Annotated in this window: 224 protein-coding genes, 1 tRNA gene, 4 pseudogenes, 2 riboswitches and 3 other annotated features; of the genes and pseudogenes, 150 read left to right on the top strand and 79 right to left on the bottom strand. The window is 35.7% G+C overall.

Annotated elements, in window-relative coordinates; genetic code table 11:
• The 3 genes and pseudogenes from AC0IXC_RS16985 to AC0IXC_RS16975 all read left to right on the top strand — a co-directional run.
• A partial coding sequence (locus tag AC0IXC_RS16985; RefSeq protein ID WP_471653068.1) for a BC1881 family protein occupies positions 1-111 on the top strand: 111 nt, incomplete at its 5' end.
• Positions 112-408: 297 nt separating this feature from the next.
• Positions 409-642: a hypothetical protein gene (locus AC0IXC_RS16980; protein ID WP_044437760.1), complete on the top strand. Its 234-nt coding sequence runs from the start codon at positions 409-411 to the stop codon at positions 640-642.
• A gap of 68 nt (positions 643-710) precedes the next feature.
• Positions 711-932 (top strand): annotated as a pseudogene (locus AC0IXC_RS16975) (DUF2642 domain-containing protein).
• A gap of 67 nt (positions 933-999) precedes the next feature.
• Here the strand turns inward: AC0IXC_RS16975 and AC0IXC_RS16970 are convergent.
• Positions 1,000-1,275, bottom strand: coding sequence for a hypothetical protein (locus tag AC0IXC_RS16970; RefSeq protein WP_002166150.1), 276 nt, complete (start codon positions 1,273-1,275; stop codon positions 1,000-1,002).
• 277 nt (positions 1,276-1,552) lie between these two features.
• Here AC0IXC_RS16970 and AC0IXC_RS16965 point away from each other — a divergent pair, with 277 nt between their 5' ends.
• Entirely contained in the window at positions 1,553-1,816 is a 264-nt protein-coding gene (locus tag AC0IXC_RS16965; protein WP_044437763.1) for a hypothetical protein, read from the top strand.
• Between the two features lie 135 nt (positions 1,817-1,951).
• Here AC0IXC_RS16965 and prsA read toward each other — a convergent pair whose 3' ends face one another.
• Positions 1,952-2,809 (bottom strand): peptidylprolyl isomerase PrsA, encoded by an 858-nt coding sequence (gene prsA / locus AC0IXC_RS16960; protein ID WP_215590912.1) that lies wholly within the window; start codon positions 2,807-2,809, stop codon positions 1,952-1,954.
• A 130-nt stretch (positions 2,810-2,939) separates the two neighbouring features.
• Positions 2,940-3,071 (bottom strand): DUF3941 domain-containing protein, encoded by a 132-nt coding sequence (locus AC0IXC_RS16955; protein WP_001120851.1) that lies wholly within the window; start codon positions 3,069-3,071, stop codon positions 2,940-2,942.
• A gap of 100 nt (positions 3,072-3,171) precedes the next feature.
• Between AC0IXC_RS16955 and AC0IXC_RS16950 the strand changes: the two genes are divergently transcribed.
• The gene (locus AC0IXC_RS16950; protein ID WP_002125914.1) at positions 3,172-4,029 is read left to right on the top strand and encodes a YitT family protein; all 858 of its coding nucleotides are present in this window, start codon (positions 3,172-3,174) and stop codon (positions 4,027-4,029) included.
• A 26-nt stretch (positions 4,030-4,055) separates the two neighbouring features.
• Here the strand turns inward: AC0IXC_RS16950 and AC0IXC_RS16945 are convergent, their stop codons facing one another.
• The 3 genes from AC0IXC_RS16945 to AC0IXC_RS16935 all read right to left on the bottom strand — a co-directional run bounded on the left by AC0IXC_RS16945 (position 4,056) and on the right by AC0IXC_RS16935 (position 5,309).
• Positions 4,056-4,253 carry a DUF3813 domain-containing protein gene (locus AC0IXC_RS16945; RefSeq protein WP_002011309.1) on the bottom strand — a complete coding sequence of 66 codons (198 nt, stop codon included), beginning with the start codon at positions 4,251-4,253 and terminating at the stop codon, positions 4,056-4,058.
• Positions 4,254-4,394 carry a hypothetical protein gene (locus AC0IXC_RS16940; RefSeq protein ID WP_000516816.1) on the bottom strand — a complete coding sequence of 47 codons (141 nt, stop codon included), beginning with the start codon at positions 4,392-4,394 and terminating at the stop codon, positions 4,254-4,256.
• 105 nt (positions 4,395-4,499) lie between these two features.
• Entirely contained in the window at positions 4,500-5,309 is an 810-nt protein-coding gene (locus AC0IXC_RS16935; RefSeq protein WP_002030271.1) for a Cof-type HAD-IIB family hydrolase, read from the bottom strand.
• Positions 5,310-5,800: 491 nt separating this feature from the next.
• Between AC0IXC_RS16935 and AC0IXC_RS16930 the strand changes: the two genes are divergently transcribed.
• Positions 5,801-5,980, top strand: coding sequence for a YjzC family protein (locus AC0IXC_RS16930; protein ID WP_002086997.1), 180 nt, complete (start codon positions 5,801-5,803; stop codon positions 5,978-5,980).
• 173 nt (positions 5,981-6,153) lie between these two features.
• Positions 6,154-8,754 carry an ATP-dependent chaperone ClpB gene (clpB, locus tag AC0IXC_RS16925; protein WP_326997635.1) on the top strand — a complete coding sequence of 867 codons (2,601 nt, stop codon included), beginning with the start codon at positions 6,154-6,156 and terminating at the stop codon, positions 8,752-8,754.
• Between the two features lie 33 nt (positions 8,755-8,787).
• On the opposite strand, the gene AC0IXC_RS16920 is transcribed toward clpB, so the two are convergent.
• On the bottom strand, positions 8,788-8,970 hold the full coding sequence (locus tag AC0IXC_RS16920; RefSeq protein WP_001211111.1) for a YjzD family protein: 183 nt from the start codon (positions 8,968-8,970) through the stop codon (positions 8,788-8,790).
• 155 nt (positions 8,971-9,125) lie between these two features.
• Here AC0IXC_RS16920 and AC0IXC_RS16915 point away from each other — a divergent pair, with 155 nt between their 5' ends.
• The 7 genes from AC0IXC_RS16915 (at position 9,126) to AC0IXC_RS16885 (ending at position 15,436) form a co-directional block, all read left to right on the top strand.
• Positions 9,126-9,860, top strand: coding sequence for a lipase family protein (locus AC0IXC_RS16915; protein WP_215590915.1), 735 nt, complete (start codon positions 9,126-9,128; stop codon positions 9,858-9,860).
• Positions 9,861-9,889: 29 nt separating this feature from the next.
• Positions 9,890-10,762 carry an NAD-dependent epimerase/dehydratase family protein gene (locus AC0IXC_RS16910; protein ID WP_471653061.1) on the top strand — a complete coding sequence of 291 codons (873 nt, stop codon included), beginning with the start codon at positions 9,890-9,892 and terminating at the stop codon, positions 10,760-10,762.
• A 64-nt stretch (positions 10,763-10,826) separates the two neighbouring features.
• A complete protein-coding gene (locus AC0IXC_RS16905; RefSeq protein ID WP_002011319.1) occupies positions 10,827-11,003 on the top strand; it encodes a ComZ family protein in 177 nt (58 codons plus the stop codon).
• A gap of 435 nt (positions 11,004-11,438) precedes the next feature.
• Positions 11,439-12,371 (top strand): beta-ketoacyl-ACP synthase III, encoded by a 933-nt coding sequence (fabH, locus tag AC0IXC_RS16900; protein WP_001100550.1) that lies wholly within the window; start codon positions 11,439-11,441, stop codon positions 12,369-12,371.
• Between the two features lie 31 nt (positions 12,372-12,402).
• On the top strand, positions 12,403-13,641 hold the full coding sequence (gene fabF, locus AC0IXC_RS16895; protein WP_061688962.1) for a beta-ketoacyl-ACP synthase II: 1,239 nt from the start codon (positions 12,403-12,405) through the stop codon (positions 13,639-13,641).
• Between the two features lie 115 nt (positions 13,642-13,756).
• Positions 13,757-14,548: a DUF2268 domain-containing putative Zn-dependent protease gene (locus AC0IXC_RS16890; RefSeq protein ID WP_215590917.1), complete on the top strand. Its 792-nt coding sequence runs from the start codon at positions 13,757-13,759 to the stop codon at positions 14,546-14,548.
• Positions 14,549-14,689: 141 nt separating this feature from the next.
• Positions 14,690-15,436, top strand: a complete 747-nt coding sequence (locus tag AC0IXC_RS16885) for a YjbA family protein (protein WP_215590918.1) — start codon at positions 14,690-14,692, stop codon at positions 15,434-15,436.
• 265 nt (positions 15,437-15,701) lie between these two features.
• On the opposite strand, the gene trpS is transcribed toward AC0IXC_RS16885, so the two are convergent.
• Together trpS and AC0IXC_RS16875 are read right to left on the bottom strand one after the other, a co-directional pair.
• Positions 15,702-16,691, bottom strand: coding sequence for a tryptophan--tRNA ligase (trpS, locus tag AC0IXC_RS16880; RefSeq protein WP_000110999.1), 990 nt, complete (start codon positions 16,689-16,691; stop codon positions 15,702-15,704).
• 74 nt (positions 16,692-16,765) lie between these two features.
• Positions 16,766-16,983: a binding site (T-box leader), on the bottom strand.
• Positions 16,984-17,088: 105 nt separating this feature from the next.
• Entirely contained in the window at positions 17,089-17,469 is a 381-nt protein-coding gene (locus AC0IXC_RS16875) for a DUF3899 domain-containing protein (RefSeq protein ID WP_033708890.1), read from the bottom strand.
• 319 nt (positions 17,470-17,788) lie between these two features.
• On the opposite strand from AC0IXC_RS16875, the gene AC0IXC_RS16870 reads away from it, so the two are divergent.
• From AC0IXC_RS16870 to AC0IXC_RS16850, 5 genes are all read left to right on the top strand, one after another.
• Positions 17,789-19,444 (top strand): peptide ABC transporter substrate-binding protein, encoded by a 1,656-nt coding sequence (locus AC0IXC_RS16870; protein ID WP_002064243.1) that lies wholly within the window; start codon positions 17,789-17,791, stop codon positions 19,442-19,444.
• Positions 19,445-19,571: 127 nt separating this feature from the next.
• Positions 19,572-20,501, top strand: coding sequence for an oligopeptide ABC transporter permease (gene opp3b / locus AC0IXC_RS16865; protein ID WP_000534165.1), 930 nt, complete (start codon positions 19,572-19,574; stop codon positions 20,499-20,501).
• A complete protein-coding gene (gene opp3C, locus AC0IXC_RS16860; RefSeq protein ID WP_215590919.1) occupies positions 20,498-21,514 on the top strand; it encodes an oligopeptide ABC transporter permease in 1,017 nt (338 codons plus the stop codon). Before opp3b ends, opp3C begins: the two co-directional genes overlap by 4 nt.
• Before the next feature lie 18 nt (positions 21,515-21,532).
• Positions 21,533-22,576, top strand: a complete 1,044-nt coding sequence (locus AC0IXC_RS16855) for an ABC transporter ATP-binding protein (RefSeq protein WP_002011337.1) — start codon at positions 21,533-21,535, stop codon at positions 22,574-22,576.
• Positions 22,569-23,504, top strand: coding sequence for an ABC transporter ATP-binding protein (locus AC0IXC_RS16850; RefSeq protein WP_002086978.1), 936 nt, complete (start codon positions 22,569-22,571; stop codon positions 23,502-23,504). The genes AC0IXC_RS16855 and AC0IXC_RS16850 overlap by 8 nt, the downstream gene beginning before the upstream one ends.
• Positions 23,505-23,694: 190 nt before the next feature.
• Here the strand turns inward: AC0IXC_RS16850 and AC0IXC_RS16845 are convergent, their stop codons facing one another.
• Positions 23,695-25,140, bottom strand: coding sequence for an MATE family efflux transporter (locus tag AC0IXC_RS16845; RefSeq protein ID WP_002166144.1), 1,446 nt, complete (start codon positions 25,138-25,140; stop codon positions 23,695-23,697).
• A 354-nt stretch (positions 25,141-25,494) separates the two neighbouring features.
• Between AC0IXC_RS16845 and AC0IXC_RS16840 the strand changes: the two genes are divergently transcribed.
• A complete protein-coding gene (locus AC0IXC_RS16840) occupies positions 25,495-27,141 on the top strand; it encodes a peptide ABC transporter substrate-binding protein (RefSeq protein WP_002140829.1) in 1,647 nt (548 codons plus the stop codon).
• Positions 27,142-27,171: 30 nt separating this feature from the next.
• Here the strand turns inward: AC0IXC_RS16840 and AC0IXC_RS16835 are convergent, their stop codons facing one another.
• A complete protein-coding gene (locus AC0IXC_RS16835) occupies positions 27,172-27,375 on the bottom strand; it encodes a hypothetical protein (protein ID WP_000559981.1) in 204 nt (67 codons plus the stop codon).
• 580 nt (positions 27,376-27,955) lie between these two features.
• Here AC0IXC_RS16835 and spx point away from each other — a divergent pair.
• A complete protein-coding gene (gene spx / locus AC0IXC_RS16830) occupies positions 27,956-28,351 on the top strand; it encodes a transcriptional regulator Spx (protein WP_002011348.1) in 396 nt (131 codons plus the stop codon).
• Between the two features lie 50 nt (positions 28,352-28,401).
• Here spx and AC0IXC_RS16825 read toward each other — a convergent pair whose 3' ends face one another.
• Positions 28,402-29,076, bottom strand: coding sequence for a TerC family protein (locus AC0IXC_RS16825; RefSeq protein ID WP_002168900.1), 675 nt, complete (start codon positions 29,074-29,076; stop codon positions 28,402-28,404).
• 436 nt (positions 29,077-29,512) lie between these two features.
• Between AC0IXC_RS16825 and mecA the strand changes: the two genes are divergently transcribed.
• The 4 genes from mecA to pepF all read left to right on the top strand — a co-directional run bounded on the left by mecA (position 29,513) and on the right by pepF (position 35,017).
• Positions 29,513-30,196 carry an adaptor protein MecA gene (gene mecA / locus AC0IXC_RS16820; RefSeq protein WP_002030378.1) on the top strand — a complete coding sequence of 228 codons (684 nt, stop codon included), beginning with the start codon at positions 29,513-29,515 and terminating at the stop codon, positions 30,194-30,196.
• Between the two features lie 72 nt (positions 30,197-30,268).
• Entirely contained in the window at positions 30,269-31,813 is a 1,545-nt protein-coding gene (locus tag AC0IXC_RS16815; protein WP_002064255.1) for a cardiolipin synthase, read from the top strand.
• A 91-nt stretch (positions 31,814-31,904) separates the two neighbouring features.
• Entirely contained in the window at positions 31,905-33,140 is a 1,236-nt protein-coding gene (locus tag AC0IXC_RS16810; protein WP_471653060.1) for a competence protein CoiA, read from the top strand.
• A 50-nt stretch (positions 33,141-33,190) separates the two neighbouring features.
• Positions 33,191-35,017, top strand: a complete 1,827-nt coding sequence (pepF, locus tag AC0IXC_RS16805; protein WP_061674937.1) for an oligoendopeptidase F — start codon at positions 33,191-33,193, stop codon at positions 35,015-35,017.
• 132 nt (positions 35,018-35,149) lie between these two features.
• Here the strand turns inward: pepF and AC0IXC_RS16800 are convergent, their stop codons facing one another.
• The 4 genes from AC0IXC_RS16800 to AC0IXC_RS16785 form a co-directional block, all read right to left on the bottom strand.
• On the bottom strand, positions 35,150-35,323 hold the full coding sequence (locus AC0IXC_RS16800; RefSeq protein ID WP_002086970.1) for a hypothetical protein: 174 nt from the start codon (positions 35,321-35,323) through the stop codon (positions 35,150-35,152).
• A gap of 230 nt (positions 35,324-35,553) precedes the next feature.
• On the bottom strand, positions 35,554-36,447 hold the full coding sequence (locus AC0IXC_RS16795; protein WP_002011359.1) for a ClpXP adapter SpxH family protein: 894 nt from the start codon (positions 36,445-36,447) through the stop codon (positions 35,554-35,556).
• Positions 36,447-36,845, bottom strand: a complete 399-nt coding sequence (locus tag AC0IXC_RS16790) for a globin domain-containing protein (protein WP_000043388.1) — start codon at positions 36,843-36,845, stop codon at positions 36,447-36,449. Before AC0IXC_RS16790 ends, AC0IXC_RS16795 begins: the two co-directional genes overlap by 1 nt.
• A 185-nt stretch (positions 36,846-37,030) precedes the next feature.
• The gene (locus tag AC0IXC_RS16785) at positions 37,031-37,609 is read right to left on the bottom strand and encodes a CYTH domain-containing protein (RefSeq protein WP_002030388.1); all 579 of its coding nucleotides are present in this window, start codon (positions 37,607-37,609) and stop codon (positions 37,031-37,033) included.
• Between the two features lie 144 nt (positions 37,610-37,753).
• Here AC0IXC_RS16785 and AC0IXC_RS16780 point away from each other — a divergent pair, with 144 nt between their 5' ends.
• The 4 genes from AC0IXC_RS16780 to AC0IXC_RS16765 are packed head-to-tail and all read left to right on the top strand — an operon-like array spanning position 37,754 to position 40,519.
• Complete coding sequence (locus tag AC0IXC_RS16780; RefSeq protein ID WP_002030390.1) at positions 37,754-38,125, top strand: UPF0738 family protein; 372 nt, start codon at positions 37,754-37,756, stop codon at positions 38,123-38,125.
• Between the two features lie 30 nt (positions 38,126-38,155).
• On the top strand, positions 38,156-38,794 hold the full coding sequence (yjbM, locus tag AC0IXC_RS16775; RefSeq protein ID WP_002125951.1) for a GTP diphosphokinase: 639 nt from the start codon (positions 38,156-38,158) through the stop codon (positions 38,792-38,794).
• 18 nt (positions 38,795-38,812) lie between these two features.
• A complete protein-coding gene (locus AC0IXC_RS16770; RefSeq protein ID WP_002011365.1) occupies positions 38,813-39,610 on the top strand; it encodes an NAD kinase in 798 nt (265 codons plus the stop codon).
• A 15-nt stretch (positions 39,611-39,625) separates the two neighbouring features.
• Positions 39,626-40,519: an RluA family pseudouridine synthase gene (locus tag AC0IXC_RS16765; RefSeq protein WP_002134973.1), complete on the top strand. Its 894-nt coding sequence runs from the start codon at positions 39,626-39,628 to the stop codon at positions 40,517-40,519.
• A gap of 45 nt (positions 40,520-40,564) precedes the next feature.
• On the opposite strand, the gene AC0IXC_RS16760 is transcribed toward AC0IXC_RS16765, so the two are convergent.
• From AC0IXC_RS16760 to AC0IXC_RS16730, 7 genes are all read right to left on the bottom strand, one after another.
• Complete coding sequence (locus AC0IXC_RS16760) at positions 40,565-41,959, bottom strand: peptidase G2 autoproteolytic cleavage domain-containing protein (protein WP_471653059.1); 1,395 nt, start codon at positions 41,957-41,959, stop codon at positions 40,565-40,567.
• 223 nt (positions 41,960-42,182) lie between these two features.
• Entirely contained in the window at positions 42,183-42,923 is a 741-nt protein-coding gene (prpE, locus tag AC0IXC_RS16755; protein ID WP_002086958.1) for a bis(5'-nucleosyl)-tetraphosphatase PrpE, read from the bottom strand.
• Positions 42,924-43,002: 79 nt separating this feature from the next.
• Positions 43,003-44,163 (bottom strand): FtsW/RodA/SpoVE family cell cycle protein, encoded by a 1,161-nt coding sequence (locus AC0IXC_RS16750; RefSeq protein ID WP_002030401.1) that lies wholly within the window; start codon positions 44,161-44,163, stop codon positions 43,003-43,005.
• Positions 44,164-44,293: 130 nt separating this feature from the next.
• Positions 44,294-45,220, bottom strand: a complete 927-nt coding sequence (locus tag AC0IXC_RS16745) for a glycosyltransferase family 2 protein (protein ID WP_326997642.1) — start codon at positions 45,218-45,220, stop codon at positions 44,294-44,296.
• 6 nt (positions 45,221-45,226) lie between these two features.
• Positions 45,227-45,985 (bottom strand): class I SAM-dependent methyltransferase, encoded by a 759-nt coding sequence (locus tag AC0IXC_RS16740; RefSeq protein ID WP_471653058.1) that lies wholly within the window; start codon positions 45,983-45,985, stop codon positions 45,227-45,229.
• Between the two features lie 224 nt (positions 45,986-46,209).
• Positions 46,210-47,055, bottom strand: coding sequence for a TylF/MycF family methyltransferase (locus tag AC0IXC_RS16735; protein WP_002186420.1), 846 nt, complete (start codon positions 47,053-47,055; stop codon positions 46,210-46,212).
• A gap of 123 nt (positions 47,056-47,178) precedes the next feature.
• Entirely contained in the window at positions 47,179-47,958 is a 780-nt protein-coding gene (locus AC0IXC_RS16730; protein ID WP_471653057.1) for a BclA C-terminal domain-containing protein, read from the bottom strand.
• A gap of 165 nt (positions 47,959-48,123) precedes the next feature.
• On the opposite strand from AC0IXC_RS16730, the gene AC0IXC_RS16725 reads away from it, so the two are divergent.
• The 10 genes from AC0IXC_RS16725 to AC0IXC_RS16680 all read left to right on the top strand — a co-directional run bounded on the left by AC0IXC_RS16725 (position 48,124) and on the right by AC0IXC_RS16680 (position 56,145).
• Entirely contained in the window at positions 48,124-49,221 is a 1,098-nt protein-coding gene (locus tag AC0IXC_RS16725) for a tetratricopeptide repeat-containing glycosyltransferase family 2 protein (protein ID WP_002030419.1), read from the top strand.
• A gap of 155 nt (positions 49,222-49,376) precedes the next feature.
• Positions 49,377-50,066, top strand: coding sequence for a class I SAM-dependent methyltransferase (locus AC0IXC_RS16720; protein ID WP_002125965.1), 690 nt, complete (start codon positions 49,377-49,379; stop codon positions 50,064-50,066).
• Positions 50,063-50,749, top strand: coding sequence for a glycosyltransferase family protein (locus tag AC0IXC_RS16715; protein WP_002140852.1), 687 nt, complete (start codon positions 50,063-50,065; stop codon positions 50,747-50,749). Before AC0IXC_RS16720 ends, AC0IXC_RS16715 begins: the two co-directional genes overlap by 4 nt.
• A gap of 11 nt (positions 50,750-50,760) precedes the next feature.
• Positions 50,761-51,441: a glycosyltransferase family protein gene (locus AC0IXC_RS16710; RefSeq protein ID WP_002030417.1), complete on the top strand. Its 681-nt coding sequence runs from the start codon at positions 50,761-50,763 to the stop codon at positions 51,439-51,441.
• Positions 51,442-51,455: 14 nt separating this feature from the next.
• Positions 51,456-52,193 (top strand): sugar phosphate nucleotidyltransferase, encoded by a 738-nt coding sequence (locus AC0IXC_RS16705; protein ID WP_002086946.1) that lies wholly within the window; start codon positions 51,456-51,458, stop codon positions 52,191-52,193.
• An 8-nt stretch (positions 52,194-52,201) separates the two neighbouring features.
• Entirely contained in the window at positions 52,202-52,747 is a 546-nt protein-coding gene (gene rfbC, locus AC0IXC_RS16700; protein ID WP_002011381.1) for a dTDP-4-dehydrorhamnose 3,5-epimerase, read from the top strand.
• Between the two features lie 15 nt (positions 52,748-52,762).
• Complete coding sequence (gene rfbB, locus AC0IXC_RS16695; protein ID WP_002030413.1) at positions 52,763-53,734, top strand: dTDP-glucose 4,6-dehydratase; 972 nt, start codon at positions 52,763-52,765, stop codon at positions 53,732-53,734.
• 11 nt (positions 53,735-53,745) lie between these two features.
• Entirely contained in the window at positions 53,746-54,600 is an 855-nt protein-coding gene (rfbD, locus tag AC0IXC_RS16690) for a dTDP-4-dehydrorhamnose reductase (RefSeq protein WP_012260557.1), read from the top strand.
• Between the two features lie 108 nt (positions 54,601-54,708).
• Entirely contained in the window at positions 54,709-55,479 is a 771-nt protein-coding gene (gene fabI, locus AC0IXC_RS16685) for an enoyl-ACP reductase FabI (protein WP_002011384.1), read from the top strand.
• Positions 55,480-55,626: 147 nt separating this feature from the next.
• Positions 55,627-56,145, top strand: a complete 519-nt coding sequence (locus tag AC0IXC_RS16680) for a CotO family spore coat protein (protein ID WP_002030408.1) — start codon at positions 55,627-55,629, stop codon at positions 56,143-56,145.
• Between the two features lie 48 nt (positions 56,146-56,193).
• Here the strand turns inward: AC0IXC_RS16680 and exsY are convergent, their stop codons facing one another.
• A complete protein-coding gene (gene exsY, locus AC0IXC_RS16675; protein ID WP_002125979.1) occupies positions 56,194-56,658 on the bottom strand; it encodes an exosporium assembly protein ExsY in 465 nt (154 codons plus the stop codon).
• Between the two features lie 124 nt (positions 56,659-56,782).
• Between exsY and AC0IXC_RS16670 the strand changes: the two genes are divergently transcribed.
• On the top strand, positions 56,783-57,142 hold the full coding sequence (locus AC0IXC_RS16670; RefSeq protein ID WP_000899658.1) for a DUF1360 domain-containing protein: 360 nt from the start codon (positions 56,783-56,785) through the stop codon (positions 57,140-57,142).
• 164 nt (positions 57,143-57,306) lie between these two features.
• Positions 57,307-57,492: a hypothetical protein gene (locus AC0IXC_RS16665; RefSeq protein ID WP_033708144.1), complete on the top strand. Its 186-nt coding sequence runs from the start codon at positions 57,307-57,309 to the stop codon at positions 57,490-57,492.
• A gap of 76 nt (positions 57,493-57,568) precedes the next feature.
• Here AC0IXC_RS16665 and exsF read toward each other — a convergent pair whose 3' ends face one another.
• From exsF to AC0IXC_RS16635, 6 genes are all read right to left on the bottom strand, one after another.
• Positions 57,569-58,072 carry an exosporium protein ExsF gene (gene exsF, locus AC0IXC_RS16660; RefSeq protein WP_002011391.1) on the bottom strand — a complete coding sequence of 168 codons (504 nt, stop codon included), beginning with the start codon at positions 58,070-58,072 and terminating at the stop codon, positions 57,569-57,571.
• Positions 58,073-58,239: 167 nt separating this feature from the next.
• On the bottom strand, positions 58,240-58,710 hold the full coding sequence (cotY, locus tag AC0IXC_RS16655; protein WP_002011392.1) for a spore coat protein CotY: 471 nt from the start codon (positions 58,708-58,710) through the stop codon (positions 58,240-58,242).
• Between the two features lie 143 nt (positions 58,711-58,853).
• A complete protein-coding gene (locus tag AC0IXC_RS16650; RefSeq protein WP_002140859.1) occupies positions 58,854-60,920 on the bottom strand; it encodes an ATP-dependent helicase in 2,067 nt (688 codons plus the stop codon).
• Between the two features lie 99 nt (positions 60,921-61,019).
• Complete coding sequence (locus tag AC0IXC_RS16645) at positions 61,020-61,442, bottom strand: GNAT family N-acetyltransferase (protein ID WP_002064289.1); 423 nt, start codon at positions 61,440-61,442, stop codon at positions 61,020-61,022.
• A 1-nt stretch (position 61,443) separates the two neighbouring features.
• Complete coding sequence (locus AC0IXC_RS16640; protein ID WP_002011397.1) at positions 61,444-61,962, bottom strand: YjcG family protein; 519 nt, start codon at positions 61,960-61,962, stop codon at positions 61,444-61,446.
• Between the two features lie 90 nt (positions 61,963-62,052).
• Positions 62,053-62,784 carry an alpha/beta hydrolase gene (locus tag AC0IXC_RS16635; RefSeq protein WP_002030493.1) on the bottom strand — a complete coding sequence of 244 codons (732 nt, stop codon included), beginning with the start codon at positions 62,782-62,784 and terminating at the stop codon, positions 62,053-62,055.
• 203 nt (positions 62,785-62,987) lie between these two features.
• On the opposite strand from AC0IXC_RS16635, the gene AC0IXC_RS16630 reads away from it, so the two are divergent.
• Positions 62,988-63,899, top strand: a complete 912-nt coding sequence (locus AC0IXC_RS16630) for a DMT family transporter (protein WP_088294060.1) — start codon at positions 62,988-62,990, stop codon at positions 63,897-63,899.
• Between the two features lie 181 nt (positions 63,900-64,080).
• Positions 64,081-64,656: a Crp/Fnr family transcriptional regulator gene (locus tag AC0IXC_RS16625; protein WP_471653056.1), complete on the top strand. Its 576-nt coding sequence runs from the start codon at positions 64,081-64,083 to the stop codon at positions 64,654-64,656.
• Here AC0IXC_RS16625 and AC0IXC_RS16620 read toward each other — a convergent pair.
• Complete coding sequence (locus tag AC0IXC_RS16620; protein WP_061689052.1) at positions 64,646-65,317, bottom strand: DUF4386 domain-containing protein; 672 nt, start codon at positions 65,315-65,317, stop codon at positions 64,646-64,648. The genes AC0IXC_RS16625 and AC0IXC_RS16620 overlap by 11 nt on opposite strands.
• An 87-nt stretch (positions 65,318-65,404) precedes the next feature.
• Here AC0IXC_RS16620 and AC0IXC_RS16615 point away from each other — a divergent pair, with 87 nt between their 5' ends.
• Complete coding sequence (locus AC0IXC_RS16615; RefSeq protein ID WP_002030490.1) at positions 65,405-65,800, top strand: PH domain-containing protein; 396 nt, start codon at positions 65,405-65,407, stop codon at positions 65,798-65,800.
• A 30-nt stretch (positions 65,801-65,830) separates the two neighbouring features.
• On the opposite strand, the gene AC0IXC_RS16610 is transcribed toward AC0IXC_RS16615, so the two are convergent.
• Both AC0IXC_RS16610 and putP read right to left on the bottom strand, forming a co-directional pair.
• Positions 65,831-66,229, bottom strand: coding sequence for an Ig-like domain-containing protein (locus AC0IXC_RS16610; protein WP_016101541.1), 399 nt, complete (start codon positions 66,227-66,229; stop codon positions 65,831-65,833).
• A gap of 163 nt (positions 66,230-66,392) precedes the next feature.
• The gene (putP, locus tag AC0IXC_RS16605) at positions 66,393-67,871 is read right to left on the bottom strand and encodes a sodium/proline symporter PutP (protein ID WP_088294061.1); all 1,479 of its coding nucleotides are present in this window, start codon (positions 67,869-67,871) and stop codon (positions 66,393-66,395) included.
• Positions 67,872-68,178: 307 nt separating this feature from the next.
• Positions 68,179-68,417: a binding site (T-box leader), on the top strand.
• A 42-nt stretch (positions 68,418-68,459) separates the two neighbouring features.
• Positions 68,460-68,704, top strand: a binding site (T-box leader).
• A gap of 51 nt (positions 68,705-68,755) precedes the next feature.
• Between putP and trpE the strand changes: the two genes are divergently transcribed.
• The 10 genes from trpE (at position 68,756) to AC0IXC_RS16555 (ending at position 77,951) form a co-directional block, all read left to right on the top strand.
• Positions 68,756-70,174: an anthranilate synthase component I gene (gene trpE / locus AC0IXC_RS16600; RefSeq protein WP_002086925.1), complete on the top strand. Its 1,419-nt coding sequence runs from the start codon at positions 68,756-68,758 to the stop codon at positions 70,172-70,174.
• Positions 70,171-70,758 (top strand): anthranilate synthase component II, encoded by a 588-nt coding sequence (locus AC0IXC_RS16595; RefSeq protein WP_471653055.1) that lies wholly within the window; start codon positions 70,171-70,173, stop codon positions 70,756-70,758. The genes trpE and AC0IXC_RS16595 overlap by 4 nt, the downstream gene beginning before the upstream one ends.
• A complete protein-coding gene (gene trpD / locus AC0IXC_RS16590; RefSeq protein WP_044437821.1) occupies positions 70,755-71,780 on the top strand; it encodes an anthranilate phosphoribosyltransferase in 1,026 nt (341 codons plus the stop codon). Before AC0IXC_RS16595 ends, trpD begins: the two co-directional genes overlap by 4 nt.
• 1 nt (position 71,781) lies before the next feature.
• Positions 71,782-72,543, top strand: a complete 762-nt coding sequence (gene trpC / locus AC0IXC_RS16585) for an indole-3-glycerol phosphate synthase TrpC (protein WP_078175505.1) — start codon at positions 71,782-71,784, stop codon at positions 72,541-72,543.
• Positions 72,540-73,154, top strand: coding sequence for a phosphoribosylanthranilate isomerase (locus AC0IXC_RS16580; RefSeq protein WP_016119827.1), 615 nt, complete (start codon positions 72,540-72,542; stop codon positions 73,152-73,154). The genes trpC and AC0IXC_RS16580 overlap by 4 nt, the downstream gene beginning before the upstream one ends.
• On the top strand, positions 73,151-74,344 hold the full coding sequence (gene trpB, locus AC0IXC_RS16575; RefSeq protein ID WP_061689057.1) for a tryptophan synthase subunit beta: 1,194 nt from the start codon (positions 73,151-73,153) through the stop codon (positions 74,342-74,344). Before AC0IXC_RS16580 ends, trpB begins: the two co-directional genes overlap by 4 nt.
• 3 nt (positions 74,345-74,347) lie before the next feature.
• Positions 74,348-75,124, top strand: coding sequence for a tryptophan synthase subunit alpha (trpA, locus tag AC0IXC_RS16570; RefSeq protein WP_002011422.1), 777 nt, complete (start codon positions 74,348-74,350; stop codon positions 75,122-75,124).
• 74 nt (positions 75,125-75,198) lie between these two features.
• A complete protein-coding gene (locus AC0IXC_RS16565; protein WP_002086916.1) occupies positions 75,199-75,549 on the top strand; it encodes a DUF4029 domain-containing protein in 351 nt (116 codons plus the stop codon).
• A 127-nt stretch (positions 75,550-75,676) separates the two neighbouring features.
• A complete protein-coding gene (locus AC0IXC_RS16560) occupies positions 75,677-77,176 on the top strand; it encodes an L-lactate permease (RefSeq protein WP_002030479.1) in 1,500 nt (499 codons plus the stop codon).
• A gap of 91 nt (positions 77,177-77,267) precedes the next feature.
• Positions 77,268-77,951 carry a DUF2278 family protein gene (locus tag AC0IXC_RS16555; protein WP_471653054.1) on the top strand — a complete coding sequence of 228 codons (684 nt, stop codon included), beginning with the start codon at positions 77,268-77,270 and terminating at the stop codon, positions 77,949-77,951.
• Between the two features lie 14 nt (positions 77,952-77,965).
• Here the strand turns inward: AC0IXC_RS16555 and AC0IXC_RS16550 are convergent, their stop codons facing one another.
• On the bottom strand, positions 77,966-78,799 hold the full coding sequence (locus AC0IXC_RS16550) for a hypothetical protein (RefSeq protein ID WP_471653053.1): 834 nt from the start codon (positions 78,797-78,799) through the stop codon (positions 77,966-77,968).
• 200 nt (positions 78,800-78,999) lie between these two features.
• On the opposite strand from AC0IXC_RS16550, the gene AC0IXC_RS16545 reads away from it, so the two are divergent.
• Complete coding sequence (locus AC0IXC_RS16545; protein WP_215590935.1) at positions 79,000-79,782, top strand: zinc ribbon domain-containing protein; 783 nt, start codon at positions 79,000-79,002, stop codon at positions 79,780-79,782.
• Between the two features lie 19 nt (positions 79,783-79,801).
• The gene (locus AC0IXC_RS16540; protein WP_471653052.1) at positions 79,802-81,037 is read left to right on the top strand and encodes a TcaA 3rd/4th domain-containing protein; all 1,236 of its coding nucleotides are present in this window, start codon (positions 79,802-79,804) and stop codon (positions 81,035-81,037) included.
• A gap of 43 nt (positions 81,038-81,080) precedes the next feature.
• Here AC0IXC_RS16540 and AC0IXC_RS16535 read toward each other — a convergent pair whose 3' ends face one another.
• The gene (locus AC0IXC_RS16535) at positions 81,081-81,503 is read right to left on the bottom strand and encodes a hypothetical protein (RefSeq protein WP_061689062.1); all 423 of its coding nucleotides are present in this window, start codon (positions 81,501-81,503) and stop codon (positions 81,081-81,083) included.
• Positions 81,504-81,702: 199 nt separating this feature from the next.
• On the opposite strand from AC0IXC_RS16535, the gene AC0IXC_RS16530 reads away from it, so the two are divergent.
• Entirely contained in the window at positions 81,703-83,037 is a 1,335-nt protein-coding gene (locus AC0IXC_RS16530; protein ID WP_471653051.1) for an FAD-dependent oxidoreductase, read from the top strand.
• Between the two features lie 159 nt (positions 83,038-83,196).
• Positions 83,197-83,607 carry a DUF3908 family protein gene (locus AC0IXC_RS16525; protein ID WP_002030461.1) on the top strand — a complete coding sequence of 137 codons (411 nt, stop codon included), beginning with the start codon at positions 83,197-83,199 and terminating at the stop codon, positions 83,605-83,607.
• 32 nt (positions 83,608-83,639) lie between these two features.
• On the opposite strand, the pseudogene AC0IXC_RS16520 reads toward AC0IXC_RS16525, so the two are convergent.
• The 6 genes and pseudogenes from AC0IXC_RS16520 to odhA form a co-directional block, all read right to left on the bottom strand.
• Positions 83,640-83,843, bottom strand: a pseudogene (locus AC0IXC_RS16520) (SAM-dependent methyltransferase); the annotation flags it as partial.
• A 74-nt stretch (positions 83,844-83,917) separates the two neighbouring features.
• A complete protein-coding gene (locus AC0IXC_RS16515; protein ID WP_353824670.1) occupies positions 83,918-85,480 on the bottom strand; it encodes a SagB family peptide dehydrogenase in 1,563 nt (520 codons plus the stop codon).
• Between the two features lie 22 nt (positions 85,481-85,502).
• Positions 85,503-87,452: a TOMM precursor leader peptide-binding protein gene (locus tag AC0IXC_RS16510; RefSeq protein ID WP_044437842.1), complete on the bottom strand. Its 1,950-nt coding sequence runs from the start codon at positions 87,450-87,452 to the stop codon at positions 85,503-85,505.
• The gene (locus AC0IXC_RS16505) at positions 87,449-89,368 is read right to left on the bottom strand and encodes a putative thiazole-containing bacteriocin maturation protein (RefSeq protein WP_113769153.1); all 1,920 of its coding nucleotides are present in this window, start codon (positions 89,366-89,368) and stop codon (positions 87,449-87,451) included. The genes AC0IXC_RS16510 and AC0IXC_RS16505 overlap by 4 nt, the downstream gene beginning before the upstream one ends.
• Before the next feature lie 125 nt (positions 89,369-89,493).
• Positions 89,494-90,750, bottom strand: a complete 1,257-nt coding sequence (gene odhB / locus AC0IXC_RS16500; RefSeq protein ID WP_002168867.1) for a 2-oxoglutarate dehydrogenase complex dihydrolipoyllysine-residue succinyltransferase — start codon at positions 90,748-90,750, stop codon at positions 89,494-89,496.
• 129 nt (positions 90,751-90,879) lie between these two features.
• Positions 90,880-93,747 (bottom strand): 2-oxoglutarate dehydrogenase E1 component, encoded by a 2,868-nt coding sequence (odhA, locus tag AC0IXC_RS16495; protein WP_113769154.1) that lies wholly within the window; start codon positions 93,745-93,747, stop codon positions 90,880-90,882.
• 826 nt (positions 93,748-94,573) lie between these two features.
• On the opposite strand from odhA, the gene AC0IXC_RS16490 reads away from it, so the two are divergent.
• The 7 genes from AC0IXC_RS16490 (at position 94,574) to AC0IXC_RS16460 (ending at position 98,481) form a co-directional block, all read left to right on the top strand.
• A complete protein-coding gene (locus tag AC0IXC_RS16490) occupies positions 94,574-94,789 on the top strand; it encodes a helix-turn-helix transcriptional regulator (protein ID WP_002188807.1) in 216 nt (71 codons plus the stop codon).
• A complete protein-coding gene (locus tag AC0IXC_RS16485) occupies positions 94,786-95,163 on the top strand; it encodes a hypothetical protein (protein WP_001109902.1) in 378 nt (125 codons plus the stop codon). Before AC0IXC_RS16490 ends, AC0IXC_RS16485 begins: the two co-directional genes overlap by 4 nt.
• 28 nt (positions 95,164-95,191) lie before the next feature.
• The gene (locus AC0IXC_RS16480) at positions 95,192-95,374 is read left to right on the top strand and encodes a DUF3976 domain-containing protein (protein ID WP_002086895.1); all 183 of its coding nucleotides are present in this window, start codon (positions 95,192-95,194) and stop codon (positions 95,372-95,374) included.
• Between the two features lie 178 nt (positions 95,375-95,552).
• Positions 95,553-95,861 carry a hypothetical protein gene (locus AC0IXC_RS16475; RefSeq protein ID WP_252188920.1) on the top strand — a complete coding sequence of 103 codons (309 nt, stop codon included), beginning with the start codon at positions 95,553-95,555 and terminating at the stop codon, positions 95,859-95,861.
• A 49-nt stretch (positions 95,862-95,910) separates the two neighbouring features.
• A complete protein-coding gene (locus AC0IXC_RS16470; RefSeq protein WP_471653070.1) occupies positions 95,911-96,108 on the top strand; it encodes a hypothetical protein in 198 nt (65 codons plus the stop codon).
• A gap of 239 nt (positions 96,109-96,347) precedes the next feature.
• Complete coding sequence (locus AC0IXC_RS16465; protein WP_098635429.1) at positions 96,348-97,247, top strand: ABC transporter ATP-binding protein; 900 nt, start codon at positions 96,348-96,350, stop codon at positions 97,245-97,247.
• Entirely contained in the window at positions 97,240-98,481 is a 1,242-nt protein-coding gene (locus AC0IXC_RS16460; protein ID WP_471653050.1) for an ABC transporter permease, read from the top strand. The genes AC0IXC_RS16465 and AC0IXC_RS16460 overlap by 8 nt, the downstream gene beginning before the upstream one ends.
• A gap of 321 nt (positions 98,482-98,802) precedes the next feature.
• Here AC0IXC_RS16460 and AC0IXC_RS16455 read toward each other — a convergent pair whose 3' ends face one another.
• From AC0IXC_RS16455 to AC0IXC_RS16440, 4 genes are all read right to left on the bottom strand, one after another.
• Positions 98,803-99,276 (bottom strand): hypothetical protein, encoded by a 474-nt coding sequence (locus AC0IXC_RS16455; protein ID WP_078184125.1) that lies wholly within the window; start codon positions 99,274-99,276, stop codon positions 98,803-98,805.
• 445 nt (positions 99,277-99,721) lie between these two features.
• Positions 99,722-100,351: a phage integrase SAM-like domain-containing protein gene (locus AC0IXC_RS16450; RefSeq protein WP_252188908.1), complete on the bottom strand. Its 630-nt coding sequence runs from the start codon at positions 100,349-100,351 to the stop codon at positions 99,722-99,724.
• A gap of 69 nt (positions 100,352-100,420) precedes the next feature.
• Positions 100,421-100,493, bottom strand: a tRNA-Val gene (locus AC0IXC_RS16445).
• A 190-nt stretch (positions 100,494-100,683) separates the two neighbouring features.
• Positions 100,684-100,908 carry a hypothetical protein gene (locus AC0IXC_RS16440; RefSeq protein WP_215590954.1) on the bottom strand — a complete coding sequence of 75 codons (225 nt, stop codon included), beginning with the start codon at positions 100,906-100,908 and terminating at the stop codon, positions 100,684-100,686.
• A 282-nt stretch (positions 100,909-101,190) separates the two neighbouring features.
• Between AC0IXC_RS16440 and AC0IXC_RS16435 the strand changes: the two genes are divergently transcribed.
• The 6 genes from AC0IXC_RS16435 (at position 101,191) to calY (ending at position 106,308) form a co-directional block, all read left to right on the top strand.
• On the top strand, positions 101,191-101,418 hold the full coding sequence (locus AC0IXC_RS16435) for a hypothetical protein (RefSeq protein WP_002086892.1): 228 nt from the start codon (positions 101,191-101,193) through the stop codon (positions 101,416-101,418).
• Between the two features lie 154 nt (positions 101,419-101,572).
• Complete coding sequence (locus tag AC0IXC_RS16430) at positions 101,573-102,859, top strand: D-alanyl-D-alanine carboxypeptidase family protein (protein WP_215590955.1); 1,287 nt, start codon at positions 101,573-101,575, stop codon at positions 102,857-102,859.
• Between the two features lie 197 nt (positions 102,860-103,056).
• Positions 103,057-103,626 carry a signal peptidase I SipW gene (gene sipW, locus AC0IXC_RS16425; protein ID WP_002064334.1) on the top strand — a complete coding sequence of 190 codons (570 nt, stop codon included), beginning with the start codon at positions 103,057-103,059 and terminating at the stop codon, positions 103,624-103,626.
• A gap of 64 nt (positions 103,627-103,690) precedes the next feature.
• Positions 103,691-104,278 carry a CalY family protein gene (locus tag AC0IXC_RS16420; protein ID WP_063217402.1) on the top strand — a complete coding sequence of 196 codons (588 nt, stop codon included), beginning with the start codon at positions 103,691-103,693 and terminating at the stop codon, positions 104,276-104,278.
• Positions 104,279-104,442: 164 nt separating this feature from the next.
• A complete protein-coding gene (locus AC0IXC_RS16415) occupies positions 104,443-105,276 on the top strand; it encodes a DUF4047 domain-containing protein (protein ID WP_326998452.1) in 834 nt (277 codons plus the stop codon).
• A 438-nt stretch (positions 105,277-105,714) separates the two neighbouring features.
• Positions 105,715-106,308, top strand: coding sequence for a biofilm matrix protein CalY (calY, locus tag AC0IXC_RS16410; RefSeq protein ID WP_002030430.1), 594 nt, complete (start codon positions 105,715-105,717; stop codon positions 106,306-106,308).
• Between the two features lie 82 nt (positions 106,309-106,390).
• Here calY and AC0IXC_RS16405 read toward each other — a convergent pair whose 3' ends face one another.
• Both AC0IXC_RS16405 and AC0IXC_RS16400 read right to left on the bottom strand, forming a co-directional pair.
• The gene (locus tag AC0IXC_RS16405; RefSeq protein ID WP_002030429.1) at positions 106,391-106,714 is read right to left on the bottom strand and encodes a helix-turn-helix domain-containing protein; all 324 of its coding nucleotides are present in this window, start codon (positions 106,712-106,714) and stop codon (positions 106,391-106,393) included.
• A 79-nt stretch (positions 106,715-106,793) separates the two neighbouring features.
• Entirely contained in the window at positions 106,794-106,928 is a 135-nt protein-coding gene (locus tag AC0IXC_RS16400) for an anti-repressor SinI family protein (RefSeq protein WP_002011474.1), read from the bottom strand.
• Between the two features lie 342 nt (positions 106,929-107,270).
• On the opposite strand from AC0IXC_RS16400, the gene inhA1 reads away from it, so the two are divergent.
• From inhA1 to AC0IXC_RS16345, 11 genes are all read left to right on the top strand, one after another.
• Complete coding sequence (gene inhA1 / locus AC0IXC_RS16395; protein ID WP_088292732.1) at positions 107,271-109,658, top strand: M6 family metalloprotease immune inhibitor InhA1; 2,388 nt, start codon at positions 107,271-107,273, stop codon at positions 109,656-109,658.
• 170 nt (positions 109,659-109,828) lie between these two features.
• A complete protein-coding gene (locus AC0IXC_RS16390; protein ID WP_098635423.1) occupies positions 109,829-111,196 on the top strand; it encodes an aldehyde dehydrogenase in 1,368 nt (455 codons plus the stop codon).
• A 237-nt stretch (positions 111,197-111,433) separates the two neighbouring features.
• The gene (gene potA, locus AC0IXC_RS16385; protein WP_002030425.1) at positions 111,434-112,417 is read left to right on the top strand and encodes a spermidine/putrescine ABC transporter ATP-binding protein PotA; all 984 of its coding nucleotides are present in this window, start codon (positions 111,434-111,436) and stop codon (positions 112,415-112,417) included.
• Positions 112,414-113,262, top strand: a complete 849-nt coding sequence (potB, locus tag AC0IXC_RS16380) for a spermidine/putrescine ABC transporter permease PotB (protein ID WP_002126118.1) — start codon at positions 112,414-112,416, stop codon at positions 113,260-113,262. Before potA ends, potB begins: the two co-directional genes overlap by 4 nt.
• Positions 113,263-113,268: 6 nt before the next feature.
• Positions 113,269-114,069: a spermidine/putrescine ABC transporter permease PotC gene (gene potC / locus AC0IXC_RS16375; protein WP_002011483.1), complete on the top strand. Its 801-nt coding sequence runs from the start codon at positions 113,269-113,271 to the stop codon at positions 114,067-114,069.
• A gap of 38 nt (positions 114,070-114,107) precedes the next feature.
• Positions 114,108-115,157 (top strand): spermidine/putrescine ABC transporter substrate-binding protein PotD, encoded by a 1,050-nt coding sequence (gene potD / locus AC0IXC_RS16370; protein WP_002011485.1) that lies wholly within the window; start codon positions 114,108-114,110, stop codon positions 115,155-115,157.
• Positions 115,158-115,216: 59 nt separating this feature from the next.
• The gene (locus AC0IXC_RS16365; protein ID WP_002126121.1) at positions 115,217-115,864 is read left to right on the top strand and encodes a phosphatase PAP2 family protein; all 648 of its coding nucleotides are present in this window, start codon (positions 115,217-115,219) and stop codon (positions 115,862-115,864) included.
• A 110-nt stretch (positions 115,865-115,974) separates the two neighbouring features.
• Entirely contained in the window at positions 115,975-118,167 is a 2,193-nt protein-coding gene (locus tag AC0IXC_RS16360) for an MMPL family transporter (protein ID WP_002166118.1), read from the top strand.
• Between the two features lie 99 nt (positions 118,168-118,266).
• The gene (locus tag AC0IXC_RS16355; protein WP_012260583.1) at positions 118,267-118,683 is read left to right on the top strand and encodes a hypothetical protein; all 417 of its coding nucleotides are present in this window, start codon (positions 118,267-118,269) and stop codon (positions 118,681-118,683) included.
• A 100-nt stretch (positions 118,684-118,783) separates the two neighbouring features.
• Positions 118,784-119,707: an RluA family pseudouridine synthase gene (locus AC0IXC_RS16350; RefSeq protein WP_002140910.1), complete on the top strand. Its 924-nt coding sequence runs from the start codon at positions 118,784-118,786 to the stop codon at positions 119,705-119,707.
• Positions 119,708-119,798: 91 nt separating this feature from the next.
• Positions 119,799-120,404: a DUF1648 domain-containing protein gene (locus AC0IXC_RS16345; RefSeq protein WP_471653049.1), complete on the top strand. Its 606-nt coding sequence runs from the start codon at positions 119,799-119,801 to the stop codon at positions 120,402-120,404.
• A gap of 35 nt (positions 120,405-120,439) precedes the next feature.
• On the opposite strand, the gene AC0IXC_RS16340 is transcribed toward AC0IXC_RS16345, so the two are convergent.
• The 4 genes from AC0IXC_RS16340 to AC0IXC_RS16325 all read right to left on the bottom strand — a co-directional run bounded on the left by AC0IXC_RS16340 (position 120,440) and on the right by AC0IXC_RS16325 (position 125,706).
• A complete protein-coding gene (locus AC0IXC_RS16340) occupies positions 120,440-121,270 on the bottom strand; it encodes a CAP domain-containing protein (protein WP_002030537.1) in 831 nt (276 codons plus the stop codon).
• A 465-nt stretch (positions 121,271-121,735) separates the two neighbouring features.
• Positions 121,736-123,064 (bottom strand): (Fe-S)-binding protein, encoded by a 1,329-nt coding sequence (locus tag AC0IXC_RS16335; RefSeq protein WP_215590959.1) that lies wholly within the window; start codon positions 123,062-123,064, stop codon positions 121,736-121,738.
• Positions 123,061-124,473 carry a glycolate oxidase subunit GlcD gene (glcD, locus tag AC0IXC_RS16330; RefSeq protein WP_471653048.1) on the bottom strand — a complete coding sequence of 471 codons (1,413 nt, stop codon included), beginning with the start codon at positions 124,471-124,473 and terminating at the stop codon, positions 123,061-123,063. Before glcD ends, AC0IXC_RS16335 begins: the two co-directional genes overlap by 4 nt.
• A 117-nt stretch (positions 124,474-124,590) precedes the next feature.
• The gene (locus AC0IXC_RS16325; RefSeq protein WP_471653047.1) at positions 124,591-125,706 is read right to left on the bottom strand and encodes a CdaR family transcriptional regulator; all 1,116 of its coding nucleotides are present in this window, start codon (positions 125,704-125,706) and stop codon (positions 124,591-124,593) included.
• Between the two features lie 288 nt (positions 125,707-125,994).
• On the opposite strand from AC0IXC_RS16325, the gene AC0IXC_RS16320 reads away from it, so the two are divergent.
• From AC0IXC_RS16320 to AC0IXC_RS16280, 9 genes are all read left to right on the top strand, one after another.
• The gene (locus AC0IXC_RS16320) at positions 125,995-126,966 is read left to right on the top strand and encodes a YncE family protein (protein WP_002011594.1); all 972 of its coding nucleotides are present in this window, start codon (positions 125,995-125,997) and stop codon (positions 126,964-126,966) included.
• Entirely contained in the window at positions 126,963-127,634 is a 672-nt protein-coding gene (locus tag AC0IXC_RS16315) for a response regulator transcription factor (RefSeq protein WP_002126137.1), read from the top strand. Before AC0IXC_RS16320 ends, AC0IXC_RS16315 begins: the two co-directional genes overlap by 4 nt.
• A 3-nt stretch (positions 127,635-127,637) precedes the next feature.
• Positions 127,638-129,038: a sensor histidine kinase gene (locus AC0IXC_RS16310; RefSeq protein ID WP_002011591.1), complete on the top strand. Its 1,401-nt coding sequence runs from the start codon at positions 127,638-127,640 to the stop codon at positions 129,036-129,038.
• A 229-nt stretch (positions 129,039-129,267) separates the two neighbouring features.
• Complete coding sequence (locus tag AC0IXC_RS16305) at positions 129,268-129,957, top strand: FadR/GntR family transcriptional regulator (RefSeq protein ID WP_201053587.1); 690 nt, start codon at positions 129,268-129,270, stop codon at positions 129,955-129,957.
• A gap of 168 nt (positions 129,958-130,125) precedes the next feature.
• Positions 130,126-130,845: a (Fe-S)-binding protein gene (locus tag AC0IXC_RS16300; protein WP_002011587.1), complete on the top strand. Its 720-nt coding sequence runs from the start codon at positions 130,126-130,128 to the stop codon at positions 130,843-130,845.
• A gap of 16 nt (positions 130,846-130,861) precedes the next feature.
• Positions 130,862-132,283: a LutB/LldF family L-lactate oxidation iron-sulfur protein gene (locus AC0IXC_RS16295; RefSeq protein ID WP_002011586.1), complete on the top strand. Its 1,422-nt coding sequence runs from the start codon at positions 130,862-130,864 to the stop codon at positions 132,281-132,283.
• Positions 132,283-132,993 carry a LutC/YkgG family protein gene (locus tag AC0IXC_RS16290; RefSeq protein WP_002030525.1) on the top strand — a complete coding sequence of 237 codons (711 nt, stop codon included), beginning with the start codon at positions 132,283-132,285 and terminating at the stop codon, positions 132,991-132,993. The genes AC0IXC_RS16295 and AC0IXC_RS16290 overlap by 1 nt, the downstream gene beginning before the upstream one ends.
• Positions 132,994-133,105: 112 nt before the next feature.
• Complete coding sequence (locus AC0IXC_RS16285; RefSeq protein ID WP_033708915.1) at positions 133,106-133,828, top strand: prepilin peptidase; 723 nt, start codon at positions 133,106-133,108, stop codon at positions 133,826-133,828.
• 14 nt (positions 133,829-133,842) lie between these two features.
• Entirely contained in the window at positions 133,843-134,154 is a 312-nt protein-coding gene (locus tag AC0IXC_RS16280) for a cyclic-phosphate processing receiver domain-containing protein (protein WP_002140920.1), read from the top strand.
• A 27-nt stretch (positions 134,155-134,181) separates the two neighbouring features.
• On the opposite strand, the gene AC0IXC_RS16275 is transcribed toward AC0IXC_RS16280, so the two are convergent.
• From AC0IXC_RS16275 to phaQ, 7 genes are all read right to left on the bottom strand, one after another.
• Positions 134,182-135,033 carry a formate/nitrite transporter family protein gene (locus AC0IXC_RS16275; protein ID WP_002011581.1) on the bottom strand — a complete coding sequence of 284 codons (852 nt, stop codon included), beginning with the start codon at positions 135,031-135,033 and terminating at the stop codon, positions 134,182-134,184.
• Positions 135,034-135,242: 209 nt separating this feature from the next.
• On the bottom strand, positions 135,243-136,037 hold the full coding sequence (locus tag AC0IXC_RS16270; RefSeq protein WP_002011580.1) for a TerC family protein: 795 nt from the start codon (positions 136,035-136,037) through the stop codon (positions 135,243-135,245).
• Positions 136,038-136,116: 79 nt separating this feature from the next.
• Positions 136,117-136,289: riboswitch (yybP-ykoY riboswitch) on the bottom strand.
• A gap of 38 nt (positions 136,290-136,327) precedes the next feature.
• Positions 136,328-137,647 (bottom strand): TrkH family potassium uptake protein, encoded by a 1,320-nt coding sequence (locus tag AC0IXC_RS16265; RefSeq protein ID WP_033708914.1) that lies wholly within the window; start codon positions 137,645-137,647, stop codon positions 136,328-136,330.
• Between the two features lie 113 nt (positions 137,648-137,760).
• Positions 137,761-137,946: an alpha/beta-type small acid-soluble spore protein gene (locus AC0IXC_RS16260; protein WP_000241212.1), complete on the bottom strand. Its 186-nt coding sequence runs from the start codon at positions 137,944-137,946 to the stop codon at positions 137,761-137,763.
• Positions 137,947-138,088: 142 nt separating this feature from the next.
• Entirely contained in the window at positions 138,089-138,532 is a 444-nt protein-coding gene (locus AC0IXC_RS16255) for a MaoC family dehydratase (RefSeq protein WP_001067911.1), read from the bottom strand.
• Positions 138,533-138,633: 101 nt separating this feature from the next.
• Positions 138,634-139,158, bottom strand: a complete 525-nt coding sequence (gene phaP / locus AC0IXC_RS16250) for a polyhydroxyalkanoic acid inclusion protein PhaP (RefSeq protein WP_002011575.1) — start codon at positions 139,156-139,158, stop codon at positions 138,634-138,636.
• Between the two features lie 42 nt (positions 139,159-139,200).
• Entirely contained in the window at positions 139,201-139,653 is a 453-nt protein-coding gene (phaQ, locus tag AC0IXC_RS16245; RefSeq protein ID WP_000903018.1) for a poly-beta-hydroxybutyrate-responsive repressor, read from the bottom strand.
• Positions 139,654-139,851: 198 nt separating this feature from the next.
• Between phaQ and phaR the strand changes: the two genes are divergently transcribed.
• The 5 genes from phaR to AC0IXC_RS16220 all read left to right on the top strand — a co-directional run bounded on the left by phaR (position 139,852) and on the right by AC0IXC_RS16220 (position 145,059).
• Positions 139,852-140,334, top strand: a complete 483-nt coding sequence (phaR, locus tag AC0IXC_RS16240) for a polyhydroxyalkanoic acid synthase subunit PhaR (RefSeq protein WP_000566956.1) — start codon at positions 139,852-139,854, stop codon at positions 140,332-140,334.
• A gap of 151 nt (positions 140,335-140,485) precedes the next feature.
• Positions 140,486-141,229, top strand: coding sequence for an acetoacetyl-CoA reductase (locus AC0IXC_RS16235; RefSeq protein WP_002030515.1), 744 nt, complete (start codon positions 140,486-140,488; stop codon positions 141,227-141,229).
• 83 nt (positions 141,230-141,312) lie between these two features.
• Positions 141,313-142,398 carry a class III poly(R)-hydroxyalkanoic acid synthase subunit PhaC gene (phaC, locus tag AC0IXC_RS16230; protein WP_000206840.1) on the top strand — a complete coding sequence of 362 codons (1,086 nt, stop codon included), beginning with the start codon at positions 141,313-141,315 and terminating at the stop codon, positions 142,396-142,398.
• Positions 142,399-142,492: 94 nt separating this feature from the next.
• Positions 142,493-143,686, top strand: a complete 1,194-nt coding sequence (locus AC0IXC_RS16225) for an NAD(P)/FAD-dependent oxidoreductase (protein ID WP_471653046.1) — start codon at positions 142,493-142,495, stop codon at positions 143,684-143,686.
• A 23-nt stretch (positions 143,687-143,709) separates the two neighbouring features.
• Positions 143,710-145,059, top strand: coding sequence for a TrkH family potassium uptake protein (locus AC0IXC_RS16220; protein ID WP_002011570.1), 1,350 nt, complete (start codon positions 143,710-143,712; stop codon positions 145,057-145,059).
• Between the two features lie 38 nt (positions 145,060-145,097).
• Here AC0IXC_RS16220 and AC0IXC_RS16215 read toward each other — a convergent pair whose 3' ends face one another.
• Positions 145,098-145,481 carry a DUF3905 domain-containing protein gene (locus AC0IXC_RS16215; protein ID WP_002011568.1) on the bottom strand — a complete coding sequence of 128 codons (384 nt, stop codon included), beginning with the start codon at positions 145,479-145,481 and terminating at the stop codon, positions 145,098-145,100.
• Positions 145,482-145,578: 97 nt separating this feature from the next.
• On the opposite strand from AC0IXC_RS16215, the gene AC0IXC_RS16210 reads away from it, so the two are divergent.
• The 11 genes from AC0IXC_RS16210 to cbpA all read left to right on the top strand — a co-directional run bounded on the left by AC0IXC_RS16210 (position 145,579) and on the right by cbpA (position 158,120).
• On the top strand, positions 145,579-145,734 hold the full coding sequence (locus tag AC0IXC_RS16210) for a hypothetical protein (protein ID WP_002011566.1): 156 nt from the start codon (positions 145,579-145,581) through the stop codon (positions 145,732-145,734).
• 228 nt (positions 145,735-145,962) lie between these two features.
• Complete coding sequence (locus tag AC0IXC_RS16205; protein WP_002030507.1) at positions 145,963-147,039, top strand: putative 2-aminoethylphosphonate ABC transporter substrate-binding protein; 1,077 nt, start codon at positions 145,963-145,965, stop codon at positions 147,037-147,039.
• Between the two features lie 19 nt (positions 147,040-147,058).
• The gene (locus AC0IXC_RS16200) at positions 147,059-148,060 is read left to right on the top strand and encodes a putative 2-aminoethylphosphonate ABC transporter ATP-binding protein (protein ID WP_471653045.1); all 1,002 of its coding nucleotides are present in this window, start codon (positions 147,059-147,061) and stop codon (positions 148,058-148,060) included.
• A complete protein-coding gene (locus tag AC0IXC_RS16195; RefSeq protein ID WP_471653044.1) occupies positions 148,061-149,818 on the top strand; it encodes a putative 2-aminoethylphosphonate ABC transporter permease subunit in 1,758 nt (585 codons plus the stop codon).
• 21 nt (positions 149,819-149,839) lie between these two features.
• A complete protein-coding gene (gene phnX, locus AC0IXC_RS16190; protein WP_002140928.1) occupies positions 149,840-150,634 on the top strand; it encodes a phosphonoacetaldehyde hydrolase in 795 nt (264 codons plus the stop codon).
• A 16-nt stretch (positions 150,635-150,650) separates the two neighbouring features.
• Positions 150,651-151,748 (top strand): 2-aminoethylphosphonate--pyruvate transaminase, encoded by a 1,098-nt coding sequence (phnW, locus tag AC0IXC_RS16185; RefSeq protein ID WP_113733582.1) that lies wholly within the window; start codon positions 150,651-150,653, stop codon positions 151,746-151,748.
• Positions 151,745-152,929, top strand: coding sequence for a saccharopine dehydrogenase family protein (locus tag AC0IXC_RS16180; protein ID WP_471653043.1), 1,185 nt, complete (start codon positions 151,745-151,747; stop codon positions 152,927-152,929). The genes phnW and AC0IXC_RS16180 overlap by 4 nt, the downstream gene beginning before the upstream one ends.
• Positions 152,930-152,969: 40 nt before the next feature.
• Positions 152,970-153,752 (top strand): DeoR/GlpR family DNA-binding transcription regulator, encoded by a 783-nt coding sequence (locus AC0IXC_RS16175; RefSeq protein ID WP_002030497.1) that lies wholly within the window; start codon positions 152,970-152,972, stop codon positions 153,750-153,752.
• 438 nt (positions 153,753-154,190) lie between these two features.
• Positions 154,191-156,491 carry an NEAT domain-containing leucine-rich repeat protein gene (locus tag AC0IXC_RS16170; protein ID WP_471653042.1) on the top strand — a complete coding sequence of 767 codons (2,301 nt, stop codon included), beginning with the start codon at positions 154,191-154,193 and terminating at the stop codon, positions 156,489-156,491.
• Positions 156,492-156,741: 250 nt separating this feature from the next.
• A complete protein-coding gene (locus AC0IXC_RS16165; protein ID WP_002011549.1) occupies positions 156,742-157,371 on the top strand; it encodes a class II aldolase/adducin family protein in 630 nt (209 codons plus the stop codon).
• A gap of 125 nt (positions 157,372-157,496) precedes the next feature.
• Positions 157,497-158,120: a cyclic di-AMP binding protein CbpA gene (cbpA, locus tag AC0IXC_RS16160; protein ID WP_002140932.1), complete on the top strand. Its 624-nt coding sequence runs from the start codon at positions 157,497-157,499 to the stop codon at positions 158,118-158,120.
• Between the two features lie 67 nt (positions 158,121-158,187).
• Here the strand turns inward: cbpA and AC0IXC_RS16155 are convergent, their stop codons facing one another.
• On the bottom strand, positions 158,188-158,958 hold the full coding sequence (locus AC0IXC_RS16155; protein ID WP_002011545.1) for a divergent polysaccharide deacetylase family protein: 771 nt from the start codon (positions 158,956-158,958) through the stop codon (positions 158,188-158,190).
• A gap of 489 nt (positions 158,959-159,447) precedes the next feature.
• Here AC0IXC_RS16155 and AC0IXC_RS16150 point away from each other — a divergent pair, with 489 nt between their 5' ends.
• The gene (locus tag AC0IXC_RS16150) at positions 159,448-159,729 is read left to right on the top strand and encodes an aspartyl-phosphate phosphatase Spo0E family protein (protein ID WP_002030543.1); all 282 of its coding nucleotides are present in this window, start codon (positions 159,448-159,450) and stop codon (positions 159,727-159,729) included.
• Between the two features lie 29 nt (positions 159,730-159,758).
• On the opposite strand, the gene AC0IXC_RS16145 is transcribed toward AC0IXC_RS16150, so the two are convergent.
• A complete protein-coding gene (locus AC0IXC_RS16145; protein ID WP_002140933.1) occupies positions 159,759-161,255 on the bottom strand; it encodes a DUF3149 domain-containing protein in 1,497 nt (498 codons plus the stop codon).
• A 194-nt stretch (positions 161,256-161,449) separates the two neighbouring features.
• Between AC0IXC_RS16145 and AC0IXC_RS16140 the strand changes: the two genes are divergently transcribed.
• From AC0IXC_RS16140 to AC0IXC_RS16125, 4 genes are all read left to right on the top strand, one after another.
• Positions 161,450-161,896 (top strand): MarR family winged helix-turn-helix transcriptional regulator, encoded by a 447-nt coding sequence (locus AC0IXC_RS16140; protein WP_002011538.1) that lies wholly within the window; start codon positions 161,450-161,452, stop codon positions 161,894-161,896.
• Positions 161,897-162,056: 160 nt separating this feature from the next.
• Positions 162,057-163,751, top strand: a complete 1,695-nt coding sequence (locus AC0IXC_RS16135; protein WP_471653041.1) for a M3 family oligoendopeptidase — start codon at positions 162,057-162,059, stop codon at positions 163,749-163,751.
• A gap of 138 nt (positions 163,752-163,889) precedes the next feature.
• Entirely contained in the window at positions 163,890-164,423 is a 534-nt protein-coding gene (locus AC0IXC_RS16130) for a DinB family protein (protein WP_002030551.1), read from the top strand.
• 105 nt (positions 164,424-164,528) lie between these two features.
• A complete protein-coding gene (locus AC0IXC_RS16125) occupies positions 164,529-164,645 on the top strand; it encodes a DUF6254 family protein (protein ID WP_000038354.1) in 117 nt (38 codons plus the stop codon).
• 9 nt (positions 164,646-164,654) lie between these two features.
• Here the strand turns inward: AC0IXC_RS16125 and AC0IXC_RS16120 are convergent, their stop codons facing one another.
• On the bottom strand, positions 164,655-165,863 hold the full coding sequence (locus AC0IXC_RS16120; protein WP_002140936.1) for an ATP-binding protein: 1,209 nt from the start codon (positions 165,861-165,863) through the stop codon (positions 164,655-164,657).
• Positions 165,864-166,071: 208 nt separating this feature from the next.
• Positions 166,072-166,115, top strand: a riboswitch (PreQ1 riboswitch).
• A gap of 93 nt (positions 166,116-166,208) precedes the next feature.
• On the opposite strand from AC0IXC_RS16120, the gene queC reads away from it, so the two are divergent.
• From queC to queF, 4 genes are read left to right on the top strand one after another with little or no spacing between them, the layout of a single operon-like run.
• Positions 166,209-166,871 carry a 7-cyano-7-deazaguanine synthase QueC gene (gene queC / locus AC0IXC_RS16115; protein ID WP_215552709.1) on the top strand — a complete coding sequence of 221 codons (663 nt, stop codon included), beginning with the start codon at positions 166,209-166,211 and terminating at the stop codon, positions 166,869-166,871.
• Complete coding sequence (queD, locus tag AC0IXC_RS16110) at positions 166,871-167,362, top strand: 6-carboxytetrahydropterin synthase QueD (RefSeq protein WP_002011526.1); 492 nt, start codon at positions 166,871-166,873, stop codon at positions 167,360-167,362. Before queC ends, queD begins: the two co-directional genes overlap by 1 nt.
• A complete protein-coding gene (queE, locus tag AC0IXC_RS16105) occupies positions 167,355-168,071 on the top strand; it encodes a 7-carboxy-7-deazaguanine synthase QueE (protein ID WP_002086811.1) in 717 nt (238 codons plus the stop codon). The genes queD and queE overlap by 8 nt, the downstream gene beginning before the upstream one ends.
• An 18-nt stretch (positions 168,072-168,089) precedes the next feature.
• Positions 168,090-168,587, top strand: a complete 498-nt coding sequence (gene queF, locus AC0IXC_RS16100; protein ID WP_002140938.1) for a preQ(1) synthase — start codon at positions 168,090-168,092, stop codon at positions 168,585-168,587.
• A gap of 50 nt (positions 168,588-168,637) precedes the next feature.
• Here queF and AC0IXC_RS16095 read toward each other — a convergent pair whose 3' ends face one another.
• A complete protein-coding gene (locus AC0IXC_RS16095) occupies positions 168,638-168,823 on the bottom strand; it encodes a YkvS family protein (protein ID WP_002064385.1) in 186 nt (61 codons plus the stop codon).
• Between the two features lie 253 nt (positions 168,824-169,076).
• On the opposite strand from AC0IXC_RS16095, the gene AC0IXC_RS16090 reads away from it, so the two are divergent.
• The gene (locus AC0IXC_RS16090) at positions 169,077-169,235 is read left to right on the top strand and encodes a hypothetical protein (RefSeq protein ID WP_471653069.1); all 159 of its coding nucleotides are present in this window, start codon (positions 169,077-169,079) and stop codon (positions 169,233-169,235) included.
• 80 nt (positions 169,236-169,315) lie between these two features.
• Positions 169,316-169,918, top strand: coding sequence for a histidine phosphatase family protein (locus tag AC0IXC_RS16085; protein ID WP_326997664.1), 603 nt, complete (start codon positions 169,316-169,318; stop codon positions 169,916-169,918).
• A gap of 60 nt (positions 169,919-169,978) precedes the next feature.
• Here the strand turns inward: AC0IXC_RS16085 and AC0IXC_RS16080 are convergent, their stop codons facing one another.
• On the bottom strand, positions 169,979-170,557 hold the full coding sequence (locus AC0IXC_RS16080; RefSeq protein WP_002030560.1) for a GNAT family N-acetyltransferase: 579 nt from the start codon (positions 170,555-170,557) through the stop codon (positions 169,979-169,981).
• Positions 170,558-170,818: 261 nt separating this feature from the next.
• On the opposite strand from AC0IXC_RS16080, the gene AC0IXC_RS16075 reads away from it, so the two are divergent.
• The 19 genes and pseudogenes from AC0IXC_RS16075 to AC0IXC_RS15985 all read left to right on the top strand — a co-directional run bounded on the left by AC0IXC_RS16075 (position 170,819) and on the right by AC0IXC_RS15985 (position 190,162).
• Positions 170,819-171,013 carry a hypothetical protein gene (locus AC0IXC_RS16075; RefSeq protein WP_002030563.1) on the top strand — a complete coding sequence of 65 codons (195 nt, stop codon included), beginning with the start codon at positions 170,819-170,821 and terminating at the stop codon, positions 171,011-171,013.
• A gap of 25 nt (positions 171,014-171,038) precedes the next feature.
• Positions 171,039-171,356 carry a hypothetical protein gene (locus tag AC0IXC_RS16070; protein ID WP_002030565.1) on the top strand — a complete coding sequence of 106 codons (318 nt, stop codon included), beginning with the start codon at positions 171,039-171,041 and terminating at the stop codon, positions 171,354-171,356.
• 477 nt (positions 171,357-171,833) lie between these two features.
• Positions 171,834-172,193 carry a class Ib ribonucleoside-diphosphate reductase assembly flavoprotein NrdI gene (nrdI, locus tag AC0IXC_RS16065; RefSeq protein WP_000959445.1) on the top strand — a complete coding sequence of 120 codons (360 nt, stop codon included), beginning with the start codon at positions 171,834-171,836 and terminating at the stop codon, positions 172,191-172,193.
• Positions 172,180-172,878, top strand: a pseudogene (locus AC0IXC_RS16060) (ribonucleotide reductase N-terminal alpha domain-containing protein); the annotation flags it as partial. The gene nrdI and the pseudogene AC0IXC_RS16060, both read left to right, overlap by 14 nt.
• A 401-nt stretch (positions 172,879-173,279) precedes the next feature.
• Positions 173,280-174,665, top strand: a pseudogene (locus AC0IXC_RS16055) (ribonucleoside-diphosphate reductase subunit alpha); the annotation flags it as partial.
• 94 nt (positions 174,666-174,759) lie between these two features.
• Positions 174,760-175,728 (top strand): class 1b ribonucleoside-diphosphate reductase subunit beta, encoded by a 969-nt coding sequence (nrdF, locus tag AC0IXC_RS16050; protein WP_002011508.1) that lies wholly within the window; start codon positions 174,760-174,762, stop codon positions 175,726-175,728.
• A 422-nt stretch (positions 175,729-176,150) separates the two neighbouring features.
• A complete protein-coding gene (locus tag AC0IXC_RS16045) occupies positions 176,151-177,500 on the top strand; it encodes an APC family permease (protein ID WP_215590969.1) in 1,350 nt (449 codons plus the stop codon).
• A gap of 186 nt (positions 177,501-177,686) precedes the next feature.
• On the top strand, positions 177,687-178,967 hold the full coding sequence (locus tag AC0IXC_RS16040; protein ID WP_002030573.1) for a Glu/Leu/Phe/Val family dehydrogenase: 1,281 nt from the start codon (positions 177,687-177,689) through the stop codon (positions 178,965-178,967).
• Positions 178,968-178,985: 18 nt separating this feature from the next.
• Positions 178,986-179,276 carry an SAV0927 family protein gene (locus AC0IXC_RS16035; protein ID WP_000762559.1) on the top strand — a complete coding sequence of 97 codons (291 nt, stop codon included), beginning with the start codon at positions 178,986-178,988 and terminating at the stop codon, positions 179,274-179,276.
• A 27-nt stretch (positions 179,277-179,303) separates the two neighbouring features.
• Positions 179,304-179,552 (top strand): biotin/lipoyl attachment domain-containing protein, encoded by a 249-nt coding sequence (locus AC0IXC_RS16030; protein ID WP_002011502.1) that lies wholly within the window; start codon positions 179,304-179,306, stop codon positions 179,550-179,552.
• 144 nt (positions 179,553-179,696) lie between these two features.
• A complete protein-coding gene (locus tag AC0IXC_RS16025; protein WP_471653040.1) occupies positions 179,697-181,826 on the top strand; it encodes a sigma 54-interacting transcriptional regulator in 2,130 nt (709 codons plus the stop codon).
• A 390-nt stretch (positions 181,827-182,216) separates the two neighbouring features.
• The gene (locus AC0IXC_RS16020; protein WP_215590970.1) at positions 182,217-183,710 is read left to right on the top strand and encodes an aldehyde dehydrogenase family protein; all 1,494 of its coding nucleotides are present in this window, start codon (positions 182,217-182,219) and stop codon (positions 183,708-183,710) included.
• Complete coding sequence (locus AC0IXC_RS16015) at positions 183,711-185,084, top strand: putrescine aminotransferase (protein ID WP_002140944.1); 1,374 nt, start codon at positions 183,711-183,713, stop codon at positions 185,082-185,084. It abuts the gene before it with no gap.
• Positions 185,085-185,278: 194 nt separating this feature from the next.
• Positions 185,279-185,659: a GntR family transcriptional regulator gene (locus AC0IXC_RS16010; RefSeq protein WP_002126211.1), complete on the top strand. Its 381-nt coding sequence runs from the start codon at positions 185,279-185,281 to the stop codon at positions 185,657-185,659.
• A complete protein-coding gene (locus tag AC0IXC_RS16005; protein ID WP_215590971.1) occupies positions 185,656-186,354 on the top strand; it encodes an ABC transporter ATP-binding protein in 699 nt (232 codons plus the stop codon). The genes AC0IXC_RS16010 and AC0IXC_RS16005 overlap by 4 nt, the downstream gene beginning before the upstream one ends.
• Positions 186,351-187,142 carry a hypothetical protein gene (locus AC0IXC_RS16000; RefSeq protein WP_002126215.1) on the top strand — a complete coding sequence of 264 codons (792 nt, stop codon included), beginning with the start codon at positions 186,351-186,353 and terminating at the stop codon, positions 187,140-187,142. The genes AC0IXC_RS16005 and AC0IXC_RS16000 overlap by 4 nt, the downstream gene beginning before the upstream one ends.
• A gap of 14 nt (positions 187,143-187,156) precedes the next feature.
• Positions 187,157-188,059: an ABC transporter ATP-binding protein gene (locus tag AC0IXC_RS15995; protein ID WP_002030591.1), complete on the top strand. Its 903-nt coding sequence runs from the start codon at positions 187,157-187,159 to the stop codon at positions 188,057-188,059.
• On the top strand, positions 188,059-188,835 hold the full coding sequence (locus AC0IXC_RS15990) for an ABC transporter permease (RefSeq protein WP_471653039.1): 777 nt from the start codon (positions 188,059-188,061) through the stop codon (positions 188,833-188,835). The genes AC0IXC_RS15995 and AC0IXC_RS15990 overlap by 1 nt, the downstream gene beginning before the upstream one ends.
• Before the next feature lie 313 nt (positions 188,836-189,148).
• Positions 189,149-190,162, top strand: coding sequence for a CPBP family intramembrane glutamic endopeptidase (locus AC0IXC_RS15985; RefSeq protein ID WP_215590972.1), 1,014 nt, complete (start codon positions 189,149-189,151; stop codon positions 190,160-190,162).
• A gap of 29 nt (positions 190,163-190,191) precedes the next feature.
• On the opposite strand, the gene AC0IXC_RS15980 is transcribed toward AC0IXC_RS15985, so the two are convergent.
• Positions 190,192-190,374: a DUF3913 family protein gene (locus tag AC0IXC_RS15980; protein ID WP_000707108.1), complete on the bottom strand. Its 183-nt coding sequence runs from the start codon at positions 190,372-190,374 to the stop codon at positions 190,192-190,194.
• Positions 190,375-190,474: 100 nt separating this feature from the next.
• The gene (locus AC0IXC_RS15975; RefSeq protein ID WP_471653038.1) at positions 190,475-190,927 is read right to left on the bottom strand and encodes an Lrp/AsnC family transcriptional regulator; all 453 of its coding nucleotides are present in this window, start codon (positions 190,925-190,927) and stop codon (positions 190,475-190,477) included.
• 123 nt (positions 190,928-191,050) lie between these two features.
• Between AC0IXC_RS15975 and AC0IXC_RS15970 the strand changes: the two genes are divergently transcribed.
• From AC0IXC_RS15970 to AC0IXC_RS15960, 3 genes are all read left to right on the top strand, one after another.
• Positions 191,051-191,464 (top strand): carboxymuconolactone decarboxylase family protein, encoded by a 414-nt coding sequence (locus AC0IXC_RS15970; RefSeq protein ID WP_170935223.1) that lies wholly within the window; start codon positions 191,051-191,053, stop codon positions 191,462-191,464.
• Positions 191,465-191,477: 13 nt separating this feature from the next.
• Positions 191,478-192,032 carry a cysteine hydrolase family protein gene (locus tag AC0IXC_RS15965; RefSeq protein WP_016101497.1) on the top strand — a complete coding sequence of 185 codons (555 nt, stop codon included), beginning with the start codon at positions 191,478-191,480 and terminating at the stop codon, positions 192,030-192,032.
• Positions 192,033-192,119: 87 nt separating this feature from the next.
• Positions 192,120-192,518, top strand: coding sequence for an SseB family protein (locus tag AC0IXC_RS15960; protein WP_002011614.1), 399 nt, complete (start codon positions 192,120-192,122; stop codon positions 192,516-192,518).
• A gap of 27 nt (positions 192,519-192,545) precedes the next feature.
• Here AC0IXC_RS15960 and AC0IXC_RS15955 read toward each other — a convergent pair whose 3' ends face one another.
• A complete protein-coding gene (locus AC0IXC_RS15955) occupies positions 192,546-193,466 on the bottom strand; it encodes a S66 peptidase family protein (protein WP_002011617.1) in 921 nt (306 codons plus the stop codon).
• A gap of 73 nt (positions 193,467-193,539) precedes the next feature.
• Here AC0IXC_RS15955 and AC0IXC_RS15950 point away from each other — a divergent pair, with 73 nt between their 5' ends.
• A complete protein-coding gene (locus AC0IXC_RS15950; protein WP_193652738.1) occupies positions 193,540-194,676 on the top strand; it encodes an NAD(P)H-dependent flavin oxidoreductase in 1,137 nt (378 codons plus the stop codon).
• A gap of 17 nt (positions 194,677-194,693) precedes the next feature.
• Here AC0IXC_RS15950 and dltD read toward each other — a convergent pair whose 3' ends face one another.
• From dltD to AC0IXC_RS15925, 5 genes are all read right to left on the bottom strand, one after another.
• Positions 194,694-195,869: a D-alanyl-lipoteichoic acid biosynthesis protein DltD gene (gene dltD, locus AC0IXC_RS15945; protein WP_002126231.1), complete on the bottom strand. Its 1,176-nt coding sequence runs from the start codon at positions 195,867-195,869 to the stop codon at positions 194,694-194,696.
• Positions 195,866-196,105 carry a D-alanine--poly(phosphoribitol) ligase subunit DltC gene (dltC, locus tag AC0IXC_RS15940; protein WP_002011622.1) on the bottom strand — a complete coding sequence of 80 codons (240 nt, stop codon included), beginning with the start codon at positions 196,103-196,105 and terminating at the stop codon, positions 195,866-195,868. Before dltC ends, dltD begins: the two co-directional genes overlap by 4 nt.
• Positions 196,106-196,173: 68 nt before the next feature.
• A complete protein-coding gene (gene dltB / locus AC0IXC_RS15935; protein ID WP_215590974.1) occupies positions 196,174-197,340 on the bottom strand; it encodes a D-alanyl-lipoteichoic acid biosynthesis protein DltB in 1,167 nt (388 codons plus the stop codon).
• A complete protein-coding gene (gene dltA, locus AC0IXC_RS15930; RefSeq protein WP_002140951.1) occupies positions 197,337-198,851 on the bottom strand; it encodes a D-alanine--poly(phosphoribitol) ligase subunit DltA in 1,515 nt (504 codons plus the stop codon). Before dltA ends, dltB begins: the two co-directional genes overlap by 4 nt.
• Before the next feature lie 12 nt (positions 198,852-198,863).
• Entirely contained in the window at positions 198,864-199,010 is a 147-nt protein-coding gene (locus AC0IXC_RS15925) for a teichoic acid D-Ala incorporation-associated protein DltX (RefSeq protein ID WP_002011626.1), read from the bottom strand.
• Positions 199,011-199,369: 359 nt separating this feature from the next.
• Between AC0IXC_RS15925 and AC0IXC_RS15920 the strand changes: the two genes are divergently transcribed.
• The 5 genes from AC0IXC_RS15920 to AC0IXC_RS15900 all read left to right on the top strand — a co-directional run bounded on the left by AC0IXC_RS15920 (position 199,370) and on the right by AC0IXC_RS15900 (position 202,432).
• Complete coding sequence (locus AC0IXC_RS15920) at positions 199,370-200,548, top strand: amidohydrolase (protein WP_002030615.1); 1,179 nt, start codon at positions 199,370-199,372, stop codon at positions 200,546-200,548.
• A gap of 223 nt (positions 200,549-200,771) precedes the next feature.
• A complete protein-coding gene (locus tag AC0IXC_RS15915; protein WP_002011628.1) occupies positions 200,772-200,936 on the top strand; it encodes a hypothetical protein in 165 nt (54 codons plus the stop codon).
• Positions 200,929-201,375 carry a flavodoxin gene (locus AC0IXC_RS15910; RefSeq protein WP_326997670.1) on the top strand — a complete coding sequence of 149 codons (447 nt, stop codon included), beginning with the start codon at positions 200,929-200,931 and terminating at the stop codon, positions 201,373-201,375. Before AC0IXC_RS15915 ends, AC0IXC_RS15910 begins: the two co-directional genes overlap by 8 nt.
• A 24-nt stretch (positions 201,376-201,399) precedes the next feature.
• Entirely contained in the window at positions 201,400-202,173 is a 774-nt protein-coding gene (locus AC0IXC_RS15905; RefSeq protein ID WP_215590975.1) for a hypothetical protein, read from the top strand.
• Between the two features lie 97 nt (positions 202,174-202,270).
• Positions 202,271-202,432, top strand: coding sequence for a hypothetical protein (locus AC0IXC_RS15900; RefSeq protein ID WP_088034946.1), 162 nt, complete (start codon positions 202,271-202,273; stop codon positions 202,430-202,432).
• Here AC0IXC_RS15900 and AC0IXC_RS15895 read toward each other — a convergent pair.
• The gene (locus AC0IXC_RS15895; protein ID WP_471653037.1) at positions 202,429-203,337 is read right to left on the bottom strand and encodes an aminoglycoside phosphotransferase family protein; all 909 of its coding nucleotides are present in this window, start codon (positions 203,335-203,337) and stop codon (positions 202,429-202,431) included. The two genes, AC0IXC_RS15900 and AC0IXC_RS15895, sit on opposite strands and share 4 nt — an antisense overlap.
• A 99-nt stretch (positions 203,338-203,436) precedes the next feature.
• Between AC0IXC_RS15895 and AC0IXC_RS15890 the strand changes: the two genes are divergently transcribed.
• Positions 203,437-203,946, top strand: coding sequence for a biotin transporter BioY (locus tag AC0IXC_RS15890; protein WP_215590976.1), 510 nt, complete (start codon positions 203,437-203,439; stop codon positions 203,944-203,946).
• A gap of 25 nt (positions 203,947-203,971) precedes the next feature.
• Here the strand turns inward: AC0IXC_RS15890 and AC0IXC_RS15885 are convergent, their stop codons facing one another.
• The 3 genes from AC0IXC_RS15885 to AC0IXC_RS15875 all read right to left on the bottom strand — a co-directional run bounded on the left by AC0IXC_RS15885 (position 203,972) and on the right by AC0IXC_RS15875 (position 205,748).
• Positions 203,972-204,121 (bottom strand): hypothetical protein, encoded by a 150-nt coding sequence (locus AC0IXC_RS15885; protein ID WP_000743737.1) that lies wholly within the window; start codon positions 204,119-204,121, stop codon positions 203,972-203,974.
• 18 nt (positions 204,122-204,139) lie between these two features.
• A complete protein-coding gene (locus AC0IXC_RS15880) occupies positions 204,140-204,313 on the bottom strand; it encodes a hypothetical protein (protein WP_000343684.1) in 174 nt (57 codons plus the stop codon).
• Positions 204,314-204,389: 76 nt separating this feature from the next.
• Positions 204,390-205,748: an MATE family efflux transporter gene (locus AC0IXC_RS15875; RefSeq protein WP_002140955.1), complete on the bottom strand. Its 1,359-nt coding sequence runs from the start codon at positions 205,746-205,748 to the stop codon at positions 204,390-204,392.
• Between the two features lie 182 nt (positions 205,749-205,930).
• Here AC0IXC_RS15875 and uppP point away from each other — a divergent pair, with 182 nt between their 5' ends.
• The gene (gene uppP, locus AC0IXC_RS15870; RefSeq protein WP_088292763.1) at positions 205,931-206,722 is read left to right on the top strand and encodes a bacitracin resistance undecaprenyl-diphosphatase; all 792 of its coding nucleotides are present in this window, start codon (positions 205,931-205,933) and stop codon (positions 206,720-206,722) included.
• Between the two features lie 30 nt (positions 206,723-206,752).
• On the opposite strand, the gene AC0IXC_RS15865 is transcribed toward uppP, so the two are convergent.
• Complete coding sequence (locus AC0IXC_RS15865) at positions 206,753-207,340, bottom strand: thioredoxin family protein (RefSeq protein WP_078175613.1); 588 nt, start codon at positions 207,338-207,340, stop codon at positions 206,753-206,755.
• A gap of 33 nt (positions 207,341-207,373) precedes the next feature.
• Positions 207,374-207,805 carry a regulatory YrvL family protein gene (locus tag AC0IXC_RS15860; RefSeq protein ID WP_471653036.1) on the bottom strand — a complete coding sequence of 144 codons (432 nt, stop codon included), beginning with the start codon at positions 207,803-207,805 and terminating at the stop codon, positions 207,374-207,376.
• Between the two features lie 162 nt (positions 207,806-207,967).
• Between AC0IXC_RS15860 and AC0IXC_RS15855 the strand changes: the two genes are divergently transcribed.
• Together AC0IXC_RS15855 and AC0IXC_RS15850 are read left to right on the top strand one after the other, a co-directional pair.
• Positions 207,968-208,387, top strand: a complete 420-nt coding sequence (locus AC0IXC_RS15855) for a MarR family winged helix-turn-helix transcriptional regulator (protein WP_002064429.1) — start codon at positions 207,968-207,970, stop codon at positions 208,385-208,387.
• A gap of 153 nt (positions 208,388-208,540) precedes the next feature.
• On the top strand, positions 208,541-208,696 hold the full coding sequence (locus tag AC0IXC_RS15850) for a hypothetical protein (RefSeq protein ID WP_002011733.1): 156 nt from the start codon (positions 208,541-208,543) through the stop codon (positions 208,694-208,696).
• Positions 208,697-208,718: 22 nt separating this feature from the next.
• Here AC0IXC_RS15850 and AC0IXC_RS15845 read toward each other — a convergent pair whose 3' ends face one another.
• Positions 208,719-209,954, bottom strand: coding sequence for a dicarboxylate/amino acid:cation symporter (locus tag AC0IXC_RS15845; protein ID WP_002030637.1), 1,236 nt, complete (start codon positions 209,952-209,954; stop codon positions 208,719-208,721).
• Positions 209,955-210,854 lie beyond the last annotated feature (900 nt).

The raw sequence follows: 210,854 nt of genomic DNA, 5'->3' as shown, positions 1-210,854 counted from the left end.
TTAAAGAAGCGGGAAGGGGTCATTTCTATTACAGTTGAGCCTTATGAAAAAATCGAAGTTGGTGGAATTCGTGTAGATGGACCAGCTGTTATTCTAATTAATCAAGAATAGCTAAAAATAGTTGAATGCACGAAGAAAAGGATCAGCCTTTAAGAGAAGGGAGGATCCTTTTTGTTTGCTGCAGCTAATATGGGATACACATAATTTTCATCTGATGTGTTGGGATTAATAGGAAGGAGAGGGTCGGGATTATCATAGTGGAAAGCTTAACATTGGTAGGATTTCTTTTCATGTTATATACATTAGTTGCTAAAAAAACAAACTAATTATTTAAAACGATATATGGTTTCCTTTTTAAGGGCGAGATTTATTTGATAGTGAAATGGATAATGTAAAGGAGGAATTTAGATGGATGCAAGGAAAGAACGCATAAAATACGAAAAGATGTCAAAGAATTATGACCGTATTTATTCAGTTTCGTTTCTCCTATTAATTGTACTTGTTTGTAGTAGTGTGATTATCATAGGAGCTACAGGGGGAAAATATGGAGTGTTTTTATTGTTAGCAATTTTACTTACCGCACGTATTACGAAAGAATCTCAAAAAAAGTATGAGCAGTATTCTAATAAAGCGCGTATTTAAAATGATACATATCTTGAAAGGAACAACCTGGATGTACATTCAAAATATCCCCATATCATTTCCTATTAATTATTTTTTTGGCAGGAAATGACTTTAGTAAACACAATATGGTAAGTGTACCTAATCCCCGCGTATATCAGACATTACATTCAGCAATTGGTAAATATGTGGTTATTTAAACTGTAAGAGGTAAGTTAAAAAATGTGAAACCGAATTATTTGCTCATTGAAGGTACGGTGCCGCATATTGTAGGTATTCAACAAATTGTATGGATTATGCCAAAACAATGATCAAATTACATCTAATTTGATTTATAACAGATTGGCGTCATAGACGATCAAATAAAAATACAGGGTTTTATCTCTGTGTTTCTTCAAATTTTCGTTTTTGAATATATGCTTGAGCATGAATGATTTCTTCCTGAAGTGCTTCTAATTCTTCCGTAGATCCTGATTCAATCCTCATATAAGTAGTAACTAAACTAATCATCATATCCATCTTCTCTACTATATTTTGAATGACCTGTTCAGATTGCTCTTTTTTAGGGTGTTGTATTGCTATTAATACATTTTCCATATAATTGTTCTTTCTTTGCTGGATATCATAAATAAACTGTTTTGTGTTTGAGTTCATTTGTTGTTCCTCCTTTTGGATATATTTTCATTCTATCATATTTGAATAGAAAATATTGGATTCCCCTAAATTCACACCTGTCTCGTATATCTCCACAAATATACAAACTAATTCCTTAACGTACAGGGAATAAATTGAAATACGTCAATTTAATGTCTAAATGTACAGTTTTCTTTTTTGGGTATGGTGCCCCCTAATAGCTTCAGTTGAATTTTGTATGCTTTTGTTACAAGAGATTAAGAAAGAATAGATGAGATATTGAAACGGAGGTACGGAAGTGCAAGATAATGTACTAGAACAATTAATAAACCGTCTTTCCGTAGTATGCCCTGAAAAAGAACGTGAAATATTAGCGGTGGATTTAAATGATATATATGAGAGTAGTGAAAGATTCGAAAAATTGCTTGAAAATATTATGAAATCTCAGCAAAATAAAGACGACTTAATAGATATATTAATTGAAGTAGAGATAGAACTAGATCACATTAATTGGCATTATAAAAGTCTGAAGAAAAAGCTGAAAGTATTAATGAAAGAATAAAAGAAGTAGGCTGCTCAAGTAGCCTACTTCTTTATGTTGTTAATTTTTGTCGGTAAATCGATATATTCGAAAAACCGCCGATACAATCTCATTTACCATCATGCATACTGTTCAAAAAGTTTGCACCCTCGTTTTTTATTTCTCTTTCCCAAAAAGATGAGAAAATGTATCTTCCAAGTCACTATCGTTTATTTTAATATCCGCCTTTTTTAATTCATCTTGTAATAATTTTTGACCGAAGGAAGGGTCGGCAAGACGTTCTTCTTCTAAGTCTTTACGTATAGAGTCTTTCACTTTATCGTAAGGTTGTAAATCTTTTTTATCAGTTAGTTTAATAATGTGATAGCCGTTTGGTGATTTTACGGGATTGCTAATTTGGCCGGGCTTTAATTTGTAGGCAGCTTTTTCAAATTCAGGTGTCATTTTGCCTGCCCCGAAGTATCCGAGGTCTCCGCCATTATCTTTTGATGCTAAATCTTGAGATTCTTGTTTTGCTAATTCTTCAAATGAAGTGCCGGTATCTAATTTCTTCTTTATCTCTTTCGCTTCATTTTCGTTACTTACTAAAATGTGACTAGCTTTAATTTCTGGTTTATAGTGGTCTTTCACATCTTTTTCTGTAACGCTTTGTTTAATCGCTTCATTCAATGCAAGTTTGAATTTAATTTGATTTTTGAAATCTTCTTCATCTTTTAAACGATTATTTTCTAGTGTTGCTTTGAATTGTTCTCCATATTGATCTTTTGCTTTTTCTACCTCTTTATCTACTGCATCATCAGATACTTTATATTTTTTAGTAATAACATCTTGTGCTACCATTTCGTATAGCGTGTCTTTTCCGTATCGATCTTTCAATTGTTTTTCGAAATCGCTCTTCGTAATGGTTGAGTTTGTTGTTGTAGCGATTGTGGCCGAGTCATTTTTTTGTCCGCAAGCAGATAGCATTAATATACTTATTAGTGCAGTGATAATGAATGTACTTTTTCCTTTCATGCTAACACCTCATCCGAATATGTTATCGCTATTGTAGAATATAGAAGTGAACATGAAGTGAATTTTTAATGTTTTTTCCCTGTAAAATGTAAAAAAAGTACATCAACATTAAAGTTGATGTACGATGTAATCAAAGGTGATCGGTTTTCTTAGAATATGCACGTTTTCCTTGCTGAATATTTTTTTGCTCTTGTTCATTTTTTTGAGTGCGCTTTGCATTATTGTCGCGTGCTTTTTTGTCGTTATCGCTAGTATGTGGCATATGTATCAACTCCATTTCTAAACGTTGTATGTTTATCATTTCCTTTTTCGTAAAGACTATGTATAGCGGTGCATTCATGAATACTAAAGGTGGATTAGAAATGGATTTGAAGCTGAATTATACTGAACTTATTAAGAAGTTAGTCGTTGTAATTATTGCGGGTTTATTAAATGCGATTGGGATGAATTTATTTTTAACACCAGCGAAAGTGTATGCGAGTGGTTTTGCTGGATTGTCTCAATTATTGTCACAAATATTAGGTGACTTTTTATCTATTCATATATCTACGGGGGTATTGTTTAGTTTATTTAATATTCCTGTCGTTATTTTAGCGTGGAAAAAGGTTGGGAAGGCCTTTACATTTTTTAGTTTTCTTTGTGTTGTATTTATGACTTTGTTTTTAGAAATTATCCCAGTTAGAGCGGTTTCGCACGATATTATATTGAATGCGATTTTTGGTGGGATTATTTCAGCGATTGGGGTAGGGGTTGCTTTAAAGTGGGGGGCTTCTACAGGTGGTCTAGATATTATTGCTATGATTTTATCAAAAATAAAAGATAAGCCTGTCGGCACGTATTTTTTCTTCTTTAATGCACTTATCATTATCGCTGCTGGCTACGTATATGGATGGGAAAAGGCATTATATACTTTAGTCACTTTGTATGTATCAACGAGAATTATTGATGCGATTCATACCCGTCATGTGAAGATTACGGCATTAATTGTTACAAAGAACGGGGCAGATGTGCGAAAAGCGATTCACTCTCGCTTAGTGAGGGGGATTACAACTATACCAGCAACAGGTGCTTATACAAATGAAAATAAAGAAATGTTAATGATTGTTATTACTCGTTACGAGTTGTATGAATTAGAGAGGGTTATTAAACAAGTGGACCCAGGTGCATTTACAAATATACTGCAAACGGTCGGTGTGTTTGGATTGTTTAGAAAAGATTAAAGAGGACCAAAACTGGTCCTCCTTTTTTAATGCGAATTCGTAATGTTTTGCAATTGCTCCTGCATTTCACGTAGCTGAACTTTTTCAGCAGTTGAAGAGTTTGCATAAGCAGAGTGCAAAGAGTTTTTTGCTCTATAAACGAGTTCCTGTTGTTCAGCGCCACTTGAACAAGAAACGGCACTTGAAACAGCGTCTCTAGCTTGTTGGAATAGTAAATTCCCCATTTAAACCCCTCCAAATGAAGAGTTACTTCTCGCTTTTTCTGCCTCAGCTAATGTACCTCTGTACGGGAATCTTGCATCATGCTTCATAACAGCATCGGCTCCTTGCTGGATAAAACGTTTTGATTTGTTCTTTTTACCCATTCGAAAAACCCCCTTTATTTAGCTGAAAACAATTGACGCGCTGACTTTTGCGTCTAATAATAGTATGAGCGTTTAGCGAGAAACTATAAGCAGGGAATTTTTAGATTACAATCCAAGAACCTCTTCTAAATATAGAGCGATACCATCTTCTTCATTCGTTAATGTCGTATGATTTGCAAGTGATTTTAATTCAGGAATCGCATTACCCATTGCGATTCCATGACCAGCAAATTCGATCATTTCAAAGTCGTTATCCTCATCACCAAAAGCGATAATTCGCTCTTTAGGAATGTTATAATGGCCTGAAATTTTTTGTAATCCGACAGCTTTATTTAATCCGCTTTTTACAATTTCAATAATTGGCCAAGGTGCACCCCATTTTCTATGGTCGATGACTTCAGCATGCATATCTGTTAAATGTTGGCGAATTGCAGCAGAATGCTCGTCATGTGCATCGATTAATAAGCAAGTTGGATGGTCGTTTAAAATATTTAATAAATCTCCTGTGAAAATCTTTGGAGAACCGAATTCAAAAATATGTTTTTTATCTTCATCAATTTCACGGACATACACATCATCGATGACTTCAGCATAGACATTTTTCACGCCGAAATCAAAGCAAGCTCGGACGATTTCTTGCGCTGTTGAAAGTTCAAGAGGAGAGTGATGTGTTCCCCAACTTGAATCAAGAGGGTGATGCACGTAAGCTCCATTAAAGTTTACGATTGGTGTGTTAAGGCTAAGTTCTTTATAATAATCGTAACTAGCGCGGAATGGACGTCCTGTTGAAATAACGACAATATGTCCTTGTTCTTTTGCTTTTGCAATTGTGTTTTTCGTTCTTGGAGAAATTATTTTGTTGTCTGTTAATAAAGTTCCGTCTAAGTCTAATGCGATTAAATGTTGTTTGTTCATAATTTCACCTCTTATAATAAATTTTTTGATTCTATCTGTATTTCCGTTTTTAATATGCAGAAATAAGAGGTTAGACTGGGTGAAACTACTGTAGATGAAAGTTTCACTATATATCCATCTTACGTCGCGAAGCGCTGTGGTGTCTACTATTTCTCGTTGGAAATTAGGGAAAGTCAATATCTTTTTAGAAAGTTCAAACAATGTTTCTTTCATTATGTACAAATTGTGAAAAGGGTTACATTGCTCGTATGATGAGGCTTATAATGAACATGTAATCTTCTCGTATATGTTTGACTCTCCTTTGAAACTGGCCTAAACTTTGGTTGGTTTCTTTTTTTTCAACAAATATGCCAATAATTCCTGCTTAAGGTTGTGTAATTATATATATGTACATGGGTAAACGGTAGTACTTGTTTCCTAAACATGACAGAAAAGCTTTCTTTTAAAATGGATATACTAATGAGGCAAGACGTCATGGAAGGAGAATGGAAATGGGACAAAATCGCAGGTTTCGTTCAGGGCAAAAAGCGCCAAATGATGGCATTTACGTAGAAATTGGTGAAACGGGAAGTATGGTGAAAAATCCGCAAATGGTACAATTAACTGCCGGTGAAAAGTTTCCAGAGAACGCAAATCATAACCGTCAGTGGACATATAAAAGAAAACCGTAACAGAAGCCGCAATCGTTATTGCGGCTTTTTTGATTAGGAAAATGAATGTTACTTTTTTCTTTTTCCAATAATAAGTTTGAAAATACATAAGCAAAATTATTGTATAAAAAAGTCAGTTGGCGTATAATCAAATTAAAGGTCAAAGAAAGTCAAACATTTGGAGGACTGTAAAGATGGACTTAAATCAAATGACAACAAAAACACAAGAGGCGATTATGAGTGCTCAATCTTTAGCGGTATCTCATCATCATCAAGAAGTAGATACTGTTCATCTCTTGTTTACATTATTAGAAGAGCAAGATGGGTTAGCAGTGCGTATTTTTCAAAAAATGAATGTCGATATAGAAGCGTTAAAGCAAGGCGCCGAAAGTTTAATTAAGAAAAAACCTTCTGTAACTGGAAGCGGGGCAGAGGCAGGGAAATTATATGTAACAGGTGCTTTGCAACAACTGCTTGTAAGAGCAGGAAAAGAAGCGGAGAAATTGCAAGATGATTACATTTCAGTTGAACATGTATTGCTTGCTTTTTCAGAAGAAAAAGGCGATATAAATCAATTACTTACAAGATTTCACATTACGAAAGATAACTTATTACAGTCTTTAATGACAGTTCGGGGGAATCAAAGAGTGACTAGTCAAAATCCAGAAGCAACTTATGAAGCGTTAGAAAAATATGGTCGTGATTTAGTGGCGGAAGTGAGAGCGGGGAAAATTGATCCTGTTATCGGTCGCGATAGTGAAATTCGACGTGTAATCCGCATTCTTTCACGTAAAACGAAAAACAACCCGGTTTTAATTGGTGAACCCGGTGTTGGTAAAACAGCAATCGTTGAAGGATTAGCGCAGCGTATTGTGAAAAAAGATGTCCCAGAAGGATTAAAAGATAGAACAATTTTCGCTTTAGATATGAGTGCGCTTGTAGCTGGAGCGAAATTCCGTGGTGAGTTTGAAGAGCGTCTGCAAGCTGTATTAAATGAAATTAAAAAGAGTGAAGGTCGCATTTTATTATTCATTGATGAACTTCATACAATCGTCGGCGCTGGTAAAACAGAAGGAGCGATGGATGCGGGGAATATGTTAAAACCGATGTTAGCGCGTGGTGAACTGCATTGTATCGGGGCAACGACATTAGATGAATACCGTAAATATATTGAGAAAGATCCAGCGTTAGAAAGACGTTTCCAACAAGTGTTAGCAGAAGAGCCAACTGTTGAGGATACAATTTCCATTTTACGTGGTTTAAAAGAGCGTTTTGAAATTTATCACGGTGTAAATATTCATGACCGCGCGATTGTAGCAGCATCTGTTTTATCAGATCGATACATTTCGGATCGCTTCTTACCTGATAAAGCGATTGATCTAGTTGATGAAGCTTGTGCAACAATTCGAACAGAAATTGATTCTATGCCAACAGAACTAGATGAAGTAACGCGCCGCATTATGCAGCTGGAAATTGAAGAAGCTGCTCTTGGGAAAGAAAAGGACTTAGGTAGTCAAGAGCGCCTAAAAACATTGCAACGTGAATTATCGGATTTAAAAGAAGTTGCAAGTAGTATGAGAGCGAAATGGGAGAAAGAAAAAGAAGACATTCATAAAGTGCGTGACTTACGTGAGCATTTAGAGCGCTTGCGCCGTGAGTTAGAAGAAGCAGAAGGAAATTACGATTTAAATAAAGCAGCTGAGCTTCGCCACGGGAAAATTCCAGCTATCGAAAAAGAGTTAAAAGAAGCGGAAGAGATGGGTGCACATAATAAACAAGAGAATCGCTTATTACGCGAGGAAGTAAGTGAAGAAGAAATTGCAGACATTGTTTCAAGGTGGACTGGTATTCCTGTCGCAAAACTCGTTGAAGGTGAACGGGAGAAATTATTACGTCTTGAACAAATTTTATCAGAGCGTGTTATCGGTCAAGAGGAAGCGGTAAGCCTTGTATCAGACGCAGTACTTCGTGCTCGCGCTGGCATTAAAGATCCGAATCGTCCAATTGGTTCATTTATTTTCTTAGGCCCTACAGGTGTTGGTAAAACTGAGCTTGCAAAAACGTTAGCGCAAACACTATTTGACAGTGAAGAGCAAATGATTCGTATCGATATGTCTGAGTATATGGAGAAACACGCAGTGTCACGCTTAATTGGAGCGCCTCCTGGATATGTTGGATATGAAGAAGGTGGACAATTAACAGAAGCAGTAAGACGTAAACCATATTCTGTTATTTTGTTAGATGAAATCGAAAAAGCACATCCAGAAGTATTCAACATTTTATTACAAATGTTAGACGATGGTCGCATTACAGATTCACAAGGACGTACAGTAGACTTTAAAAATACGGTTATTATTATGACTTCAAATATTGGATCTGCTCACTTATTAGAAGGGCTAGAAGAAGATGGTTCTATTAAAGAAGAGTCAAGAGAACTTGTAATGGGACAATTAAGAGGACATTTCCGACCAGAATTCTTAAACCGTGTCGATGAAATTATTTTATTCAAACCTCTTACAAGGAATGAAATTAAAGGTATTGTTGATAAGATTGTACAAGAATTACAAGGGCGTTTAGCAGATCGCCACATATCATTAGAATTGACGGAATCTGCAAAAGAATTTGTTGTAGAAGCTGGATTCGATCCGCTGTACGGAGCTCGTCCGTTAAAACGATACGTACAGCGGCAAGTTGAGACGAAATTAGCGAGAGAATTAATTGCAGGAGCGATTACTGACAATAGTCACGTAGTGGTTGATGTAGAAAATAACGAATTAGTCGTGCGTGTGAAGTAAAAAAAGAGTTCGGATAAAATCCGGACTCTTTTTTTAGTGTTGTTCTACTGGCTCGTTTGGAATCGCAGCTGCAATCGCTAATACTAATACCGCAAGAACAACTGAGAAAATAGACGCTTGGTTAAAATCGTATGTACCGCCAGTCATAGAGCCGATTACATAGCTCATCATATGTACAAGTGCGAACGACCAAATTAATGCCCAAATGAAACGCATATTTTACACCTCTATTCGTTCAATCTGTCCTTATTGTAACACAATTGAAAAAAGAATATAGAAAAATATTTGTAGATTTTTCAACGCAAATTTGCATTCTGTTCATACATTATAAAGAGTACTTTTATACGTTTAGAAAATAAGGCGGGGGAAAAATGAGTATTACGGAACGTTTTTTTTACTTAGAAAAAGAACCATGTGTAATTTATTTACCGGAAAAGCCAAATGGATTTTCTGTTATGCTCCTAGGAGATTATAACTATTTTATTGAGAATGGTACAAGTTTATGGACACAGCATGCAGGGAGAGCTTATTTTTTACAGGGCCTTATTGAAAAAGGATATACGGTCTTTTCATCTAACTTATACGGAAGGCATTGGGGGAACGATCGAGCTGTTCGTCTTGCAAAACGTTTGTATGATGTCGTTCTAAGAAAAGAGACATTGAATGCGAAAATGCACATTATGGCAGATGGTATGGGAGCGCTTGTAGCACTGGAGATGATGAACAAATACCCTGAATGTATACGTTCTGTCGTTATGTTAAATCCGTGTTTAGATTTACCAGAATATGTGGATTTTGAGAAAGAGCATAAGTTTTTTTACAAAAGATTAGTGAAGGAATTAAGTTTGGCGTATGATTCCAAAGAAGAAGAATTAGAATCAAAAATAAATAAGAAATCATTTACGCTTCTGCCATCTTGTGTACCTGTTAAAGTTTTTGTCTCAACACAGGAAAAAAGAGGAAGAAAACAATTGTTACGTAAATACGAGAAAATGAGGCAATTCAATCAATGCGATACTTCTGTTTTATTCCATCTGCAAGATGTGAAATATAAAATGGTTAGACAAACGACTGATTTCTTTAAAAAATATGAAGAAGAATTGTGAAGCTCCCATATACATAAATGAGGAGCTATTTGTTTCAAGGGGAAAGGGTTGGTGGTATGAAACGCGTGCTGATTATAGGTGCACTTACGTTTGTAGGTTATCACCTTGTGAATAAAATGATTGCAGAAGAAGTAGAAGTATATGGTCTTGATTTTGATGAATTTGATAGTATGACAAAAATTAATGAAGAGAAATTATTGTTGATTGGGCGGAATGCGTTATTTACGTACTATTCTATAAGGGATGAAGACGGATGGCGATCGGTAGAGGAAGAGAGTTTCGATACAGTTTATTTTTGCTTGTATGAGCCGAATCAGCAAAGTGGATTTCGGAATGAAAGGGTCATATTACAATATTTAAAACGAATCGTAAAGATGTGTGAAAAAAATAAAGTAAAGTTAAATCTAATTTCTTCTATTGAAATAGGAAGCACTGAAGAATCCGAAAACAAACATCTATTTTCGAAAGTGGAAGAAGGGTTGAAAAAAGGCGAATTACAATATAGTGCATATCGAGTTCCTACATTATATGGGCCATGGCAACCGTCGTTTATGATGTATCATCAGCTTATTTTATCAGAACTTGATGAAAAAGAGTGCCGTTGTATAAATGGAGAAAAAGGAAGTGATTTACTTTACGTTGAAGATGTATGTGAATATTTATGGGAAAATGGAATGAATGTCAAACACCTCGGTATATATAATTTACTTAGTGGAAAAGAAGAGTTATGGGAAAAAGGTATGAGTCTTTTACATGCAGATGATAAAGTAAATAACAAAAATGTGGAAGTAAGAGATGAAGCTGTAGAGGTTATTTCTATTCAAAAAAATACACCAGTAGAATTCGGTTTAAATAAACAATTGGCACATATGAAAAAATATAAAGAGTTATACGAAGGGTAGCATGCGTGTTACACTATTGTATGGATAATTGATTGAAAAGCTTTAATGGAGAGGAAGAGATTACATGAACGAAAAAAGTATGCAATTTTTACAAATCGCAATGAAGCATTTACCAGAAGCAAAGGCAATTTTAGATTCTAATGGAATTGCACTTGATATGGAGAAAGCACAGCCGGTGTTAGAGCTATTGATGAAAGTAATGGGCGAAGCATATGAGCTTGGGAAAGCAGATAAAGAATAAAACCAAACCCTTCTTTTTTGATGGAAGAGAGGCTCGAGCCGTGGATAGAAGCGGTTGGGGCCTTTTTTTGTTTCGAGTGGAGTGAAACCTGAGGGATGATGAGGCTAAAGGGGAAGGTTATGAGGAGAAGGTCTTAGTTTTGAAGGGAAAGCAGATAAAGAATAAAACCAAACCCTTCTTTTTTGATGGGAGAGAGGCTCGAGCTGTGGATAGAAGCGGAAAGGGCTTTTTTTGTTTCGAGCGGAGTAAGGTCAAAAGTATTGGGAAGTTTATCTTTTGAAAGGATAGGGATTTTTCTGTTTCTTTTAATGAAAAATAAAGTTAGTAATACGCTGTCTTATTTTTTTAGCTGAAATATATTCTAGACAAAAGTACATTTATGTTTTAAAATTAGTACCAAGTCATAACAATTGATATAAAACGGAGGGCTGCGATGTGAACGTGGGCATTTTAGGGATCGGAAGATATGTGCCAGAAAAAGTAGTCACAAATCACGATTTAGAGAAAATCGTAGATACATCTGATGAATGGATTCGTACGAGAACGGGAATTGCAGAAAGACGCATTGCCGATGATACAATAGATACTTCATATATGGCGGTAGAGGCTTCTAAAAAAGCACTTGAAGATGCCGGGATTAGCGGAGAGGATATCGATCTTATTTTAGTGGCAACAGTAACGCCAGATCGCGCATTCCCAGCAGTAGCTTGTGTAATCCAAGAAGCAATTGGCGCAAAACACGCAGCCGCAATGGATTTAAGTGCAGCGTGTGCTGGCTTTATGTACGGAATGATTACAGCGCAGCAATTTATTCAAACGGGAACTTATAAAAATGTATTAGTAGTTGGTAGTGACAAACTATCTAAAATTGTAGACTGGAACGATCGAAATACAGCAGTACTATTTGGGGACGGAGCAGGTGCTATCGTAATGGGAGCTGTTTCGGAAGGGAAAGGTGTACTTTCTTTTGAATTAGGAGCGGACGGAAGTGGCGGTAAGCATCTTTATCAAGACGAGTATGTTATGATGAACGGCAGAGAAGTCTTTAAATTTGCTGTTCGCCAACTTGGTGATTCCTGTCTTCGCGTGTTAGAAAAAGCGGGACTTACGAAAGAGGATGTGGACTTCTTAGTACCACATCAAGCGAATATTCGTATTATGGAATCTGCAAGAGAAAGATTAAATTTACCGAAAGAAAAAATGAGTATGACAATTGAAAAGTTCGGTAATACATCGGCTTCTTCAATTCCAATTGCAATGGTAGAGGAATTGCAAAATGGACGTATTCAAGATGGTGATTTAATTATACTAGTCGGTTTTGGCGGCGGGTTAACATGGGGAGCAGTAGCTCTTCGTTGGGGTAAATAAGGACTGAGAGAAAAAAAGGAGTGTATTTTGTATGGAAAAAAAGAGGGTCGTAATTACAGGGCTAGGAGCTGTTACACCGATCGGAACAGATGTTGAAACAGCTTGGGAAAACATTAAAAACGGTGTATCCGGAATCGGACGACTTACAAGAATAGATTCAGAACAAATTCCTGCAAAAGTAGCAGCAGAAATTAACGACTTTGAAGTCGAAAAATATATAGATAAAAAAGAAGCGCGCCGTATGGACCGCTTTACGCAATATGCAGTAGCAGCAGCGAAAATGGCAGTTGCAGATGCGAAGCTTGAAATTACAGAAGAAAATGCACCACGCATTGGTGTATGGGTTGGTTCTGGTATTGGTGGTATGGAAACATACGAAGAACAATTTAAGATTTTTGCTGAAAAAGGTCCGCGCCGCGTGAGCCCATTCTTCGTACCAATGATGATTCCAGATATGGCAGCAGGTCAAGTGTCAATCGCTACAGGAGCGAAAGGAATTAATACTTGCTCTGTAACAGCTTGTGCATCTGGAGCAAACTCAATTGGTGATGCGTTTAAAGTAATCCAGCGCGGTGATGCTGATGCGATGATAACAGGCGGAGCAGAAGCGCCATTAACAAGTATGGCATTCGCTGGGTTTAGCTCAGCGAAAGCATTAACATTCAATGAAGATCCAGCAACGGCTTGCCGCCCATTCGATAAAAATCGTAGCGGTTTCGTAATGGGTGAAGGATCAGGAATTCTTATTCTTGAAGAATTAGAGCACGCATTAGCACGTGGTGCTCACATTTATGCGGAAATTGCTGGTTATGGTGCAACTGGTGATGCGTTCCATATTACAATGCCTGCTCCTGGCGGTGAAGGCGGAGTTCGTGCGATGCGTCAAGCTTTAGCTGATGCAGGTCTAGAGCCAAAAGATATTGATTACATTAATGCACATGGTACAAGTACAGATGCAAATGAAAAGTATGAAACGATGGCAATTAAAGAAACTTTCGGTGAGCATGCATATAAAGTAGCGATTAGCTCAACGAAATCAATGACAGGTCATTTATTAGGAGCAGCTGGTGCTGTTGAAGCGATCTTCTCTATTAAATCAATTACAGACGGAGTAATTCCTCCGACGATTAACTATGAAACACCAGATCCAGAATGTGATTTAGATTACGTACCAAATACAGCGAGGCATCAAGAAGTGCGAGCTGTATTAAGTAATTCATTAGGATTCGGTGGTCATAACGCAGTATTAGTATTTAAAGCATATAAATAATATGTACAATAAGGTGTCTTTTCGTAAAGTATTACGAAAAGACACCTTATTTATTTTTAATCACCTTTACGTTCCTTTCTTTTTTGCATATACATAAGAAAAGGAGGGATGAAGGTTGGGGGTTGTTGAAACGGCAGAATGGTTACATCTGTATTATGGACGTCCAGAGAAGCTTTGTGAGAAATTTACAAAGTATATTCCATTGCCAAAAGAGAGACTGTATCGCTTTTTAGTCTCTAAAGGTATGTATCGCCCAGTAATGCGGGGGGAGCAGGAAATTAAAGAGTTAGAGAAGAAAGAAATTTGGAAAGAACTTAGCATGGAGTATGAAAAATTGAAAGGTTGGCTAAAAGGTCCAGATGTCCCTATATTTATTTTATTATCAGATTCATACAATCGAACTGTACAAGAGGAATATAACGGGAAGGCTGGCTTATCTATGCGTCACGTTATTTTCTTATTCGTATGTGGGCGTAATTCAGTAGAGGAACTAAAAGCTTTATTAACGCATGAATACCATCATATATGTAGGTTACATCAAATTGAGACGAAAGAAACAGAGTATACATTACTTGATACGATGATTATGGAAGGGTTAGCTGAGCAAGCTGTGTATGAAAGGTATACAGAAAAAAGATGTGCACCGTGGACTACTTACATTTCAAAAGAAGATGCTATTTATTATTGGAGGAATTCAATACAAGAACGAATAGGCGTAAAGAGAGGTACGAGGGAGCATGATGTTTTATTAAATGGACTGCACTCGTATCCGAAAATGCTTGGCTATGCACTTGGATTTCATATTGTGAAAGATTGTGTAGCATTTGAAGGAGAAAATACACTTTCTTTATTATCTATAGATGCGAAAGAAATATTGAATAAAGCAAATACATTTCATGTTTCATGAAAAACAGGGGAGCTATCTCCTGTTTTTTTTATATTATAGAAGAAAAAATAATAATTAGAATATATTTCCTCAAGTGGAATAAAGTTAAGCGAAACTGAACATAATGATTGGTACAAACAGTAGTGAAGTGAGGGGTAGTGAATGTTATATCTACATGATGTATGGGTAAATTGGTTTGAAGGTGAAGAGAATGGGTATAACGTTTGTCATTTTTACGAATGGCGGAAAGATGATACGATTGAGCTATTAGATCAAGTGCCATTATTAAAAGTAGATGCCACATTATATCATTACATCGAGAACGAATTATTAGAGCTTCCACAAAAATTATTGGAAGACGTATATCATAAGGCTTATATTCGTAAAAATCACGAACGTTTGCAACAAGAATATTGTTTTGTAGTTACAGATGGAAAAGGAATTATTGCGATTGATTCAATCGGCTATAATGTGCCAATTAGAAAAAGTAGGCTTATACCGCGTCAAGAACAGATGGTATATGAGATGGTAGAGAATGTGCAAGCAGAAAAGTATGAGTTCCAAGTGGAAGATATTGAAAAAGAACATCATATTTTATCGCCGTCGCCTTTCATTATGAACGGCCTAACTCGTAAAGAAAGACAGTTAAAACAATTATTATTTATGGCATTAGATCAATTACATACAACGAAAAATCCAGCTGAAATTCGCTATTGGTTCACAGAGTGGGATCCATCAGCGTACGGAATGGTCCAACATATGGAGTTTGAAGATGTTTGGGCTAAACTTTATGATGAAGCGAAAACTGGATGGTCTGAGAAGCACGAGCAATTATGTGAGCGCCTTGTAAAAGGACAGCCGTTTTTTGAAAAGTTATGGGAAATGGAAAATGAGCAGAAGGTAAATTAAAAAAACCGCCAATTGGCGGTTTTTTTTATGGAGGTGACAAGAATGTTCGGTGGCTTCGCGCCTTCCTGCGAGGCAAAAAGCGCCTCTACGTCAGGAGCTCCATCCCCCTCACATTCTGAGCGAGCCGCTTCCGCTTTTTGTAGTAATCCAGCTCTGGCAGCAAGCTCTTTGTGTCTAAGAACCTTCCGCATAAGAAGACAAAAAGCGCCTTTTATGCGAAAGAACCTTAGCCGTCAGGGCTAAGCAGTCGCCTCCGCTTTATAAGTTACCTACGTTTTCTACTTAGTCCCATTGCGTTTTCTACTTTGCGTAGTTGTTTGAATGCAACGCGGTTTGCTTTTTCTGCACCTTTGTCTAGAATTTCGTCTAGTTCTGGTGAGTTGATTAGTTCGTTATATTTGTCTTGGATTGGACGAATTGCTTCTACGACTACTTGTGCTAGGTCGCCTTTGAAGTCCCCGTATCCTTTTCCTTCGTACATTGCTTCTATTTCTTCAACTGTTTTTCCAGAGAATGAAGAGTAGATTGTTAATAAGTTAGAGATTCCAGGTTTGTTTTCTTTATCAAATTTCACGATACCTTCAGAATCAGTTACAGCACTTTTAATTTTCTTTTCAATTGTTTTTGGTTCATCAAGCATACTGATCATTGCTTTTGGATTCGGATCAGATTTACTCATTTTTTTCGTAGGTTCTGTTAATGACATAACGCGAGCTCCTACTTTTGGAATACGAATTTCAGGAACAGTGAACACTTCACGGAAGCGTTTGTTGAAACGCTCTGCTAGGTCGCGTGTTAATTCCATATGTTGTTTTTGATCATCACCAACAGGTACGATTTCAGTGTTGTAAAGTAAAATATCAGCAGCCATTAATGGTGGATACGTTAGTAATCCAGCTGGAACTGAATCTCTACCAGAAGATTTATCTTTATATTGCGTCATACGCTCTAATTCTCCAACGTAAGCAACTGATTGCATAATCCATCCTAGTTGAGCGTGTGCTGGTACTTCTGATTGTACAAATAAAGTAGCTTTTTCAGGATCGATGCCGCATGCTACATAAAGTGCAGCAAGACTGCGAATGTTTTTACGAAGTTGTACGGGATCTTGAGGTACTGTAATCGCATGTTGGTTTACAATACAGAAATAACAGTCGTGTTCATTTTGAAGCTCTGTAAATTGCTTCATAGCTCCTAAATAGTTTCCAAGTGTAATTGTTCCACTCGGCTGAATACCAGAAAAGATAACTGACATAAGTAATTCCTCCTAAAATTGAATGTGCGATGGGGAAGAGAAGGCATACAAAAAAGCCCATTCATCCCAAATTACATAGGGACGAATGGACCGCGGTACCACCCTAATTATTTCACAGCTGTGAAATCTCTCAAGATCCATAATAACGTCTGGATATAACGCCAAAGCCTACTACTTTCGGTTCGGTTTGGTGCTCAAAAGCCCATTCCATACTGCGCAATTACTTGTTCACACCAGCCACAAGCTCTCTGAAATTGCCTCAATATGTACTCTTCTTTATCATCGCATACATATAAATTTATTTATTGTTACCTAAGCTCTTTTAATATGAAAGAACTAAAGTTTTATAAAAAAATGTTTTGCTGATTATTATATCATATGGGATAGTGTTTGCAAACTACATCAAAATAGTAAAGCTAATGAGGATCGAGAACAACCCAAGTACGATACCGGTAATACAAATCGGATACGTCCATTTGAATGAATATGTTTTATAAATACGTTCTTTCTTATCGATAGGTTCCTCTGCTTCTTCAATTAAAGAGTCAATTTTTTTATTCGTACCAAATACTCTTTGGAATGCGTAAATTGTTACGTTAAAAAATCCGTTTTGAAATATGAATAAAAAACCACCTATAAGAATAAAAACCAATGCAATATAGAATGAGATGTTGACAAAATTCAACAAAAAATGAGATGAAACGAGGAATGCGCCCACACTAGAAGCGATTATCGCAACCAAAAATAGTATACAAGTATGAAAAAAAACTTTATTCAAAATATTCCCCTCCGTCAAAATATTACTAGAATTATTATACTATAAAAGTTATAATAAGTAATATAAATAATTTTTTGAAAATTATACGCAATTAAGGTTCTAATTTCAAGATGATGGTAGCAATGTTAACGTATCCCTTTACAAAAAATTAAAAATATAAACATTTTATTAAAAATTTTAACAAAAAAACAAAAAACTATATTCACAATCGTCATATTATATGTATAATGAAAATTGTAGAAACTTGGAGATTATTCTTTCAATTCTACTTTTCTACAAGTGAGGGTACAGTAAGTGCAATTAGGGGAGGCAACACAACATGAAGAAAAAGATACCGTTATTACTTGCATCAACTTTAACTGCAAGTATGTTGCTTGGCGCGTGTAGCTACCAGAAAGAGGACGCTAAAGCAAAAGGAAAAGAAAACACTACTAGTAGTAGTAACGGAAAACAGATTCTTAATTTAACAGAGTTATCTGAAATTCCATCAATGGATGCATCGTTAGCATCAGATTCTGCATCTTCAACAGCATTAAATAATACGATGGAAGGTTTATATCGTACTGGCAAAGATCAAAAGAGAATGCCTGGGATTGCTGAAGATGTCCAAAAGCTAGATGATGGGAAGAAATACATATTTAAGTTAAGAAAAGATGCGAAATGGTCGAATGGGGAACCTGTAACAGCGAAAGACTTTGTGTATTCATGGAAAAGAGCAGTAAATCCAGATACAAAAGCGACGTATTCATACATTATGTTCGATATTAAAAATGCAGAAAAAATTCATAAAAAAGAATTACCTGCTGACCAATTAGGTGTAAAGGCGATTGATGATTATACATTAGAAGTGGAATTAGACAATCCCGTTCCTTACTTTATTGATTTAACGGTTTATCCGGTGTTCTACCCACTAAATGAGAACTTTGTGAAATCACAAGGTGATAAGTTTGGTTTAGAGGCAAATACAACATTATATAACGGGCCATTCGTTATGAGTGATTGGAAACATGAACAAAGCTTCCAATTTAAGAAGAACCCATCATATTGGGATAACAAGACGGTTAAAATCGAAGAAATAAATTTCAATATTGTGAAAAATACATCGACTGATGTAAATTTATATGAGACAAATTCGATTGATCGTGCGGCTCTAACATCAGAATTTGTTGATAAATTTAGACAAACTCCAGAGTTCCAAACACGAAAAGAAGCTGGAGTTGCCTACTTAAGATTTAATCAAAATAATAAGTATTTGAGTAATAAAAACTTAAGAAAAGCAATTTCAATGTCCTTTGACCGTGATAACATTGCAAAAGTTATTTTAAACAACGGCGCAATCGGTGCTTACGGATTTGTTGGAAAAGATTTCGCTGAAGGTCCGAATAAAAAAGACTTCCGTGCTGAAAATGGAAATCTAGTTGAAACGGATTCAAAAGAAGCGAAAAAACTTTGGGAAACAGCAAAGAAAGAGCTTGGCACTGATAAAATTGAACTAGAATTCTTAAGCTTCGATAATGAAGATGCGAAAAAAATTGGCGAATTCTTAAAAGGTGAGATGGAAAAGAACTTACCTGGTTTAACGATCAAAATTAAACAGCAGCCATTCGCACAAAAAAATAAGTTAGAAGACTCTCAAGAATATGATATGGCGTTTGGTATTTGGGGTCCAGACTTCCCAGATCCAGTCTCATATTTAGATATGTTTGTTACGAATGGTTCACAAAATAAAACAGGATATTCTAATCCGAAATATGATGAGCTAATTCTAAAAGCAAAAACAGATACAAAAGATTTACAAGCTCGCTGGAACAACCTTTTAGAAGTAGAGAAAATATTAATTAAAGAGGATGCAGTTATTGCTCCGATCTTCCAAAAAGGTTCAGCATATGTGGTAAAAGGTGCCGTAAAAGATATTATCCCAATTAACTATGGTGGTAAATTAACTTACAAATGGGCATCTGTTGAACAAAAATAATCTTTTTTTCCATCGTTTACAAGGGTATATGCCTATGATGGGCATATGCTCTTATTTTAAAAAAATAAAAGTAAGAATATTTTAAACTATCTTATTGCTTTTGAGAAAAACGGGGAGGTGCTTGACTATGGGACGTTATGTATTAAAACGTTTCGTGTACATGGCTTTGACATTATTTTTAATTACTACACTGACTTTCTTTTTGATGAAATTACTACCGGGTTCTCCGCTTAAAAACCAGGAGAAGCTATCACCGGCACAAAAAGAAATCATTCTTGAAAAATATGGTTTAAATGATCCGGTACCAGTTCAATATGCACGTTACTTAGGTAACTTAGCAAAAGGTGATTTAGGGGTATCATTCCAATATGATAACCGCCCAGTAACAGATATGATTGTGGATCGTATTGGACCATCAGCACAACTTGGTTTACAAGCGATTATATTAGGAACATTTATCGGTTTAATTTTAGGAATCGTTGCGGCGCTTCGTAACAATACGTGGGTCGATTATGGGGCGACAATTATTTCCGTACTCGGGATGTCGGTACCCTCATTCGTATTCGCCGCATTACTACAATATTTCGTAGGGGTAAAACTTGGTTGGTTCCCAGTAGCATTCTGGAAAGGACCGGAGTTTACAGTAATGCCTACAATTGCCTTATCGATGGCAGTTATCGCAACAATCGCACGTTTCGCTCGTGCAGAGTTAATTGAGGTTATGCAAGCAGACTACATTTTAACAGCGAAAGCGAAAGGAATTAGCCAAGGCGTTATCATTATCAAGCACGCACTGCGTAACGCATTAATTCCAGTTGTAACAATTTTAGGACCAATGGTTGCAGGATTAATTACAGGGACACTAGTTATTGAGCAAATTTACGCTGTACCTGGACTTGGGGAACAATTCGTTAAATCGATTACAGTGAATGACTATACAGTTATTATGGGAACTACAATTTTCTATAGTGCGATCTTCATCTTAGTTATTTTCATTGTCGATATTTTATACGGAATTATTGATCCTCGTATTCGTTTAGCGGGAGGGAAAAAATGATGAAAGATGTACAAAAATTATCTCCAGATTTATTTCAACAAGCCAATCAGAGTAATGTTGATAATGAAGTCATTGCCCGTCCAAGCTTAACGTTTTGGCAAGATGTAAGAAGACGTTTGTTCCAACATAAAGGTGCAATGTTTGGTTTCGTATTATTAATGCTTATTGTACTACTAGCAATTTTAGGACCGATGGTAAGTAAGCATTCTTATAAAGAGCAGGATTTAGGTCGTGCGAAAATGCCACCGAAAATTCCAGTGATTGAAAATGTTCATTGGCTACCATTTGACGGTACAGATCAATATGGTGTTGACCAATATGAAAAACGTGATATTAAAGAGTACTTCTGGTTTGGTACAGATGATCTTGGCCGTGATTTATGGACAAGAACATGGGAAGGTACACGAGTATCATTATATATCGCTCTTTTAGCAGCAGCGATTGACTTAGTAATTGGGGTTGCATATGGAGGTATTTCAGCCTTCTATGGCGGCAGGGTAGATAATATTATGCAACGTATTATGGAGATCATTAACGGTATTCCATACTTAATCATCGTTATTTTAATGGTAATCATTATGGGATCAGGTATTTGGTCAATTACACTTGCGATGGCAATTACAGGTTGGATAGGGATGTCGCGTATCGTTCGTGGACAGATCCTAAAATTAAAAAACCAAGAATATGTATTAGCATCTCGTACATTAGGGGCAACGAATACACAGTTAATTGTGAAGCACTTAATTCCGAACGTAATGGGACCAATTATCGTAATGACAATGTTTACAATTCCAACAGCGGTATTTGGTGAAGCATTCTTAAGCTTCATCGGACTAGGTATTCAGCCACCATTCGCATCACTTGGTTCTCTTGTAAATGATGGTTATAAATCAATTCAAACGTATCCACATATGATGTTCATCCCAGCGGTTGTCATCAGTATGTTAATCTTAGCATTCAACTTAATTGCAGACGGATTACGCGACGCGTTAGATCCAAAAATGCGTAAGTAAAAGAGGGGAGAAGTAAAAATGAAAACATTGCTAGAGGTAAAAGATTTGCAAGTCTCCTTTGATACACATGCAGGTGAAGTACAAGCTGTACGCGGTGTTACTTTTGATTTGAAAAAAGGAGAGACATTAGCGATTGTAGGAGAATCTGGTTCTGGTAAATCAGTTACTTCTAAAGCGTTAATGGGATTAATTCCGAATCCTCCAGGACGTATTAAAAACGGTGAAATCGTATTTGAAGGTCGTGACTTAACGAAACTAACAGAAAAAGAAATGCAGCAAGTACGCGGTAAAGATATTGCGATGATTTTCCAAGATCCAATGACATCATTAAATCCAACGATGACAATTGGAAATCAAATTATGGAAGGCCTTATTAAACACCAAGGGATGAGTAAAGCAGATGCACGTAAAGTTGCGTTAGAATTAATCGACCTTGTAGGTATTCCAAATCCAGAAGCACGCTTAAAACAATATCCTCACCAATTCTCAGGTGGTATGAGACAACGTGTAGTTATTGCGATGGCGTTAGCTTGTAATCCGAAATTATTAATTGCCGATGAGCCGACAACAGCGCTAGACGTTACAATTCAGGCGCAAATTTTAGAACTTATGAAGGACATTCAGCAAAAAACAGAAGCAGCAATCATTTTCATTACGCATGACTTAGGTGTAGTGGCAAACGTTGCAGACCGAGTTGCGGTTATGTACGCTGGTAAAGTTGTTGAAATTGGTACTGTTGATGAAATTTTCTACAATCCAAAACATCCATACACATGGGGCTTAATCGCATCTATGCCAAGCTTAGATGGTGCAGAGGACGAGCTATATGCGATTCCAGGAACGCCTCCAGACTTATTAAAACCGCCAAAGGGTGATGCTTTTGCACCACGTAACCCGCAGGCATTGAAAATTGATTTTGAAATGGACCCACCTTTATTTAAAGTAAGTGATACACATTATGCGGCAACTTGGTTACTTCACGAGCAAGCTCCAGAAGTAAAACCACCGGCAGTCGTTGAAAAACGCATTCTTCAAATGAAAGCAGGTGAACAACATGACTAAACAACGTGAGAAATTAATTGAAGTAAAAAATGTAAAGCAGCACTTCGACGTGAGTGGTGGTGTTGTCAAAGCGGTTAATGATATTTCATTTGATATTTACCGAGGAGAAACATTTGGTCTTGTAGGAGAATCAGGTTGTGGTAAATCGACAACTGGAAGAACGATTATTCGTTTATATGATGCAACTGCTGGTGAAGTGTTGTTCGATGGTGAAAATGTACATGGTAAAAAATCACGTGCAGAGCTGAAGAAGTTCAACCGTAAAATGCAAATGATTTTCCAAGATCCATATGCATCATTAAATCCTCGTATGACAGTAGGGGATATTATCGCAGAAGGTATTGATATTCACGGACTAGCAAAAGGCAAAAAAGAGCGTATGGACCGTGTTCATGAATTATTAAATACAGTTGGTTTAAATAAAGAGCACGCAAACCGTTTCCCGCATGAATTCTCAGGCGGACAACGTCAACGTATCGGTATCGCTCGTGCGCTAGCTGTAGAACCTGAATTTATCATTGCTGATGAACCAATCTCAGCACTTGACGTATCGATTCAGGCGCAAGTTGTAAACTTACTGAAACAGTTACAAAGAGAAAAAGGTTTAACATACTTATTCATCGCCCATGATTTATCAATGGTAAAATACATTAGTGATCGCATTGGTGTAATGTACCGTGGTCAAATCGTTGAGTTGACAACAAGTGAAGAGTTATATGCGAATCCAATGCATCCATATACAAAATCACTACTATCTGCAATTCCGCTTCCAGATCCAGATTATGAGCGCAATCGTAAACGTATCGTATACGATCCATCTCAACATCAATATGGTGAGGAAGCACCAACAATGCGTGAAATTCGCCCAGGACATTTTGTATTATGTTCTGAAGCAGAGTATAAGAAATATAAAGAAATCTATCAATAATAAAGTAGAGCCATTCTTCTATTACAGAAGGATGGCTCTATTTTTTATACTAATTAAACTTAATTTAGTATAAAGAGATTTTATCCAAGTTCTTTTTCTGTTTAAAGACAGCAAATTAAGAGTTTCCAAGAATGAAGAAAAGGCGACTGAAATCCAGCCGACTTTTTCTTCATTTAGAAACACTTTTATTTTACTGCGCCTGAACAGAAACACTCTCATCTTGCTCATTTGGTTTAACAAGTGCATAATTTTCCCACGATCTACTTCTCCAGCGGAAGAACATAATAATTGCTCGCGTCCATTCGTCGATAGCAATCGCTAGCCAAATACCAACGAGCCCCATGTCTAAATGGAAGGCGAAAAAGTAACCGAGTGGTAAGCTCATTAACACCATGGAGAATGCGCCGATTAAAACAGGATATTTTGCATCGCCAGCTGCACGAAGTGAATTAATGATGACGATGTTCATCGTCCGTCCTGTTTCAAGTAGTACACTTAGTAAAAGAACGCTTGCCCCTAGAGCGATAATATGAGGATTATCCGTAAATAGTCCCATTAATTGTGTGCGGAATGTAACAACGAGCATGACCATAAATAAAGTTACGCCAATCGCCCATTGTACACTTTTCCATACGCGTGTGTAAGCTTCATCCTTTTCATTTCCGCCAACTAGGCGTCCAACGATAATAGCTGTTCCCATACCGATAGCAATGGCGAATAAATAAGTGAACATGGAAATGTTAGTAGCGTATTGTCTTGCAGCTAACGATTCGGTACCTAAGTATGTTGCGTAATATAAGAAGACAATTTGACAAGCTTGATACATGACTTGTTCGAATGCAGATGGAATGCCGATCTTTAAAATTTTGCCAACGTATTCTTTTGATAAAGTGAAGTAATATTGTAATTTCACACGGTATTCCATAACGCGGTACAGTAACCAGAAGAAAACGATAAGTGCGATTAACCGGCTGACAGCGGAAGAAATCGCGGCTCCTTGCACACCAAGTTCAGGGAAACCGAATTTCCCGAAAATAAGTACGTAGTTTCCGGCGATATGAATAATATTCATTCCAAGCGAAACAAACATTGCTTGCTTTGTAAAGCCGTGAACGCGGATAATTGCGGCTAATGAGTTAATAATAGCTTGAAGGAAAATAGCTCCTCCGACGATGGATAGATAGCTTTGTGCATACGTTAGTACATCGCCTTGTAAATTCATTGCCATCATCATATGTTTTGAAAATAAAAGAAAACCAGCGCTTATAATGAGTCCGACCACTAAATTTAATGTGACGGCTAATGCTGATATTTTTGATGCTTCCATAAAGCGTTTAGAACCGAGGTATTGGGATACAACGATAGCTGCACCATTCCCTATGACTTCTAGTACTAAAATCGCGATATGAAGGTATTGATTCGCTGCACCAACCCCAGATACAGCATCGTCTGATAATGCACTTAACATGAAAGTATCAGCGATCCCCATCAGCATAAAAAGAAAAACTTCTAGAAAAATAGGCCATGTTAATAAGAATAAACTTAATTTCTCTGTTGGCCCGTTTTTTGAGCGAATTGCTGTCATGTCCGTCCCCTCTTTACCGATATCTATTTTTAGCAAAGTGTATCGTAACACACTTTCATATCCTTTGCACTTATTTTAGCCTACATATTTTCAATATGAATAAACCTTCATTTTATGACAAAAAAGGAGGAATAATTATGCGTAAGATATTATAGAATATAAAATTTATTTTTCTCTGATAATTTAGAAAAGTATAAAAATGGTCATTTTTAACACTTTAGTTCAATAAAAACGCAGTGTGAAACGTTTACAAAGGCACGTGGTGTTAACAGAAAATTTTAATAAAATAGAAATATAAATATACAAAGAATATATTTATGTGTATAATATGAATTATTAGAACATATATATATTTCTTTCTGTTTGAAAATAAAAGGGCTAACATTTTTTTTGGAGGGTGGAAGTATGAAAAAAAAGATACCAGTTTTTGTAGCATCAACAGTAGCAATGAGCATGATTTTAGGGGCATGTGGCTACCAAAAAGATGAACCGCAAGCGAACGCAAAAGGGGATAGCGGGAAAAGCGGTGCGAAGCAAGTTATTAACTTAATTGAAACACAAGAAATTCCAACGATGGACCCAGCGTTATCAGCTGATGCAGTTTCTTCAAAAGTAATGAACAATACGATGGAAGGCCTATACCGCCTTGGGAAAGACGATAAATTAGTTCCAGGTGTAGCGAAGGAATTCCAAAAGTCAGAAGATGGTAAAAAGTATACATTTAAATTACGTGAAGATGCAAAATGGTCAAATGGTGAACCTGTAACGGCGAAAGATTTCGTGTATGCATGGCAAAGAGCAATTAATCCAGATACAGCTGCGAAATCGGCGTACATTATGTACGATATAAAAAATGCTGAGAAAATTAATAAAAAAGAGATGAGTCCAGACCAATTAGGTGTAAAAGCGATTGATGATCATACGCTAGAAGTAGAATTAGATAATTCTATTCCATATCTTGTTGATTTAATGGTCTATCCGATCTTCTATCCTGTTAATGAAAAGTATGTGAAAGAGCAAGGGACGAAGTTTGGTTTAGAAGCAAATACAACACTTTATAACGGACCATTTACATTAAGTGATTGGCAACATGAACGTAGCTTCAAAATGACAAAGAGCTCATCATATTGGGACAATAAAGAAGTGAAGCTTGAGGAAGTGAACTTTAATATTGTAAAAGATACGTCTACGCCAATTAATTTATATGAAACAAACGCAGTCGATCGAGCGACGTTATTAGCAGAGTTCATCGATAAATATAAAGGAAAACCAGATTTCAAAACGGTAGAAGATACATCTGTATTCTTCCTTCGCTTAAATCAAAAAGACCCAGCTTTAGCAAATAAAAATATTCGTAAAGCAATTTCTCTTGGTTTTGACCGTAAACCATTCGTTGATACATTATTAAATAACGGTTCTAAGCCAGCGACGGGATTAATTCCTGACAATTTCATTAAAGGACCGGATAAAAAAGATTTCCGTGTTGAAAATGGAGATATTGTAAAACCAAATGTAAAAGAAGCGAAAAAGTATTGGGAAGCTGGTAAAAAAGAGCTTGGTAAAAACGAAATTGAATTAGAGCTATTAAATGAAGACGTTGAATTATCGAAGAAAACTGGTGAATATTTAAAAGGTGAGTTAGAAAAGAATTTACCAGGTTTAACAGTGAAAATTAAACAACAACCATTCGCGCAAAAACTAAAATTAGAAGATGCGGGCGACTTTGTAATGTCATTCTCTGGATGGAGTGCAGACTTCCCAGATCCAGTTACATATCTTGATATGTTCGTAACTGATGGGGCACAAAATAAAATGAAGTATTCTAATCCGAAGTACGATGAGATTATTATGAAAGCGAAGAAAGATGGAAGCGACGTAAATGCTCGTTGGAAAAACTTACTTGAAGCAGAAAAAATGTTACTTGATGACGCTGCGATTGTTCCAGTATATCAACGTGGTAGAGCATATTTACAAAGAGAAACAATTAAAGATATGTACAACCATAAGTATGGTGGCGAAGTAAGCTTCAAATGGGCATCAGTAGGAAAATAACAAAAAAAAGCAGGTGATTACCTGCTTTTTTTAGTACGTACGTTTTTTATAAATGCCTTTTCCGCCAACTTGGTTCCAGCCAGATTGTACATCTAAACTTTTATTAACAAACTTCATTTTTTCTTTCCCACCAAAGAGTTTTTCACCGATGCTATTTGTAATGACACCAATCAATGCTGTTATTCCGATGATGAGGGTAGCAACAATGATAAAATCAGTAAAAAAAGCGATCATATGCAAATTCCCCCTTTGTCTGTCTGTATTTTTATTGTATGAGATAAATGGTAAAAAAGAAAGAAATGTCAGAAAAATATTCGATTTACTTTAGAAAGCATATAGACATGAGCGGAGAGATTTGTTAAAATAAGAACAAATGTTCCTTTTTATTTCTAACCTTTAGAGTCTTACATTTCTCAATTGTTTTGTCGGGAAAAGGTAAGAAAACGCTCTCTTTTTAATGGGGAAGATTATGAAACTGTAATTGTATATCAAGTGAAGATTATTGTAGAAAGTAAGTATCAAAAGGGTTGAGGACCGTTGTTAAAGGACAGTTTTACTGAGTATAATCATGTTGCATAGCAGTGGAGTACACGGAGGAATTTTCTCAACTAGCAGTAAATTCACTGTATATTTCTTGCAAAAACTATTGTATAATGATTATAGAAGTTACTTATTAAAAGTAATTATTGTTGCTTACATGAATTGCGATTTTTTACTTTGCTATAAGACAAGTTATCGCGAAAAATTGCGGAAGTTAGAAATTTAAACTGTAATTAGTACAGAATTTGTACTCTTTAAGGAGAGTGAGCTTTGTATGGTAACATTATATAGTTCTCCAAGCTGTACGTCTTGTAGAAAGGCGAAATTATGGCTAGAGGAAAATCATATTCCTTATACAGAACGTAATATTTTCTCAGATCCATTAACGATTGATGAGATTAAAGAGATTTTACGTATGACAGAAAGCGGAACGGATGAGATTATTTCTACTCGTTCAAAAGTTTTCCAAGAATTGAATGTGAACTTAGAGTCTTTACCACTTCAAGATTTATATAAGATGATTCGTGACTATCCAGGTATTTTACGTCGTCCAATTATGATTGACGAAAAACGCCTTCAAGTAGGTTACAACGAAGATGAAATCCGTCGTTTCTTACCACGTACAGTAAGAACGTTCCAATTACGTGAAGCACAGCGTCTTGTAAATTAATTATAATAATATGAAAACCTTCTACCTATTATAGAGTAGAAGGTTTTTTTTTACTGTTTAACATTACGTAATCGTACTTGTTGAACGATAAAGCCTATGCATAAAATGGTGAAAATGAACAAATAAGGGATACTTGTGGAAAAACTAGGATTATGATGAAAAAACGTTGCAAGTCTGTCTTCATGTGTAATCATTTTTCCTGCTGTATAGGCGAGAACTGCTGCTCCGCAATAAATGAGAAATGGAAAGCGTTCCATGAGTATTAAAATAAGTTTGCTTCCCCAAATGATAATCGGGATAGAAATGAATAAACCGATAATTACGAGTGAAAGTCTTCCGTGAGCTGCTCCTGCAATGGCAATAACATTGTCAAACCCCATAACGAGATCCGCGAATACAATTGTACGCACAGCTTGGAATAAAGTCGTTTTTCCTTTGATAGAAGAAAGGTCGTTGTTATTATCAGTGAGTAAATTGACCGCAATTAATGTAAGTAAAATTCCGCCGGTGAGTTGTAAAAATGGGATATCAAGTAAATAGACAGCTAGTATCGTGAGGAGAATTCGTAGCACAATTGCTAACATAGTACCAATCAAAATGGCTTTATTTCGTTTTGCTTCAGGTAAATTTCGGCTAGCTAGTGCGATGACAATTGCGTTATCGCCACCTAGTACAACATCGATACCGACAATCAGTAGTACAGATGTTAAAAACTCTAAGTCCATTCGTCTGCCTCCATTTATGATGTTTTAATAAGCGAAATATATGTATGTGGTGAAGAAAGTTTGTCTAGTTTTGATCCCGCACTCCCAGGGACAAAATAATCACCTCTAATAGAAGTTTCACTTTATTACAGTGTACGAGGGAATATGGGAATGTATGTCCAAATTTTTTGCGAGCAGTGAATTGGTATAATGGTATATTTATTCCGATTGGTGCGAGCTAATAATCAGTGGAGGATGAAAAAAATACTGATTATTGTTTCACTTTATGTAAAAAGTCGAATACAGATAGGTATATAACTATTTTTGTAAAATAAATCGATTTTATTTCCCTTCTGGAGAATCTTATCATAAAATGAGAGTACAAGAATCTATTGTTTTGTCATATGAGTGGGGAATCCCTTCATAACAATTCTAAGCAGGAAGGGAGCGTTGTATTTTGGATATTGAAAGAATTAATGACCATACGATGAAATTTTTTATTACGTACATTGATATAGAGGACAGAGGGTTTAATCGTGAAGAAATTTGGTATGATCGCGAACGAAGTGAAGAGCTCTTTTGGGAGATGATGGACGAAGCTCGTGATCATGATGATTTCTTTATCGATGGGCCGTTATGGATCCAAGTGCAAGCAGTCGATAAAGGGATTGAAGTACTTGTAACGAAAGCGGAGCTTTCAAAGGATGGACAAAAGCTGGAACTACCAATAGGTGTAGACAAAATTATAGACATTCCTCTAGATGAAGGCATCGAATCATTATTCCAGCAAGAATTAGTGGAAGAGGTAGAAGAACAAATAGGAACAAACTTTAATGAAGATGGTACGTTTGGCTTTTTAATTAAGTTTAATGATTTTGAAGATGTTATTTCATTAAGTCATCGTCTTATCTTTGAAGATATAAAAGATGAATTACATTCATTTGAGGACCGATATTATGTATATGTGGAATTCGATGAAGTGCTACATGATGAAGAAGAAATTGATCGTATTTTAAGTATTGTTTTAGAATATGGAGAAGAATCTACTTTAACGATTCACCGTGTAAGTGAGTATGGGAAACAGGTTGTGAAAGAGCGTGCGCTTGAGACAATTCGCAACAATTTCCCTCCTAAAATGTAGGCCGATTTCTATAGTATGAAATCGGCTTTTTTTATGAAGAATAGGAAGGCTTTCTTAGTAAGGAGGTAAGAGATGAAAAACACGTTAAAACTACTTTTCTTTTTTCTACTATTGTTCGCATTATTTGTTTCATTACGCATGTTTATTGATGTAGCATTTTATTCGGATGTCATTGGGATAAAGGATGTTTCTATTTTAGGTATTATTAGTATTTTATTTACGGTTTCCGCATTTTTAATTGGATGTGTTATTTTCTTAGAAAACCGCCATCCGTCTAAAACACTTACGTGGTTAATCGTACTAGGTATTTTTCCGGTGTTCGGTTTCTTTGCTTATCTTTTATTTGGACAAAATTTTCGTAGAAAAAGAATGTTCCAAAAGAAGGCATTACTCGATGAACAGGCGTTTTTACAATATAAGGGACACGAAGATTACGAAGAACGGATTTTACGAAATCATAAGCATCAAGAATTGTTATTTCGTTTAGCAGATCGACTAGGTGCTTTAAATATTTCATTTCAAACTGAAACGAGGACATTAACAAATGGAGACGAAACGTTTCAGGCAATTTTAGATGGGTTAAATCGAGCGAAACACCACATTCATATGGAGTATTACATTGTGCGTGATGACAAGCTCGGTACAGAAATTAAAGATATTTTAATAAAAAAATCAAAAGAAGGCGTTGTCGTTCGTTTTTTATACGACGCGGTTGGAAGCTTTAAATTATCAAATTCGTATATTGAAGAATTGAATGATGCAGGAGTAGAAATGATTCCATTTTTCCCTGTGCGCTTTCCAATTTTAAACGATAAAATTAATTATCGAAACCACCGAAAAATCGTTATTATAGATGGAAATGAAGGGTTTGTAGGTGGATTAAATATTGGTGATGAGTATTTAGGGAAGGATAAATATTTCGGTTTTTGGCGAGACACGCATTTATATTTACGCGGTGAAGCAGTTCAAAGTTTACAGCTAATTTTCCTTCAAGACTGGTTTTATATGACTGGTGAGGCGGTATTAGCACCTGAATATTTACAAGCGGAAGCAGTTGAGGGTGATCATTGGGGCGGAGTCCAACTTGTTGGAGGTGGACCGGATAATAAATGGGAAACAATTAAACATTTATATTTTGCAATGATTGCTTCAGCTAGGAAATCGATTTGGATTGCAACACCATACTTTATCCCAGATGATGATATTTTATCTGCATTAAAAGTAGCTGCACTTGCTGGTATTGATGTTCGTTTGTTAATGCCAAGTAAGCCAGATAAGCGGACTGTCTTTTATGCATCAAGATCGTACTTTCCGGAGTTATTAGATGCAGGAGTAAAAATATATGAATATGAAAAAGGTTTTCTTCATAGTAAAGTTGTCATCGTGGATTCTGATCTCGCATCAATTGGGACAGCTAATATGGATATGAGAAGTTTTCATTTAAACTTTGAAGTAAATGCCTTTTTATATGATACAGGTAGCATTCGAAAGCTCGTTCAAGATTTTAAAGACGATTTAGAAGAATCCAGTGAAATTCATGTTGACCGATTTCATAAGAGACGTCTTCATAGGCGGATTGTTGAATCGACGTATCGGTTATTATCACCTTTATTATAGAAAGAGATGTCCTAATTTAGGACATCTCTTTTTTTGAGAGGAATTTGTAGTAAATTGTAGAATACAAGAAGTTGAAAGGGTGTGATGGTGGATGTTTATTGCAAGGAGAGAAAGCGGAGAGAAAATTCATCTATTATATAACCGGGATGAAGAACGTTTACGCGAAATGCGTAAACGAGAAAAATTCTTTTGTACAGCTTGCGGAAAAGAAGTGCAAATGAAATTAGGAACACAAAAGAGCTGGCATTTTGCTCATAAGAAAGTGGATTCATGTCTTACCTTTTATGAAGCAGAATCTATGTATCATATGCACGGTAAAGAATTGTTATATAGATGGTTGAAACGTCAAAATTTTTATGTGGATATAGAGCATTACCTTCCAAAAATCCAGCAAAGACCAGATGTTTTCGTAGAGAGAGCAGGTAGGGAAATTGCGATTGAATATCAATGCGCCAATCTCTCCATAGAACAGCTTTCTAAACGAACATACTCGTATTGGCAAGCTGGTATACAGGTCATCTGGATCATTGGTGGAAATCAATTAAAAAAGCAATCTGCATATTGGATGAAATTTTCCTCACTTCTGGCTTTCTCCTTACAATCTTATCCTCAGCCGTTTCTTATTTTCTTCTGTCCGAAACAAAAATCGTTTATGAAATGCGCATTTATCACTCCGTTTTCTACAAATGTCTCTTTCTCACATACTATTTATTTACCAACTGATACGACTACTGTTGACATGCTCTTTTCCTCTGTTCCTTTCCAAAAAGAGGTATTAGGACAAGAATGGAAGAGAAAAAAGAACCATTTTCGGCAAAACGCTCTATCTATCTGGAATTATAATCATAAGTCACTACTCCGCCTCTTATATCAATATAAATGTACCCCAGCGAGCTTTCCTTCTGAAATCGGTGTTCCGCTCCCATCCGCGTTTGCTTTTCAAACAAATCCATTTATATGGCAAGCTTCTCTTTATTTGAAGTGTATAGGTATGCTTAAGGTAGGGGAGTATATTTCTCTGCAATACGTATGTAACTATGTAGCAAAATATACGAAGAGGCGTCTACTTCCGTATTTTGCACAACATATATGGAAGGTAGCAGTTGCGGAGTATATGACATTTTTATGTTATGCAGGTGTATTAATAAAAATAGGTATTAATAAGTATCGAAAAATAAGAGATGTTGTGTTGGTAAAAACAGAGGGAGAAATTATGAAATATGATGAAATTTGCTTAGCGCACGCACTATCTCTATTTGAGACAAAGTTCAACATGAGAGAAGAAAAAGGGGATATAATAAAGAATGAACGTGAAGGAATTACATAAGAAAAACAGAATTGTACTTAAGTAGAGATATTTAAAGGAGGGCTTACAGAATGTCTGAACAAAATAAAGCAAAATCATTACCAAATCGCAATGAGATTGAAGAAGCAAGCACATGGCGATTAGAAGATATTTTCCAAACAGATGCAGAATGGGAAAAAGAATTCCAAGCTATTAAAGAGCTATTGCCAAAGTTAACTGAATTTAAAGGGAAGCTTGGCGACTCTGCAGACAATTTGCTTGAGGCATTGCAATATGAAGATGAAATTTCAATGCGATTAGGTAAGCTATATACATATGCACATATGCGTTACGATCAAGATACAACAAACTCTGTGTATCAAGCACTGAATGATCGCGCAACAAATTTATACTCACAAGTATCTAGTAGCACAGCGTATATCGTACCTGAAATTTTATCTATTTCAGAAGATACATTGCAAACATTCTTACAAGAAAATCGAGAACTAAGTGTATATGAGCATGCATTAGAAGAAATTACACGTCAACGCCCGCACGTATTATCTGAGGCAGAGGAAGCGTTATTAGCAGAAGCATCTGAAGTGATGAGTGCATCAAGTAATACATTCGGTATGTTGAATAATGCGGATTTGAAATTCCCATCTATTAAAGGTGAGGATGGAGAAGAGGTAGAAATAACACATGGCCGTTACATTCAGTTTTTAGAAAGTGATGATCGTCGTGTTCGCGAAGATGCATTCAAAGCTGTATTTGAAACGTATGGGAAATTTAAGAACACATTTGCAAGTACGTTAAGCGGGGCAGTGAAACGTAATAATTTCAATGCACGTATTCGTAAATATGACTCAGCTCGCCAAGCAGCATTAAGCAATAATAATATTCCTGAAGCAGTATACGATCAACTCGTTGAAACGGTAAATGACAACTTACATTTATTACACCGTTACATTGATATTCGTAAGCGTGCACTAGGACTTGATGAGCTTCATATGTACGATTTATATACACCACTTGTACAAGAAGTGAAAATGAATGTGAAGTATGAAGAAGCGCAAGACCTGTTATTAAAATCTTTAAACGTACTTGGTGATGAATATGTTGAAATTTTAAAAGAAGCATATGAAAATCGCTGGGTAGATGTGTACGAGAATAAAGGCAAACGAAGCGGAGCATATTCATCTGGTGCATACGGAACAAATCCGTATATTTTAATGAACTGGCATGATAATGTAAATAATTTATATACACTTGCTCATGAGTTTGGTCATTCGGTGCATAGTTATTACACAAGAAAGACACAGCCACACGTATACGGTGATTATTCAATCTTCGTTGCAGAGGTAGCATCAACGTGTAATGAAGCGCTTCTAAATGATTATTTATTAAAAACGACAGAAGATAAAAAAGAGCGTCTATATTTATTAAATCATTATTTAGAAGGATTCCGTGGTACTGTATTCCGTCAAACAATGTTTGCAGAGTTCGAGCATATCATTCATAAAAAAGTACAAGAAGGACATGCGGTTACGCCAGATATGTTAACGGAGATCTACTACGATTTAAATAAGAAATATTTCGGGGATGCTTTAGTAATCGATAAAGAAATCGGTTTAGAATGGTCTCGTATTCCGCACTTCTATTACAACTATTACGTATATCAATACGCAACAGGATTTAGTGCAGCGACTGCGTTATCTAAACAAATTTTAGAAGAAGGGCAACCAGCAGTAGAACGTTACATTAACGAATTCTTAAAAGCGGGAAGCTCCGATTATCCAATTGAAGTGTTGAAAAAAGCAGGAGTTGATATGGCATCTCCTGAACCAGTGAAAGAGGCACTTCAAGTATTTGAAGAGAAATTAAATGAATTAGAAGCGTTATTATTTGAAGAAAAGTAATGAGAAAAGACGAGGGATTTTATCCTCGTCTTTTTTGTTTGAAAATGTTTTTGTCGATATTTGTCGAAAAAATAAGGAGGATTTCCTTACTTTTTCTAAATTAGAAGGCAGTTTTACAGTTGATTTTTGTAATTAAAATCCTTTAAATCGTTTTCTATAGTTGAAATAAGAGACAGCGATGACGATAACTCCGAATAAAAGAGGGAAGGCAATAATTTTAGGAAAAGCTTGTAGTAGAGAAAGGATGTACAAGAAAAAAGAAACAATGAAAGCTAGAAAAATTAGAGCGATATGAGACTTTTTCATTAATAAAACCTCCTAAATGTTCTTTTTTATAGCTTATTCAAAAATGAAAACGTTTAGAATGTGACAAAAATGTGAAATTCGACAAAAGGGGTTGTCATCTGACGTCGAATCTTGTAATATAATAAGCGTGAACGAATTCACATACAAACATATACCCCTTTGTTTGAACGTGAAAATTTCTCCCATCCCCTTTAATATTTTTATAAGCCGTAAAGAAAAAGACCTGGTGTTTACACCAGGTCTTTTTCTTTTGCTATCCATTTCCAATAACGCTCGCACTTCACTTCAATCATTTGTACTTTTCGTTTTAGTTGTAATTTTTTTAATTCACGCTCTATTTCTTGCTGAGGGCAGTCATATATAAATGAGATTTCCTTTGAAGAAATAAATTGTGTTGCTTCTAGTAATACTTCTAAAGGAGGTAATGGTTCTGGCTCAATTTCGCATTTTACCAGTTCTTTTAATAGCTGTACGTATACATCATAGGAATAAATCCCTGTGATTTTAATACCTTCCTCATCTGAATTTGCATGAAAAAATAGGAGGGAAGGTATTTCTGTAATATGCATCTCATTTGTGAATTTTAGGTCGCATTGGAAAGCTTTTTTTGCGCTAACTGAGTGTAGGTCTTTTTTAAATTCCTCTACATCAATGCCACTATCTTTAGCACATGTAAGCAATAATTCACAGTCAGGGTTTGATACATTTTCAAGAAAAATGTATTCTTGGAGTTTTCGCAAAAACTTCGAACCTGCTTTTCGGCCTTGCAACTCCGCCGCCTTAATTGCCATCGAAACTAAATACGGTGTTGACGACGCCTCTTGCATATGTACTTTTCCATCACATGAAAAACCTTGTAAACTTGTTGTCTTTTCCCACACAAATCGAATATTAGCAGGTTTATTCCATTTGTGTGAGGAAGCGTTCGCCCCGTCCACTTTTCCTGTTACTATATGACGAATAGAGAAGTATTTCCCATACTCAAGCCATAGTTTAATAATAAATGGCTCGATATCCCAGCAATCTTTACAAAGTGGATCAATAAATAAATATGCTTCTACAGATTTATGCTCGCATGTGGAAGGAGAAGGCATATTTATATGCTTTGCTTCCTGCTTATCCATTACACTTCACCTGTTTCATTTGGAGTATTGACCATATGTTGAGCAGTTAATGCTAAACGTTCAAAAACAAACTCTCTTATATGACCGTGCACTCCTGTATCATCCATTGCTTGCTCCATACATGACAGCCAAGCTTCTGCGCGTTTTGGAGTAATCTCAAACGGAAGATGGCGTGCTCTTAGCATAGGATGCCCATGTTCTTCAGTGTATAAATTAGGACCACCTAAATATTGTGTTAAAAATTGTTTCTGCTTCCTAGCAGTTTCTGTTAAATCATCCGGGAAGATCGGAGATAAGTCAGGGTGTTCACTGACATAGGAATAAAATGTATCCACTAATGTTGCAATGCATTGTTCACCGCCGATTGCTTCAAATGGTGTCATCGGTTGCTTGCTCATCCTTTATAAACCCCTTTTTCCATGAAATGTATATCTATTGTAGCAATGGAATGTTATGAAGAGCAACTAAACAGCCTTCATAACATTCTTTGCTTATTCTATATGTTGCTAATAAATCTTTTGCTTTTCAAAAAGGTGAAATGTAGCCGTAAGTACAGCTCTTCTTCACTGATGGAAATTTTACTTTAGCGCTCTTCGTTTTGTTTGGCAAGGAAAAAGCGTTTTACTTTGTTGTTTGTATGACGAACTGGTACGTTATGTTGCTTTAATAACCTTATAAATGCTGCTTTACCGGTCTTTTCATCTTGCACTTCGTATTCAATTTCATAATCATCGTGATTGTAATAGAAACTATGATCAAAGACAAGCGTTCCGCCTTCAAATAATATTTCAGCTCTTTCTGTTGTTAAACTACCCATATAAGTTAAAGCGGAAACGGGAATTTGTAATTTGTGTAGCTGATCCATTACAGTTCCTTGAATGATTGTGTTTGTTTCCATCATAAGTTGTGCTTCTTTTTCTGTTACAGACTGATGAGTTTCTAATAAACCAATTTCAGCAGGTTGTTTTAATGTTAATGTATAAGTTCCATCTTTATGACGAATACGAAGTGCAGAGCCCGTATCTTTTAAAGAGAAGTGAGGCGTTTCAAAGTAGTGATTTACTTGTTTTGTAAATGCTTCAATAGAAAAAGATTTGCATAATGTTTGGAATTCTTCCTCTGTAACCATATTTTTAAATTCAATTTCAATTTCTTGTGTCATTGTATGCGCTCCTTTTGAAAAATAATTCTTTCCACATTATCGCTTTTTCGCAAATTTGGTTCAATGTTTTATTTGTTTGCGTCCATGTTATGATACAATAATACTGTTAAGTAAGACAGGAAGTTGAGATGGAGGAGTTCGAGTATGCAAAATAAAATTCAAGTTAAGAGCGTAGAAACGAGAGAGAATGCGCTTATTTTTTGTGCAGAAAATACTGAAATAGAGGTAAAGGAGTTAAGTGCGCGTAATCACGTACTTGTAGACTCAGACAATTTATCATTTTTATATATCTTAGAAAATGAATCATCTTTCATTTATGTAAGTATTCCGCATACATGCTGGGAAGCAGTGCATGAAGCGATGAATAAAGATACAGCGATGTTTATTCGCGTGAATGATGTTGAAATAGAATTAGAAGGATTAAAAGAAGAAGTAGAGTATTTAGTTGAAAATATTGAAGGTAATGCAAATTACGGAGAAGAACTAGTAACTGCTGTAGAAAAAGTGTTTCTATAAGCAAATGGATTGATTTTGGTGGTGGTTGAAATGAATCGTAATTGGGAAGAATTTTTAGCACCGTATCACCAAGCGGTGGCGGAGCTGAAAGTGAAACTAAAAGGAATGCGTACTCAATTTGCAATGTTAACGGAGCATTCTCCAATTGAGTTTGTAACAGGAAGGGTAAAGTCGGTTGCAAGTATTATTGATAAAGCGGAGAAGAGAAATGTACCGCTAGACCGAATTAGAGAAGATATGCAGGACATCGCGGGCCTTCGAATGATGTGTCAATTCGTAGATGAGATTAAGCCTGTTGTAGAATATCTTCGAAAACGAAATGATTTTGACATTGTAGAAGAACGTGATTATGTAACGCAAAAGAAAGATAGCGGCTATCGCTCTTACCACGTTGTCATTAGTTATCCTGTTCAAACGATACAGGGGGAGAAAAAAGTGTTAGTTGAAATTCAAATTCGCACGTTAGCAATGAATTTTTGGGCAACGATTGAGCATTCTTTAAATTACAAATATAGTGGACGTTTTCCTGAAGATATTAAAATACGCTTACAACGTGCAGCGGAAGCGGCGTTTTTATTAGATGAAGAAATGTCTTCCATTCGTCTTGAAATTCAAGAAGCGCAAAAGGTCTTTTCACGAAAGCAGGAAACGAAAGATTCTGAATCATAAACTAAAGGGTGTTGGGCGATGAAATTTACAATTATGTCAAAGGGAGATCAATCATCAGATACACTAGCAAGTACGATGAAAGAATACTTGTTAGATTTTGGGTTTACAATGGATGAAAAGGAACCTGATATTGTAATTTCTGTTGGGGGAGATGGAACGCTTTTATATGCATTCCATCGTTACTATAATCGATTAGATGAAACCGCATTTGTTGGTGTACATACAGGGCATTTAGGTTTCTATGCAGATTGGTTACCGACGGAAGTAGAGAAGTTGGTGATTGCAATCGCTAAAACACCGTTCCAAGTGGTTGAATATCCACTTTTAGAAGTGATTATTCGCTATGTGAATGGTAGTAAAGAGTCGCAGTATTTGGCGATGAATGAAGCGACTGTAAAAAGTGCAGAAGGTACATTAGTAACAGAAGTGGAAATACGCGGAGAGTATTTCGAAACGTTTCGCGGAGATGGTCTTTGTATTTCTACTCCTTCAGGAAGTACCGCGTATAATAAGGCGCTTGGCGGAGCAATTATTCACCCTTCTATTGAAGCGATTCAAATTGCAGAAATGGCATCTATCAACAATCGTGTATTTCGTACGGTAGGTTCGCCGCTCGTACTGCCGAAGCATCATACATGCGTTTTAAAGCCGGCTGCAGGAATGAACATGCAAATTACCGTGGATCATTTGACGATGGTTCATCAAGATGTGAAATCAATTCAGTATCGCGTTGCAAACGAGAAAGTACGATTTGTTCGTTTCCGTCCGTTCCCATTCTGGAAACGTGTTCGTGACTCGTTTGTTGCAGATAAATAGAGAGGGTTTATATATTTGAACAGATTTACATTGAAATGGGATATAGGGCTGGCTGAAGAGGGAACTTTAGTTAGAGAATTTTTGAAAACAAAAGGGATTTCGAAAGCTGCTTTAACGGATATAAAGTTCCGCGGGGGAGCAATTGAAGTAAACGGTCAACACACAAGTGTTCGTCACAAGTTACAAGCTGGTGAAGAGTTACAAATCTTTTTTCCAGTGGAGGAAAGAAGTGAAGGGATGGAAGTGGAAGAGATCCCTTTATGTATCGTATATGAAGATGATGCGGTTCTTGTTATAAATAAAGAAGCAAATATGTCGACGATTCCGTCTAGGGAGCACCCGTCAGGAAGTATTGCAAACGCTCTTTTATATCATTATGATAAACAAAATCTTGCAAGTACGGTGCACATTGTGACGAGGTTAGATCGTGATACTTCAGGGCTTATGCTAATTGCGAAAAATAGATTCGTTCACCACCTTTTATCGAAGCAGCATCAACAAAAAGGGGTGAAACGAACGTATGAGGCAATCGTTCATGGGACTATTTTAGAAGAAGTAGGAACGATTGACGCGCCAATCGGACGAAAAGCGGATAGTATTATCGAGCGAACTGTCTGTGAAGATGGTCAAAGAGCTGTTACTCATTTTAGAGTGATGGAGAGTTCTTCCGATAAGACGCATGTAGCGCTTGAGCTCGAGACGGGAAGAACACATCAAATTCGTGTACATATGGCATATATAGGACATCCGCTACTTGGGGATGATCTATACGGTGGCCGAAGAGATGTGATAAAACGTCAAGCGCTGCATAGTACATCTTTGACGTTTTATCATCCTATTTTAGAAAAGGGAATGACTTTTACCGTAAGTATCCCAGAGGATATGCAATACGCTTTACATAACAATTAAAAGGGAACAAAATTCTTATCATAAAAAGAATTTTGTTCCCTTTTTTTAGCGGAATAATATTAAAATTTGATTTTCACCAGTACGTTTTATAACGAAAAAGCCACTTTCAGCTTTCGTGGCAATGCCGTCATCATTCGGACGACAATATCCGTGTGTTTCGCAAGTGCCGTCATCACGTACTAACATTTGTCCAATTAATCCGACAGGAAGCCACTCAGTACGGTCTCTTCTTGATATATACTTACAAGCTGGATCCCATTCTGTATTTAAAAGAGGTCGTATTTCTTGCGTATCCGTACGCGTATATTGACGTTTTCCGAAGCTGTCTGTTTTATAGCGTTTTTGCCAACTTAAAGCACCGCTATTTCCTATGAGAGCGGGGGTAGCGCTAGATATTCCTAATATGAATGAATCATTTGAAGTAGCTTTTCGAATTTTTTCTTCGCTACTAAATGTAATGAAATAGCCGATATCAATAGGGCTATCATCTGCTGCCTCAAACATTTGTGCAAAATCAGTACCACCTGCATTGTAAGAAGCACCATCGATATACATTTCTCCGTTATGGGCAAGCCATTTGGCACCTATATTATAATCAGTGTCATTTGTCCCATTTGCGATAAACCAGGAATAAGCTTCTTCTGCTGTACCAAATTTACCCATAATATGGCTGCCTGCAAAATTAGCTGTTGATGTATGATTTCCTTCCGCATGAGATGAGAATCCGTTAGCGATAGTTGCGGTTCCTTCTGCATGTGCTGCTTCGCCCAAAGCAATTGCATGTTTTCCTTCTGCATGAGAATAAGAGCCGCCTGCTGTCGTTTCACTTCCTTCGCTATGCGAACTATGTCCAGTTGCCTTTGTTTTTGTCCCTTCTGCATGAGAAAAGGGACCCGTTGCATGTGTAAGAAGCCCTTCTGCATGTGAAGCGATTCCATCAGCTTTAGAGTGAAGTCCTTCTTTATATGCGTGACGAGCTCCTTTGTTATTTTCTTTTTTTATAGGTGTAGGTACAGGAGCCTGAATAGGGGCGGATCTTTCTATTTGTACATCGTTGCCCGAGATTAATGCTTCTTTTATTTTTTTTACTTGATTTATAATAGTAGCTGGAATTTCTGGTTGTACTTTTTCCTTTATTGCTGCAGGAATGTTTTCTTCTATATTTTCTTGTATCTTTTCCGAATTAAGCACAGGTTCATCATTATTAGAAGCGAGCTTCTTTTTTTGTTTTGCTTTTATTTTCCTGCTATCTATAATTCGCCTCATAACAGCATTTTCTAAAGAGACATATGTTTCTCTCGGTTTGCTTTTTTTTGATGACTCTTGTTCTTCTATTTCTTCTATAGCTGCAGCTCGAATACTGCACCAGTTGTTAATTCCATACATGGGATGGTATAAAGGGTGGAATTTTCTTTTTTGTTTAGAAGATTTTTTCTTCATTCCGTCACCTCCTGCGACAGTATATGCCGTGCAATTAAAAAAAGATGCACTTTATTGCATCTTTTTTTAATTGCTTTATCTAGTTTTAGTGTGGAATATGTCTAGAAAACACCATGATCCTCTGCAAATCGTGAATTGTATTAAGTAGAGGTATTTATCCCGATTGGTGCGGGCTAATAATCAGTGGCGGATGAACAAAACCCCCACTGATTAAAGTTTCACTTTATGAAATTGGGCGGAACTTTTCAGGGACAAAAGGTAGGGAAGAAGGGACAGAAACGGTCTCCAACTCAGGGTAACGTAGTCCAGTTAGTTTACCACCAAATACAGCACCAGTATCAATATTGACTGTATGATTCACAAAGCGAGGTTCATTGACAGGTGTATGTCCATAAACAATCCATGTTTCACCCTTATACTCTTTCGCCCAATCTTGGCGGACAGGTGAGCCGTCAGGGTGTTTTTCGCCTGTAATATCACCATATAATACAAAGGTTTGTACTTTTTTATCTTGTCTTCCTATGTAATCTTGCCGAATACCAGCGTGACAGACGGTTAAATTTTTTTCATCCAGTATGTGATATAGCGGTGATTGTTCGTAAAGAGTAATGAATTTTTCTTTTATTATTTGTTGCTTATTAGAAGGCAATGCTTCATATTCTGCAACAGTTGTTTCGAGCCCATGAGCGATTGTAACATTACGTCCAAGGAAGAAACGATACAGTTTATTACAGTGATTCCCTGGAGCATAATAAGCATCTTTTCTATTTATTACGAGCTCCCATACAATTTCAATCATCCGTAATGAATGAGGACCTCGGTCTGTAATATCACCAACGAATGCAAGCCTTCGTTTTGCGTTATGAATTGGGATACCACTATCCCAGCTATACCCTAGTTTCGTTGTTAAATCTTGAAACTCTTGGAAGCATCCGTGAATATCACCTATAATGTCATATTTCATATTTAAACCTCCAGCTCATTTTTTCATTAGTATATCTAAAATGGACATAGAAAAAAACCATACCGTTTTTCGATATGGTTCATTTAAACATAAAGATTTTAGTTCTTGAGCGTACGTTTAAAATAAATCCAATAGCAACCATATATGTGAGCAGTGAACTCCCGCCGTAGCTCATAAGCGGTAACGTTATTCCTGTAATAGGGAGTAAACCAATTGTCATCCCAATATTTTGGAATACTTGGAACGTAAACATTCCAATTGTACCAGCGCAAATATAACTACCGAAAGGTTCATTGCTTTCTAAAGCGATATGGATCATTCGGTAAATGAGTAAGAAAAAAAATGAAATAATAACACTTGCTCCTAAAAAACCGAATTGTTCAGCGATATTTGTAAAAATAAAATCTGTATGTGGCTCTGGAAAATATACTTGTCTATTTTCCCATCCTTTTCCTTGCATCTCTCCTGATCCAGTAGCTAAAAATGCTTGTCTTAATTGGTATCCTTGTGCGTCATATTCATAAGGTGCAAGCCAACCATAGAAGCGATTTAATTGATATTCTTTTAGAATGTGCTCTTTAAAGAACTCTGTATGCGTGAAATAAATATATGTTAAGGTAGAGCCTATGGCGAAAATACCGGAGGTTAATCCGAGGATAAAGCGCCAACGTATACCAGAAACTAAAACCATTGTTGCAAGCATCGCTGAAATGACCATTGTGTTTCCTAAATCAGGTTCTTTTGCGATTAGAAGTAGTGGAGGTAAACTAGCTGCAAATATTTTTAAAAGTAAAATGAAATCTTCACGAGTTGTCCGAAAAAGGTATTTTTCATTATGATTCGCTATAATTCGCCCAACGACGATAATCAAAAATAATTTCATAATTTCAGAAGGCTGAAAGTTTCCGATGCCTGGAAGTCTGTACCACGCGGTAGCCCCTTTAATTGTAACGGCGCCAGGAACTTGAAGTTCTAGGCCAATTAGAAGTATGAGTGCAAAGCTATATAAATACCAAGCAATTTGTTTATAGCGATCGAAATCAATAACCATAATAACACCAATGGCGATAAATCCAATGGCATACCATTGGATTTGTTTTAATACAAAATTTACGTTTTGTAAAAATGGTGGTAAAGAAGCTTGTGCACTTGCGATAGCAAAGCAGCTAACAATCCCAATGGCAAATAAAATGAATATTAATATGTAGTCTATTTGATATTGAGTGTTCGGATCTTTCACTGTATGAATTCCTTTCTACTGCTCTCTATATTAGTGGGTTTTAGTTGGTGCATCACATAGTTTAAAAAGAATGTATGAACTATACGCATTATTCACGTAAAGCTCACACATTTTATTTTCGCAGAATAGACTAATGATGTAGCTCTTTTATAATTATGTCCAAACAATGGGAAAGACGTACATGTGCATCTGGAATGAGGTTTGGTAGCTGGCTATAATATTCTAAGGAACCTTTACACCATTTATAAGCGCTAATTAGACCTAGTCTATAATCTGTATTATCTTGTAAAAATCCGTATTTTTTTGAAGTTATAACGAGGTGCGTAAAATCCTCAGATCCTTCAAGGAGTTTGCTGTGTATTTGTTGCCCAGTATGGTAGCGAAATTGGCTTAAAGGTTCGGATATGTATACTGCGTCTCCTTTAGAAAGTAAGGAAATCCATGATGCCATATCGACACTACAAGAATAGTGCCTTCCTTTTAGCGTGCCGAAAGGTTCAGTGAGTAACTGTTTTCTAAACAGAATAGTTGTAGGCTCACCGATAATGTTATGTCCACCTTTTAACATCCAGTCGCCTAAAAATATTCCGTTTAATTGAATGTCTTCGCTATATAATCTTTGTGTTGGATGAGCATCTCCAATTAAATTCCCGTGATCATCAATACGTACTCGATAAGAAGTTATAAGAGCGAGATTTTTATTTGTGTCTTGCTCAAAATAAGCCATCATTTTTTGTATTTTATGATTATAAAACACATCATCGTCCATTAAAAAATTTATATACTCCCCATTAGATTTCTCTAAGAGCATAAGATCGTTATGAAATTGTCCTAAAGTAGTGGTATTTCGAATGTATGTTATGTTTTTATAATTAGGTAAATACTGTTCATTTATTAAGATTTCTGTTTCATCATTTGTACTATCGTCTCCTATAATAATTTCAATGTTTGGATAAGTTTGTGCTAATGCACTTTCTAGAGCAATTTTGAAATAATGTGGTCGATTATAAGTGGGAATAAGGATGGAAACGAGAGGTAACTTTTTTTTATTATTCATACGAAACTACCTTTCAGAAGCTTTTTTTGTAAGAACGATATCTTGATAACTTGTATACTCATTTCTGCCGCACCATAAACCATAATGCGGTTTATTAATTACCTCTAAGCCATGTTTATTTAATAAGGTGCGGATATCTTCTTCAGGATAGGCAACTGCGAAATTAGGAATATCTTTATTCACAACATAACAATTTTCAATTTGATGATAAAAACCTAATGTACTTAGCCCAGAATTTAAGTAATAGGATGATTCAGGGTTAATGAGAAAGAAGGTAATAAAACATCTCCCATCTTTTTTTAGAACACGTACAATCTCAGATACGTAATGTTCTAATTCTTTCGGAAGGAGATGGGTAAATACAGAAGTTAAAAAAATAAAATCGAATGAATCGTCTTCATATGGAAATTTGTATTGAGAAGCATCTTCTTTTCCTTCTGGGTTGTAGAATTGATTATATATATCAACGTGTTCAAAATGGAAATTGCTACGGGCAGTTGAAATATTATTTTTGCACCATGTAATGCCATCTTTAAATAAATCAAATCCATAATAAGCTCCATCATCACCTAAGTAATTCATTAATGGAACCGCCATTCGACCGACACCACAACCTACATCTAACACTGTTTCATTGGATTTTAAACTGCCAATTTGAATAAAATGCTTTGTGAATTCTTTTCCAACCTTTTGAAAGTCGCCACCTACATATTGGACGAGTTCGGGAGGTGGGATTAATGCGATTTTTTTTTCAAGCTCGCTCATAATTTCACTCCTTCCTTGTAGTAAATAGGGAACCAACATTTTTAATATGCAGCTAACATTTTATAGTGGGAGGGGAAACGATATTAGAACTGTTGCGATATGTAAAAAGCTCCCTAGAACAACTGGAAATAGTAATGGGAGCTTTTGTTTTTATTTATCATGCTATTGGCGAAGGCTAATAATTAGTGTGAGATGGAGAAACCCTAACTGAATAAAGTTTCGCCCTATTCTTTTCGCCAATAAACCCCGAATACATCAATTTTAGTAATAGGAGCTTTTAAGTTTCTTTGATTTCTAAAGTCTGTCACGGCCTCTGCGCAAGCTGGTAGTCCATAGTCATCGATAATAATATAGCCACCCTTAGAAACTTTATCGTATAAGTTCACGAGACCATCCATTGTGGATTCGTACATATCACCGTCAAGGCGTGCAATTGCGATTTTTTCTATTGGTGCTGTTGGTAAAGTATCTTTAAACCAGCCTTTTAAAAATTTTACTTGATCATTTAATAAATCATATTTTCTAAAATTCTCTTGTACTTGTTCTAAAGAAACGCGTAAGTAATCGAAAGAGTGTAAATAATCTCCGTAATCTTTCGGATAGTGTTCTAAATTCGGTGTTGGCAAACCTTCAAATGAATCTGCAACCCACACATTACGATCAGTAATGTTATTTGCCTGTAAAAAACCATTCATAAAAATGCACGATCCCCCGCGCCACACACCTGTTTCAATAAAATCACCTTCTATATTTTCACGGACAACTGTTTCTAGTGCTTCATGTAATTGATTCATTCGTTCCCGGCCGATCATACTGTGTGCTGCTCTTGGCCAATCCATCCCATCTTGACGTTCACTTTTTAAAACATCTGGTTTCACAATTTTCAAGTTATGGTTTTCAGCATATTGCTTAATGAATAAAGGAAGTGGTACGGTAACTGGTTCATATGGAAGTTCCTTAGAAATATGTAATGAAGCAGGTAAATATGGCTCATACTCTAGCCATATTTCAAATAAAATTGTTTTCTTTAACAACTCGAGATAAAGCTGAACAGCAAATTTATTTTCCATATTTGTGCCTCCTGCAAAATGTCATACAACAATATGATTATGTAGATAGTGAAAGTTTCATGCTTGAATTCATAATTGAAAAAGCAGTAAAACTGATATCAGTTTTACTGCTAAGTAAAAAAATTAAGCGATTTTTTCAATAATAATGGATGCACTTGTACCAAGAGCTAATGATAATCCAATTCCAGTAACAATTGCTTCAACCATTGATGGAGTTATTGTAATTTGTGTAATTGCCTGGATAACGATAGGTGCTCCAAGTGAGATTAAGCTTGTGCCTGCACCTGGTACATTAACTCCATTAACTTGAATTGCAAGGCTACCTAATAAACTTACTGCTGCAGTATATGCGATAACAGTAATTTTATAGAATCCAGTTTCACTTATGATGAAAGTATCAGCGTCTAATTGAGAAATTGCTGTACCAAACTGAGATCCAACCGTGTTAAACGGTACAGGATCATTAATTCCAAGAGCTAAAGAAACTGTAGCAGAGTTAAATGCATACAATCCTGCTGGAAGTCCTAATCCAGATGGCCCGGTCGGCCCAGTCGGCCCAGTAGGTCCAGTCGGCCCAGTAGGTCCAGTTGCACCAGTGTCTCCAGTCGGCCCAGTAGGTCCAGTTGCGCCAGTGTCTCCAGTCGCGCCAGTTGTACCAGTGTCTCCAGTCGGCCCAGTAGGCCCAGTAGGCCCAGTCGGTCCAGTAGGTCCAGTAGGACCAGTTGGCCCAGTAGGTACGGTAGGACCAGTCGGCCCGGTCGGCCCAGTAGGACCAGTTGGCCCGGTTGGAAGTGTAAACGGTGGTATTGGTGGTAAAGTTGGACCTACAAGATTAGGATCAAATGCACTAGCTGATAAGAATTCATCAGGATTTAAGCCATCTGAATAATTATTATTTGACATAAATTCACCTCCATAAAGCTTTCATTATATAGTAGATGCAAAATCACAAGAAAATGACACGGACATTTGAATTATTAAAAAGAAATCTTAAATAGCTTGAACAAGTTAAAAAAATGGAAAGTTTATTGTATGTATAACATATGATTGAGTTGGAAGAGGGTGATTATGTTGAACAAGCAAGGAATTACAATTAGTCTATGTATGATTGTTCGCGATGAGGAAAATACAATAGATCGATGTTTGGACGCGGTAGAAAAAATTGTTGATGAAATTATTGTAGTTGATACAGGATCCACTGATCGAACGAAGGAAATTGTAGCAAAATACACTTCTAACATACACGATTTTCCGTGGGTTGATGATTTTGCGGCAGCTAGAAATTTTGCGTTTTCAAAAGCAACGCAAGAATATATATTATGGTTAGATGCTGATGATGTGTTATTAGAGGAAGCTCAAGAATCACTGAAAACATTAAAACGAGAGTTAGATTGTAAAGTTGACGCTGTTTCTATGCCTTATTATCTTGTAATGGATTCTAATGGGAAACCTTTATATTGCACAAGAAGATATCGACTTGTAAAGCGTGAAAAACAATTTCAATGGTTTGGAAAGGTGCATGAGTATTTAGCTGTTTCTGGTGAGATTTACAATAGTAATGTCGCCATTACGCATAAGAAAGAAAAAGAAATAACGAATCGTAATTTGAAAATTTTTCAAAATGCTGTAGCAGCTGGAGAAGAATTAAGCCCGAGAGATTTATTTTATTACGGTAATGAATCTATGGATAATCAAAAATACGACGATGCGGTTCTTCTGTATGAAACATTTCTTAATCAAGAGGAAGGATGGCATGAAGAGAAAATTTATGCATGTGGTAAGTTAGGAGATTGTTATGCGAAGTTAGGAGACTGGGAGAAGGCAGTTGAAACTTGTACGAAGTCGTTTCGTTATGGTATTCCTAGAGGAGAGAATTGTACAAGAATAGGATATATATATATGGAACAACAAAAGTATAATGAAGCGATATTTTGGTTTAAGCTAGCAACTGAAGTGCCGCTAGCAGAGGATAGTCCTTTTCACAGTCCGGCTAGTTATACGTGGATTCCATATTTACAAATGTGTATTTGTTATAGCAGATTAGGAGATCAAGATAAAGCTTATTATTATAATGAATTGGCAGCTTCTTATGTTCCGAATAATGCTGCGATTGAATATAACCGTAAATATTTTAGAGGCATCTATGATAAACAATATAAAATGTAATTTGTTCTATTTTTAGGAAATGACTTGTCGCTATTCTAATGATAGTAGAATGGCTATATATTAGATTATCGGTAATGCAACCAATAGAGATGGCATCCTTTGTAGAATATCTTTTGTTTATATTTCAAATTCAATTTGCATAAGGAGTGTGTGAAATGAATCGGGAGAAAAGTTCTTTATACGAAGAAAAATCTGAACATTATTATAATGCGATAAATCCTAATTTATTCAAGCATATAAAAAAGGAATGGCAAGAAGTTCTTGATATTGGTTGCTCGAGCGGTGCATTAGGAGCGGCTATAAAAGAAAATGGAGCACGTGTATCAGGAATTGAGGCGTTCCCAGAGGCTGCCGAAAAAGCGAAAGAAAAACTAGATCATGTTATTTTAGGTGATATAGAAACAATGGATCTTCCTTATGAGAAGGAACAATTTGATTGTGTCATATTCGGGGATGTATTAGAGCATTTATTTGATCCGTGGGCTGTCATAAAGAAAGTAAAGCCATATATAAAAGAAAATGGTGTGATTTTAGCTAGCATACCAAACGTTGCGCACATTTCAGTATTAGCTCCCTTACTCGCTGGAAATTGGACGTATACAGAATATGGATTATTAGATAAAACGCATATTCGTTTCTTTACTTTTAATGAAATGCTAAGAATGTTTTTAAAAGCAGGATATTCTATTAGTAAAGTAGATCGTGTATATGTTGATCATAAAATATATGAGCCACTTATTGAAGAGTTATATGGAATTTGTAAAAAGTATCGTCTTGGAAGTGGCTTCATGGCTGAGACAGTTGTATTTCAATATATTATTGAAGCAGAAAAATCACAATTATGAGTGCTGCAGAAAAAACAATACTATTTGTTACATGTATAAATGATCGGAAATTGTATGCACAATGTGCGCGACATATATTGAAATTGGCAGTACCTCCTGGGTATACTATACAATTTATGCCGATTCGAAATGCAAAAAGTATGACGAGCGGATACAATCAAGCCATTTCACATCCAGCGAAGTATAAAGTGTATTTACACCAAGATGTCTTTATTATAAATGGAGCCTTTCTATACGGATTAATTCAATTATTTGAGGAGCATGAACATCTTGGGATGATTGGGATGGTTGGATCCCAATATGTTCCTCCAAATGGTGTATGGAACGAAGGGCGTGGGATTGTCGGGAAAGTCATTGGTTATATGAACGATTTGTTTTATATGGCAAGTTTAGAGCAACCATTTCATGAATCGAAAACATTTATTCCTGTGGAATGTATTGACGGTTTATTGATGGCGACACAATATGATATTCCATGGCGAGAGGACTTATTTGATGGGTTTGATTTTTATGATGTATCCCAATCTTTTGAATTTAAAAAAGCTGGGTATACAGTCGGTGTCCCTGTGCAGCGTGATGCTTGGTGTATTCATTATCATTTCGATGTAAATATGACGAACTATGAAAAGTATAGAAAAGTATTTGTAGAGAACTATATGTCAGATGTGAATAAGGAAGAATAGAGGGCTACAAAATGAAAGATCATACAATATTAGTCGTTGTTTGTGTAAATAATGAAGAGCTTTTCGAGCAATGCGAAAGGCAAATAAGAAACATTGTTGTTCCCCCTGGCTATGTAGTGCAAATTTTTCCGATACGAGATGCGAAAAGTATGGCAAGTGCGTACAATCGAGCACTTTCATATCCGGCGAAATATAAAGTATATATACATCAAGATACTTACCTTATTAATCGTGATATGTTTTGTACCCTCATTTCGCTTTTTAAAGAAAATGAAAAGCTTGGTTTAATTGGAGTAGCTGGTGCTCAGTTTTTACCGAGTAACGGGATATGGTGGGAAGGAAAAAATTTAGTAGGGAAAGTGATTGAGTACAGAAGACAGAATTATCAATTATTAAATTTAGATCAGGGGTTTTATGGAAATCAATCTTTTATGTCAGTGCAAGCAATCGATGGTTTACTCATGGCAACGCAGTATGATATTCCGTGGCGAGAGGATTTGTTTCAAGGATTCCATTTCTATGATGTGTCACAGTCTTTAGAATTTCAAAAGGCTGGATATTTAATTGGTATCCCTAATCAAGCAAATCTATGGTGTATTCATTACAACGGAGATGAGTTTGATGCGGATACATATGAGAAATACCGGGGGATTTTTGTGGAACATTATAAAGAGGTGCTATCTCCATCATAAGGGAGAGATGAAGGATGAAAGGGATTATTTTAGCAGGCGGGACAGGATCGAGATTATATCCAATAACGAAAGTAACGAATAAACATTTACTTCCCGTTGGGCGGTATCCGATGATTTATCATGCGGTATATAAGCTGAAGCGATGTGAAATTACAGATATTATGATTATTACCGGTAAAGAGCATATGGGAGATGTTGTGAGCTTTCTAGGAAGTGGTCAAGAGTTTGGTGTATCCTTTACGTATCGTGTGCAAGATAAGGCGGGTGGGATTGCGCAGGCGCTAGGACTTTGTGAAGATTTCGTAGGAAATGATCGGATGGTAGTTATATTAGGAGATAATATCTTTTCAGATGATATTTGCCCGTATGTTGAAGAGTTTACAAGTCAAAAAGAAGGGGCTAAAGTGCTGCTTCAATCTGTAGAAGATCCCGAGCGATTTGGTGTAGCGCATATTCAAGGCCGAAAAATAATTGAAATTGAAGAAAAGCCGAATGAGCCGAAAAGTTCTTATGCTGTTACGGGAATTTATTTGTATGATTCGAAAGTCTTTTCTTATATAAAAGAATTAAAACCTTCCGCAAGAGGGGAACTTGAAATTACAGATATAAATAATTGGTATTTAAAACGAGGAGTACTTACTTATAATGAAATGAGTGGCTGGTGGACTGATGCGGGAACGCATGCTTCTCTTCAAAGAGCGAATACGTTAGCGCGGGATATAAACTTTGGGAAACAGTTTAATGGAGAATAGGTGAAAATATGAAAGTTGTAGAAACAAATTTTACCGATGCGAAATTGTTAGAACCGAGATTGTTTGAAGACGAGCGAGGTTTTTTTACTGAAAGTTATAATAAGAAGATGCTAGAATCGTTAGGGATTACGCATTCATTTCTGCAAGATAACGTATCTTATTCAGCGCATTCGGGGACGATTCGAGGGCTACACTTTCAAAAAAATCCGAAAGCACAAACGAAACTCATTCAAGTTATGCAAGGTGCAATATATGATGTTATCGTTGATTTGCGAAAAGATTCACCTACATTTAAAAAGTGGAGAGGTTATATTTTAAGTGCGGATAATCATAGGCAATTATTAGTGCCGAAAGGATTTGCTCATGGTTTTTGTACACTTGTACCTCATACAATTGTTATGTATAAAGTAGATGAGTATTATAGTGCTGATCACGATTCCGGTTTGCTTTGGGAAGATAAAGAATTATCAATTCCATGGCCGGTAACAAATCCTATCTTGTCCGATAAGGATCGAATATTACCATTACTTCAGGAATATGAAGATAGTTTTTAAGTAGGAGAGTTGTTTATGAATATATTAGTTACAGGTGGAGCTGGATTTATTGGAAGTAATTTCATTCACTATATGTTAAAAAACTATGAAACATATAAAATCATTAATTACGATGCATTAACATATAGCGGGAATTTAAATAATGTAAAGTCTATTCAAGAAAATCCTAACTACTCATTTGTAAAAGGGAAAATCCAAAATGGAGAGCTGCTGGAACATGTTGTTAAGGAACGTGACGTGCAAGTAATTGTAAATTTCGCAGCTGAATCACATGTGGATCGTAGTATTGAAAACCCAATTCCTTTTTATGATACGAATGTAATAGGTACAGTCACGCTGTTGGAGTTAGTGAAAAAATATTCACATATTAAACTCGTGCAAGTATCAACAGATGAAGTATACGGTTCTTTAGGGAAAACAGGAAAGTTTACCGAGGAAACCCCGCTAGCTCCTAATAGTCCATATTCTTCAAGTAAAGCGAGTAGCGACATGATAGCCTTATCTTATTATGAAACGTATCAATTACCAGTTGTTGTAACACGTTGTTCTAATAACTATGGACCGTACCAATATCCTGAGAAATTAATTCCTTTAATGGTTACGAATGCGCTTGAAGGAAAGAAACTACCATTATATGGTGATGGATTGAATGTAAGGGATTGGCTGCATGTAACGGATCATTGTAGTGCAATTGACACCGTTTTGCATAAGGGATGTGTAGGAGAGGTGTATAATATCGGCGGAAATAACGAAAAAACAAATGTAGATGTTGTGGAACAAATTATAAAACTTTTAGGAAAAACGAAAAAAGATATTGAATTTGTAACAGACCGTTTAGGTCACGACCGTCGTTATGCGATTGATGCACAAAAAATGAAGAATGAGTTTGAATGGGAACCGAAGTATACGTTCGAACAAGGATTAAAAGAAACGGTGGAATGGTATAAAAACAATGTGGACTGGTGGAAACCACTAAAAGAAAAGTAAGGGGCATGTAGATGAAAGAACGGATTATCATAACGGGAGCGAACGGTCAGCTAGGGAAGCAACTACAAGAAGAGTTGAATTCTGAGGAATATGACATATATCCATTTGATAAAAAGTTATTAGATGTAACAAATATATCCCGAATTAAGCAAGTGGTACAAGAAATAAAGCCACATACAATTGTTCATTGTGCAGCGTATACGAAGGTAGATGGTGCTGAGAAAGAACAGGATCTTGCTTACTTAATAAATGCGATTGGAGCTCGAAATGTAGCGGTTGCTTCACAATTAGTAGGGGCTAAGTTAGTGTATGTCAGTACCGATTATGTATTTCCAGGTGACAAACCGGATGGCTATCATGAATTTCATAATCCAGCACCGATAAATATATATGGAGCTTCTAAATTTGCAGGAGAGCAGTTCGTAAAAGAGTTACATAATAAATATTTTATAGTTCGTACATCGTGGTTGTATGGTAAGTATGGAAATAATTTTGTGAAAACGATGCTACGATTAGGAAAAGAGAGAGAAAACATATCTGTTGTAGCTGATCAAGTTGGTTCTCCTACGTACGTGGCGGATTTAATTACTGTGATTAATAAGCTCATTCATACATCCTTATACGGTACGTATCACGTATCAAATCGCGGTTCATGTTCTTGGTTTGAATTTGCTCAAAAAATATTTTCGCATACAAAAATAAGAGTGAATGTGTTACCTGTGTCGACTGAGGAATTTGGATCGGCGGCAGTGAGACCGAAATATTCGATCTTTCAGCATAAAATGCTACAATTAAATGGTTTTTTACAAATGCCTACTTGGGAAGAAGGATTAGAAAGGTTTTTTATAGAAACAAAAAGTCATTAACAAATTTATGTTAGTGACTTTTTTGTTTGCCTTTAAGAGGTTTTATGGTACTATAATTATAGTATCAGGTACTAATAACAAGTATAAGTATTTCTGGGAGGATATATCATGGAACTATTACAAGGGAAAACATTTGTTGTTATGGGCGTTGCGAACCAAAGAAGTATTGCATGGGGAATTGCTCGCTCTTTGCATAATGCAGGTGCAAAATTAATATTCACATATGCAGGAGAGCGTTTAGAAAGAAATGTTCGTGAACTAGCGGAAACATTAGAAGGACAAGAATCACTTGTATTACCTTGTGATGTAACGAATGATGAAGAACTTACAGCTTGCTTTGAAACTATTAAGCAAGAAGTTGGTACAATTCACGGTGTTGCACACTGTATTGCTTTTGCAAATCGTGATGATTTAAAAGGCGAATTTGTAGATACTTCTCGCGATGGATTTTTACTTGCACAAAATATTAGTGCATTCTCTTTAACAGCTGTAGCAAGAGAAGCGAAGAAAGTGATGACAGAAGGCGGAAATATTTTAACTTTAACATACCTTGGCGGCGAGCGCGTTGTGAAAAACTATAACGTTATGGGTGTTGCGAAAGCTTCGTTAGAAGCTAGCGTGAAATATTTAGCGAACGATTTAGGACAACATGGCATTCGCGTTAACGCTATTTCTGCAGGACCAATTCGTACGTTATCTGCGAAAGGTGTAGGCGACTTTAACTCAATCTTAAAAGAAATTGAGGAACGCGCACCACTTCGTCGTGCGACGACTCCAGAAGAAGTTGGAGATACAGCAGTATTCTTATTCAGTGATTTAGCACGCGGAGTAACAGGTGAAAACATTCATGTTGATTCAGGATATCATATTTTAGGATAAATATAATAGGAATTAAAGTTTAAAAAGGACAGTCTCTAAACGTTGAGACTGTCCTTTTTAATTGTTCCCAGAAAGAACGATTTTTAACGAAAGTTCTAGCCACGTTATGAATATAACTATAATAGTACACGATTTATCCAGCTACGTATGGAAGTGGGAGGGACGAGTGTGAAGAATAAAAATAAAAGTTCAACAGTTGGAAAACCGTTGTTATATATTGCACAAGTAAATTTAGAACTCGCTGCACCGAAAATAAAAAGAATTATTTTAACGAATTTCGAAGATGAGGATCAAAAAGAGCAAAGTAATAGAAATGAAAGTATTGTAAGTAGTGCTGTGGAAGAAGTGGTAGAACAAGAGAAACAAGAACCACGAGAGGAGCCTCAAGTGGAGGTGGAAGAAAAAGTAGAGGAAGAGCAAGTGAGAACGGTCCCTTACAATAAATCCTTTAAGGATATGAATAATGAAGAAAAAATTCATTTTTTATTAAATCGTCCTCATTACATTCCAAAAATAAGATGTAGAATAAGAACGACGACCGTCTCATATATAGGATCGATTATATCTTACCGTAATGGCATTGTATCCATTATGCCACCAAATAGTATGAGAGATATTCGATTATCTATAGAAGACATCAAATCGATTGATATGGCCGGCTTTTAAATATGTAAAGGTGGTAGAAAGCTTCTACCACCCCAATAGTTTTTTAGTTTACTTAACTATAGAAACGTCGCGTAAGCACTGAATAGCACAGAAGCAGCTTAAATCAACAGTAATGCAAGTAGATGTCGAGATTAATCTTGCATTTGGTATAGCTAAAAACGTACAAATTGGATCGTCGCCAGGTGGTACAGGAGACCCATCACCTAATACTACAGTTAACACACGTAGGACAGCACAGCTATCGTCATCTACGCTTTCTACACGGAAAATTGGAGATTGGCAGCTAGTAAGGCTTGAAGATGGTGCAAATGCTTCAAATGGCGTTCCAGCTTTTGTGTATAAAATAAAAGGGCGTGTATTTGCTACTGCTGCTGTATTGTGTGCTCCTAAAAATGGAATTTCACAACCAGAACCACATGTTGAACTAGAGCAATCTTGTAGTTCATTGATGAATTTTACGACGTCAACTACGCAGTGAGAAGAGCTATGGTGTTTATTTTCGTTACAACTCATTAATGTCACTCCTTATCTTCTTGTTTGTATTTACATTAATAAGATATTGGAGTGGGGGAGATTTGGTCACAATCTTAAGACCTTTTTTTTTAAATAGGCTAAAGAGGATAGGGAAGGTGGAATTATGTTATTTACAAGCTGGCTTTTATTTTTTATTTTTGCGCTAGCTGCATTTAGGTTAACTCGTCTTATTGTTTATGATAAAATTACAGCCTTTTTGCGGAGACCGTTTATTGATGAGTTAGAGATTACAGAGCCTGATGGAAGTGTATCGACTTTTACAAAGGTGAAAGGGAAAGGATTAAGAAAGTGGATTGGAGAATTATTAAGCTGCTATTGGTGTACAGGTGTGTGGGTTAGTGCTTTTTTATTAGTTTTATATAAATGGATTCCTATTGTTGCAGAGCCTGTACTAGCATTATTAGCCATTGCAGGTGCAGCAGCGATCATTGAAACAATTACAGGATATTTTATGGGAGAATAATAAAGTGAAAATTTAATCAGTGTGGGGCATCCCCCGCTAATTATCAGCCCGCACCAATCGGGATAAATCTTCATGATGTTAGAAAAAGCGGAGTTTAAGAGGATGCGGGAACGGAAATAAAGAGTTGTTCATATAGTAAATAGACAGAATTGACAGTAGAGGAGATGTTTGCTGTGAGCAATAATCCAAGGCAAAATTCATATGATCTACAGCAGTGGTATAACATACAGCAACAGCAACAAGCACACCAACAGGCATATCAAGAACAGTTACAGCAACAAGGATTTGTGAAAAAAAAGGGATGCAACTGTGGGAAAAAGAAGAATACAATAAAACAATATGAAGAATGAAACACTCATGTTACGGTGAGTGTTTTTTATTGTAAAAATAAAAAGCGGTATTTCAATTAAGAAATACCGCTTTTTACTAGCTAATTTGTGCAACTGTTAATGCTGCAGCACGGATGTCTACAGTTCCAAGCAGTTCAACTGGTACAATTTGAATTAAGTCACCAGGGTTTAAGTTAATAAGAATAACACCACTGGATACGTCTACTTCACCAGTACCAATAACGTTAGAGCGAACCGCTGTACCTGATCCAGGAATAATGTTAGCTGGTGTACCTAATGATAAGAAGAAACGACCAGCTTCTGGTGCAGTAGGAACGTTATCAAGACTGATCGTTAATGTATAACTGATTTGATAAATACCAGCTACTTGAATTCGAATACCGTCTCCGACACTTACTGTATTATTTATTACAGGAACAGTAATATTTGGGTTTGGACTTACGCTAGGTAATAGTAGTGGTGTGAATAGTGAAGCGAACTGAGGTGCAGAAGCGTTGAAAGCAAAACCGAAGGCAGGTAGTGTACTAGCTGGTTTCGCCTCACAATCAATGTTATTAAATTCGCAATCAGAAGAGAACATGTTTTTCACTCCTTTATCTGTTTCTACTTTTAGTTAATGAAAAGGACAGGTTCTATGTTCTAGACAAGTTCCCAATTTTATAAAAAATACATAATAATACCTTTTAAGCATGGATTGGGTGGCAGAATCATCTGCCACCCAATCCATGCTTAAATTAGTATTCAGTTTTATATAGAAACATCGCGTAAGCATTGAATAGCGCAGAAGCAACTTAAATCAACAGTAATACAAGAGGAGGTTGATACTAATCTTGCATTTGGTACAGCTAAAAATGTACAGATTGGATCATCACCAGGTGGTACAGAGGTACCATCACCTAAAACTACAGTTAATACACGCAATACAGCACAGTCATCATCATCTATACTCTCTACACGGAAAATTGGAGATTGGCAGCTAGTAAGGCTTGCAGATGGTGCAAATGCTTCAAAAGGTGTTCCAGCTTTTGTGTATAAAATAAAAGGACGTGTATTCGCTACTGATGCAGTGTTATGTGCTCCTAAAAATGGAACTTCGCAACCAGATCCACATGTTGTGGTTGCACATTCTTGTAGTTCATGTATAAAACGAACGACATTAGATACACAGTTGAAATCACAATCATGGTGTTGATGATCTTCATTACAATTGCAGCTCATTATGTTCACTCCTTATCGTGAGTTCTGACATACACTATTACAATATGAACGGGATATGGTTGATATTACGTTAATTCTCAGGATAGAAACAGGGAATTTATATAGAGGGGATGTACATATCGTGATATGGAAAAAGACACCCATTATTTAATGGATGTCTTTTCAGGTAAATCTTTTTGCGCAGTATATAGAAAACGAGATATATCTAGTTTCTTTCCTCTGAAAAATTGCGGGGAGGAAATGTAAAGTTCTTCTTTTGCGCGTGTAATGGCGACATAGAGTAATCGTCGTTCTTCTTCTAATGCTTCAGAAGTCTCCGTCACACGGTCATTTGCATCTTTTAAAGAAGAAGTATGCGGCAATATACCATCGCTTGCTCCGAGTAAAAAGACGCATGGAAACTCAAGGCCTTTCGCGTTATGAATTGACATAAGCGATACAGCATCTTTTTGCGGCATTGTTTTTAATGCTTCCATTTCTTTTTGACCTTGAATGGCCTCGTTAATAAATTGTAAGTAAGCTGGAATATCCGTAAAGCGAGTTGCTGATTCCATTAATTCTTCTAACATTTCTTCTTGTATGTCCTTATGCATCGTAAAGGAAGAACGGTCATTACTTTGTAAGTACTCTAAATACTTTCCTTTACCATGAATAATTTCTTTCAATGCTTTTTTCGGTTCAAGTTCTTTTATAAACTTAATAAAATCGATTCGCTCATTTACTTTTTTAACTTGAAAAGGTTTCAAGCTTGGGTTTAGTAATAGAAAATGAAGAAGAGAAGGGAAACGGCCCTCACCATATTTCCATTGTTCACGTTCAATAAATGAAATGCACTCATCACGGCCAATATACATTGTTGGTAATATATTTGAAAGTGATTCGAGGCGGAACGGTTCAAGCACGAGTCGTAAGTGATCTAATACGGGCCTAATTAAAGAATGTTCGTAGAACGATTGGCTCGCTCCATGTTTAATAAATGGAATCTTATGAATTGTAAGCTGATCAAGTAAAGAACGGCTTACAGAATGTGTACGATATAATAAACAAAAATCTTTATAATTTCGTTCACCACTATCTACTTTTTCCTGAATGAGTTGCAAAATTTGATTTGCTTCATCAAGAGTTGTCACAGGTCGTGCATAAAACGGCTGTATGCCATCGTTACGAACAGAATATAGCTCTTTATCAAAACGTTCTTGATTGAGCTTAATAACTTCATTTCCAAGTCCTACGATAAATGGATTAGATCGATAATTCGTATTAAGTGCGATAATCGTAGTATTATCAAATTCCTTTGGAAAAGATAAAATAATTTGGTGACTTGCCCCTCGCCAGCCGTAAATCGCTTGATCGTCATCACCTGCGATAAATAAATTATTTCTCGGCGTGGCTAACAATTTTACAATTTCATATTGTGCATACGACGTATCTTGAAACTCATCTACTTCAATGTAATGAAAACGCTCTTGTAATTGAGTAAGCAGGGGAGCGTTATTTTCTAACATATAATACATTTCTAATAAGATGTCGTCAAAATCGATATAATTGTGTCGTTGTTTTACCTCTTCGAAACGTTCGTATACTTCTTTGAACTCTTGTTCAACCGGTGTTTTCGCTTTTACATCTTTCGGACGATTCAAGTTGTTTTTCTCAAGTGAAATCATAGCGAGTATCGTTTCGGCATCATAATCGTCTTTTAAGCGCAATTCTTTCAAAATTTTCTTTATCATAATTTGTTTATGTTTTTCATTTGCTAAAATTTGCTGATTATATCCTTGACTACGAAGCAATTTTAAAAAGACAGAGTGGAATGTACCAGCAACGACATAGCTACTTGCGGCATGATTCATACCAGGTAAATTCGCTACACGGCTTCGAATTTCTTCAGCTGCTTTTTGTGTAAACGTCAGCAGCAAAATATTTCGCGGATGGACATGTTTTACGTTAACTAAATAACCAACGCGAGTTGTTAAAACAGATGTTTTACCACTTCCAGCACCAGCTAGTGTAAGGACAGGTCCTTCTGTCGTTTGCACTGCTTCTAACTGTTTTTCATTTAAATAAACACCTTGCTGTTCTAAAGCGCGGAAATACGCCGCATCTGCATCTTCTTCCATAATTAAATGGGTAGATGTTTTCGGAATATGATACGCCGCTTGCGGAATACCAGCGTGTGTTAACGGTTTTTGTGAAAATTTTTCTTGTGTCATATATTCACCTTCAAAACTATAGCATCAACATTTAACTTTAGCGGAAGAAAAAGAAAATAGCAATGTAAAAAACAGGAGGGGCTACCTCCTGCTACAAAATTATAATTCTTTTATCATTACGACGTGTGGGATATTTGCTTCCATAAACACATCAGAAGCCGTCACGTATCCTAGCTTTTTATAGAAAAATTCAGCATGTGTTTGAGCATGGAGTTTCAATTTCGGTAGAGACTCTTCCTTCGCATACGCTTCAAGTGCATCCATAATGATTTTACCAATGCCTTTTTTACGATGTGAAGCTAGTACGCAAATGCGCTCCATTTTTCCTATTCCATCAACGATGCGGAAGCGACCAGCACCAACTGGAACATCATTATCATATATAACAACGTGTGTTGAAATCTCTTCAAACTCATCATACTCTTCTTCTGCAGAAACACGTTGCTCATTTACAAATACTTGCTTACGTACAGAGAATGCATCTCTTAGTTGTTCGTCCGTTTGTACGATTTGTGCGTGCAAATTAGTTGTTCTCCTTTCCAAGGTGGAATGTTTCATGTACAGTCCACGTTCCATTTTCTAATTGGTATAGAAGGTGGAAACGATCGATTGGTTGCTCATAATAGAAATCTTTCATACGTAATCGACCTAATACATCAGCGTGCTCTGCGTCTGATAAGTCTTGACCGATTGTTAAATGAGGTACGAAAGAGTACTCGCGCTCTTGTGTAAAGAAACCATTATGCATTTCTTCATTTAAGAAAGTAAGTTCAGGTGTTTTTTCTACTTTAAAATAAAGAACATTATTAACAGGTGCGAATGAACCGACTTTCCCAACATGAAGGGTGAAAGGGTTCGTTTTATTTGCGATTGTATGTAACTCATTCACAATCGATTCTAATTGTTCATCTTGCGTCTCAAAGGGTGTTTTCAATGTAATATGTGGCGGAACTAATGCGTAATGCGGATCATAACGTTTACGTAATCCGTTCGCTTTATCTTGAATCATTTTTGATGGGAAAATTACAATTCCTAATTTCATGTTCCAATTCCTCCCTTTGCAAGTCTAGTTAGATTTTGAGAATAAATCTCTTTATCTATTATATCAAATTATTCTGAATACCGCTCTCTATTATTTCATTGATAGAATATGAGAAAATGCTTTTGGTAAATCTGCTTGCCAATATTTCCATGTGTGATTCCCTTCAAACTCTTCATAATGCGTGATGAAATTTCTATCTGTAAGTAATTTATTTAACTCGCGATTTGGTTCTACGAAATCAGACACTTGTCCGTCTGTACGCTTGACAGCTGTTTCTTCGGTCCCAATTACGTGATAAAGATCCAGCGCCCCCGGATTTTTGAAATCTTTTGCTAAGTTCATGACTGTTTCATCAACAAATGGTGATTGCATAACGACCTTACCAAATGTATGCGGATACATAAGTGCGGTCATGAAGGAAACTGTACCGCCGAGAGAATCTCCAATTAAAACGCGTCCTTTACCCATTTGATACGTTGGATAATTTGCATCAATATATGGAGCAAGCTCATGAGCAAGGAAACGAATGTAAGCAGCATTCTTTACATCATTTGGGAAATATTTTTCCTTACGATCGTGTACATTTTTATATGGAATACCGACAATAATTGTGCGGTCGATTTCTTCAGTTTCACGAAGACGCTCAATTACACGGTGCGCTTTACCAAGCTGAAAATAATCTCTACCATCTTGTGCAATAACAACCGTATGCTTATGGAGAGGTGTGTAATTTACTGGTAAATAAACAAGAAGTGTAAGCTCCTCTTGAAGTGATGTACTAAAAAATGAAATTTCTTCAATTCTCCCTATTGTTTGATTCATGTATATCCCCCTAAATAAAAATTTACTGTAATGATTGTAAGAGCGACGCTTGTAGTGAAAAGGAAAGAAATAATCACTAATAGGTGCCTTAATTTCTATTTTACCATAATGGTACGAAGAATCTAAAAAATTAGTATTTAAGTTGTGAAAGAAAACGGATATAATGAAGTGGGATTTTTTACAGGTGAGAGGGGAGACAGGATTTGAAACAAGAAAGATCAATCGCACTACCACTAGCAATTTCCATTATAGCAATTTCATTCGCAGCTGTTTTTGCAAAGATGTCCTCAGCACCATCTTCCGTTTTAAGTATGTATCGATTATGGATTATCGTACTTATTATGCTGCCGATCGTTTGGAAAAAACGGGAAGAGTTTAGTAGGATTCAAATAAAAGATTGGGGATTTTTAATTGGATCTGGTTTCTTTTTAGCTCTTCATTTTCTTCTATGGTTTGAATCCTTAAAGCATACGACAGTTGCTAGTTCGACGATTATTTTAGCACTTCAACCGATCGTATCTTTAGTGGGAGGTTTTTTCTTATTTAAAGAAAGAACAACCTATCCAGCAATTGCGACGATGGGAATTGCGATACTAGGCGTAATGTGTATTGGCTGGGGAGATTTAGGGCTAAGTGAGCAAGCAATTTATGGGGATATATTATCCTTTTTAAGTGTAATTGCAGTTGTCGGTTATTTATTTATCGGACAAACGACAGTAAAGAAAGTATCTCATTGGATTTATAGTTTCACTGTATTTGCCTTCGCTGGTATATTTATAGCGATTTATAACGTTATACTTCAAGTGCCATTTACAGGCTATACGAAGTGGGATTGGAGTATTTTTCTTTTACTTGCGATTGTACCGACAGTGTCACACGTCATTAATAATTGGTTATTAAATTACGTAAATGCAACAACGATTTCAATGAGTATTTTAGGAGAACCAGTTGGGGCATCTATACTAGCGTTCTTCTTACTTGGAGAGAAATTAAACGCAATGCAAATTATCGGTAGCATGCTCGTATTGTTTGGTGTATCTGTTTTCTTACTACAGCAACAAAAGCGAACAGCAAAAAATGTGGTGAACGAACCGGCTTATACACAGGAATTATAACGAGTTTATTCTAATATACGAAAAGAGAAGTTATTGGTAACTTCTCTTTTTTTTGTTCCATGCAGAAAATAAAACAGATTAATAGGGGGAATTCCCGCCATGTAGCATGAAAAAAGATAATATATAGTGGAGTTACATCATACGTTTCTCATACAAATATAGAGGGGGAAGGAGAGACCAAATGAAAGAGATTTTAATGAAATACATGACAAATCTTACAACATTAAGTCCAGAGCAGCAGCGCATGATCGTAGAAGAATTACAAATTGAAGAGTATAAAAAAGGAACAGTGCTCCTAGGGCAAGGAGATGTTCCGTCTAAATGTTATTTTGTATTAAAAGGATGCGTGAGGCAACATTGTATAGATGAATCTGGAAAAGAAGTTACATCAAATTTTTATACAGAAGAACAAGCAATCGCAAATTTCAATCATCATAAACAAGATAAATTATCCCCACATACGTTAACGTGCCTAGAAGATTGTCTAGTTGTAGTTGGCGATCTGTATAGTGAAAAGGACATGTATAAGAAATATTCACAGTTAGAAGAAATGACGCGCCAAATGATTGAATACAATTTTGGTGAAGTACAAGAAGAACTTACATTATTTATTACATCGACACCAGAAGAGCGCTACAAATCATTATTACAAAAACGACCGCATTTAATCGATCGTGTTCCTCAATATCAATTGGCAAGTTATCTAGGTATTACGCCAGAATCATTAAGCAGAATTAAGAAACGACTCAAACAGTAGAGTTTTTTCCACCTCTAAGTAATAGCCATATACTAAATCCTAGTTCACCTGTGATCATCGGTAGTTGAAAGACAACGTTAAGAATGGAAATAATCGCATCATATTGTGAAAATATCGTATTCATTACGTTAATGATGATATAGCCGATTGCAGCAATGAGCAGTAATATACTAATAGTCTTCGGTATGTTTTTAGATTGAAAGGTTACGTACCCTAAGGTGAGAAGATGTAAGCCGAAAATGATTAATCCTACAGACCAAATGTATTCAAAAGCTTCTAGAAATAACATTGTATATGCTTCTGAATTAGCAACTGTGCTTTTTGAAAGAAGTAATACAAATGTTAAATTGAATATAGCAATACCAAGTATAGCTGTATACATAAGACGAAGACAGGTAGCTAGCAATGAGAGGCTAGTATGGATAGGTTTTAGAAAGAAATAAAGAGCCCACGAGGCGATAATATCCGTAATAAAAATGATAATCCATCCGAAAATTTCTGCTTTGAAAAGTGAACTTGAAGTTTGAATATTATGGAGTGTCGTGCTCGCATTACTTGGTACAACGAGATTTCCGTGAACAAAACCGTAAGAAAAAAATGCAGTGAATGCCATGATAAGAAGAGAAGTGCCTGCAAATAAGGCAAAATTTCGCTCAGTCATAATACGTCCTCCTATTCTAATGTTGTTTTCATTGTAATAGGGAAGAGGAGGAGATTCATTGACTTAAATCAAGGGAGGGGAAGTTTAGTGGAATTTCCATCAAAAAAAGATGTATGGTTATATCCGATTTTTTTCGTTGGCATTGGAGCGTGTTTTGCTCCCATATTTGCAGGGAGAGAATATTTTCTTTTATTTTTTACAATTCCTTTAGCCATACTATTTATTTGGAGTTGGTTTTCAACAAAATATATTGTTGGGGAAGAAACAATTACTATTAGATCGGGTTTCGTTAAAAAGTGCATATTTATACGAGATATAAAACAAATTTCGAGCACGAAAAATCCGTTAGCCGCCTATGCACTATCATTCGATCGATTAGAAATTGTTTACGGATCATATGAAACAGAACTTATTTCTCCAAGAAATAAAGAAGAATTTATTTTGTTGTTAAAAAGAAAAAAACCTGGGATTGAAATAAAGTAAGAGAGTGGATTCATATCTACTCTCTTTATGTCACTTTGGATTTGTCATATAAGGTTGTACGTGAACGATACATAAGTCGCGGAATTTTCCTTCAGCAGTTGTGACAATTACGACTGCTCTTCCTGCACTTTTTCCAGTAATCGTTACTGTCTCACCTTTCGGATAGATGGTGATGACGTCGGAGTTCATATTTGTCCAAATAAGCTCTTGATTTTTTGCCTGCATTGGCAAAACGGAAGCTGATAAATCAGCACTTTGTCCGGTTTTTATTTTAAGCTTATTTTTCTGTATGTGAATACCAATTACAGATATAACAGAAGGAGCAATTGAAATTTTGGATGGATTAGGTTGTATGTTTAAAAGAGAAGTAGAAGTGTTTGTGATAGGTGAAAATTTTCTTATATGTTGTTGCTGTAAAGATGCTAACATTGTGGAGTCCCCTTTCTGTATAGGTGTCGATACTAATAATATAAAGGAAGAATGTTATAGTAAATTTAACGAAACATAAAGAAATTGTTAAATTCGAGAAGAATATTGTCGAAATACGGTTAAAAGAAAGCTCTGCTGTTATCGTAACAGCAGAGCTTTCTTTTTATAGATTATGAATATGTTGTTTTTCAAAATTCTCAAATTGCTCTTCAACTTCTTTTGAAGGTTTAGTTAGTAAACTAACAATTATGATCACTATTAAACTAATAGCGAAACCAGGAATCATTTCATATAAGAAATCTTTTAGGAACTTAAACTGTGTCCAAATAATTACTGTGGCTGCACCTGAAATCATACCAGCAAGCGCGCCCCATTTCGTCATACGTTTCCAATATAAGCTTAATAAAATAGCAGGTCCAAATGAAGAACCAAATCCAGCCCAAGCATATCCAACAAGAGCTAAAATCGTATCATTTTGTTTAAGCGCTAATGCACACCCAATTAAAGCAACACCAAGAACAGCCATACGACCGACAAATACAAGTTCTTTATCAGAAGCAGAACGCTTAAAGAATGTTCTATATAAGTCTTCTGTTACTGCACTTGAAGTAACGAGAAGCTGAGAAGAAATTGTACTCATAATAGCGGCTAAAATAGCGGCTAATAAAAATCCAGTAATAAGTGGATGGAATAAAATTTTTCCAAGTTCAAGGAAAATTGTCTCTGGGTTAGATAATGTCAAACCTTGTTGTGAATAGTAAGCAATACCGATAAGACCAGTAAACATAGCTCCGACAACAGAGAAAATCATCCAGCTCATACCAATTCTTCGCGCGCTTTTAATTTCTTTTACAGACGAAATTGCCATAAAGCGTACGATGATATGAGGTTGTCCAACATAACCAAGGCCCCATGCGAATAAAGAAATCATTCCTAAAGTAGAGGCACCTTTAAAAATATCTAGACGTGTTGGATCTACAGATCGAATTGTATCAAATGCAGGTCCAAGTCCGTTTGTATTCATAATTGTTACGATAGGAACAAGAATAAGGGCAACTACCATAATGATTCCTTGCACGAAGTCTGTCCAACTTACTGCTAAGAAACCACCAAATAGTGTGTAAGCTACAACAACGCCTGCTACAATGAGTAATCCAACGTGGTAGTTTATACCAAATGAATTTTCAAATAATACAGCGCCTGAAACTAATCCTGAAGCTACATAGAAAGTAAAGAAAATCATAATAACAAGTCCGGATACTAAGCGTAGCATGTGAGATTTGTCGTGGAAACGGTGTTCCAAAAATTCTGGAATAGTAATAGAGTTGTTTGCAATTTCAGAGTAGGTACGTAAGCGAGGAGCGACATAAAGCCAGTTTGCGTATGCGCCTAGTGTTAGGCCGATCGCAATCCAACTACTACTTAATCCAACGCTAAACATTGCACCGGGTAATCCCATTAAAAGCCAACCACTCATATCAGATGCTCCAGCACTTAATGCTGTTACTGCGGGGCCTAGTGTACGCCCGCCAAGCATATAATCTGTTAAGTTGGACGTTCGTTTGTAGGCGAAATAGCCGATTACTAACATCCCGAGCATGTAAATAGAGATAGAAGTTAAAGTTAACATCTGCGTACTCATGTAGTTCCCCTTCCTTTTGTCATGTCTTTTGATGCGTTATGCATATTTATAATCTATCATGATTATTCTGAAAAATCCATACAGAAATACGAATTTTCAGAAATGTAAGCGTTTTTTGACATCGTTTTACTTTTTAAATATATAAATTTCAGACGAAAAAACCTTAATTTTAATAGAGTATTTATTATATTTACATAAAAACACGTTGTTTTGTCAATATAATATTGAAAGAAGGGAGAAATATTTTTTTAAAAAAAGTATTGACTTGTGAAAAAAGTTAGGTCTATAATGAGTGCAACTTAAAAAAATGCAAGCGTTGATGAAGAAGAGTACACATGATGAACATGTCAGAGAGCTGATGGTTGGTGCGAATCAGTATGGGATTGATGTGGAATGGGCTTCGGAGCTTCCAAACCGAAACGAAAGAAGTAGGCTTTGGCGACATGATCTCATCGATACAAGAGACACGTATTATTTTTTGATACGGCAAAGTGCGTTACATTCGTAACGAATTAAGGTGGCACCACGGGAGTACCCGTCCTTTCTATAGGATGAGTACTCCCTTTTTGTGTACAAAAAATTAAATATGTTAAATCGTTTAAGTAAGAAGAGTACGTATATTGGAGACGTTTCAGAGAGTCGGGGACAGGTGGGAGCCCGGTGCGGTGCCATATACGGAATGGGCTTACGAGAGGTATGCTGAACAATTATTTTCAGTAGGCAACCCGGGTTCCGCCGTTACAAGGATAAGGTATATATTTTGTACCTGAATAAAGTGGGATGCTTTTGCGTCCAACCTGAGGTGGTACCACGGTGAATTTATCGTCCTCTACATATTTCGATATGTAGGGGACTTTTTTATTTTTCAGAGTGAGGTGAAAGGCATGATGACAAAAGAGGAATTTATGAAGCAAAAAGAGCAAAGAAACACATTTTTAGTAATTGCTGAAGAAGAAGGAGATAGCATTACGCCAATTTCTTTATATAGACGTATGAAGGGAAAGAAAAAGTTTTTATTAGAAAGTTCGCAGCTTCATCAAGATAAAGGGCGCTATTCTTACTTAGGGTGTAATCCTTATGGAGAAGTGAAAAGCGTTGGTATAGAAGTAGAGCGAATGATGTATGGGAAAAAAGAAAAGCTGCAGGGTAACGTACTGCAAATGCTAGAAGAGGTAATCGCACCAGCGCAAGTAGACAGTCCATTTCCGTTTTGCGGGGGAGCAGTTGGATATATTGGCTATGACGTCATTCGGCAGTATGAAAACATTGGAGCAGATTTACACGATCCATTAAATATTCCAGAAGTACACCTTTTACTATATCGTGAGTTTACCGTTTACGATCATTTACGCCAAAAGTTGTCATTTGTATATGTATGCAGGGAAGACGATTCAGCTTCTTATGAAGAAGTATACGAAAGATTGCAAGTATACAAAGAGGAAGTGCTAAAGGGAGAAGAAGCGGAAGTAAATGAAATACAATCAATATTATCATTCACTTCTTCAATAACTGAAAAAGAATTTTGTGAAATGGTAGAAACAGCGAAAGAATACATTCGGGCCGGAGATATTTTCCAAGTTGTATTATCCCAGCGTTTGCAAAGTGAATGTATTGGAGATCCATTTGCATTATACCGGAAACTTCGAATTGCAAATCCATCACCATATATGTTCTATATCGATTTTCAAGATTATGTTGTACTTGGCTCTTCGCCGGAAAGTTTGTTATCAGTAAGAGAGGATAAAGTGATGACAAACCCAATTGCTGGTACGAGGCCGAGAGGGAAAACGAAGCAGGAAGATGAGGAAATCGAAAAAGAACTGTTAGGAAATGAGAAAGAGCGAGCAGAGCATATGATGCTTGTGGACCTAGGACGAAATGATATTGGCAGAGTAAGTGAAATTGGCTCTGTGACGATAGATAAATATATGAAAGTAGAAAAATACTCTCACGTTATGCACATTGTATCTGAAGTTTACGGAACATTGCGAAAACAAACGAGTGGATTTGATGCATTAGCGTATTGTTTACCAGCTGGTACAGTATCAGGTGCTCCGAAAATAAGGGCGATGGAAATTATTAATACGTTAGAGCATGAAAAAAGAAATGTATATGCCGGAGCGGTTGGATATATTTCATTCTCAGGAAACCTTGATATGGCGCTAGCAATTCGAACGATGGTTGTAAAAGACGAGAAAGCGTACGTTCAGGCAGGAGCGGGTATCGTCTACGATTCAGACCCGGTTGCTGAATATGAAGAAACATTAAATAAAGCGAGAGCGCTTTTGGAGGTTATGAAATGATTGTACTTATCGATAATTATGATTCGTTCACATATAACTTGTATCAACTATTAGGCGAGTACGAGAAAGAAATTGTTGTCGTAAGAAATGATCAAATAACAATTGAACAATTAGAGGAGATGAAGCCGAAAGGAATTGTGCTCTCACCAGGACCTGGGAAACCAGAAGATGCTGGAATTTGTATCGATGTTATTCGTCATTTTTATAAGAACGTTCCCATCTTAGGGATTTGCCTCGGCCATCAAGCGATCATATCCGCATTTGGAGGAGAAATTGTTAGAGCAGAGCGCATTAAACACGGAAAAACATCGCGTGTGAAACATAACGGAACGTCAATCTTTTCGTACGTAACGCAGCCGCTAACTGCAATGCGTTACCATTCACTCGTCGCAGTGCAAAATAGTTTGCCGCAGTGTTTTGACATACTTGCGACAGCGATGGATGACGGAGAAATCATGGCAGTTCGTCACAACTATTATCCGCTCTTCGGATTACAGTTTCACCCAGAATCAATTGCAACAGAAGAAGGCGGAAAGTTAATACATGCCTTTTTAGCAGAAGTGAAAGAGGAGGAGAGAGTATGAACAGTTATCTTCGAAAATTAGTAGAGGGACAACATTTAACAGAAGAAGAAATGTATGAAGCGGGACTTCTTTTATTAAGTGACAACATATTGGAAAGTGAAGTTGCAGCTTTCTTAGTATTGCTGAAAGCGAAAGGCGAAACAGCAGAAGAAATATACGGTCTCGTTCGTGCTCTTCGCGAAAAGGCATTACCGTTTTCAAATCATATAAAAGGCGCGATGGACAATTGCGGAACGGGTGGTGACGGTGCGCAAACATTCAATATTAGTACAACATCGGCATTTGTACTTGCCGGAGCTGGTGTAAAGGTTGCGAAACATGGAAACCGCGCTGTTTCTAGTAAAACAGGAAGTGCTGATTTATTAGAAGAACTCGGTGTAAACATAAGCTGTACGCCGGGTGAGATTGACTATTTATTAGAGAATGTAGGTATTGCCTTCTTATTCGCACCAGCGATGCATCCAGCATTAAGACGCATTATGAAAATAAGAAAAGAATTAAACGTTCCGACGATCTTTAACTTAATTGGACCGTTGACGAATCCGGTTAATTTAGAAACACAATTTGTCGGTATTTATAAGCGAGATATGTTATTGCCGGTAGCGGAAGTATTGCAGAAACTTGGCAGAAAACAAGCGCTCGTCGTAAACGGAAGTGGCTTTTTAGATGAAGCATCATTACAGGGAGAAAATCATGTCGTCGTTTTAAAAGATAATGAAATAGTAGAAATGAGTATTGATCCAGAAAAGTATGGTTTTTCAAGAGTGAAAAATGAAGAAATTAGAGGTGGGAATTCAAAAGAAAATGCAAAGATTACGCTCGGAGTATTAAGCGGAGAAAAGAGTGTCTATCGCGATACTGTTTTATTAAATGCAGGTCTAGCCCTTTTCGCAAATGGAAGAGCAGAAACGATTGAAGAAGGAATTACACTAGCGGCACATAGCATTGACTCTGGAAAAGCATTAGCCAAACTAAACTTATTAATTGCAGCAAGCCATGAAAAATTAGAAAGGGTGAATTAAAATGGGGACGATTTTAGACAAAATTGTAGAGCAAAAGAAAGTAGAAGTTGCGGAGTTATATGAAACATATTCACCAGTGAAAGAAAAAAGGAAAACACACTCACTTGTAAAAGCTTTAGAGCGGTTTACTGTAATAGCAGAGGTAAAGCGAGCGTCTCCATCAAAAGGCGATATTAATTTACACGTTGATGTGCCAAAACAAGTGAAAACATATGAAGAATGCGGTGCTGGAGCAGTTTCGGTTTTAACAGACGGTCAATTTTTTAAAGGGTCGTTTCACGACTTACAAACGGCAAGAGCAGAAAGTAACATTCCGCTTTTATGTAAAGATTTTATAATCGATAAAATCCAAATTGATAGAGCGTATGAAGCTGGTGCAGATCTTATTTTATTAATTGTTGCAGCATTGTCAAAAGAGAAATTAAACGAGCTTTATAACTACGTGCTAGAAAAAGGATTAGAAGCGATTGTTGAAGTTCATGATGAACAGGAATTAGAAATTGCAATCCGATTAAATCCGCACGTTATCGGTATTAACAACCGTAATTTAAAAACATTTGAAGTAGATTTAAGCCAAACTGAAAAGCTCGGAAAACGACTGAATGAGGAAAACCTACTTTGGATTAGTGAAAGCGGCATTCATTCAAAAGAAGATATTATTCGCGTCAAACGAGCTGGTGCAAAAGGTGTATTAGTTGGAGAAGCACTTATGACATCATCTTCTATAAGTAACTTTTTCGAAGACTGTAAGGTGAACATATGAAAGTGAAAATTTGCGGCATCACTGATGTTGAAACAGCAAAACATGCTTGCGAATACGGAGCAGATGCAATTGGATTTGTTTTTGCAGAAAGTAAGCGGAAAATCACTCCAGGACAAGCGAAAGAAATTATTGGGGAAATTCCAGCCCACGTTTTCAAGGTAGGTGTTTTCGTAAATGAATCAGTCGAAGTGATCCAGAAAATTGCAGAGGAGTGCGGGTTAACGCATGTGCAACTACATGGGGATGAAGACAATCATCAAATTAGGAGATTGAATATTCCGTCTATAAAAGCGGTAGGAGTAGCTTTAGAGAAAGATATTGAATATGCGAAAAAATACGATACAGATTATCTGTTATTTGATAGCCCGAAAGAAAAGTTCCACGGAGGAAACGGAAAGACATTCTCATGGGAGTTACTCGCACATATGCCAAACGAGTTGCGAGAGAAAACGATATTAGCTGGCGGATTAAACATCCTTAATATAGAAGAAGCAATTCGAACCGTTCAGCCATATATGATCGATGTGAGCAGCGGAGTAGAGACAGAAGGAAAGAAAGATCTAAAGAAAATAAAACAATTTATTAAAAAAGCGAAGGAGTGTTCAAAATGAACTACGCATATCCAGATGAAAAAGGTCATTACGGTATATACGGAGGACGATACGTTCCAGAAACGTTAATGCAATCCGTATTAGAACTAGAAGAAGTATATAAAGAAGCGATGCAAGATGAAGCGTTTCAAAAGGAATTAGATCATTATTTACAAACGTATGTTGGAAGAGAAACACCGCTTTATTTTGCGGAAAATATGACGAAGTATTGCGGCGGAGCAAAGATTTATTTAAAGCGTGAAGATTTGAATCATACGGGAGCTCATAAAATTAACAATACAATTGGTCAGGCACTTCTTGCGGTAAGAATGGGTAAGAAAAAAGTTGTCGCTGAAACAGGAGCAGGACAACACGGAGTTGCAACAGCTACTGTATGTGCACTTTTCGGTTTAGAATGCGTCATCTTCATGGGAGAAGAAGATGTGAGACGACAAAAATTAAACGTGTTCCGAATGGAATTACTCGGAGCGAAAGTAGAAAGCGTTGCGGCAGGTAGCGGCACATTAAAAGATGCAGTAAACGAGGCGCTTCGTTACTGGGTTTCACATGTACACGATACGCACTACATTATGGGATCAGTTCTCGGGCCACATCCATTCCCGCAAATTGTTCGTGATTTCCAAAGTGTAATTGGGAAAGAAACGAAAAAGCAATACGAAGCGTTAGAAGGAAAATTACCAGAAGCAGTCGTTGCTTGTATTGGCGGTGGTAGTAATGCAATGGGAATGTTTTATCCGTTCGTACACGATGAAGAAGTTGCTCTTTACGGTGTTGAAGCAGCTGGAAAAGGTGTTCACACAGAAAAGCACGCAGCCACTTTAACGAAAGGAAGTGTCGGTGTTTTACACGGATCGATGATGTACCTTCTGCAAAATGAAGAAGGGCAAATTCAAGAAGCGCACTCTATTTCGGCAGGGCTGGATTACCCAGGTGTTGGGCCAGAACATAGCTTGCTAAAAGATATTGGCCGCGTTTCTTATCATTCCATTACAGATGAAGAAGCGTTAGAAGCATTTCAATTATTAACGAAAAAAGAAGGGATTATCCCGGCATTAGAAAGTTCACATGCTGTTGCATACGCTTTAAAACTAGCGCCGCAAATGAAGAAAGACGAAGGACTTGTCATTTGTTTATCCGGCCGCGGTGATAAAGATGTAGAGAGTATAAAACGTTATATGGAAGAGGTGTAAAAAATGGGAGTAGAAAAAATTATAGCAGCGTTTGAAAATGGCAAGAAAGCATTTATTCCGTATGTAATGGGCGGAGATGGTGGACTTGAAAAGTTAAAAGAAAGAATTCGTTTTCTTGATGAAGCAGGAGCAAGCATCGTTGAAATTGGTATTCCGTTCTCAGATCCAGTCGCAGACGGTCCAACTATTCAAAGGGCAGGAAAAAGAGCATTAGATAGCGGTGTAACATTGAAAGGTATTTTTCAAGCATTAATAGAGGTGAGGCAAGAAGTTCAAATTCCATTTGTACTTATGACATATTTAAATCCAGTACTCGCATTCGGAAAGGAACGTTTCATTGAGAGCTGTCTTGAAGCAGGGGTGGACGGTATTATCGTTCCAGACTTACCGTATGAAGAACAAGACATTATTGCACCGCTCCTTCGCGTGGCGAATATCGCTTTAATTCCACTCGTTACCGTAACGAGCCCTATTGAACGAATCGAAAAAATTACGAGTGAATCACAAGGATTCGTCTACGCCGTTACAGTAGCGGGCGTAACGGGAGTACGTCAAAACTTTAAAGATGAGATTCGTAGTTACTTAGAAAAAGTAAAAGCACACGTCCACTTACCAGTAGTCGCAGGATTCGGTATTTCAACACGAGAACAAATTGAAGAAATGATTACAATATGTGACGGCGTTGTCGTTGGAAGTAAAGTCATTGAGCTGTTAGAAAATGAAAAGCGAGAAGAAATTTGTGAGTTAATACATGCAGTAAAAGAAACAGAAGAGGCTTAAGTCTCTTCTGTTTCTTTTGTGTAATAAATGTTAAAATATACAGAAAATACTTATAACTTAGAGGGTGAGAAGGCATGCTAAGACGTAAACTATTATATCTTCTTTTAACTGTACCATTATACGCTTGGCTCATTAGCATGACGAAAATAGAGTTGATGGCTCTGTTTTTAGGATATGTATTCATCTTTTCCCAATTAAATCGAATACAAGAGCAATCTATTTTAGAAGTATGTATATTTTCGGTTAGTATAGAACTATTTAGTATCGTTTCGATTGTATTATTAAGTGAATTATTCCAATGGATCCATTCATTTGAATTAATAAAACTTGGGAATATTGTATTGCAAGTAATATGTGCTTATATTGTGTTTGTTGTACTAGAAAAAATGATTGGACAGCAGACGGTTTTTCAGGATAAAAGATAAAATATTAGTTATTCAAAAAAGGAGCCAAGCAGCTCCTTTTTTAAATCTGTTATAAAAATAATTGAAAATCATAACATCTGTTATATAATAGTTAAAAATTGCAATTTTTACGAAAAGAGATGATAGCATGGCCATATTGTTGGCACTTATCCCGATTATGATGATTTTTATTTGTTTGTTTTTGTTTAAACAAACGTCATTAAGAGCCTCATTAATCTCTTATGCCGTTTCTGTCGGAATCGTTTTACTCTCGCCAACGTTTCAATTAGGGATAAGTGAAACTGTACACGCAACAATTAAAGGGTGGTTAATTTGTTTTATTGTCGGATACGTTTTATTTTTCGGTATTTTTTTATTTCACCTCATGAACAAAATGGGATACATCGATCAAGTAGCACGATTTCTAGAACAAGTCACGCGCGATCGATTATTGCAAATGCTTCTTATGTGTTTTGGTATTTGTCCACTTATTGAATCAGTGAGTGGATTCGGAATTGGTTTTATGGTCGCAGCACCTATTTTTCTTTCGCTCGGTTATAAACCGTTTCAAGCTGTGCTACTATCGTTTATCGGTTTACTTGCAAGTTCATGGGGCGCAATGGCAACGGGTACGATTATCGGTTCTCAGCTTATTAACATGCCGCTCACAATTCTTGGTACAAATACAGCATTATTAAGCATCCCGATTTTCGCATATTTTATCTTCCTTTCTTTATACGTTGTCGGTGGCTGGCAGGCAGTTATAGAAAAGTGGAAGGAAGGAGTAGGATTCTTTCTATTATTTTCTCTCGGAATCTATCTTTCTAACGCATACGTAAGTGTTGAACTAGCAGGGATATTAAGTTCTATCGTTACCATTACATTTGGCTTTCTAATCATTAAATTAAAAGGGAAAAGTGAGCAAAACTTTATAACAGAACATGCTGCGGCTGTAGAGAGAGAAGTATCTATTATAAAAATTATTAGCCCTTATATATTCTTAACAGTTTGTATTTTACTTTCTCGCCTCGTTCCAGCATTACATGATTTTCTTAGGTCATATGCAGTTCTCGATTTAAAATCATACTCTTACAAACTAGAGTTACTATATTCGCCAGGGTTTTGGCTCGCCATGACTTGTTTATTTACAATTATTTTCTTCCGCATTCCATCTAATATTATGAAACAATCACTCTCGCAAACGATAAGACAATGGATTCCATTCGCAATTACAACGACGATGTTCATCGCCATTTCAGAACTAATGGGCGCATCTGGTATGCATTCATTACTCGCAAAAACAGCTGGTGAAACATTTGGGACGTTTTTCGTTTTCGTTGCTCCGTTTATTGGGGGAATCGGAGGCTTTTTAACAGGTAGTAACGCAGGATCAAATGCGATGTTTATAAAGCTACAAATGCAAACAGCGCAAAACGTAGCACTCCCGTGGCAATACGTCACAACGCTCCAAAACACCGCATCATCAGTAGCCACAATCGCTTGTCCATCACGGATTACACTAGGCGCGTATTTATGTAATATCCCTTATCGTGAAAATGAACTATTAAAGAAGACGACGTTAATGATTTTTGGTGCGGTGTTGCTTGTAGTGGTGGAGGTTATTGTTTGGTATATGTTGAGAAAATAAGAAATCCTCTTGGGAAAGGAGGATTTTCTTTTTATATGGATAATGCCTAAAGTATGAACAGCTTCTACTAAATGAATAGGAGATGAAAGAGATGCCCTTAAAAAACTACGGTGTATTAAAAGGTACAGTTGTACAATCTAAGATTGGAAAAGGGAAAACACCTCATTATCAAGTTCATTTACAAGGCGAAGCAGAAGTAGATTATCGTATTGCAATTAACGTAAAGTCGCAAAGTTATCCGTCAGAAGTTTTATATTTTGCAAGCGAACATATTGATTCAGAAGCTATTCACATTTTACCGACATTACCATTCGGTTTTACAGAAATAAAAAACAATGAACCGAAAGTAGCTTTAGACTACGTAAGAGGTAATGTATTTGATTCAAAACAAATGATTCCTTTACCTGCTGAAAAATCGGGATCTGATAATGATTTAAATGAAAAAATAGAACGTTATATAAAACGAGCAATAGAAGAAAAAGCAATTATTTACGCGTTTGGTGAAAGGTGGGGACCAGAAGAAAAGGTTCCGGATTCGTATTTCCACTTTACACCTGGAAACGGTATACACGATATTCATATGAATCAAGGGAATGTAGAGAAATGGCAAGGTGATGATGGCAAATGGCAAGACGGTGGGATATTGATTCACTTTGAGAAGAAGGAAGAGTGGATTGGTATTTTTCTTGCCTTTCAGTCACAGTCATGGTGTACCGATGAAGAAGGGCACGCTCGTGTTCCGGTTGAGCATTGTGATTATAAGAGAAATAATTGATGAGAAGAGGACGTTCACAATGAACGCCCTCTTCTCATTTTATAAAACCCAAAACTAACAAGTGTAGAAATACAAGAGAAAAGAAGCGCTACACTAGAAAATGCAATGAGATACATATTATACTTCATCATTTTACCGATTAGTTGGTTACTATCGTACTGAAACAGTCCCGCTATTATATTGAATAAAAATAATAAGATAAACATGACGATAACACCGTCTATTGATCCTTTAATGTCTGGTTTACTTAAAGCGATATGTGCGGAAATGCAAATGGCGATAAATAAAAATAACCAAAAGGAAGGATTCAATAAATTGTTCATTGTAAACAAGCTTTTTAATAAAAAGAATGTTGATAAAAACATGTTTTGGATCATGTCTAAGTTAATAGAAGTCGATGCAACAGTTGTTTCGAGAGTCGTATTAAATAAAGAATATGACGCTGGTACGAAATAGCGCATTAAAAGTATTAAGGCAGTAATACCAGAAATAATAGGACCGATGCCGATAAAGAAATTACCGATTCGTTGGTATATACTTTTTTGATTGTATTGATGTTGTACGTAACCTAAAGCTCCCTGACTTGTATCTGTTGGGAAAAACTGCGTTGCTACAATTTTATGACGAAATACTAGACACATAATTGCATGCCCAAGTTCATGGACGGGAACACCAATCCATGCAGTTAAAAGAAATCCCTTCCTACCAAAAGCTCTCGACCAATACGTTCGTGTGAGAGATTCTAAATAACCTAATATAAATCCAATTACAATGATGACACCAATTAAAGAAAATAATTGGATCACACTTGTAAGGAGTGTTTGAAAAATCGAGTTTACAAATTCCACTGTCTTCATCCAATCTGTTTAAAGTTTCACTTTATTTGCTCTGTTTCATAATACCATTATTTTTCTATAATACTAGCACACATAGTTTCGTTTAAAAGAAGGATTTCATATTCTTTTTCTTGTAGTCATGTTTTATGTACAAAGTCATATATTGAATTTGTAACACCCTATAAGGTATATGCTTAAGGAGGAATCAGAGAATGAAATGTCCGGCATGTAATACTGAAAATGCAGCGGAAGCAAGGTTTTGCGGGAATTGTGGACATTCGTTAACGGAAGAAGTGGTAGCGAGTGGTGGGCAGGCAGAAGGGCAGCTATCGCGCCCGGCACGAGTAAAGGAAACTCGTCCGAATGAAACGGTAGAGCAAGCGAAACAATTTGCAAGTGGCTATTTTCAGTTCTTTAAAAATGCTTTTAAATCACCATCGGCCATTATGGAAAGTGGAAATATTGAAGTGCGAAATGGAATTGCAAGCCTTGTACTTATTTGTTTTTTAGGAGCATGTATTTTTTATAGAATGATGAGCACAGCGGCGACTGTTACGAGGACATTAGTACCAGATGTATCTACTCCTACTTTCTTTGGAGAATCTGTAATGGTCTTTTTCTTTTTATTAATTTTAACTTTATTTGTCGGATTTATTATTTTTGTAAGTGGTAAGATGATGAAATCATCTTTTTCTTTTCTTGAAGCATTCGGTATATGGGGGACGATAGCGACGCCAGCTATTGCTATACTAGTTCTTTCTTTTCTTTTTAGTTTTTTATTAATCTTTTTTTTACCAATATTACTATGGATAGCTACAACGTATATGGTAATTAGTATAATTGTAGCTATATTAAAACTAGACAACGGCGGATTAGATCCTGTGTACACACTTATTATCGCAAATGTTTTAATCGGAATTGCAACGTTTATCGTGTTTTGGTCTTACATTAAAACGATAATCCAAACCTTTATCGGGGGATTAACAGGCTTCTAACGAAAAGGTGGTTGAACGGATGAATGTATGCACAAAGTGCGGGACTCATTTTGAAGACAGTGTGCAATTTTGTCAAAACTGCGGGACGAAGAGGCGGGATCCTGTAGTAAAGAAGCAGAAAATGAGCAAAGGGACAATAATTGGAATTACACTTTTAACATTTTTTATTATAGTATTGGGCGGATTATATGCGTATGGATCTTCATATTACTCACAATCATCGCAAGTAGAGAGAATTATTACTATTTTACAAGAGAGGGACGGGGAGAAATTAGCTGAGATCACCACGACAGATGATCCAGCCGTTATTGTAACGAGAGAGAGTTTAACGCCTCTATTTTCATATATAAAAGAAAATCCATCTTATGTGAATGAATTGAAAGAATATTTGAGGCAAGGTGAAAAACAAGGGGATGGAATAGAAAGAGCAGATTTTTCTTTAACGAAAGATGGGAAACATTTCTTTTTATTTGATCGGTATAAATTGAAAGCAAAGACGTATTATACGACTCTGCTTACAAATGAAAAAGGTACATCTTTAAAATTGAACGGAAAAGAAATTGATAAGACAAATGACAAAAAGTTTGAGAAGCAATATGGACCGTTTCTTCCTGGAACTCAAGTATTTCAATCTGAATATAAAAATGACTATGTAAAACTATCACGTGAGGAAAAGGTTGTACTTATGAAACAAAGTCAAAATAATGTAACGGTAGATTTAACGTTGCAAGGGCAATATATTACAGTTCAAACGAATGAAGCTGGTGCGACATTATACGTGAATCAAAAGCCAGTTACAGCGTTGACCGGAGAAGAAATTACGTGGGGACCGATAGCGACTGATGGAAGTGCGGCGATTTATTTAGAACGAAATGGAGAAAACGGCAGGGAAACGACAAAGGTAGAAACGGTAACGGCATTGTCGGCTTATAATCTTCCATTCCAAAAGAAAAGTATAGAAAAAACAGTTGTTTACAATGTTACTCCGCCTACGACTGGGTATGTATATAATGGTTTCATCTTCCCTGATAGTGATATTCGAAAATTAACGAGTACGGACTTAACATATTTATCGAAAGAACAATTGAAAATAGCAAGAAACGAAATATACGCAAGACATGGACATATGTTTCAAACGAAGGATATGCAAGCGTATTTTTCAAAACAGTCTTGGTATAGAGAAAATCCGTATTTTACAGGAAAGCTAACAGATATTGAAACTTATAATGTTGAATTGATCAAATCAAGAGAATAAACACGTGAAAAAGGTACAGTGCATAGCTGTACCTTTTCTATGGTTATTTAGCTGGACCAGGATCCCTTGAGAAAAAGATATGAAAGAGGAATGTGACTTTACTTGCTCCTCCTGATGTACTTGCTTGCACATCAGATAATGCACTAGATGTTAAAACACCTTCAGAACGAGGGGGTACGACTATTTTGAGAGTATCATCTTTTTCTGATGATGCAGTAACTGTTATTGTATCATCAGATAAGTTTACAATTTTAACAGTACCGATTGGTAAGATGGATTTGCCAGCGTGTGATGCTGAAGCGAAGCGAGAGCCTTTCCAAATCGTTTGTGCGAAAGTGTCATCATTAGATAACCAAGCGCGAGCACTATAAAGTGTTACGTTAATAGAAAATTCTTGATCAAGTGGCATGGCGGCTTTCGGTTCTTGCGGTTCCTCTGGAGTTTGAGCGAGAAGGCCGGCGCACATGTATGTTTCACCTACTTTCAATAGTTGCTGTTATAGCATATTAAACATCTTGTTTATAAGACACGACGGATACCTATTCATGCATAGGTTTGTGCACCAAATTTGTAGATAGAACTCTCTTTCTTTACAATGGAAGTAGGTGTTATTTCTATAAAATATGGAAATCGTAAAGAGTATGTAAAAAAGAAGGAGTGGTAAAGTGAACTATGTCATTATTGGCGGAGATGCAGCAGGTATGAGTGCAGCAATGCAAATTGTTAGAAACGATGAAACTGCAAATGTTGTAACGTTAGAAAAAGGTGAAATCTATTCATACGCTCAGTGCGGATTACCGTATGTGATTAGTGGTGTTATTGCTTCTACTGAAAAGTTAATTGCACGCGATGTAAAGACGTTTCGTGATAAATATGGAATTGATGCGAAAGTACGTCATGAAGTAACGAAAGTAGATACGGAAAAGAAAATGGTGTACGCAGAGCATACGGAGACGAAAGATGTTTTTGAATTTCCGTATGACCGTTTATTAATTGCGACTGGAGTGCGTCCTGTTATGCCAGAATGGGAAGGGCGAGATTTGCAAGGCGTTCATCTTTTAAAAACAATTCCGGATGCTGAGCGCATATTAAAAACGCTAGAAACGAATAAAGTTGAGGATGTAACTATTATTGGCGGCGGTGCAATTGGACTAGAGATGGCAGAAACATTCGTCGAACTTGGTAAGAAAGTAAGAATGATTGAGCGAAATGATCATATCGGTACGATTTATGATGCAGATATGGCTGAATATATACATAAAGAAGCAGATAAACACAATATTGAAATTTTAACGAATGAAAATGTAAAAGCATTTAAAGGAAAAGAAAGAGTGGAACAAATTGAAACAGATAAAGGTACGTATAAAACTGATCTCGTTTTAGTATCTGTCGGTGTACAGTCAAATACTGATTTTCTTGAGGGGACAAATATACGTAAAACTCATAAAGGTGCAATTGAAGTAAATGCTTATATGCAAACAAATGTGAAAGACGTATACGCTGCTGGTGATTGTGCAACGCATTACCATGTTATAAAGGAAACTCATGATCATATCCCGCTCGGAACGACTGCGAATAAACAAGGGCGACTTGCCGGACTCAATATGGTTGATAAACGAAGAGCATTTAAAGGTACGTTAGGTACGGGCATTATTAAATTTATGAATCTGACGCTCGCAAGAACAGGCTTAAATGAAAAAGAAGCGAAAGGGCTAAACATCCCGTATAAGACGGTCAAAGTAGATTCAACAAATATGGCAGGCTATTACCCGAGTGCTTCGCCACTTCACTTGAAATTACTATATCACGCCGATACGAAACAATTGTTAGGCGGTCAAGTAATTGGAGAAGAGGGCGTAGATAAACGTATTGATGTTATCGCAATGGCACTTTTCAATAAAATGAGTATTCACGATTTAGAAGATGTCGACTTAAGTTACGCACCACCATATAACAGCGTTTGGGATCCAATTCAACAAGCAGCAAGGAGAGCGGAATAGCACTTTTTTAAGTGCTATTTTTTTTGTGAAAGGGGAATAAATAAAGTTTCACTTTATTTTGAATATACCGTTCACCCTTGAAAACATAGTACGTATCGCTTATATTGTCATATAGTATTTATTTTTTAATAAAGCAATGAACGAACCAGGGGGCACAGTATGGCAATTAACATGAATACAATCGAAGAATGGATTGCTGAATCAAATGCAAGAAACGAAGAAGACTTAGGAAACGTTGTTGAAGAGATGAAAGAAGTATGTGTCGGACTTGATAACGCGACATTAATTTATACGAAAAACGTATTTTGTTTCGGTAAGAAAGTAGAAGTATTCTTCTTCTTCCAAGATCACGTCGTTATCGGAGAAGAGAAGGAAGAGTATATTGAGATTGAAAAATTAAAGTATGATGACATTACAAATAGCAACTTAAAAACAAATGACAAAAATACAACGTTAGAACTAAAGTTTTCTAACGGGAAAGCTATTAATTTAGATAGTCTAAATGATAACTACGGTACGAAAAACTGGTTATTTGCAAGACAAATTAAGAGTATTTTTAAAGTAATCTAGTAAAAAAGGCAGGCCTTGAAAGGTCTGCTTTTTTACTTATTTCCTATTAAATAAAGGCACCCTCTTTCTTCATAACATTTCACGCTTGTAAATCCCGTCTCATAAAAAAGGTTTACTAATTCTTCGGTCGTCTTAAATTTATCCATATGATATTGGATTTTGAAAGTTTCAGCGACTAGTAAAAAGGATCCATTCGGTTTTAAGACGCGAAATACTTCTTTCATATCATTTTTTATATAAGAATATGTATTTATTTCGCTTTTAATAATTTAACTCCTTTAAAAAAAGCACGCCATTAATCGGCGTGCTTCTAATTATGCAAGGACCCTTTTAGCCAATTTCGCGCCCTGTAAGCCCCAACCGGAATTTGAATGAGTGAAGTTTCATTTCCGGCATCAATCCCGTACAATTGATCGCATGAATTTGTATCAAAACTTAGTAACGGGTGCCCGCCCATCCCCATAGCGGTCGCAGCTAAAACGAGTTTATGAACGAGCATGCCAGCTTCCATTTGATGAATGCGATATCCTCTATAACCTAATTTATTTTTATAGTAATCTTTATTTCCGACTACATGTAGACAAAGTGGTACTTGAAAAAGGTTTACGTTATCCATCGTCATACTGGATTGCAGAGAATAACGAAGATCTCCGTACCGAATTGGCTGTATGGAATGTGTCCTACTGTTATAAGCGTAAGCGCCGTTTTCTATGTCTTTTACGTTATAAAAACATCCATATAGTGAGACTCGTGCGTTTTCATTTACATACTTGCCATCAAGGTCGTTGTAATAAGGGAAGGAGAGGCTCGCTTCTTGTAGTAAAGTAGCGAGCTCGGCTGCATCCCATTTCGTTAAAATGAAGTCAGAATCAGGTGAATATCGTTTTTTACAAAGTTGTAAGAAATCATATGATAAACGTTCCACTTTAGGTAGCTGCATAGCGTGTGCACTATATTGTTGTCGTTCTTCACAGGTAAATGTTTGGAAGTGTTCTGTCGATTCAATCATAGATGCCGCGGTTATTTTTTTTATCATCGGATAGTCATCTACATGTTTTGAACGAACGAAATGCTCATGTGTTAACGGCGGGATTTGCTGCAACAAGTCATGAGAAGTAATAGTTTTATTTTCGTGATGATCATCATGAAACCAATCTGTATTCGGTTCTGTACTTAAAGGAATAACAGCATACACACTTTCTTCACCTTCTGACAGTCCAAGTAAATGATTCATTGCCCGATCTAGAAACTGAAAATATACACCATTTGTATAACCAAATTGTTTTGCGCATTCAAGTAATTGACCGATGAGAACACCGCTATCTAATCCTTGAAGACGATACGAAAAGTTATTGTATTTAAAGAAGTTTTTCCAAAACATAGTGGATACAAATGCAGCACCAAAACAAGAATGTATGTTACAACGATTGCCGAGTGCTTCTGTAAGATAAGAATCGAAATTTCCTTCGCGAAGTAAGATAAGACGGTGATGCGCGGCGTCGTAATGGTAAATGCCGTCTGGATAATGATCAATTTTTAAATACATATATAATTCATTCGGATATAAAGCACCCCCAGAAGGGATGAATCTTCGAAATAGAGTCGTTGTTTTATTATTTTCTAGGTTAGTAGTAGGCTGACATAATTGTGTTAAACCAAATGAGTACCAAAGATAATGACCGATTTCCTCTAAGTTAGGTTTAGTAGAAGAATTCCGCAAAGTTAATGGGATTTCTAAAGAGAGAGGGATTACTGGTAAATTTCGATATAATTTATAAGGAAGTGGTGCGTCTTCCCAGTCAATCTCTTTATCGGACGACATAATTTCATTAATAGAAAAATGGAGATGATGTAAAAAAGTATCAGGTTGCATCAAATTTCCCCCTCACTATGAATTATGGAAACGGATGCGGATGTGGATTTAAACTTTCATTCGTTAAAGGCTCAGCCCAATATCCAAGTGTCATCGGTACGGTATACACTCTATCCAGTCCTGTAACCCGAGTGAGATGGTGACCGAACGTCATCGGTAACATGCCTGGAATAATTACTTTTACACAATGTAAGCCGTTCTTTTCTATAAGGGGGACCGTTTGATCTACAACAATTACTTCAAGTCCAGATTGATGTAACCTGTTTAAAAGTTGATGAAGATCAGATGTTAAATCCATATCAAATGATTGTAATGCATTCATTTCTTGGAACGTTTGCACTGGAGCATCATCACGTAAAAGGAAGTGAAGACGCTCTTCAGCTTCTTTCAATCCGTACAGCATACTATGATCTTCCATTTGCGAAACAAGATATGGATCTTGTAAACAGTGTTCATATTTCTCTCTTTTTTGTTCAAGCTCTTCATCTGTTATAAGTAACATGCCTGCTATTTCGTGAATTGCATTTTTTACAGCTCGAATTGGTTCCATATGTGCGCCGCCAGCACAGACGAGATTCATACCATCTTGTCTTGTATTTTTCGCAATGACCCATATGCTCGGAATACCATGTTCCATCGTCGCGTTGAAAACGTATAATTCATATCCAGTAATTGTGCGTAAGCGTTCCAACATTAGTTGCAATTCAGTATCATTGGCTGAACTAAGATCGAGACGGGGAAGAGGTAATTCGGCATACCAAGTGAGCAAAAAGGCGTCACGCTCTACAATTTCTAAAATGCCGTGAAAAATTGCTTCTTCTAAACTACCACCAATTGCACATCCATTTGATGTTTCATACACGAAAGCATCTCTATGACCAAGGCTATAATAAGCGATTGATTCTGGAACTAGAAGTGGTCGGTTTTGTAATAAAGAATATCCCCATACCCAGTTTTGCTCATAATCAGGATCAAACGGCTTAAATGGAAAACTATCACGATTGTAATGTTCATTTGTATGCACACCAAGTGTGAGGGGATTCAGTGCAATATCTTCTAGCTCACGAAAACTGCCATGTACATTTGTTTTTTTTCCACGAGGCGACATACCGCAATAGCGTTCTAAACCTTCTAAAATAGCGGTTGCTTCACTAAGTGAAAATGAATGAGTCCGGCCCGCGACACCTTCATTTCCAAACAGTAACGGCATGTTTATAATGACATCAGCAAACGGTAATAGAGAATGTTGCATTTTACCGTTTAAAATACCAGTCCGGTAATCTAAATAGTCTCTCGTTAAAAATGTGTTTAGCTCATGAATGGAACGACAGCGATACGTTTCAGTACTCGTTTTCAAACTTGGTTGTAAAGAAATTTGCGCTGCATCTGCTGTATCGTCAGGCAAATTGCTGCATACCGGACAGAGAGGGTCTGGAAGAAACGAATTCCGGGTACATTGTAACGTTTGTAAGTCCAGTAAAATGAGTTCGTTTTCTAAAGAAGAATATCCATGAGCTAATATTTTCTCTGTTTCAGCATGAATGAGCTGGCACATTTGTAACATTCCATTTTGGGTGGCGCGTACATCACGCCTCGTCACGTTCTCTGCTTTTAATGCATATTTTCGTTGTAGTTCCCACATTTCTTTTTGATCAAAGCCAGCTATAAACCGGCGTCCATCAGCGCAGTGGGAACATCCAGTTGTAAGAGGCTTCACGTAAGGACCGATAATACCTTCACCAAACGAAGTAAACGCGCGAAGCCACGGAATATTATTTGAGCGAAAGATAAGCTCAGCATCACGATGTACGGAAGAAGGAGACCCGTCATGTAAAACGAGAGCAAGATGAATGTTTTCAGGGAGAGCTTCTGTAATTGTATGCTGGCGGATGAGTGAATATTGCTTGCACAATTGCTCATGTACATAGTCTGTGAGTAGGCCATCTCCTATAAGTAGTATGTTTTGAGTCATTGGTCATCCTCCTTTGCAATTAATACCCCATATACACCGTCTAAGTTGTCTCTTAAAAATGACTCAATAGCTAAATCAAAAACGAATGGATACAAGTTGTTTTCCGTTAAATTTTGCAAAGCAACTTGTAAAGACTGTACGCCTGGAATTTCTTCTTCTTCTTGTATTGCTACTCTAACAGGATCCGTACTATATAAAACAATGGATGATTCCGGTAACATATTAGCTTTATAAGGAATCTCTTCATTTTGAATATGAAGGAGTGCTTGTTGCAGAGCATTTCTTAATGCGAGTGTTATATTAATATTTACCGCACCATACCATCTATCATTAATACCGATCCAAACGACAGGAAAACCAAGTAACTCCTCACTCATTCCTACTTTAGGTATTTCATGAATTGTAGAGAGAGCATCGTAGTAAAACCTACAATGTTTATCATGAATTTCGGTTAAATAAAGCTCTGTAATCTCTTCTAGCATATGTGATTGGCGTTCATATAACTTATTATTTAAATGTTTTTGGAGTGCTCGGTATACACCTTCTGTCATCGTTTCCCCAGCACCAATACCGATATCAGTATGTTCGGGGATAAGACGATGAATCATTTCAGCTACATATGTTTCAACTCCTGTTAAGCCAGCTTCGCGGCGTGCTTCATTATGAGTTAATCCACCGCAAGTTATAGTAGGAAGGGGAGAGGTAGGTCCGTCTGATAATGGATTTGCAACTTGAATATTGCACTGTGATAAAGGCAATTGATTTAAATCTTGTTCATCCCACATGTGGAATATGCCAGCTTCTTTAGAAGTTAACGCATCAAAAAAACGAAAAAGTTCAGTTGAAGTATATTGTCCGGAACGTTGGGCAAGGTTTTCTTGAAGATTTTGCACCGTATCAATTGTAAAGATTTCATCGGTTGCGAGAAGATGTTTTATGAAAGGGTGCCACTTTCCTTCAAGTGTTTCCAAGTTTAATAAAAAGAATTGAGGATTATGCTGCCTATGTGAATCTTCAGCGACATGTTTAAATAACTCAAAAACGATAACATTTGCTAACATTGCAGATGCAATTGGTGAGAAAGGTTCAGGTGGATTTTCACTTTGTAAAGTAGTTTCGTGTAGACGATGCCAAGCTGATTCCCAGCATTCTTCACGGTCTACGGTTACGACGGGTCCAGCTAAACCAATTCTTGATAAGCAAATAGCTGGTATGAAATTTTTCTTAAACTCTCTACAAATAGTATGGATTGCTCTTAAACTTTCAATATCTCCATTTTGGGAAACGTATAAAATCCAGTCGAAAGGCTCGAATACTTCATGTAAAGGGCGATCAATTGTAATATCTATTTCTTGAATGAGTACATTGTCATCATTTGCATATGCACGTTCGCTTAATTCATGAATTCGATCGTAGTTTGTTTCAGCACGATCTGTAACAAGATAATGAAATGTAGGTAAACCAGATTCTAATAAAGAAGAAACTAGGGAAGTAAGCATATCGCCAGAACCAATTATAAGCACATTTGCTGCGCGGTACGTTTCGAATTTTAAAGCGCCTGAATGGGAATCAGCTTCTAAAAACTCAATTTGCGAAGCATATCTGTCGAGTAATGCACTGTTTAATTCGTGGGGAGCATCTTGGCTTACATCACGAACGAAACCATTTTCATATAAAATCTCTCCAATTTCAAATACACGATTTTGATAGGGGAGAGGGAGACCATCGGTTATTTCTGTCAAAGAATGATTACCGTTAAACATAGGCATTAATTTCTCAATCCAGTCATAAATCCCATCACCATCCATACGGAATGAACTGGAGTTATTTCGAAAGTAAACACCCCCGTTTGAATCGGGGAGGAAGAAAGTATCCTTATTTGCTTTAAGTTTTGCATGAACTGGAAGGTTATTCATGTTTATCCCCCTTACGTTTTAGGCATACATTATTAGTCTATGTAGTGTGATTTGTCCCATATGAACATAATGAAAAAAGGCTGTAGAATGATTCATTCTACAGCCTTTAATAGATTAATAATCTATCAACCTTCTAATAATAATGATTTTGGATCTTCAAGCATATCTTTAACAGCAACAAGGAAGCTAACTGCTTCTTTACCATCAACAATACGGTGATCGTAAGATAGTGCAAGGTACATCATTGGACGGTTTTCCATACGCTCTGCATCAATTGCAACTGGACGTACTTGGATTTTATGCATCCCTAGAATACCTACTTGTGGACTATTTAGGATTGGTGTCGACATTAGAGAACCGAACACACCACCATTTGTAATTGTAAATGTACCACCTTGTAGCTCTTTTAATGAAAGTTTATTATCGCGTGCTTTCAGACCTAAATTACGAATCTCGCTTTCAATTTCAGCGAAGTTCAATTGGTTAGCATCGCGTACAACTGGAACAACTAATCCATCTGGAGCTGCTACTGCAATACCGATATCATAGAATTTTTTAATGATAAGCTCATCGCCTTGAATTTCAGCATTTAATAATGGGAACTGTTTTAATGCTGCAACAACTGCTTTTGTGAAGAATGACATAAAGCCAAGACGTACATCATGTTTTTTCTCGAAAGCATCTTTGCGTTCTTTACGTAATTCCATGATTGCACTCATATCAACTTCGTTAAATGTAGTTAACATTGCAGATGTTTGTTGAACTTCTACAAGACGTTTTGCAATTGTTTGACGGCGGCGGGACATTTTCACACGCTCAACTGGTTTTTCAAATTCAGTTTTTGCAACTGGAGCCGGACTTTGTTTTGGAGCAGCTGGTGCTTCTTTTGGCGCTGCAGCGTGAGCTTGTACATCATGTGGTCTCACACGTCCAAGTGGATCTGTGCTACGTACTTCGTTTAAATCGATTCCTAATTCACGAGCCATTTTGCGAGCAGCTGGTGATGCGATAGGACGATTTGTATTTGGTAAACCTTGCAACGCTTTATTTTGTTCAGCACTTGGAGCTGCTGCTTTCGGTGCTTCAGTAGTTTCTTGTTTTGGTTGCTCATTAGCCGGAGCAGGTGTGCTTACTTCAACCGCTGCGCCGTTTGCATCTAAAATTGCGATAGTAGCACCAACTTCAACTGTATCTCCAGGTTCGCCTAGTAACTTCGATACAATACCTGAATCCTCTGCAATGATTTCTACATTGACTTTGTCAGTCTCAAGCTCAACAACGCTGCCACCTTTCTCAACTTTGTCGCCTACGTTGATAAGCCATTGTGAAATAGTTCCTTCTGAAATAGATTCTGCAAGCTCAGGTACTTTAATTTCGATCATTTTAAATGTCCTCCCCTTATTTGCCTAACGGTGTGTTTTATCTTCTTTAATCTTCGGTAATCTCCATTTGTTAGCCTGGCTGTGGCAGACTATCTGCCACAGCCAAGCCTGAAAAACTCATTGTTACTTTCAGTTGCTGAAAACTTCAATTTCTTGTTTATCTTGACGGAAGTTGTACTTCACATCTAAAGCGTGTGCAACGATTAATTCTTGCTCAGCTTTGTGAGCGAATGGATCGCCACCAGATGGGCTAGAACGATCCGGACGTCCAATGTAACCTGTTTTCACTTTATCCCCAGCTAGTTCGAACAGAATTGGAGCCATGTAATGCCATGCGCCCATATTACGAGGTTCTTCTTGAACCCAAATGATTTCTTCTAAGTTTTTAAAGCGTTTAATAATAGATTGAACTTTTTCAGCAGGGAATGGATACAACTGCTCGATACGAACCATATGAACTTCATCTAGGCTGTACTCATGCTTACCACTTTCGATTTCTGCTGCTAAGTCAATTGCCATTTTACCTGTACTTAAAACAAGACGTTTTACTTTATTTGGTTTCGCACCAAGGTTTTCTTGTTCTAAAGCAGGTTGGAAACGTCCTTCGCTTAACTGACTAGCAGTTGAAAGCGTAAGTGGGTGACGTAATAAACTCTTTGGCGTCATAAGCACTAACGGTCGAACAGCTTCTGTTCCTAAGATAGATGCTTGACGACGTAAAATATGGAAGTATTGTGCCGCGCTCGTTAAGTTTGCAACTGTCCAGTTGTTCTCAGCAGCTAATTGTAAGAAACGCTCTGGACGTGCACTAGAGTGTTCTGGCCCTTGACCTTCATAACCGTGTGGTAATAGAAGAACTAAACCAGATTTTTGACCCCATTTTGCTCTTCCTGCTGAAACATATTGATCAAATAATGTTTGCGCAGTATTTGAGAAGTCACCGTATTGAGCTTCCCACATCACAAGAGTTTCTGGAGCAAATACGTTGTAACCATATTCGTAACCAACAACAGCAGCTTCTGATAACGGACTGTTATGAACAGAGAATGATGCGTTAATGTTCGGTAAACGGTGTAATGGTGAATAAGTTTCGTTTGTATCAGTATCGTGTAATACGATATGACGGTGCGCGAATGTACCACGCTGTGAATCTTGACCAGTTAAACGAATTGGCGTACCTTCTTGTAAAATTGAAGCGAATGCTAACGATTCAGCAAGTGCCCATTCAATTTTACCGTTCTCTTCAAGAGCATCTTTACGGCGCTCAAGAATTTTCTTCACTTTTGGATATACGTTAAAGCCTTCAGGCCAAGATAATAGTCCTTCATTAATTGCACGAAGTGATTCAATTGAAACACCAGTGTCAATCGGTTGAATTCCTTTTGCAACAACCTCTGGAACTTTAACGTGAATTGTTGCAGCACTCGTATCAGCTGGTGGCACTTGTGCGTATTCAGCCTTTAATTCCTCTTGTATAAACTGAGTAATTGTTTCAACCTCATCTGCATTCAGAACGCCAGCAGATTGTAATTGATCTGCATAAATTGCTCTTACAGTTGGGTGATTTTTAATTTTTTTGTACACTTGTGGTTGCGTAACTGCTGGATCATCCATTTCGTTATGACCATATCGGCGGTAACCGATTAAATCGATTAAGAAGTCCTTTTTGAACAGCGTACGATATTGGATCGCAAGGTTTGCAGCAGCAAGACAAGCTTCCGGATCATCAGCATTCACGTGAACAATCGGAATATCGAAACCTTTTGCAAGGTCGCTTGAATATTTAGTAGAACGAGAATCATAGCTATCAGTCGTAAAGCCGACTGCATTATTTGCGATAACATGAATAGTTCCGCCAGTTTGGTATGCATTCAATCTACTTAAGTTGAGTGTCTCAGACACAACACCTTGACCAGGGAATGCAGCATCACCATGAACTAAAATTACGAATGATTTTGTAGTATCTTGTTCTGGAAGACCAGATTTTTTACGATTCTCTTGAGCTGCACGTGCGAAACCTTCAACAACAGGGTTAACGAACTCAAGATGACTCGGGTTATTTGCTAATGTAACACGAGTGCTAACTTCTTCATTACCAACGACTTGTTCTCTACCTAAATGGTATTTCACGTCGCCAGTCCAGCCAGCATTTGCCACTGCACCTTCTATTTTTGCATGTTTGAATTCTGCAAACATGTGATTATATGGCTTTTCTAATACGTGAGCGAGTACGCTTAGACGACCGCGGTGAGCCATACCAATCATGACATCTTCTACGCCGCCTTTAGCACCTTCAGAAACAATTTCATCTAGTACAGGTACAAGCATATCAACGCCCTCTATTGAGAAACGTTTTTGACCAACGAATGTTTTATGCAAGAATTGCTCGAAACCTTCAACAGCAGCTAAACGTTTTAAAAGAGCAGTTCGTTTTTTATTTGATAATGGTTGACGCAATGAATTTGATTCCACCATTTGATGCAACCACGCGCGTTCTTCACTATCTTGTATATGTGAGAATTCATAAGCTAAAGATTTTGTATAAACGTCTTTTAATCTATGAATTACATCAAGTGCAGTGTGAATACCCTCTGGTGCATCTTGCCATACTGTTTTTGCTGGAATCGCTTTCAAGTCAGCATCGCTCAGTTCGTTCATTGTTTTCTCGATAAGAGATTGTCCGTTTGCAGCATCTTCCATCGGATTAATGTGAGCCAATGTATGCCCGAAAGAACGGATCTGTTCAACAAGTTGAACGACTTTAAGAATCTTTTCAATGTTCCCTGTGTTTTGAGGAGAAAAATGTGTTGCTGTGTTGTCCCCTGTTACGACATCATCTTGAAACGAAGGAGCTCCAAAAATTTCAAAAAGCTCTTGTAATTCCGGATCAACAGAACCTGCTCCAGTTACGTAAAGATCATACTGTTCAATAACATAACCAAGGTTCGGACCATGGAACTTGGCCCAAGGGTTTGTCGTTGTATTCTTCCTCGTCATTTGTTTAAACCTCCCAATGCATATAATCCTTTTTCCATACAAAAAGGTGCATTTTGCTCTTTTCAATAATTGATGAACCAATAATCAATGTAAATGTTTTTCTTTACTCTTATGTTATTACAATAATTTACATAATACCAAACACTATTACTTATCTGTTTTGTAAAAAAACATTCACAATAACTTATCACCCAAGTTAATCTTTCATGTTATAAAGTAATTTCACGGGAAAACGGGGTGGATATATTTGGTATACCTACATTAATACCTATAATTGTTGCATTTAAATATAAGTATAACTATCAGAATGTTTCGATAAAGTTTAGTTCGAATTATGTATATTGGAATAATAAGCGCTTTCATTGATATTATACAACAATATAACGGAATATAGTATAAAAAATAAAAAATTATGAATTTACCATAAACTTTATCTCGATAGTGTTAAATATCGAAAGGAAAATGAAGGATTTCTACAAAAAAAGTGGCTATACATAAAAAATGCTTCATAAACCGTTAGTTTCTATAAATATGGCGAAAAACAACGTAAAAACAATAGCGCATTTCACCCGATAAAGAGCAGAATGAAACATTTTAAAAGGATAAAACAAATATGGAGATATTAAATTTTCATAAAAACGGAGAGGAGATATAGTAACGGCTATATACATTGTTCCATGTTTCATTTCAAAATAGACGTGCTGAATTTGAAAAAGTTTCTTCTATATAAATAGAATGAAAAATAAACGAAATGAATGTAAAGGAACCTTGACGTAAAGTTTCCTTTACGTATATACTCGGTATAAGGAAGGAGGGAGAAATTTCCTTGGAAAATAAAATGGTCGAATATCGAAAAAAACTTGGACTATCTCAAGAAAAATTGGCTGAGAAACTTGGAGTTTCCAGACAAACCATTATCTCAATTGAAAAAGGGAAATACGATCCGTCACTTCCGTTAGCATTTGAAATTGCAAAAACATTTCAGACAACGATAGAACATGTATTTATTTATGAAGGAAAAGAAGAGGGGGAGAAAGGATGAATTATTCACAAAAGTACTTCGTTATTATGGGAATTATTTTTCTATTTATGAGTGGATTTATGATATTAACAGGTATAATGACGCATTCTGCACCACCGGCTATAACTTATCCATTGCTTGGGATGATGATTATGAGTTTCTGCCTAAGTTACTTGCACCCACAATTTAAAGAAAAAGACGAGCGAATGAAGCTTATTCGTTATAAAGGGATGTTCGTGACCTTTTTTGCACTAACCGCATATTATCTTCTTTTCTCTATCGGCTTAAACTTAAAAATACTTACACTATCTGCTACTGAACTATTGAACATACTTATGGCACTCACGATGAGTACAGTTTTTATATCGTTTGTTGTTTTATCGAAAAGATATTAAGATGTAAAAGAGAAAGGAAGATTAACATATGCAAATGATGTATGCTTTTGGCATGGGGCTTGTATTATTTTTAGCCGTATTCTTATTTATTCGTAAAGACGTTCAAGGCGGAACGTTAACGAAACGAGGATTTTATAAAATGATCGGCTGCTTAGTTGTTATGTTTATAGCGATTATCGTAATGATCGTTTTAATAAATCAGTCATTATAGAACTTAAAAACGGAACCTTACTTTTGTAAGGTTTTTCTTTTTAAAAATAAAACAAAAATTACCATAAAATCCATTTACTATCTATTTTGTGTATTATATAATCCAATAAAATGATAGATAAGGAGAATAGTATATGAACAAAAAAGCTATCTTCTTTTAATTAACATGTCTACTACTTATAGCTAGTATTACTTATATAATATGTAACAAACGAGAACAAGTGCCACCTATGTTAGTATGGGAGAACCAAGAATACTACGTTACGAATGAACCTGCCAAAGCAGAAGAAATCGGACAAAGACTTGGTGAAGTAACAAAGAAAATTGAAACGAGCAAACATCCTACTAAAGATAGTGAATCCAACATATTAGAAGAAAAAACAGAAGTATTTGAAATGATTTTAGAAGAAGAGGATGAAAGGCTGCCCATACTCGTAAAAGAGCCTCATAGTGAAGAATGTAGAGTAGTAAGGCCGATGTTAAAGTAAGTACTATAATAATGAAGAAACAAATTTTTAATAGAGAGTAGTGAGCGTTATGAGATGGAAAGCAAGAACTTTTGAAAAAATAGAAGCGAATGACTCATCTGTTGAGCAGCTTATAAACACGTTTAAGGAACAAAACTTAAATGGTGGCGCAATAATAAGCTGTTTTAAAGTACATAACGAAAATTTTTTCAAAGAAATACCTTATAAAAATATTGAAATATGCAAAATTGCATATTGGTTATTCTAAATCTTATGCTAACCTTATAATGAAAAATATAACATTTGTTGGTAATGAATGATTTTTGAAGGGAATAAGTTGTTGAAAAAAATACCATATAGGGAAATTGTTAGAAGTTAAGATGTTACAAACGTCATCTTATTTTCAATGTCTGATAAAAGCGATGCCATTAGAGGTCAAAATATTGTTGTTGACTACGGATATACAATTGTATAAATAAATCATCTTGGGAATTAAGGGTGTGGATAATGAGTTTACTAATTAAAGATTTAATAAAGAAATTTGACGAACATGTTGCAGTTAATAATTTGAATATCGAGATACCAAAAGGTGAAATATTTGGATTCTTGGGCGGGAATGGAGCAGGTAAAACGACTACATTTCGAATGATACTTGGACTTTTATCGAAATCAAGCGGAACCATTTCATGGAATGGTAAACCTATAAATTATGATGTTACGGATAAGATTGGGTATTTACCAGAAGAACGTGGGCTTTATGCGAAAATGACTGTCAAAGAACAAGTTAACTTTTTTGCAAAATTAAAGAACATGAAAAGTAAAGATGCAGAAAAAGAACTTCACTATTGGCTGGAGCGTTTTAATATAACTGAGTATCTGAACAAAAAGGTAGGAGAACTTTCAAAAGGGAATCAGCAAAAAATTCAGCTGATAACAGCGATTATACATAAGCCTGAACTCTTAATTTTAGATGAACCATTTAGTGGTTTAGATCCAGTAAATGTTGAAATGTTAAAAGAAGCTGTTCTTGATATGCAAAAACAAGGGGCGTCGATTCTTTTTAGTTCACATCGAATGGAACATGTGGAAGAATTATGCCAACACATTTGTATCATGCACAAAGGAGTACCTGTTGTTCAAGGAGACATTGCCAAAATTAAAAGTGACTTTGGTAAAAAGAATGTTGTAATCGTTGGCGATCATGACTTTGACCATTTGAAAGAAATAAAAGGTGTAGAAAGTATGAAGAAACGTAAGAATGCAGTTACTCTTAAAATCTCATATGAAGAAGTTTCGCATGTTTTATTTAAAGAGATAACGAAATTAGGGTATGTTAAAAAGTTCGCAGTAGAAGAGCCTACACTAAATGACATTTTTATTGAGAAAGTAGGTACACAGCATGAATAGTTTCTGGACGATTTTTTTACAAAACTATAAATCTAAGGTAAAAGCTAAATCATATATTGCTATTACAATAATAATTTCTATGTTAATTATAGGATTGATGAATTTTGACAAGATTTATAACTATTTTGCAGGTAACGAGGACGATCAAGTTGTTGTTGTTACAGAAAAAGAAGAATTATATACAACTATTAATCAAGTGTTTAAAAATGTCGATAGTAAGATACATGTTAAGCGTAGTACGGATAAACCAAAAGCAGAATCAGGTGTTAAAAATGGTGATTATACATATGCAATCGTTGTAGAGGAATTGGATAATAAACAACTAAAGGCTACGTATATAACTGAGACAGATGTAAATCAGCAAGATGTTAGCAAGGTTCAAACTATTTTATCTCAAATACAATCTTCTAATTTCGCTCAGCAATTGAATCTATCGCAAGATGAATTAAAGGTGTTAACAATGCCAGTAGAAATACAAACCAAAACTGTTTCAGATAAGGTTAAAGATGGAGAACATACAGAGGGTGTAGGAATTTTAATTAATACCTTTATCATGCTAAATTATGTAATGATATTAATGTATGCTGCACAATTAGCTACAGATGTTGCAACAGAAAAATCTTCTCGTGTAATGGAGTTAGTTGTTTCAAGTATTTCGCCTACAAAACATTTATATGCGAAGCTCTTCTCAACATTATTGGCAGGTATTACACAAATAATAATTTGGGGCTTGGTCGCAACTGTAGGGTATAAAACAGCAATTAATGAATCGAAAAATGGTATTTTAAATAGTATTGATTTAAATTCTGTTGCTCCTACTCTAGTAGTGTATGGGATTCTCTTCTTCACATTAGGATTCTTATTATATGGCTCATTATCTTGTCTACTCGGCTCTGTTATTAGTCGTATAGAGGAATCTTCTCAAGCTGTTATGCCACTGATGTTTATGTTAATTGCTGCTTTATATATCGCGCTTTATGGAATGTCAAATCCAAGCAGCACGGTTGTTACCATTACTAGCTATATACCTTTCTTTACTCCTATTGTTATGCTCGTACGAATTGGATTCCTCAATATCCCAGTATGGGAGATTGCGCTCACATTAGCGATTCTATTAGTAACAATATGTATGATGATTGGTTTAACGAGCCGTGTTTACCGCGGTGGTGTATTATTATATGGTAAAGGTGCATTCAGTAATATAAAAAAGGCAATCAAGTTAGGGAAGAAATAAGATTAGCCCATTCATTTTACAACAACAAAGAACTACATGGTTAATCTATGTAGTTCTTTGTTGTTGTAAAATGCATATAAATAAATAAATATAAAAGAATGTGTTGTCAATTTAGAAAGCGTTGATAATTTAAAAAACCTTATGTTGCAAACGATAGAAAAAGAAGAAGTAGGATCATAAACACATATGCACCATTAGGTAAATACGTGGAATTTATAAAATAGGTAGGGACTGTTTCGTTCCCTACCTATCTATTTCTGAATATTAATATTCAATTTTATATATAAAAAAATAAGCTCCGAAAAGCTTATTTTTTCATGATTATTCTCCTCTTCCTGTAACTGTCATTCCTGCTGTGTAAATTGTATCTACAGAACCGTCAGCACTTACAACTTCAACTTTATAGCGATATGTTCCATTGTCGTAAATGTTTTCTCCATATCCTGTGAAAGTTGAAATTTCATCATTTGCTCCAGCTGGAACCCATTGATTTTGCCAATGGAAATTAGTTTCAAACTCTCCCCAGCTGTCTCCACGTTTCTTTTCAAGAGTGACATTGTAATGAATGTCTTCAGCTCGGTCATTTGTAATTCTTGCAATTGTGCTGTTACCAAAAGTAACTTCTGTAGAATGTACTTGAACTGTAACACCGTTCACTGTTTCGCCAGGACCACAGATATAATGACAACCTTCACTTGCTCCGTCAGCATGTGCCTCAGGTGTGTTAATGTTCATAGCCGTGAAACCGCCCAATGCTAAAGCTCCTGTTAATAATACTTTACCAAATGTTTTCACTTAAAATTCCCCCTAAGTATATTCTCAATTCGTTCGATAGATGTCACATTAAGTAGTTTTATAACATTAATCTAATCGAACGCTGTTTTTCCTCGAGTGTATTCGCTATTAATCTTGTAGTGATCTAATCTCTACATAAAATTTCATAGTTTTGATTCCATATATGTATCATGATTTACATAGAATAAATCTATTAATACGTTTTGGTTATTTACTTATCCCACCTTCCTCGTTACCTTTTATTGGTAAAATATTATTTTTATTATATACTATTATTACCAATTTACAAGAGAGAATAATCCTGTATGCAAAAGTGCATAATAAAAAACGAACCAATACTATAGTTCGTTTTTCACCATGCTAAGCCTGATAAAGTCTCATTAACATTTTCTTTAATTTTTTGATGATACGATTTTTTAACATCTTTAATTATAGATTTGTACCTTCATTCCATATCCTTTAACCATTCTTCACGTAGAAAAACACCCATTGCTGAATGAACATTTTGCCTTTTCATTCGTTTCATCTCGTAATTACCGTATATTGGTAAAAAATCAATTTGCGTATTATCTTTACGAAATCCCTCGAATTTATTAAATGGATTTTTGGTGATGATTTCTTGTCGCAAACACCAATTGATGAATGTTTTCAAACGCTTGATTCTACTAGCGATAGTTTCATCCGCTAATCCAACAGTTTGAGCACTTTCAGGAACGTAAATATGGCCATCAAAGCGTACATATTCATTTTTTAACCAATAAACCCAGTCATAAATAAAATTTGTTGTAATATCGGTCATATAGAATATTTGAGCATTTTGTGTTTCATGAAATGCTTTTATACTATTAAACATAAGAAGGAATTGATTCAATGATTTGGGGCGTAAATTCTGTTTTACTTTGCTGTCAACAACTCTTTCAAATACACGCTCAACAGAATCTTCTTTTGAAATTTTACTAGTTTTTCGTTTGTGGGGTTGTCGTTTTTTTACGATTTCTTTTTCAGTGAAGTATGTTAAAGATATAAAAAAAACTCCTTCATTCTCATTTAGAATTAAAGGAGGAGTTTCAATCAAAACTTGAGCGGTACTCACCGTTAGTTTTGGTCAAAATATGAAATTATCAACAGTTGATACAAAAGGATATGACCCCGGAGAGGCTCGAACTCACGACCTCCACCCTGTCAAGGTGGCGCTCTCCCTGCTGAGCTACGGGATCTTAAAAAATGCTTATGTAATAGCATCTTTAATCATTATGCTAAAGCAATTATATATAATTAACTGAAATTTTACAATATTTTCGTGGTAATTTTTTAAAGGTAAAGTATTTGGAATCACGCTAGTAGCGTATTAAGGGATATATAAGAAGAGCATTTAATTGAAAGTGGATTTTGAATAAACCGGGTATATTATGATTTCCGATACCAATCCAAAGGACCTTCATCACTTAAATCAACAAGAAAAGGGAATAAGAAGTGTAAAGGTAAGCTTATAAGTTCTGGCATAGCGTTCAATGTTTTCTTTGATAGATATTGTCTTCCGAAACAATACGGACAATTTTTTTCAAATGTCACGAGTATTGACCATACATCTTTTATTTTCCACTTCGTTTTACAATACGTACAACGCGCCATGGAGTTCCTCCTCATTTTAAGGTATTTTCTAATATATTCGATTTCATTGTGCTAAAGTCAAGTGTATTTAGTGTGATATAATGTAAGTTGGCTTGTTTTTTTATATGATGTATTCCGTAATTTATGACTAAATGAATGTAGTGTGAGGGTTATATAATAAGAGATTTTCATTTTTAATATGCAAATTGGCCAATATATCCTTTTTACAATTTTCAAGAAATCATGTATAAAAGAAGTACAAGATATTTATAAATATTCAGGAGTAGAGGGAGAATAATTGTAATGGTAAGAAAAACGTTCAAGATGCGTGTGTCTAGAAATAGAACGATTTCGATTGATGGTTCGATTCTTGATGTGGATGTGACGCATGATGAGTTTTTACAAGAGTTCGTTGAGTGGGTCGATTCTAAAGGTTGGTCGTTTATGGGGATGACAGATGAGATTACACCTGAGGAAGCTAGTCAAAATTTAATAGACTCATTGATTGATGAGAAGGATAAGAAAGAGTAATTCCTTCTTATTTTTTGTTGTATATTTATGTTCCTAATCGTAAAAGTGTGATATAGTAAAAAAAGTGAATATTCTTCCAAATTAATACAAATTACATATAGGTTGGTAGAGGTATTTTATAGAATGTGAAAGTAAAGGGAAAAGGGAGAGTCATATGGTAAATTTTAAGAAAATTTCGGTTTTTGTTATGGTTATTTGTTTATTTTTTTTGACACCTATGACGTTATATGCTGAGACGAATATTGGAGTAAATCCGGAGCAAGTGGCACCTCCACCTGCGGAAGGGCCGAATGTTTTTAGTCAGTTTGCGACTACGATTGATGCGAAAACAGGAGATATGTTGTACGACAAAAATGCACATCATCGTGCGTTCCCTGCTAGTATGACGAAAGTGTTAACGGCGATTTTACTGATGGAGCATACGAAGCCAGAGGATCAATTTACGTTTTCACAATTAGCATTAGATCAAGAGAAGAGTAATTATCAAATTGAGTTTCACCCTGGTGAGACTATTAATAGAAATACTGCACTTATGATTTTAATGGTGCTGAGTGCGAATGATGTGTCGTATGCGATTGCGGAGCGTATTGGAGGAAGTGTTGAAAACTTCGCCAATATGATGAATGAAAGGGCGAAGCAATTAGGGGCTAAAGATAGTCATTTTGTAACGCCAAATGGATTGCATGATCCAAATCATTATACGACGCCATATGATATGGCCATGATTACGAGAGGTGTGCAAAAGTATCCTGAAATTTTACAAGCGATGAATACGAAAAGAACGACGGTTACGACATCTACGCAAACAGTTTCTATTTTTAATAAGTCTACTTATTTTGAAAATCCATATAGTATGGGTGGTAAGACAGGATTTACGAATGAAGCACGCAATACGCTCGTTTTATTAAATGAGAAGGATGGTAATCGTATTATAAATGTAGTAATGGCTTCTCAAAGACCTGAAATTTATGAAGATTTGAAGCAGATGGCGGAATATTCTTTTGGGCAATTTACGAAGCAAACTGTACTAGATAAACATAGTTGGCATCAAAAGACAACGTATTTAAATAAAGATGTTGATTCTGAGTTGGAAAAAAGTGCTGAGCTTATGCTAAAGAAAGATGAAGGGAAAAATATAAAAACGGCTTTTCGGGTTAATTCAGTGGATAAAGAATCTTTGTATCAAAAAGGAATTCATCGCGGTGAAGTAGTTGGTGCGGTGGATATTATAAAGAATAATCAAACGATTGCGACTATAAATGTTCTTTCAAAAGAAGATGTTACTTTTGCGATGCCTAAAAAAGATACAGTTGCACCTGAAGTAAAGGAATCGAATGTGAAAGTGATAAGTGTTGGAATAGGTGCGATTTTATTATTTGGAGCGATTTTATATGTAGTGCTGCGCCGAAATAACCAAGGGATGAAATCAGAAGAAAAATAAATTGCTAGTAGACCGTGATGAGATTTTGTCACGGTCTTTTTTGTATGCATTTCAAAAATGATTTAACTAATAATTGTAAATTTTCACCTTGCATTTCTTATTTGTTCGTTATATTATTTGTGTATGTTCTTGTTAAAGAACAATTAGAGCGTTATTAATTTCAAAATGATATAAAACAACAGAGAGGGAGAGAGACGATGAAATTAATTTGGAAGGTGATTAGCAACGTTATCTCATTTGTTTTATTTGCGGTAATGGTTTGTTTAGCTTTTGTAGTTATTTCTTCAAAAGCGAGTGGTGGTGATCCAACAGTGATGGGATATCAATTTAAGAGCGTTCTTTCAGGATCGATGGAACCAACATTTTTAACAGGATCAATCATTGCGATAGAGCCAACGAAAGATGGTTCTAAATATAAAAAAGGTGATGTTATTACGTTTAAAGAGAAAGATGACAAAATTATCACTCACCGTATTATCGGTGTGAAAGATACAAATGGAAAAGTAATGTATGAAACAAAAGGAGATAACAACAACGGACCAGATTTAGCACCAGTACTTGCAGAGAATGTAATTGGAAAGTATGCAGATATTACAGTTCCATACGTTGGTTATGGACTGAATTATGCGAGTTCAAAAGCGGGAGCAGCATTACTTCTCATTATTCCTGGAGTCTTTTTACTTGGCTATTCCGCAATTTCTATTTTTGGCGCTATTCGTAGCATTGACGGAGAAAAGAAAGATAAAAAAGTAGAACAATCCGTCTAGTTCGTTTGGTTATACTTTCCGTTTAGGAAGTTAACAAATATATATATATTAAGGGGATATGGACATGACTTTAAAGAAAAAATTAGGAATGGGTATCGCATCAGCAGTATTAGGAGCAGCATTAGTTGGTGGAGGAACATTTGCATACTTTAGCGATAAAGAAGTGTCAAATAATACATTTGCGGCTGGTACACTTGATTTAGCGGCAAACCCATCAACAGTTGTTGATGTATCGAATTTAAAGCCTGGCGATACAATTAAAAGAGATTTTAAACTAGAAAATAAAGGCTCTTTAGATATTAAAAAAGTTTTACTAAAAACAGATTACAAAGTAAGCGATGCGAAGGGCGACAATAAAGATGATTTTGGTAAACATATTAAAGTAACATTCTTAAAAAATGTAGATAAGCATGAAACAATTGTAAAAGAAACAACGCTAGATAAATTGAAGGGTGACACACTTACAGCGGTAGACAATGATTTATCTGCTTGGTTCTGGGATGAAAAAGGTATTTCTGCAGGTAAGTCAGATAAATTTACAGTGAAATTCGAGTTTGTTGATAATAAAAAAGACCAAAATGAATTCCAAGGCGATAAACTAAATTTAACTTGGACGTTTGATGCACAACAAACAGATGGTACAGAAAGATAAATATATTATAAAAGGGGCTATCAATTTGATAGCCCCTTTTACAGTTAAATAGCGTGGATTGGAATGTATTTTTCTAGGATATGGCTATCATTTTGTACAGGTCTTTATTATAATAAAAGTAACGTTCTGTATAAAGAACACATTGTTCGATGGGAGAGATTAAGATGCTGAAAACACCTCGCAAATTAAAAAGGATGCTTATATTGCCGTGTATGTGCTCTATTACGTTTTATTTAGGCTCTCAAGTGATGACGTATACAGAAGCTTCATTTATTCACGAAACGAAAGTAGAAGCCACTCTTTCTACAGCGATTATATTTCCGAAAACAGTTGATACGTTAAAAGAGCAAGCTGAGCAACATAAACAGCTTATTGGACATGAGTATGGAGAAATGAAAGCGAAATTGAAAGTTACTTCTATTGAAGAAATAGAACAAGCAATTGTTGTATGGCAGCAAGGGCGTGAGAAAATTGCTTCTGAGAAGGAGGCTTTACAAAAAGTATATACTTTAATAGAAACGCCTTATAATCAAATACAAGAAGAATTAAAAGTGAACAAAAGTGAATCAATTCATCAAGTATCCTTGTATGTGAACGAAGGTTTTCATAGTATTAAAGAGAAGCGTGATTATGTTGATAAAGAAGCTAGTTTGCAAGCCATTGATGGACAAATTCAGGCTCTACAACAACTATTAAAAGATGAAACAGTAAAGAAACAGAATGAAACAGAAGCGCAAAAGAAAGCAGAAGAACAGAAAAAGTTAGAAGAACAGAAGAAAATAGAAGAACAGAAAAAGTTAGAAGAACAGAAGAAAGCAGAAGAACAGAAAAAGTTAGAAGAACAGAAGAAGTTAGAAGAACAGAAAAAATTAGAAGAGCAGAAGAAAGCAGAAGAACAGAAAAAGCTAGAAGAGCAGAAGAAAGTAGAAGAACAGAAAAAGCTAGAAGAGCAGAAGAAAGTAGAAGAACAGAAAAAGCTAGAAGAGCAGAAAAAATAGAAATAGATAAACAGCCTGATCAAGTGGAGCATGAAAAGGCACTTCAACTGATCCAGTGAAACAGCTGGAGAATAACAAAGTGGTGCAAGGTGAATACGAATGCATTAGCTGTAAATAGCTTGTAAAAAGATAATGCTTATATGAGTGTGAGGAAACGTCAGTCCTCACCTCTTTGTCTTATTTTCTTTTCTTATAGGATTAAATATGAATAATGGTTAAGTTATCAAATTATATTTATAAAAAATCAGAAAAATCAAAAATATATTGATAAATAAAAAAAAATGAAATATATATTGTATTTATATAGTCTTGTTCGTTATAATGAACTTAAGGTTTTCAAAAAAGAACAAATATTAGCTAAGCTAATATAGTTTTAGTTACACCTCTTATTTTGAAATAAGAGATAAAAATACAAAAAACAGCTAGGGGGAATTGATTGTGAGTCTGAAAAAGAAATTAGGTATGGGAGTTGCATCAGCAGCATTGGGGTTATCTTTAATTGGTGGAGGAACATTCGCTTACTTTAGCGATAAAGAAGTATCAAACAATACATTTGCAGCTGGGACGTTAGATCTTACATTAAACCCTAAAACGCTTGTAGATATTAAAGATTTAAAACCAGGGGATTCTGTTAAGAAAGAGTTCTTATTAAAGAACGACGGTACTTTAGCAATTAAAGATGTTAAATTAGCGACAAAGTATACTGTGAAAGATGCAAAAGGTGATAATGCTGGTGAAGACTTCGGTAAGCATATTAAAGTGAAATTCCTTTGGAACTGGGATAAGCAAAGTGAGCCTGTATATGAAACAACTTTAGCTGATTTACAAAATGCTGATCCAGATCTTTTAGCTAAAGACATCTTTGCTCCTGAGTGGGGAGAAAAGGGTGGCTTAGAAGCTGGTACAGAGGACTATCTATGGGTACAATTTGTATTCGAAGAGAATGGTCAAGATCAAAACAAATTCCAAGGCGATTCATTGAACTTAGAATGGACATTCAATGCTAACCAAACAGATGGAGAAGAAAAATAATAAATAAAAAAAGCGGGGGATTCCCCGCTTTTTTTTATAAAGAAAAAAAGAAGTGCCCGTTTTAAGCACTCTTTTATATGTATTATTGTTGATTTTTCTTCCATTGTGTAAATTCGAGAAATTCACGAAACTGTTCTTTTGAGACACCAGAGCTCATCGCATCTTTAACGAGCTGTGTCCATTCGGAGTCTAGATGACCCTCCGTTGTTGTTTCATCGTGAAGTAAAGTATCAACTGGAATTTGTAGAACAGCTGCAATTTTTTCAAGAAACTGAATAGAAGGGTTTTTTTGTAAATTCCGTTCTATAGAACTAATGTAAGATTTAGCGACACCAGCTTTTTCGGCGAGTTCTGTTAATGAAATGCCTTTTTGTAAACGAAGGCGTTTTATACGTTCTCCTATCATATTTGCGCACCTTTCTATCAATATGTAGTCGTCTTATGATGTGATTATTATAACATAAACTTCGTTAAAAAGAACGAGGCTATTGAGCCTGGCTCGTATGCTTCATACGTTGAAAAAAGTGTTCAATATCTTGCAGGGCAATGCCAGCATCTAGAGCTTCAAGTATTAAATCAATCCATTCTTGATCTAGTGAGTCAGCCTTATCTTTGTACAAATGTAATTCCTCCCTAATTAGTGGTCATAATTGCTGCTACAGAATATATGATAATACAATCGGATTTTGTATTTTATATAGTGAATTATCAAATATTTTGTAGATGAAACAAAGATAAAATCCCCATTAAATTCCCTCTATGGCGATTATAAAGTTTCTGACAAATATTTTCAATATTTTCTGAAAACATTGTTGAATTGTGATATATTCGTATACTAACTATGAAATTTTTACAAATATATTAAAAAAATTACATAATATAACTAAATATTGAAAATATATTGAATTTTTAATAATATAAAGTATGTAATACATATTTTATATTAGGGGAGGCAATAAGGGATGAAAAAGAAACCATTTAAAGTGTTATCATCAATTGCTTTGACAGCTGTTCTAGGCTTGTCGTTTGGTGCTGGAAGCCAGTCTGTATATGCGGAAACGCCGGGGAACAAGACAGCTACAAGTCCAGTTGATGATCACTTAATCCCAGAAGAGAGATTAGCAAATGCGCTAAAAAATCGTGGGGTAATTGATTCGTCAGCTTCAGAGACAGAAACAAAGAAAGCTGTCGAAAAGTATGTAGAGAAGAAGAAGGGTGAAAATCCTGGGAAAGAAGCGACAAATGGGGACCAACTTACGAAAGATGCATCGGACTTTTTAAAGAAAGTGAAAGATGCAAAGGCAGATACGAAAGAAAAATCAGAGCAGCCAGCAAACGGGACTACAGCAGGAACAGGTCCAGTTAGAGGAGGCTTAAATGGGAAAGTACCAACTTCACCTGCTAAGCAAAAAGAGTATAACGGTGAAGTTCGTAAAGATAAAGTACTCGTTTTACTTGTAGAGTATGCTGATTTCAAGCATAACAATATTGATAAAGAACCTGGCTACATGTATTCTAACGATTTTAACAAAGAACACTATGAAAAAATGTTATTCGGTGATGAGCCATTCGCGTTAGATGATGGAAGCAAAATCGAAACGTTTAAACAATATTACGAAGAGCAATCAGGTGGTAGTTACACAGTGGACGGAACAGTCACAAAATGGTTAACAGTTCCAGGTAAAGCTGCTGATTACGGTGCAGATGCTGGTACAGGTCATGATAATAAAGGACCAAAAGGACCACGTGATCTAGTAAAAGATGCATTAAAAGCAGCTGTAGATAGCGGACTTGATTTATCACAGTTTGATCAGTTCGATCAATATGATGTAAATGGTGATGGGAATCAAAATCAACCGGACGGTTTAATCGATCACTTAATGATTATTCATGCGGGTGTTGGACAAGAAGCTGGCGGTGGTAAATTAGGTGATGATGCAATTTGGTCACATCGCTGGACAGTTGGACCAAAACCATTCGCAATTGAAGGTACACAAGCGAAAGTTCCATATTGGGGCGGAAATATGGCAGCATTCGACTACACAATTGAACCAGAAGATGGCGCGGTTGGTGTATTCGCACATGAATATGGCCATGATTTAGGTCTTCCAGATGAGTATGATACACAGTATAGCGGTGATGGTGAACCGGTTGAAGCTTGGTCTATTATGAGTGGAGGAAGCTGGGCTGGTAAAATCGCAGGAACAACGCCAACGAGTTTATCACCACAAAATAAAGAGTTTTTCCAAAAAACAATCGGTGGTAACTGGGCGAATATCGTAGAAGTAGATTACGAGAAATTAAATAAAGGTATCGGTCTTGCAACATACTTAGACCAAAGTGTTACGAAGTCAGATCGTCCAGGTCTGATTCGTGTTAACTTACCAGATAAAGATGTAAAAGGAATTCAGCCTGCATTTGGTAAACAGTATTACTACAGCACAAAAGGTGATGACCTTCATACAACGATGGAAACGCCACTATTCGATTTAACGAAAGCAACGACTGCAAAATTCGATTATAAGTCATTGTATGAAATCGAAGCAGAGTACGATTTCCTTGAAGTACACGCTGTAACAGAAGATGGACAAAAAACGTTGATTGAAAGAATTGGTGAGAAAGCAAATAGTGGAAATGCAGCTACGACAAATGGAAAATGGGTTGATAAATCATATGATTTAAGTCAATTCAAAGGTAAGAAAGTGAAACTAGTATTTGAATATATTACAGACGGTGGATTGGCGTTAAATGGATTTACACTTGATAATGCGTCACTAACTGTAGATGGAAATGTTGCATTCTCTGATGATGCAGAAGGTACACCACAATTCAAATTGGACGGTTTCGTTGCATCTAACGGAATGGATAAGAAAAAGCATAACTACTATGTAGAGTGGAGAAACTATGCGGGTTCAGATAACGCATTGAAATTTGCTCGCGGTCCAGTATATAACACTGGTATGGTTGTATGGTATGCGGATTCAGCTTACACAGATAACTGGGTTGGCATACATCCAGGACATGGTTTCCTTGGTGTAGTTGACTCTCATCCAGAAGCAATTGCAGGAACTTTAAATGGCAAACCAACATTTACAAGCAGTACGCGATTCCAAATTGCTGATGCGGCGTTCTCATTCGACAAAACGCCAGCTTGGAAAGTTGTATCTCCAACGCGTGGAACATTCGTATACGATGGATTACCAGGGGTACCGAAGTTCGATGACTCTAAAAAGTATATTAATGAGCAGATTCCAGATGCAGGACGTATTTTACCGAAGCTTGGTCTGAAGTTTGAAGTAGTAGGACAAGCTGATGATAATTCTGCAGGTGCTGTTCGTTTATACCGTTAATACAGTAAAACTACCGGGAGATTTTCTTTCGGTAGTTTTTTGTGAGCAATGAATTTTATATAAAGGGAAAAGTTATATATAATGTAACTTTAAGAATAGAAATTTGTTACATATGAAGTCTATATAAATAATGAAAGAATTGGATAAAAATAGTGGGAGAAGGTGAGTGCATGAGTATTTCCTCTATTGTAAATAAACAAAAGGAATATTTTTACAAAGGACATACAAGAAGTCTAGAGACGAGAAAGAATAATTTGAAGAAGCTTTATGAAGGAATTCAGCGTTTTGAGGATGAGATTTTTCAAGCGTTGAAATTAGATTTGAATAAATCAGTTCACGAATCATTTACAACAGAAATTGGATATGTACTAAAAGAGATTTCTTTTCAAATGAAGCATATTTCATCTTGGAGTAAACCAAAGCGTGTTCGCACAGCTCTTACTCATTTTGGATCGAAGGGGAAAGTGGTGCCAGAACCGTATGGTGTGACGCTTATTATCGCACCCTGGAACTATCCGTTTCAATTAGCAATTGCACCACTCGTAGGAGCATTGGCAGCTGGCAATACAGTCGTTTTAAAGCCGTCAGAGTTAACGCCAAACGTTTCAAAAGTGCTTACGAGAATGTTAGGTGAATTATTCCCAGAAGAGCTTGTATCGGTAGTAGAAGGCGGTGCTCAGGAAAGCACTGCACTTTTAAAGGAACCGTTTGACTATATTTTCTTTACAGGTAGTGTTGGTGTCGGAAAAGTTGTGATGGAAGCAGCGGCGAAAAAATTAACGCCTCTTACGTTAGAGCTTGGCGGGAAAAGCCCATGTATTGTACATAAAGATGCAAAGCTAGATGTAACCGCAAGACGTATCGTTTGGGGGAAGTTTTTGAATGCTGGGCAGACGTGTGTAGCGCCTGATTATATGTACGTTCATTCTTCAGTGAAAGAGCAGTTAATCGAGGCATTAAGACATGAAATCGCAGAGCAATATGGAAAAGATGCTTTGCAAAATGACAATTATGTGCGAATTGTGAGTGAGCGTCATTTTGAACGTCTATGTACATTTTTACAAGACGGTAAACCTGTGATTGGCGGGAATTATACGAAAGAAACATTACACATCGAGCCGACAGTGTTAACGAATGTTACATGGCAAAGTGCTGTTATGGAAGATGAAATTTTTGGGCCGATTTTACCAATTATAGAATATGAAAAAATAGAAGAGGTAATTGAAACGATTCAGCACCATCCAAAGCCGTTAGCACTATATGTATTTTCTGAAGATAGAAAAGTGCAAGAGAAAGTGACGAGTAATATTTCATATGGCGGAGGATGTATAAATGATGTCGTATATCATCTTGCAACGCCATATTTACCTTTTGGGGGCGTTGGAAGTAGTGGATTAGGCAGCTATCATGGTGAACAAAGTTTTCGGACTTTTTCCCATTATAAAAGCATTTTGTCCCAATCTACAGCATTCGACATGAAAATTCGTTACTCTTCTACAAAAAGTGCTTTAAAATTCATACGAAAGTTGTTAAAATGATGATGGTGTTTATCAGTAGGCGTAGCCGTATGATAAAAACCCCTTCGCAACTGAAGGGGTTTTTCTGTTCGACATATGTATCATGCGAAAATGAATCAAACATACTACATAAAGAATAGAAGAGAACGCTGCTAAACAACCATTTTTGTTTGGATCGAAACAAAAAAATAGTCTATAGAACATAAATATTTATTCATGAATATAAAAATTAAAATTTAAGGTAGATAGGACGGGAAAATGAAAAAGATTATTAAAGTTGAAGCAGTAGAAAAACATTTTGGAAATCAAGTGATTATCCCCCCTCTTTCTTTAGATATTAAAGAAGGAGAATTTTTAACAATTTTAGGACCGAGTGGTTGCGGGAAAACGACTTTACTTCGTATGATCGCAGGATTTGAAACCCCAACTAAAGGGAATCTTTTATTAGATGATGAAAAGATTAACGATTTGCCGCCATACAAGCGTCATATGAATTTAGTGTTCCAACATTACGCACTATTCCCACATATGAATGTTGAAAAAAATATTTGTTTCGGTATGAAAATGCAAAAAGTATCAGCAGCAGAACAGAAAGAACGTGCGGAAGAGGCAATGCGTTTAACGCAGTTACTTGAGTTCCGTAATCGTAAACCTTCGAAGCTTTCTGGTGGACAGCAGCAGCGTGTAGCAATTGCAAGAGCAATTGTAAACAACCCACGTGTATTACTATTAGATGAGCCACTTGGAGCGCTTGACTTTAAGTTAAGAAAAGATTTGCAACGTGAATTGAAAAACTTACAACGTAATTTAGGAATTACGTTCATATATGTAACGCACGATCAAGAAGAAGCGATGAGTATGAGTGACCGTATTGTCGTTATGAATAAAGGGCATATCGAACAAGTCGGCACGCCTAAGGAAATTTACAATAAGCCGAAAACATTGTTTGTTGCAACGTTCATCGGTGAAAATAATATCGTGAAAAATGGGGAAAACTACGTAGCAGTTCGCCCTGAAAATGTAAAAGTTCGCTCGGTTGAAGAGCCAATTTTAAAAGAATACCATCTTGGACATATTGAAGATATTGAATTTGTTGGAAATATGGAAAAGCTATATGTACGTGAGGAGAAAACAGCGGAATTACTAATGGCATATCAAACTGCTGAAGAAGCAACGCAGTGGAGCATTGGAGATAATGTATATGTAGGCTGGGAGCAAGAGGACGAGGTGACCTTAAATTGAAGAAAGGGAAATTACTCGCATTACCTACAGTCGTATGGCTGTTACTCTTCTTCCTAATTCCACTTCTGTTCGTATTAGCATTTGCCTTCATGCAGCGCGGAGCATACGGGACAGTGGAAATGAAATTTACATTAGATAACATAGCACGTGTGTTTGATCCATTATATATGGGGACGTTATGGGAAACAGTGAAGATAGCTGTTATTACGACAGTACTATGTTTATTAATCGGTTATCCATTCGCCTATACAATTACAATTGTTGATCGTAAATATCGTTCTATCCTTCTATTATTGGCAACGATTCCGTTCTGGATTAACTTTCTTGTTCGTTCATACGCATGGATTGTTATTTTACGTTCACAAGGACTTGTAAACACATTGCTATTGAAACTAGGTATTATTAGTGAACCTTTAAATCTGCTATATAATACGCCTTCTGTAATACTCGGAATGGTATATTCTTTATTACCATTTATGATTTTACCAGTGTATGCAGCAATTGAGCAGCTTGATAAGCGTAAGCTAGAGGCGGCTTATGATTTAGGAGCAACACCAGTAAAGGCATTTTGGAATGTAACAGTACCGATGACGATGTCAGGGATTACAACTGGTTCTATTTTAGTATTCGTTTCTTCTATCGGAATGTTTGTTGTATCAGACGTTATGGGTGGATCGAAAGTAGCATTAATCGGAAACGTAATTCAAAACCAATTCTTAGGTTCACGTGACTGGCCGTTTGGTTCCGCGTTATCTATGATTGTTGTTCTATTCTCTGTTCTGTTAATTTACTTATATTATCGTGCAACGAAAGTATATAAATATGATGGAAACGGAGGGGAATAGGCAAAAATGAAGAAGTTTTTAGTTTCTTATTCTTGGTTAATCTTATTGTTTTTGTATTTTCCAATGATGGTTTTAATGGTATATTCCTTCAACGATTCTCGCATTAATGCGGAATGGGAGGGCTTTACACTCCATTGGTATACAGATTTATTTCAAAAACAAGATGTTATTGATGCGTTTGTAAATAGTATGACGATTGCTGTTATAACGACAATTGTGACGACAGTTCTTGGTGTGATTTTTGCTATTGCATTACACCGTTACAAATATCGTTTTGAAGGGGCCATTAACGGTCTTGTATATTTACCAATTTTAATTCCTGATATTTTAATGGGATTATCTTTACTTATCCTATTTAGTCAATTAGGTATGGAACTTGGAAAAACAACAATTATTATTGCACACATTACATTTAGTATTTCATTTGTTGTTGTTATTTTAGCGGCACGTCTTTCTGGTATGGGACGTGATTTAGAAGAGGCTGCAAACGATTTAGGAGCAACGCCGTGGCAAACGTTTCGTTATGTAACGTTTCCAGCAATTGCACCAGGAGTTATTTCAGCCGCATTATTAACATTCACATTATCGATTGATGATTTTGTAATTAGTTTCTTCGTATCAGGACCAGGATCAACAACATTGCCATTATACATTTATAGTATGGTTAAGCGTGGAGTATCACCTGAAATTAATGCTCTTTCTACAATATTAATTGTTGTAATTGTAGGATTAATGGTGCTATCGGAAATTTTCCGTAATAAAGGTGCAGACGGTGAAGAGAACTCTGGAGGACACCTTCCTTTATAATACGAATGATATAGAAAGAACGAGGAGGTAATAAACCGATGAAATTAGTGAAGAGATTAGCTGGTATAGCAATTAGCTTCAGTCTTGCTGCAGGTGTACTTGCTGGTTGTGGTGAGAAAAAAGAAGAATTAAACATTTATAGCTGGGCTGACAATTTTGATGAGCAAGTTTTAAAAGATTTTGAAAAGAAATATAACGTGAAAATTAACTACGATAAATATGCAAGTAATGAAGAAATGCTTGCGAAATTACAAGCTGGTGGCGCGACATATGATTTAATTCAGCCATCTGATTACATGGTGAAAACGATGGCGAAGATGGACTTATTAGCGCCTTTAGATAAGAAGAATATCCCGAACATCGAGAACCTTGTTTCTAACTTTAAAACACCTGCGTTTGATCCAGAGAATAAGTATTCTCTAGTATATACTTGGGGTGTAACAGGAATTGCATACAATAAAAAGTATGTGAAAGAAACACCTACAAGCTGGAATGATTTATGGAACGAGAAATATAAAGGACATGTTACTTTATTAAACGATTCTCGTGAAGTATTAGGAATGGGACTTAAGAAAAACGGTTTCTCTAATAGCACGAAAGAGGATGCACAGTTAAAGACAGCATCTGCTGATTTGCAGAAGCTACTTCCAAACTTATTAGCATTCGATACAGATAATATTAAACAAAAATTCATTACAGAAGATGCTTGGATCGGGACAGTTTGGTCTGGAGACGCAGCATTCATTGCGAAAGACAATAAAGATGTAGGATACGTTGTACCAAAAGAAGGTGGCACAATTTGGGCTGATACGTTAGCAATTCCAAAAGGTGCGAAAAATAAAGAACTTGCAGAGAAGTTTATGAACTACTTATTAGATGAAAAAGTAAGTGTGAAAAACTACGAGTCAATTGGTTACAGTAATCCAAATGAAAAAGCTCATCCTCTTCATAGTAAAGAATATCGTGATAATCACATGATCTTCTTAACAAAAGAAGAATTAGATCGTACAGAGTGGCTTGTTGATGTAGACGATAAGTTAAAAGACTACGATCGCTACTGGACAGAGCTGAAAACAAAAGGTAAATAAGTAAGAAAATGCGGTTTCTAAAGTAGAAATCGCATTTTTTCATAGTAGGAGGAAATCGATTGAAGAAAAAGTTACATCAGTATGAGTTAATGTGTATCATTTTATTGTTTGTTCTATTTAGCATCATCGCTTGGAGGGTACATGTAGGTGGTGTTACAATGATGGATACATACGTACGTGATATGGTAAAAGGATTACAAACGGAAAGCTCACTTACATTCTTCTCATACTTTACAAAGCTAGGATCTGCAATTGGAGTTATAACGACACTAATTATAAGCTTGCTCGTTTTTTGGAAAAAGCGTTATTATGCTGCTATGATTGTGTATCCAATGGCTATATTAACGACACACCTTGTTAATAAGGGAATAAAAGAAATTGCAAAAAGAGACCGCCCATCATTAAATGAGGCACTTGACGCACTTGGGTATAGCTTCCCAAGCGGACATGCAATGCTATCTATTATAACATTCGGTTTTCTTGCCTATATCATTGCTGCCAATTTGAAGAGTGTAGCTGGAAAATGTGGTATTACGATTTCGATGGGCATATTAATTATATTGATTGGATTAAGTAGAGTTATTTTAAATGTTCATTACCCGACTGATATTTTGGCTGGTTACTGTGCAGGTGGCATTTTGTTAATCATCGCAATTTATTGTCATCGTTTACTTACCGAGAGATTGGGACTTAATAACGAGAGATAAAAAAACGTCTAGAAAAACTAGTATTATAGTTTTTCTAGACGTTTTTTGTTTATGGGGAGATGTGATAAAGTATAAATGACAAGTGAATTATATAAAGTAGGTGAAAATGTGTGAAGACAAATGTACATAAAATTGATAAGTGGGGGAAGTTAGGAACTTTTTTGTATCAATTTCGTTATACAGTAATTGTAGCATTACTACTACTTGCGATAGTGCTCGGTATTTTTGCTCCAAAACTTCCAGGAGTACTGGGCGGTGATGGTTTCCAAACAGAAGGGGATTATCAAAAGACGAAAGAAATTTTAGATAAAGATTTTAAGCAGTCTCAAGATACACTTTTACTCGTTTTTGAGAAGGAAAAGGATACTTCGCATGAGGAGTTCCAAAAGCGTATAGAGGGGATAATAAATCAAATTGAAGAGAAAGAAAAATACGAATCTTTCCATCATCCAATGCAAAATAAAGAGATGTTACAAGATGATATCGGTTATGCGACGATTTTATTTTCCGGGAAAACAAATAAAGAACGAATGGAAAAGACATTACAATTTGCCGGGAAAATCGAGAAGGAAAGTAATAGCGTATTAAAAGTAACACCGACAGGATATCCGAAAATTAATCAAGAGATTAATGAAAGAACGCAAAATGATTTAAAAGTAGCAGAGATGATTGGATTACCTATTGCTTTTCTCGTACTATTATTCTCATTTGGTAGTCTGATTGCGTCTATTTTACCGATTGTAAATGGCGCGCTTAGTGTCATTAGTACGATGGGGATTTTATATTTTATAGGTAGTGATAAAGAGCTATCTATTTTCGTGTTAAATGTTGCACCGATGATTGGACTCGCATTATCAATTGATTTCGCACTGTTATTTGTAAATCGTTTTCGAGAGGAAGTTGCGAAGAGAACAGTGAAAGAAGCGATAGCGATTACGTATCAAACGGCAGGGCGTGCTATCGTATTTTCAGGGTTATGTGTATTCGTCGGTTTATCAGGCTTATTTTTCTTTAAGATAGATTATATTCAGTCTGTTGCTATTAGCGGGATGATTGTCGTTATTATGAGCATTTTGTTTTCGCTCACACTTCTTCCGGCGCTATTATCTTTAATTGGTAAAAGGATATTAAAAAAGAATCAGGCGGCGCCTACGCCATCAAATGTATGGCGTAAATTTGCACAGTTTGTAATGAAACATCCAATCGTCATGATTATTGTTGTTACAACATTTATTGTTATTTGTTTATTACCGCTACGTACAGCTAACTTGCAGTTTCCTGGTGTTGAAGCGTTACCTGAAAAGAGTGATACGAGAGTTGCATTTGAGAAGTATGAAGAAGCCTTTAATAAAACTGTCCAAACACACGCTGATGTGACATTAGTAGTAGAGACGAAGAAAGATATAACAGAAAAAGAAAGTTTACAAAAGATAGAAGCTGTTGTTCAAAAGTTAAAAGACGATAAGCAAGTATATAAGGTGAAAAGTGTATATGACGGGCTAAATGGAATGAAAGCAGATCAAGTTGCTGGAATGTTACAGTCGCCAGAGGCTGCGAAAATAGCTCCTGTATTTGAAGCGTATACGAAAGGGAATAAAACAACAATGGAAGTCTTTTTGGATACGAAGCCAAGTACAGAAACCGCAAAACAATGGGTTCGTGATTTCAAAAAGAATTATAAAGAAAATGATGTTACTTATTATTTGGGTGGTATGACGACGTTCCAGCAAGAGTTAGAAGATGAAATTAAAGATAAAGTTGCAATTGGTATGTCTGTTATATTTGGATCAACCTTTGTCATTTTATTATTCGCATTCCGCTCTATACTCATTCCAATTAAAGCTATTATTATGAACGTACTTAGTTTAAGTGCAACAATTGGAATTGTAATTTGGTTATTTGAAGGTGGTCATTTCGGATTAGAAGAGAGTTCAGTTTTATTTGTATTACCAATCTTTATTTTCGGCCTCGTATTTGGGCTTAGCATGGATTATGAAGTATTTCTTATTTCACGTATTCATGAGCTTTATGAAGAAACAGGAGATAACGATCAAGCAACGTTAGAAGGGCTTGTTTCGACAAGTAGGATTATTACGTCCGCCGCTTTAATTATGATTGTTGTTACCGGTGCGTTCGCCTTTACTGATATTTTACCAGTAAAGCAGATGGGGCTTGGGGTTGCATTAGCAATATTTCTTGATGCAACAATTATCCGTCTTATGCTCGTACCAAGTTTAATGAAATTGTTTGGGGATTGGAACTGGTGGCTACCATTTCGAAAGAAAAGAGAAAAATCATCGTAAAAAAAACTCATCTATAAGATGAGTTTTTTTATGAATAGCAGGGCCCATATTTTGCGCATAGTATGTGATAAGAACATTACATACAAGTAGGTGAAGGCAATGTTTCGTTATTTTAAGTTTAAGCTAAATGATACAGTACAGTTTGCTGAAAACGATGGGCATATGTATCGCATTGTCGGTTATCGGTTGGAAAAAGGGTTTTATCCAAAAGATGAATGGACTCATATTATTTATGAACTGCTTAGAGACTTTGACGGGTATACGATGGATGCGGAAGAAGAGGAAATTGTAAAAGTTATTCAAGTAGAGGATGAGTATTACAAAATACAAGAAGTATCGGGGTATCGTTATCCAGTAAAAATGAAGCAAAAGCAACAAGTTATGAAAGGAGAGAAAATAGACGACTTATTAGATACGTACAACGACTATAAACGATTGGCGGATTTCTTTAAAGATTTATTGTATGAACAAAAAGCTGAAGAAGTGTTGCAGGAAATGAAAAGGCTTAGAGCGTGAGGGGACAGTCGATTATAAGGCTGTCCTCTATTTTTGACGGTGCATCAAATTATGTTTTCCGTTACAATGAGAGAATCAATAGAAATAAGGTGATTATAGTATGGAAACAAAGAAAAAGGGCGAATGGTGCGAAATTACGGTTCCAGCGACGTGGAATGGTATAAGTATTGAGTCGTTGTTAAAAGTAGAATGGGAAGTACCAAAAAAGTTATTACATCAGCTTCGTATGGAAAAAGGTGTTACGGTTAACGGAGAACAAAGGAGATGGAATGAACTTTTAAAAGAAGGAGATAAGTTACAAGTTCATATGTTTATGGAGGAGGAGTACGGCGTAGAGCCGGAATATGGTGAATTAAATGTAGTGTTTGAAGACGATCACGTACTCATTGTAAATAAGCAGGGGCAAATGGATACACATCCTTCTGAAAAAAATGGGACGGGAACACTTGCCAATCTTGTTGCTTTTCATTTTCAAATGCAAGGTTTAGAGACGAAGGTTCGGCATATCCATAGATTAGATAAAGATACGACAGGTGGTGTTGTATTCGCAAAACATAGAATTGCGGGTGCAATTATGGATCGTTTATTAATGGAACGGAAAATTAAAAGAACGTATGCGGCACTTGTTGAAGGAAAAGTAAAAAAGAAGCAAGGGACAATTGACGCGGCCATCGGAAGAGATCGACATCATGCTACAAGGCGCCGTGTTTCTCCAAAGGGAGACCAAGCTATAACGTATTATAAAGTAGAGAAATATTTTAAAAAACAAAATGCGACGCTCGTAACGTTACAGTTAGAAACCGGTAGAACACATCAAATTCGCGTTCATATGAGCTATAATGGAAATCCATTAGTTGGGGATGTATTATATGGTGGGCAAACAACATATATGTCCGGGCAAGCGTTACATGCGATGAAGATTAATTTTTTGCATCCGATTACGAAAGAAGAGATCGTTGTTGACGTACCTTTCCCTACAAATTTAAACGATACAATGAAAAAATTTGAAAGAGAAAATAGGTAAAGTGTAAGTTTAAAGTTGAAAAAGGTAGATTTTTGCAGGGATTTCTCTGAAAGAGGCGAAGCCGTTAAGAGAAAAGAGAGGTGAGAATTACTTGATCAAATATAAATATATGCTAGGGATATTTTTCGCTTGTCTCTTACTTACTCTATGTATTTATCCATATTTACCAACTCGTATGGCAGTGCATTGGAACGAGAATGGTGGAGCGAACGAGTTTATGAGTAAACAAGTTGTCGTATTATTTATCCCTGTCCTTATTATTATTTTACATGGATTAGTATATGTTATTTTACATAATATATATAAGTTTAATGAAGGGGAGTATTTCATTATAAATGGATTTATAATGAGTATTACTTTATTTATGATGTTTGTCCATATACTAATTCTCTTTATTAATTTGGGAAGTATTATATCCTTTCAGACAGGACTAACGATTGGAATTAGTATGTTTCTTTTTATGTTTAGTAAAGTGTTTAAAAAGGTGAAGGATAGAGAGAAAGAACCGATCAAATTACAAAAAATCCGTTTAGTTAGTAGGCGAATCTTTCAAGTGATGGCATGTAGCATATTATTTTCGTTGCTTTTGAGCCTGAAGTGGGGATTTTACTTGTTAATTAGTGTAATAAGCTGCGGGTCTATTTTGTTTATGTTCTACATTTTATACGCATACATATTAGAAAGCTATGAAACATAAAAAAAGAGTCTTCTCCTAGAAGACTCTCTTTTTATTTACTTCGTAATAAATTGTTGTGTCCAGTAGTTGCCGCTTTCTACATAGCCAACACCGATATGAGTGAAGCCACTATTTAAGATGTTTGCACGGTGTCCAGCACTGTTCATCCAAGCTTGTACAACTTCTTCTGGAGTACGTTGTCCTTGGGCGATGTTTTCACCTGCAGATTTATAAGAAATACCAAATTTCTTCATCATGTCAAACGGAGACCCGTATGTAGGGCTGTTATGATCAAAGTAGTTGTTTTTTTGCATATCTTCAGACTTAATGCGTGCTACTTTGCTTAATTCAGTATCGATTTGTAATGCTGATAAGCCTTGTTTTGTACGCTCTGCGTTTGTTAATTCAACAACGCGTTGTTCGAATTCGCTTAAAGATTTTGCTTCTTCAGCAGGCTTTTGCTCAGCAGGTTTTTGTGTTTCGTTTTGAGTATTGTTGTTTTCAGCTGGTTTTTGAGCTTCTGGTTTAGCAACTTCTTCAGCAGGCTTTTGTTCAGCTGGTTTTTGAGTTTCCTCAGCAGGCTTTTGAGCTTCTGGCTTAGCTGTTGGTTGTTCAGTAACAACATTTTCAGTAGGCTGTTGACCAGGAATGAAGCAATCTTGTTGGAATTGTCCTTGGTTCCATTGTGCTAATGATTCAACTCCCATAGATTGTAAGAATGCTTGTAATTCTTGTTGGCTCATTTGCTTCATCATCATTTTTGAATGCTGAATATTTTGAACCTTTATGTTGGATGGTTGTACTGTTGCAGCTTGTGCATCTAAAGAAGATACTCCTAAAGTAAGAGCTGTTGCAGCAGCTACAGATAATAAAACACGCTTTTTCATGATGTGTGTCCCCCTATATAAAGTTTTAATTTGTTTTCACACGATTTGTTTTTGACAGCCTGTCTGACTGACCAATTCATCGTAGCATACAATTTGCGAGAAAAAAGATGGAAAAAAATTCATAGACTTAAAATTTTCCTAATTTATCCTAAGAGGAGGAAAGGGATGAAATAAGAGAAACATAGAGTATAAAAGGAATTTTCAGCATTTTTATACTTGGTTTTAAGAGGGGGTTTTTGGATAAATGTACCTATATTAAAAATGAAGAATCCTATTGTATCAATGATTTTAGCATTTTTTCGAGGAATATACTGGATGTATTTTTACAAAACTGTAATGTTTCTGTTGTTCTTTTTTATAATAAAGTAACATATTTTTAATGTTGTAGCGGACAAAAAAGCGGCTATCTCTTTACATAGACGAAGGAGATAGCCGTTTTCCTATTATTACGTATGTTACGAGTTATTACGAGTTGGTTTCAATTGCTTCTAATAATAGATCAACAATGTGAATTCCTCTCATTTTATGAGAAAGACCTTCACGTTCAATACCTAGTTTCATTTGTAATAGACATCCAGGGTTTGCAGTAACAATTGTCGCTGCATCTGTTTCATGTACACGATCCATTTTGTAATCTAGAAATTCCATTGATAACTCCGAATGGACAATATTATAAATACCAGCAGAACCACAGCAACGGTCCGCATCTTTCATTTCGCGGTATGTTGCGCCTTGAATGGCCTCTAGTAACATACGAGGTTCCGAAGATGTTCGCATAACATTACGTAAATGACAAGAGTCTTGATACGTAATGATTTGCGGCGTGAGTCGTAAGTCATTACGTTTATGGAAATCTAGTTCTACTAGTATAGCAGTAATATCTTTAATTTTAGAAACAAATTGCTTTGCGCGTTCAGCCCATTTTGGATCATCTTTTAACAGATAATCATAGTCTACGAGGTAAGCTCCGCAACCACCTGCATTCGTAATAATATAGTCGATGTTTAAATCTTCGAATGCTTCTATATTTCGTTTTGCTAATTCTTTTGCTCCACTCTTTTCACCAGCATGCCCATGTAATGCCCCGCAGCAACTTTGTGTTTTCGGAATAACGATATCACAACCAGCAAGTTGAAGAAGTTTCATCGTTGCGTTATTTGTTTCTAAAAACATCGTATCCATTAAACAGCCTGTGAAGAATGCAACTTGTTTCTTTTTCGCCACCTCAGCAGGTAAAAATTCAGGACGATCTTTCATTGCTTTCATTTTAGGGACTTTTGGCAAAACGAGGTCCATCGTTGCAAGTGTTTCAGGGAATAACTTCATAATACCTGTTTTATGTGTTAGCGTTTGTAAACCAGAACGCTGGTAAAATCCGATTAGTCCTGTTAATGTTCGCATTCGGTTTTGATGCGGGAATAGTCCTTCAAAAACAACTTTACGAACAGCTCTCACGGGCATGGAGAACTTTTTATTTTGATTAATAATATCACGAGCTTCTTCTAATAAATGTCCATAATTCACACCAGATGGACAAACAGGTTCACAAGCGCGGCAGCCAAGGCAAACATTTAATGTATTTTCAACATCTTCATCTGGCTCAATTAAACCATCAACGACGGCTTTCATTAAGGCGATACGTCCGCGTGGTGAATGTGATTCTTTATACCCAGATTGAATGTAAGTAGGGCAAGTTGGTAAACAAAAGCCGCATCGCATACAATTTAATAGTTCATCTTCACTTAATCGTTCTTTAAATTCCTTTTGAATGTTTTCTTTATTTAATGTGGTCATCGTTCAACCACCACTCTTTTACGAGAGTCTTTCGCGAACATTTTACCTGGATTCATAATGTTATTTGGATCGAAGGCTTGTTTAATTCCTTGCATAGCAGCAATACCTTCTTTACCTAATTTCATTTCTAAATACGGAGCTTTCATCGCGCCAACACCATGTTCGCCGGTAATCGTACCACCAAGCTCAATCGCTTTCGCAAATATTTCAGCAAAAGCCTGTTCAGCACGGTGCATTTCGTCTTCATTACGGGCATCTGTCATACAAGTCGGATGCAAATTACCATCACCAGCATGACCAAAAGTACAAATAGGAATATTATATTTCTTTGCAATTGCATTAATTGCTTCAACCATTGGAGCGATTTGTGAACGTGGTACAGTTGCATCTTCTAATATTGTTGTCGGTTTTAGTCTTGCAAGTGCTGATAGTGCACTACGGCGTGCTGTACGAAGCGCATCTGCTTCCGCTTCATCTTTTGCAACGCGAACATCGACCGCATTCATAGCACGGCAAACGTTAGCCATTTTTTCGATATCTCGATTGACAACCTCGGGCGGGCCATCTTGTTCAATTAATAAAATTGCTTTAACGTCAGTTGGTAAACCGATTTGTGCAAACTCTTCTACAACTTCAATTGTTGGTTGGTCTAAAAACTCAAGTGTCGCCGGAATAATTTTATTTGCAATAATAGCAGAAACAGCTCGAGCAGCTTCGTTAATATCTTCATATAGCGCAAGCATCGTTTTCTTCGTTTCAGGCATAGGGACAAGTTTTAATATAGCTTCCGTAACAACACCAAGTGTTCCTTCAGAACCAATAAATAAACGAGTTAAATCATAACCAGCGACATCTTTTGCTAATTTACCACCAGTACGAATGATATCGCCGTTCGGTAAGACAAGTTCAAGCCCCATTACATAATCACGTGTTACGCCATATTTTAAACCACGTAATCCGCCGGAGTTTTCATTAATGTTACCGCCGATTGTAGAAATTTTCATAGAGCTTGGATCTGGTGGGTAAAATAAAGCTTTTTCTTCTACTGCTTTAATAATATCAAGTGTAATAACACCAGCTTGTACAGTAATTGTTAAATTCTCTTCGTCAATTTCTAAAATATTGTTCATATGGCGGAAAATAAGGACGATACCACCTTCAAGTGGACACGTTCCAGCGCAAAGATTTGTTCCAGACCCGCGAACGTATACTGGGATTTTATGAGTGTTACACACTTTTAACACGTCTGCTATTTCATTTGTATTACGAGGAGCAATGACTGCATCAGGCATCGCTTGGAAGTTTGGAGTGGCATCATAACTATAAGTTAAACGCCCCATATTGGATGTATCTACATTATCTTCGCCAACAATAGATACGAATGAATCAATAATTTGCTTTTCTAACATTGGAAATCCCCCTCAAACTGTTAACGTATTTCGTCATAATAAAAAACGTTGTAACAGTGCTTTCATTATAATGATAAAAAAGTTGGAGGATTCTTTCTATGTACAATCATCTAAAGATTAATCAATTTTATCGTTATTTTTTGTATGATTATCTAATAAGAGGATTGCGAAGTATAAAACATTTAAATCTTTGAATTGTTTCGGGTCAAGTCCTGTATGTTCTTCAATCTTTTTTAGCCTGTAATGCAATGTGTTAATGTGTATATGTAATTGCTCAGCTGTCTGCTTATAAGATTGGTTATAATCGATAAATAAACGTAAAGTGTGCATAAGCTCAGGAGATGATACTAAGTTTTCAATGGTACGCTCTAGAAACTGTTCTCGAGTTTCAGTAGAAATATCTTGTAAGCACATTTCTAAACGTAAATCTTCATTAAATACAATTTTTTTCGTTTCAAGTGATACTGAAAGGGCGCGTAATGCTTGTTCGTACGATAAGTTCATATTGCTTGGCGTAACTGTTTGTCCAATCCCGATATATAAAGTAATAGAAAATAAAGTTTCACAGTCTTGTTTTAACCGTTTTAAAAATTGAAAGGTTTGCTCTTTGGATTGGATTGTTGTAAACAAAATAAACCGATCATTTCCCCAGCGAACAAATAAATTTTCTTTTGCTAAAATGTTGCGCATATGTTGCCAAATTTTACGCTGGAGCATCGTATTATCTTGGGCGATTGATAATAAAATAAGTTGTTTCTTCTTATATAAATCAATGCCAAGCGTTTTTGCACGATCGAGAAAACTTGGAGACCAGTCTGTATTTTGAAGCCAATCAAAGACAAATGCTTCATAAGAACGGTGCTCAAGTTCTAGTTGTTCTAAAAAGTAGTTTTCATGAATTAATAATTCGGTCATCTTACGTAATATTTCTCCGTATTGTGAAATATTTTCAGGTTCTCCTGTAATTCCAATCACGCCGATTACTTCGTCATGGAATAGTAAAGGAAGGTTCATCCCAGCTTTTACACCTTGCAGTCGTCGTTCATCGTCTTTTGTAATAATGACAGTTTTCTTTTGTTTCGCACAGCGGAGTGCACCTTCATGAAATTGACCGATTCTTTCCGCATCTGTACTGGCGATAATAACGCCTTGTATATTAATAATAATAATGTTTTCAGTAATTAATCTGCGTACTTCACGTACAATTTTATTCGCTAAATCAGGAAAAAGCATAATTTACACACCTCAAATTCTATTTGTTGTACATTATATATGTAAGTTTATCCCGCATTAATGGGCAGTAAGACCCCCACCTCAAAATTCAGCGAAAGCAAAGAAGTTAGATGGGGGATCAACTGCCCATAAAAGCCCGATTGGTTCAACTAATAATCAGTGGTGGATGAAGAAAACCCCCACTGATTAAAGTTTCACTTTATTAATAAAGGAAGATTTCACATTTTCCACACATTTATTTGTTATTTTACAATTATAACGAAATCATCCGAAGATGGAGGGAATCTTTTGAGAAAGTATGTTTTTCTTCTCTGTTTTTTATTTCTATTAGTAGGGTGTCAAGGAAGTTCGTATACACCGATTGCTAAAGATAAAAGTGTTATTATAACAACGAATATAAAGGAAGGTAGTATTAGTTTTATTGATAAAAAAACAAAGAAGCTATTAACAACATGGGAATTAAATGAGCCGATTGCGGGGGTTACGCTACTTCCAAATGGCGAGGAAATACTTGTTTATGGTAAGCAATTAGAATATATGTATGTATATTCACTAGCAGAAGGAAGACAAGTGGACAAATATAAGATTGGAAAAGGAATTGCTAATGTTATCGCATCAGATGATGGAACACAATTATTTGCTGCCGATCAAAATGAACAAAAGGTAAGGTTCTTTACGATAAAAGGAAAAGAGACAGGGAGTGTTTCAACAGGAAAAGGGCCGATAACGATGGTAGAGCATCATAACCAGTTATCTGTACTCAACTTTTATGATACGAAACTAACGACCATTGATACAAAGAAAAAAGAAGTGATACAGTCCTTTATGATTCCACCAGCATCAACAGGAGCAACGGTTAGCGCTGATGGGAAAGAAATATGGATTGGTGGTCATGGTGATGGAAGTCAAGTGAATGAGAAAGTATTAGTGTATTCTTTACAGAGCGGAGAGATGATGCGTTCTTTACATGCTCCGTTTATGCCTGTGAATATAACAAAGGATGATAAGTATGTATATGCGCTAAGTCACGGTTCAAATACGCTTAGAAAGTTTGATGCAAGTACGTATCAAGAGGTAGGATTTGCAGAAGTAGGATCTAATCCATTTGCATTTTTGAAAAGCGGTGCAGAAGGATATGTAGCTAGTTATGATAGCGATGAAGTATGCGTAATGGATATGAAGAATATGAAAATAAAACAAACAATTAAAGTCGGAAAAGGACCGTTTCAACTCATAGAGAGAGAAGGGGAAGGACAATGAGTAAATATAACGTGCTAGTCGTAGATGACGAAAGTGATATGAGGCAACTTGTCGGAATGTACTTAGATAACTTCGGATACGAGTGGGGAGAAGCTGAAAATGGAAAAGAGGCACTTCGAAAATTAGAGACGGATCATTATGATTTCGTTGTACTAGATATTATGATGCCTGAGATGGATGGGCTTTCAGTTTGTAAAGAGATTCGAAAAACGTCGGATGTACCTATTATATTTTTAACAGCAAAAGGTGAAGAGTGGAATAGGGTGAACGGCTTACGTATGGGAGCAGATGATTATATTGTAAAACCATTTAGTCCTGGGGAACTAATTGCTCGTATGGAAGCTGTTTTAAGACGATATACAAAGCAAGAACAGCAAGAAGAGATTCAATTTGGACCGATTCTTATTAATGAAAAAAGTAGGAGGGTCGAGACGAATGGTGAGACGATTCCTCTTACGGTAAAAGAGTTCGATTTACTATATTTTCTTTGCCAACATAATGGACAAGTATTTAGCCGGGAACAATTGCTTGAAAAGGTGTGGGGATATGATTATGCAGGAAGTACAAGAACGGTAGATACGCATGTGAAAACGATGCGTCTAAAGCTAGGAGAAAGTGGAAACTACATTCAAACCGTTTGGGGTGTAGGTTATAAATTTGAGGTGTAACGTATGTTTACGATGGTACAAAAGCTTTGGCTTACAGTAGTATGTGCAGTATGTGTAACAGTTTCCTTTCTTTATTTTGTATCTTTATACTCATATGAAAAGTTATACGTTGATAATTTAAAAGATTCATTAGTAATGGAAGGGAAACGTCTTGCCACGCAATATGATAAACGTGAAGGAGTATCCACTTTTGAAGAGAAAGTAAGGGCATATGATCAAATATCTAGTTCAGATGTCCTTTTCGTATACAATCCGCGTGATTTAAGCGCATGTTTGCCTTTTGATGTTCACCATCATTCTCTTATAAGTGAAGGGGATAGACAGGCGCTATTAGATGGGAAAACAGTGACAAAGATAGGGTATGAAGAACATTTTGATCGTAATATTATGGGTGTTGTCATCCCTGTTTTAGATAATAAAAAATTAGTTGGTATTGTATACTCTTATATTCCTTTAAAAAGTATAAAAGACTTAATATTTGATATGGGTCTTATTTTAGCGCCGTTAGCACTTGCAATGATTTTAATTACAATATGGATTGGTAGAAAAATTATTATCGCCATTACGAGACCGCTTTCGCAAATGGAACGAGTTGCAAATCATTTGGCTACTGGAGATTTCTCAGAGCGGATTACAATTTCTTCAGAAGATGAAATTGGGCGATTGGGAAAAGCCTTTAATAAAATGGCAAATTCCTTAGAAACAGAAGATGTAAAGCGTAAGGAATTTTTAGCTAATGTTTCGCATGAACTTAGAACACCGCTTAGTTATATTAAAGGATATAGTGAAGCTATTTTAGACGGTGTAGCGAAGGGGCCGCAACAGGAAAAAGTAACGCAACTTATTCATAAAGAAGCAGGTCGCATGCAGCGCCTCGTTCATGATTTATTAGATCTAGCGCAGCTAGAAGGTGAACACTTTCCCTTAAAGAAACAACCTATCGTTTTTTCACAGCTTATTGAAGATGTACTAAATACGTACGAGTTACAGTTTGTAGAAAAAAACCTTCGTATTTCAACGAATTTAAATCCTGAAATTATCGTAATGATTGATGAGGATCGTATGCAACAAGTACTTCATAATGTATTAGATAATGCGATACGTTATACAAATCAAAACGGGGATATCATAATAACATTAAAACAAATCGATGATTATTGTGAATTGCACATAAAAGATACAGGAATAGGTATTGATAGAGAGCATTTAGAAAATCTGGGGGAACGCTTTTACCGAGTAGATAAAGCGAGAAGTCGTCAACACGGTGGAACAGGTTTAGGTCTTGCAATTGTAAGGCAAATTGTTCATATACATGACGGTGAGTGGAGAATAGAAAGTGAAAAAGGTAAGGGCACGACAGTTAGTATTAAATTAAAAGCACAAGATGAGGAGAGCATATTCTAACTTTTGGAATATGCTCTTCATATTGAAGGTAAATAGTTACGCGTAAATGTATTAATTAATATCAAACAAATATCAAAAATTTGACTATTTTATGAACAAAACATTTGTACTTCTTACTAATTCGTTCTAAAATAGTTATGGATGCTAAGTTCTTATAAAACGTTACAATTGTTGTTTGGAAGATACTGAGGTGATTTAACTGGAGTACAAATCTATTAAACCGAAAAAAATTTACGAAGAAGTATCTGAAGCTATTTTAACAATGATTAAAAATGGTACGTTAAAACCTGGTGACAAACTACTTCCTGTTCATCAATTAGCTGAGCAGTTTCAAGTTGGCAGATCTGCTGTTCGTGAAGCGCTAAGTGCGCTAAGAGCAATGGGCTTAATTGAAATGAAACAAGGAGAAGGTACATATGTAAGGAATTTCGATCCTTCTTCATTAACAAAATCACTAAATAACAAGTTATTAATGAAGAAAGAGGATATTTTGAATTTATTAGAAGTACGGAAGGTGCTCGAAGTGGGGGCAGTTCGAGCGGCAGCGGCAAAACGTACGGAAGCTAATTTGCAAAATATGAAGCAGTGGTTAGATGAAATGGCAAAGAGCATTGGAGATGAGAAGGCTGGCGAAAAAGCAGACTTTCATTTTCACATGGGAATTGCAGAATCTTCGCATAATAACATCTTGCTTGAGCTCATGAATCATGTTTCAGAGATGATTGCTGAAACGATTGGTGAATCAAGACGCATTATTTTATATGGTGAACAAACAACATCAGAACGACTTTTAGAAGAGCATCAATCTATATATGATGCGGTGTTAAAGCAAGATGTGGAATTAGCGCAGCAAGCGATGCTAGATCATTTAACAAATGTAGAACATATTGTCACAGGTAAAAGCGATATAAATTCGTAATTTAATCTTTTAAAAATCTAATTTTCTGATAAAATAGAGAGAGATTAAGTAAGCGTTTTCTTTAGAAGAGGGAGAGGATAGGCCATGGTTGAGCCTACTTCTTCTAATCTTAGTCATCTGATGACCATATGATTTTTGGCGGAGTTGTAATGAGGGGGAATTATAGTTATGAAAGTTACTTTATTTGTTACTTGTTTAGTCGATATGTTTGAAACAAACGTCGGTAAAGCAACAGTTGAAGTATTGGAGCGTTTAGGTTGTGAAATTGAATTTCCAGAAGCACAAGTTTGTTGTGGTCAGCCTGCTTATAATAGCGGCCATGTAGAAGCAGCAAAAGAAGCGATGAAACATATGATTGAAACTTTCGAAGATGCAGAATATATCGTTACGCCATCTGGATCTTGTGCGACAATGTTTCATGAGTATCCGCATGTTTTTAAAGATGATCCGAAGTGGGCTAAACGTGCACAAAAGGTTGCTGATAAAACATATGAATTTACACAATTTATTGTAGATGTTTTAAAAGTTACAGATGTTGGTGCAAGTTTACCAGGGATAGCTACTATTCATAAATCTTGTCATATGACACGCCTGCTTGGAGTAAAAGAGGCACCAGGAATTTTATTATCAAGCGTAAAAGGATTAATTGTGAGAGAACTGCCGAACGTGCAAAATTGTTGTGGGTTTGGGGGAACGTTTTCAGTTAAGATGACTCCAATTTCTGAGCAAATGGTAGATGAAAAAGTAGATAGTGTAATGGAAACAGGTGCTGATTATTTAATCGGTGCAGATTGTGGGTGTTTGTTAAACATTGGCGGACGTATTGAGCGTTTAGGAAAAGAAGTAAAAGTAATGCATATTGCTGAGGTCTTGAATAGTCGCTCATGAAGGGGGAACATAAGCTATGTCTATGAAAATCAGTGAGAAAAAATTTAATGATCGCGTTGGCGATGGAATTCAAGATTCGTTTATGCGCGGAGCGGTATCTTCTGCACAAACGCGTTTATATACAAATCGATTAAAAGCAGCTGACGAGTTGGGAAACTGGGAAGAGTGGCGTGAACTAGGTGAACAAATTCGTCAACATACGTTAGAAAATCTTGATTATTATTTAATGCAGTTAAGTGAAAATGTATCAAAAAGAGGCGGTCACGTTTACTTTGCGAAAACGAAAGAGGATGCAGCAAAGTATATTCAAGACGTTGCAAAAAAGAAACAAGCGAAGAAAGTTGTAAAATCAAAATCAATGGTAACTGAAGAAATTAGTATGAATCATGCCCTTGAAGAGATTGGTTGTGAAGTGTTAGAGAGTGACTTAGGAGAGTATATCTTGCAAGTAGATAACGATCCACCATCACATATTATTGCGCCTGCACTTCATAAAAACAGAACGCAAATTCGTGATGTATTTAAAGAAAAACTTGGATATGAAAATTCTGATGATCCATACGAAATGACAAAGTTTGTTCGTAAACAACTTCGTGAGAAATTTATGGATGCAGAAATTGGTGTGACAGGTTGTAACTTCGCTGTTGCAAATACTGGCTCTCTTTGTTTAGTGACGAACGAAGGTAATGCCGATCTTGTCATGTCGATTCCGAAAACACAAATTGCAGTAATGGGTATGGAACGTATGGTTCCGACAATGGAAGAATTAGATGTTTTAGTTGGTTTACTATGTCGTAGTGCGGTAGGTCAAAAATTAACAAGTTATGTAACAGTAGCAGGACCAATTCAAGAGGAAGAGGTAGATGGACCAGAAGAGTTTCATTTAGTCGTTGTTGATAATGGCCGCTCTCAAATTCTTGGATCGGAATTCCGTTCAATATTGCAATGTATTCGTTGTGCCGCTTGTGTTAACGTATGTCCCGTATATCGTCACGTTGGTGGACATTCGTATGGATCTATTTATTCAGGACCAATCGGTGCGGTATTAACACCACTTTTAGGTGGGTATGACGATTACAAAGAGCTTCCTTATGCATCTAGTTTATGCGGAGCATGTACAGAAGCTTGTCCAGTAAAAATTCCATTACATGATTTATTATTAAAACATCGTCAAGTCATCGTTGAGCAAGAAGGTCGTGCCCCACTTGCAGAAAAATTAGCAATGAAAATGTTTAGTATGGGTGCTTCTTCAGCAGCTTTATATAAAATGGGATCGAAAATGGCACCGGCAGCAATGAGTCCATTTACATCTGGTAACCGTGTATCAAAAGGTGTTGGACCACTTAAAAACTGGACGGATATTCGTGAATTCCCAGCTCCAAGTAAAGAACGATTCCGTGATTGGTATAAAGATCATAAGAAAGGCGGGGACAAATAATGACAGGATTAATTCAAAACCGTGAGTCCTTTCTAGATAATATCGCAAAAGAACTTGGGCGCGCGCGTAAAACAGAAGGCGTAGAACGTCCAGCATGGAAAAGTAATGTGAATGTAGAAACGTTAAAAGATTATTCACAAGAAGAATTGTTAGAAGTATTTAAAAAGCAATGTACAAACATTCATACAACTGTTGTGGAAACGACAAACGACCGCTTACGTGAAGATATTCAAAAAGTAATCGTTGAAAACGGCGGAGGACCTATTATATTATCAGCAGATGAACGTTTTGATTCCTATGGATTGACTTCTTTATTTAAAGAAGAGCTTCCAAAGCAAAATGTTGAGGTAAATGTATGGGATCCTGAGAAAAAAGAAGAGAATATGCGTATAGCGGAAAAAGCGAATATCGGTATTGCATTTAGTGATTATACTTTAGCTGAATCTGGTACGATTGTTGTACAAAGTCATAAAGGACAAGGGCGTTCTTTACACTTTTTACCGACTGTATACTTTGCTATTATTCCACGTGAAACACTTGTACCTCGTATTACGCAAGCAGTTCAGGATATGAACTCACGTGTGGAAAAAGGTGAAGCAGTCGCATCTTGTATTAACTTTATTACAGGACCAAGTAACTCTGCGGATATTGAAATGAATCTTGTTGTCGGAGTACATGGGCCGTTAAAAGCAGTATATTTCATCGTATAAAATAGGGGAAAGCAGGCCGGAAAACGGCCTGCTTTTTTAATAGAATAAAGATAATATGAAGTAGAAGTTCTCTCCTTTTTTTGTTATGTTCTTTTGGAAAGGAGAGGAAGGGATGTTCACTTATTTATATGCATTGTTAATAGGTATGGTGTTTGGTTCTTTTTTTATGGTGATTGCGATGAGAGTTCCAGTAGGGGAATCTATTATTACACCGCGTTCGTACTGTCATTACTGCAAGTATACGTTACAGCCGAAAGAACTTATTCCAATCATTTCATTTTGTATACAAAAAGGGCGTTGTACGAATTGTAAGAGCAAAATCTCAAGTTTGTACATAGTATTTGAATTTGTTACAGGCAGTTTATTTTTTCTTACTGTATATGTAATTGGAATGGAAAGAGAGCTCATCATCATTTTATCGCTTTTTTCGTTACTTCTAATTATTTCAGTTACAGATTTAGTATATATGCTAATACCTAATCGTATTTTAATTTGGTTTGCGCTTTTGCTTATTTTAGAATGTATTTTTGTACCGTTAGTCACTTGGACAGATAGTATAGTTGGTAGTGGCGTTATATTCATTTTGTTATATTGCATGCAAAAGATATATCCAGAAGGGCTTGGTGGAGGGGATATAAAATTACTTTCGCTGCTTGGATTTATAGTGGGACTGAAAGGGATTTTTATGATTTTATTTTTAGCATCTTGCTTTAGTCTTTGTTTCTTTGGAGCTGGTATAGTATTAAAACGTATGAAAATGAGGAGCCAAATTCCGTTTGGTCCTTTTATTAGTCTTGGAGCAATATGTTACATGCTGGTCACGTATACAAAATAGAGAGGGGATAGAACATGAATGTATATATGGATGATCAAAGAAGTTGTCCATACGGGTATGTACTCGCCACTACAGTAGAATGTGCTTTGCAAATGGTTCGGGATTATGATGTAAATATTCTTTCCCTTGATTTTAATATGGGATGGGGAGAAAAAAGTGGGTTAGATTTCGTAGAAGCTTTCTGCAACGAAGGTTTATATGTTAATGAAATTCACCTTCATACAAATGATGTCATCGGTATGCATCAGATGAAAAAGAGCATAGAGAGAGGGAAGGAAAACGGGGAAATTAATCCTTATATTGCCTTGAAATATGTAGGGAGCTAAAAACTCCAAAGTAAAACTTTGGAGTTTTTAATGTTTCATATGTGCTTGTAAAGGAATAATTTCCTCCGTTTGAGCTCCAACTAATTGAGTTTTCTCTTGTTCAACAACAGGTGCTTTCTTTGTTAAGTAATGATATACCATACCGACAAATACGGATCCGCCAATAATGTTACCGATTGTAACTGGAATTAAGTTATGAATAGCGCCCGCAAAAGAAATTGTCTCAGGATGTGGTGATACTAAAGATAAAGCAAACAGTGATAAGTTTGCAATGCTATGCTCATAACCAGATAAAAAGAAAGTGAAAACGAGCATCATCATCATTAATATTTTTGCTGTGTCACCTTTCACTTGAGAAGGTAAGAAGCAGGCAAGACATACGAGCCAGTTACATAAAATCGCTTTAAAGAATAATTGCATTGTAGGTGTATTCATCTTTCCTTCAACAACTTTATTCATTAAATGACTGTGATCAATTGCTTCGAAAATTCCAGTTGCGTAAAATAGTAAGGCAAAGAATAAAGCACCAGCTAAGTTACCTGCATAACAAGCAACCCAGTTACGAAGTGTATCAGAAATCGTTGTTTCTTTTCTTAAAGTTGCCACTGTGAAGTACATCGTATTGCCAGTAAATAATTCAGCGCCGCCATATATAATAAGTACGAGAGCAATTCCGAAAAACATGGAGGAAGCTAAATATGTTGCTGGTGAATCTGCAATATGAAAAAAGTTACCTAATTTAAAACATAGTACAATAATAAAACCGATATAAATGCCCGCAAGTGCAGCACGAATGAAATATTGCATTGGATTTATATCTAGCATTTGTTTTTTGCTCTTAGCCAGTTTTACAACGTAATCTAATCCTTGTTCTAGCATGAGTAATACGCTCCTTTAATACATCGTCTATAAATACTCCTTATATGAATAAGGTACATGGATTTGTTCATAGTTTCAATAAGTTTGTGCAATATTTCACAAAAAGGACATACATCTATAAAGGAAGCGTTTACAAAAGGTAGTATAATGGAATTTTTTCTAAAAATAGAGAGGGGAATTGAAACGAGAAAAAAGAAAAAGCGCTGTAATTACAGCGCTTTTTCGTCTAAATTCTTTTCTACTTTTACTTCTACTTCTTTCGAGAAGAACCAACCGCAAACTGCGATTCCAACTAATACAATCCAGAATGTAAGCTTCCACGGAGTGGATTCTGGGAATGAATGCGGAAGGACATTTAAAGCAGGGTGTGCTAACGTATAAACTGTTAATTTCACACCAACCCAACCTACAATTAAAAATGCTGCAGTTTCAAGTCCTGGTTTACGTTTTAATATTTGTACGAAAGCAGTTGCTGCAAATCGCATTATAACTAATCCGATAAGTCCACCTGTAAAGATAACGATAAATTGACCTGTATCAAGACTACCAATCGTACCTAATCCTGTTTTCGGTAAAGTCACTGCTAATGCAACAGCAGCTAAAATTGAATCAACTGCGAAGGCGATATCAGCAACTTCGACTTTAAATACAGTCCACCAAAAGTTCTCTTGTTTTTTCTTTGCTTCTTTTTCTTCTGTTTCTTCATGTGTATTCTTTTTAACATACGTTTTAAATAAGTGATTCCCCGCGATAAACATAAGATAAATCGCACCAATTGCTTGCACTTGCCATACATCTACTAGGAACGAAATCATAAATAGTGATCCGAAGCGGAAAACGAACGCTCCTGCTAATCCATAAAATAGTGCTTTCTTTCGTTTTTCTTCTGGTAAATGTTTTACCATAATTGCGAGAACGAGAGCGTTATCAGCCGCTAAAATCCCCTCTAGTGCAATTAGGATGAGTAATACCCAACCATACTCCAATAATAATGATACATCCATGTACATTCTCCTCTCATTTCTATAAAGACTAAACAAGTGAAGAAGTTCCCCACTGTTTAGTTTCCCCATACTCCTGCGTATCAACGGTGGAAGGAATTTGAAAACAAAAAAGACCTCTGCCGTTGATAGGCAAAGGTCTTGCTAGACATATGTAATGAAAATGCCAACAAAGCCGGAAGAACTAAGTTCTACGTAATGACGACTTTGTTTCCAAGAAATAGTTCTTGGACGCTACTCCCCTTTGGAGATATGCTATTGTACTCTCATTATATGGATAATTTATACGGTTGTCAACCTGTTAAAATATCTTCGTTGGGATATTTTATTTTTCTTTGTTTTTTACGTGCAAATGAAAAGGCTAATGTTAAAGGCCCCATCTTTCCAAAAAACATCATAAAGATAATAATTGTTTTGCCGATAATTGTTAAGTGTGGCGTCAAATTCATGCTAAGGCCGACAGTTCCAAATGCTGAAAATACTTCAAAAGCACTCATTAATAAAGGAACCTTCTCAGTGATGCTTAAAATTAAAATGGAAAGAAAAATAAACGAAATTGAAATAATAGTAATCGTTAATGATTTGACAATGAGCGTATCTTTAATGGATTTTTTAAACACGACAATATCATCTTGTTCTTGCAAAAATTTAAATACGCCGAAAAACATAATCAAAAAAGTCGTTAATTTAATCCCTCCACCAGTTGAAGCACTGCCAGCACCAATAAACATAAGAAGCATCATTAATAAAAGTGAAGGTTTTGATAATGCAGAGATATCAACAGTATTAAACCCGGCAGTACGTGTTGAAACCGCTTGAAAATAAGCAGCCATACCTTCTTCAAATGGTGTAAAACCTCTCATGGAAATTGAATTATGGAACTCAAATATAAAGATAAAAGCTGTAGCAATAATATTGACGATTAGAGTAGAAGAGAGCATAAGCTTTGAGTGCAAAGTAAGGTTTTTAAAGTTTTTCTTTCTTTTTATATCTACGATAACCGTAAAACCAATCCCACCTAAAATAATGAGGGAAGAAATAACGAGATTGACGAGAATGCTATGGGAGTGCGACATTAAATTATCGCTCCACACAGAAAACCCAGCATTGTTAAAGGCTGAGATAGAATGAAAAAAGCTATAATATATACCTTTGGCAACCCCGTATTTTGGTACCCATTCAAAAGAGAGAAGTAAAGTAGCGATACATTCTACAGTAAAAGAAAATAAAAATAATGCTTTTGCAAGACGAATGATTCCGCCGACATTGGTTTGATTTAATGCTTGTTGTAATAAAATCCGGTTTTGAAGGCCGATTTTTCTACCGAGCATAATTGCGATTAAAACAGCAAAGCTCATAATGCCAAGCCCGCCAACTTGTATAAGTGTTAAAATGACACATTGGCCAAATAAGGTAAATACTTTACCAGTGTCCACAACACCAAGCCCTGTAACCGTACAAGCAGAAACCGTTGTAAATAAAGCATCGAGCCATGAAATAGACGTTGTTGTAGCAATTGGCAATTTCAATAGGCATGTACCGATAATTGATAGCATAATAAAAGATACAGTAAGAACACGGGGAGGACTCATGCTAATGTTAATCCGTTTCATTTCACATATCGTTCCTTTCGATTTGCTCTTACTAGTATGTGAAGAAGCACTATTATGTATGTTAAAAAAGAAAGAGGCAGAGAATATCTGCCTCTAAGCCATAGGTTATATAGTTATCCGCGTAATTGTTGTTGAGCTAAAGCAACAAGACGTTTCGTTACTTCACCGCCAACTGATCCGTTAGAACGAGATGCTGTATTAGATCCTAAGCTTACACCGAATTCTTGTGCGATTTCATATTTGAATTGTTCAAGTGCTTGCTCTGCACCCGGAACTAGTAATTTGTTTGTTTTCACCATGTTGATACACATCCTTAAAGAGTAATCCAGTTTAGCTAAGTGCTATCTGGTAATGTTATTTTATGTGTAAACGACGTACTCATACACGGAAGTAAACGGTGTGATTAGAAGTTCTTGGATAGAAAAAAGAGTAGCAAATTTGCTACTCTTTTTTCAGTATTGTCGCTGTACCTTCTACGACAATATCATCAGATTGATTATATATGTTTGTTTGCAATGTGATAATTTTTTTATCGTCCCGTTTTTTAATAACTTCTGCCACAACGCGAAGTGTATCACCGATTTTGACAGGAGCACGGAATGAAACGTTTTGTGATAAATAAATCGTATTTTTGCCAGGAAGTTTCGTTCCAAGAATGGTAGAAATAAAACTTGAAACGAGCATGCCATGGGCAATACGTTCTTTGAACATTGTCGTTTTTGCAAAAGAGTCTAGAATGTGAATAGGATTTACATCTCCAGTCAATTTTGCAAAATTGATAACGTCCTCATCCGTAATTTTTTTTGTAAGTGATGCTTGATCACCGACTTGAATCTCATCGTAACGAAGCTCCGGAACAGTTTGTGCTTCTTGAAATGGATTCATTTTGTCCTCCTTCTTTTCCATATCGAAAAATGTAAGCCATCTTGATGTAGTAGGAGGAAGAAAGAGTTTTGTTTGTGCTGCAGTTAGTTGCCACATTTTTCTTACTTGATGGAAGTAAATAGATTTTTTGAGTTTTCCTCGAACTGCTTTGCGAGTTCTAGTTGTTTGGACTTGAACTCTCCCAAAAAAACTTCTAACTGTTTTTGAACCTCTTCACGTTGCGACTGTTGTTGTTCGATAAAGTGTTTTGTTGTTTCTTCAAATTGGCCGCTAGTTTGAGTAAGAATAGACAAAGATGTTTTCGTAGGCGAAACAGTAAGTTGGTGCATTTGATTAGAAAGCTCATTCCACTTTTCTTGCCACTCGTTAATTTGATCATTTAAGGAGTTTCCAGTTAATTGCTTCACATAGTCTGTATATTGGTTATTGAACTGAGCAGTGAATTGGTGTAGTTCTTTTTCTAATTCATCTACTCCTGATGTTAATTTATGCAAAGCGTCTTGTTGTTGTTTTAACGTTTCTAAAGTAAGTTGCTCTAATTGTTTCCCAGCTGAAGAGAAGAGGGAAAGAGATTGAGACCAGTTTTTCCAAAATGCATCGACTAATTCGTATGGCTTAGTTTCCATTGTTTGACCTCCAAATGTTTTTTTGCATATTGTGAACGCAGATTACTCTGCTGTACCACCAGGTGAAGATGAAGAATCCTTTTCATCCTTTTCTGGAGAAGTAGAAAATGGAAAGAATGCATTGGTGTATAACGTGAAAAACGTCCGCAACATATTTTGATAATGTTCAAAAGAAGTCGCACATGTTGTTAAATATTGCTCTCCATATTCTGTTAAAGAATAAATTCGTTTCGCTGGCCCGCCTTCGCTTGTATCCCAAGTAGAAGAAATAAGATTTTCTTTTTCTAATTTGCGTAGTGTCCTATACACATTACCTTGGTCAACAGAAGAAAAGCCGATGTCCATTAGCATTTGAATAAGTTTGTAACCATGAAGACTCCAGTCTTTTAGACAGAGAAGTAAGAAAGGAACTAAGAAGTTTTTTGGCATGGAGTTTGGTTGTTTCGCTTGGTTTTTTTCCAAACTTTCTGGGTGTTCTGGTTCATTATGTAGCATGATTGTACATCACCTCATGAATCAGTTAGATGGAATTTTTTGCTTATAAGTGCAATTTACACCTATCTGTTTTTAATGTCAATACATTTGTTAGAAAATAAAGAAAAATAAAATATACACTTGAAGTTTTATTCGGAATATTAGAAAATAGTGAATAGGTTGAATTGTTTCAAAAACGAAAAAGGGAGTGTAGTCGAAGTGATTGATCAAAAATTCGATCCATTGCAAGCATGGAAAAATGCTTATGAACAAACCGAAACATTTTGGGGAAAAGCGCTCAATGAAACAATTAAAACAGAAGAATATTCTGCTTGGATGGGCAGCGTTCTAGATTTGAATTTGTTTTATCAAAAAGCATTAAATGATACGACAAAAAATTATTTAGAACAGGTGAATGTGCCGACGAGAGAGGATATCGCTAGGGTAGCTACGCTTGTTATTAACTTAGAAAATAAAGTTGATAACATCGAAGAAATTCTAGAAGAGAAAGTGGATTCATTAGGACAAGCTCCTACATTAAAGCGTGATGTTACGAAAGTAAAACAAGATATGCGCACGTTAGAAACGAAAGTTGATCAAATTTTAGAATTGCTAGAAAAGCAAAATGCAGTACTAGCTAAACTACAAGTACCTGTAAAAGAAGAAGTAAAGCCTGTAAATAAGCCAGAAAATAAAAAATGATAATGGCGTTTGTTTATAACGTGTAAAAGAGAGAGGGAGAATCTCTTTTCATGTATAAACAACGAAACATAATTAATATATGGACTCAATAGTATGAGTACCAAAATGATTCATAACAATCGTTCACAAATTCATTTAAGGGGGAAAAGAAATGGTTCAATTAAATGGCAAAGTAGCAATCGTAACAGGTGGGGCAAAAGGAATTGGAAAAGCAATCACAGTAGCATTAGCACAAGAGGGAGCAAAAGTAGTTATTAACTATAACAGCAGTAAAGAAGCAGCTGAAAACTTAGTAAATGAATTAGGAAAAGAAGGACATGACGTTTATGCAGTTCAAGCGGATGTTTCTAAAGTAGAAGATGCAAACAGACTTGTAGAAGAAGCTGTGAATCATTTTGGTCAAGTTGATATTCTTGTTAATAATGCTGGTATTACAAGAGATCGTACATTCAAAAAATTAAATCGTGAAGATTGGGAGCGCGTAATTGACGTGAACTTAAGCAGTGTATTTAATACGACAAGCGCGGTACTTCCATACATATCGGAAGCAGAAGAAGGAAGAATCATTAGTATTTCTTCTATTATTGGCCAAGCTGGTGGATTTGGACAAACAAACTACTCAGCAGCAAAAGCAGGTATGCTAGGATTTACAAAATCATTAGCGTTAGAACTTGCAAGAACAAATGTAACTGTAAACGCAATTTGCCCAGGATTTATTGATACTGAAATGGTAGCAGAAGTACCAGAAGAAGTGCGTCAAAAAATCGTTGCGAAAATCCCGAAAAAACGTTTTGGTCAAGCTGATGAAATTGCAAAAGGTGTAGTATATCTATGCCGTGACGGTGCGTATATCACAGGTCAGCAATTAAACATTAACGGCGGATTATACATGTAATGAAGTAAGAAAAAAGTGCATATCCATAGCAGGAATGCACTTCTTTTTTTAGAAAGAAATTGACCAAAAAGGAGATAGGAAAAATGACTACATTCGTAACGGAATGGGAAAAGCAATTGGAGTTGTACCCAGAAGAATATCGTAAAGCATATCGCCGTGTGAAAAGAGCGAGCGAAGTTTTATTACGCGAACCAGAACCACAAGTTGGTTTAACACCGAAAGAGGTTATTTGGACGAAGAATAAAACGAAGCTGTATCGTTACATTCCAAAACAAGAAAAAACACAGAGAGTTCCAATCTTATTAATATACGCTCTTATTAATAAACCGTATATTATGGATTTAACTCCAGGAAATAGTTTAGTGGAATATTTAGTAGATCGTGGTTTTGATGTGTATATGCTTGATTGGGGCACATTCGGTTTAGAAGATAGTCATTTGAAGTTTGATGATTTCGTGTTCGATTATATTGCAAAAGCAGTGAAAAAAGTAATGAGAACTGCAAAATCGGACGAGATTTCTTTACTTGGTTATTGCATGGGTGGAACGTTAACATCTATTTATGCAGCGCTTCATCCGGACATGCCAATCCGTAACTTGATTTTTATGACAAGTCCTTTTGATTTCTCTGAAACAGGATTATACGGTCCTTTATTAGATGAGAAATATTTCAATTTAGATAAAGCGGTTGATACATTCGGAAATATTCCGCCAGAAATGATTGATTTCGGAAATAAGATGTTAAAACCAATTACAAACTTTGTCGGTCCATATGTTGCTTTAGTCGATCGTTCAGAAAATGAGCGCTTCGTCGAAAGTTGGAAATTAGTTCAAAAGTGGGTAGGCGATGGTATTCCGTTCCCAGGTGAATCGTATAGACAATGGATTCGGGATTTTTATCAAAATAATAAATTAGTGAAGGGTGAACTCGTTATTCGCGGACAAAAGGTAGACCTTGCAAATATTAAGGCGAATGTCTTAAATATTTCTGCGAAACGTGATCATATCGCTCTGCCATGTCAAGTAGAAGCTTTACTTGATCATATTTCTAGCACAGATAAACAGTATGTATGTTTACCGACAGGACATATGTCTATCGTGTATGGTGGAACGGCTGTAAAGCAAACATATCCGACGGTTGGAAATTGGCTTGAAGAGCGTTCTAATTAAAGAGAAGAAATCCAACTAGCTTATGTTAGTTGGATTTTTTTATGGAAAATGACGAAACATAGGAAGGAGAAAAATACATTGTAGGAGTATAATTATGAAGCTTATGACTGGTAAGTTGTTTTGGAATTCTGGAGTTTCTGTACCTTGTTATCCAACGTTAGAAAATGATATGATATGTGATGTACTAGTAATTGGAAGTGGAGAAGCAGGTGCTCATATAGCGTATTCGTTAGCTAAAATTGGAATGCGTGTTATGCTCATTGAAAAAAGAGCAATTGCATGTGGTAGCACAGCTGCAAATACAGGATTATTACAATTTGTTCATGATAAATCGTTAACCTCTCTTATTCATACATTTGGTGAAGAAAAAGGGGTACGAGCATATAGACTTTGTTATGAAGCGCTGCAAACAATGGAGAAGGTTGTGCCAACTCTCGATATTGATCCCCATTTTATTCCGCGAAATAGTTTGTATTATGCAAGTAGAGATGAGGATGTTTCATTTTTACAAGAAGAATATAATACGTTACGCCATTATGGATTTCCGGTTGAATATTTTACAGAGTCTGATATTAAGAAACGTTATTCATTTGCAAAACAAGCAGCGTTATATACAAGCGGTGATGCAGAAGTGAATCCGTATTTATTAGCGCATAGTCTTTTGCATAAAGCGAAACAAATGGGCGCTACTATATACGAACATACAGAGGCATTACATATTAAACAAATCCAAAATGATTTAATTTGTTACACGAATACAGGAAATAAAATAGTAGCAAAGAATATTATTATGGCGACAGGTTATGAAGCAATTTTTGGAAAGAAAGAAAAAAATACAACAGTAGAAACGTCTTATGCCGTTGTGACAAATAAGATAGATTATTTTGAAGGCTGGCATGAGCAATCGTTAATTTGGGAAACAGCACGTCCATATTTGTATAGTCGAACGTATCAAAACCGCATTGTTATAGGCGGATTAGATGAGGCGCTGAAAATTCAAAAAATCGGCGATACGAAATTATTGCATAAGCGTAATCTTCTTATTAACATTGTAAAAGAAATGTTCCCGCAGTATAAAAATATACGGGCAGAGTACTATTGGGCAGCAGCATTTGGTGGCAGTCATGACGGTCTTCCTATTTTAAAAGAAGATAAAAAAATACATAATTTATATTACGCACTGCCGTATGGGGGAAATGGAACTGTATACGGAATGGTATTTGCGAAACTATTTCAGCAGTTATTTACAAATGAAGAAAGTGATGATTTTTCTTTATTTAATCGATAGAAAAAAGGTAGCGAAGTGATGGAATGAGAGATATAAAAAAGTTTTTACAAAAGTTACGTCCCGTACAACTTATCGTTGTATTTTATTTACTAGCAGTAGTCGTATCGGTAATTTTGCTTAGTTTACCATTTGTTACGAAGCCTGAAGTGAAATGGACATTTATCGATGCACTATTTACATCTGTTAGTGCGGTAAGTGTTACGGGACTGTCTGTTGTTACGATTTCAGATACGTTTACAACGGCAGGAATTATTGTTTTAGCCCTTATTTTACAATTAGGCGGATTAGGAATTATGGCGCTTGGTACATTCGTCTGGATTATAACGGGGAAAAAGATTGGTTTGCAAAGAAGAAGATTAATTATGGCAGACCATAACCAAGGGAATTTATCGGGCCTTGTAGAATTGATGCGTTCTATTTTAATTGTAATTATTTCGATAGAACTCATTGGAGCAATACTGTTAGGTACAAGGTTCTTACTATATTTCCCGACTTGGCAAGAAGCTTATTTTCACGGTTTCTTTGCCGCTGTGAGCGCAACAACGAACGGAGGATTTGATTTAACAGGACAATCACTTATTCCGTACAAAAAAGATTATATTGTTCAAATGATTCATATGTTGCTTATTATTTTAGGAGCTATCGGTTTCCCAGTGTTAATGGAAGTAAAACAATTCCTTAGTAAAAGGCGACAACAACTATTTCGCTTTTCGTTATTTACAAAATTGACGACAACGACATTTTTTGTACTCGTTATTGTTGGAACAATTATGATTTTTCTATTAGAACGAAATCATTTTTTAGTAGGAAAGTCATGGCATGAAACTGTATTTTATACATTATTCCAATCTGTGACGACGCGAAGTGGAGGACTCGCTACAATGGACATACGTGAATTATCACAACCAACGCTTTTATTTATGAGTATATTAATGTTCATTGGGGCATCTCCAAGTTCAGTTGGGGGCGGAATACGTACAACAACATTTGCAGTTAGTATATTATCGTTATATACATTTGCAAGAGGCGGGAGAACAGTCCGAGTTTTCAAACGTCAGCTACATGAAGAGGACGTGTTGAAAGCATCTGTCGTTATGACGATGGGGATTTTATTATGTGCCTCAGCGCTATTCATTTTATCTATTACGGAAAATGTACCGCTTATGAGCTTAATCGTTGAAGTTTGTTCTGCTTTCGGAACGACGGGACTATCAACAGGTGTTACTCCTGATTTAACAACTGTTGGTAAACTTGTACTCATTGTACTTATGTTTATCGGACGCGTCGGTATTTTGACATTTATTTTAGCTAGTGGTGGAAGAGAGCAACCAGCTCGCTATAAATATCCGAAAGAGAGAATTATTATTGGATAGTATGAAACCATTCTACCTATGTTAGGTAGAATGGTTTTTTAGTCGTTAATTCCGAATTGGGGATGCATAAAAGCATCATTTTTATTATCAACTTCGTTTTTAAGTAATTCTTGATTTTCTTCTGCAATCCATCCGATATCATTTGTAGGATGGATCCATTCTTCCCCAGCCATAATGGCAGGATCTACCTCATCACTCCAATTATTAAGAGGACTGTTAGTGGAATCGTATTTACTGTCTCCAATTACAACATCATATTGATTTATAAAAGGTTGTTGCATCTTTTTGCCTGTGCCTTTAAAAGAAGGAAAGTTCATTTGATGAGGGAGCGTCTCGTCTAAAATTGGCGATTGTATCGTTTCTTTTTCTTTCAAAGTAATCGCTCCTTTTTGTAATGGTTTGTTCGTATGTAGTATTTCCATCTATAAGCTCTTATGTACTTGTTAACACTTCCCAGTAATAATTACTGTAAGTTGTTTCAAACTAGAATAGAAAGTTATTTCGTGAGAGCAGGTGAATATGTTGGTAAAAAGAAAAGTAAAACAAAATGCAGCAATTAATAATAATAAAACTCCGAAAGAAAGCTTACCAGATGCAGAATTTGCATTAGAGTATGAAGGAGAAAATAGTGCGAAGTATGCAAATCGTAATTCAAAAAAAGGTAAACAAAAATGAGGCGTTTTTTACAAACGCCTCATTTTTTTGTGGGATTATAAAGGTTTTTTTAATTATTTGTAAATTTCACGTTTGATATTAGCAGAAAAATGCGAAAAAACATAGAAGTAGCAACGTATTACACAAAAACAAACAACAAACAAAAGATTAATGTTGGTTTAATACTGCTTTTACACTAGTTGTTTATATTAGAGTTGTACATAAGATTTGTAAAAGGAGAGAGAGACAGTGAAAAAAACAATCTTTAAAGCTGTAGCAACTGGAATGGTATTTTCGTTATTAATGGGGTGTGGTGCAAAGAAAGAAGAAAGTGCTGGAGCAAAAGTAAAAGATGATAAATTATCTGGATCATTAACTGTTTACACAGCGATTGAAGAAGAGCTTGTACCGATTTATCTTGATTCTTTTAAACAGAAGTACCCAGACGTGAAGTTGAACATTGTTCGTGATTCAACAGGAGTTATTACAGCGAAATTGCTAGCTGAAGGAAAAAATACACAAGCAGATGTTGTATGGGGAACTGCAGCGTCTAGTCTATTAGCTTTAGAGAAAAAAGATATGTTAAAAGGATACTCTCCAAAAGGAGCAGATCGTGTCCTTTCGCAATTTAAAGACGATAAGAAACCAGAAAAATGGGTAGGAAATACTGCATTTATGACGGGGATTGCTGTAAATAAAGAAGAATTGAAGAAGAAAAATTTACCGATGCCAGAATCATATGAAGATTTAACGAAACCAGAATATAAAGGAACGCTAGTTATGCCGCATCCGGCTTCTTCTGGAACAGGATTTTTAACAGTTTCTGCATGGCTACAAATTATGGGAGAAGATAAGGGCTGGGATTACATGAAGAAACTTCATGATAATATGGCAACTTATACTCATTCAGGTTCAAAACCAGCGAAATTAGCAGGCGCAGGTGAATATCCAGTTGGTGTATCAATGGTTTATAGTGCTTTGAAAGAGAAACAAAAAGGTGCACCAGTTGAAGTTGTACTGCCGAAAGAAGGATTAGGCTGGGAAGTAGAAGCGAACGCACTTATTAAAAAAGATAATGCTAAAAATGATAAATTAGCGCAAGCATTTTTAGATTGGGCAATTACAGATGATGTAATGAAGTTATACTTCGAGAAAAATGGATTTGCGACAATTAAAAATGATTATAAACTTCCAGATGGATTCCCTAAAGATGTGACAGAAAAGTTATATAAAAAGAATGACTTTAAATGGGCAGCAGAAAATCGTGACAAAATTTTAGAAAAATGGGAAAAAGAGTTTGGCCAAAAAGCAGAACCGAAAAAGTAAGTGAGTGGGAGAGAGAAAAATGCGCGAATATTTATCAATTCAACACATCCAAAAACAGTTTGATGCATTTACAGCGTTAAAGGATATTTCTTTTACTGTGAAAAAAAATGAGTTTGTTTGTTTATTAGGCCCAAGTGGTTGTGGGAAAACGACATTGCTCCGAATTTTAGCGGGGCTAGAAGAGGCAACAACAGGTAGTATTGCTGTGAATGGAAAAGATATTACAGCATTACCACCTGGAAAGAGGAACTTCGGAATGGTTTTTCAATCGTATGCATTATTTCCGAATTTAACTGCACTTGAAAACATTGAATACGGCTTAAAAACAAAAAAATATGGAAAAGCAGAAGTAAAAGAAAAAGCGCTATCGGCGTTAGAACTTGTTGATTTGCTGAATGTAAAAGATAAATATCCTGCTCAAATGTCTGGTGGACAACAGCAGCGAGTAGCACTTGCACGTGCGCTCGCTCTGTCTCCCGATATTTTGTTACTTGATGAGCCGTTATCTGCTTTAGATGCAAAAGTGCGTGAAAAGTTGCGCAGAGAAATGCGTGATTTGCAAGAAAAAGTGGGAGTAACAACTATTATGGTAACGCATGATCAAGAAGAGGCATTAACGATGGCTGATAAAATTGTTGTAATGAATCATGCGGAAATTATGCAGATTGGAACACCAGAGGAGATTTATCAAAGACCAGCCAATCCGTTTGTGGCAGATTTTATTGGTTCTATTAATTTCTTTTCGAAAAATAACGAAGAACATGCGATTCGTCCTGAACATGTAACAGTTGTACAAAATAATGGTATTAAAACAGTTGTAGAAAGCATGGAATTTCGCGGTTCTGTATACCGGACGGAAGTGCGGGTCATAGAAGAGAAAACACACCTTTATAATGAGAAAATTGTAGTGGATATATTGGCATCAGAAGTAGAGGAAACTGCTATTAGAAAAGGAAAGCCAATTCAAATCTCTTTCTCAGAAAATCATATGTTGTCATATGGAAAGAAGGTCATTGTATAGATGGAGATGTTAGAAAACTTTAAGGCAGAAAGTACAAAAAAAAAGATTAAGAGACGTATCGGTAAAGAAGAGTGGATACAAAGACTATTAATTATTGGTATGCTTCTTTCATTTTTTATCATGCTTGTATTGCCTTTATTACAACTGTTTACACAAGCCTTTTATGATAAAGATGGAGCTTTTGTTGGTGTTGCGAATTTCAGTAAATATTTCACAACACCAACGCTAGTTCAATCACTACAAAATACGATATGGATTTCGGGCGCTACAACAATTATTTCGGTTACACTCGCTTTCGCTTACGCATATGCGATCGCTCGTACAAATGTTTTTGGAAAGCGCATATTTCAATACATAGCATTATTACCATTATTCGCACCAACGATGATGCACGGTATTGCGCTTACATATTTATTTGGTAATCAAGGGTTAATAACAAAAGGAATGTTTGGTTTATTTGAAGGAATACAAATACCGTTATACGGACCAGTAGGAATTGTAATGGCTGAAGTTATGTATACATTTCCGCAAGCATTCCTTATTTTATTAATTGCTCTCCAAGGTTCTGATTATCGTTTATATGAAGCTTCTAATATGTTGGGTGCAAGTAAAGTGAAACAGTTTTTTACGGTTACTTTACCTAGTGTGAAATACGGATTAATTAGTGCGATGTTCGTTGTATTTACACTTAGTTTCACTGATTTTGGGGCACCTAAAATTGTTGGAGGACAATATAACGTACTTGCTACTGACGTATATAAGCAAGTAATTGGACAGCAAAATATGTCCATGGGCGCAACTGTCGGAATGATTTTATTGATCCCAGCTATTTTCGCATTTGCAGTTGATCGTATTACGCAAAGAAAACAGGCGAATCTCTTATCTTCAAAAGCAGTACCTTACAGAATAATAAATAATAAGAAAAGAGATGTTATTTCATTCGTATATTGTAGCATAGTCACGTTTATGATCATTCTTTTATTTGTGGCAGTTGGTATTGCTGCAAGTGTGAAAGTATGGCCATATAATATGAGTTTTACACTTGAGCATTTTAATTTTTCAAGTTTGACAGGAGACGGAATTGAAGCATTTAAAAATAGTGTAATTGTCTCAGCTATTACGGCAGTTATCGGGGCGATTTTAACATTTGTGTTCGCTTATGCGATTGAAAAAATAGAACAGCTACAGTTTTTCAGAAAAGTAGGCTACTTTTTCTCTATTGTACCGTTAGCGATTCCTGGATTAGTACTTGGATTAGGATATGTCTTTTTCTTTAGTCAACCAACAATTCAAATTCTAGGACTTTCAGTAACAAATCCGTTTCATTCCTTATATGGCACAATTGCTGTTTTAGTATTAGTAAATATCATTCATTTTTACTCTGTAACGTTTGTTACCGCAACGACTGCTTTAAAGAAACTAGACCGAGAGTTTGAACTTGTTTCACAGTCGATGAGCGTACCGTTTTATAAAACTTTCTTTCGAGTAACAGTACCGATGTGTTTACCAGCTATTTTAGAAATGGTTATGTACTATTTCGTAAATTCAATGGTGACTGTATCGGCAGTAGTGTTCTTATATGCGGCTGATTTTAAACTAGCTGCTGTATCAATTGTAAATATGGACGATGCAGGAAATGTAGCACCAGCAGCTGCAATGAGTGTACTTATTGTTGTTACAAATATTGTAGTGAGGGTTGTATATGAATGGGGAACGAAAGCACTTCGTAACCGAACGTCACAATGGCAAAAAAGATAAGTAAGAAGGGTGATGGATAGAATGAAAATTGAAGCAGTTATTTTTGATTGGGCAGGTACGACAGTTGATTACGGATGTTTTGCACCATTAGAAGTATTCATGAAGATTTTTCATAAACGCGGTGTTGAAATTACAGCAGAAGAAGCTCGCAAACCAATGGGGTTATTGAAGATTGATCATATTAGGGTATTAACGGAAATGCCCCGTATTTCGAATGAGTGGAAGCATGTCTTCGGACAATTACCAACAGAAGAAGATATTCATGAGATGTATGAAGAGTTTGAAGAAATTCTCTTTGCTATTTTACCGTACTATGCCACGCCAATTGATGGGGTAAAAGAAGTGGTTTCTTCACTACGTGAAAGAGGTATTAAAATTGGATCAACAACTGGTTATACGAGAGAAATGATGGACATTGTTGCAAAAGAAGCAGAAATACAAGGGTATAAACCTGATTTTCTTGTGACGCCAAATGATGTTCCAGCAGGTCGTCCATATCCGTGGATGTGTTATAAAAATGCGATGGAACTCTGTGTATACCCAATGAATCATATGATAAAAATTGGAGACACCGTGTCAGATATGAAAGAGGGAAGAAATGCTGGAATGTGGACAGTTGGTGTAATCCTCGGTAGTAGTGAGCTCGGTTTAACGGAAGAGGAAGTTGAGAATATGGATCCGTTAGAGCTTCGTGAAAAAATAGAAGTAGTTCGTAATCGTTTCATTGAAAATGGGGCTCATTTTACAATTGAAACGATGCAGGAGCTTGAAAACGTAATTGAACATATCGAGAAACAAGAACTTATTATTTCATAAAGGGGGGCACACGATCATGAATGAAAATCACTATTTATTATTAACACCAGGACCATTAACGACAACAAAAACTGTAAAAGAAGTTATGTTATACGATTGGTGTACGTGGGATGTTGAATATAACACGATGGTGCAAGATGTAAGAAATAGGCTTGTATCGTTAGCGACAAAGGAAGAAGAAAAGTACACAACAGTTTTAATGCAAGGAAGCGGTACGTTTTCGGTTGAAGCAGTAATTGGTTCTGTTATTCCTAGAAACGGAAAGCTGCTTGTTTGTACAAATGGTGCGTATGGTAAGCGGATTGTACAAATGGCAGAGATGTTACATATAGATGTGGTGGTCAGTCAAACAGAAGAGTGGGAGCCTACTAATATTGCAGAAGTAGAACAGTTATTACAACAAGATAAAGAGATTACGCATATTGTAGTTGTTCATTGTGAAACAACTACAGGTATTATTAATCCAATTGTAGACGTATGTAAATTGGGAAAACAATATGGAAAAGTTACACTGGTTGACGCAATGAGTAGTTTCGGTGGTATTGAAATAGATATCGCTGAGTTGCAAATTGACTTTCTAATTAGTAGTGCGAATAAATGTATTCAAGGTGTTCCCGGATTCGGTTTTGTCATCGCAAATCGTGATGAACTATTGAAATGTAAAGGGCAAGCTCGTTCTTTATCATTAGATTTATATGATCAGTGGGAAACGATGGAAGAGCAAAATGGGAAATGGCGCTTTACTTCACCTACACATGTTGTACATGCTTTTTATCAGGCATTGCTTGAATTAGAAGAAGAAGGCGGGGTAAGAGCCCGTTACAATCGATATTATAGCAATCAAAAACTACTAGTGCACAAAATGAAAGAAATAGGCTTTAAGCCATTAGTAGATGAAAAATATCAATCTCCTATTATTACATCTTTCATTTATCCAGAAGCAGGATTTGAATTTTTGCAGCTATATAATGAATTAAAGCGATATGGGTTTGTTATTTATCCAGGTAAAATTTCGAAAGTAGATACGTTCCGCATTGGAAATATCGGTGATGTACATGAAGACGATATTAATCGCTTAGTTGATAGTATTGCTAAAGGGGTTGTTATAGGGTGAAAGTATTTTGCTTAGGTGGAGCAGGTAAAATTTGTCGTGAAGCAATTTTAGATTTAGTTCAATTTTCATCTTTTGAGGCGATTACGGTAGCCGATTTTAATGAAGAGGAAGGCCGAAAAGTAGTAGAGTGGTTAAATGATCCTCGTGTTGATTTTGTGAAAGTCGATGTGACAAATCATGAGGATACGGTCGCAAAAATGAAGGGCTATAACATTGTAATGGATGGTACGACGATAAAGTTAAATGGATTGTCTACTCGCTGTATCGCAGATGCCGGTTGTCACGGTGTGAACTTAAATGGATTTGGTGAAGAAAATGAATCCCACTCTAAATTTGTCCAACATGGAACAACATGTTTACCTGGGTTTGGTATGACACCAGGTGTAACGCAAATGATGGCCATGTATGCAGCAAATCAGTTAGATACTGTAGAGTCAGTTCGAGTAAGTCATGGCTCGTATCGTCCAATTGCTTTTTCTGCATCAATTACAGAGACAACGACATATGAATATGATCCACATTTGCCGACGCGTACAGTTTATGAGGAAGGTGAATTTAAGCAAGTACCTCCATTTGCGCGCCCGAGAGAAATTGAATTACCAGCACCTTACGGAAAAACAATGCAGTATATAATCCCGCATTCAGAAACGATTACGTTAGCGAAGGCACTGGAAGATAAAGGTGTACAGCTTATTGAAACAAGAGGAACTTGGCCAGAGCAAAATATGCAGCTCGTTCGTGCTTTATATGATTATGGTATATTGCGTAATGATCAAATTGAAATAAACGGTAAAGAAATTGGTATTATGGATTGTATTTCGAAGTATCTATTAAAATCGAAAGAAGGACAAGCAACAGAGCTTTATGGTTATGCACTTCATGTAGAAGTAGTAGGTATGAAAAATAATCAAGAACAAAGGCATGTGTTATACCATACGCATCCGCTATCTGACGGTTCTGTAGTAGGTTGGGAGAAATTAAGGGCCTATACAAGAAATGTTGGTATCCCATTTGGAATCGCTACAGAGTTAATTGCAAAAGGAGTAGTTAATAAAGTCGGTGTTATTACTCCTGAAGAAGCTTTCGAAAATCCACAAATTATTTTTGACGAACTAGAAAAGCGCGGTATTTATATTCATGAAGAGATTTCTACTTACAAAGAAAATTATAACTTTGTATAAGTAAGACAGTTTATGAGGTAGATATAAATGGGGTGAGGCTATGTCTGTAGTAGGTGAAGAGAGAAAGAGGACAATTCTTGAGAAGGTAGAGTTTAAAGGAAAAGTAAAAGTTTCAGAATTAGCGAGAGAGTTCGCAGTATCAACAGAGACGATTCGTCGGTATTTAGAAGAATTAGATCGTGAAAAAAAATTGAAGAAAGTGTACGGTGGAGCCGTTCAACTTCCGGGAGCTGGGATAGAGGCACCGATGTTAGAACGAGAGATGCTGCATATAGAAGAGAAGAAAAGAATTGGGTATAAAGCAGCAACGTTTGTGGAAGATGGAGATGTTATTGCGATTGATGATGGAAGTACACCACTTCAAATGGTGCCATATCTTGTTCATCGTAAAAATTTAACGATTGTAACAAGTTCATTTCCAGTAGCAACACAATTAATTTCTTCTATTAATAAAAAGATGTTTCACGGTGAAGTTTTATTTATAGGCGGGAAAGTATCTCCAAAACATTCACGTGTGTCGGGGTCTATTTCACAGCAAGTAATTCATCAATTTCATTTTCATAAAGCATTCGTTTCGATTGATGGGTTGTTGCAAGGTTTTGGGGTTTCTAGCTTTGAATTAGAAAAGGCGAAACTGTCAGAAGCGATGATGAAATTAGCTGAGAAAACGTATATTTTATGCGATCATACAAAGGTAGGCGTAAAAGGGAACTACCGAATAGCAGGATTTTCTCGTATTCAACATATTATTTGTGATAAGAAAATGCCCTATAGTTTTGAAGAAGAAGTCAAAAAGCATAATATTCAATGGACAGTTTGCTAAATGAATTGAATACGTTAAAACTCCCACCTAATTTTTAGGTGGGAGTTTTACTATCAGCAAGTAAAAAAATAAAAGCTTTGTATTTATGCAAAAAGTGGACACATTTTCTCATCTCGTTCATATAATTTACCAATACAAAAAAAGTTGGTCGAAGGAAAGAAGGGAAAGTATGTCGGAACGGATATATAATAAACTTGTATTGTATGCAAACATTTTGCAAAAAATTGGTGTTATTAATGAAAAAGAAAAAAGTGAAATCCTTCATACGATAGGCAAAAAAGCCCTTTGAGTAAAGGGTTTTTTATTTTTTATCTATGGAAATATAAACTTAATGTAATATTCTTGTTGACATTGATAATGAGATTCATTATCATTTATTATGTTAGCAATTGATAGTAATTATCAATTGGAATATATATAAGATAAGGGGATATTATTTTGAAAAAAAGTTATATTAAAGCTCTAGTAGTAGCAACAACATTAGCTATTCCATTTGCTGCGTATTCTACTCCAGCGTTAGCAGCAATAAAAATTGAAGCAAACCAGTCGGTAGCAGCAGCCAGTGATCGCACGTATGATACTGAGATTAAAATATATAAGGATCAAAAAGATGAGCCATCTATGGTTTCTCAGTACATAAAAAATCCTAAAGTAGCAATTGAAGATGGGAAAAAAATCGTTACTGTAACAATACAAGATAGCGATTATTTTCAATATCTTAGAATAGAAGATAGAAATCAACCTGGTGTATTTCATGATGTGAAAGTTCTGTCAGAAGATAAAAGAAAAAATGGAACGAAAGTAGTCCAATTTGAAATTGGCGAATTTGAGCAGAAGCACAATATGCAAATGCATATATTTATTCCGGCTATTGGATATGATCACAAATATCAAGTTCAATTTGAAATTAAAGATCCAACTGTAGGTGAAAAGGAAACAGAGAAACCAGATGATAACTCTAATTCAGGCAATACGGAAACAGATAATCCAGTTGATAATCAAAATATGATAATAGATAACAAATTAAGAGAACTTGTTAATAAAAAAGTATTTAATAGAAAAGATTTAAATACACCAATTACGAAAGAAGAGTTATTACAAGTAAAGGACTTGTTTTTAAACACGAATGAGATTCTGGATTATAGTGCATTAAAATATATGCCAAATTTAAAATCTTTAACAGTTGCGAATGCGAAGATAACAGATCCGTCGTTCTTTGCGAATTTAAAGCAATTAAATCATTTAGCTTTGCGTGGTAATGAATTTTCAGATGTAACACCACTTGTTAAGATGGAAAATTTAGAATCTATTGATTTGAGTAATAATAAAATTACAAACGTTGCACCACTAATTGAAATGAAAAATGTAAAAAGTTTATATCTATCAGGCAACCAAATAGAAGATGTAACAGCATTAGCGAAAATGGAACAACTAGATTACTTGAATTTAGCAAATAATAAAATTACGGATGTTGCTCCATTAAGCGCATTGAAAAATGTAACATACTTAACTTTAGCAGGTAATCAAATTGAAGATATTAAACCGTTATATTCATTACCTTTAAAGGACTTAGTATTAACGCGTAATAAGGTTAAAGATTTATCGGGTATTGATCAAATGAATCAATTAAATAAATTATTTATCGGTAAAAATCAAATTGAAGATGTGACACCACTTGCTAAAATGACTCAGCTTACAGAATTAGATTTACCTAATAATGAGTTAAAGGATATTACTCCATTATCAAATCTAGTAAACTTACAAAAACTTGATTTAGAAGCAAATTATATTTCAGACTTATCGCCAGTTAGTAAGTTGAATAAGTTAGTATATTTAAGTTTTGTTGCAAATGAAATCCGCGATGTTAGACCAGTAATAGAACTAAGTAAGAAAGCTTATATTAATGTCCAAAACCAAAAAGTCTTTTTAGAGGATACAGAAGTAAATAAAGAAGTAAAAGTACCTATATACGAAAAAGACGGCGAGGTATCTACAAAAATCCGTCTGAAGAGTGATGGTGGTACGTATAGTAATGGTGTAGTGAAATGGAGTACACCAGGTGAGAAAGTATATGAATTTGGAGTGAAAGATCCATTTGCGGATACAGGAATCTTCTTTACAGGATCTGTAATTCAAAATGTAGTAGAAAGTAAAGGGGACAACAATTCTAAAGAAGACAATACTTCTAAAGAAGATGAGAAAGTAGAGGTAGTAGAATTTAAGGATGTACCAAAAGGACATTGGTCAGAAGAAGCAATTCATTATTTAGCGAAAGAAAATATTTTCAAGGGATATGGAAATGGACAATTTGGATTTGGGGATAGTATTACTCGTGGACAAGTTGCGTCTTTAGTACAAAGGTACTTGAAATTAGAAAATAAAGTAGAGCAGAAAGAGGTGTTTACTGATACGAAAGGGCATATGTTTGAGCAAGATATTGCTACAGTTGCACAAGCTGGAATTATGCAAGGAGATGGTACAGGTAAGTTTCGTCCAGAAGGAGTATTAACTAGGTACGAGATGTCAGTAGTATTACAAAAAGTATTTCAGTTAAATGAAAATGAAAATAATTTGGAGAACTTTACAGACGTACCAACAGGTCATTGGGCAGAAGGATATGTGAAAGCATTAGTGGATAATAATATATCAAAAGGTGACGGGAATGGGAAATTTTTAGGGGATGATTTCGTAACACGTGAGCAATATGCGCAATTTCTGTATAGGGCAATAAAAAAATAATAAATGAGAAAAATACGTTATTCTTTAATAAGAAGAATAACGTATTTTTTATATGTACAAAATCAAATGCTAAATAGACAGGAGTGTTTACATGTGATAGGCCTATTTTTCCGATAGGTGCTGAAACCATATTGACAAAAAGGCATTCTCGTGTGATAATTCAATTAAATTTTTAGAATAATCAAAAAAATATTCCTTTTATATAGAAAGGATTTGAATATTATATTAATATTACGCCGGGGGTGACGAAATGTTATTTTTTCTGAAAAAATGGAACGAATTAAAAGATGTGAAAGCAGAATTGGCACTTCGCGATTGGTTTTATGGTACGAAAATTAGTTTATCGATGTGTACGTCAAAAGAGCCATTAACATTTTTAGTGAATGTAGAGGGAAGAGATAAAGGGGTATTTTCTGAAGAAGATTTTATTGTCGTAAATTGCATGTGTGAGCCAGTATTTGAAAACGAAGAAAAACCAGCTATAGAGTCATTTATGCATGCGGATATTTATAAAAAAAGTAGTGCAGAATGCATTTTACAAGTACAGACTGTAGATAGTCATTTAATGTCAGAGCTATATGGGAAAGAAGGAGAAGTAACATTCGAAAAACGTAGTGTGGAACGTGTTTTTGGAAAAGACGGTATTACAGAAATGACAATTCCAATTGTAGAAGATGAAAAGAAATTCGCTAATTTATTAGAAAATAATGTTCCGAATTTTATTGAAGGTGGAGGAGTAGTCCTTGTTCATAATTACGGAATGATCGTGTGGGGGAAAACTCCAGAAGAAGCGAAAAAATGGTTGGAAGGTATAGAGTATTTAATGAACTATCACGTAAAGCTTTTAATGATAAAAGGGGCAAAAAGTTCTGTTATATAAAGATGTATTCACAGAGATTATCATCCCTTAAAAATGAAAGCGTTTTAAAAAGAAATTTTACTCATAAAATATAGGTCTCCTTATTATATATAGATTACATGTTGACATGTAAGGAGGAACATATTTTGCGAGTTAAATATCATTTTCTGCCAAAACAGCAGGTGACATTTTGCAAAACGAATGATTCTGGTGAAAAGGCGCTACAAATTATGAATGAAACGGGATTTCGCGCAATTCCTGTATTAGCAGAAAATGAGAAGGAATTCACGGGGATTATTTATAAAGTAGATCTTTTAGAAAAGAAGTGTAATAGCAGATTAGAGGATGTAAGTACAGAAGATGTACTGGAAAATCCAAATTCGTTTATTTTTGAAAAGGATTCTTTTTTTAGAGCTTTTTACGTTATCCGTCGTCTCCCGTTTTTAGCGGTTTTAAATGAGTATAATGAATTTGTCGGCATTTTAACACATTCTAATGTATTTGATGTTATTGAGGATTCGTTCGGTATGCGGACGGGTGGTTATATATTAACAATTGCAACACAAGATTGTAAGGGAACAATTAAAGAGCTTGGGACATTATTAAAAGCATATAATATCGGTGGACTGTTTACGCTTGATAACGGTGATCAATATATTCGCCGTGTTATCGTAAATATATCGGATGAGTTAAATGAAAAAAAATTAAAGCAATTAATTGAAAAGATAGAGAAAAAGGGATTTAGGGTGAGTCATGTAGATTATATTTAAGTTGAAAAGGAAAGGTACCTATCTGCTATGTGTAGATAGGTATCTTTTTTAGTACGAGAAATGAATTTTATTTTGAAACAGAAGGTGGAGATAATGCTAAATCAGATAAAAAAATAAAGTCTGCATGCTCACGAATTTTAGGAATAGAAGTTTCGATAATACGTGATGTAATTTCACCTGGAGCCCCAACGTGTCCGATAGCTACCATAATGGGTTTGTCTTGGATTTTTTTTATGAGTAATTGTGCTTGTTTTGAAATGTGACTTACCGTATATACATCATCAAAAAATAATTGGTTTTCAATAATAGGAACGCCTAATTCTTTACCGATTTTTGGGACAACACTATTAGGGTTTGTTTTACTATCTAAATAAAATAAACCGTGCTTTTTACAGGCAGAAAGTATAAGACGTACAATCCTTTCATCAGCGGTTACTTTTGATCCCATATGATTGTTCATTCCTATTGCATGAGGTATTTCTTGAATTGCTTGTTCGAGTCGGTTGTTTATTTCTTCATCGCTTAAATCTGTTGTAATCGCTTTTGGTCCAAGCCACTCTTTTTTTCCTCTAATTGGTTCCATTGGCATATGTATAATAACTTCATGCCCTTTTTTATGGGCAGCTATTGCATCTTGTTTAGTAGAAGGAAGAAATGGCATAACAGCAACAGTGAGTGGAATAGGAAGTGATAACATCTTATCTGTGCCTTTCATATTATTGCCGAAATCATCGATGACAATAGCAACTTTATTCGTATGAGCGTTTGCTTGAATAGGAAAGAGGAAGAATGGTATGAACAGGGTGAAGATGAGAACTGTAATAGTATATTTGCGCATATAAATATTTCCTTTCTATTTTATCCCGCTATTTGCGGGCAGTAAGACTCCCACCTCAAAATTTGGCTGGAGTAAAGAAGTTAGGTGGAAAATCCACTGCCCGTAAACGCCCGATTGGTGAAGGCTAATAATTAGTGGGGGATGGACAAAACCCCCACTGATTAAAGTTCACTTTATCAATCATCATTATGTTTTGCGTTTTTACATAAATTAAACAAAAAATGTCGAAGAAAAGTAAATTGAAAATAGAGAATCCACTGTTTACTGAGTATTTACAAAAAAGAAGATGAAAAAAATGTCTATTATTGCGAATGTATTTACAAAGATAGAATAATTTGTAATAATTCTCAAAGTGAGGGTAAAGATTTGTAAATTACAGGGGAAAAATGTTAAATTTTCTGATTCTTCAATTTTAAATAGAATTAAGTTTTTAAAGGGCTAAAGTAGATGAGGCGTTGAGAGTATGGAAGAAAAATAAGGGGGATATGGATGTTTACTGTAAAAAGGAAGTACACATTAGAAAAGCTTTCGCATGATATTCATATGAAACGTGAAGAAATGATTCATTTAGGATTAACAAGTGGGTTAAATAGTATGGAGACAATTCAAGTTAGTCAAGAATTGGACAAGCTTATCGTACAGTATCAGCGTTACAAAGAAAAACAAACACCGAAATGGTTTTCAATTATAAAGGTTCCTATTTTTCAAATTGAGTATGAAGGGAAATCAAACAATTTTTGGAGAATGTTTGTAGCTGGTTTTATGAAATAAGTATAATTACCCTTTTAGGATAAGGATAATTATACTATGTGTAATGGAATCTCTATATGAACTGTCGTTCCTTTGTTTTCTTTACTATCAATAAATATATGCCCATTGTACATCTCTACAATTCGTTTACATATAACAAGCCCAAGACCTGTTCCAGTATCTTTATTAGTAAAGAACGGATGAAAGAGGTGTTTTTGAATATGTTTAGGAATCCCTTTTCCAGTATCAATAATTTGCAAGTGTGCGTGTTTTTCGTTGTTTGTTACTACAATGGTTAATGTATCACCAGAAGCCATGGCTTCAATTGCATTTTTTGTAATGTTTAAAACCACTTGTTTCATATGGTCTTTTGAGCAACGTATATGAACAGGATGGTCTGGCAAATGTAAATGAAATACAATGTTATGTAGATTCGATTCAGATTGGATAATTAATGCTACCTCATTAAGAATCGTTCTTACATCATATGTTTGTTCAATGATGGCAGTTGGTTTTCCAAGAATAAGAAATTCGCTTACAATTTCATTAATCCGCTCTATTTCTTGCTCGATTACGGAAAAGTAGAACTGATCCTGTTCATCTTTATATTTCTCTTTTAACAGAGCAACGAGTCCTTTAATTCCAGTAAGAGGGTTACGGATTTCATGAGCTGTACTAGCTGCAAAAGTTCCAACCAATTCAATTTTTTGTAGTTCATTTTGTTGTCTTTCTAGTTTTGTTTGACGTTTTAATAACATATATTGAGCAAGTAAAAATAAAATAGACATTAAAAATAAAGTAGCTATACACTCTATTGAAACTAACTGGTATAAAGTTTGTTGATGAATAGGTAACGGAGAAACAGAGACTTTCCAATTTAATCTTTGGAGTGGGGTAGTAAGCATGTTAGAATGCCCATCGCTTGTTTCGTTATTATCATCGGTTAGAAAAACTACATCATGTTTATCAGTCACTTCGAAATGATATTGTGGTTTAATAGCATTTAAAGAGGCTGAAATGTAGTCAAAGCGTAAACTTGCTAATAATAAGCCTGAGAGTTCCTTTTGTCTATTAAATATTGGAGACGCAATCATAATAGCTTGATGTCCAAGAACGCGATCTGTAATAACTGATGATACAGTTGTTTTCTTAGATTGCAACGCATCTTGGATGTATTGGCGGTCAGAAACGTCAATAGGCGGCGAATCGCCTTGGGATGCGAGTGTAATCATCCCATCTGTCGTAGCGTAATATAGACCGGAAAAACGTTCATCATTTCCATCGGTATCATGTACAATCTGTTTAATCCCATTGATGTTTCCAGTTTCGGTCCCTACGACTTTTGCGAGCATTTCTAAGGCAGATATAGCTTCACCAAGGTGATGGTCTAAATAGTCTCTATATAAAAAGAGAACAGTGTGAGCAGATAGTTTGTTTGCCTGTTTCATTTGATAAGTGTGATATGAAAAAAATGTGGCACCAATCCCTATCGTTGGCAGTATAACAAGCAGTATGTAAAAAACTATGCTTTGTAATTTGACTTTCAAATTTGGTACTCCTTCTTTTTTTATTATCATTATATATAAACTATGTTAAAATTGTCATGTTTTTATTCAAGAATCATTTGCATTACATTAGGGAAAGGAAAAGGAATGAGTGAATATTCATTCGGAAGTTGTAATGAAGTGCTACGTTGCTTTTCTTTTTGTTGCGGAGAATTTAAGTGAAGGGTTGAAATGGTATGACATCAAATAATGAGCGAGAAGACATTTCTCAATCTTTAAAAGTATTTATTGCATTATCCCGTGTACATCGTTCTGTTATGGATACTACAAATAAATCCATACAAAGTAACGGATTAAATCCAACTGAGTTTGCTGTATTAGAATTACTATATCATAAAGGAGGCCAACCACTTCAGCAAATCGGTGAGCGTATTTTAATAGCTAGTGGCAGCATTACATACGTTGTAGATAAGCTAGAGAAAAAAGGGCTTGTAAAACGAATTCCATGTCCAAATGATAGGCGTGTTATTTATGCACAATTAACGGAGTCTGGAGAGAGCTTTATTGCTTCTATTTTTCCAGGTCATGAGCAAGTTATATATCAGTCTTTTGAAATGTTAACGAAGGATGAGAAGGATGAATTACTCGAGCTATTGAAAAAAATTGGAAAGTATGAAAAATGATGATATGTTCCAAAGGAGCTTTGGATAAAGAAATCCAAGGCTTTTTTGTGTGCATGTATTTATGACATCATCTACCGCATTTTGCTGAAGAATAAGAGGAGATTTGTAAGTAAGAATTGAATTATAATAATGATGCATATAATGGAGAGGGGGCTCGTTCATGTCATTTAAAGACTATGAATATAAACGGCCAAATATTGAAGAATTAAAAGGGAAATTTACTGTTGCTTTAGAGAAGTTTGATAACGCAAAAACTGTAGAAGAACAAAAACAAGTTATCAATTCAATTAACGAAATTCGTAATGACTTTGGTACAATGGGGAACCTTTGTTACATTCGTCATTCTGTTGATACGACAGATGCCTTTTATAAGGATGAGCAGGATTTCTTTGATGAATTCTCTCCAGTTGTACAAGGGTATGGTACAAAGTATTATAATGCGTTAATTCATTCTCCATTCCGCGAAGAATTAGAAGCGTATTATGGAAAGCAATTATTTGCTCTAGCTGAATGTGATTTAAAAACATATTCAGATGAAGTAGTGAAAGATTTACAATTAGAGAATAAATTGTCTTCGCAATATACACAGTTATTAGCATCTGCAAAGATTGACTTTGCAGGAGAAGAAAGAACGTTATCGCAACTTATTCCGTTTATGCAAGGAAAAGAAAGAAGTGAACGCAAAGCAGCAAGTGAAGCATACTACGGATTTTTAGCTGAGAACGAGGAAGAGTTAGATCGTATTTATGATGAGCTTGTTAAAGTGAGAACGAAAATCGCAAAAACACTTGGTTTTAAAAACTTTGTTGAATTAGGATATGCAAGAATGTATCGTACAGATTATAATGCTGAAATGGTAGCGAACTATCGTCAGCAAGTATTAGATTATATCGTTCCAGTTGCAACCGAGTTAAGAAATAGACAAAAAGCACGCATTGGTGTAGAAAAGCTCGCTTATTATGATGAAAACTTTGAGTTTGCTACAGGTAATCCAACTCCAAAAGGCGATGCCGATTGGATTATTAATCACGGGAAAACGATGTATAAAGAATTATCAGCTGAAACAGATGAGTTTTTTAATTTCATGCTCGATAATGATTTATTAGATTTAGTTGCGAAAAAAGGAAAAGCTGGTGGTGGATATTGTACATATATCGAGAATTATAAAGCGCCATTCATCTTCTCAAACTTTAATGGAACGTCTGGGGACATTGATGTATTAACACATGAAGCTGGTCATGCTTTCCAAGTATATGAAAGTCGTAAGTATGAAATTCCAGAATATAATTGGCCAACATATGAAGCATGTGAAATCCATTCAATGAGTATGGAATTCTTTACATGGCCATGGATGAAGTTATTCTTTGAAGAAGATGCGGATAAATATTATTTCTCACACTTAAGTTCAGCACTTCTATTTTTACCGTACGGTGTATCTGTAGATGAATATCAACATTATGTATATGAAAATCCAGAAGCATCGCCAGCAGAACGTAAGTCAGCATGGCGTAACATAGAGAAGAAGTATTTACCACATCGTGATTATGAAGATAATGATTATTTAGAGCGTGGTGGTTTCTGGCAACGTCAAGGTCATATTTATAGCTCACCTTTCTATTATATTGACTACACGTTAGCTCAAATTTGTGCACTGCAATTTTGGAAACATGCAAGAGATAATAGACAAGAGGCTTGGGAAGATTATGTGAATCTTTGTCAACAAGGTGGAAGTAAATCATTCTTAGAATTAGTAGAAGTTGCAAATTTAACATCACCATTCGCTGAAGGGTGTGTAAAAAGTGTAATTACAGAAATTGAAGCGTGGTTACGTGCTGTTGACGACACAAAATTGTAAAAAACATGCACTTTTTTCCTATGTTTAACATCGACATAATAGAAAAATGATGAGATAATAAAAGAAAATTCAGAATTATTTTAGGGGTGTTTCTAATGGGGAGCGCCCCTTTTCACCAACAAAAGGGGGGAAAGCACTATGCTTCAATCTAATATGGATGTTAGTTTAGAAACTTTAGTCCACTCATTACAGTCTACACGAAGCACGCTGTTATCAGAAATTGAAATGTTAAATGATACGGAGGTGAATGTAAAGCCACGCCGTGATAAATGGAGTATTATTCAAATTTTGCATCATTTGCATTTAGTTGAACAGTCTGTCACATCTGCCCTTGTATATGCTTTGCAAAAAAAAGAAAGAAAACTTGCTCCATTTAAAGACCTCCAACTTACGCTTGATCGCACACATAAAAGGGAAGCTCCTCAACAAATGAAACCAACAGAAACATTAATGAAAAAACTGCAAGGAATTCAATTACTAGAACATTCACGACAAGAATTATTACATGCCCTTCATAGTGTAATAGATGAAAAAGAATTATTTGAAAATGGATTAAAACATCCTATTTTTAATGATTTGAATTTATATCAATGGGTTCAATTTCTAGATTTACACGAACAAAGACATCTTACACAGCTAAAAGAAGCGAAACATGCAATTTTACAGCGTTAAAATGAAAGAAGTGGGGAACCGCTTCTTTTCTTTTTTACTCATGCATAGTTTTCTTTCTCATTTTGGAATACTATATGGAGAAAAGAAAAGAAGGAGTTGAAAAGCATGTCAAAGAAAAAGAGAGAAGAAGAGCGCGCCTGGAAAGCTCGGAAAGAAAATCAAAAGCCGCATGGGAAAGTGAAAGCTTTTGCAGAATTAGTTGAAGGAACAGAAAAAACGTGATGAAGTTCATCACGTTTTTTGTATGAGTGGGAAAGTTAATAAGAAAGTTGTACCTGTACCTTTTTCGCTCATAATATCAATCTTTCCATCCATTGCTTGAATGACGCTGAAGACGACCATCATTCCGAGTCCGGTACCTTTTTCTTTCGTTGAGTAGAAAGGTGATCCAAGGCGTTTTATTTGTTCTTGATCCATACCAACTCCTGTATCTTTTATATATAATTGTATATGTTTATGGTCTGGAACTAATGTAAGAATAAGGTCGCCACCTGTAGGCATAGCCTCAATACAATTTTTAAAAATATTTAATAAACATTGGTTCAGTTTTTGCTTTTCGCCAGCGATAAAGAAAGATGTACTTTGTTTTATATAATTTATACGAACATTTGCTAAATTGGCGAGAGGTGTGATCAAAGACAACGCATGAAGTAATTCTTCCTCTACTTGTAATTTTTGTTCTTTTTCAATACTCGGTTTTGCAAAAGTTAAGTAGTCTGTAAGAACGTGATTTGCTTGTTCGATACCATTAATGGCTATGTCGATATATAATTTTCGTTCTTTCTCAGAACATGCATCTGACTGTAAAAGTTGTAAAAAACCTTTCGTTGCAGTTAAAGGATTACGAATTTCATGAGAGATAGAAGCTGCCATTTCGCCGATTAAATGAAATTTCTCAGCGTTCATAAGTTCATTTTGGAGACGAACTTGCATTTGTAATATGTGTAGTAAATATAAAATAAGGATCGTACCAATCATCGTACATAGTTCGTACACAATGATATGTGGTATATAATCTGCCTCATTTGTAACACTTGCAAGGAAAAATGGTATCCAACCAAATCCATAAGTAAGACTGTAAAAAATAGCAAGTGTTATTTTTATATGATTAGAACTTCGATTAAAAAATTTGTATGTTAATAGTAGAACAATAAATAGGAGAATAGAAGCGATAAAGGATGGAAACGCACCTATTCCTCCCAATAAAAAGCGATAAATGTTTAATACAGCTAAAATAGAACCACCAGCAATAGGCCCTCCCGTTAACGTGCCGACAATTAATACGATATGTCGCATGTCGAACTGAAAACCATTATTTGTTTTTGCTGCAAAAGTGATACATAGTATGGTAGCGAGGCAACACAATACAATAAATATGGCTGAATTTAATTTAGGAGATCGTTTCCCTTTCTGATTCCAAAATAAATGATATACGAGCATTGTAACGAGAATAGATAATATATTTAAAAAGAGGTAAATAATAAAGAGTTCCAGTGGGATGCCTCCTCTCTTTTAACATTAAATTAATCATACTATAAAATGAAATAAATGAAATGCGAAATAGCGGAAAAAATCAGAAATTTTTTCTGGTAGTATACAATATGTTACAATAATCTTTGTCAATGAAAGAAGAAATTCCGTGCACTGCATGGGAGAGGTTCGCGAACTCCCTCTATAAAAAACTATGGAAACAACAATATCATTAGGTATTGTTTTGTTTTTTTATTGTGACAGTTCAAGAACGTTCTTTCTTCTTATTCGTAGTAGAGAAGGAGAATGAGTGAAATGAAAAAAGAAAAAGCAGTTGTTGTTTTTAGTGGTGGACAAGATAGTACAACATGTTTATTTTGGGCGATACAGCAGTTTGAAGAAGTGGAAGCTGTAACATTTAACTACAATCAACGTCATAAATTAGAAATTGATTGTGCAGCGGAAATTGCGAAAGAGCTAGGAATTAAACATACGATACTAGATATGAGCCTATTAAATCAACTTGCTCCAAATGCGTTAACGAGAACGGATATGGAGATTACACATGAAGAAGGTGAATTGCCATCAACATTTGTAGATGGACGAAATTTACTATTTTTATCATTTGCGGCTGTATTAGCAAAACAAGTTGGAGCACGTCATATTGTAACGGGTGTATGTGAAACTGATTTCAGTGGTTATCCAGATTGTCGTGACGTGTTTGTGAAATCATTAAACGTTACATTAAATTTATCTATGGATTATCCGTTTGTTATTCATACACCACTTATGTGGATTGATAAAGCAGAGACATGGAAATTATCTGATGAACTTGGAGCATTTGAGTTTGTTAGAGAAAAAACATTAACATGTTATAACGGAATCATTGGTGATGGTTGCGGTGAATGTCCAGCATGTCAACTTCGTAAAGTGGGATTAGATACGTATCTACAAGAACGCGAAGGAGCGAGCAACTAATGGATAACTTTTTTGGATTTCGCATCGTAGAAAATTTGCAAAAAATGGACAAGGATATTCAGCGTGAACAACTCAAATATCATAATAAAAGAGTAATGGTCAGCAAGGAATTTACATTTGACGCAGCGCACCATTTACACTGCTATGAAGGGAAATGTAAAAATTTACATGGACACACATATAAAGTCGTATTTGGAATTAGCGGATATGTAAATGAAATAGGCCTTGCAATTGACTTTGGAGATATAAAAGAGATTTGGAAAAATGAAATAGAAATTTATTTAGATCATCGTTATTTAAACGAAACATTGCCAGAAATGAATACGACTGCTGAAAATATGGTCGTTTGGATTTATGAAAAGATGGCAGAAGCATTAACGAAAGATAATCGTGCGAACGAATATAAGGGAGCTCGTGTTGAATTTGTTCGTCTTTTTGAGACGCCGACTAGTTATGCGGAAGTAAGACGGGAGTGGATGCTCGATGAGTAAAATCCCCGTCTTAGAAATATTTGGTCCAACCATTCAAGGAGAAGGGATGGTTGTAGGACAAAAGACAATGTTTATCCGTACAGCGGGCTGTGATTATAGCTGTGCTTGGTGTGATTCTGCTTTTACATGGGATGGATCGGCCAAAGATCAAATTAAACAAATGACACCGGAAGACATTTGGAATGAGCTTGTAGAAATTGGTGGAGAAAATTTTTCTCATGTTACGATTTCGGGTGGAAATCCTGTTTTGCTGAAAAATATGCAATTTCTTCTTTCTATATTAAAGGAGAATGGAATGCGAACAGCGGTAGAAACGCAAGGGAGTAAATGGCAAGATTGGTTGCTTCAAATTGATGAGGTAACGATTTCTCCAAAACCACCAAGTTCAACTATGAAAACAGATTTTCAGATGTTAGATTCTGTTATTCATAAACTAGCAGGGAAAGATTTTAGTTTAAAAGTAGTAGTATTCGATGATCAAGATTTTGAATATGCAGTTAAGATGCACGAGCGTTATCCGAATGTACCATTTTTCTTACAAGTAGGGAATGATGATACGAAAACAGTGGATGATGCGGTGCTTATAAAAAAACTATTAGAAAAATATGAGTGGCTTATTGAAAAAGCTGTGAATTGTAAAGAAATGAATGATGCGAAAGTACTGCCTCAGCTTCATGCGTTAGTATGGGGAAATAAACGAGGGGTATAATGAGAAGGGATGTTTAAAATGGCAGGAAGATTAGATGAAGATTTAAAAGATGTAACATTATTAGGAAATCAAAATACAAAATATGTATTTGAATATAGCCCGGAAATTTTAGAGGTATTTGATAATAACCATCCAAACCGTGATTACTTTGTAAAATTCAATTGTCCTGAATTTACAAGTTTATGTCCGAAAACAGGACAACCAGATTTTGCAACAATTTATATTAGCTACATTCCAGAACAAAGAATGGTAGAGAGTAAATCTTTAAAGCTATATTTATTTAGCTTCCGAAATCATGGTGACTTTCACGAAGATTGCATGAACGTTATTATGAATGATTTAATTAAATTAATGGATCCACGCTATATTGAGGTATGGGGGAAATTTACACCACGTGGTGGTATTTCAATCGATCCTTACTGTAACTACGGCCGCCCAGGAACTAAGTATGAGAAAATGGCAGACTACCGCATGATGAATCACGATTTATATCCAGAAAAGATCGATAATCGTTAATATAGAAAGAAAGGATCTGTATGATATACAGATCCTTTCTTTCTATTATATTATGCATGTTGATTAATGACAGTATAGTTTTTATGGCTTACAACTGTAAGAGGTTCCATATCTAGTTCTCTAAAATTCTCCATAATTGTTATATCAACAATAACGGAGTTTTGATTTACCTTTTGAACACGGCCTTGCATTCCACCTTTAAATTCAATGATATCTCCAGTTTCTGCGATCTGCATAAGCAACTCTCCTTGTTCCAGTTTTCCCAAAAAAAGAATAATTTGGGCTTTTTTATTTCTTCTTATTTTGAACTATATTTACTACTTTGTAAATGTTTCCAAAGTAAAAATTCGAAAAATATTCACTTTTTGTAAGGAAATATGTAAAAAATATTGTTTAGGAGAGGAATGATGAAAATGCATACATCTTTATACGGGAGTATAATAAAAGATACAATGACCTACTAAAGTGGGGGAAATTAGGGGCTGGAAAATGATGTTTGAAATTGTGGGGAGCTTTATAGCGATTTTATTATTTTTATTTTCATATATACAGTTGAAGAAAGTGCGTCGTCATGAAACAACTACATATTTTGATGGACTGGATGGTGTGCACACTTCGATAACACATGATAGTGGTGGGGATATATAACTTTCTTTTTATGCATGGTATGATGGCAATAAAAAAAGTACGTAATATAGTTCGTAAGTGATGAATGGGGAGTGGAAAGAATGCGAATTTCTTTTATTCGTCATGGTCGTTTGGACAGTACTATAGAGCCAATGACAATTATTTCATTTCGTGAATGGATGAAGCAATATGATTTAGGGACTACAGTAAAAGAAACTCCTATACCAATTGAAACAATTGAGGCGATTGAATCAGCGAAACTGGTTGTAACAAGTGATCAAAGGCGCGCTGTACAGTCAGCGGCTGAGTTATTGGATTCCCTATCTTTTGTGCAAAATCCTCTTTTTAGGGAAGCTGAAGTTCCAACGAGTTTTTATGCTCCAAAATGGTTGAAATGTAAACCGAATGTATGGATGTTTATTGGACGTACACGATGGATAGTTGGTTATAGCAAAGAGGTTGAGTCTTATAAGGAAGTACGAGAAAGAGCAAGGCAAGCCGCTAATATGTTGCACCGCTATGCGCTCGTACATGGACATATTGCCCTTGTAGGTCATAGTTATTTTAATGTGATGATTGGGACTGAACTGAGGGCAATGGGGTGGTCTGGTTCGCCTATTTTCCATAGGAAGCCATGGGGATGTACAACGTATACATTTCATGAGGCGATGGATGGAAATGTATTAAATACAAAATTAATTTAAAAGAGGCTGTCCCTTTGGCAGCCTCTTTCCCTGCATAACAAGTAAAAAAGAATTGTCCTTTTAAGATATAGAAACCAATGACCGTAATGGTTTTATTAGATGGGCATACGGTTCACCGACGAGCATAACGGTTTTATCTTCTTTGAAACCAAGTTTTTCATATAGTGAAAAAGCGCGTTTGTTTTCTAAATTAACAAGTAAGGCGATTTTTTCATGCCCTTTTTCAGTTGCATGAAGTTCAGCTGCATCGATTAATTTAGAGCCAATACCACGTCCACTGTACATACTTGAAACTGACAACGTGTCAATATAATACTCATCAAGTTCAGCTTCTTTTTCTAACGTAATGGATTCGTCTTCATGTAGTTCTCTTAAGTAGTGTAGGATTGGTGCATCAAGTTGTTCAGCGTCACTACCGTGATAAACGACAATAACCCCAACTACCTTTCCACCTTGTTCAGCCACTAAACAGTTTTCATAGCTCAATCGATTATTTTCTTTTACGAACCATGTTTCAAGTCCTAGTATTACTTTTGCTTCAACTGTGCTACCTGTGATTTTTTCAGCAATTTCGTGCAGAGCGTTATACAATAAAGGTGCTACTTCTACCGCATCTGTCTTTTTTGCTTTCCGAATCATAGTATCCCTCCTAGTTCTAAATGTATATTGTAGCATAAAATAAAATATCAAACAGTGATTTGGAACTTTGTTATACAGGGCATCAAAAAGTTTGATATAGAGAAGTAGCTATGTTAGTATATGATATTTAGTGCGAATATAATAAAGTGATATAGATATAAAAATAATGAAAGTGAATTACATAATAGTAACGGGATAATTTTACCGTTGTGGACCTATAGAAGATGCGATAGAATAAAATATTGCAGAGAGGTGAAATACATGGATAAACAATTAGCAAATACAATTTTGGATCAGCTGAAAAATGATGAAATAAAGGAGTATGTTGCGAAGAAAGATGTATTTTATACGTTCAGAGAAGTTGTTGTGAATCGAGAAGATTTTAAACATATTATCGGGAACGCACAGCGCGGTGGACAGGTAATTTATACATATTCAGAAACACCACGTTCATAAATAGAAGATAAAGGAGAGGAGAATTATGGGGGATTTTAAACAAGGCATATTGCCGCATTGGGATTATATGTGGAAAGATAGAGCTGGGAATAGGTTTATGGGAATGGTTATGTATCCAGAGAAACGAAAATGTTCAGCAAAAATGCTTCAGAAAATAAAAAGGGCGTATGAACAAGCAGTAGAAATTAAAGTAACGGTACAAGTTCAACATACATATCAGTACGTAGAAGGAATGATCGTATACTTTGATGAAGAAGCTCCTATATGTACAATGCTCGATAAAGATGAGAATCCACATCATATATTTGTAAGAGATATTTTGCGTATTGAGCACCCTGAATAATTTTTTTCATAAATAAATTGAAGTTCCATAATAATAATCTTTTTCTATAATAGTTATCTTTTAGTATGTAACGAGGAACGAAAGAATATGTATAATATTTAATAAAGTAAAATTGATAAATGTAATCGTTTGTTAGAACAGATTATCGTTTAATATCTGTTCTTTTTTGCGTGATGCTGGAGAAATATATTACTCCAGCATTTACTGTTTTATGACAAAAAATATTGGTAACTTTTTTAAAAATAAGGTTAAATTCGTTGACAACTTTTTTGAAAAGCACTTTATTGACATGAGTTTTAGAATGTTGTTTCATAGTCTTTGTATTGAAAAAAATCGACGGTCATGTCGAAAAGTAAAATTTAAAAAAAGAAAGAATTTATACATATATCTTGTGTCTTATTTTGAAACGTAATACAATATATAGAGAAATCAAGAAACGACATACAGAGAATATAGATTGGAGAGGGAGGGTCGGAAATGTTAGTTGCATATGATTCTATGACAGGAAACGTGAAGCGTTTCATTCACAAATTAAATATGCCGGCCGTTCAAATTGATGAAGCTCTAGTATTAGATGAAGACTTTATTCTTATTACGTATACAACAGGTTTTGGAAATGTACCGGAACGTGTTTTAGACTTTTTAGAACGCAATAATGAAAAATTAAAAGGCGTATCTGCAAGTGGCAATCGTAATTGGGGAGACATGTTTGGTGCAAGTGCTGACAAAATCTCTACTAAATATGAAGTGCCTATTGTATCAAAATTTGAGTTATCTGGAACAAATAATGATGTAGAATATTTTAAAGAAAGGGTGCGGGAGATTGCGACACATTGAACTGAATAATGAAATCACGCAAATGCAGGACGGTTTTTATCAGCTTCATAAAGATAAAGAGGCATTAGAAGTCTTTATGGAAGAAGCTAGAGAGAATACCGTTCATTTTAATAGCGTGGCAGAGCGAATGGAGTATATGAAAGAACATGATTACTATTACAACGTTCTGGACGAGTATAGCTTGGAGGAAGTAGAAGGAGTTTATAACATCGCTTATGGTGAAAACTTCGAGTTCCAATCTTATATGGCAGCATCTAAGTTCTATAAAGATTATGCGTTAAAAACGAATGATCAAAAACAATACTTAGAAAGCTATGAAGATCGTGTAGCAATTGTGTCATTATACTTAGGACGCGGTGATGTTGCGAAGGCAAAACACTTCGCAAGCATGATTGTAAAACAAAACTACCAACCAGCGACACCAACCTTTTTAAATGCGGGACGAAGCAGAAGAGGAGAAATGGTGTCTTGTTTCTTGTTAGAGATGGATGATAGCTTAAATTCAATCGGCTTTAACATTAATACTGCAATGCAATTATCGAAAATCGGTGGTGGAGTAGCTTTAAACTTATCTAAGCTACGTGCACGTGGTGAGCAAATTAAAGGTATTGATAACGCCGCAAGTGGTGTAGTACCTGTTATGAAATTACTTGAAGATTCGTTTTCGTATGCGAATCAGTTGGGTTAACTTTATGGCTCAACTATAAAACCAGGTCAATTGCTGGAACGCCTGAGTATATCAAGGTAGGATACTACGAAGAAATTACGTAGCGAACCCTGAAAATCCAAGATTGCAGGAAATCAGCAGCCGAGCTCCTAAATTTATTAGATAAGGAGAAGGTTCAACGACCAAGTGGCTATGTAGGTGACTAAGTAGCTCGAACCTGGCTTCTCAAAACAACCAAATTCAAAGGGTGTATACATTTATTATAGTTTATGCCATATTCATGTGCATCAAACATATGATAAATGGTTAAATGAAGAATTTGGCGAGAAGAAGATATGGTCTGAACTCTATAGCGATATAGAGAGGATAGCAGAAATGACTATCCCCCATACGTTTTGACGATATGGAGTAACAATATGCAACGAAAAGGTGCAGGTGCAGTATACTTAAACATTTTCCATTGGGATATTATTGAATTCCTTGATACCAAAAAAATAAATGCCGATGAGAAGAGCCGTATTCAGTCTCTATCAATCGGAATTATCGTTCCAAGTAAGTTCTTTGAGCTTGCTGAGAAAAACGAACCTTTCCATGTTTTCGCGCCTTATACAGTATTTAAAGAGTACGGAAAACATTTAGATGATATAGATATCGACGAAATGTACGATGAATTAATGAGCAATCCGAAAGTGAAGAAGAAGCCACTAGATATTAGTGCGCGTGATATGCTTATTAAAATTGCTATGATTCAGCTTGAGTCTGGTTACCCATACTTAATGTTTAAATCAAATGCAAATAACCAGCATCCACTGAAGGATATTGGAACTGTGAAGATGTCGAACTTATGTACAGAAATCTTCCAGCTACAAGAAACTTCTGAAATAAATGATTACGGTACAGAAGACATTATCCGCCGTGATATTAACTGTAACTTAGGATCGTTAAATATCGTAAACGTAATGGAAAATAAAGAAATTCGTGAAGCAGTTCATGCGGGAATGGAAGCTTTAACAGCTGTTTCTGATATGACGATCATTCCGAATGCCCCAACTGTGAAAAAAGCAAATGATGAGCTTCATTCAGTTGGACTTGGAGCAATGAACTTACATGGATATTTAGCAAAAAATAAAATCGCTTATGAAAGTGCTGAAGCGAAAGAATTCGCTCGTACATTCTTTATGATGTTAAATTACTACTCGATTGAGAAAAGTATGGAGATCGCTAAAGAAAAAGGCGAAACATTTAAAGACTTCGATAAGTCTGATTATGCAAACGGCACATACTTTGAAAAGTATGAAACGACAGATTACAGCCCAGTAACTGAAAAAATTCAGCAATTATTTGAAGGAATTCATATTCCAACAAAAGAAGATTGGACAAGTTTAAAAGAGCAAGTACAGAAGAATGGTTTATACAACTCATATCGTCTTGCAATCGCTCCGACACAATCGATCAGTTACGTTCAAAATGCAACTTCAAGCGTAATGCCAATCGTAAGTCAAATTGAATCAAGAACGTATGCGAATGCGACAACATATTATCCAATGCCGTATTTATCAAAAGATACGTTCTGGTACTATAAATCTTCTTATGATATGAATCAGTTTAAATTAATTGATTTAATCGCAGAAGTTCAAGAACATATTGACCAAGGAATTAGTACAATTCTTTATGTTAATAGTGATATTTCAACACGTGAGTTAGCACGTTACTACATTTATGCACATAAAAAAGGCTTGAAGAGTCTTTATTATACGAGAACACGTAAATTAAGCGTGGAAGAGTGCGTGGCTTGTACCGTTTAATATAAAAAGTGAGACATTATGAGCAGGGTTTTTCTGAACCCTGCTCATGCTTAGTTATCAATTTTTTATGTTTATTTAGAGAAGGGGCGATTTAATGCGTGCGGTAAACTGGAACAAAAAAGAAGATGATTTTAGTTTAATGTTTTGGAAGCAAAACATCGCTCAGTTTTGGACAGAAGAAGAAATCGCAGTGTCTTCTGACAAAAATACTTGGGCACAATTATCAAAAGAAGAGCAAATTGCTTATAAGCGTGTATTAGGTGGTTTAACACTTTTAGATACGAAACAAGGTGGCGAAGGGATGCCACTTGTACTTGTTCATCTTGAAAATTTACAAGCGAAAAGTGTATTAGCTTTCATGGGCGCTATGGAAGAAGTACATGCGAAGAGTTACAGCCATATTTTCACAACGTTAGCTACTGAAGAAGAAATTGATGATATTTTTGAATGGGTAGATAACCATCCATTACTTGAGAAAAAAGCTGGTATTGTTACTAGTTACTATCGTCGCTTATTAAAGCCTGAAGTAACGAAAAAAGAGTTATACATGGCAATGGTAGCAAGTGTGTTCTTAGAAAGTTACTTATTCTATAGTGGATTCTTCTATCCACTTTACTTAGCGGGTCAAGGTAAATTGACGGCAAGTGGTGAGATTATTAACTTAATAATTCGTGACGAGTCAATTCACGGCGTATTCGTTGGTATTTTAGCACAACAAATCTTCACAGAACTTTCTGCAGAAGAGCAACAAGAAGTACAAACGGAAACGCAAGAGTTATTAATGGAACTGTATGAAATTGAATTGGCATATACAGAAGAAATTTACACTTCTATCGGTCTTGTAGAGGATGTAAATCGTTTCGTTCGTTACAATGCGAATAAAGGACTTATGAACTTAGGACTTGAGCCGAAGTTTGAGGAAGAAGAAATTAACCCAATCGTTTTAAATGGTTTACGTACAGATACGAAAAACCATGACTTCTTCTCTGTAAAAGGAAATGGTTACGTAAAAGCAACGAATGTTGAAAAGTTAGCAGACGATGACTTCGTATTCAATTTTTAATATAGTGTTATAGAAAAAGCTGTCTTTATAGAAAAGACAGCTTTTTTGCTATGAATAGTTTACATAATGTTATTATTTCATGGGAATATTTTAATCTTGTAAAAGCCCAATTTTTGAGGAAGTGGGAATGAAAAAACAAGGATTAAAGTTGTATTTTTCATATTTAGTCGTATGAGAGATTGAATAACTTATGTCAAAATGAATAAAAAATGAGAAGAAATGAGGACCAACTCCACCTATACGTTCTTTCTAGTATTGAATTTTCAAATGCTAGAAATTTTGGCTTGAAAATTGCATGAATATTTAAAAAGTAACAAAAAGGGAGGTAATACTCGGTGTGATATATAGTTATTTGAAAACGCTTCCTTTTGATTGTCGATTTTTAAATGGAAATTAGATAGAGAACGTAGGAGGAATGATAGGTGGGGAAAGTAGTTGGTTTAAAACGTTCATTAGGGCTTTGGTCAATTGTTATGCTAGGGGTCGGGTATATGACACCGATGGTTGGGTTTGATACATTTGGAATCGTTTCTGAAAAAACGGGTGGTCATGTTCCAGGAGCTTATCTTATTGCATTAGCGGGGATGTTGTTTACCGCTGCAAGCTACGGCAAAATGGTAAAGGCTTTTCCTACCGCAGGATCTGCTTATACGTATACACAGAAGACAATTAGTGCAAGGCTTGGGTTTCTTGTTGGATGGTCCGCGTTATTGGATTATTTGTTTCTACCAATGGTGAACGCACTATTAACGAGAATTTATATGTCAGCATTTTTCCCAAGTGTTCCTAGTTGGGTATGGGTCATTGGCTTTGTTCTCCTGGTTACATTAATAAATATGATTAGCGTAAATGTTACTGCTAATTTCAATACGTTCTTAGTAATATTTCAAGTGTTAGTAATGGCCGTATTTGTTTTTCTAGTTATAAAAGGCTTATTAGCGGGAGAGGGAACAGGAGAAGTTTTTTCCATTCAGCCGTTTTTTCAATCAGATATACAAATATCACCGTTAGTTGCAGGTGCAACAATTCTTTGTTTCTCATTTTTAGGTTTTGATGCAGTAACTACATTTTCAGAAGAGACACCAAACGCCAAAAAAACAATTCCTCGAGCTATTTTTCTTACTGCTTTAATCGGCGGAGTTTTATTCATTACTACAACGTATTTTACACAATCTATGTTTCCAGATACATCTGTATTTAAAAATCAAGAATCAGCATCCCCAGAAATTGCGCTATATGTTGGCGGGAAATTATTTCAAGCTTTCTTTTTAGTAGGAACCCTTATGGGGACACTTGCGTCCGGTTTAGCTTCTCATACAAGTGTATCTCGATTATTATACGTAATGGGGCGAGATAATGTAATTCCGAAGAAAATATTCGGATACATCCATCCTCGCTGGAGAACCCCAGTATATAATATTATTTTTGTAGGAATTATTTCGCTCTTCGCTATATTCATTGATTTAGAAACAGCAGCATCTCTTATTAACTTTGGAGCGCTTATTGCATTTACATTTGTTAATTTGTCTGTAATTTCTTACTATATAATCAAGCAAAAAAGATATAAGACGATAAAAGATTTCTTAAATTACTTAGTTATGCCTATTTTGGGTGCTGCTACTGTAGCCGTACTATGGTTTAATCTCAATATCCATTCACTTATTTTGGGACTTTGCTGGGCTGCTATTGGAATGGGGTACCTTCTATATGTTACAAATATGTTCCGTTCAGCTCCTCCGCAAATGCATTTTGAAGAAGCACAGGAAATATAAAAAGAAAAAGGCATCGGATAAGTTCCGATGTCTTTTTCTTTTTATATTTGATAATCATGCAGCATTGCATAAGTCACTCAAAGATTCATAAGTAAAGGGGATGACACGATATGATTAACGTAGTATTTTCACTTGGCACGATTATTGCTTTGTACAATTAGTAAAAGTATAAAGAGGGGTGTTATCGTGCCGATTCAATCAGAAAAACATACAAATACAGTTGAAGTTGAAAATCCTTTAGAGGAATTTCAAGCTATATTAAAAGAGGCGCTTCATTTTTTAAGTTATCCAGAAGAAGTATTCGAATTTCTGAAAAAACCAATGCGTTTTTTAGAAGTAAGCATTCCTGTTCGAATGGATGATGGAACAACAAAGGTATTTCAAGGGTATCGCGCTCAGCATAACGACGCAGCAGGGCCAACAAAAGGTGGTATTAGATTTCATCCAGATGTTACGGCAGAAGAAGTAAAAGCACTTGCTGGCTGGATGAGCTTGAAATGTGGAGTGACAGGACTGCCATATGGAGGCGCAAAGGGCGGGATTATTTGTAATCCACAGGAGTTGAGTTTTAGAGAACTAGAGTTACTGAGTCGTGGGTATGTAAGAGCAGTAAGTCAAATTGTGGGGCCGACGAAAGATATTCCAGCACCTGATATGTATACAAATGCGCAAATTATGGCTTGGATGCTAGATGAATATGACCATATCAGGGAGTTTGACTCTCCAGGATTTATAACCGGGAAGCCATTAATGCTAGGAGGATCACAAGGGCGGGAAACAGCAACGTCTAAAGGTGTATTGTATACACTTCAGTTAGTAAGTGAGTTAAAACAAATTCCGCTACAAAATATGGGAGTTATTATTCAAGGGTTTGGGAATGTTGGAGGTTATTTGGCAAAATATTTATATGATATTGGTGTGAAAATAGTCGGGGTATCAGATGCTATAGGAGGAATTTATAATCCAGACGGTCTAGATGTTCCTTATTTACTAGAAAACAGAGATTCTTTCGGTGTAGTATCGAATCTCTTTAGTAAAACAATTTCTAATCAGGAGTTGTTAGAAAAAGAATGTGATGTACTCATTCCGGCGGCAATTGGAGGAGTCATTACAAAACATAATGCAGGAAAGCTTGGATGTAAGATTATCATTGAGGCTGCAAATGGACCAACAACAAAAGAGGCGATAACCATGTTAGAAGAAAAGGGAATTTTGGTTGTTCCAGATATTTTAGCAAACTCTGGTGGCGTGATTGTTTCATATTTTGAATGGTGTCAAAATAACCAAGGATATTACTGGACGGAGCAATATGTTGATCAATGTTTAAAGGAGAAAATTACATCTAGTTTTTCTAACGTACTTGATACTTCTAAACGCTATGGAGTAAATATGAAAATTGCTGCCTATATGGAAGGGGTTCGCAAGATTGTAGAAGCATCGCGCCTAAGAGGTTGGTTGCATTTTTAACCTAAAGGGAGGGCTAAAATGAAACTGGATATTTTATTAGAAGAAGTGGAGAGACAACAAATCGGTTATTACTGTATTGTGTCGAATAGTCATCGTTACGATATAGCTGTTACGTATTCGCAACAGTTTCTTGGAAAAGCAATGGTTACCTCAATTCAAAATGGGAGAATGGTTTTATTAAGCCAAGAAGATATTGGAGAGGAACAATATTGGGCAACAAGGCTAGGCATTGAGGTAGAGGACATAGAAGAGTTTCAAAGCTTTTTCTATATGATTCTTCAGTCACAAAGGTTAGAAGAACAATATTAATAGAATAAAAGAAAGGGATGATTGATTATGTATTATGATATTATTACGAGTCCGTGTTATGGAATAATTGAAAAAGTGTCTATCGATAAGGATTCTCGAATTTATGAATGGGAGCCATTATTCGCTATTAAAGATATGAATGGTAAACTGGAAGTAATTAAGATGGGATGTAGTGGAGAAGTTCAATCTTTAGAAGTAGAAGCGGGAGATAAAGTAATTCCAGGTATGGTATTAGCTTATATTCAAGAAGATCTTTTCGTTAGTGGTAGTGATTAATGATAGAACTATGAGGAAGATGGAGGCACTCATCTTCCTTTTTTTATTAAATAAAGAAAGAAATGTTTTATTTTCAGATTAATTAAAAAAATCTGTATTTAATGATACAATACAAATTAAATAGTTCAAAGGAGGAATAGCAGAATGTTTTCCATCGCTCATACAAAAATTAGACCCATAGTTTCTCTACCTATCGATCAATCTGAAAAGGAATGGAATATAGATGTTAAAAATATAAAAGAATCGTTTCTATTTTTAAAAAGAGGAGAGAGATTATTTGCATACGTTCATGTGAAGGATCTGCTATCAAATAGTAAGGAATTAACTTCTAAGCTATTACTTTCAAATGCTGTTTCACTAGATACAATATGTCATCTTAGTAAAGATATTTCTTTAACAGCTCTTTTTCAAATTATTGGAGCGCCGATTGCCATAGTAAAAAATGAAGTGGATGAGCTAACAGGATATATAAGAAGAGAGGATGTTTTTGCAGAACTATTTAAACAAGAAAATCAGAGTGTTGATATATTGAAAATTATTTTAACGTCTATTCCAATGGGGATTTTTGTAGTAGATCGAGAAAAGAAAATTGTAAATTGTAATGAATCTGGTTTGAAGATGATTAAATCGACTCCTGAAAAAGTTATGAATGTACCAGCAGAACTGATTTTTAATGGAGAACACATTAATAACGTATTTACAAAGGGAAAAACGATCTTGAATCAATTACAAATCACAAATGAGATGGGTGTATTAGTTGACTATAGTCCGATTCCAAACTTTGATCAAAGTATTGAAGGAATGGTTATTATTGTGCAAGATTTGCCGATGGTCGAGGACATGGCGATGGAAATTGAATATATAAAGGATTTAAATAAAGATTTACATGCAATTTTGTCTAGCATTTATGATGAAATATTAGTTGTTAATCATAAAGGGGAATTAATTCGTTATAGTGAAACTGTTATCAATGATTTTTGGGGGAGTAATTTGAAGGACTTGTTAGGAAAAAATCTTTTAGACCTAGAAAAGAAAGGATTATTTAGTCCATCGGTTACGCGATTAGTGTTGGAAAAACAAAAAAAGGTATCAGTTGTACAAGAAACAAAAAGCGGAAGAAAAATATTAGCAGTTGGAAACCCTGTATTTAATGAAAACGGAGAGCTTCATCGTATTATTATTGCCTCCAGGGATATTACCGAAGCAACGAGATTGAAGACGGAATTACATGAAATAAAGAAGATATCAGAGCAATATAAGAAGGAGTTAGATGACTTTAAAAATAAAGATCGTTTTCTTAAGAAGCTTATTTACTGTAGTCCGAAAATGGAGCAAATTATTAACCAAGCTAAAAAAATAGCAGATTTTTCTTCCAATGTTCTTATTTCTGGAGAATCTGGCGTCGGAAAAGAAGTAATTGCTCAGGCAATTCATCAACTTGGAAACCGATCTTCAAAGCCATTTTTAAAATTAAATTGTGGTGCAATTCCAGAAACTTTGCTAGAAAGTGAACTATTTGGTTATACGAAAGGTGCTTTTACAGGAGCCGATAAAAATGGAAAAGAAGGATATTTTAAGCGAGCTGATCAAGGTATTTTATTTTTAGATGAAATTGGAGAAATGCCTTTACATTTGCAAGTAAAATTGCTTAGAGTCCTGCAGGAACAAGAAGTAATTCCTATTGGAAGTACAACACCTATGAAAATAAATGTACAAATTATTGCTGCTACAAATAAGAGCCTTGAAAAGATGGTCGAATCTGGAACATTCCGTGAAGATTTATTTTATCGCCTCAATGTAATTCCACTGCGAGTTCCTTCTTTACGAGAGCGAATGGAAGATGTTCCGGTACTTGCCTTTCATTTCTTACAACAGTTAAATGAAAAATATAATAAAAATTATCATTTAACTCCAGATGCACTTAATTTACTAGAGTTCTATTCATGGCCAGGAAATGTCCGTGAATTACAAAATATGATTGAACGTTTAGTAGTATCAGCAGACGATCCAGTAATTGAAGCGGAGTTTGTTAGTAAGTTTTTAACACCCAGTTATGACTTTAATAAATCAAAACCAGTTATTACAAGAGTATTACCATTACAAGAAGCACTACATTCTGTAGAAGAACAATTGATTTTGCTTGCAATGAAGCAGTATAAAACAACGACTAAGGCTGCAAAAGCTCTTGGAATCAGCCAATCTTCAGTGAGTCGTAAATATCAAAAGATTGTTAGTGAAAAAGAGATAGCAGCTGATATCATCTCATATTCCTAAAAAAGGAGAAGGTCACATAGACTTCTCCTTTTTGTGTGCGCTCAGCATGTACATATTCTCTGGGATTCAAGTCCCGAGTGGTGAAGGCGGTAGCGGAAATGATTAAAGTTTCACTTTATGCAAAATGGAATAGTGTATGCGGAAATGCATAAAATGTTTGTTGTTTTTAAGAAAATAGTCAGTTTATCCCGATATTTGTGGGCAGTAAAACTCCCACCTCAAAATTCAGGTGGAGCAAAGAAGTTAGGTGGAAGCCCTGCTGTTCGTAAACGCCCGATTGGTGAGGGCTAATTAAAGTTTCACTTTATGTATGATTCTTTTGAATTTTAAATATTGGCATGGAAATTGCTTATAAATATATAAACGATCGATAAAGGAGGATTCAATATAGTGCTAGATTTAAAAATGTATGTAAACGGTGAATGGAGAGACTCTAGTGATCAAGAAAAAAGAACGATTATTAACCCTGCGAATGGCAAGGGTATAGCATATGCACCTGAGGGGACGATTGAGGATGCAAAATACGCGATAGAAGTGGCAAGAACGGCTTTTGATAGCGGAATTTGGTCAGAGACATCGACTGCTGAAAGGGCATCATATTTATTTAAAATAGCAGATGAAATTGATAAAAATATGGAAGAATTAGTATACCTTGAAACAATGGATAATGGAAAAACGTACCGTGAGGCAGAAGGAGATATTGGAGATGCAGCGGCTTGTTTTCGCTATTATGCCGGATTGATTACAAAGCCAGATGGTCAAACATATCATGTAGCCGATCCGATGCAAGCGATGGTTGTAAGAGAGCCAGTCGGTGTTTGTGGATTAATTGTTCCATGGAATTATCCGCTATTGATGAGTGTATGGAAAATTGCACCTGCTTTAGCAGCTGGAAATACAATTGTGTTTAAACCTTCTGAAGTGACACCAATCACTGCAACAAAGCTATTCGAAATCCTTGAAAAAGTAGGGCTACCAAAAGGTGTTGCCAATATGGTAATGGGGGCCGGTCCAATAGTAGGAAATGAAATTGCAGCGAGTAATAAAGTGGATATGATTTCCTTTACAGGTGGAACAAAAACAGGTAAGCACATTATGAGAACAGCGGCAGATAATATGAAAAAGATTTCGTTAGAACTTGGAGGGAAATCTCCAAATATTATTTTTGCAGATGCAGATTTTGAGACCGCTATTGATTATGCTCTATTCGGTATTTATGCAGGTAGCGGACAAGTATGTTCAGCAGGATCAAGAATCCTTGTCGAAGAAAAGATTTATGATAAATTTGTTAATAGTTTTGTAGAGCGAGCACAGCAAATTAACGTTGGACCTGGTGATAATCCAGAATCAGAAATGGGGCCACTTGTAAGTCAAGAACATATGGAAAAAGTATTACGCTATATTGAAATTGGGAAAGACGAAGGTGCAAACGTTGCTTGCGGAGGTAGACGAATAATGGAGGATGGAAAAGGTGATGGTTTCTTTATTGAACCAACAGTCTTTGTCAATGTAAAACCTGATATGCGCATTGTCCAGGAAGAAATCTTCGGTCCTGTTGTAGTAATTCAAAAGTTTAAAGACGAACAGGAAGCAATTGAGTTGGCAAATGGTACAGACTATGGTTTGGCTGGAGGAGTATTTACAGTCGATGGTGCAAAAGCAATGCGTGTGATTCGCAAACTTCGCGCAGGAATTACCTGGATTAATAGCTATCATCCAACATACAATGAGGCGCCTTGGGGCGGATATAAGCAAAGTGGTATAGGTCGTAGTCTAGGAACGTTTGGTTTAGAAGAATTTCAAGAGATTAAGCAGATTAATATAAATCTAGAAGTAGAACCTATTGGTTGGTTTGCAAATAAAAAAAATGTAGAGGTGAATTAGATGGAAACGAACGTGAAAAATAAATTGAATGAGAAAGAATCAAATGTAAATGAGTATATTACGAAAGTACTACAGTTAATTGAAAAAGAAAAGGTTACTGAAGAAGAGGCAAACTGGATTCAAAAAGAAACAGTAGATGGATTTAGAGAGCATGTAAACCCTGGTTTTCTTGCTTATAGAAAAACAGTAACAAAAGATGGACAATTTGCAGCAGTAGAATGGTCAGATGAAGGATCTTGCTTCATGGATATTAATGGTAAAAAGTATATTGACTGTTTAGGTGGATTTGGAATTTATAATGTTGGTCACCGTAATCCGAAAGTGGTAAAAGCTGTAACGGATCAATTAAAGCGTCAAGCATTGCACAGTCAGGACTTACTAGATCCACTTCGAGCAATGCTTGCAAAGATTTTAGCGGATATTACACCTGGTGATTTGAAATATGCCTTCTTCACAAATAGTGGAACAGAAAGCGTAGAGGCAGCATTAAAACTAGCAAAAATGTATAGTGAACGAACAACTTTCATTGCTACAACGCGTGCTTTCCATGGTAAGAGCCTTGGTGCTTTATCTGGGACGGCAAAAGGAATGTTCCGTAAGCCATTTTTACCATTAATTCCGGGTTTCCGTCATGTTCCGTTTGGCGATATTGATATGATGAGAAAAACATTTGAGACATGTGCATTAGTGGGAGAAGATGTTGCAGCAGTTATTTTAGAACCAATTCAAGGAGAGGGCGGTATTATTTTACCTCCAGAAAATTATTTGAAACAAGTACGAGAGCTTTGTGATGAGTTTGGATCACTCCTTATCTTTGATGAAGTACAAACTGGAATGGGACGTACAGGAAAAATGTTTGCTGCAGAATTATATGATGTCGTGCCGGATATTATTTGTCTTGCGAAGGCGTTTGGTGGAGGTGTAATGCCAGCGGGAGCTATTGTTGCGAAAGAAACAGTATTCAAAAGTTGGTTTGAAAATCCATTTATGCACACAACAACATTTGGAGGAAATCCACTTGCATGTGCTGCTGCAATTGCAACAATCCATGTTTTATTGGAAGAGAAATTACCGGAACGAGCGATGGAAGTTGGAGAGTATTTCTTAAATGGATTGAAACAAGCAGCAGAAGGACACGAAGATAAAATCTTTGAAATTCGTGGTCAAGGTTTAATGATTGGGATTGAATTCCATAAAGACGAGATTGGTTATGAAGTGTCAAAGGCGATGTTTGATCAAGGTATTCTTGTTGCGGGAACATTAATTAACTCAAAAACAATTCGTATTGAACCATCCCTTACAATTAGTTATGAAGAAGTAGATACAGTTATTAATACGTTTAAATCTGTGCTAGCTCAAGTAAAAGTAAAATAAATTTCGCATAAGGTTATATGTGAATTCAAACGATTGAAACTATAATTAGAATAGATTTACCTGTATTTTATTACAGGAAGGCAGTGTAACGAAAAGTTACACTGCCTTTTTATTACATTTTTTGTTGTTGAGTATTTACATATAATTTGTCTTAGTGTACTATTTAACTAACACACTAAGACAGGAGTGGAGAAATGAAAATCGAGTTTTCTCCAAATACACCAATTTACATTCAGGTAATGGAATACATAAAGAAAGAAATTGTAACGGGTCATTTATTGCCTGGTGATAAAATTCCCTCCGTACGTGAATTAGCGAGTGATTTACAAGTAAATCCAAATACGATTCAACGCACATTTCAAGAACTAGAACGGGATGGAGTTGTTGTAACACGTAGAGGAATGGGGCGATATGTAACGAATGAAGGGGAGAAAATTATGGAGCTGCGAAAAGATATGGCGAAAGAATTACTTCATTCTTTCATAAATGGAATGGACAATTTAGGTTTTTCAGAAGAAGAAATTCTTACAATCCTTCGTTCTTCATTACATGAGAAAAGGGAGGAGAGCGAATGACAGAGTTATTAAAAATAGAAAATCTATGGAAGCGGTACGGATTAAAAGCAGTGATCCGTGAGTTAAACATAGAGATTACAGAAGGAAAAATCGTTGGGCTTGTTGGAGATAACGGAAGCGGGAAAACGACGTTATTAAAAATGATTGCAGGATTGCAGCATCCTTCTGAAGGCAGCATAGTAATTAACGGTAAAAAAGTAGGGTTAGAGACGAAAGAAATCGTTTCATTTATGTCTGATAAGCCAGTCTTTGATGATTGGATGACTGTAAAAGATGCTTTATTTTTCTATAGAGATTTTTATAAAGACTTCGATATTCAAAAAGCAGTAGATACGATTGTGGAATTCAAAATACCGTTAGAAGAAAAAATTAAAGCATTGTCAAAAGGGATGATTGAGAAGCTGCAAATTATTTTAACATTTTCTCGAAAAGCGAAGTTATACGTACTGGATGAACCGCTTGGCGGGATTGATCTCGTTTCTAGGGAGCATGTACTTGAGCTAATCCTTAAATTTTATCGTGAAGATTGTACGCTGCTTATATCAACTCATTTAATAAGAGAAATCGAAAATATATTTGATGAAGTAATCTTTTTGAAAGATGGAGAAATAATATTGCATGAAAATGTGGAAGAACTACGATTTCAAAAGGGGAAAGCAGTACATGAGCTGTTTAAGGAGGCCTATGAGAAATGAGTCAGCTTTTTCTTTATCTGTATAATTGTAATAAGAGAAAAATAGCCATTATTTACTTCGGATTTATTACAGTTTCATTAATTCTTTTATTTAACATGAAAGGAGTTTCAGGAGCTAGAATTTCAGGTAGGCAAGATATAATCATTATTATATTTTTTATCGTACTAGGTATAAATGGATTCGCAATTCTTCTAACAGGTATATCGTCTTTTCGAAAAATGCTAAAAAACTCTATGCTACGTTGTACTTCTATTTCAGCACAAAAGTATATATGTGCAAATGTTTTATTTTGTGTACTACTCTTTATGATTTTGCTAGGAATAGGAATCATTTTTCTATACTATTTTTCTTTAAATATTTATAATGGAAAAACAGATTTAGGTGTTCAGCAAGCAATCCACAGTTTATATGATTATGGAATATTACATCATATGTTATCTATTTTCTTATGGGGACTAGATTTTGTTAATATGCTAGTTTCTATTTATTTAATTATAGTAATTACGAAGCTATTCAATGTGAAATCATCGATGAGTAAGATTGTTTGCGTAATCTTATTCGTTGTTTTTATCGCATTTAATGGGGGAATAACGTATATCTTTCAGCAAATAGAAAAGTATGTGTTTGCCATAAATAATATTGGATTTATAGATCAAAACGGCTTTTTAAATACATCATTTTATTCTGGTACAGATATTACAGTTTTAAATCTATGTTTTAACTGTTTATTAACAATTATATTATTAGTAGTTACAGGTCGCATCATCGACAAAAAACTAGAAGTTTAAAGGAGGAATCATCATTGGGAAATGTAGTAGTGAAATTAGAAAATGTCCGAAAAAAAATCGGTAGAACAGAAATTATTCGGGGCTTATCATTTGAGGTTCGTGAAGGAGAGGTATACGGATTCCTTGGACCGAACGGTAGCGGTAAGACGACGACAATTCGTATGATGACAGGTCTTATTTCTATGACAGAAGGCGATATTACAATTTGTGGTCATAGTATTCGCACAGAGCGTGAAAAGGCGCTAGAGCAAATTGGAGCGATTGTAGAAAATCCCGAGCTATATGATTATATGACTGGAATGCAAAATTTAAAGCATTTTGCGAACATGGCGATTACCCCAATTAGTAAAGAGCGCATCGCTGAAATTGTAAAGCTTGTTGAATTAGAGCATGCGATTCATAAAAAGGTGAAAACATACTCACTTGGTATGAAACAGCGTTTAGGAATTGCGCAGGCGTTACTTCATCAGCCGAAAATCTTAATTTTAGATGAACCGACAAATGGATTAGATCCAGCTGGTATTCGCCAAATTCGTGATTATTTACAACGATTAGCGAAAGAAGAAAATATTGCAGTCATTGTATCAAGTCATTTATTAAGTGAAATTGAATTAATGTGTGATCGTGTAGTTATTATAAAGCAAGGTGAGTTTGTACAAGAGTATAACTTACATGAACAAGCGAAGCATGATGAAACAGTTGTAGTTGCATTTGAAGTAGATCAAGTTCAAAAAGCGAACGAAATTATTAAAGGTAAAGTACAAGGAAATGTAGCTGTGGCATCTGTAATGAAAGAAGAGATTCCGCAAATTGTAAAACAGTTAGTGAATGCTGATGTACTCGTATATGGTGTTACTGTTCAAAATAAAACGTTAGAGGATGAGTTCTTAGCGATTACAGGGGGAGTGAAAGCGTAATGTTTAAATTAATTCAAAATGAATTTTTAAAGTTACATGCGAAAAAAGGTATGTACATTTTAATAGGTGTAATTGCAGCATTGGAGATTTTGGGAGTTTTAGCGATGCTGAAATGGGGAGGAGGAAATGAGTTTAAAGGATCATATTTAGATTTTGTAAGTTCAGAGATTGGTTTAATTACCTTATTTGTAACAATTTTTGGAATTACGATTGCGTCTCGTACAATTACTGATGAGTTCCAAAAAGGTACAATTAAGCAGTTATTAATCCGTCCGAGAAAACGAATTACAGTTTTGTTCTCTAAATATATTACAGTGTTACTTACTATATTATTTATCATATTTGCTAGCACGTTAATCTCAATGATTATTGGCGGGATTGTAATGGATGGTAGTAAAACAGGAGTAACGTTAGGAATTGTAATGAAGTCCATTGTATATCAAGTACTTTCACCGTTCTTCTTTGCAACTCTTTCATTTTGCTTAGCTAATGTATTTAGAAATTCTGTATTACCATTAATTATTTCGTTGTTCTTATTCTTCTTACAAAGTGCAATTACAATGGTGCTTATGATGTTTGCTAAAGGTGTTGCAAAGTTTGTTGTATTCTCGCATTTAAATTTAAGTGTGTACGACAGCAATAAATTAGTAAGTGGCGGAGTAGAACCACCATTTACAGAATTTACGTTTACAACTTCATTATTACTTGTAGTTGCATACTTTGCTGTATTACTTGTAGCATCAAGTGTATTATTCCAAAAACGTGACGTATTATAATCGAAAAAATCCCCGTGTTAACGGGGATTTTTATTAACCAGCTTTTTTGATTTATGTAGCTTTTAAGTGTGGCAGATACATATTTACTTAGGAACATAATTGTAACTAAGTTGAAGAACATTGATATGGTATATCAAATAGGATCGTTATTATATAATTTAATACGTATATTATTCGGAATAAAGTGAGAAAAATAGGAAGATTTTCAACTATATTCATATTATAATTTAGTTATCCGGCCATTTGTGGAGAAGGGCTACCCATAAAATACTGAATAAAGTTTCACTTTATATCATCTCTGGAGGTGTTCCATATGCAACATGCATTTTCACGTATAAGGCTACGTAGTTTTTTTGGATGGATGATTATAGGGATGTTCCTGACGATGATTCCATTAAGGTTATCAGGTGCTTCTGACAATACGATAGAGTTACTGTCACAAATATCAATATTTTTTGCATTTCCACTATTGTGGCTATATTTAAAAACAAGTAAAAATAAAGTTGTTTTTAAAAGCTTTTTTGATAAGCCTGGACGTTTACATTGGGGGTTAATTGTATTAGCAACGATCATGGGAATGATTTTTGCAGTCGGTATATCCCAAATTCAATTTTATATTTTAGCACATACTTTACCTAATTTCTTAGTTACCATGTTAGAAGATGGAAATGTAATTAATACGAGTAACATATACATGACGATATTTACTTTCATTTCAGCATGTGTATTAGCCCCAATAATGGAAGAGGTTATTTTTAGAGGTTTTTTCTTGCAGCGAATGGCGTACAAATGGGGGATTAAACGAGCGGTTATTATATCCTCTCTTATTTTTGGACTAGGACATTTTGATGTTATCGGTGCTTTCATGTTCGGTGTTATTATGTGCCTTCTATACATAAAGACAAAAAATATATGGACGAATATTGCTGTGCATGCTCTAAATAATTTGATTGCAACGAGTATGCAATTTGTAGGTGGAGATGGAAGTGACGCAATCTCGATTACTGAATTACAAGCACAAAGTAATTTATGGATCGGCATTGGTCTTGTGATTATCGGTTTATTATGGTTCATTCCTTTTACTTGGAACCAATGGCGTACAGTAAAAGAAGTTGGTGTGCCACCGATTCGTTTCATAAATGAAGAAAAAGTAGTGAATACATCAGAAGAAAATGAAATATATAGCCAAGTGATAGTAACAGATAGATTGATGGCTGTAGAACTACCTGATGAAGCTGTAAATAAGCTTCGGTTAGAAGAAAATGATTATGTAACAGTTTCTGTAGAAGAAGATAAAATTGTTATAAAGAAAGCGCATAATAGATAATTAAAAAGTAGCTCCTAAAGAGCTACTTTTTAATTTGTAATAATCTCTACACGAAAATTATTACCGTTCTTTACATATTTAATATCTGTAACGATCCGAACGGTTTTTAGAAGTTCAACTTTTTCACCAATTCGAGGGATGGTCGGAACATTGTCCCAAATACCAAGCAAGTCATCTAATTGTGCCGTTTTTTCATAAAACCAGATTTTCAATGTAAAGCCCCTTTCTCGAACTTTATGTATTTTAATACATGATATATCATTTTTATTCTTAATGTAAGGGGTTTTTACTCTTTTTGTGAATAAAGATGAATTAAACTTCTGGGAATATATGTTCAATGTCCGGAGTAAGAGCTACTTCTGATAATACGATATGAGAAACTGTCGTTGCATATGAAGAAACATCATTGATAAATTCTTCAAGTTCAACGAGTGAAGGAACAGAGATTTTTGCAATGTAGCATAAGCTTCCTGTTACTCGGTAACAAAAACTTGCAGATGGATAAGACTGAATAAACTGTTGCATACGTGTTGTATCACCATTTTTTAAAGTGATTTCTAAAATACAATCTAAAACAAGTCCTGCTTTTTTATAATTGATATCGATTGTGTATTTTTGAATAATCCCCTCACTTTCAAGTTTACGTACACGTTCTGTAGTAGACGGAGCCGATAAGTTTACTCGTTTTGCTAATTCACGCATCGAAAGGCGGCTATCATTATATAATTCATTTAAAATTTTTCGATCAACACGGTCTAATTGCATTTGTAAATATACCTCCAGTAAAATGATAATTTTTGTAAAGCAAAATTTAAAATTAAGATTCATATGAAATGTAAAGTGAACTTTATTTATTTTACAATAAAAAAGAAGGAAATAGGAGGGGAAATGATGGAGAGAATTACATTATCAAATGTAGGAGATACAAAGTTTCAAAAATTATTAGGTCATAATCCAGATATATTAAATTCGTGGAGTACGTTAGAGAATACACTGTATAGTACAGGGGCCCTTTCCGTAGAGTTAAAGGAGCAAGTAAGAAGAACATTAGCGTTTGGGAATGAATGTCCGTACTGTATGGCAAAGGGAAAGCCGGATGATATACAAAAAATAGAAGAAATTAGCGTAGCCGTTACTTTTGCGCATGCATTTGTTCATGACCAAAAGGCGATAGATGATAATATGTTTCATATATTAAAACAATATTGGACTGAAAAAGAAATTGTAGAGCTTTGTGCCTATATTTGTTTTATTACTGCTTCGCAGCAACTTGGTTTTCTGTTTCAATTACAGCCCAATTAATTAGGAGGATATTATGCTTAATCAAGCAGCACTTATAATCATTGATGTACAGGAAGCATTCAACTTACCATACTGGGGCGTGAGGAATAACCTTTTGGCGGAAGAAAATATGAAAAGTTTGTTAGAAGAATGGAGAAAAAGAAAACTACCAGTTTTTCATATTCAACATGTAAATAAAGAAAATGTTCAATCGATGTTTTATCAACATGTGGAAACGGTAAACTTTAAAGAAGAAGTGCAACCGATGCCAGATGAAATAATTATCCAGAAATCCGTTAATAGCGCGTTCATTGGGACAAATTTGGAAGAACAATTAAGAGAACAAAATTGTAATACGGTAGTGATTGTAGGATTAACAACAAATCATTGTGTGGAGACTACAACACGGATGGCAGGTAATTTAGGGCTTACAACGTATTTAGTGAGCGATGCGACGGCTACATTCAATCGTAAAGGTCTGGACGGGACAGAGTATAGTGCAGAGGACATTCACAATATGACACTTGTAAACTTACATGATGAATTTGCCAAAATCGTTACGACTGAAGGTGTTTTAAAATTATTTTAAGAAAATAATTGTGGAATTATGTAGAAAAAAATAAGAATATTTCGTATAATCTAAGTATAATCATTTTGAAAATAGGGGTGGCATCATATGGAGCAAATTCCAGTAAAGAAAATAGAAGAAGTACTCGTTTTAGCAGGAGATGATAAACAAAAGCAAAAGGAATTTTATGAATTGCTCTTAACAACGGAGTTTTATGTTGCTGGTTCACTTGAAGCAGAAGACGGGGCAACGGAAGGAACACTTCGTTTGCGTCATTTCCAAGGAGAGGGTAGATGGATCGTTCCGTTCTTTACACAATTGAAATTTGTAAAAGATGTGTTGCCAGAAGGTACACCCCTTATTACGATACGTGGAAAAGAATTATTGGGTAGCATCGAGAAAGATGCGACAGCTGTATTAAATGTTGGAACAGATATGAGTAAAACATTTATTCCAGAAGAAATTGCAGAGATAGCATCAGGACGAATCTTTAATTATTATAAGTAAAAGGAAAAGCTTAGCAGCTTTTCCTTTTTAATTTGAACATGGAGTGGCTATACCAGAAGAAATAGAAACAGTTTTGTTAGTTGTATTTATTGTTGCTGTAGCTCCGAGGGGAATACCGATATTTGGACTTATATGTCCAATCGGTAAACCGAATAACACAGGTATATTATATGGCGTGAAATATTCATATAATATTGTTTGCAATGATTGAGATGGCTTAGAAGGGTTGCAGTCGTGACAACTTGTAAAAATAACGCCGCTGCATTCATTAAACTGTCCAGATAAAAGTAGTTGATTTAACATCCGGTCAATGCGGTACGGTTCTTCACCAATATCTTCAAGCAATAAAAGTTTATTTGACGTATTTATCTCATAGGGCGAGCCAATTATACTTGTTAACACAGTTAAATTCCCTCCAACTAATGTGCCTGTAACTGTACATGGAGAGGTAGGTACGATACATTCTGATGCATATAAGATAGATGAATACGGATGGAATAGTTGATTGAAAGAAGATAAGGAGAGAGAATCTATACCTTTTCCTAATTCTTCAATCATTGGACCATGAAAAGTAACCAGCTCCGCATAACGTGAAAAGGCAGTATGTAAAGCCGTAATATCGCTATATCCCCAAAAAATCTTTGGATTCCGTTGAATGATTTCATATTGAATGTAAGGGAGGAGACGAGCGCTGCCGTAACCACCTCGTGCACAAAAGACTGCTTTGACCTCAGTATTTGTAAATGCTTCATGTATATCATCAAGACGAACTTGATCACTTCCAGCTAAATATCCATATTTTTCATAAACACTCTTTCCAATTATTACGGATAATCCCATCTCTTGTAATACGTTCACACCTTTTAATATATTCTCAAGTGTTGGTGGACCAGACGGTGCAATAACCATTACTGTATCACCTTTTTGCAACGCATTTGGATAAATCATTGTTCTCAGCCTCCTTCTCTTTCAATATATTCGCTTGAGCGAAAGTTCAATCCTTGTAAAAGAAGGGGAAAGCATGTCATATAAAGAAGGTATAGGGAAAGTAGGAGGGAAAATGATGTTTACAAGTCGAGTAATAGATATATTACAAATTAAGTATCCGATCATTCAAGCAGGTATGGCAGGAGCGATTACAACGTCAGAACTTGTTGCAGCTGTGAGTAATAGCGGAGGATTAGGTACGCTTGGAGCAGGGTATATGAGCCCAGAACAAATCCGTGAAGCGATTTATAAAATAAGGGAACTAACAAATAAGCCTTTCGGTGTTAATTTACTTTTAACGAAAGAGATACAGATAGAAGAAGAGAAGGTAAACGAGGCGAAAGTATTACTTAGTGGAGTGAATAGAGAATTAGGTATAGAGGAAGAAAAGGCTTTAAAACTTCCAAAAAGCTATAAAGAACAATTACAAGTATTATTAGAGGAAAAGGTACCAGTCGTTAGTTTTGCATTTCAAACGTTAGAAAAAGAAGAAATAGATGATTTGAAAAAGGAAGGGATAAAAGTTATCGGAACAGCTACCCATGTAGCGGAAGCGAAAGCACTTGCTAAGTTAGGGGTAGATATTATTGTCGGGCAAGGTAGCGAGGCAGGAGGGCATAGAGGAACGTTTATTGGGAAAGAACAAGATGCGATGATTGGTACATTTGCATTAATCCCGCAATTAGTAGCGGAAGTACCTCATATCCCGATTGTTGCAGCAGGTGGTGTAATGAATGGGCAAGGGCTTGTTGCGGCATTTGCGTTAGGGGCAGAAGCTGTTCAAATGGGATCAGCCTTTTTAACGAGTGAAGAAAGTATTACGCATGACGTGTATAAAGAGGCGATTTTACATAGTACAGATACGAGTACAACGGTAACCCGTGCGTTTTCCGGGAAATATGCACGGGGTATTCGTAATGAATTTATAGAGAAACATGAAGGAAGAGAAGAGAATTTACCAATGTATCCAGTGCAAAACGTATTAACTTCAAAAATACGTCAAGAAGCAGCGAAGCAAAATAAGGAAGAGTATATGTCGCTTTGGGCGGGACAAGCATCATCATTAGCGCGAACGGAATCAGCTCAGCACGTAGTGAAACGTGTCATGAAAGAAGCAGAGAACGTAATTGAACAATTACAAGATGTATATAAAAAAAGACCACTTGAATAATTCAAGCGGTCTTTTCGTTAGTTTGCTTTATAAAATTGTTGGATAGCTTCGTCGATGTAAACCCAGCCTTTCCAACCTAAGTGCATATGATCTTTTAAGAAGTACTTATCATATTCATGATTTGAGAAATCAGCAATTGGATAGCCAGCTTGCTTAATTTGCTCATGAACTTTATTGTAGTATAATTCGCGTTTTTCTTTCGGGAAGCCAGCGTAATCATACCAAGGACCTTTTACAGGAACAGAAATGAAGAGCGGTTTTGCGCCAGATTGTTTTAATAAATCAAGTACAATTTGTAAATCTTCATATTCTGGTGATTGGTCATAAGCATCATTTTTTAAGTAACCTTCACGTTGTTTTAATTTCTTCTTAATTTTGCTATTGAAGTAATCATCTTCGATACCATATTCGTTGGAGCTTGATTCTACTGCACCTGTTTGATCAGCATGCTTACGAGCTTCTTCCCAGTTCATTTGTTTCAATGATGGATCAAGCTGTTCTTTATGCGGCTTAATATTAAACATAACTGTAAATAAATCTTTACGATCTAGAATGTTACGATAAATATAAGCGAAAGGTTTAGCAGCAAGTGCTTTTACTTTATACTTTGTATCATCGTAGGCGATACCTTCAAGCGAAATTTTTAATAAAGTTTCTTTTTTAACAATCTCAAAGTTTAATAAGCGTTTTGCAATTTGTTTTTTCATTTCAGGTTTTAAATCATCGTTGAAAATGAAGTGGTAACCTTGTTGTTTTGAAAAGTTAGGTGCAAAGTGTGTCTCATCAATACCTTGTGGTACAAACCATTGCGGAGAAAGAACGAATATCATTTTCTTATCTTTCAATTGATCCATTGTAGATGTGAAGTTTAATACATGTACAAGGTCTTGTGTTCCACCGCGCCCAAGTAGGAATGGTGTGAATCCTTCAGGCTTTACTTTGAAATAATTCGATGGATGGAAAGCATCCATACGTGCGAATTCCGATGAACCGTACATCGGAAGATATTTCGGGTCTGCTAACATCTTTTGCTGTAAAATCATACTTTGAATCTTTTCTTCTTTTAAAGAAGTCGCAGCTTGTTCTACTTTCTCATCACTTAAAAGTGGGAGTAGGAAGCGCGTAGGAATAAGTAAGAATACAGCAAAAAGGGCCAATGCTAAAAGCATCGGACCAAATTTCACTTTGTTCATCGGATTTCTTCTAACTTTTTAATAACCATATTTGGTGTAGCCCACTCATCGCGGTCAAAATCAGAAATAGAAACTTCAATCTCTAAACGCTCTTGGAATTCTACTAATAAAGATACTACAGCGAAAGAATCAAGAATACCTTCTTCAAATAATTGAACATCTAAGTTTTCTTTCACAATATCGTTTTCACATACTTCTTCTAAAATATCTAATACTTGCTCTTTGAATTCTGCCATTTTTAAAATCTCCTTTATATCCGAAATATATTATATGTGCAACTTCTTAATAGTATAAGAAGGGTGCATTAAAAGTATCTGTTAAGGTGTCCAGAGAAGATCAGGAAACCGAAACATACAACGTGGAACGTAATTACAATCGCAAGGACGTGTGTAAATTTATTGTTTGGCCAAAACTTATGCTTCTTGTTTTTTCGTTCGAAAATATCGAATAAAATAAACAGTGCGGCATGATATAGACCATAAATAACATATTGCGCAACAGCGCTTCCTTGGATGTGCCAAATTCCCATAATGAAAAAGTTTAAAAATGCACCGATATACGAAATTGTGTAACGGTTCTTAATTAACTTTTTCTTCGTTGCAAAAAAGACGAAACGCATGTAAATAAAATCACGGAACCAGAATGATAAACTCATATGCCAGCGGTTCCAGAAGTCTTTAATGTTACGACTAATGAATGGCTTATTAAAGTTTTCTGGAGTTTTAATTCCCATCATGTAACTGATACCAATTACGAATGCACTATAACCTGCAAAGTCAAAGAATAACTGCATGCTAGTAGCGTACATAAAAATCACATTAGATAAAAGTGTATCTTGATTGGCGAATACTGCCTTTACAAGATATGTTGTTATCAAGTGCGCGATTATAAATTTATACAGAAAACCTTGGAAAATACGGTTAATCCCTGTATATAGTAACTTTTGATATTCCTCAGCACTAGGCGGCTTTTGAATATCTTTTTGGAATCTACGGTAACGATCGATAGGTCCACTTGAAATCGCAGGGAAGAATAAAACGAATTCCCAGAAATTAAAGAAGGAAAGTTCTTTAATTAAATTATCACGAACTTCAAAGACCATCTGTACAGCTCTAAATGTTACGTAAGACATACCTGCGAAAACAATAAAATGCAATTCAGGTACAAACGGTGCGATTTTTGCCAAAATAAGCGGTAAAATCGATAAAATAACAGCTATACAAAACGTGAATGTACTATTATTTTGTTTTCTTAAAATTAAATAGCCTTTAATAAGGGCATATTGCCAAATAATAAATGCGGCTAACATGATTGCTTGCTTCGGTTTATCAGAGAAGATAATAACGAGCATTACTAATGTTAAAACGGCATTATATTTACGCAACATTTTACCTTTTAATCCAGCTATGATAGTAGGTATTAATAAAATGCCTACTATAGCGAAAAAATAAAATGATCCATATGCGGTCATGCTGTAACCTCACTCAATAATTTTTTGCGATCTACCTTTCCATTTGGTGTCATTGGAATAGAAGAGTGATACATGAATTTACGTGGAATCATGTAATTTGGTAATCGCTCATTGAGTTCTTTTTTGATTGCAGATGTTAATTTGAATTCTTTTTCAAACGAATGCTCTCCAGGAACAACAACCGCTAATAAGTAATCATATTTTTCACCTTTTTTAATTGGAACAACAACTGCACCTTCTACGTAAGAACACGCGCGAAGATGATGTTCGATTTCTTCTAATTCCATTCGATAACCATGAAGCTTAATTTGGAAATCAAGACGACCATTATAGAATAGAAGACCATTTTCTACATAGCCAGCATCACCTGTTTTATAGGCACGCTCACCATCAATCATGGTAAATACTTTTTCTGTTAATTCAGGGCTTCCTAAATAGCCAACGCTTACGCTTGGACCGACAATTACGATTTCACCTTTTTCACCGTCAGGTGCAATTGTACCATCTTCTTTCATAATAAGAAGGCGACAGTCTGATTTACAGTAGCCAACTGGAAGTGATTTGTATTGATCAAGCACTTCTTCTGTAACGTGAATGCCTGTTACAGCAACAGTAGCTTCTGTTGGACCGTACGTATTCATAATTGCTGCTTTCGGGAAACGCTCAATTAATTTTCTAGCTACTTCATTTGGTAACACTTCACCGCAGAATAAGAATGTTTTCATGTTTGGTAGCATACTTTCAGAGAAAGAGGCTTCCATTAAACACATTTCTGCGAAAGATGGTGTCGAAGTCCATACTTGTATATCCGATTGCTCTAAAGAAGCAAACAAGTCTTTTGGACGTGCAATCATATCTTTATCGATTGCCCAAAGTGTACCACCTGTTACTAACGATGGGTAAATATCCATTACAGATAAATCGAATGAGAAAGGTGCTTGATTTAAGAATACTTGCCCTGTTTGTAAGTTGAAATCTTCTACAGCCCATTTTGTAAAGCTAACAAGACAGTTATAAGTAATCTGAACCCCTTTCGGATTACCTGTACTTCCTGATGTGTAAATAATGTAGAAGTTCTCATCACCTTTTACCGCATGTTCAGGATTTGGAATGTTCCCTTTATGAGTAAAGAAAATATCTTTTAAGTTGTCTTCACTTACAATGCGAACTGGTAAATCAGTTACAGTTACTTCAGTTCCTGATAAAAGTAATTTCGCACCAGAATTTTCAGCGATACGTTGTACGCGATCAGCTGGGATAGATAAATCTACAGGAATGTAAGCATGTCCAGCTTTTACACAACCTAAAAAGTTAATAATCATTTCAGGTTGCATATGGCCATAAACCATAATTGGTGAACGATCATCTGGATACTCAGAAGAAATCCAATGTGCTAACGCATCAGAATCTTCCTTTAATTGTTTGTACGTAATTTTCGCATCTCGCCAAACAAAAGCGGTTTGATCAGGCGTTTCTACAGCCCACTTTTCAATTTGTTCTAATAACTTCATAACGTTCCCACCCTAAAATTCGTTGTAAATAAATGTACTTGTGTTTGTATCATGGAATCCATACAACCAAAGCAATGCAAATAAAATTGCAAGGTAATAAACCGTCTTTGCAACCCATTGTGTGAGTGGTTGAGACCATATCTCTTTTAATCTTTCCATGTCTTTCCCTCGCTTAATGAAATAATAGCTCTTTGTAGGTATCATGTCCTACATTATTGTGAAAAAAACAAAATCCCACATTTTAGGTAAAAATAAGTCAAAAGGCTCTTTTCTGATATTAGCACTAAATACTAAAAAAGAAAATCCCTAACTTAGCAATTATATTACATTCAGCATGAATTTGTAATGGGTTTGACATGTAAATAGGAAGTGGATTGTGTGAATGTATAAAAGTGGATTGTGAGAAGGCGGGAAAATATAATATTTGTTTTGTTATTCCTGAATTGGAGTGGGTTAATAATCACTGGGTACTTAGTACATTTTCAAGGTATAGAGCCTTTTAAAAGGAGGTAATTATTATGAAAAGAGAGTGGAGGAGTTTTATTTCAGAGGAAAATATCATTAAATGGAGACGGCATTTCCATAAGTATCCGGAATTATCGTTTCATGAAAAAGAAACTTCGCAATTTATATATGAAACATTATGCTCATTTTCTTCTTTTGAAGTAACGAGACCAACGCAGTACAGTGTGCTAGCAATTAAAAGAGGAAGGCAACAAGGAAAAGTAGTTGCGATTCGAGCTGATATAGATGCTTTACCAATCCAAGAGGAGACAAGGAAACCTTATACGTCTGTGCATAAAGGAATAATGCATGCATGCGGGCATGATGCTCACGCAGCTATTTTATTAAGTACAGCAGAGACGATAGCAAATATGAAGGAAGATTTTGCAGGCGAAATCCGCCTGTTCTTTCAGCACGCAGAGGAAGTGTATCCCGGTGGTGGACAAGAAATGGTGGAGGCCGGTGTTATGGACGGTGTCGATTATGTAGTAGGTTTGCACGTTATGTCTGGATTAGAAAGTGGAAAGATAGGAATTGTATATGGCCCTATGATGGCAGCACCAGACGTATTTACAATTGAAATTTTAGGAAAGGGTGGTCACGCGGCACGACCAGAAGAAACGATAGATCCTATTGCTATCGGAGCACAAATTATTACAAATTTACAACATATCGTATCAAGAAATACAAGTGCTTTTATGCATAGAGTAGTGTCAGTTACACAATTTCATGGGGGGATGGCCGATAATATCATTCCTAGTGCAGCAGCTTTAATGGGAACTGTTCGATCTTTTAATCAAACATTAAGAGAGGAAGCAAAAGAGAAAATTGAGCAAATTGTAAAAGGAATTACAGAAGCACATGGGGGAGATTATACATATACGTATCGTTACGGATATGATCCAGTTGTTAATAATGAGTACATTACGAAAATAGTAGAAAAAAGTGCGATAAAATTGTTCGGAAATCAGCGTATTGTGCATCTTGAACCTTCTATGGGAGGAGAAGATTTTTCAGCGTATTTAAGAAAAGCACCTGGTTGTTTCATTAAATTAGGAACAGGGAATAAAAATATTGATACTTGTTATCCACATCATCATCCGAAATTTGATGTGGATGAATCGGCTTTAATTAATGGAGTGGAACTATTTTTAGAGACAACTATAAGACTACTAGAAACTGATAAAGCATAAAAAAAGGCAACTGCACTCTATTGCAGTTGCTTTTATTTCTTCCGTCAGAGAGGGCTGAGAAAGAACTATGCTCATTTATAGTATATGAATAGCTAACGGACAAGCTTGTACATTATAACTATTTTTTAAAAAATAGTTATTGACTTTGATAATCGATTTCAATTAATCTAATGATATAATTGAAATTGATAATTATTATCAATGAAACAGATGAGGAACCTTAATGAGAAAAACATTTCACCTTTTACGAAGGGGATTAAAAAATAAAGATGTTGATAAGCATATTGAATGGCAACGAAATGTAATTCGTTCTGAATATGTAGATGAGAAGAGTACGCTTCAAACAGAAAAAGAGATACAAGGTAAAAGGAGAGGTTCAGTTGAGTAAGTTAGTAATGATTTTTGCAAGTATGAGTGGAAATACAGAGGAAATGGCTGACCATATTGCGGGTGCGATTCGTGAAACAGAAAATGAGATTGAAGTAATTGATATTATGGATACACCAGAAGCTTCTATATTAGAGCAATATGACGGGATTATTTTAGGCGCTTATACTTGGGGAGATGGTGATCTTCCTGATGATTTTTTAGATTTTTATGATGCAATGAATTCTATTAACTTAACTGGTAAAAAAGCAGCTGCATTCGGTTCTTGTGATTCGGCTTATCCGAAATACGGGGTAGCGGTTGATATTTTAATAGAAAAGCTGCAGGAGCGCGGGGCAGCAGTTGTGTTAGAAGGATTGAAAGTAGAATTAACGCCAGAAGATGAAGATGTAGAAAAATGTTTACAGTTTGGAGCTGAATTCGTAAAACACCTTTCTTAATGGCAGAAGGGAGATGAAGAGCAATTGCATGAGAAAATCTCAATCAAAACGATGACAGATTACCATTTGTATGATTTTATGCGTTGTCCGCATAAATTTTATTTCCGTCATATAAAAAGAAGAGAACCTTCTTCATTTGAATGGCAACAAATAGCGCAAATGATTGTGAATCAAATTATTAATGAATATTACACGCTACCTGCGGGCCAACAAACGAAAATTGTACTTTTAATATTAATAGAAAAGTATTGGAAAAAAGTAAGGAACAATATGTTTGCTTCAAAGGCGGAGTACTATATTGTTTTAGCGAAGCTAACTGATCACTTATTACAGTTTGTTGAAAGGGATGATAGTCAGGCACCGCCGTTATTTTTATATGAGAAGTTTCAAACATATATGGAAGAGTTAGGTGTCCACATGTCATTGACATTTGAAGTTGGTGAGTGGAGTGCTGAATCGTTTGTAATTAAAAAGTATGTTGTCGATGCGGATGAGGAAATGCTTGCTCTTTGTCAGAAGCTAATGACAGTATTCAGTTATAAAGCTTTCGGTATTCTTCCGGGGAAAATTGAAGTTATTAATTTAATAGAAGGGACTAAGTATGAGTACATTCCAAAGCAGGAAGATATTATAACTGGAATGGATGATTTATTTAGAATGAAAGAAATGTTGCAGCAACCTGAGCACTATACAGAGCGTCATTTTCGTTCTGAGTGTATGAGTTGTGCGTTTCGTAGTGAATGCCAAAGGGAAGAAGTAAAGAAAGAAGCGAAGCAGAAGAGAAATATAGTACATTAAAGGATGCAATTTTGCATCCTTTTTATTATTGACATGAAAAGCTTTTCATCATTTACGGTATATGAGTAGCAGATTTTAATAAGAGGAGGAATAATCAATGAAAGATGAAACGGCAGTATTTCAATGGTTAAAAGAACAGAATGCTCCTTTTGGAATTCAACTGCAAATTTTACAGGCGTTTCAATTGTATAAAGTTATTGTTGAAATTGATAAAAAGTTAATGATGTATGAGGAGAGAGAGTATAGGGAGAGAATTTAATCTCGTCCCTGTAGTATTGCTTTAAGCTGTTCTTCATTCTTCTTTAATATTATTTCGTTGTTTGTTTCAATGTTATAAATAAGGTTATGTAGTAAAGGGCTGTATTGATAAAAGGTAGTGATGCGGTGAATGAGAAATGGATCGCGGTGAGAAATAAGTGCACTGTATTGTTCATATACAGATGTAGTAAACTCACGACCGAAATCATAATATAGCCCAGCAAAATCAAAAGCGGGATCGCCAATTTGAGCATCTCCAAAATCGATAACACCTGAAATGTTTTTGTGCAGGTTGTTAAATAAAATGTGATGATGTGTAAAGTCAGCATGAATGATTGCATTTTGAAAGGTAGATTTAGTTATACAGGTAAAGAAATTTTCGAATAAACGATTTAAGGCTGATTTCTGTAATGAAGTAAGACTGTTAGTAAAATATTGATTTAATTTTGTTTGTAGTTCTTTCCAGTAGGTAAGTGTTTTTTCGATAGGGAACCCTAGCGTTTCAGTACGTTTTAAAGGAATACTATGTAAAGTCGCAAGGAAAGTGGCTAATTGTGTAATAATTACTTCAAGTTCTTTTTTCTCTAGCTTTGCAACTAGTTCACTTGTTAACGGTTCACCATGAATGAGAGGATAATAGCTGCAAAATGGAACAGTATTACAATCATTCTTATACAATAAATGATACTTAGGAATCTCGATTTCTTGTAATGAATGAGAAAGAATTGTGCACAGTTCTTTTTCTAACGGAATTCGGTTTGCATATTCAAGTTTTCGTGGGAAACGAAATAGTAGTTCATCATTTATAATAACCGTTATATTATCCCACCCTTCTTCATTTTGCATATATGAATGTATAGAAAGATCTGGTAGAGCTTCTTTTATATATTGTTTGTAAGAGTCCATAATTGTTCCTCGTTTCTAAGTTAAAGGTAGGTTATTCCACTTTATGATATCAGAATTTTCTTTCTATATGTTAAAATATAACTATCATTATGGAGGAGGGTGGGGTGCATTACGAAGAAAAGAATATTAATCATTTCTCTATGTATCGCTTTTGGATTGTTTTGGCCATATAAAGAGGAGGTTTTTGCTACCTTTAAACCGATAGATCGCTACGAGTTAAATAAGGAATTAAAGAACAAAAGTATAGAAACTTTAACTGATAAAGAAATGAAAATGATAGGAGAACACTTTGTGACAGTGCAATTATCAGTGTTTGAGTTTAATAATAAAGAAGATGTGAAACGAAAAGGTGAAGAAATATTTGTAAATAGAGGGTATGAACAGTTAATAGAAAATTATTACCCAAACCGTTTTCGGGATTTAGAGTATAAATTTACAAACGAAGAGATACGTGAAGAGACAGATGAGAGTTTTCGCTATCATACTGTAGCGTACGTTACTGGTATTGAAAATGGCAAGAGAAGTGAAATGAAATTAAATTATGACATGAAAATTGTAAAGGTTAATAATTTATTCATGGTGTTAGAACAAAAACAATATGTACAATAAAAAACCCTCTAGAAGCAGAGGGACTTTAAAGATTTTCATTTTGTTGACCAAGTTCTTTTTGAGCAATGTATAAATTTCCTTGCTCAACTTGTTTCAGTGTATGAACAGAATCTCCTGCATATCCTTTTTCTGTTTTAACAGTTCTTTTTGAACGATTTGAATCTTGTTTCTTCATATAATAGACCACCCTTCCTTAAAAATAGACGAAAATGATGAGCACGAGTAATACAGCTGCGAAAATGGTAATGCCCATTAAAAAAGAAGTGTTTTTATATTTAGGTGGCTTATGTACATCTTGCCGATATCCAGGTGAAATTTCAGGGGCGAATTCTTCATCGAATGATTGTTTCTTTTGTTTTTCGTCCATATGTATCCACCTTTCTTTTTCATTATGTTACACGTTACAAGAAAAAATATGCATGAAGAAAACAGCCGCTATATCATTAGCGGCTGCTTTGCGTTGTATATTTTCTTTGTACTTGAAAGAGACGGATAAGCAGGAAGATTGCTCCAAATGCTAGACCGATAATAAGACCGATCCAATAACCTTTTGCTGCCCAGTCAGTATAAGTTGCTAACATGTAGCCAAGAGGTAGACCTATTACCCAATAAGCTATTAATGTCATAATTAAGGCAACATTTACGTCTTTATAACCACGAAGTGCTCCTTGTACTGGAGTTGCAATCGCATCTGAAATTTGAAATAAAATCGCGAATATAAGAAATTCTTTAGCTAAATGATGGACATTTGCATTTGTCGTATAAATAGAAGCAATTTCATCATCAAAGAAATAGAGAAGGATTGAATATAAAAGAGCGAAAGCAAGGGCTAACCCAATTCCGATAAATCCATATTGTTTCGCATTATTGTATCGTTTTGCTCCAACTTCAAATCCGACTGCTATCGTCATTGCCATAGCTAAACTTAAAGGAGTCATATATAACAAGGAAGCAAAGTTCATAGCTGCTTGATGTGCTGCTATTGTTGTCGTACTAAAATTACTCATCATAAGTGTTACCGCAGCGAAAATACTCGTCTCAAAAAAGATAGCAAATCCGATAGGGACGCCAAGTTTCAGGAATTCCTTCCAGATTGTAAAGGAAGGGCGGTATAACTGTTTAAAGATATTGAAAGAAGCAAAAGGCTCTTTCGTACGAATAATAATAACCGTAATAATTAAAATACACCAATAGGTTGCTGCAGAAGCGATTGCCGCACCAACACCACCAAGTTTTGGAAAGCCAAAGTGACCAAAAATTAATAAGTAATTTAATACTACATTAATTGGTAATGATAGTAATGTAATAATCATCGTTGTTCGAGTTTTCCCTAATGCATCAATAAATCCACGTAAAACGGTGTAAGTAAATAAAGGGATAATTCCAATCGCGATAATAATTAAAAATTGTGCTGCAATACGTTCCACGGGTTCTTCTAATTGCATGCCATTTAAAATAGGTGAAACAGCGAAGAATCCGATAAGGATAACAACGAAACTAGCACAAATTGCTAAATATACTGCTTGTATGACAATGTGGGGAACGTCCTCCTTTTTCTTTGATCCAACGAGCTGTGCAACAATAGGAGTAGTAGCCATTAAAATTCCTGTTAAGCCGGTACTAACGGGAAGCCATATACTTGTTCCGATAGCAACACCCGCTAAATCAATAGGACTCGCATGTCCTGACATTGTCGTATCAAAAAAGCTCATCGCAAATAATGACATTTGCGTTACAAAAATCGGGAAAAAGAGTAATAAAAATTGCTTTAACTTTTGTGAGAATGAAGTAGTTTCTTTCATAAAATCCCCTTTCAACGTAAAAAACAAACTCTTATTATCATACAATTTAATCAAAAAATAGAAAAGAAATAAGCGTATACAACAAGTGAAATCAATAAAAAAAGGATGCACTTTGAAAAGGGATAAGGTATTATGATAAGGTGTGAAAAAATTACATATTCGTTATTAAGGAGGCACTACTTGTGGCTGATTGGTTAATTGGATTAATCATGGGTGCTGTTGAAGGTTTAACAGAGTTTTTACCAGTATCATCAACAGGACATATGATTTTAACAGGACACTTAATTGGATTTGAAGACGATAGAGCGAAAGTTTTCGAAGTTGTTATTCAGTTGGGATCGATTTTAGCAGTTGTTGTTATATTTTGGAAACGTTTATGGTCATTAGTTGGAATAGGGAAAGTAACTGATGGACCATCTTTAAATTTATTACATATTATTATCGGGATGATTCCTGCCGGCATACTCGGCGTACTATTCCATAGCGCAATTAAAGAAGTTTTATTCGGTCCAGGACCGGTTGTTATTAGTTTAGTAGCTGGTGGTATTTTAATGATTGTTGCTGAGAAGTTTTCAAAACCAAGTACAGCAAGAACGTTAGATGAAATCACATATAAGCAAGCATTTACAATTGGGATGTTCCAATGTTTAGCGCTTTGGCCAGGATTTTCTCGTTCTGGTTCTACAATAAGTGGTGGTTTATTAGCTCGCGTGTCACATACAGCGGCGGCTGAATATACATTTATTTTAGCAGTACCAATGATGGTAGCTGCAAGTGGCTTAGATTTAATTAAAAGCTGGGATATATTAAGCTCGGCTGATATAACGTTATTTGCAACTGGATTTATTACAGCATTCGTTGTTGCGTTGCTTGCAATCGTTTCATTCTTAAAATTATTAGCTCGTGTAAAACTAACACCGTTCGCTTACTATCGTTTCATTTTAGCTGCGGTATTCTATTTCTTCATTATGTAATAAAAAAACCTGCCGAAATCGGCAGGTTTTTTATTTTACTACTTTCTCAATCATGCTTTCCATTACATGTTCCCAAAGAGAAGTATCATCAGCTAATGTAGCACGGAAATTAGCATACATTTCTTTTTGTTTCTCTTCGAATGTTGGATCTTCTTTTTCAGGTAATGTAGCGCGCATTGAAGTTACTAATTCTTGTACTTTTGGAGCTCGTGGTCCAAAGACGGCTTGTTCATTTCCGTCTTTATCAATGAAAATAAAGATTGGAATCGCACGTGCTGTTCCGTTTGTTAAGTATTGATCCATTAACTCTAAGTTTTCATCGCGAATTAATAAACGCATATCAATATTTGCAACTTCAGAAATTCGTTTCATAACAGGTACACATAAAAGAGCGTCGCCGCACCAGTCAGCTGTTAATACGATAACGCGCCAGCCATCATTTTGACGTTCTTCTAAAACTGGAAGTAATTCATTTGGAATTAAAAAGTTATTGTAAATGTGTAGTAGCTCGTATTGGTTTACTTTCATTTCATTCACATATGTATCAAAGGACATGCCTTTATCAGCCCATTGTAGTAAGTTCATAAGTAACACCTCTTTAGTATGATTTATTTTTATTGTACCAATTTTTATATAGAAAAGCTTGTATTCTTACTCTTTCTTATCACTAAATAATTTATTTAGTGTGTAAAGGAATAGTGCGACACATAATTCAGCTATGTTGGGCATTTGTACACTCTCTATCCAGTCATCGGCGGTATGTATGACAAACCAATCTAACGTAATTTCAATTATAGAGAGCAGAGCAATTGAGAGCCAATTGGGCAGACTTGTCATCATTGGATGTAGGAGCACTTTAAAGAAAATGAATATAAAATATGTAATACCGTCTAATAAAAGAATGAGTAAAAAAAAGAGTAGTAGAGCTGTTCTTGATGAATATTCTATACCTGTAATATGAAAGATTCCCACATATACAAAAAATATAAATGCAAAGAATATAATGAGAATAAGAATAACAACACTAATAATAATAGTCTTATCTTTTAGACTGAGATTAGAAAGTTTGTCTTCTTCACTCATTACCCCAACTCCTTTTTCTGGAAAATCAATTTCATTGTACCATGAAATATCTATTAAAAAACTACGAATTATGGGGAAATAAGGTGACAAAAAGTAAGATTTCGTGTAAAATTATTAATAAGGTTTTTATTTAACTAAATTAAATAAAAGGGGCTGTCAAAGTTGTCTCAAAATCGAGAACAATTAATGGAAGAACTATCGACAAATGTTTTTGCAATGTTTCGCACGTTGCGTAATGATATTGGAAAAATATTTGGTGGTTACATACCGTGGAATGAGTTCATTGTCCTTAGAATATTGAACCGTACGAATAAAGAAATGGTCTCACGTGTAGCTAATGAGTTAAATGTGTCGAATAGTCATATTACAGCTGTTACAGAAAAATTAATTAATAAAGGCTTTGTAACTCGTTCACGTTCTACATCAGATCGCCGAGTTGTATATTTAGAGATTACAGAACAAGGGAAAGAGTTAGTTGCGAAAATGGAAGGTGAGAAAAAGAAATATTTACAAGAAAGATTTTCCGCACTTTCAGAAGATGAAATGGATATAATGATATCTATTTCTAAAAAACTTATTTAAATAATTGCAAATAAGAAAACGCTTACCTAATTAAAAAGAAGACCTTCCTCATATATGGAAGGTCTTCTTCTGTGTGTAATAGATGATAAAAAATAAAATGTGTATGAAAAAAGATAGAGCGCCATACTACTAATAAAGGAAGGAGGGAGAAATATGACGAATCGTAATGGTAGTCAAGGAAGTGGAAATCAAGGTTCACCAAAATCAGGGCAATTCCAGCAGGAGTTTAGTACTGAATTTGAAACGGGAAATGATAATAAAGGAAAAGAATATCGTTCGAAAAAAGGAAGTAAATCAAAAAAGGAGTGAAATGATTCACTCCTTTTTTGATTTAAGATGCTGCAGATTGATCCGTATTATATTTTTCTTCTGATTTTGCAACAATCATTGCACAAATTGCATCACCGGAAATATTTACAGCAGTTCTAGACATATCTAGAATGCGGTCAATACCGATAATTAAAGCAATGCCTTCTACTGGTAGATTTACTTGATTTAAAACCATCGTAAGCATTACTAGTCCAACACCTGGTACACCTGCAGTACCGATACTAGCTAGTACAGCAGTTAATACGACCATAGCTAATTGTGGTAATGTAAGTTCAACGCCGTATACTTGAGCGATAAATACAGTTGCTACCCCTTGCATAATAGCAGTACCATCCATATTAATCGTTGCACCTAGTGGTTGTACAAAAGAGCTTATCGCTTTTGGAACTCCAAGTTTTTCTTGGGCGGTTTTCATGGCAAATGGAAGGGACGCATTAGAGCTAGATGTACTAAACCCAATTGCCATTACCGGACCGAAATGTTTAAAGAAACGAATAATACTTTCTTTGGCTAGTACCTTTAATAAGCCGCCGTATACGAAGACACCGTGAATGATGAGTACCAACATAACGACAATCATATACTTGAACATCGCAGCGACGCCTGCAAGACCCATTTTACCAACGGACGAAGCGAGCAACCCGAATGTTCCGATTGGAGCTAATTTCATGACGAGATTAACAAGATACATCATTAATTCGTTGCCCTGTTCAAGTAATGAATGGACACCTTGAACTCGTTTTCCTAAAACAGCTAAACCGAGTCCGATCAATGCGGCAAAGGCAATAATTTGTAGCATGTTCCCATCAGCCATCGCTTTTGCTGGATTATCTGGCACAATATTCAGCAATGTATCAACGAAAGATGTTTCAGTTTTTGCACCTTCATACTTAAGCCCGTCTGTTTTAAAGTTACCGCCAGCTCCTGGTTTTATGATAAGTGCAAATGTAACTGCAATAGAGATAGCGACAGCTGTTGTTACGAGAAAGAATGAAATTGATTTTAAACCAATTCTTCCAAGTTGTTTCGGATCTCCAAGACCAGCAGCCCCAAGTACGATAGAAATGAACACAACAGGAACAACTAGCATTTTAATAAGGCGAATAAACAGTTGACCAAGTGGATTGAATGCATATTGATTCAATGGCTCAAAAATAGATGGAGCAGCTAAATTTAAAGTGAGTCCGACAACTAGACCGAGAAATAATGCAATTAAGATTGCCTTTGTTTGTTTCAATAAAAACCCCCCTTTTGTTTTTGTAAAATTGCTTTCTAAATTAATTATACCGAAAAAATACCTATTTTGACAATATTTTCTGAATATTTAGTATAAAAATGTCTGTTTCAATGTATATAGTCCAGTTTTGCTGAAATATGTGGAAAGAATACATTTATGTATTTGGAAAAAAAATAGACCATCACATGATGGCCTAGGGAAGGGGACAATTTATATCAATTTAATTAGGGATGGAAGCTATTCAAAGACACTGGGGAATGTCTTATAAATTAGGGAAGAACAGCTTCGATACATATACTATAAAAGATAGATGTGAACATAGAGTGAAAGAGAGAGGGAGTTTTAAGTAAGAAGAAAGAGAGAATAAAAAAATAAGACCATCACATATAGGATGGTCAAAGGAAGGGGACAATTTATGTCAATTTAATTAGGGATGGAAAGCTGTTCAAGACACTGGGGAATGTCTTATAAATTAGGGAGGAACAGCTTCGATACATATACTATAAAAGTTGGATGTGACCTTGGTGTGAACATAGAGTGAAAGAGAGAGGGAGTTTTAAGTAAGAAGAAAGAGAGCATAAAAAATAAGACCATCACATATAGGATGGTCAAGGGAAGGGGACAATTTATGTCAATTTAATTAGGGATGGAAGCTATTCAAAGACACTGGGGAATGTCTTATAAATTAGGGAGGAACAGCTTCGATACATATACTATAAAAGGTGGATGTGATCCTCTTGTGAACATGGAGTGAAAGAGAGAGGGAGTTTCAAATAAAAGATAGAAAGAATAAAAAAATAAGACCATCACATATAGGATGGTCAAGGAAGGGGACAATTTATGTCAATTTAATTAGGGATGGAAAGCTGTTCAAGACACTGGGGAATGTCTTATAAATTA

The organism is Bacillus sp. AC266 (assembly GCF_979253805.1).
Note: the sequence above shows the minus strand (reverse complement) of the source record. Positions and strands in the feature narration are given on the sequence as shown.

What these genes read in the sequence shown, in the direction of transcription:
- AC0IXC_RS16460 (WP_471653050.1), top strand. Translation starts at nt 97,240, where the DNA reads ATGAATAGTTTCTGGACGATTTTTTTACAAAACTATAAATCTAAGGTA.
- AC0IXC_RS16545 (WP_215590935.1), top strand. Translation starts at nt 79,000, where the DNA reads ATGAAATGTCCGGCATGTAATACTGAAAATGCAGCGGAAGCAAGGTTT.
- AC0IXC_RS16625 (WP_471653056.1), top strand. Translation starts at nt 64,081, where the DNA reads ATGAAAGAGATTTTAATGAAATACATGACAAATCTTACAACATTAAGT.
- rfbD (WP_012260557.1), top strand. Translation starts at nt 53,746, where the DNA reads ATGAAAGAACGGATTATCATAACGGGAGCGAACGGTCAGCTAGGGAAG.
- AC0IXC_RS16920 (WP_001211111.1), bottom strand. Translation starts at nt 8,970, where the DNA reads ATGCGTTTCATTTGGGCATTAATTTGGTCGTTCGCACTTGTACATATG.
- exsY (WP_002125979.1), bottom strand. Translation starts at nt 56,658, where the DNA reads ATGAGTTGTAACGAAAATAAACACCATAGCTCTTCTCACTGCGTAGTT.
- AC0IXC_RS15950 (WP_193652738.1), top strand. Translation starts at nt 193,540, where the DNA reads ATGTCATATAAAGAAGGTATAGGGAAAGTAGGAGGGAAAATGATGTTT.
- AC0IXC_RS16835 (WP_000559981.1), bottom strand. Translation starts at nt 27,375, where the DNA reads ATGATCGCTTTTTTTACTGATTTTATCATTGTTGCTACCCTCATCATC.
- AC0IXC_RS16870 (WP_002064243.1), top strand. Translation starts at nt 17,789, where the DNA reads ATGAAGAAAAAGATACCGTTATTACTTGCATCAACTTTAACTGCAAGT.
- AC0IXC_RS16635 (WP_002030493.1), bottom strand. Translation starts at nt 62,784, where the DNA reads ATGAATCAAACAATAGGGAGAATTGAAGAAATTTCATTTTTTAGTACA.
- AC0IXC_RS16735 (WP_002186420.1), bottom strand. Translation starts at nt 47,055, where the DNA reads ATGGAAAATAAATTTGCTGTTCAGCTTTATCTCGAGTTGTTAAAGAAA.
- AC0IXC_RS16150 (WP_002030543.1), top strand. Translation starts at nt 159,448, where the DNA reads ATGTTTACTGTAAAAAGGAAGTACACATTAGAAAAGCTTTCGCATGAT.
- AC0IXC_RS16680 (WP_002030408.1), top strand. Translation starts at nt 55,627, where the DNA reads ATGGAAGTGGGAGGGACGAGTGTGAAGAATAAAAATAAAAGTTCAACA.
- AC0IXC_RS16300 (WP_002011587.1), top strand. Translation starts at nt 130,126, where the DNA reads ATGAAAGTTACTTTATTTGTTACTTGTTTAGTCGATATGTTTGAAACA.
- AC0IXC_RS15960 (WP_002011614.1), top strand. Translation starts at nt 192,120, where the DNA reads ATGGAGCAAATTCCAGTAAAGAAAATAGAAGAAGTACTCGTTTTAGCA.
- AC0IXC_RS16740 (WP_471653058.1), bottom strand. Translation starts at nt 45,985, where the DNA reads ATGAGCGAGCTTGAAAAAAAAATCGCATTAATCCCACCTCCCGAACTC.
- AC0IXC_RS16810 (WP_471653060.1), top strand. Translation starts at nt 31,905, where the DNA reads ATGTTTATTGCAAGGAGAGAAAGCGGAGAGAAAATTCATCTATTATAT.
- AC0IXC_RS16135 (WP_471653041.1), top strand. Translation starts at nt 162,057, where the DNA reads ATGTCATTTAAAGACTATGAATATAAACGGCCAAATATTGAAGAATTA.
- AC0IXC_RS16745 (WP_326997642.1), bottom strand. Translation starts at nt 45,220, where the DNA reads ATGAATAATAAAAAAAAGTTACCTCTCGTTTCCATCCTTATTCCCACT.
- prsA (WP_215590912.1), bottom strand. Translation starts at nt 2,809, where the DNA reads ATGAAAGGAAAAAGTACATTCATTATCACTGCACTAATAAGTATATTA.
- AC0IXC_RS16770 (WP_002011365.1), top strand. Translation starts at nt 38,813, where the DNA reads ATGAAATTTACAATTATGTCAAAGGGAGATCAATCATCAGATACACTA.
- AC0IXC_RS16935 (WP_002030271.1), bottom strand. Translation starts at nt 5,309, where the DNA reads ATGAACAAACAACATTTAATCGCATTAGACTTAGACGGAACTTTATTA.
- AC0IXC_RS16885 (WP_215590918.1), top strand. Translation starts at nt 14,690, where the DNA reads ATGTTATATCTACATGATGTATGGGTAAATTGGTTTGAAGGTGAAGAG.
- AC0IXC_RS16760 (WP_471653059.1), bottom strand. Translation starts at nt 41,959, where the DNA reads ATGAAGAAAAAATCTTCTAAACAAAAAAGAAAATTCCACCCTTTATAC.
- AC0IXC_RS16840 (WP_002140829.1), top strand. Translation starts at nt 25,495, where the DNA reads ATGAAAAAAAAGATACCAGTTTTTGTAGCATCAACAGTAGCAATGAGC.
- AC0IXC_RS16950 (WP_002125914.1), top strand. Translation starts at nt 3,172, where the DNA reads ATGGATTTGAAGCTGAATTATACTGAACTTATTAAGAAGTTAGTCGTT.
- AC0IXC_RS16565 (WP_002086916.1), top strand. Translation starts at nt 75,199, where the DNA reads ATGCTAAGACGTAAACTATTATATCTTCTTTTAACTGTACCATTATAC.
- AC0IXC_RS16415 (WP_326998452.1), top strand. Translation starts at nt 104,443, where the DNA reads ATGCTGAAAACACCTCGCAAATTAAAAAGGATGCTTATATTGCCGTGT.
- AC0IXC_RS15990 (WP_471653039.1), top strand. Translation starts at nt 188,059, where the DNA reads ATGTTTAAATTAATTCAAAATGAATTTTTAAAGTTACATGCGAAAAAA.
- AC0IXC_RS16215 (WP_002011568.1), bottom strand. Translation starts at nt 145,481, where the DNA reads ATGGAAATACTACATACGAACAAACCATTACAAAAAGGAGCGATTACT.
- AC0IXC_RS16540 (WP_471653052.1), top strand. Translation starts at nt 79,802, where the DNA reads ATGAATGTATGCACAAAGTGCGGGACTCATTTTGAAGACAGTGTGCAA.
- AC0IXC_RS16265 (WP_033708914.1), bottom strand. Translation starts at nt 137,647, where the DNA reads ATGAAACGGATTAACATTAGCATGAGTCCTCCCCGTGTTCTTACTGTA.
- AC0IXC_RS16225 (WP_471653046.1), top strand. Translation starts at nt 142,493, where the DNA reads ATGAAGCTTATGACTGGTAAGTTGTTTTGGAATTCTGGAGTTTCTGTA.
- AC0IXC_RS15895 (WP_471653037.1), bottom strand. Translation starts at nt 203,337, where the DNA reads ATGGACTCTTACAAACAATATATAAAAGAAGCTCTACCAGATCTTTCT.
- AC0IXC_RS16815 (WP_002064255.1), top strand. Translation starts at nt 30,269, where the DNA reads ATGAAAAACACGTTAAAACTACTTTTCTTTTTTCTACTATTGTTCGCA.
- AC0IXC_RS15875 (WP_002140955.1), bottom strand. Translation starts at nt 205,748, where the DNA reads ATGAAAGAAACTACTTCATTCTCACAAAAGTTAAAGCAATTTTTATTA.
- dltC (WP_002011622.1), bottom strand. Translation starts at nt 196,105, where the DNA reads ATGGCAGAATTCAAAGAGCAAGTATTAGATATTTTAGAAGAAGTATGT.
- phaP (WP_002011575.1), bottom strand. Translation starts at nt 139,158, where the DNA reads ATGGAAACTAAGCCATACGAATTAGTCGATGCATTTTGGAAAAACTGG.
- inhA1 (WP_088292732.1), top strand. Translation starts at nt 107,271, where the DNA reads ATGAAAAAGAAACCATTTAAAGTGTTATCATCAATTGCTTTGACAGCT.
- AC0IXC_RS16260 (WP_000241212.1), bottom strand. Translation starts at nt 137,946, where the DNA reads ATGGTGAAAACAAACAAATTACTAGTTCCGGGTGCAGAGCAAGCACTT.
- AC0IXC_RS16290 (WP_002030525.1), top strand. Translation starts at nt 132,283, where the DNA reads ATGACAGGATTAATTCAAAACCGTGAGTCCTTTCTAGATAATATCGCA.
- AC0IXC_RS15900 (WP_088034946.1), top strand. Translation starts at nt 202,271, where the DNA reads ATGAAAGATGAAACGGCAGTATTTCAATGGTTAAAAGAACAGAATGCT.
- dltA (WP_002140951.1), bottom strand. Translation starts at nt 198,851, where the DNA reads ATGAAGTTATTAGAACAAATTGAAAAGTGGGCTGTAGAAACGCCTGAT.
- AC0IXC_RS16470 (WP_471653070.1), top strand. Translation starts at nt 95,911, where the DNA reads ATGAGATGGAAAGCAAGAACTTTTGAAAAAATAGAAGCGAATGACTCA.
- AC0IXC_RS16505 (WP_113769153.1), bottom strand. Translation starts at nt 89,368, where the DNA reads ATGAATAACCTTCCAGTTCATGCAAAACTTAAAGCAAATAAGGATACT.
- AC0IXC_RS16125 (WP_000038354.1), top strand. Translation starts at nt 164,529, where the DNA reads ATGTCAAAGAAAAAGAGAGAAGAAGAGCGCGCCTGGAAAGCTCGGAAA.
- AC0IXC_RS16090 (WP_471653069.1), top strand. Translation starts at nt 169,077, where the DNA reads ATGATGTTTGAAATTGTGGGGAGCTTTATAGCGATTTTATTATTTTTA.
- queC (WP_215552709.1), top strand. Translation starts at nt 166,209, where the DNA reads ATGAAAAAAGAAAAAGCAGTTGTTGTTTTTAGTGGTGGACAAGATAGT.
- AC0IXC_RS16200 (WP_471653045.1), top strand. Translation starts at nt 147,059, where the DNA reads ATGCGCGAATATTTATCAATTCAACACATCCAAAAACAGTTTGATGCA.
- AC0IXC_RS16780 (WP_002030390.1), top strand. Translation starts at nt 37,754, where the DNA reads ATGCAAAATAAAATTCAAGTTAAGAGCGTAGAAACGAGAGAGAATGCG.
- AC0IXC_RS16730 (WP_471653057.1), bottom strand. Translation starts at nt 47,958, where the DNA reads ATGTCAAATAATAATTATTCAGATGGCTTAAATCCTGATGAATTCTTA.
- AC0IXC_RS16825 (WP_002168900.1), bottom strand. Translation starts at nt 29,076, where the DNA reads ATGGACTTAGAGTTTTTAACATCTGTACTACTGATTGTCGGTATCGAT.
- trpC (WP_078175505.1), top strand. Translation starts at nt 71,782, where the DNA reads ATGGGGACGATTTTAGACAAAATTGTAGAGCAAAAGAAAGTAGAAGTT.
- odhA (WP_113769154.1), bottom strand. Translation starts at nt 93,747, where the DNA reads ATGACGAGGAAGAATACAACGACAAACCCTTGGGCCAAGTTCCATGGT.
- AC0IXC_RS16390 (WP_098635423.1), top strand. Translation starts at nt 109,829, where the DNA reads ATGAGTATTTCCTCTATTGTAAATAAACAAAAGGAATATTTTTACAAA.
- sipW (WP_002064334.1), top strand. Translation starts at nt 103,057, where the DNA reads ATGAAATTAATTTGGAAGGTGATTAGCAACGTTATCTCATTTGTTTTA.
- AC0IXC_RS16095 (WP_002064385.1), bottom strand. Translation starts at nt 168,823, where the DNA reads ATGCAGATCGCAGAAACTGGAGATATCATTGAATTTAAAGGTGGAATG.
- clpB (WP_326997635.1), top strand. Translation starts at nt 6,154, where the DNA reads ATGGACTTAAATCAAATGACAACAAAAACACAAGAGGCGATTATGAGT.
- AC0IXC_RS16140 (WP_002011538.1), top strand. Translation starts at nt 161,450, where the DNA reads ATGACATCAAATAATGAGCGAGAAGACATTTCTCAATCTTTAAAAGTA.
- AC0IXC_RS16210 (WP_002011566.1), top strand. Translation starts at nt 145,579, where the DNA reads ATGTTGGTAAAAAGAAAAGTAAAACAAAATGCAGCAATTAATAATAAT.
- phnW (WP_113733582.1), top strand. Translation starts at nt 150,651, where the DNA reads ATGAATGAAAATCACTATTTATTATTAACACCAGGACCATTAACGACA.
- AC0IXC_RS16665 (WP_033708144.1), top strand. Translation starts at nt 57,307, where the DNA reads ATGTTTGCTGTGAGCAATAATCCAAGGCAAAATTCATATGATCTACAG.
- nrdI (WP_000959445.1), top strand. Translation starts at nt 171,834, where the DNA reads ATGTTAGTTGCATATGATTCTATGACAGGAAACGTGAAGCGTTTCATT.
- fabI (WP_002011384.1), top strand. Translation starts at nt 54,709, where the DNA reads ATGGAACTATTACAAGGGAAAACATTTGTTGTTATGGGCGTTGCGAAC.
- AC0IXC_RS15970 (WP_170935223.1), top strand. Translation starts at nt 191,051, where the DNA reads ATGATGGAGAGAATTACATTATCAAATGTAGGAGATACAAAGTTTCAA.
- AC0IXC_RS15915 (WP_002011628.1), top strand. Translation starts at nt 200,772, where the DNA reads ATGAGAAAAACATTTCACCTTTTACGAAGGGGATTAAAAAATAAAGAT.
- AC0IXC_RS16335 (WP_215590959.1), bottom strand. Translation starts at nt 123,064, where the DNA reads ATGACCACATTAAATAAAGAAAACATTCAAAAGGAATTTAAAGAACGA.
- queE (WP_002086811.1), top strand. Translation starts at nt 167,355, where the DNA reads ATGAGTAAAATCCCCGTCTTAGAAATATTTGGTCCAACCATTCAAGGA.
- AC0IXC_RS16235 (WP_002030515.1), top strand. Translation starts at nt 140,486, where the DNA reads ATGGTTCAATTAAATGGCAAAGTAGCAATCGTAACAGGTGGGGCAAAA.
- AC0IXC_RS16195 (WP_471653044.1), top strand. Translation starts at nt 148,061, where the DNA reads ATGGAGATGTTAGAAAACTTTAAGGCAGAAAGTACAAAAAAAAAGATT.
- putP (WP_088294061.1), bottom strand. Translation starts at nt 67,871, where the DNA reads ATGAGTACGCAGATGTTAACTTTAACTTCTATCTCTATTTACATGCTC.
- AC0IXC_RS16640 (WP_002011397.1), bottom strand. Translation starts at nt 61,962, where the DNA reads ATGAAATTAGGAATTGTAATTTTCCCATCAAAAATGATTCAAGATAAA.
- queD (WP_002011526.1), top strand. Translation starts at nt 166,871, where the DNA reads ATGGATAACTTTTTTGGATTTCGCATCGTAGAAAATTTGCAAAAAATG.
- AC0IXC_RS16940 (WP_000516816.1), bottom strand. Translation starts at nt 4,394, where the DNA reads ATGGGTAAAAAGAACAAATCAAAACGTTTTATCCAGCAAGGAGCCGAT.
- AC0IXC_RS16480 (WP_002086895.1), top strand. Translation starts at nt 95,192, where the DNA reads ATGCAAATGATGTATGCTTTTGGCATGGGGCTTGTATTATTTTTAGCC.
- AC0IXC_RS15955 (WP_002011617.1), bottom strand. Translation starts at nt 193,466, where the DNA reads ATGATTTATCCAAATGCGTTGCAAAAAGGTGATACAGTAATGGTTATT.
- AC0IXC_RS16485 (WP_001109902.1), top strand. Translation starts at nt 94,786, where the DNA reads ATGAATTATTCACAAAAGTACTTCGTTATTATGGGAATTATTTTTCTA.
- AC0IXC_RS16310 (WP_002011591.1), top strand. Translation starts at nt 127,638, where the DNA reads ATGTTTACGATGGTACAAAAGCTTTGGCTTACAGTAGTATGTGCAGTA.
- AC0IXC_RS16035 (WP_000762559.1), top strand. Translation starts at nt 178,986, where the DNA reads ATGAAACTGGATATTTTATTAGAAGAAGTGGAGAGACAACAAATCGGT.
- AC0IXC_RS16800 (WP_002086970.1), bottom strand. Translation starts at nt 35,323, where the DNA reads ATGAAAAAGTCTCATATCGCTCTAATTTTTCTAGCTTTCATTGTTTCT.
- AC0IXC_RS16930 (WP_002086997.1), top strand. Translation starts at nt 5,801, where the DNA reads ATGGGACAAAATCGCAGGTTTCGTTCAGGGCAAAAAGCGCCAAATGAT.
- AC0IXC_RS16005 (WP_215590971.1), top strand. Translation starts at nt 185,656, where the DNA reads ATGACAGAGTTATTAAAAATAGAAAATCTATGGAAGCGGTACGGATTA.
- AC0IXC_RS16535 (WP_061689062.1), bottom strand. Translation starts at nt 81,503, where the DNA reads ATGTGCGCCGGCCTTCTCGCTCAAACTCCAGAGGAACCGCAAGAACCG.
- AC0IXC_RS16465 (WP_098635429.1), top strand. Translation starts at nt 96,348, where the DNA reads ATGAGTTTACTAATTAAAGATTTAATAAAGAAATTTGACGAACATGTT.
- AC0IXC_RS16510 (WP_044437842.1), bottom strand. Translation starts at nt 87,452, where the DNA reads ATGACTCAAAACATACTACTTATAGGAGATGGCCTACTCACAGACTAT.
- AC0IXC_RS16720 (WP_002125965.1), top strand. Translation starts at nt 49,377, where the DNA reads ATGAATCGGGAGAAAAGTTCTTTATACGAAGAAAAATCTGAACATTAT.
- AC0IXC_RS15850 (WP_002011733.1), top strand. Translation starts at nt 208,541, where the DNA reads ATGACGAATCGTAATGGTAGTCAAGGAAGTGGAAATCAAGGTTCACCA.
- AC0IXC_RS16705 (WP_002086946.1), top strand. Translation starts at nt 51,456, where the DNA reads ATGAAAGGGATTATTTTAGCAGGCGGGACAGGATCGAGATTATATCCA.
- AC0IXC_RS16435 (WP_002086892.1), top strand. Translation starts at nt 101,191, where the DNA reads ATGGTAAGAAAAACGTTCAAGATGCGTGTGTCTAGAAATAGAACGATT.
- AC0IXC_RS16560 (WP_002030479.1), top strand. Translation starts at nt 75,677, where the DNA reads ATGGCCATATTGTTGGCACTTATCCCGATTATGATGATTTTTATTTGT.
- AC0IXC_RS16120 (WP_002140936.1), bottom strand. Translation starts at nt 165,863, where the DNA reads ATGCTCGTATATCATTTATTTTGGAATCAGAAAGGGAAACGATCTCCT.
- AC0IXC_RS16785 (WP_002030388.1), bottom strand. Translation starts at nt 37,609, where the DNA reads ATGACACAAGAAATTGAAATTGAATTTAAAAATATGGTTACAGAGGAA.
- rfbB (WP_002030413.1), top strand. Translation starts at nt 52,763, where the DNA reads ATGAATATATTAGTTACAGGTGGAGCTGGATTTATTGGAAGTAATTTC.
- AC0IXC_RS16670 (WP_000899658.1), top strand. Translation starts at nt 56,783, where the DNA reads ATGTTATTTACAAGCTGGCTTTTATTTTTTATTTTTGCGCTAGCTGCA.
- AC0IXC_RS16025 (WP_471653040.1), top strand. Translation starts at nt 179,697, where the DNA reads ATGTTTTCCATCGCTCATACAAAAATTAGACCCATAGTTTCTCTACCT.
- trpA (WP_002011422.1), top strand. Translation starts at nt 74,348, where the DNA reads ATGGGAGTAGAAAAAATTATAGCAGCGTTTGAAAATGGCAAGAAAGCA.
- AC0IXC_RS15860 (WP_471653036.1), bottom strand. Translation starts at nt 207,805, where the DNA reads ATGAGTGAAGAAGACAAACTTTCTAATCTCAGTCTAAAAGATAAGACT.
- AC0IXC_RS16905 (WP_002011319.1), top strand. Translation starts at nt 10,827, where the DNA reads ATGAACGAAAAAAGTATGCAATTTTTACAAATCGCAATGAAGCATTTA.
- AC0IXC_RS15925 (WP_002011626.1), bottom strand. Translation starts at nt 199,010, where the DNA reads ATGGAAAGATTAAAAGAGATATGGTCTCAACCACTCACACAATGGGTT.
- trpS (WP_000110999.1), bottom strand. Translation starts at nt 16,691, where the DNA reads ATGTCAGTTATCTTTTCTGGTATTCAGCCGAGTGGAACAATTACACTT.
- AC0IXC_RS16580 (WP_016119827.1), top strand. Translation starts at nt 72,540, where the DNA reads ATGAAAGTGAAAATTTGCGGCATCACTGATGTTGAAACAGCAAAACAT.
- potD (WP_002011485.1), top strand. Translation starts at nt 114,108, where the DNA reads ATGAAATTAGTGAAGAGATTAGCTGGTATAGCAATTAGCTTCAGTCTT.
- AC0IXC_RS16945 (WP_002011309.1), bottom strand. Translation starts at nt 4,253, where the DNA reads ATGGGGAATTTACTATTCCAACAAGCTAGAGACGCTGTTTCAAGTGCC.
- AC0IXC_RS16080 (WP_002030560.1), bottom strand. Translation starts at nt 170,557, where the DNA reads ATGATTCGGAAAGCAAAAAAGACAGATGCGGTAGAAGTAGCACCTTTA.
- AC0IXC_RS16850 (WP_002086978.1), top strand. Translation starts at nt 22,569, where the DNA reads ATGACTAAACAACGTGAGAAATTAATTGAAGTAAAAAATGTAAAGCAG.
- AC0IXC_RS16295 (WP_002011586.1), top strand. Translation starts at nt 130,862, where the DNA reads ATGTCTATGAAAATCAGTGAGAAAAAATTTAATGATCGCGTTGGCGAT.
- AC0IXC_RS16220 (WP_002011570.1), top strand. Translation starts at nt 143,710, where the DNA reads ATGAGAGATATAAAAAAGTTTTTACAAAAGTTACGTCCCGTACAACTT.
- phaC (WP_000206840.1), top strand. Translation starts at nt 141,313, where the DNA reads ATGACTACATTCGTAACGGAATGGGAAAAGCAATTGGAGTTGTACCCA.
- fabF (WP_061688962.1), top strand. Translation starts at nt 12,403, where the DNA reads ATGGAAAAAAAGAGGGTCGTAATTACAGGGCTAGGAGCTGTTACACCG.
- AC0IXC_RS16405 (WP_002030429.1), bottom strand. Translation starts at nt 106,714, where the DNA reads ATGATAGGAGAACGTATAAAACGCCTTCGTTTACAAAAAGGCATTTCA.
- AC0IXC_RS16315 (WP_002126137.1), top strand. Translation starts at nt 126,963, where the DNA reads ATGAGTAAATATAACGTGCTAGTCGTAGATGACGAAAGTGATATGAGG.
- AC0IXC_RS16010 (WP_002126211.1), top strand. Translation starts at nt 185,279, where the DNA reads ATGAAAATCGAGTTTTCTCCAAATACACCAATTTACATTCAGGTAATG.
- cotY (WP_002011392.1), bottom strand. Translation starts at nt 58,710, where the DNA reads ATGAGCTGCAATTGTAATGAAGATCATCAACACCATGATTGTGATTTC.
- AC0IXC_RS16650 (WP_002140859.1), bottom strand. Translation starts at nt 60,920, where the DNA reads ATGACACAAGAAAAATTTTCACAAAAACCGTTAACACACGCTGGTATT.
- phnX (WP_002140928.1), top strand. Translation starts at nt 149,840, where the DNA reads ATGAAAATTGAAGCAGTTATTTTTGATTGGGCAGGTACGACAGTTGAT.
- AC0IXC_RS16970 (WP_002166150.1), bottom strand. Translation starts at nt 1,275, where the DNA reads ATGAACTCAAACACAAAACAGTTTATTTATGATATCCAGCAAAGAAAG.
- AC0IXC_RS15880 (WP_000343684.1), bottom strand. Translation starts at nt 204,313, where the DNA reads ATGGACGAAAAACAAAAGAAACAATCATTCGATGAAGAATTCGCCCCT.
- AC0IXC_RS16000 (WP_002126215.1), top strand. Translation starts at nt 186,351, where the DNA reads ATGAGTCAGCTTTTTCTTTATCTGTATAATTGTAATAAGAGAAAAATA.
- AC0IXC_RS16555 (WP_471653054.1), top strand. Translation starts at nt 77,268, where the DNA reads ATGCCCTTAAAAAACTACGGTGTATTAAAAGGTACAGTTGTACAATCT.
- AC0IXC_RS15965 (WP_016101497.1), top strand. Translation starts at nt 191,478, where the DNA reads ATGCTTAATCAAGCAGCACTTATAATCATTGATGTACAGGAAGCATTC.
- AC0IXC_RS16855 (WP_002011337.1), top strand. Translation starts at nt 21,533, where the DNA reads ATGAAAACATTGCTAGAGGTAAAAGATTTGCAAGTCTCCTTTGATACA.
- AC0IXC_RS16070 (WP_002030565.1), top strand. Translation starts at nt 171,039, where the DNA reads ATGGGGGATTTTAAACAAGGCATATTGCCGCATTGGGATTATATGTGG.
- AC0IXC_RS16515 (WP_353824670.1), bottom strand. Translation starts at nt 85,480, where the DNA reads ATGCAACCTGATACTTTTTTACATCATCTCCATTTTTCTATTAATGAA.
- AC0IXC_RS16130 (WP_002030551.1), top strand. Translation starts at nt 163,890, where the DNA reads ATGCTTCAATCTAATATGGATGTTAGTTTAGAAACTTTAGTCCACTCA.
- AC0IXC_RS16030 (WP_002011502.1), top strand. Translation starts at nt 179,304, where the DNA reads ATGTATTATGATATTATTACGAGTCCGTGTTATGGAATAATTGAAAAA.
- trpD (WP_044437821.1), top strand. Translation starts at nt 70,755, where the DNA reads ATGAACAGTTATCTTCGAAAATTAGTAGAGGGACAACATTTAACAGAA.
- dltB (WP_215590974.1), bottom strand. Translation starts at nt 197,340, where the DNA reads ATGACCGCATATGGATCATTTTATTTTTTCGCTATAGTAGGCATTTTA.
- prpE (WP_002086958.1), bottom strand. Translation starts at nt 42,923, where the DNA reads ATGAAATATGACATTATAGGTGATATTCACGGATGCTTCCAAGAGTTT.
- AC0IXC_RS16350 (WP_002140910.1), top strand. Translation starts at nt 118,784, where the DNA reads ATGGAAACAAAGAAAAAGGGCGAATGGTGCGAAATTACGGTTCCAGCG.
- AC0IXC_RS16915 (WP_215590915.1), top strand. Translation starts at nt 9,126, where the DNA reads ATGAGTATTACGGAACGTTTTTTTTACTTAGAAAAAGAACCATGTGTA.
- AC0IXC_RS16725 (WP_002030419.1), top strand. Translation starts at nt 48,124, where the DNA reads ATGTTGAACAAGCAAGGAATTACAATTAGTCTATGTATGATTGTTCGC.
- exsF (WP_002011391.1), bottom strand. Translation starts at nt 58,072, where the DNA reads ATGTTCTCTTCTGATTGCGAATTTAATAACATTGATTGTGAGGCGAAA.
- AC0IXC_RS16015 (WP_002140944.1), top strand. Translation starts at nt 183,711, where the DNA reads ATGGAAACGAACGTGAAAAATAAATTGAATGAGAAAGAATCAAATGTA.
- glcD (WP_471653048.1), bottom strand. Translation starts at nt 124,473, where the DNA reads ATGTTAGAAAAGCAAATTATTGATTCATTCGTATCTATTGTTGGCGAA.
- potC (WP_002011483.1), top strand. Translation starts at nt 113,269, where the DNA reads ATGAAGAAGTTTTTAGTTTCTTATTCTTGGTTAATCTTATTGTTTTTG.
- AC0IXC_RS16620 (WP_061689052.1), bottom strand. Translation starts at nt 65,317, where the DNA reads ATGACTGAGCGAAATTTTGCCTTATTTGCAGGCACTTCTCTTCTTATC.
- AC0IXC_RS16325 (WP_471653047.1), bottom strand. Translation starts at nt 125,706, where the DNA reads ATGCTTTTTCCTGATTTAGCGAATAAAATTGTACGTGAAGTACGCAGA.
- potA (WP_002030425.1), top strand. Translation starts at nt 111,434, where the DNA reads ATGAAAAAGATTATTAAAGTTGAAGCAGTAGAAAAACATTTTGGAAAT.
- AC0IXC_RS16955 (WP_001120851.1), bottom strand. Translation starts at nt 3,071, where the DNA reads ATGCCACATACTAGCGATAACGACAAAAAAGCACGCGACAATAATGCA.
- AC0IXC_RS16710 (WP_002030417.1), top strand. Translation starts at nt 50,761, where the DNA reads ATGAAAGATCATACAATATTAGTCGTTGTTTGTGTAAATAATGAAGAG.
- opp3C (WP_215590919.1), top strand. Translation starts at nt 20,498, where the DNA reads ATGATGAAAGATGTACAAAAATTATCTCCAGATTTATTTCAACAAGCC.
- AC0IXC_RS15885 (WP_000743737.1), bottom strand. Translation starts at nt 204,121, where the DNA reads ATGAAGAAACAAGATTCAAATCGTTCAAAAAGAACTGTTAAAACAGAA.
- AC0IXC_RS16165 (WP_002011549.1), top strand. Translation starts at nt 156,742, where the DNA reads ATGTTATTTTTTCTGAAAAAATGGAACGAATTAAAAGATGTGAAAGCA.
- AC0IXC_RS16275 (WP_002011581.1), bottom strand. Translation starts at nt 135,033, where the DNA reads ATGCTAGAACAAGGATTAGATTACGTTGTAAAACTGGCTAAGAGCAAA.
- AC0IXC_RS16085 (WP_326997664.1), top strand. Translation starts at nt 169,316, where the DNA reads ATGCGAATTTCTTTTATTCGTCATGGTCGTTTGGACAGTACTATAGAG.
- AC0IXC_RS16075 (WP_002030563.1), top strand. Translation starts at nt 170,819, where the DNA reads ATGGATAAACAATTAGCAAATACAATTTTGGATCAGCTGAAAAATGAT.
- AC0IXC_RS16610 (WP_016101541.1), bottom strand. Translation starts at nt 66,229, where the DNA reads ATGTTAGCATCTTTACAGCAACAACATATAAGAAAATTTTCACCTATC.
- AC0IXC_RS16420 (WP_063217402.1), top strand. Translation starts at nt 103,691, where the DNA reads ATGACTTTAAAGAAAAAATTAGGAATGGGTATCGCATCAGCAGTATTA.
- AC0IXC_RS16280 (WP_002140920.1), top strand. Translation starts at nt 133,843, where the DNA reads ATGAATGTATATATGGATGATCAAAGAAGTTGTCCATACGGGTATGTA.
- AC0IXC_RS16355 (WP_012260583.1), top strand. Translation starts at nt 118,267, where the DNA reads ATGTTTCGTTATTTTAAGTTTAAGCTAAATGATACAGTACAGTTTGCT.
- AC0IXC_RS16175 (WP_002030497.1), top strand. Translation starts at nt 152,970, where the DNA reads ATGTCTGTAGTAGGTGAAGAGAGAAAGAGGACAATTCTTGAGAAGGTA.
- odhB (WP_002168867.1), bottom strand. Translation starts at nt 90,750, where the DNA reads ATGATCGAAATTAAAGTACCTGAGCTTGCAGAATCTATTTCAGAAGGA.
- AC0IXC_RS16255 (WP_001067911.1), bottom strand. Translation starts at nt 138,532, where the DNA reads ATGAATCCATTTCAAGAAGCACAAACTGTTCCGGAGCTTCGTTACGAT.
- AC0IXC_RS15920 (WP_002030615.1), top strand. Translation starts at nt 199,370, where the DNA reads ATGAAAAGAGAGTGGAGGAGTTTTATTTCAGAGGAAAATATCATTAAA.
- AC0IXC_RS16790 (WP_000043388.1), bottom strand. Translation starts at nt 36,845, where the DNA reads ATGAGCAAGCAACCGATGACACCATTTGAAGCAATCGGCGGTGAACAA.
- queF (WP_002140938.1), top strand. Translation starts at nt 168,090, where the DNA reads ATGGCAGGAAGATTAGATGAAGATTTAAAAGATGTAACATTATTAGGA.
- pepF (WP_061674937.1), top strand. Translation starts at nt 33,191, where the DNA reads ATGTCTGAACAAAATAAAGCAAAATCATTACCAAATCGCAATGAGATT.
- trpB (WP_061689057.1), top strand. Translation starts at nt 73,151, where the DNA reads ATGAACTACGCATATCCAGATGAAAAAGGTCATTACGGTATATACGGA.
- yjbM (WP_002125951.1), top strand. Translation starts at nt 38,156, where the DNA reads ATGAATCGTAATTGGGAAGAATTTTTAGCACCGTATCACCAAGCGGTG.
- AC0IXC_RS16715 (WP_002140852.1), top strand. Translation starts at nt 50,063, where the DNA reads ATGAGTGCTGCAGAAAAAACAATACTATTTGTTACATGTATAAATGAT.
- AC0IXC_RS16430 (WP_215590955.1), top strand. Translation starts at nt 101,573, where the DNA reads ATGGTAAATTTTAAGAAAATTTCGGTTTTTGTTATGGTTATTTGTTTA.
- dltD (WP_002126231.1), bottom strand. Translation starts at nt 195,869, where the DNA reads ATGAACAAAGTGAAATTTGGTCCGATGCTTTTAGCATTGGCCCTTTTT.
- AC0IXC_RS16440 (WP_215590954.1), bottom strand. Translation starts at nt 100,908, where the DNA reads ATGGCGCGTTGTACGTATTGTAAAACGAAGTGGAAAATAAAAGATGTA.
- opp3b (WP_000534165.1), top strand. Translation starts at nt 19,572, where the DNA reads ATGGGACGTTATGTATTAAAACGTTTCGTGTACATGGCTTTGACATTA.
- nrdF (WP_002011508.1), top strand. Translation starts at nt 174,760, where the DNA reads ATGCGTGCGGTAAACTGGAACAAAAAAGAAGATGATTTTAGTTTAATG.
- AC0IXC_RS16595 (WP_471653055.1), top strand. Translation starts at nt 70,171, where the DNA reads ATGATTGTACTTATCGATAATTATGATTCGTTCACATATAACTTGTAT.
- AC0IXC_RS16285 (WP_033708915.1), top strand. Translation starts at nt 133,106, where the DNA reads ATGTTCACTTATTTATATGCATTGTTAATAGGTATGGTGTTTGGTTCT.
- trpE (WP_002086925.1), top strand. Translation starts at nt 68,756, where the DNA reads ATGATGACAAAAGAGGAATTTATGAAGCAAAAAGAGCAAAGAAACACA.
- AC0IXC_RS16270 (WP_002011580.1), bottom strand. Translation starts at nt 136,037, where the DNA reads ATGGATGTATCATTATTATTGGAGTATGGTTGGGTATTACTCATCCTA.
- phaQ (WP_000903018.1), bottom strand. Translation starts at nt 139,653, where the DNA reads ATGCTACATAATGAACCAGAACACCCAGAAAGTTTGGAAAAAAACCAA.
- AC0IXC_RS16980 (WP_044437760.1), top strand. Translation starts at nt 409, where the DNA reads ATGGATGCAAGGAAAGAACGCATAAAATACGAAAAGATGTCAAAGAAT.
- AC0IXC_RS15975 (WP_471653038.1), bottom strand. Translation starts at nt 190,927, where the DNA reads ATGCAATTAGACCGTGTTGATCGAAAAATTTTAAATGAATTATATAAT.
- spx (WP_002011348.1), top strand. Translation starts at nt 27,956, where the DNA reads ATGGTAACATTATATAGTTCTCCAAGCTGTACGTCTTGTAGAAAGGCG.
- AC0IXC_RS15985 (WP_215590972.1), top strand. Translation starts at nt 189,149, where the DNA reads ATGCAACATGCATTTTCACGTATAAGGCTACGTAGTTTTTTTGGATGG.
- rfbC (WP_002011381.1), top strand. Translation starts at nt 52,202, where the DNA reads ATGAAAGTTGTAGAAACAAATTTTACCGATGCGAAATTGTTAGAACCG.
- AC0IXC_RS16155 (WP_002011545.1), bottom strand. Translation starts at nt 158,958, where the DNA reads ATGCGCAAATATACTATTACAGTTCTCATCTTCACCCTGTTCATACCA.
- AC0IXC_RS16340 (WP_002030537.1), bottom strand. Translation starts at nt 121,270, where the DNA reads ATGAAAAAGCGTGTTTTATTATCTGTAGCTGCTGCAACAGCTCTTACT.
- AC0IXC_RS16525 (WP_002030461.1), top strand. Translation starts at nt 83,197, where the DNA reads ATGGCAATTAACATGAATACAATCGAAGAATGGATTGCTGAATCAAAT.
- AC0IXC_RS16795 (WP_002011359.1), bottom strand. Translation starts at nt 36,447, where the DNA reads ATGGATAAGCAGGAAGCAAAGCATATAAATATGCCTTCTCCTTCCACA.